Below are 169,652 nucleotides of genomic sequence, written 5' to 3'. Positions count from 1 at the left end.
TCCGACAGAAGGCCGTCCACACCCTCCCGGTCGGTGGTGTGGTCGTCCGCGAACCGACGGTCACCCGTCGCATCCGGCACGTACTTCACACAGACGACGATCCTCAAGCTCATGAGTGGTTCTCCTGTCACGGTCGCACTGGTCGATGGCCTCACGTCATGCCGAGGGTACTGAGTGCCAAGTCCGGCCCGGCCGCGCCCCGCGCGCCGCAAGCGCCACCTGGACCGGCATACCGTGTCGGCGCTCTTCGACTGGTGTCAGAGGCTCCACCGAGAGAATACGGCACTCAGTACCCCTGGTAAAGGAACTCAGTACCCTTCCCGTCTTCTGACCCTCGACACGCCGGTCCTGTCTCCCCGGCAAGCGGACACAAGGTTTCCGCAAGCAGCCGCCAGATCCCGTCATGGAATCCGCCAGGCCGCGCGGGGAGCATCGGCAACGGGGCTCGTCGACGGCCCCGACCGGGATCAAGGAGGGGGATCGGAATGACCTTGGTGCACGGGCAACAGGACACCACGGCGACGAACGGGAGGCACGGCACCACGACCTGGAGCAACAACGGCCCCTGGGCAACGCTGCCGGAGTGCAAGGACGTGCTGGTGGTCGCCCACACGGTGGTCTACGCGAAGAGACTCCACGACATCTACTCGCTGCTCGCCTCGGACCTGAGGGTCCACGTGCAGTTCACGGTGGCGCCGCACATGTTCAACGGGGGCACGGCGGAGCGGATCCGGGCGCTGGGCGGCACCGTACTGCCCTGGGGGCAGGCGGTCCGACGCGAGTTCGACCTCGTGCTGGCCGCCGGCTCACAGGGGTTGGAGCAGCTGCACGGCCCGGTCGTCCGCCTCCCGCACGGCGCGGGCAACATCAAGCTGTCCCGGCGGAGCGGCCCGGATGGGGAACGGACGGCCATCGGGCTCGGCCCCGACTACCTGTACTGGGAGGGCCGGCTCGTCCCTGCCGCATACGCGCTGGCCCACGAGGAGGAACTGGTCGAACTCGGCCGCGGCTGCCCGGAGGCCGTACCGATTGCCGAGGTGATCGGCGACCCGTGCTACGACCGAATCGCCGCCGCGCTGCCCCGCCGCGACTGCTACCGCGCCGCGCTGGGGCTGAGGCCCGACGAGAAGCTCGTCCTGGTCTCCTCCACCTGGGGGGAGGGCTCTCTCTTCACCCGGCTCGACGCCGTCCTGCCCAGATTGACGGCGGAACTTCCCCGACACGGCTACCGGGCCGCTCTGCTCGTGCACCCGAATGTCTCAGCCATGCACAGCCCGTGGCAGGTCCGTTCCTGGGCGACGGCCACTGCCCGCGGGGCCGTCACGGTGATCCCGCCGGAGACGGACTGGCGGCCGCTGCTGATCGCCGCGGACTTCATCATCGGCGACCACGGCTCGGTCACCCTGTACGGTGCGATGACCGGCGCCCCCGTCCTGCTCGCCGAGTACCCGCACCGCCACGTCAACCCACGCTCGCCGGCCGCCCAACTGGCCCGCACGGCTCCCGCGCTCGCCCCCGGACACCCGCTCTCCGACCAACTCGCCTACGCCGCCGAGCAGTACCAGCCGGAGGACTACGCCGCCATCGCCGCCCGGATCAGCTCCGAACCCGGTCACTTCGACCGCAACGCCCGCCGCCTGTTGTACCGCATGCTCGGACTCGGCCAGCCCGCGCACAGTCCGGAACCGACGGTGCTCCCGCTGCCCGATCCCCTGGACCCGGCCCCAGCACCCGGCGTCCGGCGGGCGGGATGACCGCCACTCTGCACACGGTGCGGCTCGTACCGGCCGGCGGTCCGCCGCCGACGGCCGACCGGGCCGTCACCCTGTTCGAGGCCCACGTGAGTTCACCAGCTGGTGTCCGCCACGGGTCGCTGACCACTCGCCCGCCATCCGGGGCCCACCCCGGCCGTCCCTGCCCCGGCTTCGTGGACGAGCACCTCGCACTCGACCTGACCGACCCCGAGGGCTTCCGCTGGCGCCGTCACGCCGATGTGCTCCATGTCGGGCTCCTCCCGGCGTCGGACCTCCTCGCGCGGCTCGTGGGGGTGCTGTCCGCGCACCCCGGCTGTGCGGTGACCACCGCCGAACACCGGGCGGGGACCGTGCTGATCCTCGCTCGGACCGGCACACGGCTCATCGTGCGACCGGCCCGCGGTACCCACCACCCCAGCGCGCCCGCTCTGCCGCTGACCCTCGGTTCTCTGGCGCACGCCTGGCTGGCCGCCGGCCGGGCCCTGACCGACGTCACCGGGATCAACACCGCCAGGTGCCACTCCCCCGAGTCGGCGCAGCCCTGGCTCAGGCTCCCGCGTCGCCGGGTCGGGAGGTGACGGCGGAGTCGGCAACGTACGCGGCGAGGCGGCCGGCCAGTCTGGCCGCCTCGGCCGCGGCACCGGCCTCCTGGTAGCGGGCCAACGACTGCTCGAACCGGGTACGCGCGGTGGCCGGACGGCCGCGCTCCTCCTCGACCTCACCTGCGAACTCCAGCGTCCGGGCCTCCCAGTGCACCGACAGTCGGGCCCGGAAGCCCGTGAGGGCCTCCTCGATGCAGGCCTCGGCCCGGTCGAACGCGCCCAGCCTCCCGTGCGCCAACCCCAGGAAGGCCATCGCCCGGGCCGCCTCGTAGTCGTCCCTGATCGAGGACAGCTCGTGGTACGCCCGCTCGATCGGGCCGACCGCCTCGACCGCCCTGTCCGCGGCCAGCATCACCTCGCCGTACGCCAATCGGGCCAGCGCGGAGCCTCGAAAGTAGTCCTCGGACTCCCGGAGGTGTACCACCTGCCGCAGGCAGCCGGCGGCCTCGTCCAGCCGGCCCGCCACCCGGTGGGTCTGGCTGAGCCCGTACAGTGCGTCGGCCTGCGCCAACGGATGACCCAACTCCCCTGCGAGTTCCAGAGCTTCGGCGAACCAGCGCGCCGCCTCCGACGACTCACCCGCGTTCCGCAGCCCGTTCCCGCCGGAGGTGAGCATGCGCAGCTCGCCGACCTGGTCGCCGTCGGCCCGTGCCGCCCGCAATCCGATCCGATGGGCCTCGACCCACAGTCGCGCCGGACGCAACCGGAGAAACAACGGCCACATGGCGTCAGCCAGTTGCCAGGCGGCGGCATTACGACCGCGCTCCGCCGACCATCGCAGGACGTCCGCGAGACGATCGCGCTCCTCGTCGAGCCAACCCAGTGCCTGCACGTCGTCCTCGAACTCCCTGGCAGGATGGGCCGATCGGCCGAGGTAGTCACGGGCGAGCGTACGGTGGCTCGGGGAGACGATCGCCTCGGCGGCTGTGGCCGAGGCCAGATACCAGTCCACCACCCGATCGGCTGCGGCATGCCCCACCGACGTATCCCGCACCCGCTCGCCGTATGCCCGGGCATGCAGCCGCACCAGGTCGTGGAAGTGGAACCGGCCTGGCCCCACCTCCTCCAGCAGGTGCACATCGATCAACCCGTCCAGCAGGCGATCCGCGCCAACCAGGTCCACGTCCGCCACCACGGCCGCTACCTCCAGGGTGAACTCGGCGAAGGGCAGCAGGCCCAGCAGCCCGTAGAGCCGGGCCGCAGCCGACTCCAGCACCTCGTAGGAGGCGTCCAGCAGGTCCTCCACGGTCTCACCCTCCACGTTCAGTGCCGCGAGCCGGTCCGTGCCGCGCCCGAGCACCTCGGCGGTCGCCGCGAGCGACTGCACCGGACGGGCCGCGATGCGCGCCGCCGCCAGGCAGATCGCGAGCGGCAGCCCGGCGCAGGCGTCCACCACCTCGGCTGCGGCGGCGCTCTCATCGGCCACGCGACGCTCGCCAACCCGCTCGGCGAGGATCTCGGTCGACGCCTCCGGAGCGAGCAGCCCCAGCGGGCGGAACACCGCCCCGTCGATCCCCAGCCCGGTGAGTCGGCGCCGACTGGTCACCACGACCACCGTATGGTCCGAACCGGGCAGGAGCGGCCGGACCTGAGCAGCCGTCGATGCGTTGTCCAGCAGCACCGCGATCCGCCGCTCTGCCACCAGCGAGCGCCAGAGCGCCGCGCCCTCCTCCAGGCTGCTCGGCACCGGCGTGATCCCGAAGGCCCGCAGGAACGCTCCGAGCGCCTCGGCCGGGTCTGCCGGCCCACCCGGCGCGTAGCCGCGGAGGTCCGCGTACAGCTGGCCGTCCGGGAAGCGCCTGGAAAGGCCCCGCAGCCACTGTGCGGCCAGCGCGGTCTTCCCCACCCCGGCCGGCCCGGTCACCACGACGGTGACATCCGTCGCGGCCCCCTTCTCGGCGGCCAGCGATCGGTCCAGCGCCGCAAGGTCACCCTCCCTTCCGATCAACCGCCTCGGAGATCGCGGGAGTTGCCGAGGAGTCGGCAGGCCGGGCCCATGCAGGTGCAGTCCGCCGTGGATCGTTCCGGCCTGCACCACGGAGCCGGCCACGTTCCCGGCGCCGGACAGCGAGTTCCGCACCACACCCTGCGGCAGGTTGAAGTCGTCGCTCACCGGCGACCACCGATCACGGTCGATACTGTCACTGGCTCCCCCTGGCCTCAGACGAAAAATCGGCGCGGTTTTACCATATGACGGACCATCACGGGAAGAATATCCCTGAAGCGCCCATTGCAGTAGACCGCCGTGGTATAGCCCATACCCCGGATGGCATGCCATGCTCACCCGCGACACGGCAAGCTGGTAGCCAACCGGCGGGGGGCGTCGAGATGCAGTTCCATCTCCTGGGTTCAGTTGAACTGTCGGTAAACGGTGAGTCATTGGCGATCCACTCCGACAAGCGCCGACAGCTGCTGGCCATCCTGGCCCTCGACGTCGGAAGACCCCTGTCCCACGCGTCGCTCGTGTACCGCCTGTGGGACGAGGAACCACCTCCGAGCGCGCTGACAATCCTGTACAGCCACGTCTCCCACCTGCGCGCACTCCTGAAACGGGCCGCCCGGACCGCCGAGTCGCACACCATCGGTGACCCACCCGCGATCAGCACCAGATCGCACACGTACACCCTCCGGACCGACCCCCATCTGATTGACTGGCACCAATATCTCGATCTCTCCCAACAGGCCAGACTCCTCGCCGAGAACGGGCAGGACCACCAGGCCAGAACCGTGCTGAGCCGCGCCATGGAGCTCTGGTACGGCGAACCCCTCGCCGGCCTGCCCGGCCACTGGGCCCGGAACACCCGCACTCTCATGACGGACCAGCACCTGACCACCACCTTGCTGCGGATCGAGGTCGATCTCCGTCTCGGCCGCCACCCGGAGCTGGTCCCCGAGCTCACCGCCCTCCACGAGGAACGCCCCACCGACGAGCGTGTCGCCGGCCACCTCATGACCGCGCTCTACGCCATCGGCCGTCAGGCCGATGCCCTGGCCGTCTACCCCGCCGTCGTCCGACGACTCCGAGCCCGGCTAGCCACGGAACCCGGTGAACCGCTCACCCGGCTGCACCACCTCATGCTGCGCGGCGAGCCGCTGCCGGGCCCAGCGGGCCACGCAAAGGTCGCTCCACCGCCCGAACCCGCCGCTCCCGCCCACGCTCCCGGACGCCACCAGCTGATCGGCCGAAGAGACGACCTCCGCCGCGTCCTCCCCGACCCCGCCAACCGGCTTGCCAACGGCGGTGTCGTGAGCGTCTCCGCCGTCCTCGGCATGCCGGGGGTTGGCAAGACCACACTGGCCCTGCACGCCGCCGATCTGATGCGCGAGCACTTTCCCGACGGATACGTCTATCTGAACCTGCGCGCCCATGTCGGCAACCAGCTCTCCCTCTCCCCCGAGGGCGCCGGCACAGTGCTGCTGCGACGCCTCGGTGTACCCGCTACCACCATCCCGCTCGACGCCGACGAGATCTTCACGCTCTGCGCCGAGGCGCTGTCCTCCCGTCGGGCCGTCGTCGTCCTCGACGACGCGTCGAGCGCGGCTCAGGTGCGGCCGTTGCTGCCGCCCGCTCCGTCCGCCCTGATCATCGTCACCAGTCGGCAGCGACTGGCTGACCTCCCGGGCGCCCGGCCGGTGTTCCTCGACGTCCTGCCCGTGGACGACGCCGTGGCCCTGTTCACGAACGTGGTAGGTCCCGAGCGCGCGAACGACCGCGGCAGCATCGTCGAGATCGTGAACCGCTGCGGCCTCCTGCCTCTCGCCATCGAGCTCGCCGCCAGCCGTTTCAAGGCCCGTCCGTCCTGGACCCTCGACCATCTGGCTCGACGCCTCGCGCGCAGGACCGGTCGCCTCGCCGAGATCCGCAACGGAACGGACAGCATCGCGAGAGCCTTCGAGGTCTCCTACCAGTACCTTTCGGCGAGTCAACGATCGGCCTTCCGACTGCTCGGGCTGCACCCGGGGGCGGACTTCGGCCTGCACGCAGCGGCGGCTTTGATCGGGAGAACAGTGGATGAAACGGACCAGGTCCTCGAAACGCTGCTGAATTGTCATCTACTTCAGGAGATAGCCCCGGAACGGTACCAACTGCACGATTTGCTGCGGGAGTTCGCGGTGGCATTGGACACCGAGGAGGAACAGCGGGGATCCGCGATCCGGCGGATGCTCTGCTTCACCCTGCACGCCGCCGACCTGGCGGACCGCCTGCTCTATCCGCGCCGATCAAGGATTCCCCTCCCAGAGGACGACCAACTTGATTACCCAGCCGACGTGTTGGCTGATCTTGAATTGAACTCCCAAGAAGCCGCGAAGACTTGGCTGGAAACCGAACACGCGCACCTGGTCACCATGGTGACGCACGCGCACAACGTCGGACAGTCCGAGATCGGCGCCTGGCTCGCCCACGTCCTCGCGGGCCACCTGGACGCCGAGGCGTACTGGAGCGAGGCCCACGACATGCATCAGGCGGCCGTGACGCACTGGCGGTCGAAGGCGAACGATCGGTACGAGGCTCGGGCGCTGATCGATCTGGGGGCGACACTCGCCAACGCCTCCCGCTACCCGTCCGCCGTCGACGCCCTTCAACGGGGACTGACCGCAGCCCGCTCCGAGGGCGACACGGACGCGACGGCGGACGCCCTCAGCCTCCTCGGGCGGTTGCTGTGGAGCCAGGGCCGACTCCACGAGGCCTTGTCCCTCCAGGAGGAGGTACTGAGAATTCAAGAGGAGAAGGGCGACGAATGGAACGTCGCACGCTGCCTCGCCAACATCGGCATCCTGCACCGCTCCACGGGAAATTCGGACCTGGCACTGGACACCTACAACAGCGCCCTCCCGCTGGCCCGGAAATTCAACGACAGAGTTCTCGAACTGCGCATTCTCAACAATATCGGGGAGCTCCATCTGATCGCCGGGAGAAATTCGGCATCCCGCGCGACATTCGAGCTCGTCCTGGATATCGGGGACGGCTGCATGGCACGGTTCGACCTCGCCGTGGTGGGTGCCAACCTGGCAGCGACACTGACGATCCCCGAAGAGCTCGAATATGCCTTCTCGCTCTACCGGGAGGCTTTGGCGACGTTCCGGGAGGCCGGCAGTGTCCGCCACGAGGCCGACGTTCTCAATGCCCTGGGCGAGACCCTCCTGGCCGCAGGCCGGCACCAGGAGGCGCAGGATCAGCATGCGGTCGCCCGGCAGTTGGCCCGCTCAATCGGTGCCGCCAGGGAGGAAGCGGCCGCCCTGCGCGGGCTGGGCCGCTGCGAGGCAGCCCTCGGAGACATCACGGCCGCCTTCGAATATCTGACCGCGGCGGCCGAACAAGCCGAGCGCGCCGGCATGGCGGATGAGGCCGCACGAGCCCGCTCGGCACTTGCCGTCCTCGAAGACGAGCACCTCTCATAGCCCCCCATTTAGAAATGTCGTTCCACGGGCGAATGCTTGCTTGATCTTCGAGGCCGATACCTGGTTAGCTATCGGCGATCGAGCAGTAAACTCCAGAACGAGAAAGTCACCCGGAACGATGAACATGCTCATGCACATAGCCCAGATCCTCGCGTCCATGCCGATCTGGTGCTAGCCCCGTAGAACGACGGCCGCCTCTCCCGTGTAAACCCGGAAAGTCAGCGACTCCTGGAGGTAGAGCTGCACCGTGGTCACGTCATGGGAGAGGTATCCGATGGCCAGGTCCTGGCCGAGGACGAGTTCGAAGTCCCCGCCCCTGGCGGACAGCAGGAAGGCGCCTTCGATGGCGGGGGCCCAGATGATCTCGCCGTCGAGGAGACGTGCGAGGTGGTTGTGGACGGGGTAACCGTGGTCGCTGGTCTCGTTGACGGCGGTGAAGGCGTCCGCGCCGAGGAGGAGGGAGTAGGGGCCGCCGACGCCGGCCAGGCGGAGGGCGGTGAGGGCGCGGCTGACGGCCTCGGGGTATTCGCGGACGTCCTCGGGGAGTTGGATCGGCGGGTTGGTGGAGCCGGCCCGGATGCCCTCGATGGCGGCGGCGCGGTAGCCCTCGAAGACGGCGCGGTCCTCGGCGAGGGCGATGGTGCGGGCGGCATCCTTCACTGGCTGCCAGTCGGAGTCGCGGGAGCCGCGCTCGACGTCGTCGACGGCGTCGCGGTGGACAGTGAAGGGGACGCGCAACTCGACCACCGGTTGCGCGGCGCGGGCGCGGGCCTGGACGCCGTCGGCGGGTGGTTCGATGCCGGTCAGGTGGCCGGTGCCGACCGCGGCGAGGGGGGTGTCCTCGGGGCCGCGGAAGTCGACCACGCGGCGGCCGGCGATGTGGAGTTTGAAGGTCTGGCGGGCCTCCTCCTCGATCTCCACCCAGGCTGCGGCGGAGACGGGGGCGAGGTCGCGGTGCAGGTTGTCCATAGTGCGGGTCCTTGTCGGGAAGTCCGGTTCAGACGGTGTTGCGCAGGCTGCCGATGCCGAGGGAGCCAGTCGAAGCCGGGGCGCTCGGCGGCGGCGCGGGTGACGCGCTCGGCGACGCGGGCGGAGCGCCCGGCGCGGGCGGCGGGGCGCCGAGGAAGTCGGCGGTCGGGACGAAGAACAGCGACCCGGTGACGGCTGTGGAGAAGTCGAGCAGCCGGTCGGTGGTGCCGGGCGGGCGGCCGACGAACATGTTGCGCAGCATCTCCTCGGTCACCTCCGGGTCGCGTGCGTAGCCGATGAAGTAGGTGCCGTACTCGCCGCCGCGCTCGAAGGAGCCGAACGGCATGTTGAAACGGACGATCTTCCGCTCCTCGCCGTCCGGCCCGGTCAGGGTGTTGAGCGCGACGTGCGAGTCGGCGGGCTTGACGGCGTCGTCGAACTCGATGTCGGTGAGCTTGGTGCGGCCGACCGCCCGTTCCTGGTCCTCGACGCTCAGCGCGTTCCACTTGTCCATCGCGTGCAGGTACTTCTGGACGACGACGTAGCTGCCGCCGGCGAAGGCCGGGTCCTCCTCCCCCACCACGGCGGCGGTCACGGCGGCCCGGCCCTCGGGGTTCTCGGTGCCGTCGACGAAGCCGAGCAGGTCCCGGTCGTCGAAGTACTTGAAGCCCTGGACGGAGTCGACCACGGTGGCCGCCCCGGCGAGCCGGTCGGTGATCCGGGTGGCGAGTTCGAAGCAGAGGTCCATCCGGGCGGCGCGCAGGTGCAGCAGCAGGTCGCCGGGGGTGGCCGGGGCCCGGTGGCGGGCGCCGGCCACCTCCTGGAAGGGGTGCAGGCCGGCCGGCCTGGGGCCGTCGAAGAGGCGGTCCCACACGTCCGAGCCGATGCCGGTGACGCAGGTGAGGCCTCCTTCGGGGGCCCGGAAGCCGACCGCGCGGCGCAGCCCGGCGAGGTCGGGCAGCAGGTCACGGACGGCGTCCTCGCCGCCGGGCTCGACGGTGATGACCAGGAAGACCGCCGCGCTGGTCAGCGGGGAGAGCACGGCTTGCGGTTCGGCCTGCATGGTGAGGATTCCTCCAGGGTGGTTCAGGAGGCCCGGGAGGCTTCCCGCTCGGTGCGGTATTCGGCGAAGACCTGCCTGGGGTGGTGGCCGATCTTCAGGTCGTCGAGGTCGTCGAGGTTGGCGGGCGAGACCCGCACGGACCACTCCGGCCCGTCGAAGCCGCCGCCGTTGAGCAGCACGACGCCGGTCTGCTCGGCGAGCCGGAACAACTACCCCGTCCCGGCCGCTCGCCGCCGACCTGCCGCGCGAGTGACCGTGGTGATCGCCGGGGTGCTGCACTGCCGGCCCGCGATGGCGCCGGCCAGGATCGGCGGCTCGATCCCGGGCAGCTTGCGGCCGACGAACGGCGGGGACACCGCCGGAACGGTGATCATGCGTACGATTACACCGCATACCAGACAATTCGGCACGGGCACCACGCACCCGAACGGCCCCCTCGGGCGGATCACCCGAGGAGGCCGTTGGAGGGAGGCGTTCAGCCCGTTCGGGGGAACGCCGACGCGAGCTCGCCTCCGCGCGGACGGCGTACGACGCGCACGCGGGCGGGGCGGGTGCGCGCCCCCGCACACCCGCCCCGCCCGCCCCTTCCGTCCGCGCGGCTCAGGCCCGCAGGGCCGCCAGCTGCTCGGCGAACGGCACCACCTGCTCGGGCAGCACCGGCGCCGCCGGGCCGCGGCCGGCCAGCAGGGCCGCCAGCTCGCCCGCCGCACGGTCGATCCGGCCCGGGAGGCCGTCGGTGAGCCCGTCCCCCGCCGCGCCCCAGTCGTCGGTGGCCGCGTAGACGGCGGTCGGCACCACCACCGCGCGCAGGTAGCTGAACAGCGGCCGGACGGCATGCTCCAGGGCGAGCGAGTGCCGGGGCGTGCCACCGGTGGCGGCGATCAGCACCGGCTTGCCGGTGAGCGCGTCGTGGTCGACCAGGTCGAAGAAGGACTTGAACAGGCCGCTGTAGGAGGCGGTGAAGATCGGCGTCACCGCGATCACCGCGTCCGCCCCGGTCACCGCCTCGATCGCCGCGCGCAGCGCGGCGCCGGGGAAGCCGGTGACGAAGTTGTTGGCGATCTCCGTTGCCAGGTCGCGCAGTTCGACCACCGTGACGTCGATCTGCCGCCCGCTGTCGGACAGTTGCCGGACGGTCGACTCGGTGAGGCGGTCGGCCAGCAGCCGGGTCGAGGACGGCTTGCTCAGCCCGGCACTCACCACCACCAGTCGGAACACGGTCACTTGGCCACCTCCACGGACTCCTCGGTACGGGCCGCGACCCGCGCGGCGTGCGTCGGCCCGTCCGGCACCCCGGCCGGGCGGTTCTTGGCGAACTCCTCGCGCAGCACCGGCACGACCTGCTCGCCGAGCAGGTCCAGCTGCTCCAGCACGGTCTTCAGCGGCAGGCCGGCGTGGTCCATCAGGAACAGCTGGCGCTGGTAGTCGCCGAAGGACTCGCGGAAGGTCAGCGTCTTCTCGACGACCTCCTGCGGGCTGCCCACGGTCAACGGGGTCTGCTCGGTGAACTCCTCCAGCGAGGGCCCGTGCCCGTACACCGGAGCGTTGTCGAAGTACGGACGGAACTCCCGCACCGCGTCCTGCGAGTTCTTCCGCATGAACACCTGCCCGCCGAGGCCGACGTACGCCTGCTCGGGCGTGCCGTGGCCGTAGTGGGCGTAGCGCTCGCGGTAGAGCTCGACCAGCTTCTGGAAGTGCTCCTTGGGCCAGAAGATGTTGTTCGCGAAGAAGCCGTCCCCGTAGTAGGCGGCCTGCTCGGCGATCTCCGGGCTGCGGATCGAGCCGTGCCAGACGAACGGCGCGACGCCGTCCAGCGGGCGCGGGGTGGAGGTGAAGGACTGCAGCGGGGTGCGGAAGCGACCCTGCCAGTCCACGACCTCCTCGCGCCACAACTGGTGCAGCAGCGCGTAGTTCTCGACCGCGAGCGGGATGCCCTGGCGGATGTCCTTGCCGAACCACGGGTAGACCGGGCCGGTGTTGCCGCGGCCCATCATCAGGTCCACCCGGCCGTCGGCGAGGTGCTGGAGCATCGCGAAGTCCTCGGCGATCTTCACCGGGTCGTTGGTGGTGATCAGCGTGGTGGAGGTGGAGAGGATGATGCGCTCGGTCTGCGCCGCGATGTAGCCGAGCATGGTCGTCGGCGAGGACGGGACGAACGGCGGATTGTGGTGCTCGCCGGTCGCGAAGACGTCGAGGCCGACCTCCTCCGCCTTGCGCGCGATGGCCACCATGGCCTTGATCCGCTCGTGCTCGCTCGGGGTGCGGCCGGTGGTCGGGTCGGGGGTGACGTCGCCGACGGTGAAGATTCCGAACTGCATGCTGCTCACCACACTCCAGGTCGGCCCCGGGTTTCGGGGCTCTCGCGGCCCTCGGGCCAGATCGTCAAACTTTCAACCACCTTAGCACCCGGGTGCGAATCGTTATTCCCGCCGACAATTGAGGGAGGAGCTCCGAAAGGGCGGCGAACCGATGGCGGCGTACATCGCGGTGAGCGCGCTGAGCCACGAGGGCCTGGTGCGGGAGCACAACGAGGACAGCCTCACGGTCGGACCGTGGACGCTCTGCGCCACCGTGACCGGCAACCCGCAGACCCTGCTCTTCCCGCTCGGCCCGCCCTGTGTGGTCGCCGTGGCGGACGGCCTGGGCGGCCACCTCGGCGGAGAGGTCGCCAGCGCCCTGGTGGCCCGCCGGCTGGCCGCCGACGGCGCCGGCCTGGAGGGCGAGGAAGCCGTCCGGGAGGAGCTGCAGGACTGCAACCGGGCGGTGTTCGCGGCCGCGGCCGGCGAGCCCGAGCTGGCCGCGATGGGCACCACGGTGGCCGGCCTGGTGCTGATGCCCGGCCAGGCGGTGGTCTTCAACGTGGGCGACAGCCGGGTCTACCAGGTCGCCCCGGACGAGCTGCGCCGGGTGAGCGTGGACGACAGCCCGCCGCTGCCGCCCGGACGGCACACCACCTCGGTGGTCACCCAGACCCTGGGCGGCTCGCTCGGGCCGACCGTCGTCGAGCCGCACGTGCGCACCGTGCCGCTGGCCGCCGGCGACCGCTACCTGGTGTGCAGCGACGGCCTGACCGACCCGGTGCCGGAGGAGGAGCTGGCCCAGCTGCTCACCGGCCCGCACGACGGCACCGACCGCGCCGACGGGAAGGCCGCGTTCGAGCTGTGGAAGGCGGCGATCGAGGCGGGCGGGCCGGACAACATCACCCTGGCGCTGGTCCGGATCGGCGAGTAGCCGCCCGGCGCGCCCGGGTCCGGCCCTGCCCGGTGGCCGCGGGCACGGCCCCGGATCCACCCCATCGGCCCCGGGCACGGACCCGCCCCATCGGCCCCGGGCACGGACCCGCCCCGGCGGGGCGCCGTAGCGCTCCGCCGGGGCGGTCACCTGTCCGTATTCGGTCGCTCGACGGCGTCCGGTCAGAATTCGCTCGTGACGGTCACCCCGCTGAAGCCCTGCTGGGCGTAGAGGCTGAAGTAGACGTAGCCGGCCGGCGGGTTGGTCACGGTCAGGGTCTCGGAGTTGTCCGGCCCCGCCGAGCGCGTGGTGTAGGCGTTGGTGTACGCCCAGCTGCCCGGGCTGTAGTAGAGGTCGCCGTTGCCGGTGCCGCCGCTGCTGGTGATCTTCACCTGCTTGGTGCCGGCCGGCACCAGGAGGTAGAAGTGCGCGTAGTTGCCGGTGGTCGCCGCGAGGTTGCTGCGGGCGCAGTTGGCGTCCAGCTTGCGGATGTCGGTGCCGGCGCACTCCGGCAGCTGCGGCTGGGTGGGCGTGCCGCCCCCGTCGGCGCAGGCGCCGTTGGCGCACGCGGTCAGCCAGCTGTCGAAGCCGGCGTCGTAGCGGGTGCCGATGGTGGTCTTGAGCAGGGTGCGGGCACCGTTCCAGTCGCCCACGCGGTACTTGGCGAGGACGGCGTCCATGTCGGAGCGGTGCTGCTCCAGCATGTAGCGGACGGCGAGGTAGCCCCAGCGGTAGACCCGGTCCTGGTCACCGTAGGCGGTGTCGAAGAGGTCGCTCAGCTTGTAGGTGTGCCGGGCGGCCGCCGCGATGGCGCCGTCGTTGGTCACCTTGCGGTACGAGTAGGAGACGTACTCGGCGAAGCCCTCGACCCACCAGACGGTCGGGGTGGTCATGCCGGCGTTGAAGTCGCCGTACATGTCGAACCGGCCGTCGAGGTAGTGGGTGTACTCGTGGTTGAGGTTCCAGATCTCGAACGACGGGCGGGCCCACTCGGCCTCGTAGCAGAGGAAGCGCGGCTGGTTGCCGGCCTTGGCCGGGTCGCCCTCCAGGTACATACCGCCGTTGTTGGTGTCGATGCCGTAGATGGCCGCGGCCAGCACCTGGTAGTCCAAGGAGGAGTGGAAGACCACGACCTCGATCGTGGTGTTGCCGTCGTCCTTGACCGGGCCGTTGTCGCGGACCACCGAGTGGAAGTACGCGTCCTGGCCGGTCAGGCTGCTGCAGGCGGTGCCCAGCTGGGTGTTGTCCAGCGCCTGGGCGATCAGCTTGATGCTCGGGCTGCAGGTGTAGTTGACCGTCAGCACGCCCGCCTTGAGCTGGTCGGCGGCGTTGCAGGTGCCGTAGTACGCGCAGTTGGCGGCGTCGTAGTAGCCGACCCCGTCCGCGACCGCGGCCCACTGGTAGACGGTGCGGCCGTTCGGCGCGGACTGCGCAACCAGCGCCTTGGCGAGCGGACGGACCTTGGCCTGGAGCGCCGGGTCCTTCAGAAAGCGGGTCAACTCCTTGGCCGCGTTGTAGACCAGCACGCCGAAGTCGCCGCCGAGCTGGTCGTTGTTGCGGGCCGCGAAGCCGGACAGCGCGTCCAGCACGCTCGGGTCGGCCTCGACGGCCGCGTCGAAGCCGGTCACCTGGTGGCCGCGGAACAGCACCGTGAAGACCGGGTTCACCGCCCAGGCCATGCCGGCCGGGTTCCAGGTGGCGCTGCTGTAGTCGTTCAGCAGCTGCTTGACCACCGAGAGGTAGCGGATGTTCTCCTGCGCGCTGTCGATCAGGGTGACGGCCTCGCCCAGGATGGGTGCGTTGCCCGCGGCGACGTCCCGCACGTGCGCGCTGCCGAAGAAGGCGTCCAGCCCGGAACGGATCGCCGTCTGGAGGGCGGTGCCGTAGGTGCCGACGTCGTCCTTGTGGTACCACTGCGCGAAGTACCCGGCGCGCAGGTAGAGCACCAGCTGGTGGACGGACGTGCTGTCGTCGCCCGGGTAGGCACCCGCCGCGTCGCGCAGCGCGTACGCCACGGTGGTCATCTGCTCCTCACGGAACGCGCCCCTCGCGTCCGCGCCGGTGAGCGGGAAGAGCCCGTTGATGCACTGGATGTCGGCGGCCTTGATGTGCTGGACCAGGTCGCCGCCCGTCCGGCCGGTGAAGTCGCTGACATTGCAGGGCTGCGCGGCCGCCGCGCCGAGGGCGAAGGCCTTGGCGGTCGGCCGGGCCTCGGCCGGCCGGGTGTCGAGCGGGAGCGGGGCGCGCTGGTCGGCAGAGGCGAACTGCCGGTCGGTGTGGCCGCGTTCGGGGGCGCCGACGGCGGGCTGCGGCGCCGGTCCGGCGGGGGTGGTGGGGGCGGACGCGCCGCCGGGGGCGGCGGCGGGGGCGGCCTTGCTCTGCGGGGCGAACAGGCCGATCGTCAGGAACATGGTCAGGGCGAGTATTAACAGCCTTGCCAGCTGCGGGAGTCGCAGCAGACGCGCGGAACTCACGTGGGGGCCTCCGGGCCGTCGTCGGTCGCATTGGGGGTGCGGCCGGTGGGGTGGTGAGGACCGTTGGCGACGGCGCCGCGTGGGGCGGTTCCGTCGTGCACACGGTGGGGAGTGTGACATGTACCATGGCACACATCACATGACGTTGGATAGCCCCGCTCCTGTGAGCGATTCGTGGGGGAACGAAGCAGGGGCCGTGATGGCGAATCGCCACCACGGCCCCTGCGCTTGGGGGTTGACGCCCCGCTCGGCTACTTCCGGAGCAGCAGGATGACGCCGGCCGTCACCAGGCCGACCAGCACTGCCGCCGCGCCGTACGCCAGTCGGTGGGCGCGCAGCACGGGCAGGAAGCGGTCCACGGCGTAGCGGCCCGGGCCCGTCAGGGCGAGCGCGGCGGCGGCCGCCGTGAGCAGCAGCTCGTACTCGCTGCCCTTCGGGGCGAAGAAGCCGCCGCCCCAGGTGACGGCGAGCGCGTTGACCATCGTGCCGACGATCGCGGCGCCCGCCAGCGGGGTCAACAGGCCGACGGCGAGGGCGAGTCCACCGAGCGTCTCGGTGAGGCCGGCGACCACGGCCATGGCGTTGCCCGCCGGATAGCCGCTCATGGTGAAGAACTGACCGGTGCCGTCGATCCCGCCGCCGCCGAACCAGCCGAACAACTTCTGGCTGCCGTGCGCGGCCATGGTCAGGCCGAGGGCCAGGCGCAGGAGCAGGAGTCCGGCGTCGTAGGCGTGCGGGGAGGTCGTCGCGGACTCGGGGGTCGCCCGGCCCGGGAGGACGGTGGTGGTGGGGGCGGTCGTGCTCGGGCTGCTGCTCGGCATGCGCGTCTCCATCGATCGGGGTCGGTCGTAGGGGTGTGGTGGCGCGGCCGGGCGGGGTCGCCCGCAGCTGTTGTTCAAATTTGAACCGGCCGCTCCTCGACCGTACCCCGGAGTTCGAATTTGAACAACTGACGGGCCGTAGGCGACTCGCGGGCCGGGCCCCGCCCGGGGCAGGGTGGAGACATGGCTCAACGCAGGCAACACCAGCGGGCCGCGGAACCCGGCACGCCCTACCTCGAAGCCCTCGCCGCCTTCGGCGAACGCGTCCGGCTGATCGCCGCGGCCCAGTGGGACGCCCCCACGCCGTGCGCCGACTGGTCCGTCCGCGACCTCGTCAACCACCTCACCGCCGAACAACTGTGGATCCCCGAGCTGCTGACGGGCGCCACCATCTCCGAGGTCGGCGGCCGCTTCGACGGCGACGTCCTCGGCGACGACCCGCTCGCCGCCTGGACCGGCGCCGCCGACGCCGCCCGGGAGGCCTTCGCCGTCCCCGGCGCCACCTCGCTCACCGTCCACCTCTCCTTCGGGAACGTCTCCGGCCAGTACTACCTGGACCAGCTCACCACCGACCTCGTCATCCACGCCTGGGACCTGGCCAAGGGCATCGGGCGCCGCACCCGGCTCCCGGCACGGCTCGTCGACTTCGCCCTGGGCGAGTTCGCCGGCTACGGGGACCTCTCCGGCAGCGGCCTGTTCGACCCACCCCTGCCGGTCGCCGACGACGCCGATCCGCAGACCCGCCTGCTCGCCCTCACCGGGCGGCACGACCGGCCCTGACCTGCGGCTTCCCCTCGCGGGCCACCCCGGGCACGGTCGCAGGGCCGCCCCACCGCCGGCCGGGTACGCCGCCCGACGCCGGATACTGGAAGGAGTGGGGGGCCGTATTCCGTGCGAGAGGCGGGCCCGCCATGAACCGCAGGCCGGACATCCTCGGCGAGTTCACCGCCGACCACCGGGCGGTCACCGAGCTGCTCGACCAGGTCGAGCGGGCGCCCGCCGGCGGCGCCGAGCGCGCCGACCTGCTGGCCCGGCTGACCGACCTGCTGTTCACCCACTGCGCGGCCGAAGAGGAGCACCTCTTCCCGCTCGTGCAGCACGACGCGCCGGACGGCGGGGCGCTGGTGTTCGGCAGCATCCACGAGCACCTGGCGATCGGGCAGTACCTCTCCGACCTGCAGGGACTCGACCCGGCCGACCCGGCCTTCGACACCCTGCTGCGCGGCCTCGCCGACACCCTCCGGCGGCACCTCGCCGACGAGGAGAAGCGGCTCTTCCCGGCCGCCCGCAAGGCCGTACCCGCCGCCGCCCGGGCGGCGCTCGGCGACCGGCTGCGGGCCGAACGGGCGGAAACCGCGGATGCCGGGGAAGCCGGGAGGGTCAGGGGAGCCGCGGAAGCCGGGGAGTCCGGGGGAGCCGGGAGGGTCGGGGAAGCAGCGGATGCCGGGGATGCCGGGAGGGTCGGGGAGTCCGGGGAAGCCCCGAAAGCCGCCGAGAGTGCGGAGAGTGCCGAGGCGGGGCCGTGAGCGTCAGTTCTTCGGGCTGATCACCGCGAACCGGCCGCCCTCCCGGTCCCGCAACCGGGCCACCCGCCCGTACGGGGAGTCGAAGGCGGGACCCAGCACCGAACCACCCAGCTCCACGGCCCGGGCGAGCGCCCGGTCGGCGTCCGGGACGGCGAAGGACACCTCCCAGTGCGGCGACAGCCCCGCCGCACCGCCCGCCTGCTCCCGTGCCAGCGCCGCGACACTGTGCCCCTCCGCCCGCAGCACCACGCGGTCGTGCTCCCAGCGCACGTCGAACCGCTCCGGGTCCCGGCCGTCCCAACGGAACACCTGGCCGTAGAACAGCGCCGCCGCGAACGGGTCCGGCGTGCGCAGCTCGATCCACACCGGCGCGCCCGGCAGGTCCAGCCGCCGGGCCCGGCCCAGCGGGCCCTCCCAGATGCCGAACACCGCCCCGGCCGGGTCCGCCGCGAAGGCGACCCGGTCGGCGTCGAAGGTCAGCGGGCCCACCGCCAGGGTCCCGCCGCGCTCGCGCACCGCGTCGGCGGCGGCGTCCGCGCTCTCCGTCCCGAAGTAGCTGGTCCACGCCACCGGCATCGCCCAGTCATCGCCCGCGGTCCCCAGCCCGGCCACCGCCTCCCCGCCGGTCACCGCGTGCACGTACGGACCGAAGCGGTCCGACCCCGGCTCGAACTCCCAACCGAGCAGCGGCCCGTAGAACGCCTTCGCCCCCTCCAGATCCCGGGCCGTCAGGCTCACCCAGCACGGAACGGCCGCCACGCAGCGCACCTTGGCGGTCTCACCGCTGCCCATCGCGGACCTCCTCGCCACCCGGCCGCCGGGCCCCTCCCGACTCCCACGGCCCACCGGCCGCCCGGGACGCCCTCAGCCTAGGCCGACGGGCCCAGCGCCCACCGGGAGGCATGGCCGGGATCAGCGCACCCAGTTCTTCGGCGGCTCGGTGTCCAACGGGATCCCCACCGGCTCGGGCAGGTGGACCGTCGTGCCGAACGGGAGGATCCGGGCGCTCTGGTCGCGCACGCCGTCGGGCTGGAGGGCAGCCTCGACCCGTCCGGCGCCGGCGAAACCGAAACGTGACCCACGTCACGGCGAAAGCCGAAATTTCCGGGGATGGAATCCCCGTTTGCTCTTTCGTAGGCACAAGCGGGGAGAATTTCCCCGGTATCCTGAAGGAGCAGTCGCCGTGACCACCGCCGCCACCGAGCCGGTCCGTCCCGTGGAGACCGTCCGCGCGCCCAAGCTGCGCGCCGACGCGACCCGCAACCGGGAACGGATCGTCCTGGCGGCCCGCGACGCCTTCGTCGAACACGGCCCGGACGTGCCGCTGGACGAGATCGCGAAGCGGGCCGGGGTCGGCAACGCCACGCTGTACCGGAACTTCCCGGACCGCGCGGCGCTGATCCGCGAGGTGGCACTGCTCGTCAAGAACCGCATCCTGGCCCTCGCCGAGACGGCGACGGCGGAGGCGGACACTCCTGACGGCAGCGGTCCGTTCGACGCTCTGCAGCGGTTCGCGCACGCGACCGTCGCGGAGAAGGTCGGCGCGCTCTGCCCGCTGTTCACCAACCACGTCGACCCCTTCGACGCGGACCTGGCCGAAACCCGCGAACGCCTGACGACCGCCGTGAGCGGCCTGATGGAACGCGCCCGGGCGGCGGGTGAGCTACGGTCGGACGTCGACCACGGTGACCTGTTCATCGCGATCAGCCAGCTGACCCGGCCGCTGCCGGGGACCTCCTGCCATCTGCTCGACGACTTCGTCCACCGGCACCTGCAGTTGCTCCTGGACGGCCTGCGCGCGCCGGCCCGTTCGGTCCTGCCCGGCCGGGCCGCGACCTTCGAGGACCTCCGACCCCACCACTGACCGACCAGCGGCACCACCACTGACCGACCCGCCCTCCTGACCGCCCGGAGCACCGACCCCGAGCACCGACTCGGACGCACCGGCCATCACGCCGGACGCAGCGCCGGCCCGCCAGGAGCCGATCCCGCACGCCACGCACCGACCCACGCACCGAGGCCCCGTACGGCGACCAGCCGTCCCCGTACGGCGATTGACCGTTCTCGCACACCACGCACCCCGAAGTGAGCACCTCCATGCCTGAAACCGACGCCCGACCGGCGACACTGCCCGATCCCCGGCGCTGGAAGGCGCTGATATTCATCGGCCTCGCCCAGCTGATGGTCGTCCTGGACGCCACCATCGTGAACATCGCCCTGCCGTCCGCCCAGAAGGACCTGGGCATTTCCGACGGCAACCGCCAGTGGGTGATCACGGCCTACGCGCTGGCATTCGGCGGCCTGCTGCTGTTCGGCGGCCGGATCGCGGACCTCTGGGGCCGCAAGCGGACCTTCGTGGTCGGCCTGACCGGCTTCGCGCTCGCCTCCGCGCTCGGCGGCGCCGCGGCCAACACCGCGATGCTGCTCGGCGCCCGCGCCCTGCAGGGCGTGTTCGGCGCGCTGCTCGCGCCGGCCGCGCTGTCGCTGCTCGCCGTGACCTTCACCGAGGCCAGGGAGCGCGCCAAGGCCTTCGGCATCTACGGCGCGATCGCCGGTGGCGGTGGCGCGATCGGTCTGATCCTCGGCGGCCTGCTGACCGAGTACATGAACTGGCGCTGGACCTTCTTCGTCAACGTTCCGTTCGCCATCGTCGCCGCCGCGGGCGCCGTCCTGGTGATCCGCGAGCCCGCCGCGGGCCGCAACCGCAACCGGCTGGACGTCCCCGGCGTGCTGCTGGTGACCACCGGCCTGGTCTCCCTGGTGTACGGCTTCACCCGCGCCGAGTCCAACGGCTGGACGGCCGGGAGCACGCTGGCACTGTTCGTCGCGGCCGCCGTGCTGCTGACCGCCTTCGTCCTGGTGGAGCTCAGGGTCAAGGCCCCGCTGCTGCCGCTGCGCGTGGTGCTGGACCGCAACCGCGGCGGGGTGTACCTGTCGCTCGGCCTGGCCGTGATCGGCATGTTCGGCCTGTTCCTGTTCCTGACCTACTACCTGCAGATCGTGCGCGGCTACAGCCCGGTGCTGACCGGTGTGGCGTTCCTGCCGATGGTGGCGGGCATGATCACCGGCTCGACCCAGATCGGCGCCCGGCTGATGACCCGCGTCCCGGCGCGCTTCCTGATGGCCCCCGGCTTCCTGGTCGCCTCGATCGGCATGCTGCTGCTGAGCAACATCGGCCTGGACACCTCCTACCCGATGCTGATCCTGCCCGGCCTGGTCCTGATGGGCCTCGGCATGGGCACCGCGTTCATGCCGGCCATGAGCCTGGCCACGCACGGCGTCCAGCCGCGCGACGCGGGGGTGGCCTCCGCGATGGTCAACACCTCGCAGCAGGTCGGCGGCGCCATCGGCACCGCGCTGCTGAACACCATCGCGGCCAGCGCCACCACGAGCTGGCTGACCTCGCACGCGACCGCCGCGGCCGCCGCATCGCCGAAGGCCGCCCAGGCGCTGCAGTTCCAGGGCATGGTGCACGGCTTCACGACCGCGATCTGGGTGTCCTTCGGGATCCTGGTGGCGGCCTCCGCGATCGCCTTCACCCTCATCAACGCCGGTCGCCCCGACGCGACGGCGGGCTCGGGTGCCGGGGCGGCGAAGAGCGACGAGGTGCCGGTGCTGGTGCACTGACGCCTGCGGGTTACTCGGGTGCGTACGCGGCCCGTCCGGTGTCCTGGGACACCGGACGGGCCGTTCGCCGTTCCGGGGCACTCGCCGTTCCGGGCCGGGTCCGGGTCCGGGCACATCACCGTCGGGATCACAGCCACCCCGGGTAGAAGCGGGGATCATTCCCCGATTATGGTGGCCTCAGCGAAAACGGGGAATGATCCCCGCTTCCTTTCGACCGAGGTGCGTGCACATGACCGGGAATCAGAGCCCAGGGCGGGGGCGGCGGGCCGCCGACTGGGCGGACGGCCGACTGGGGATCCACACCCTGGCCAGGGCCAACCTGCGCAAGATCTTCCCGGACCACTGGTCCTTCATGCTGGGCGAGATCTGCCTGTACACCTTCCTGATCATCATCCTGACCGGCGTCTGGCTGACCCTGTTCTTCAAGCCCTCCATGGGCGAGGTGATCTACGACGGCTCGTACGTCCCGCTCAAGGGCGTGCCCATGTCGCAGGCCTACGCCTCGACCGTGGACATCAGCTTCGAGGTCCGCGGCGGTCTGCTGATCCGGCAGATCCACCACTGGGCGGCGCTGGTCTTCGTCGCCGCGATGTTCGTGCACATGATGCGGGTGTTCTTCACCGGCGCGTTCCGCAAGCCGCGCGAGGTCAACTGGGTCTTCGGCTTCCTGCTGCTGTTCCTGGGCCTGCTGGACGGCTTCTTCGGCTACTCGCTCCCGGACGACCTGCTGTCGGGCACCGGCATCCGGTTCGTCGAGGGCGTGGTGCTGGCGCTGCCGCTGGTCGGCACCTACGTCCAGATGTTCCTGTTCGGCGGGGAGTTCCCCGGGCACGACATCATCCCGAGGTTCTTCACCATCCACGTGCTGCTCGTCCCCGGCATCATGCTCGGGCTGCTGGTCGCGCACCTGATCCTGGTCTTCTACCACAAGCACACCCAGTGGGCAGGGCCCGGGAGGACCGAGAAGAACGTCGTCGGCATGCCCCTGATGCCGGTCTACCTGGCCAAGGCCGGCGGGTTCTTCTTCCTGGTCTTCGGTATCGTCGCGCTGATGGCGGCCGTCGCCACCATCAACCCGATCTGGGCGTACGGCCCCTACCGCCCCGACCAGGTCTCCACCGACGCGCAGCCCGACTGGTACATGGGCTTCGCCGAGGGCCTGATCCGGGTGATGCCCGGTTGGGAGGTCGGGCTCTGGGGGCACACCCTCAACCTCGGCGTGCTGATCCCGTTCACGCTGTTCCCGGTGATCCTGGGCGCGATCGCGGTCTACCCGTTCATCGAGGGCTGGGTGACCGACGACCGGCGTGAACACCACCTGCTGGACCGGCCGCGCAACGCGCCCGTCCGCACCGCGCTCGGCGCCGCCTGGATCAGCCTCTACCTGGTGATGCTGGCCGGCGGCGGCAACGACCTCATCGCCACCCACCTGCACCTGTCGCTCAACGCGATCACCTACGCGGTGCGGATCGGCTTCTTCGTCGTCCCGGTGGCCGTCTTCGTCATCACCAAGCGCTGGTGCCTGGGCCTGCAGCGGCGCGACCGTGACAAGGTGCTGCACGGGCGCGAGACCGGCGTCATCAAGCGCCTGCCGCACGGCGAGTTCACCGAGGTACACGCCGGGCTCGCGCCCGCCGAACTGCACCGGCTCACGGCACACGAGCAGCCCCGCCCCCTCGAACTGCGGGCCCCGGTCGACGAGAATGAAGTCGCCCACCCCGCAGGTGTGCTCACCCGCACGCGTGCGAGGCTGTCCCGCGGATTCCACGGCGAGCACGCCCGGATCGCCAAGCCCACCGCCGAGGAGTACCGCGAGATCACCGAGGGCCACGGGCACTGACCTGCGGCCCCCGGTCCCCCACGCCAGAGGGAGGACATCGTGCACGACCGAACCGACCAGCTCGCCGACAGCAGATACCTCCTGCTCACCACCTTCGACGAGGACGGCAGGCGGCAGGACTCGCAGATCTGGGTGGTGCCCGACGGCACCGCGCTCGGCATCTGGACGCCCGCCCACTCCGGCGAGGCCGAACGGATCCGGCGCCGCCCCCGGGTGCTGGTCGGCCCCTGCGACGCCCACGGACGCCCGACCGGGCGCAGCGTGCCGGCCCACGCGCGACTCTGCGACCCGGACGCCACGGCCCGCTACCGCACCTCGCTGATCAACAAGTACGGCCTGACGGCGCTGATCGCGCTGGCCCGCAGCCGGTTCCGGGTCGGGCTGGCCGGGACGGTCGGCATCCGGATCACGCTCAACGAGCTGGAGCAGCGGCTGGTCGGGCCGGAGTGGCGGCTGCCGACGACGTACTGCGTCAACTGAGCCCGATCGGCACATGGCGCCGCGACGCCGCCCACCATGTGCCGGTCGGTCTGAGCCCGTCGAGTGCCGCGAGCCGGATGCGGCCGGCCCCGGCACTCGGCGTTGCAGCGGTTTCGGTCAGAGCCCGTCGTCCGGCTCAGAGCCCGTCGTCCGGTGCCTTCGCCAGGTCGTCGGGTTCGCACGCCTCCCGTCCGGTCGCCAGGTGCACGACCTTGATCGCCCGGTCGGGGCCGCCGGGCACGACCCGCTGCTCGTGCCCGCAGCGCGGGCAGATCAGCGGGATGCGCGGGCGGTACGACTCCCGTCCGGCGGGGCCGTCCGAGTGCGGGGCGGTCACGTCAGTGGGTGGGTCGGGACCGGGCTGACCTCCTGGATCTCGCCGTGGGCCTTGGTGAGCAGTTGCGAAGCCAGGTCGTTGAGCGCCCGGGCCCCCGCGATCTCCTCGCCCACCCGCAGCTGTTCCGGGTCCGACGGGTGGCGGCTGCTGTAGCCGTGGGCCCGGAGTTCGCTGCCGTCCCGGAGCCTGAGCATGGCCGCGGCGGTCGTCCGCGGGCCGTCCTCGCGAAACTCCATCTCGATGTGCCAACCGACCAGCGTCTGCATGGCGGATCACCTCCATCGGTTACTCCTCCAGAGTGCGCCGCACCCACCGTGAACACCAGAGCAGGCGCAGCCGCCCGAGGAGAACGCTCCTGCCCCCCGGCTGCACAGAGTCACCGCGTCCGGCGAAACCGCATGACCGTGCGCCCGCCCGGTCCGGCATGATCCTCCGGTGACGGTGGACACGGCGATACGGCGGATCGCGGACGGCAACGACGTGAAGGGCCTTCGGGACTTCCGGCCGCCGACCGCACGTTGGGCCGGGGAGCAGCGGTAACCGGCTTTCTGACGCACCGGGCGCTCGTGCACGACGGGCGGCTCTCCCCGCAGCGGCGGCTCGACGCCCTACGGACCTGCCTGACCTGCTTCGCGCCCTACGGCTTCCGGGCCACCTGCCACCACCTCACGCTCAGTGCCCGGACGCCCCGGCTGCTGGAGGCGGACCCGGACTCGCCGGTGCGCGCGGTGGCACAGCTTCGAGCCGGCCGTGCGGGTCGGCTGGCGCGGGATCCGGCAGCGGGAGCACCTGACCGGCGAGGGCACACCGAACCCGCGCTGGCCCGGCGTTCGGGGGCCGGCCCGGATCGAGCGACTGGAGGCGTACGAGGTGCACCCGGGCCTCGATCCGGCGGTGTGACACAGGCGTGGCGGCGCGCCGGGACGGCGACCGGATGGCAGGTCAACCGGCCCTGGACGCCCGCGCGTTGAGTGGCGGTCCGGCTGCCCCGGGGTTCGCCGTCCACGCCGATGGCGGGCCGGGCGCCGGCGCCCGGGGCGGTGGCGCCGAACTGCTCGGCGGCGGCCACGACGGAGGGCGTGGCCCCGGTGGTGAGCACCGCGGCCGTGACGGCGGCGCCGGCCCCGCCCGCGTGGCGTCGGAATACCCCGTCGAGGCGCGCGGTTGTCGCGAGCACATGATCTGTGGCGTCGCCTCCGGAAGGGAAGGAATCGCGAGATGAGCAGCACGGTCGAGCTGACCAAGGAGAACTTCGACGACATCGTCCCCGGCCCGGAGGGCAAGGACTTCGTCTTCATCGACTTCTGGGCCGGGTGGTGCGGGCCGTGCCGCCAGTTCGCCCCGGTCTACGAGAAGGCGGCCGAGCGCCACTCGGACCTCGTCTTCGCCAAGGTGGACACCGAGGCGCAGCAGGAGCTCGCCTCCGCGTTCGGGATCCAGTCGATCCCGACGCTGGCGATCATCCGCGAGGGCGTGCTCGTCTTCTCGCAGGCCGGCGCGCTGCCGGAGGCGGTGTTCGAGGACCTGATCGGCCAGGCCAGGGAGCTGGACATGGTCGAGGTGAAGCGCAAGGTGGCGCAGGAGCAGGCGGCCGAGGGCCAGGCCTGAGCCCGCCGGATCCAGGGCCCGGGGAGTGCGACTCCCCTAGGGCGTGTCTGACATTTCGCGGCGCGGCGGGAATTGTCAGACACGCCCTATCTCCTCGCGCGTTCGGCTCCAGGCGGTGAGCCGCGCCGCCGGCGCCCGGACCTGCGCCCTTCTTCCGGGCCCGACCGGCAATCCGGACGGAATCCGTCCTGATTCGATCCTAGAGTCGTCGGCGACGGAGGTCCTGCCCGACGACGAGGAGCGATCCACCATGAGCACGTTCGTACTGGTCCCCGGTTTCTGGCTCGGCGCCTGGGCCTGGGACGAGGTCGCCGCGCCGCTGCGCACCGCCGGGCACACCGTCCATGCGGTGACCCTGCCGGGGGTGGCGGAGCGCGCGGGCGACGCCGAGCCGATCGGGCTGGCGGAACACGTCGCCGCGCTGGCCGACCTGATCGTCCGCGAGGACCTGTGGGAGGTGGTGCTGGTCGCGCACAGCGGCGCCTGCGCCCCGGTGGGCGGCGTCGCGGACCGGATGCCGGAGCGGATCCGCCGGGTGGTCTACCTGGACAGCGGCCCGATGATCGACGGCGGTTCGCTGTACGACATCTGGCGACCCGACTACCGCGCGCTGGCCGACACCTCGGTGGTCGGCGGCCGGCTCCCGATGCCGTCCTGGGCCGACCTCGCCGCCAACGGCGCCGACCAGGAGGGCCTGGACGAGGCCGCGCTGGCCCGGATCCGCGAGCGGGCCACCCCCCACCCGGCCGGGGCGTACCGGGATCGGCTGCGGCTGACCGGCGCCGCGGCCGGGCTCCCCCAGGCGCTGGTGTCCTGCTCGTTCCCGCTCGCCCAGGTGCACGCGATGGTCGCGGCCGGCCACCCGTGGTTCGCCGGGCTCGACGGGCCGAACTGGGAGCTGCGCGAACTGCCCACCGGGCACTGGCCGATGTTCTCCCGCCCGGCCGACACGGCGGCGGTGCTGGCAGAGCTCGCGGCGCTCTGACCCGCCGTCGAAGCCCGGAACGCCGCGACGTGTTCGGCTGCGTGCCCGCCTACGCGTTCGACTGCGGGTTCGTCTGCGTGTTCGTCTGCGCGAACCCGGGCTGACGTCGCAGGATGGGCACGGCGCCGGGCACGCGGCACGGCGCCGGTCCGGCGGGGAGGCCGGATCCGAGCGGAAAGCGAGCCCCCGATGAGCAAGCAACAAACCGGCCGCGCGGCCGAACCGTTCACCGCCGATCCGGAGTTCAAGCGGGTCACCACCGCCGTCGTGACCGGCAGCAGCACCGACGCGCCGTTCCACGTGGACGTCAAAGCCGGCACCCACCCGCTGACCGCCGACGAGCCGGTGCGGCGCGGCGGCTCGGACAGCGGGCCGGAGCCGTTCGCCCTGCTGCTCGCCTCGCTCGGCTCCTGCACCGCGATCACCCTGCGGATGTACGCGGAGCGCAAGAAGTGGCCGCTGGAGTCCGTCCAGGTCAGGCTCGGGTACGAGACGAACGGCCTCCACGGGCGGATCTCCCGGAGGGTCGCCCTCACCGGCGCGCTGGACGACGCCCAGCGCGCCCGGCTGCTCGACACCTGCGAGCGCACGCCCGTCACCCTCGCCCTGCGGGCCGGGGTGGCCATCGACACCACGGAGGACCGGGCATGACCACCACACCCGAGGAGTACGACGTCATCGTCCTGGGGGCCGGCCCGACCGGCGAGAACGTCGCCGACCGGACGGTCGCCGCCGGGCTTCGCACGGTGGTCGTGGAGGCCGAACTGGTCGGCGGCGAGTGCTCGTACTGGGCCTGCATGCCGAGCAAGGCGCTGCTGCGCCCGGTGGCCGCGCTGGCCGACGCCCGCGCCGTGGCCGGCTCCCGGGAGGCGGTCGGCGACAGGACGCTGGACCCGGCCGCGGTGCTGGCCCGGCGGGACTCCTTCACCTCGCACTGGAACGACGACGGCCAGGTGCAGTGGCTGCGGGACACCGGCATCGAGCTGGTGCGCGGCCACGGCCGGCTGGCGGGCGTGCGGACCGTCACCGTGGAGGCCGAGGACGGCACCGAGCGGACGCTCACCGCCCGACACGCCGTCGCCGTGTGCACCGGCAGCCGGCCGGTGCTCCCCACCGGCGTGCCGGGGTTGGCCGAGGCCCACCCGTGGACCAACCGGGAGGCGACCGCCGCCCCGGCCGTGCCCGGCCGCCTGGCGGTGGTCGGCGGCGGCGTGGTCGGGGTGGAGCTCGCGACCGCCTGGCGGGCGCTCGGCTCCGAGGTGGTCCTGCTGGTGCGCGGCGACAAGCTGCTGCCGCGGATGGAACCGTTCGCGGGCGAGCTCGTCGCGGAGGGCCTGCGGGAGGCCGGGGTCGATCTCCGCTTCGGGACCGAGGTCACCGCGCTGGAGCGGGCGGACGGCGCCGGACCGGTCGTCCTGACGCTCGACGGCGGGGAGCGACTGACCGCCGACGAGGTGCTGTACGCGACCGGGCGGGCCCCGCGCACCGCCGACGTCGGGCTGGAGCAGGTCGGGCTGAAGCCGGGCGACTGGATGGACGTGGACGACAGCTGCACCGTGCTCGGCGTCGACGGCGAGTGGCTGTACGCCGCCGGGGACGTCAACCACCGGGCGCTGCTCACCCATCAGGGCAAGTACCAGGCCCGGATCGCCGGCGCCGCGATCGTGGCCCGCGCCCAGGGGCGTGCGCTGGACACCTCCCGCTGGGGCGCGCACGCCGCGTCGGCCGACAGCGCGGGCGCGCCGCAGGTGGTGTTCACGCACCCGGAGGTCGCCGCCGTCGGCCTGACCCTGGCGGCCGCCGCGCGGGCCGGGCTGCGGGTCAAGAACGTCGACCACGACTTCGGTGCCGTCGCCGGGGCCTCGCTGTACGGCGACGGCTACCGCGGCCGGGCCCGGGTGGTCTTCGACCTGGACCGGGAGGTGCTGGTCGGCGCCTGCCTGGTCGGCCCCGGGGTCGCCGAACTGCTGCACTCGGCGACCGTCGCGGTGGTCGGCGAGGTGCCGATCGACCGGCTCTGGCACGCCGTCCCCTCGTACCCGACGATCAGCGAGGTGTGGCTGCGGCTGCTGGAGGGCTGCCGGGGGTGAACCGGGGGTGAGGACACGGCCCCTGGGCGCGGCGAGATGTGACCGCCGGTGGACGGCGGGACACTGGCAGTCGGGGGCCGTCCCGGGGGGCCGTGCTCGTGACCAGGTGGTGTGAGATATGACCGAGGTGCTGTTGGCCGTCGGAACCGAGAAGGGCCTGTTTCTCGGCCGCAGCCGCGACCGGCTGGACTGGGAGTTCAGCGGGCCGCACTTCCGGATGAACGCGATCTACTCCGTCTCCGTCGACCGCCGCGACGGCCGCACCCGGCTGTTGGTCGGCGCCGACAGCAGCCACTGGGGGCCGTCGGTCTGGCGCTCCGACGACCTGGGCACCACCTGGTACGAGCCGCCGCAGCCGGCGATCCGCTTCCCCGAGTCCACCGGCGCCTCGCTCACCCGGGTCTGGCAGCTCCAACCGGCCGGCCCGGAGGCCCCCGGCGTCGTCTACGCCGGCACCGAGCCGGCCGCGCTGTTCCGGTCCGAGGACGGCGGCGAGACCTTCAGCCTGGTCGAGTCGCTCTGGAACCACCCGCAGCGGCCCGAGTGGGGCGCCGGGTACGGCGGCCAGGGCCTGCACACCATCGTCACCGACCCGCGCGACCCGCAGCGGCTGCTGGTCGCCGTCTCCAGCGGCGGCGTCTACCGCAGCAAGGACGGCGGTGACAGCTGGGAGCCCGCCAACACCGGCCTGCGCGCCGAGTTCTTCCCGGAGGGGGGCCAGTACCCCGAGTTCGGCCAGTGCGTGCACAAGATCGCCGCCGATCCGGTCCACCCCGACCGCCTGTACCTGCAGAACCACGGCGGCGTCTACCGCAGCGACGACTGGGGCGCGAACTGGCACTCCATCGTCGACGGGCTGCCCGCCGAGTTCGGCTTCGCCGTCGCCGCCCACCCCCGCCGGGGCGACACGGCCTACCTGTTCCCGCTCGGCGGTTCGGACGACCGCATCCCGCCCGGCCACCGCTGCCGGATCTTCCGCACCACCGACGGCGGCACCAGCTGGCAGCCGCTCGCCGACGGCCTGCCCGGCGAGGACCACTACGGCGTCGTGCTGCGCGACGCGCTGCGCACCGACGACGCCGACCCGGCCGGGATCTACTTCGGCAACCGGACCGGCGACGTCTACGGCAGCCACGACGAGGGCGAGAGCTGGGCGCCGCTGCTCTCCCACCTGCCGGACGTGCTCTGCGTCCGGGCCGCGGTGGTGGGTTGACGATCGGGGGCGGGCTGACGAACGGGGGCGGACCGGCAATTCGGTTGCCCGGGGGCGCGGTCTCGCCGAACATGACGGCGGACGAACGATCGTGCGAACGGAGCTGGGTGTGACCGAGACTGACTGGGTGATCGGACGGAACGGCGAGGGCGCGGCGGTGGTGCGCTACCTCCCGGGCGAGCGGGCGGGTCGGCCCTGGGCCGACCTGCTGGAGGTGGTGGACGGGAGCGGCGGCACCGACCCGGTGGAGTTCGTCCGTACCGAGATGGCCGGGTGGGTGGTGTCCGGCACCGCCGAGCTCGGCCGGGCCCTGCTGGACCACGGCGCGACCGTGCTCCGGCACGCCCACGTCATGCGGCGCGACCTGGTCGTCGACGCCCCTCCCGCCGACTGGGCCGGGGCCCCGCTGCGGGACGGCCTGCGGGCCGTGCCCTGCGACCGCGCGCCCGAGGAGGTTTTCGCGGCCTGGCGGGCCGCGTTCGCCCCCGGGCACCCGGACCACTTCGCGGGCGACGACCGGCAGGCGCTGGCGGAGCGGCTCACCCCGCTGCTCGCCGGGGAGGTCATCGGGCCGGTGCTGCCGTCCAGCCTGCTCGCCGTGGACGCGGACGACCGGGTGGTGGCCGGGCTCATCCTCACCCACCGCGACGGCGTGCCGTGGGTCGGCGACGTCTTCCGCCACCCGGAGCTCGGCTACCGGGGCCTCGGCGCGGACCTGCTGCGCCTGACGGTCGCCGACGCCGCCGAACGCGGGCTCGCCGAGGTCCAGTTGGCCGTCACCGAGGGCAACCCGGCTCGCCGGCTCTACGCATCGCTGGGCTTCGAGCTGCTGACCACCGCGCTGACCGTGATCGTGCCGGAGCAGGAGCAGGCCCCGGCACGATCCAACATCCCCTAAGGCCGGGCCAGTTCCAGGACGGCGATCCCCGCCAGCACGGTGATGCCGGCGGTCAGCCGCAGCCGTCCGAGGCGCTCCCGGAAGACCACGGTGGCGATCAGGGCGGCGATCACGATGCTGGTCTCACGCAGCGCCGCGATCGTCGCCAGGTCTCCCCGGGACTGCGCCCACACCACCAGGCCGTAGGCGGTCAGCGAGAGCACCCCGCCCGCGATCCCCAGCGGCACCACCCGGCCGACCCCGGTCAGCAGCGAACGGCCGCGCCGGGCCCAGACGATGAGCGCCAGTGTCGGCCCCTGCAGCAGGAACAGCCAGGCCACGTAGCCTCCGACCGTCCCGGCGTGCCGAACGCCGCTGCCGTCCAGCACCGTGTACACGGCGATCATCACGCCCGTCCCGGCGGCGGCCCCGAGCGCGGGCAGCTGCGCCCGCCCCGGTATGCCCTTGGCGAAGGCCAGCCCGATCAGGCCGCAGGAGATCACCAGCACGCCCGACAGCTCGCCCACGCCCGGGTGCCGGCCGAGCACGGTGGCCGACAGCAGGGCCACCAGCAGCGGCGCCGAACCCCGCGCGATCGGGTACATCTGCCCGAAGTCGCCCAGTTGGTAGGCCCGCAGCAGCAGGACCGTCGACGTCACCTGGACGGCGACCGAGGCCAGCAGGTACGGCCAGGCCGAGGCCGCCGGCAGCGGGTTGAGCAGCACCCTGCGGGCCGCCCGCGCGGCCCTGGACGGGATCACCGCCACGCTCACCGCCGATGACCTGAGGGCGGCCGCCGAGGTGCTGGACGGCGCCGGCCAGGTGGTGCTGGTCGGCTCCGGACTGTCCGGCGCGGTGGTCCTCGACCTCGCCTACCGGCTGCGCGCGCTCGGCCTGCGCGTCGACGCCCCCGCGGACCCGCTCACCGCCCAGCTCGCCGCCCAGCTCGCCGCCGCCCAACTCCCGCCCGCCGGCGTCTGCTTCGCCGTCAGCCACGGCGGCGCCACCCCGCTGGTGATCGATGCCGCACGCCGGGCCCGCGCGGCCGGGGCGTCCGTGATCGCGCTCACCAGCTACGCCCACTCGCCGCTCACCGAGGCGGCCACCCACACCCTGGTCGCGGGCGGGCAGGACCTGGTCTTCGGCCTGGAGACCACGGCCAGCCGGCTCGCCCACCTGGCCGCCGTCGACGCGCTCGCCCAGACCCTGCTGACGCTGCGCGGTCGGCCCGCCGAGCAGGCCCTCGGCCTCTCGGCGGACGTCACCGCGGACCACACGTCCTGAGCGGGCCGCACGTCCTGAGCGGGATTCACCCGTCCGGGCGCGGCGTGCCGACCAGCGCTACGGTCGGCGGGGACGGCACCGGGCGGCGCCTGACCCGCCCCCTCGGTGCCGGGCCGCGGGCGCCGCACCCGCAGGCGGCCGATCAGGGCCCGGTCGGGGCGGCGGCGGTGGGAACACAGGCCGGTCGGGGGTGCTGTGTAGGCTCGCGGGCATGGTGAGGGTGACACGGGACGATGTGGCGCGGGTGGCGGGGACGTCCACGGCGGTCGTGAGTTATGTGATCAACGACGGGCCGCGGCCGGTGGCGCCGGCGACCCGGGCGCGGGTGCTCGCGGCGGTCGAGGAACTGGGCTACCGCCCCAACCGGGTCGCCCAGGCGATGGCGCGACGGCGGACCGACCTGCTCGGCATGGTCGTACCGGACGCCCGCCAGCCGTTCTTCGCCGGGCTCGCGCACGCGGTCGAGCAGGCCGCCGCCGAGCACGGCCGGCTGCTGCTGATCGGCAACTCCGACTACGTGGACGAGCGCGAGGCGCACTACATCCGCGCGTTCCTCGGCATGCAGGTGGACGGGCTGATCCTGGTCACCCAGGACCCGGCCACGCCCGGACTCACCGGCTTCGACGTGGGCGACGGCACGCCGGTCGTGCTGCTGCACCACCGGGCGGAGAGCGCCGACGGCGTCGCGGTGGTGGCGGACGACGAGGGCGGCGCCCGCGAGGTGGTCCGGCACCTGCTCGGACACGGTCACGCCGAGGTGCACTGCTTCGGCGGCACCCTCGCGCTCAGCCCGCACGACCCGGTCACCGGGCGGACGGCCGGCTGGGCCGCCGCCCTGGCCGAGGCCGGGCTGGCGACCGAGGGCCGGCTCGTCCCGGCGCCGTTCGACCGCGTCCGGGCGCACGCCGAGGCGCTCGCCCTGCTGGCGCGGCCCGACCGGCCGTCCGCCGTGTTCTGCACGACGGACGACCAGGCGATCGGCCTGCTGCGGGCCGCCGACGACCTGGGCATCCGGGTGCCGGAGCAGCTGGCGGTGGCCGGCTTCGACGACATCGCCGAGGCGGTGATCGCCGGCCCGGCGCTGACCACCGTCGCGACCGCGCAGGACGAGATGGCCCGCGCCGCGGTGGACCTGGTGCTCGGCGGGGCCGAGCGGCGCTCCACCGGTGCGCGGACCTTCCCCGCGCGACTGGTGCTGCGACGCTCCTGCGGCTGCCCGGCGCCGGACCGGGCGGCCGCAGTCACGGCCGGAGTCACCGCCACCACCCTGGTCTGACGTTCCGTCAGGTCGAATCGGGTCTCGGTCAGTTCAGCTGGAAGGTGGCCTCGACCGGGTAGTGGTCGCTCGGGGCCAGGGTGTCCTGCCCGCCCGGGGTCCAGCCCGCCTGCGGGTCGAAGTCGACCTTCACGGTGGACATCGCGGCCGGCACCGGGCGGCCCGGGGCGTTGAGGTAGCCGAGGTAGTCGAGGTCGTCCCGGTAGTCCTTGGGGAAGGTCTCGACGCCCGCCATGTACTGGCACCACGCGGAGACCGGGCAGTCCATGGTGGTCCGCGGCTGGCTCGGATCGGTGGCCGGGGTGCCGAGGACGCCGCCCACGGCGGACTGGGCGTTGGCGTAGTCGCCGCGGCTCTGGCCGTGGAAGTACTCGACGTTGAGGTCGCCGCCGATCAGGACCGGTGCGCTGCTGCCGACGATCCCGTCGACCCAGGCGCGGATCTCGGCGAGCTGGCCGAGCCGGGTGGACTGGGTGGTGTCGGTGGAGACGTCCGACTCGTCGGCCTGCAGGTGGGTGCCGACGACCCAGGCGGAGCCGCCGTTCTTGTTCACCCGGACCAGCGCCGCGCCCTTGTTGGCGTGGTAGTCCCAGGTGCCGTAGGTCGAGTTGGCGAAGACGTGCGCGTACTGGGCGGTGATCGGGTACTTGGAGAGGATCATCGTGCCGCCGTTGATGACGAACCACGAGCTGGAGCAGTTGCCGCTGACGCCGGTCCAGCCGCCGCCGGAGCAGGTCTGGCCGACCACCGGGGTGCGGTACGGGTAGAGGTCGGCGAGCTTGCTGTTGATGTCGGCGGTCGAGCTGTTGTTGAACTGCTCGTCCAGGACGACCACATCGGCGTTGTGCTGACGGACGATCTGCTCGATCACCGGGGTGCGGCGGGCGGCCTGCTCGTTCTGGGTGCTGTCGACGACGGCGGTGCCGAGGTCGACGTTGAAGGCGAGGACGGACAGCGTGGTCGCGCCTGCCCGGGTGCCGGCGGAAGCGGTCGGGGCGGTACCGCCGAGCAGCAGTGCGGCGGCGGCGGCCGAGGTGAGGGCGGTGGCCGTACGGCGCGAGAGCATGGGCGTTCTCCTGGGGATTCGTCTACCCTGCGGGCCCGACGGCGCCGGGGGTGGCGGCCGTCGGGGATGGCAGCGGAACGGTAGCTACTGCCCGGTACGTCGGGAAGAACGCCAGGCGATCAGTTGCGATCACATCTGTGGCCATGAGATGTCTGTACAGGTCTGAGCGGGTGAGAGACAAGATGTCTGTACACCCTTGCACCCGTCGTCGAGGGCGCCGACGTGCGCCGTCAGCCCTCGACCAGTTCGTCCGCGAGCAGATCCATCAGCAGGTTGTCGTGCCAGGTGCCGTCCGGGCCGCGCTCGTACTGGCGCATGGTGCCGACCGGGCGGAAGCCGACCTTGCTGTAGCAGCGGATCGCGGCGATGTTGTCCGCGGCCGGGTCGATGATCAGCCGGTGGTAGTGGTGGACGTGCACCAGGTGGCGGGCCAGGGTGCGGACGGCGTCGGTACCCAGGCCCAGGCCGTGCACCTCCGGGTCCAGGTAGAGGTCGATGCCGGCGTGCCGGTACTCGTCGTCGTTGTTGGCGTACCACTGGATGGCGCCGACCACCCGGCCACCCAGCTCGACGGCCAAGGTCTCGGTGTCGGGCTCCTCCAGATCGGTGGCGACCGCGGCGGCCAGGTCGTCGCCGCCCCTCCAGCGGGCGAACACCTCGGGCGTGCCTCGGATGACCACCAGGGCCGGGACGTCGTCGGACGTGGCCGGGCGGAGTGTGACGAGAGCACCGTGCAGAATCGTCCCCATATGGGGCATGTTGGCACGGAAATCACCGCCCGGCGAGCGGCTCTACCGCACCGCCCGCGACCCCGCCACCAGGGGGCCGCGGCCGGCGGGCGGCGGGCGGCTTCCGGGCTCCCGGCCGGGCCGGGGCGGGGCCGGAGCGCTCGGGGCGGGGCCAGGGCCAGGGCCGGGGCCGGGCTCAGGCCGCCGGTTCGCCCAGGGGGCCGAGCCAGACGGCGGTGACCCCGCTGACACAGCGGGCGCCGCAGTGGTCGTCGGGGACGACGAGCTGCGGGCCGGTGGCATCCAGCGGGGCGCCGTCCATGCTGGTGGCCAGCAGGATCCGCTGGCCACCGAAGTCGGGATCGATCTCGGCCCACGACACCACGGCCCGGTGGCCGTCCGCGCCGCTGACCGACAGCAGGAAGCGCAGCCGCTGCTTGCGGCCGGAGAAGTCGATCCGGGGCCGGGCGGCGCGCAGCACGTCCCAGAGCGCGGGCCCCTCGTAGCCGTGCCGCTGCTCGCCCTCGGACAGGCAGTCGAAGCTGACCTCGACGCGGTGCGCGGGGAGGGTGCGCAGCTGCTCGACCGTCAGGTCGCCGGGCCGGTCGAGGTGACCGTGCAGCCGGACGGTGGGCCTCGACGGGGTCATGGTGCTCCCTCCTCCCGGGCCGCGGCGCTGCGGCCCGGGAGAGGGTTACCCGAGGGGAGTCCAGGACATTCGCAACTGCGGCGCTGAAAGGATTATTTCAGCGGCATCTGCGATGGGTGGAAACCGTTTCAGCTGGCATCTGCGGACTCGTAGGGGGCGCGCCGGAGGAGACGGCTCGACGCGCCCCGCACCGATTGAAGCAACCCGGCAATCGGGCGGGCGACTGGTTCCCCACACCACTCCAGAGCCCCCTCGCTGGATGATCCGACAAGAAGAATTGCCGCCGCTCCACCTGCATTTACGATGCCCGTGCGTACCTGAACCTTGCATGTGCGAGACGTGGTCCCGTCCAGCGCACAAGGGCGAGAGCGAGCGAGAGATGAGCGAGAGATGATCGTCGGCGACCTGCTGCACCTCGACGACCTGGACATCCGCCTGGCCTGGGGCACACCGGACCTGCTCGACCGCCCGATCACCGGGGTCAGCTCCACCGACCTCCAGGACCCGGCCCGCTACCTCCAGCCCGGCGAACTCGTCCTCACCCGCCTGGTCTGGTGGCAGCCCGCCGACGCCTCCGGCGCGCTGCGCTTCGCCACCGCCCTGCGCAGCGCGGGCGTGGCGGCGCTGCCGGCGGGCGAGGGCACCCACGGCAGCATCCCGGACAGCCTCGCCGACGCCTGCCGCACCCACGGCATCCCGCTGCTGGCGGTGCCCGCCGGGGTCAGCTTCCGCGCCGTCACCGACCGGGTCTACCTGCGGCTCTGGGGCGACCTGCGGGCCGGCGCCCAGGACACGGCGGCGATCCCGGAGACCGTCCGGCGCGAGCTGCTCGACCTGTTGCGCGCGGACGCCGAGGCCGGTGAGGTGCGGGCCCACGCGGTCGGCGTACCCGGCGAGCGCCCCGGGCGGCGAGGGCGGCGAGGGCGGAGAAAGATATTTCCGGGTCGGTGTCGATCCGGCGCCGGCCCGTTCGACGCAAGGGTGAGAGGCGGGGAGAGGCCCCGCCCGTCCGACCGAGGAGTCACCATGCCGCGCTTCATGACGCTGATCCGTATCGACGAGCAGGCCGCTGCCGGGTTCGAGCCCGACCCGGACTTCGACAAGCGGATGGGGGCCCTGTTCGAGGAGATCACCAAGGCCGGGGTGATGCTGGAGACCTCCGGGCTGACCCCGACCGCCCAGGGCACCCGGGTCACCTGGAGCAACGGGAAGGTCGGCTACACCGACGGGCCGTTCACCGAGACCAAGGAGGTCGTCGGCGGCTACGCCATCCTGCAGTGCAAGGACAAGGCGGAGGCCCTGGAGTGGACCCGCCGCTTCCTGAGCACCCACCCGGCGGGCTGGACGGTCGAGGCGGAGGTCCGGCAGATCGAGGAGATGCCGCAGCCGTAGCCGTGGTGGTGTTTGCCTCCCTCTCCGCCGGCTGCTCTGATGGGTGCCCGTGACGGAGAGGGATGCGGCGGCGGCCGTCGAGACGGTGTTCAGAATCGAGTCCGCACGGATCATCGCCGGGGTCACCCGGATCGTGCGGGACGTGGGCATCGCCGAGGAGTTGGCGCAGGACGCCCTGGTGGCCGCGCTGGAGCAGTGGCCACGGTCGGGCGTCCCGGACAATCCGGGCGCCTGGCTGACGGCCGCCGCCAAGCACCGGGCGATCGACCTGGTCCGCCGCCGGGACGTGTACGCCCGCAAACTCGCCGAGGTGGGGCGGTCGTTGGAGGACGTCCCGCCCCCTGAGCCGGTCGAGCCGGACGACATCGACGACGATCTGCTGCGGCTGATCTTCACCGCCTGCCACCCGGTGCTGTCCGCGGAGGCCCGGATCGCACTCACCCTGCGACTGCTCGGCGGACTGACCACACCGGAGATCGCCCGGGCGTTCCTGGTGCCCGAGCCGACCGTGGCCCAGCGGATCGTCCGGGCCAAGCGGGCGCTGGTCACGGCCCGGGTGCCGTTCGAGGTGCCGTACGGGGAGGACCGCGCGGCGCGGCTCTCCTCGGTGCTGGAGGTCATCTACCTGGTCTTCAACGAGGGCTACTCGGCCACCTCCGGGGACGACCTGCTGCGCCCGCAGCTGTGCGAGGACGCGCTGCGGCTGGCCCGGGTGCTGGCCGGGCTGATGCCCGCCGAACCGGAGGTGCACGGACTGGCCGCGCTGCTGGAGTTCCAGGCCTCGCGGACGGCCGCCCGGACGGGGCCCGACGGACGGCCCGTCCTGCTGGCGGAGCAGAACCGCACCCGCTGGGACGGGCTGCTCATCCGGCGGGGCTTCGACGCGCTGGGGCGGGCCGGCACCGGGCCGTACGCGGTGCAGGCCGCGATCGCCGCCTGCCACGCCAAGGCGGCGCGCTACCAGGACACCGACTGGGCGACGATCGCCGCGCTGTACGGGCGGCTGCTGGTGCTGACGCCGTCCCCCGTGGTGGCGCTGAACCGGGCCGTGGCCGTCTCGATGGCGCAGGGCCCGGCGGCCGCGCTGGAGCTGGTGGACGAGTTGGCGGCGGAGCCGGCACTGCGCGGGTACCACCTGCTGCCGAGCGTGCGGGGCGATCTGCTGGCCCGGCTCGGGCGGGCGGCGGAGGCCCGGACGGAGTTCGAGCGAGCGGCGGAGCTGACCCGCAACGAGCGGGAGCGGGAGCTGCTGCGGGGGCGGGCGGCCGCGCTCGGCGGGGACGCCTAGCCGGGCGCCTGGCCGGGCGCGCGGGTCAGGGCGCGGGGTCAGGGCGTGTCGTCGAGGCGCAGCCGGGCGCTGACCTGGCCGAGGCCCTCGGCGAGCACGGCCAGTTGCTCGCGGGTGAGCACGTCGATCAGCAGCTCGCGGACCAGGGCGACGTGCCCGGGCGCGGCCTGCCGCAGCGTCTCCCGCCCCTGGTCGGTGAGTTCGGCGATGACGCCGCGCACGTCGCTGGGGCAGGAGCGGCGGCCGACCAGGCCCATCCGCTCCAGTTGGGTGACCTGGTAGGTGAGGCCGCTCTTGGAGGTGACCAGCTTGTCGGCGAGTTCGGTCATCCGCAGCGAACCGGCCGGGGCGGCGGACAGGTGCACCAGGATCTCGTACTGCTGGTGCGAGAGGCCGGAGTCGTCCTTGAGCTGGCGCTCCAGCCGGCGGTTGAGCAGGTTGCTCGCGACGACGAAGCCCCGCCAGGCGGCCATCTCGTCCTGGTCCAGCCAGCGGGGTTCGTTCAGTGTGGACATGTGGTGAAGCCTACTCCTGTTGTTCAAATTCGAACCAAGGTGTACGGTCGGCGGAGATAGGTTCAAATTTGAACTACTTCTCTTTCCATCCGACCCGGAGGAGGACGCCATGAGCACCGCGGCCCCCGAGCGTATGCCCGCCCTGTACCTCTCGCACGGCGCGCCGCCGCTCGCCGACGACCCGATCTGGCCCGGTGAACTGGCCGCCTGGTCCGCCGACCTGCCCCGGCCCAAGGCCATCCTGATGGTCTCCGCCCACTGGGAGGAGGCCCCGCTCGCCCTCGGCGCCGTCACCACCGTGCCGCTGGTGTACGACTTCTGGGGCTTCCCCGGGCACTACTACCGGGTCGAGTACGCCGCCCCCGGCGCACCGGAGCTCGCCGACCGCGTCCGCAAGCTGCTGCGCGCGCCCGGCACGCCCGTCCAGGACATCCCCGACCGCGGGCTCGACCACGGCGCGTACGTCCCGCTGGTGGAGATGTTCCCGGAGGCCGACATCCCGGTCCTCCAGATCTCCATGCCCACGCTCGACCCGCAGCGGCTGCTGGAGATCGGCCGCCGGCTCGCCCCGCTGCGCGACGAGGGCGTGCTGATCGTCGGCAGCGGCTTCTTCACCCACAACCTGCGGGCGCTCAGCAGCGACGGCCGGATCAGCTCGGTGATGGCCGAGTTCGACGACTGGGGCCGGCGCGCCCTGGACGCCCGTGACCTGGACGCGCTGCTCGACTTCGAGCACAAGGCCCCCGCCGGACGGCTCGCGCACCCGCGCACCGAACACTTCGCCCCGCTGTTCGTCACCCTCGGTGCCGGCGAGGCCGACCTCGCCAGCCAGCGCAGCGTGATCAACGGGTTCTGGATGGGGCTCGCCAAGCGGTCGATCCAGCTGGGCTGACCGGGGGCTCCGGGCCGGGCTCCGCAGGTCGGGCGCTACAGGGAGCAGCAGGTGTAGCGCTCACCGATGTGCTCGGGCTGGTCGACCTCGTCGATCAGGGCCACCGCGTAGTCCGGCACCGAGATCCGGCTCTGCCCGGCGGCGTCCGTGAGCAACTGCTCCAGGCCCGTCCGGTAGCGGCCGGTCCGCTCCCCCGGGCCGATCTCGGCGGCCGGGCTGAGCACCGTCCAGCGGACGTCGGAGACCGTCCGGTAGTAGTCCAGCGCCGCGCCGTGCGCGTGCATGATCTGCAGCACCGGCTCCGGCAGCCCCGGCGTGTCCCAGACCCGCACGCCCGGCGCGGTCTCCAGGCTGCCCGCGCCGCCGACCGCGACCAGCCGGGGCGCCCGCTCGCCGAGCGAGCGCAGGCCCTCCACCAGCGAGCGGGCGGCCGGCTCGATCAGCGCCAGGTGGCCCGGGCCGTTGCCGCCGCCGACGGCGCTCACCAGGACGTCCTGGCCGGCCGCGACCCGGGCCACCTCCGCCGGGTCCAGGACGTCCGCGCGCTCGACGAAGGCGGCCTCGCCCCGGTAGCGGTCCGGGTCGCGGACCACGGCGGTGACCACGTGCCCGCGTGCCGCCGCCTCCGCGACGATGGCGCTGCCGATGGTGCCGTTGGCGCCGATCACGGCGATTCTGGCCATGGGGTACCTGCCTGTCTCTGTGGGCGTCGTGGTGGGGACGTCGCGGCGGGGGTTCGCCGGGGCGGGGAGCCGCCGTAGCGGGAAGGTCGCCGCGATATGGCGTCAGACAGGGTCGATTATCGGACGGACGCGCTGTGCGGGCTCGGGGCGTCGGCCTATCGTGTGACGATCCACCGAAGGAGTGATCGTGCGCAACGGCGACGCGGTACGCACCGCACTGGAAGCCGTCGCCGAGACCCTCCTGCACACCCACGACATCGCCCGCGGCCTCGGCCTGCCCTGGCAGCCCCCCGTCGGCCTCTGCGTCCTCGTCCTCGACCGCCTCTTCCCGCACGCCCCGGACGAACCCGGCGCCGCGCCGGCGGACGTGCTGCTCTGGTGCACCGGACGCGGGGAACTGAACGGCCGCCCGCGCAAGTCCTCGTGGAACTGGCGGGCGGCCGTGGGTGAGTGGCCGGCCTGATCGGGCCCGATGTGCTCGGGAGTTGCCGGTCGATCAGGTGCTGCCGACGACACGGGTGCTGTCGGGAACTCAGGCGTCGCCGAGGGATCAGGCGTTGCCGGTGGCGATCCGCTCGGCCTGGCTGCGCTCGACGCAGAACTCGTTGCCCTCGGGGTCGGCCATGGTGACCCAGCCCTTGCCGTCCGGGGTCCGGCGGTCCGCGAGCACCGTCGCGCCCAGGGCGACCAGGCGCTCCACCTCCTCGTCCCGGCTGCGGTCCTGCGGCTGGAGGTCGAGGTGGACCCGGTTCTTCACCGACTTGCCGTCGGGCACCCGGATGAACAGCAGCGAGGCCCCGGCGGACTCCACCAGCGCCTCCTCGTCGCCCGGGTTGTCGTCCTCGCCCACGGTGCTGTCCAGCGCCTGCGCCCAGAACCCCGCGAGGCCGAACGGGTCGGCGCAGTCGATCGTCACATGTCGTACCAGAGAAGCCATGCGCATACTCTCACCTGCCCTGTTCGGATCCGTCCAGCCTTTTCCGGGAGTGCCGGTGGCCGTCGAGCGGGAACTCCGGCGGAAGGGCCGTCAGCACCTCCTGGAAGGCGTAGCCACTCTTCTCCGCGACCCGGCAGGAGGCGAGGTTGTCCACCTGGTGCAACAGGTCGATCCGGACCAGGCCGTCGTCGGCGAAGGCCTCGAAGGCCCAGGCGGTCAGCGACTCGACCGCGCGCGGGGCCACCCCCCGGCCGCGGGCGGCGGCCGCCGTCCAGTAGCCCACCTCGGCGGCCTCCCCGCCCGGGGTGCCGCGCTTGAGCGCGACGTTGCCGACCAGTTCGCCCGTGCCGGGCTCCAGGACGGCGAAGCTGTACCGGCGGCCCTCCGCCCGGCCCCGGTACTGCAATGCGAGCCAGTGCGCGGCCTGTTCGGCGTTCCCCACCGGGGTCCGGGTGAAGTGGCGCAGCGTCTCGTCCCGGTACGCCTCGATCAGGGCCGGTGCGTCCGCGTCCTCGAAGGGGCGCAGCAGCAGGCCGTCGGCTATCGGGTTCGCAGTGATGGCGGCAGTCACTGCAGGCCCTCCCGGTCCCAACGCGGGGGTGGGGCCCGGCTCGCCCGGATCGGTGCCGACCGGGGTCGCCGAGAGGCCGCCGACGGCCTCGTGGAGGGTGCCTGGTCGTTCGTCGCTCATGGTGGTTCTCCCCGTGGGTGCGTGACCGTTCGCGGTGATCTTCCTACGCGGGGCATTCTGCCGCTTGACCCTGACGTTGGCGGCAGGGTCGGAGGGTGACGGCATGGACGGCATGAGCAACGAGAGCAACGAGACCCGCGAGAACGACGGGAGCCGCGAAGAGGCAACGCGGCAGCGGGTCGTGGTGGTCACCGGGGCCGGGACGGGGATCGGGCGGGAGACCGCGCGGGCGTTCGCGGCGCAGGGACCGCAGGTGCGGGTGGTGGCGGTCGGGCGGCGGGCCGAACCGCTGGCGGAGACCGCGGCCGGGTACCCGGGGCAGATCGAGCCGCTGGTCGCGGACGTCACCGGGCCGGGCGCACCGGAGGCGATCGTCCGGGAGACGCTGGAGCGGTACGGGCGACTGGACGTGCTGGTCAACAACGCGGGGATCGTGCGCGGCGGCGGGCTCGGCGACTTCACCCGGGACGGCGTCGAGTCCGTGCTGGGCACCAACCTGGTCGCCCCGGTCCTGCTCGGCCAGGCCGCGCTGCCCGCACTCGCCGAGAGCCGGGGCGTGATCGTCAACATCAGCACCGCCATCGGCCAGCGCGGCTGGCCGCGGGACTCGGTGTACGCGGCGAGCAAGGCCGCGTTGGAGACGGTCACCCGCTGCTGGGCGGTGGAGCTGGCGCCGCGCGGCATCCGGGTCGCGGCGGTGGCGCCGGGAGCGATCGAGACGCCCATCGGCGAGCACTCCGGGTACGGCCCCGAACAGATGGCGGCGCTGCGGGAGTGGCAGATCGGACACACCCCGCTGGGCCGGATCGGCCGGGCCGAGGAGGTCGCCTGGGCGGTCGTGCAACTCGCCTCCCCACAGGCCTCCTTCGTCACCGGAGTAGTGTTCTCGGTGGACGGGGGCGCGCTCGTGAAGTGAGGTGCCAGGCAGCGTGGACGGGGGCCGTACGGGTGCGGATCGGGGAGCTGGCGCGGGCGACGGGCGCGACGGTCCGGGCACTGCGGCACTACGAGCAGGCCGGGCTGCTCGCCGCCGAGCGGGCGCCCAACGGGTACCGGGAGTACGGGGAGACGGCGGCCGTCCGGGTGCGCAACATCCGCGCGCTGGTGGCCGCCGGACTCACCCTGGAGGACGTCCGGTCGTTCCTCGGCTGCCTGGACGGCGACGTCCTGACGCAGCCGCCGTCCGGCGAGGCGCTGCGGATCGCCCGGGCGCGGCTGGCCGTGCTGGAGCGCCGGATCGCCGCCCAGGCCGAGACCCGGGACCGGCTGGTCGCGGCGCTGGCCGCGGTGGGTGCGTCCGCGGGTGCGGTGGGTGAGTCCGCGGCTTCGTTGGGTGCGTCCGCGGGTGCGGTGGCCTCCGACGGGTGACACCCCCGATCGGGGGTATGCGGCGGGCGGCCCGGGGAGGACAGTGGGCGCATGCAGATTCCACTCTCCGTGATGGACTTCCTCGACCGGGCCGAGCTGGTCTACGGCGACCGGGTCGGCATCGTCGACGAGCCGGTGCAACCCGCCGAATCCTGGGGCGAACTGAGCTACCGCCGGGTCGCCGAACTGGCCCGGGCGCAGGCGGCCGGGCTGGATCGGCTGGGCGTCGGGCCGGGCGAGCGGGTCGCGGTCGTGTCGCACAACTCGGCCCGCCTGCTGACCTCCCTGTTCGGGGTCAGCGGGTACGGGCGGGTGCTGGTCCCGGTGAACTTCCGGCTGAAGGCCGAGGAGGTGTCGTACATCGTCGAGCAGAGCGGCGCGTCCGTCCTGCTGGTCGACCCCGAACTCGCCGACGCGCTGGACGGGGTGACGGCCACGCACAAGTTCGTGCTCGGCGCGGACAGCGACGCGCTGCTCTACGACGTCGAAACCTCCCCGCGGCGGTACGCCGTCTCCGAGAACGACACCGCCACGATCAACTACACCAGCGGAACCACCGCACGCCCCAAGGGCGTTCAGCTCACCCACCGCAACATCTGGCTGAACGCGGTCCTGATGGGCCTGCACTACGGCGCCGGCGACCGGGACGTCTACCTGCACACCCTGCCGATGTTCCACGCCAACGGCTGGGGCCTGCCGTTCGCGCTCACCGGGCTCGGCGCCCGGCAGATCGTGCTGCGCAAGGTGGACGGCCCCGAGATCCTGCGCCGGGTCGAGCGGCACGGGGTGACCTTCCTGAGCGGCGCGCCCGCCGTGGTCCAGATGGTGCTGGACGCGGCCGCCGAGTGGGACGGCCCGGTGCCGGGCCGGGACCGGGTGCGGATGATCGTGGCCGGCGCGCCTCCGCCGACCTCGGTGGTGCAGCAGGTCGAGTCCGAACTGGGCTGGGAGTTCATGCAGCTCTACGGCCTGACCGAGACCTCCCCGGTCGTCACGGTCAACCGCTCGCGGGCCGAGTGGGACGTCCTGCCCGCCACCGAACGGGCCGAGCGGCTGGTGCAGGCGGGCGCCCCGGCGCTCGGCACCCGGCTGCGGGTCGACGCGTCGGGCGAGGTGCTGGTGCGCTCCAACACCGTGCTGGACGGCTACTGGCAGCAGCCCGAGGCCACCGCCGACGCCCTGCGGGGCGGCTGGTTCCACACCGGCGACGGCGGCACCCTCGCCGACGGCCAACTGACCATCTCCGACCGGAAGAAGGACGTCATCATCAGCGGCGGGGAGAACGTCTCCTCGATCGAGGTGGAGGACTGCCTGTACGACCACCCGGCGGTCGCCGAGGCCGCGGTGATCGGGGTGCCGGATCCGAAGTGGGGCGAGACGGTCAAGGCGCTGGTGGTGCTCCGGGAGGGCCGGGAGGCCGTCACCGAGGCCGAGTTGATCGCGCACTGCAAGCAGCGGCTGGCCGGCTACAAGTCGCCCACCTCGGTGGAGTTCCGGACGGCCCTGCCGCGGACCGCCACCGGGAAGCTGCAGAAGTTCCGGCTGCGCGAGCCGTACTGGACGGGGCGGGAGCGGCAGGTGAACTAGGACTAGGGCGTGGGGCCGGCGGGCTGGTCGGCGTACTGGTCGACCAGGCCGGACTCGCGTGCGGCCAGCGCGAGTTCGGTCCGGTTGCGGACGCCGAGCTTGTGCATCGCGGACTTCAGGTAGCCCGTCACGGTGTTGCAGGTGAGGCCCAGCCGGGCGGCTATCTCCGGGTTGGTCCGGCCGGTCGCCGCCCAGCGCAGCACCTCGTGCTCGCGCGGGGTCAACGGCCGTACGGGGACGACCCGTCGGGGCGGCGCGGCCTGCCAGGCGGCCGCCCCGGAGAGGGCCCGGGTGGCGGTCGCGGCCAGCCTGCCGACGGCGGCGATCCGGACGTCCCCGAACGGGACGACGGCGCGCATCGAGGCGTACACCACCCCGTACACGGTGCCGCCGTGCAGCAGCGGCACGGTGAGCATCGCGTACAGGTCCTCGGCACTGACGGCGGCGTCGTGGTCGTGCGAAATGGTGGTGGCGGCACGGTAGTCGGGCACCCAGCTGGGCGCGCGTACGGCCAGGGCCCGCCCGCCCAGGCCGGTACCGGTCGGGACGGGGCGGTCGTGCAGCAGGTCGGCCCGGGTGCCGGCCCAGTGGCGCAACACCATGGCCACGTCGCGCCCGCGGCGCCCGGCCGGTGGTTCCGGCACTCCGACCAGGCCGACGTCGGCCCCGCACTCGGTCACCACCCGGCGGGCGAGGTCGCCGAGCACCGCGTCCCGGACCAGTTCGGCGGCGCGGGCGGCGAGCCCGGGGTCGTCGGGGTGCGCAGGGGTGAGGCTGTCCGCGGCCCTTGTCATCGCGAGATTGTCACACGCGGCACCACCGCTGGCGAGAGTCCCGACATGCGTGTTCCGCGGAGTGGCGGGCGCGGCGGCCGGGCCGGGCGTAGGGTGCGGCCGTGGATTACCGGCGGGTAGCACGCCGGAACCGGAAGGAGGGGAGCCGATGACGGACCCGAACGCCCCGACGACACCCGCGGCGGACGTCCTGACCGCGCTGCTGGACGACCTGCGGGCCGAGAGCGCGGTGCTGGACGCCCTGGTGGCCGACCTGGCCCCGGCCGACTGGGCCCGCCCGACGCCCGCCGAGGGCTGGACGATCGCGCACCAGATCGCCCACCTGGCCTGGACCGACGACTGGACCGCCCTCGCCGCGCGCGACGCGGACGGCTTCACCGCGGCACTCGGCGAGCGCTTCGGCGCACTGCTGAACGCCGGCACCGACCCGGTGGAGGAGGGCGCGACCGCCGGTGCCGCCGCCGAGCCCGTGGACCTGCTCGCCCGCTGGCGCGCCGGCCGGGAGGAGGTCTCGGCCGCCCTGGCCGCCGCCCCGGCCGACACCCGGCTGCCGTGGTTCGGCCCGCCGATGAAGCCCGCCTCGATGGCGACCGCCCGGCTGATGGAGACCTGGGCACACGGCCAGGACGTCGCCGACGCACTCGGTGCCACCCGCGAGCCCACCGCCCGGCTGCGGCACATCGCCCACCTGGGACTGCGCACCCTCGGCTTCGCCTTCACCCTGCACGGGCTGCCCGCCCCGCAGCACCCCGTCCGACTCGAACTCACCGCGCCCGACGGCACCGTGTGGACCTTCGGCCCCGCCGACGCGGCGGACCGGGTGACCGGCCCGGCGCTGGACTTCTGCCTCCTGGTGACGCAGCGCCGCCACCGCGACGACCTCGCCCTCACCACCACCGGCCCCACCGCGACCGCCTGGCTCCCGATCGCCCAGGTCTTCGCCGGCGCCCCGGGCAAGGGACGAACCCCCACCGAAGCCGACTAGTCGTCATATCGGTGAGGCGCAGGGTGAACCACTCCTCCCGGCGACAGTCCGGGGTCGGCGGCGGGTGGTGGAATTCCCGCAGGATTCGCACGCACACCATGCGCACCGCCCCGCCCGCGGCCGCCGCCTGACCGTGGCCGCGCTCCGACCAGGCCTACCGGGGGCGGGCTCGGCCCAGGCGCTGATGCCGAGCCCGCCGGTGGCGCCGAGGTCGAGGCGGGCGGGGACGGCGAGGCGGGGGCGGCCGGACTGGGGAGCGATGTCGAGGTAGCGGCCGTCGTCCGGAGCGCGGTCGCCCGCGGCCGCGGTGTTGTGCCAGAGCAACTTGAACTCGGCGGCCTCCTGCCGCTGGAGCGTCAGCGGCGCCCCGGGGACGTCGAAGCCCTCGACGGTCGCGATGCCGGCCGAGCCCTGCCGCACGCCGATGTCGAGCACGACCGCGCGCCGGGCCCGGGGCCGCTGCGGATCGGACTCAGAGGCCGATCCGCAGCGGGGTGAGCCGGGTGGCGATCAGGTTGGTGGCGCCGCGGTCGCGCTCGATGGTGCCGTGGACCAGCAGGCCGGCCCGGTCGAGGGCGGTGCGGCGCTGGGACTCCCAGACCGGGCGGTTGCAGATCACGTTGATCAGGCCGGTCTCGTCCTCCAGGCTGAGGAAGAGCACCCCGCCGGCCGTCGGCGGCCGCTGCCGGTGGGTGACCAGGCCGCCGACCACCACCGCCGTTCCCGGTGCCACGTCCGGCAGCTGGACGGCGGACAGGGCGCCGCCGCGCTCCAGGTGGGCGCGCAGGTGCTGGAGCGGGTGGCTGGTGGCGGAGGTCCCGGTGGCCCACAGGTCGGCGATGGTCTCCTCGACCGGACTCATGCCGGGCAGCGGCGGCGCCTCCGTCCCGGGCGTGGTGCCCGGGATCAGCTCGGCCGACACTCCGGCGAACGCCCCCGCCATCCACAGCGCCTGACGTCGCGTCAGTCCGAAGCAGGCGAAAGCGCCCGCCGTCGCAAGCGACTCCAGCGCCGGTGCGGGCAGGCCGGTGCGCCGGGCGAAGTCCTCCAGATCCGCGTACGGTCGGCCGGCCGCGATCGCCGCGGCCTGCGGGGCGCCGATGCCGCGCACCGTCTCCAGGCCGAGCCGGATCGCCGGCTGCGGGCGGCCCGCGGTCAGCGGCGGCTTCGGGGTCGGCCCCCGGTACGGCTCCAGGGTGGGGCGCGGCGCGCTGGCGTTGACGTCCACCCCGCGCACCCGCACACCGTGCCGCCGGGCGTCCGCGACCAGGCTCAGCGGCGAGTAGAAGCCCATCGGCTGGTTGGCCAGCAGCGCGCAGGTGAAGGCCGCCGGGAAGTGGTACTTGAGCCAGGCGCTGGCGTACACCAGGTAGGCGAAGCTGATCGCGTGGCTCTCCGGGAAGCCGTAGTTGGAGAACGCCTCGATCTTGCCGTAGACGTCCTCGGCGACCTCCTCGGGGATGCCGCGCTCGGCCATTCCGGCCAGCAGCCGGTCGCGCAACCGGGCAACCCGCTCGTGCGAGCGCTTGGCCCCCATCGCCTGCCGCAGCCGGTCCGCCTCGGCGGGCGTGAACCCGGCGCAGTCGATGGCGAGTTGCATCATCTGCTCCTGGAACAGCGGCACCCCGAGGGTCTTGCCGAGCGCGTTCTCCATCAGCGGGTGCGGGCAGTCGGCCGGTTCGACCCCCGCCCGGCGGCGCAGGTACGGGTGGACGGATCCGCCCTGGATCGGGCCGGGCCGGATCAGCGCGACCTCGACCACCAGGTCGTAGAAGTGGTCCGGCTTGAGCCGGGGCAGTGTCGCCATCTGCGCCCGCGACTCGACCTGGAACACGCCGACGGTGTCCGCCCGGCGCAGCATCGCGTACACGCCCGCGTCGGCGTCCGGGATGGTGGCCAGGTCGTAGCGCAGGCCGTGGTGCTCGGCGACCAGGTCGCAGGCGTCGTGCAGCGCGGCGAGCATGCCGAGGCCGAGCAGGTCGATCTTCACCAGCCCGGCGCCGGCGGTGGACTCCTTGTCCCACTGGAGGACGGAGCGCCCGGGCATCCGGGCCCACTCGGTCGGGCAGATCTCGCCGATCGGCTCCCTGGTGAGCACCATGCCGCCCGAGTGGATACCCAAGTGGCGAGGCAAGCCGTGGAGTTGGGCGGCGAGCGAGAGCACGTCGGCGGGGATGACGGCGTCCGCGCCGGGCGCGGAGCGGAAGTCGGTCTGCCGGCTGAACGCGTCCACCTGTCCCTGCGGGTAGCCGAGCACCCGGGCCGCGTCGCGGATCGCCAGCCGGGGCCGGTAGGTGATCACGTTGGCGACCTGCGCGGCGTGCTCGCGGCCGTAACGGCGGTAGACGTACTGGATGACCTCCTCGCGGCGGCGGTTCTCGATGTCCAGGTCGATGTCGGGCGGCCCGTCCCGGGCGGTGGAGAGGAAGCGTTCGAAGAGCAGCTTGTAGTGGATCGGGTCGACGGCGGTGATCCCGAGGGCGTAGCAGACCGCCGAGTTGGCGGCCGAGCCGCGGCCCTGGCACCAGATGTCCTGGTTCCGGCAGAAGTCCACGATGTCGTGGACGATCAGGAAGTAGCCGGCCAGGTCGAGGTCCTCGATCACGTCCAGCTCCTTGGCGAGCTGGCGCCGGGCCGCCGCGTTGCCGGAGCCGAAGCGGGCCGGGCCGCCGGCCGCGACCAGGGCGCGCAGATGGCTGGTCTCGCTCTCGCCCTCGGGGACGGGAAAGCCCGGGAGTTCCGGATCCAGCCCGGTGAAGTCGAAGGCGCAGGAACGGCCGAGTTCGGCGGTGGCCTGCCGCACCCCCGGGAAGCGGGCCAGCCGGGCGGCCATCTCCCGGCCCGAGCGCAGGTGCGCGGTGCCGGCGGCCCGCGTCCAGCCGACCGCGTCCTGCAGGGTGCGGCGCTCGTGCAGCGCAGCCAGGCTCTGCGCCAGCCGGCCCTGGGCCGGGCCGGCGTGGTGGGCGTTGGTGGAGGCGACGGCGGTCAGTCCGTGGGCGGCGGCGAGCGCGGCGAGCGCGTCGTTGCGCCGGTCGTCGCCGGGAAGCCACTGGTCGATCAGCTCGACGTGGACGCTGTCGCGGCCGAACGCCTCGACGAGGGTACGGAGCCGGTGCTCGGCGCTGCCGTCCTTCAGGCCTGCGGGGACCCGGCCGAGGTGGCAGCCGGTGAGCACCGCCCAGTGGCCGCCGTGTGCCTCCGCCAGCGCCGCGAGGTCGTACACCGGGCGGCCCTTCGCACCACCGGCCAGCTGGGCGGCGGCTATCGCCGCGGACAGGCGGCGATAGCCGGCCGGGTCGCGGGCCAGGACCAGCAGGTGCTCGACCTCGGCCGCTTCGTGACGGATCGTCAGTTCGGCGCCGAACGCGGTGGCCACGCCCGTCCCCCGGGCCGCCTCGGCCAGCCGGACCGCGCCGTACAGGCCGTCGTGGTCGGTGATCGCCAGCGTCTCCACGCCCAGCCGGGCGGCCTCGGCGACCAGGTCCTCCGGGTCGCTGGCGCCGTCCAGGAAGCTGAAGGCGGAGTGGACGTGCAGCTCGGCCCAGGGCTCGCCGCCGCCGTCCCTGGGGGCGGGGCTCTCCCGGGCGGGGCGGCGCAGGGGGACGACCGTACGGTCCGGCGCGGCGCCGGTCAGGCGGCGGTGCAGCTCGCTCCAGGGGAGGGTGGGGTGGCTGGTGAAGCCCATCGGGGGTGCCTTCGTTCTCGCGCTTCCTGCCCCCCTGCTTCCTGCTCCCCCTTGGTTCCTGCTGCCTCCTGTTTCCTGCTCTCTCCTGGTTCCCGCCGTCTCCTGGTTCCCGCTGCCCCTGGGGTGGTGGCCGGCGGCCGTCAGTCGTAGCCGGCCTCCAGGTACCACGCACCGCCCTCCACGGTGAGGAGCAGCGCCCGGCCACCGCCCACCACGACCTGGAACCGCGCCCGGCGGCGGGCCAGCGACTGGTCCCACCAGTACTCGACCGCCGGCCAGGGCCCGGTCCAGCCGTCCACCCGCTCCCGCCGCCCCTGGAACACCACCAGGGCCGGCCGGGCCGACACCCCCGCCCGGCCGTCCACCGTGACCGGCCGCCCGGCCTCGTCCAGCACCCGCACCGGCGCCGGCTCCCGCAGCACCACCGCCGGCCAGACGTCCGGCAGCCGACCGGGCCAGGGCGCGTCGGCCGGCGCCGCCGCCTCGTACGGCTCGCCCCACGGCACCTTGACCGCCTGCTCGCCCGGGCCGCGCCCGCCGGCCGGCTCGATCCGGCGCAGCCCGGCGTGTCCGAGCACCGCCTGCACTCGGGCCACCGCACGCTCCACCCGGTCGTCCGCCACCGCCTGTCCCCACAGCGCCAGTTGGCGCCCCTGGTCCGGGGAGAGGCCGTCGGGGGCCAGGCGGAGCAGGGTGAAGCCGGCGTCGGGGTCAGCGGGGCCGGCAGGTCGGCGGGGGTCGGCGGGGCGGACCGGGTCGTCAGGGCGGTCCGGGTCGTCAGGGGCGGTGCTTCCGGCGGGCGGGGTGAAGGTGCCCGCGCCCTGCCAGGCCTGGAGCTGCCAGCGGACCCGCTCGGCCAGCGCCGTCGCCGACAGCCGGCCCTCGTGCCGCCACAGCCGCGAGGCCGTCCGCCCGTCCGCGCAGGCCACCTCGACGGCCACCCGGCGGCAGATCAGTCCGGCCCCGGCCAGCCGCTGGTGCAGCCGCTCGGTCAGCGTGCGGGCGACGAACACCAGCGGCTCCGCCAGCCGCTCGGGCGGGTCGAAGCGCTGCTCGACGGCGAGGTCCGGCTCCTGGTCGCGCGGCACCAGCGGGCGCGGCTGCAATCCCCGGGCCAGCCGGTGCGCCACCGTCCCGGCCGGGCCGAAGCGGTCCGCGACCGCCTCGGGCGGCAGTGCGGCGAACGCCCCGACGGTCGGCAGGCCGAGCCGCCCCAGCAGCTCCGCCAGCGCCTCGTCGCCGAGCGCGCTCACCGGGTACGGCGCGAGGAACTCCGCCGTCCGCCCGGCCGGCACCAGCACCCCGGCACGGGCGGCGAGCACGGCGGCGAACAGGCCGTCGGCGACGCCGACCTGGGCGTGCGGGGGGTGTTCCGTCGTGGCGGGGGCGGCGGGCGCAGCGTCCGTGCCGGGGACAGGGGCCGCACCGGGGACGGCGTCCGGCACCGGCTCCCGGGCCAGCGCGTCCGCCACCGCCGTCCGGACCCTGACCGCCAGCGCCTCCTCACCGCCGAAGTAGCGCCCCGGCCCCTTCACCGGAATCGCGCACAGACCCGGGCGGATCACCTCCACCCTCGGTGTGAACTCCTCCACCGCCGCGACCACCGGCTCGAAGCGGCGGGTCTCCGCCTCCGGGTCGCGGTCGCGCAGCTCCAGCGCCGGGCAGAGCCGCTGGGCCAGCTTGAGCCGCTGTCCCTGCCGCACCCCGGCCGCCCGGGCACCCGCCGAGCAGGCGAGGATCCGCCCGCCCTCGGTCACCGCCACCGGGTCGTCGCCGGTGACGGCCGCCACCGGCCAGTCCGGGCACCAGACCACCAGCACCCGCGGCGTTCTGTCGTCCGCCATCACTCACACCACCGCTACCTGTTCGAGCTGCTGCTCGACGGCCCCGGCCCTCTCCAGGGCGGCCCGTTCCAGGACGGGGCGCTCCAGAACGGGCCGCTCCAAGACCGGACCCTCCAGGACCGGACGTACCGCGCCGTGCTCGTCCGGCAGCCAGAGCCGGGCGGTCCGCCCGCGCACCGCCGAGCCGCGTCCCTCGGCCACCACCTCCACCTGCCGCCCGGCGAGCTGGCCGTGGCCGTCCCCCAGCCCGAACCAGCGCCCGGACCGCACCCCCAGCCGCAGGGTCGCACCCGGCCACGACCCGGCCACCAGCAGCACACAGCCGCTGCGCCGCAGCACCGCCGCCAGCCGGGCGGCCAGCTTCGGCGGCACCGGGCCGTCCGGGCGCAGCATGACCAGCTCGACCGCGCCGGCCAGCACCGACACCACCTCGGCCCAGTGCGGCCCCGGGTCGTCCGCGACCAGCAGCCGCCGCAGGTCCAGCCCGTACCCCTCGGCCGCGGCCAGCCCCAGATCCGGCAACCCGACGGCCGCCGCCCAACCCCCCTCGGTCTCCCTCACCCCGGCCGCCAGCGCCAGCAGCAGTCCGGTGTCTCCGCCCGCCACCGACACCGCCGTCCCCCGCCGCAGCCCGCCGTCCGGCAGCACCTCCCGCAACGCCGGCACCACCGGCACCACGCCCCGCCCGGCCGCCTCCGGCCCTTCCCCCTTCTCCGGGGCGTTTTCCGGCACGGCCGTCGACGCCACCGGCCGGAGCGTCGGCCGCTCGGCGATGGATTCGAAAACAGATTCGAAAATGGGCACAGCCCCAGGATCGAACATTCGTTCGCAAAGATTCAAGTCCACCCCCTCCGCCCCACCCGTCACACTCCATGCCGCCTTGCCGCGCCGAAGGCCGGACCGCCCGGAGCGGCTCCACTTGCCACGCACACGAACAGCATCGGAAAGTCGTGGCATGACTACTCCACGGGTCTGTCGCCTTCCGGCGGCCCGCCCCCGTCGTCGCAGGCTTGCCCTGCTCGCGCTCCCGGTCGCCGGCAGCCTGCTCGGCGCCGCGCCCGCCCCGCACTACGCGCTTCCGCCAGCCCGGGCGCGTACGGCAGCCGGCCGCGCCCATAGTCGGCGGCCGACCCGGAGAACAGCGTCTCGTCCCAGGTCCAGTCCTCGGCCATACCGGATTCCGCCCGCCGCGCTCGGCGATTCGCTCAACGGCCCTGATGATGGCACGAATTGAGATGGATTCAGCTCGGCGGCGCCGACGCGGGTCGGCGCTGGCGGGCGGGCCTGAAATCGGTGGACAAGTTCGGCGTGGTCCACAGACTGGTGCCATGACAACGACCGACCCCAAGGCCGACCTCCGGATCTACCTCCAGGACGCCCGCGACGTCCTGATGTGGAAGCTCGACGGCCTGTCCGAGTACGACCTCCGGCGCCCGCTGACCCCGACCGGGACCAACCTGCTGGGGCTGGTCAAGCACGTCACCGGGGCCGAGGCGATGTACTTCGGCGACACCTTCGGGCGGCCGTTCGCGGAGCCGACGCCGCTGTGGTTCACCGGCAGCGTCGAACCGAACGCCGACCTGTGGGCGCGGGCGGACGAGAGCACGGAGGAGATCGTCGGGCGCTACCGCCGGGTCTGGGCGCACGCGGACGCCACCATCGAGGCGCTACCGCTGGACGCGATCGGCCGGGTGCCGTTCGGCAACCGCGCCGAGCAGACCCTGCACCGGGTCCTCGTCCACATGATCGCCGAGACCCACCGCCACGTCGGTCATGCCGACCTCGTCCGTGAACTCGTCGACGGCGGCACCGGCCAGCGCCCCGACGGGGCCAACACCGCACCCGGCGACGCCGCCTGGTGGCAGGCCCACCACGCCCGCGTGGAGCAGGCCGCGCGGGAGGCCGGCGGACTCGCCTGACCCGTCCGGCAGTGCCCGGGACTGCGACCGGGCCGCCGAGGTCGACGGACACCTGGGGGCCGTCGACCTCGGCGGGGTGGGGGTGCTGGTACTCGGGAGCGATCCGGCGCCGACGGCCCACCTGCCGGAGCGCGGGTTGTTCGTCCGGTGGTGCGCCGCCGATTCCGCGGAGGCGCTGCTCGACAGCGTTCCTCGGGCGCTCCGACTCGCCGACTCGCCGACTCGGAGCAGGAGTTGTCCTGGCAGGCGGCAGGCCCGGCGTATCTGTTCGACGCCGCGTGGACGGGCGGGGAGTCGGCGGCCGAGGGGCGGCTGCGCCTCGACCTGCCCGCCGGGCGCCACCGTGTCCGCGCCGCCCGCGTGGGGCCCGACCCGGAGACCTGGCTCGTCCTGGTCCGGCTGGAGCTCCCCGGCGGCGGTAGGCGGTGAGCCGCGCCGTAGCGGCGGACGGCCGGCGTGGGCGGGGAGTTGGCACCGGCGCCGGGGAGGTCGAGGGTGTTCCGCGCTGCGCGCCTGCCCGGGCGCGGGAATTGTCGGCGGCGGTGTCGGGTGGGGCGGCTAGGGTCTGGGGGTCAAGGGTCGGGGCTGTGGAGGGTGGGGCACGTGGGGCACACGGGGTGCGCGCAGGTGGCGGCGGACGGATTGCCGGGCGGCGTGGTGCATGCGGGGAGCCGGGAGTTCCTGATCCGGGAGGGGCTGCCGCCCTCCGGGGCGTTCCTGGACTTCGGGGTGCTCGGCGACGGGGCATTGGCGGCCGCGCCGGGGACGGGACGGTTGTTCGTGCTGGGTGAGACGGAGTACTGCGCGCCGTTCGCCGCGGCCGGTGGCCTGGTCCTGCTGGACGGGGTGACCGGCGAGGTGTTCCTGGGCGAGGTGGCGGGGGCGGCCGACGGGGAGATACGGCGGGACCTGCTGGCCTCCGACCTGCCCGCACTGGCCGGGTTGGTGCGGGAGGTGGAGGCGGTGGCCGAGGCGGCCCTGCGGGCGGACGCGCTGGGCGGGCGGCGCGGGCCGGCGGTGGTCGCCGAGGTGATGGCCGGGGCCGAGCGGCGGATGCGGGAGGTCGACCCGGGCTTGTTCGGCCGGGGCGCGACGCCGCCCCCGCACTGGGACACGGCGCTGCTGGTACGGGCGCTGGGCTGGGGTGCGCTGCCGGGCGGCCCGGACGGGCCCGCGTACGAGGTGGGCGCGGAGCTGGTGGCGGAGCTCGCCTCGCTGACGGGTGAGGGTGCGGGTGAGACCGAGGGTGCGGGCGCAGGCGGGGGCGCGGGGCTGGTGCACCGATACCGGGCCGAGGACCTGCCCGCCGGGCTGGTGCACGAGCCGACCCGGCGCCTGCTGACCGAGGTCGGACTGCCGCTGGGCGGGGCGATGTTCGGGGTCTGTGAGGAGCCGCTGGTCACGATGGCGGAGGCCTACCCGGAGTACTTCGACGGCGAGGAGGAGCGCCCGTACCAGCGGGAGTTCCTGGCGCTCGGGGACTGGCCGACGGATCTGACGATCGCCCTGGACGGCGTCACCGGACGGCTGGAGCTGCCGGACTGGTACGACGACGGCCAGCCGGAGGCCTACCTCAACCGCGACCTGTCCGCCCTGCTGTACGCGCTGTGGACGTACGAGCGACTGCGCGCCGAGTGGGAGCGCTGGGACTACGGGCGGGGCCGGGACACCTGGGCGGTGTTCGACCCGCAGTCGCTGCTGAGCACCGTGGTGGACCGGCTGGTGGAGGCCGTCGACCCGGAGGCGTTCGCCTCGCCAGGGTGCTCGTGGCGGCTGCTCGCCGAGGACGCGCACATGGGCGGCCTGCTCGGGTGATCCTTGCGGCGTCCCGGGCCGCCCGCCGGTACGCTGCCCCGGTGACGAACATCCGTACGGCGGCCGGGCGCAGGCGGACGGTGCTGCTCACCTGCGGCGCCGTCCTGTCCCTCGCGGCGGCGGGTGCGCTGTACGGACTGCTGTACGTGCGGTCGCTGGACTTCGGCGCGCGCTGCGAGCTGGGCCTGGTGCCCGGCGGCGGGCGGCTGGTGGAGACGGGCGCGTCCTGGCTGCCGCCGGACGCGTGGTGCCGGTTCGAGGAGCGGAGCGTGTCCACCACCCCGTTCTGGGCGCTGCTGCTGTTCTACGCCCTGCTGACCCTGGTCGTCTGGTCGGTGAGCACGCTGCTGCGGATCCACCGCCCGCGCCCGCACCTGGGGTTGGACTGGCAACCGGGTCACGGGCCGGGCTGGTAGGCCCTGGACTGGTTCGAGTCCCTGGACGGATTCGGGCCGCTGGAGCGGTCCGGCGCGTAGGGCCCGTTCGGGGCTTGAAACTGCCGCAGCGGCAGCTTCTACCGTCGTGACCAGGGCCGGAGGAACCGGCCCTGGTCCACGCGAACGTGAGCGAGGGAGACGACACATGGCATCGGCCTGGCCCATCGCGGAGGTTGCCCGGATGTCGGGCGTGACCGCCCGAACCTTGCGGCACTACGACGAGATCGGGCTGCTGCCCCCGGCCCGGATCGGCTCCAACGGCCACCGCTACTACGAGGAGCGGCAGTTGCTTCAGCTGCAACAGATCCTCGTGCTGCGGGCGCTCGGAGTCGGGCTGACCGAGATCGCCCGGATCCTGGGCGATCAGGTAGACGAGCTGGAGGCCCTGCGGGACCACCAGCACCGGCTGCTCGCCGAGCGCGACCGGCTGGACAGCCTGGCCGCCACCGTCTCCCGCACGATCGCCGACCTGGAACGCTCCCGAAAGGACGGCACCCCCATGACCAGCATCAACCGCCCGGAGAACCTGTTCGAGGGCATCCAGCCCGCCGACGTCGAGGAGAGCCTGCGCGACTTCCCCGAGCACGCCGAGGCGGCCCGGCGCGCGACCGCCGCGATGAGCCAGGCCGAGATCGAGGCCGGGCAACGCGAACGGACCGCGCGGATGGTCCGCCTGGCGGAGCTGATGGCGGCCGGCCACCCGGCGGACGCCGAGCCCGTGCAGAGCCACATCGACGCCGAGTACCAGGCGCTCACCGCGCTCCGCACGGTCTCGGTCGAGGAGTACCGCGCGATCGCCCGCTCCTGCACGGAGAACCCGCAGTGGAGCGCCGCGTACGAGGCCATCGCCCCGGGCCTGGCCGCGTACCAGCGGGCCGCCATGGAGGCGTACGCGGCGGCGCGGCCGGCCTGAGCCAGGCGGGCCGTCGGCTGAGGCCCGTGAGCGGGACCTGAGCCGGCGGGCCACAGGCGGGGGCCCGCCAGCGGGCGGCCGGGCCGGCGGCGTCCGTTCGGGGGACGGACGCCGTCGGGCCTTGGTCGTCCTCGGACCGGGCCGCTTCCGCGGGGGACGGGCCCCACGGAAGTGGCCCTTCACGCCGGCCGGAACCCTGACCGCCCTACCGAACTTGCCCCGACGTACCGAAACTTGCCCCGCCCTGCTGGACTTGCCCAGGCCTGTTGCACTTGCCCCGGCCTACCGGGGTCGGGCCCGCCCGACTCGCCCGATCCACCCGGCCGCCGCTACTCGGTGCGCAACGCCGTGGCCGTCCGGGTGCGGGCCGCCCAGGTGGCCGGGAGGAGGGCGCCGAGCAGCGCCAGCACCAGGCCGCCGAGTATCAGCGGCCCCACCACCGACGGGTCGAACACGGTGAGGTCCGCCTCGGGCACCCCGACCCCGGCGGCGCGCGCCATCGCCGGCATCACCTGGTGGTGCAGCACGATCCCGATCGGGACCCCGATCAGCCCGGCCACCAGCCCGCTGCCGCAGACCGAGGTGACCACCATGCCGACCGTCTGCCGGGGCGACATCCCCAGCGCCTTGAGCACCCCGAGGTCGTGCACCCGCTCCCGGGTGTCCAGCAGCACCGTGTTGAGCACGCCCAGGCCGGCCACCACGGCCAGCAGCAGGGTGAGCGTCCCGGCCAGGGTGTTCATGGCGAGCATCACGATGTTGATCTGCTGCCCGCCCGTTTCGGCGCTCAGGCCCAGCGGCCGGACCGCGTCGTCGAGCCCGTCCGCGTACGCCTTCGCGTCCGTCCCCGGGGTCAGGTCGATGTGGAAGCCGACCGCATCGGTCTGGACGGCGGTGCCGAGCGGGGCCAGCGTGGCCCGGTCGACGAACACCAGGTCGTTGGTGGTCAGGACCTCGCCGCTGATCCGCACCGGGATGCTGCGCCCGTTGTCGGTGAGGGTGACGGTGTCGCCGACGCGCACCTGGTTGGTCCGCAGGAAGGAGGTCGCGACGACCACCTCGCCGGGGCCCTGGAACCATCGGCCGGAGATCATCTGGTAGCCGCTCCAGGAGGCGTCCCCGGTGAAGGCGATCACCGCCGAACGCCCGGTGTTCCCGGCCACGGCGACCGGTGTCGGCGCGCTGCTGTACCAGGCCCGGGTGCCGGGGCGGGTGGTGATCGCCTTGGCCACCGCGGCCTCGTCCACGTGGTCGACGGCCGTCGTGGAGCTCTCGATCGGGATCTGGACGACGACCTTGCTCGACCGCTCGGCCTGCAGGCCGTCCTGGAAGGCGCCGAGCGAGAGTGTCAGGCCCACGCAGAGGGCGACCCCGGCCGTGCCGAGCACCACTGCGGCGGCCGTGGTCGCCGAACGGGCCGGGCGGGTGAGCGGGGTAGCCAGCCCGAGGCTCAGGGCGCGCGGCACCGGCAGCCGGCCGATCAGGTGCTGGAGCCCGGCGATCGGGCCCGGCGCCCCGGCCCGGACCGGACCGCCGCGGGCGGCCGCTCGCCGGGCGCCCGGTGTCGTCCGGCCGACCGCGAGCGCCTCCACCGTGCGCAGCCGGCCGGCCCGCAGCGCGGGCACCAGCGCGGTGCCCGTCACGGCGGCCAGGGCCACGGCCGAGACGACGACGTCCACCCAGAGCGGGATACCGAGCAGGCCGCCGCGCAGGGCCTTGTGCGCCACCCCGAGGACGGGCACGGAGAGCAGGTTGCCCCCGAGCACGCCGAGCGCCGTGCCGACCCCGGCGGGGATCAGCGCCTGACCGACGTAGGCGCGCGCCACCTGGGCCGGGGTGAAGCCGAGCGATTTGAGGATGCCGATCCGCCGGGTGGCGGCGCTGACGGCGCCGCTGACCACGACGCCGATGATCAGCACCGACATGGCCAGGCCGAGCACCCCGAAGGCCGTCACGAACGGGACGAAGGTCGCGGCCGTCCGGTTGGCCTCCGCCTGGGCCGGCCGGTACGAGGTGGCCTTGGCGAGGGCGCCGCCCGGCACCGCGGCGGCGAGCGCGGCGCGGTCGGCCTCCACCTCGGTGTCGGTGTCGGCGTGGGCGAAGCGGTAGAGGTACTGGGCGGCGGGCTTCGTACCGGGCGCGGTGAGCGCGGCGACCTGCTCGGGGGCGATCCAGCCGTCCGCGCTCCAGGAGACGGAGGCGGCGAGGCCGACGACCTTGAGGGTCGGATGCCCGGGGAGGTCCGGGAACTGCAGGCTGTCGCCGACGGCCAGCGGCGAGTGGCCGTCCAGGAACACCACCTCGCCGGGGCCGGCGACCCAACGGCCCATGGTGATCCGCAGGCCGTCCATCGGGCCGTCCTCAGTCCGGCCGACCAGCGTCATCGGCGGGAGCGGGCTGCCGGGCGGCGGGATCCGGACGTCGGCACCGGCGCGCGGCTGGACGGAGAGCGCCGGGTAGGGGCCGGCCGAGGCCGTCACGCCGGGGGCGTGCGCGGTCGCGGCGAGCTGGGCGGGGCTCGCCTTGGTCGGGTCGTACAGCACGTTGAGGTGCGCGCCGTGCTGGTCGGCGAAGGAACGCTGATAGGGGCCCTGGGAGGCGACCAGCAGGCCCGTCGCGAGGATGCACGCCGTCACGGCCGCCATCGTGGTGAGCACCATGACCAGGGTCTGCACCCGCCTGCGGCCGACCCCCGCCCGGACCACCTTGCCGAGCGCGCTCATGCGCCCACCCCGCTTCGCCCGGCCGGGGCACCCGCCCACGCGCGCCGTCCCGTCGTCCGCCCGGCGTGCCCCGCCCGAGCAGGGCACCCGCCCACGCACACCCTTTGCACGGCTCGCCCGGTCATCGCACACCGCCGGAGGTCGGCACGGCCGCGGTGTCCCGGACCAGCCGGCCGTCGAGCAGCTCGATGGTCCGGTCGGCGCAGGCCTCGGCGAGCGCGGTGTCGTGGGTGACCAGCAGGATCGTCTGGCCCTCCGCGTTGAGCCCCCGCAGCAGGTCGCGGACGTCGGCGGCCGAGGCGGTGTCCAGCGCCCCGGTCGGCTCGTCGGCGAGCAGCAGCGGCGGGCGGTTCATCAACGCCCGGGCCACCGCGACGCGTTGACGCTCGCCACCGGAGAGCCGGCCGGGGAAGGCCTGGGCGTGCCGGGCCACCCCGAGCCGCTCCAGCAGCTCGCCGGCCCGGGCTCGGGCCTGCTCCCGCCGCATCCCGGCGAGCTGGGCCGGGAGCAGCACGTTGTCCTCGACGTTCAGGTCCTCCAACAGGTTGAAGAACTGGAACACCATGCCGATCCGCTTCCGCCGGTACTCGGCCAGGGCTGCCTCGCCGAGCTCGTGGACGGCCACGCCGTCCACCTCGACGGCGCCCTCGCTGGGGCGGTCGAGGCCGGCGATCAGGTTCAGCAGGGTGGACTTGCCACTGCCCGAGCGGCCGAGCACGGCCAGCGCCTCGCCGGCCCGGACCTCCAGGTCGAGCCCGGCCAGCGCGGGGCGGGCGGCGTCGGATCGGTCGTACGTCTTGCTGACGCCGCGGATCCGGATGATCGGCGCGTTCACGGGCCCTCCACGGTTCGAGGTCCGGCACCGGAAACCCGGGCCGGCTGACGGGACATGACGCTACGAATCCGGGGCGGGGTCCGGACAGCCGTCTGAACGGCCTCTCCCAGGTGTATCCAGATACACCTCGGATTGGGGGCGCAGGCCTAGAGCGCTGGACCGGTTCGGCGGGGCAGACTGACCGCCGAATGATCAACCCGGGGCCCGTGTGGCCACCGACCGGAGAGGAGGCGCGCAATGACGACGACCGTGCTGTCCAGGGCAACCGCGCAGGTGGAGGGCGCCCTCACGGCCTGCGTGCGGGCGCTCTACATGGTGACGCTGGCCGTCACGGGGCTGCTGGCGCTGCTGGCCGGGCCGGTCCTGCTGACCGCCGCCCTGCTCGGCCCCGACGACGCCGAGCCGTTCGAACATGGTCTGGGCGGGCCACTGATGCTGCTGGTGCCACTGGCACCGGTCGCCCTCTGGGCGCTCTGCTGGGCCACCGGAGGTGCCGGCCGGGCGGTCGGGGCCGCCCTGTTCGCGCCGGGCGCGCTCGCGCTGATGGCCGCCGACCTCTACGGCGGCGCCCCGCCCGGCGGCCGGTCCGGCTCGCTGTGGTTGGCCCCGACGATGCTGGTGCTCGGCCTGCTCGGGACGCGCTGGATCGCGACGGAGAACCGGCGGGTCGTCGGCCGGTGGAGCGGGCGGCCGATCCCGGTGCCGTACCGCCGTGCCGACACCGGGCCGTGGCGGCGGCTGCGCTCCGGCGGCTGGCTGGGCGACCCGGCGACCTGGCGGGACGTCCTGTGGGTGTTCCTCTCCGGCTGCGCCGTCCTGCTCGCCGCCGCGATCGTCGTGCTGACTCCGATCGCCCTCCAGGTGCTCGGCCGGAACGGCCCCTTCCTCCCGCTGGGCCCCGTCTACGGAATGGGGGTCGTGGTCGCCCCGCTGGCCACCCTGTGGGCCGCACCGCCCGTCCTGCGGATGCACGAACGGGCCGCCCGCGCCCTGCTCGGCCCGTCCCGGCAGACCGAACTCGCCCGCCAGGTGAGCCATCTGGCCCGGACCAGGGCGGACACCATCGACGCCGGGGCGGCCGAGCTGCGCCGGATCGAGCGGGACCTGCACGACGGGGCGCAGGCCCGGCTGGTGGCCCTGGGCATGCTGCTGACCGTCGCCGAGCAGTTGAAGGACGACCCGGAGGCCCTGCAGCCCCTGTTGGCCGAGGCCCGGATGTCCTCGGTGAAGGCCCTGGGCGAGTTGCGCGACCTGGTCCGGGGCATCCACCCGCCGGTGCTCGCCGACCGCGGCCTGGCCGACGCGATCGAGGCGACGGCGCTGGACCTCCCGCTGCCGGTCACCTTCGCCGGTGGGCTGCCCGGGCGGGCGCCCGCCCCGGTGGAGTCCGCCGCCTACTTCGCGGTGAGCGAGCTGCTGGCCAACGTGGTGAAACACGCCGGTGCCTCGCACGTGTGGATCGAGATAGGGCACAGTGACGGGCTGCTGCGCATATCGGTCACCGACGACGGGCGCGGCAACGCCGACCCGTCCCGGGGAACCGGCCTCAGCGGAACCGAACGACGACTGGCCGCCTTCGACGGGGTGCTCGCGATCAGCAGCCCACCCGGTGGCCCGACCATTGTGAACCTGGAGATCCCGTGCGCGTTGTCATCGCCGAAGACCTCTTCCTTCTCCGGGACGGCCTGACCCGGCTGTTGGAGGCCAACGGCATGAGGGTCACCGCGGCGGTCGAGACCGGCGACGGCCTGCTCGCCGCGGTGGCCGCCGACCGGCCGGACATCGCCGTGGTCGACGTCCGGCTGCCGCCCAGCTTCACCGACGAGGGGCTGCGGGCGGCGCTGGCGGCCCGTCAGGCACACCCCGGCCTGCCCGTCCTGGTGCTGTCGCAGTTCGTGGAGCAGCTCTACGCGCGCGAGCTGCTGGCCGGCAGCACCGGCGGGATCGGCTACCTGCTGAAGGACCGGGTGCTGGACGGCGCCCAGTTCATCGACGCGGTGCAACGGGTCGCCCAGGGCGGCACCGCGATGGACCCGGAGGTGATCACCCGCCTGCTCACCCACAACTCCTCGGCCGGCCCGGTGTCGACCCTCTCCCCCCGCGAGCGGCAGGTGCTGGGGCTGATGGCCGAGGGCCGTTCCAACGCGGCGATCGCCCAGCAGCTGGTGATCACCGAGCGGGCCGTCGCCAAGCACACCGCGTCGATCTTCGTCAGGCTCGACCTCCAGCCCTCCGACGACGACAACCGCCGCGTCCTGGCCGTGCTCGCCTACCTCAACAACGGCTGAAAGGAGCCGCACACGAAGGGTTCCCCATCCGAGGGTCCGAGGATTCCCAACCTGAGGATCCACCGACAAGTGAGAGGTATCCCTCCACCGCAGGGGGCTCGCCCGCCACAGAGAAGGTCATCTAGGCTGGTGACGTGCTCATCCTTGTTCGCCGCCGCCACGTGGACCTGCTCCGCGTGACGAGCATGTCCTGTCGACGCTCCAGCTGAATCTCGCGCCCCCTCAACCAGGTCGGCCCCCACCCGGCCGCCTCCACCTCCCGGCTCCCGGAGCACCCGCCGCACCAGGCGATTGCTCCGGCCGCCTCCCCGGTCGATCACCGGGGTCGGCCGGGACGAGACCCAGCGGATGTCACACATGTCGCAGCAGCACACCCCTATACCCGACTCCCTCCCGGTGATCGACCTCTCGCTCGCCGCCGGCGGCCCGGACGACCGCCGCCGACTGCACGAGGAGCTTCGCGCCGCAGCCACCGACGTCGGGTTCTTCCAGCTCGTCGGCCACGGCGTCACGCCGCAGGAGACGGCCGCGCTCACCGACGCGATGCGCGCCTTCTTCGCCCTCCCCGAGGCCGACCGGCTCGCCGTGAGCAACCTCAACTCCCCGCACTACCGCGGCTACACCCGCACCGGCGACGAGCGCACCGGCGGCAGCCAGGACTGGCGCGACCAACTGGACATCGGCGCCGAGCTGCCCCCGCACGTCCCCGGTAGCGACGAGCCCCCGTACTGGTGGCTGGAGGGCCCCAACCAGTGGCCCGCGGCGCTCCCGGAGCTGCGCACCGCCGCGCTCGGCTGGATCGACCACCTCAGCGAGATCGCCCGCCGACTGCTGCACGAGCTCCTCACCGCGATCGGCGCCCGCCCCGACTTCTACGACGAGGCCTTCGCCGGCCACCCCCACCTGCGGCTCAAGCTGGTCCGCTACCCCGGCACCGCCCCGGACGGCGCCGGCCAGGGCGTCGGCGCCCACAAGGACTACGGCTTCATCACGCTGCTGCTCCAGGACACCGTCGGCGGGCTCCAGGTCGAGCGTCCGGACGGCACCTTCCTGGAGGTCCCGCCGATGCCGGGTGCCTTCGTGGTCAACCTCGGCGAACTGTTGGAGGTGGCAACGGACGGCTACCTCAAGGCCACCAACCACCGCGTGGTCAGCCCGGTCGGCGCCCGCGAGCGCTTCTCCGTCCCGTTCTTCTACAACCCCCGCCTCGACGCCCACATCGAGCCGCTGGACTTCCCGCTCGCCCACCACGCCCCCGGCGCCACCGAGGACCCGGCCAATCCGCTGTTCGCCGAGTTCGGCCTCAACGAGTGGAAGGGCTACACCAGGGCCCACCCCGAGGTCACCCGCCGCCACCACGCCGACCTCACCGAGGCCGCCTCCCGCTAGGGCCTGGGGCCGCAGGTCACAAGCACCGCCACCTCAAACACCGCCGCCTCAAACACCGCCGCCCGATTCCGCCCCCGCCGCCACCCGCGCGGCGGGGGCGGACTCGCGTCTGCGGCGGCCCGGCCCGTACGGCAGGCCTGCCCCGTGTGCTCCGACCGGCCGACGGGGCACGGCGCCGCACGCGGTGGACCGGCGGGGCGGGCACTGTCACACTGCTGCTGTCACAGTGGAAGTGTGCCAGCGCGGGAGGCGACGGATGGGGGAGCACGGGGCCGTGGAGGACGGGGGGGTCCGGCTCACGGTGGACGAGTTGGCGGCGCGGGCCGGGGTGACGGTGCGGACGGTGCGGTTCTACGGGACGAAGGGGCTGCTGCCGCCGCCGGAGCTGGGGCCGCGCCGGGTCGGGCGGTACGGGGCGGCGCACCTGGACCGGCTGGAGCTGATCGAGGAGTTGCAGCGCCAGGGCCTGACCTTGGCGGCGATCGAGCGCTATCTGGCCCGGCTGCCGGAGGACAGCACACCGCTGGACCTGGCGATCCACCGGGCGCTGGTGGCGTCCTGGACGCCCGAGGCGGCGGAGGAGCTGGGCCGGGCGCAGTTGGAGCGGCGGGCCGGGCGGGGGCTGTCGGAGGAGCAGGTGGAACGCCTGGTCGCGATGGGGACGTTGGAGCGGACGGCCGATCCGGAGCTGTTCCGGGTGGATCCGGGCCTGCTGCCGCTCGGGGTGCGGATCCTGGACGTGCCGATCCCGTTGGAGACGCTGCTGGCCGCGCGGGCGGTGGTGCTGGAGCACAGCCGGGCGACGGCCCGGGAGTTGCAGCGACTGTTCCGGGAGACGGTGTGGAAGCCGTACCGGGAGAGCGAGCCCGCGCCGGACGAGTTGGCCCGGATGAAGGCCCTGACCGACCACATCCAGCCGATGGTGGCGCAGGCCCTGGTCACGGCGTTCCAGCGCTCCCTGCGGGAGGAGCTGGGTGAGGCCGTAGGGAGCACGGCCTCACCCGCCCAGGACTGACGGTCAGTCGGCGAAGGTGCGCCCCTCCGCCGCGATCCGCTCCAGCAGCGCGGGCGGCGCGAACCGTTCGCCGTAGGCGGCGGCGAGTTCGCGGGCACGGGCCGCGAAGCCGGCCGGGCCGCCCTCGTACCCGTTGATGTACTGGAAGACGCCGCCCGTCCAGGCCGGGAAGCCGATGCCGAGGATGGAGCCCACGTTGGCGTCGGCGACCGAGGTCAGCACGCCCTCCTCCAGGCAGCGCACCGAGTCCAGCGCCTCGCTGAACAGCATCCGCTCCTTGAGATCCGCGAGCGGAATCGCGACGCCCTCGGGACCGGAACCAGGCCCAGAACCCTCGGGCCCAGAGCCCCCACGCCCAGAGCCCTCCCCCCCGAAGTGCTCGCGCAGCCCCGGCCAGAGCCGCCCGCGCCGGCCGTCCTCGCCGTACTCGTAGAAGCCCGCGCCGCCGCTGCGCCCGGGCCGGCCGAACTCGTCGACCATCCGGTCGACCACCGCGTCCGCCGGGTGGGGCGTCCAGGTGCCGCCCGCGGCCTCGACCGCGCGCCGGTACTCGTCGCGGATCTTGCGCGGCAGGGTGAGGGTGAGCTCGTCCATCAGCGACAGCACCTTGGCGGGGTAGCCGGCCTGGGCGGCGGCCTGCTCGATGCTGGCCGGGTGGACGCCCTCGCCGACCATGGCGACGCCCTCGTTGAGGAACTGGCCGATGACCCGCGAGGTGAAGAAGCCGCGCGAGTCGTTGACCACGATCGGGGTCTTGTCGATCTGCCGGACCAGGTCGAAGGCGCGGGCGAGCGCCTCGTCGCCGGTCTGCGGGCCGCGGATGATCTCGACCAGGCGCATCTTGTCGACCGGGGAGAAGAAGTGCAGGCCGATGAAGTCGGCGGTGCGCTCGACGCCTTCGGCGAGCAGCCCGATCGGCAGGGTGGAGGTGTTGGAGCAGAGCAGCGCGTCGGGGGCGAGGACGCCCTCGACCTCCTGGAACACCTTGTGCTTGAGCTCGGTGTTCTCGAAGACGGCCTCGATCACCGCGTCGCAGCCGGCCAGGTCGGCCGGTTCGGCGGTGGGGGTGATCAGGGCGAGCAGCGCGTCCCGCTTGGCCTCGGTGGAGCGGCCGCGGGCGATCGCCTTGTCCAGCAGCCCGGCGGAGTAGGCCTTGCCGCGCTCGGCGGCCTCGACGCTCACGTCCTTGAGCACGACCTCGATGCCGGCCTTGGCGCAGGCGTAGGCGATGCCCGCGCCCATCATCCCGGCACCGAGCACGGCGACCTTGCGGACCGGCCGCTTCTCGATGCCCTTGGGGCGTCCGGCGCCGGAGTTGACCGCCTGCATGTCGAAGAACAGCGACTGGATCATGTTCTTGCTGGTCTGCCCGCAGGCGAGCTCGGTGAAGTAGCGGGCCTCGATCGCCATCGCGGTGTCGACGTCGACCTGGGCGCCCTCCACGGCGGCGGCCAGGATGTTGCGCGGCGCCGGGTAGGGCGCGCCGTTCAGCTGCTTGCGCAGATTGGCCGGGAAGGCGGGCAGGTTGGCGGCGAACGCCGGGGTCGAGGGGGTGCCGCCGGGGATCTTGTAGCCCTTGACGTCCCAGGGCTGGACGGCGGTCGGGTTGGCCTCGATCCAGGCCCGCGCCCGGGCGGTCAGCTCCTCGGGGGCGGTGACGAGTTCGTGCACCAGCCCGTGCTCCAGCGCCTGCGCCGGGCGGTACTGGCGGCCCTGCAGGAGGAACTTCAGCAGGGCGTCGGTGATGCCGAACAGCCGGACCGTACGGACCACTCCGCCGCCGCCCGGCAGCAGGCCGAGGGTGACCTCGGGCAGGCCGATCCGGCTGGCGGGGGTGTCCAGGGCGATCCGGTGGTGGCAGGCGAGGGCGATCTCCAGACCGCCGCCGAGCGCGCTGCCGTTGACCGCGGCGACGACCGGCTTGCCGAGGGTCTCCAGCTTGCGCAGTGCCCGCTTGATCCGCAGGGACTTCTCGAAGACGGCGGCGGCGTCCTCGGGGCGGGCGGCGGAGAGCATCCGGAGGTCTCCCCCGGCGAAGAAGGTCTTCTTCCCGGAGGTGACGATCACGCCGCGCAGCTCGTCGGAGGCGGCGAGGCCGGCCAGCCGGTCGACGACGGCGTCGAAGTCGGCGGTGAAGGCCTCGTTCATGGTGTTGACGGACTGGGTGGGGTCGTCGAGGACGAGGGTGACCACGCCGTCCTGGTCCTGCTGCCAGCGGATGGTGGTGGTGTCGCTCATGAGTTCAGGGTCTCCAGGTCTACCAGGTCTACCAGCGGGTCAGACGCGCTCGACGATGGTGGCGACGCCCATACCGCCGCCCACGCAGAGGGTGATCAGGCCGTAGCGCAGGTCGCGCCGCTCCAACTCGTCGATCACGGTGCCGAGCAGCATCGCGCCGGTGGCGCCGAGCGGGTGGCCGAGGGCGATCGCACCGCCGTTGACGTTCACCTGGTCGTGCCGGAAGCCCAGTTCGCGGATGAAGCGCAGCGCGACCGCCGCGAAGGCCTCGTTGATCTCGACCAGGTCGATGTCGGCGGCGGTGAGCCCGGCCTTGGCGAGCGCCTTGCGGGTGGCCGGGGCGGGGCCGGTGAGCATGATGGTCGGTTCGGAGCCGGAGACCGCGGCGGAGACGATCCGGGCGCGCGGGCGCAGCCCGTACCGCTCGCCGACCTCGCGGCTGCCGATGGCGACGAGCGCGGCGCCGTCGACGATGCCGGAGGAGTTGCCGGCGTGGTGGACGTGGTCGATGGCCTCCACCCAGTGGTACTTCTGCAGGGCGACGGCGTCGAAGCCGCCGGCCTCGCCGATGCCGGCGAAGGAGGGCTTGAGGCCGGCCAGGGTCTCGACGGTGGTGCCGGGGCGGATGAACTCGTCGCGTTCCAGCACGACCAGGCCGTTGCGGTCGCGGACCGGGACCACCGAGCGGTCGAACAGGCCGTCCGCCTGGGCCTTGGCGGCGCGGGCCTGGGACTCGGCGGCGAAGGCGTCCACGTCGGTGCGGGAGAGGCCCTCGATGGTGGCGATCAGGTCGGCGCCGACGCCCTGCGGGACGAAGTCGGTCTCGTACGAGGTCATCGGGTCCATCGCCCAGGCGCCGCCGTCGGAGCCCATCTTGACGCGGGACATCGACTCCACGCCGCCGGCCAGGACGAGGTCCTCCCAGCCCGAACGGACCTTGGCGGCAGCCAGGTTGACGGCCTCCAGGCCGGAGGCGCAGAAGCGGTTCTCCTGGACGCCGGCCACGGTGTCGGGCAGGCCGGCCGCGATGGCCGCGATCCGGGCGATGTCGGAGCCCTGGTCGCCGATCGGGCTGACCACGCCGAGCACGATGTCGTCGATCGCGGCCGGGTCCAGGTCCGGGAACCGGCGGCGCAGTTCGTGGATCAGACCGACGACGAGGTCGATCGGCTTGGTGCCGTGCAAGGAGCCGGTGGCCTTGCCCCGGCCGCGCGGGGTGCGGATCGCGTCGTAGACGTACGCTTCGGTGGTCACGGTGGAAACGCCTTTCGGGGCAGGGGGTTTCACAGGAGGTCTCAGCCGAGGATGGAGCGGCCGACGATCTCCTTCATGATCTCGGTGGTGCCGCCGTAGATGGTCTGGATGCGGCCGTCGGTGAACGCCCGGGCGACCGGGAACTCGCTCATGTACCCGTACCCGCCGTGCAGTTGGAGGCAGCGGTCGGCGGTGCGCTTCTGCAGCTCGGTGGCCCACCACTTGGCCATCGAGGCGTCCGCCGGGGTGAGCGCGTAGCGGTTGTGCTCGGTGATGCAGCGGTCGACGAAGGCCCGGGTGACGGCGCACTCGGTGGCGAGTTCGGCGATCTCGAAGCGCACGTGCTGGAGCTTGGCCAGCGGGCGGCCGAAGGCCTCGCGCTGCTTGACGTAGGCGGTGGTGATCTCGACCAGGTACTCGGCGCCGGCGATCGCCGCGGCCGCGATGGTCAGCCGCTCCTGGGCGAGGTTCTGCATCAGGTGGACGAAGCCGCCGTGGAGCTCGCCGAGCAGGTTCTCCTTCGGCACCCGGACGTCCTCGAAGAACAACTCGGCCGTGTCCTGGGCCTTCTGGCCGATCTTGTCGAGGTTGCGGCCGCGCTCGAAGCCGGGCATGCCGCGCTCGACCACCAGCAGGCTCAGCCCGTGCGCGCCGCCCTCGGGAGTGGTGCGGGCGACCACGATCACCAGGTCGGCGAGGATGCCGTTGGAGATGAAGGTCTTGGCGCCGTTGAGCAGGTAGTGGTCACCCTGGTCGACCGCCTGGGTACGGATGCCCTGCAGGTCGGATCCGGTGCCGGGCTCGGTCATCGCGATCGCGGTGATCAGCTCGCCACTGCAGAAGCCGGGCAGCCAGCGGCGCTTCTGCTCCTCGGTGGCGAGCGCGGTGAGGTAGGGGCCGATGATGTCGTTGTGCAGACCGATCGCCAGGCCGGCGGCCCCGGCCCGGGCGAACTCCTCGGCCAGTACGGCGGCGTAGCGGAAGTCCGGGGCGCCGCCACCGCCGTACTCCTCGGGGACGGCCATCCCGAGCAGGCCCTGGCGTCCGGCCGCCAGCCAGGCGGAGCGGTCGACGATGCCGGCCTTCTCCCAGCGGTCGTAGTGCGGCAGCACCTCCTTGGCGAGGAAGGCCCGCACGGTGGCCCGGAAGTCCTCGTGCTGCTCGGTGAAGATCTCGCGCTGCAACGCTACGCTCCTTGTCCTGCTTCGGATTGTCCCGCTTCGGATCGCCCTGCTTCGGTCCGTCCTGCTTGCGGCAGCCCCGCATCGACGGGCCCCGCTTCGAAGGGCCCCGCATCGGAGCCGAGGGACGGGACGGCCCAGTCGCGGGCCACCTCGGCGGTGTCCGCACCGGGCCGGGCCGGCGGTCGGCGCAGCGTCCCGGGGGTGGCGGAGAAGCGCGGGGCGGGGGCCGGCTGGGTGACGCCGCCCGCCTCGACGTAGGTGCCGCGCGCCGCCAGGTGTACGTCGGCGACAGCCTGACGCATCGTCAACACCGGCTCCACGCAGGCGTCCGAGCCCGCGAAGACGGCCTCCCACTCGGCCCTGGTCCGGGTGGCGAAGCGCCCGGCGATCAGGGACCGCAGTTCGGCCCAGCGGGCCAGATCGTACTGTCCGGGCGCGTCGGGGCCGAGGCCCAGCAGCCGGACGAACTCGGCGTAGAACTGCGGCTCCAGCGCACCGACGGCCAGGTGCCCGCCGTCGGCCGCCCGGTAGATCGCGTAGAACGGCGCGCCGCCGTCCAGCAGGTTGGTACCCCGGCGGTCCTGCCAGTGGCCGGCCGCGAGCAATCCCCACAGCATGCTGGACAGGTGCGCCGCGCCGTCCACGATCGCGGCGTCGACGACCTGGCCGGTGCCGGTGCTCCTGGCGTGGTGCAGCCCGGCGAGCAGGCCGACGACCAGGTAGAGCGAGCCGCCCGCGTAGTCGCCCAGCAGGTTGGCCGGGATGCCGGGCGCCTCCTCGGGCCCGCCGGGGCCGGCGACCATGCCGAGCACCCCCGCCACCGCCGCGTACCCGAGGTCGTGCCCGGCACTGGCGGCGCGCGGCCCCTGCTGACCCCACCCGGTCATCCGCCCGTAGACCAGCGCCGGGTTGCGGGCCAGGCAGTCCTGCGGCCCGACCCCGAGCCGCTCGGCGACACCGGGCCGGTAGCCCTCGATCAGCAGGTCCGCCCGCTCGACCAGGTCCAGCACCCGGGCGGGCCCCTGCGGGGACTTGAGGTCGATCAGCACCGACCGCTTGTTGCGGTTGGTGACGTCGTACGCCGGGTCGACGCCCAGCGGCGACGGATCGGGCCGGTCCACCCGCACCACGTCGGCGCCCAGGTCGGCCAGCACCATCGCCGCGAACGGCCCCGGCCCGATCCCCGCGAGTTCGACCACCCGGACCCCCGCCAGCGGCCCGGAGGCGGCGGCCGGCGAACTGCCTTCGTCACGCACTGGCTGCGGAACCCTTCTGGGTTTGACAGTAAAGCTGTAACACTCGCGATGATAGAGAAGCGACCCGCCGGTAACAAGACCCCCGGACCACACCCGCCGGGCAGCCCCGACAACTCCCGGGCGATTGTCAGAGTAATGGCCTATCGTACTTAGCAGCCATTACGAGAGCACGGGGGAACCACCCATGACCGTCACCGAGCGCACGGCCCGCACGATCGTCGCGACCACCGAGCGGCTGCTGCTCACCCAGCCCCAACAGGGCGACGCCGAGGCCATGTTCGCCGTCCACGGGGATCCGGAGACCAACCGCTACAACCCGAACGGGCCGCACCGGGACCTGACGCAGAGCCAGGAGATGCTGGACGGGTTCGTCGCCGACTGGAAGCGGGACGGCGTCGGGTACTGCACCGTCGCGACCCGGGAGGAACCGGACACGGTCATCGGCTTCGCCGGACTCTACCTCCACACGCTCGACGGCGAGCAGGTGTTCAACCTCTACTACCGCTTCCGCCCGTCGGCCTGGGGCCGGGGCTATGCCGCCGAGGCCGCCCGGGGGGCGATGGCCGAGGCGCTCCCCCGCTTCCCCGGTGTCCCGGTCGTCGCGCTGATCCACGCCGACAACCTGCCCTCCCGCCGGCTCGCCGAGCGCCTCGGGCTGGTGGCCGACCCGGACGGCCGGGTCGACCAGGAGGACCGGCTGATCCACCGAGCCGCCTGAGCCCGGCGGCCGGGGCCTGGGCCGAGGCCGGTCAGAACCAGGGGGCGGCGGCCGCGATCAGGGCCTGGAGGGCCTCGGTCAGGGCTGTGGCGGCTCCCAGAGCACCCGTCAGCGTGAACACGGCGCGCCTGACCCGGCCGCCACCCTGGCCGCCCTGGCCGTCCTGGCCACCTTGGCCACCTTGGCCGTCCTCGCCCGCGTCCGGTCGGCGTTCTTCGGCGGCGGCCTGCGCCACCTCGTCGAGCGCCTGCCCGGCCACCTCCGCGGCGGCGGGCGGCAGTTCACCCGGGGCGAGCACCCGCAACTGCGCGCGCAGCGCGTCCACCGCCGCGAGCAGGGCGCGCAGTTCGGGTGCCTCGCCCGGGGCGGGGGCCTCCTGGTGGTGGGTGTACTCGGCGCGGGCGTGGCTGCCGCTCTGCACGATGCCAGTGACGTTCCCGGTGATGCTGATCCCGTGGCCGCCGTCGTTCGCCATGTCCGTCAACTCCTGTTCCGATCAGTCTTGTCGGGTACTACCGACGCGCGGCGCCGGGGTGGCGAGCGGCCGGTACGACGCGCTGGCCCCGTCTCCGCTCTGCACGACGCCGTGGACGTCTCCCTGCACCTGCACGCCGTGGTTGATCACCACGCTCTGCAGCGTCCTCGCCCCGTCCGTCCGCAGCCCGTGGTCCCGCAGGCAGTCGTGGACGGCGGACCCGATCCGGGCCCGGACGCTCTTCAGGAACCGCTGGACGTCCATCTCCTGGAACAGCTGCTGGTACGCGGGTTCCGCACCCAACTCCCGGACGGACAGCGTGGGCCCGTGCTCGACCAGGCGGTTCTCCCGGCACATCCGGGCGTACCGGAGGGCGTTCCGGCCGACCGCCCGTCGGCTGCGCGCGGCGCGGCGCAGCACGCCGACCGAGCCCGCCACCAGAGCGGGCAGCGACGCCAGCGACGCCAGGCCGAGGCCGAGCCAGTCACCGAGGTCGGCGGGCGGGGCGGCGGTGTCGATCGCGTGGTAGCCGCGGGCGATCGGCGGCAGCACGAAGGCCCTGCTCTCCAGGAAGAGCTGCCCGCCCTGGAGTTGGGCGCGGACGAACACGGTGACGACGATCTCCCCCTGCCAGCCCGCCACCCGCACCGCCAGATAGTGCCGGAGCCGTTCCTCGGCGGCGAGGTCGACGCTGTCCACCCACCAGCGCGCCGGGTCGTGCGCTCCCCCGTTCAGGGCGGCGGCGCAGCGGGCCGCGTACGGGGCGAGGGCGGCGAAGGCGGTGCCCGGGCCGTGGCCGCACCAGTCGGCGGCGGGGCCGAGGCGCTTGCCGCTCTTGAACACCAGGTCGTGCACGGCGATCCCGTGCAGGCGGTCGCCCGGGTAGGCGGGTGCGCCGACCGCGCCGAGGCGGGCCAGCTCGGTGCGCAGCCGGGCGTGCACGACCGGGACGGTCAACGCCTGCTCCTGGGAAGCCGGTCGGGCCGACGGGTCGGGCCGCAGGTCGTCGGCGAAGGACCAGTGGTCGACCTCGATCCCGGCGCCGACGAACGGCGCGTAGTCGCTGTAGACGACGTCGGGGTCGGCCTGCTGCTGTGCGAGCCGCTGGTACAGCTCCTGATGGTGGTGGTCCTCGGGGACGGTCGCGCGGCCGGTGCCGAGGTCGTACAGGGTCTGTTCGAGCCGTCGCCGGTCGGCGAGGGCCACCGCGAACCAGACGGCCACCAGGGCGGCGACCCACTGCCACCCGAGCGCCGGGATCGCGAGCAGGAGGCAGCCGACGGCCAGCCAGTTGCCGATCCGTCGACGCCCGGGCCGGTCGGACCGGATCAGCCGGGCCGCCACGAACACCAGCGGGACGGCCAGTTCCAGCAACCAGAGCCGCACCAGCAGGTCGAACGCCTGCGATCCGTCGACGTTCCCTGCCATCAGCACGGCGAGGATCACGCAGACCGCTAACGCTGCCGCGGCCAGCAGGACCAGCACCGCCCGCCGCACCGCCTGCCGTCGGGCGGCGTAGCACTCCTTGAGCACCGCCACCAGGTCGACCCCGGGGCTCGGCGGCGGTACCCGGTACGGGTGCTCGGCGAGCTCCTCGATCACCGCGTCCCGGAAGGCCGGGTCGAGGTGCGCCCCCGCCCGCAGGTAGGCGGTGGCGTCGCCGCGCGGCGCCCCGCTCTGGGCCTGGATGAGCTGCTGCAGCGGGTCGGACGCCGGCGGGCCGGCCGGCCTCGGGGGCGCGTGCGGCCGCCGGGCCGGCGGTAGCGGTACGGACGGCTCGGTCATGGCGGTGTCCCCTCCCGTCGGGTGCACGCCTCGTGGGGTGTCCGTCCCGTGCGGGGTGCGCCCCGCCAGGACGGTGTCCGGTAAGGACGGTGTCCGGTGCGGCGCGTCTCCCGTGAGGTGTGTGTCCGAATCAACGAGGCTCCCTGCGCCGGGATGAGGGCCGCGGATCGAGATCCCCCCGCAGGGGGAGGGTGACCGTTCACGGGGTTGACGTGCCGACCCCGGACCCGGGGCGACCGTGGAGGGCATGAGGATCAAGGAAAGCGCGGTGCGGGCCACGGCCGCCTGGATCGCCGTGGCGGCGACGGTGCCGTATCTGACGCTCAAGTCACTGTGGTTGACCGGCCACCCGGTGGGGTCCGACGATCCGGGCGCCATGGACGAGCTGTGGCTGGTGAACCTGCTCACCTTCGGGATGGACGCGATCGCCGTGGCCCTCGCGCTGGCCTTCACGCGCCCCTGGGGGCGGCGGGCGCCGGCTGGGCTGGTGGTGTTCCCGATGTGGGTGGCCACCGGGCTGCTCGGGACGATCCTGGTGGCGCTGCCGCTGTACCTGATCAGCGTGCTGCTGTCCGGGCCGGAGCCGCGAAGCGGCGAAGACGGCCCCGGCGGGACCGGTGCCTGGGTCTTCCCCGTGGTGTACGGCGGGTTCGCCGTCCAGGGCGTCGCGCTGATCACCGCCTTCGCGCTGTACGCCCGGCGGCGCTGGCCCGGCCTGCTGCGGGACCGGATCGGCGACCTGCCCGCCTCCCCCACGCTGACCGTGCAGCGCTGCCTCGCCGGTGTCGCCGCCCTGCTCGGACTGGGCGTCGCGGCGGCCCGGGCGTACTGGGCGGCGGGCGGCACCGCCGGACTGCCGCAGGCCCTGGTGGCGGACCACAACCCGGGGGTGGCGGTGCTGGACGGGGTCTCCGCGGTGATGGCGGTGGCCGCGGCGGCGGCGCTGCTGACGCTGGTGTTCCGGATCCGGCCGCGGCGGCGGCTGCGCACTCCGCTGCTGGTGGCCTGGACGGCGGCCGGTTCGCTGTTCGGCTGGGGCTGCTGGCAGCTGGTGGCCCTCGGTGCGACCACGACCACCGTGACGGACCTGCGGAAGGCGGTGCCCGGGCCGATGCCGCTGGTGCAGACCGCCCAGGTGGTCACCGGGCTGCTGGTCCTGGTCGTCGGCTCGGTGGCGCTGACCGAGCGGGCCGCGGCGGGCCAGGGGGGGGCGGAACCCGGCGAGATCCGCCGGACCCGCCCCGGGACCGCTGACGTAGAGTCGCGCTGATGGACACGGGGGCGGGCGGCCGGACACGGCGTGTGGCGGGGGCGCTGCTGGGCCGGCGGGCCCGGCTGCGCTGGGTGCACCTGGTGCTCGGCGGCGCACTGCTGATGCCGTACTGGCTCCTCTCGGTGGTGACGCTCGGGGCACTCAACGCCGACCAGGGGCAGCCGCGCCAACTGCTCCTGCAGTTCGCCGCGCTGTTCACGTCACTGCCGATGGCCGCCGTCACCGCACTGCTGCCGACCGTACGGGCGTTGGAGGGGACGGCGGCGCGGGCGCTCTGCGCGGCGGAGCGGCCCGAGGAACTGGCCGCCGGACCGGCCCGCTCATGGGCGGCGCGCCGGCGCACCGCGCTCTGGTACGTGCTGCACCTCTTCTTCGGCGGCGTGGTGGCCGGGATGACGCTCGGCGGGGTGCCGTTCGCGGCGGTGCTGCTGTTCTCCTTCGGCGCCGCCGACGACCTCACGAAGTACTGGGAGGACCGGTTCCCCGGTTGGATGCTCACCGGCCCCGCCCTGGGCCTCGCCCTCCTGGTGCTGATCGTCGCCACCAGCGCCGGCTTCGGCGCGCTGCTGGCCCGCTGGGCACCGGCCCTGCTCGGCCCGACCCCGGAGGAGCGGCTGGCCGCCGCCGAACGCCGGGCCGCCGTGCTCGCCCAGCGCAACCGGCTGGCCCGCGAACTGCACGACTCGGTCGGGCACGCGCTCAGCGCGGTCGGTATCCAGGCCACGGCGGCCGCCCGGGTGCTGCGTACCGACCCGGACTTCGCCGCCGAGGCGCTGCAGGCGATCGAGGAGACCGCGCGGGCGGCCGTCGCCGAACTGGACGCCGTGCTCGGGCTGTTGCGCGAGGAGGAGGCCCGCGCCACCGGGCCCGCCGGACCCACCCTCGGTGGGCTGGACGACCTGCTGCGCCAACTCGCGCGCACCGGCGTGACGGTGGACGCCGAACTGGCCCCGGGCCTGGCCCGGCTGCCCGCCGAGGTCTCCCGCGAGGCGTACCGGATCGTCCAGGAGGGCCTGACCAACGTACTGCGGCACGCCGGGCCCGCGCCCGCCCGGCTGCGGGTCGCGCTGGCCGGGGGGCGGCTGGAGATCGAACTGACCAACCCGCTGGGCCCCGCCCGACCGAGCCGCCCCGGCGGCGGGCGCGGGCTGCGCGGGATCGGGGAACGCGCGACGGCCCTGCTCGGTGGGAGCACGGCGGGGCCGAGCGAGGACGGAACGACGTGGCGGCTGGCCGTCTGGCTGCCGGCGGGAGGGACACGATGAACGAACACAACGGTGCCGAGCACGACGGCGACCACGACGGCGCCCGCGGCGAGCGCAGGAACGACGAGAGCATCCGCGTGGTGATCGCGGACGACGAGCGGCTGGTCCGGATGGGCCTGCGGGTGGTGATCGACGCCGAGCCCGACCTCACCGTGGTCGGCGAGGCCTCGGACGGCGCCGAGGTCATCCCGCTGGTGCGCCAACTGCGCCCGGACGTGGTGCTGATGGACGTCCGGATGCCCGGCATCGACGGGATCCGGGCCACCGAGCAGCTGGTCGGCGGGATGGCCGAGCCGCCGCGGATCCTGGTGGTCACCACCTTCGAGCACGACGACCACGTGTACGACGCACTGCGCGCGGGCGCGGCCGGGTTCCTGCTGAAGCGGGCGCGGGCGGAGGAGATGGTCCAGGCGGTACGGCTGGTCGCGCGCGGGGACTCGCTGCTCTTCCCGGCGGCCGTCCGCGAACTCGCCCTGCGGCACGGCGCGGGCACCCGCAGGGCCGCCGACCCGGACCGGCGGCCGATCGGGCGGCTGACCGAGCGGGAGGGGCAGGTGCTGCGGCTGATGGCCACCGGGCTCAACAACGGCGAGATCGCCCGGGAGCTGGTGGTCAGCCAGGAGACGGTGAAGACGCACGTCGGCAGCGTGCTCGCCAAGTTGGGCGCCCGCGACCGCACCCAGGCGGTGATCGCGGCCTACGAGTCGGGCTTCGTCCTGCCGGGCTGAGGGCCTGCCGGGGCCCGTGCGTCGGACCGTTCCTTTCGTCCGCCCGCTACCTGCGAGTAGAGTGCGACGTTCCCCCCTCGACCCGTCCGATACCTCCCGTATCGTCTGAACCGAACTGGTGGCCGCATGACCGTCCGGACCCGCCCCGCGCTGTGGTGGCGCATAGGCATCGTGCTCTCGGCGGGCCTCGGCCTGACCCTCGGGACCGCGCCGCTGGTGTACTTCACCGTGCAGAGCAACGTCATCGTGCTCGGCTACTTCGTCGGCGCGGTGTACTGGATGACCAAGCGCGACACCGTGGACGCACCCGCGCCCCGCCTGCGCGGCGCCGCCACCCTGTACATACTGATCACCGGGCTGGTCTCGCACATCCTGCTCCAGCACGGCGCCAACCCGCTGCCCGGTCTGGTCAGCGGGCCGGACAAGCTCGCGCACTGGTCGTCGTTCTTCCTGCACTACGTGACGCCGGTGATGGTGATCGCCGACTGGCTGGTGCTGAAGCCGCGCAACGCGACGGCCTGGAAGGACGTCCCGCTCTGGCTGGCCTTCCCGCTCGGCTACGCGGCGATCGTGCTCGCCCGGAACGCGCTGTTCAGCGACTACCCGATGCCCTACCCGTACTTCTTCTTCGACCCCACCACCAAGGGCTACGGCTACGTCTGGGGCCAGATCGCCCTGTTGACCGTCGAGTTCGTCGTACTCGCCGCCGTCGTGGTCGGGCTGGACCGGCTGGGAACGCTGGCCGCGAACAGGCTGAAGCCCGCCAGGTCCTGAACGCCCGGCCGCTCGAACGCCTCAACGCCTCAACGCCCGACCGGCGGCCGGCCTCAGATCCGCCAGGAGCGGATCCGGTCGGCCGCCGCGAACACGTCCGCCCGGCTCTCGGCGATGTCCCGGGCCAGCTCGACCAACGCCCCGTACGGCGGGTCGACGCCCTCCCCGGCCGCGTGCATGTACGCGGCCGTCGTCATGCAGGCGTACAGGTTGTTGCGCACCGGCAGCGGGCGCAGCAGCACGATCGTGTGCATCAGGGTGGCCGCGCACCAGGCGGCGTCGGCGTCGTGGCCGAGTTGCGCGGTGTTCACCCGGTGCCGGGCGACGGCGGCCTGCAGCGCGGAGTAGTCCCGCACGCTGAGGTCCTCCGGCGAGGCCAGCTCCTGCACGTCGAGCAGCCAGCGCAGGTCGACGTGGAGCAGCATCACCCCCGCACCCCCACCGCGCCGGTCACGCCGCCGGTGCGTCCTCCGGGAACGCGGCGTCGAACTCCGCCCGGTGCGACCTCCAGAACGCCACCGCGTGATCCACGAACACCCGCCGCTGCTGCTCCCGCACGCTCAGGTCGTGGATGTACGCCTTGATGCTCTTCCCGTCCGCGGCCGCGGCCTCGCGGATCGCGGCGAGCTCGTGCTCCGTGTACTCGATGTTGAGCGCAGGCATGGCGCCGATGCTACTGGAGCGCACCGGAGTTGGGACCACCACCGGAGGATTTTCACCCGCCGTCAAAAGGGTTTGCTGTCGATACCCACTCGGAGTGGTTTCGGCGAGGCCGCAGGTAACCCCGAAGTCGGGCGGGGGTTGAGCGCGCGGGATGGCGTCGGGGCGGTGGGGGCGACCGTAGCGTCGGGGCCAGGGCGGCGGAACGGTTCCGCGGGGGAGGCCCGGCGATTCGTCGGAGGCCGGAGATGACGCGCAGGGCGATGGGCAGAGCGGCGGCGGCCACCGCGGTGGCACTGGCGACGGCGGTCGCAGTGGCGGTGCCGGGGGTGGCCGCGACACAGGACGACGCACAGGGCAACACGCAGGACAGGCGGGGCGGATCCCTGCCGGGGGTCTGGCGGATGGACGGCTACGCCACTGGCGGCTTCCAGCAGCAGGCCAAGGAGCTCGACAAGGCGCTGGACGCCCTGCTGGCCGACCCCGACCGGCTCAACGGCCTGGTGATCGACGTCCGGCTGAACGGCGGCGGCTCGGACGCACTCGGGCAGCAGATCGCCGCCCGGCTCACCGACCGCCCGTACGTCGCCTACCGCAAGGTGGCCCGCAACGACCCGGCCGACCCGGCGAAGTTCACCCGGCCGCAGCCGATCGTCGTGCGGCCCGCGAACGCCGAGCGCTTCACCGGCCCCGTCGCCGTGCTCACCTCCTCACTGTCGATCAGCGCGGCCGAGACCTTCACCCAGACCCTGATGGGCCGCTCCCCGCACGTCGTCCGGATCGGCGAGAACACCCAGGGCGTCTTCTCCGACGTGCTGATCAAGACCCTCTCGCCGGACCTCCTGGTGGTGCTGCCGAACGAGAAGTACCTCACCCCCGACGGCAGCACCTTCGACGGCCCCGGCATCCCGCCGGACCTCCGCACGCCGGTGTTCACCGACGAGGAACTGGCCGCGCTCAGGGACTCGGCCCTGAGCGCGGCCCGGCGCGTCCTCACCGAGGACCGGTGACCGATGGCCGGCAACCAGCGGCCGGCGAAGAGTGGCCGGTGACCGAGTGGCCGGTGACCGACGAGCTGCGGTGACGGGGCCCGCTACATCGGATCCACCGCCCGCAGTTCGCCGTCCAGCTCCAGCCACCGGGTGAGGCCCAGGCCGCGCAGGAACGGCAGGTCGTGGCTGGCCACGATCAGCGCGCCCTGGTAGGCGGCGAGCGCCTGGGTGAGCTGGCGGACGCTGGCGAGGTCCAGGTTGTTGGTCGGCTCGTCGAGCAGCAGCAGCTGCGGCGGCGGGTCGGCCAGCAGCAGGGCCGCCAGGGTGGCCCGGAACCGCTCGCCGCCGGAGAGGGTGGCGGAGAGCTGATCGGCTCGGCCGCCGCGGAACAGGAAGCGGGCCAGCCGGGCGCGGATCGCGTTGTCCCCGGCAGCGGGGGCGAACAGCTTGACGTTCTCCACGACGGTCAGCTCGTCGTCCAGCAGGTCGAGCCGCTGCGGCAGGTGACGCAGCGGCACCGGCGTGGTGATCTCGCCCTCCAGCGGCGGGAGTTCGCCCGCGATGGTACGCAGCAGGGTGGTCTTGCCGGAGCCGTTGCGGCCGACCAGGGCGATCCGCTCGGGGCCGCGCAGGTCGAGGTCGGCGGTGGTGCCGTAGGGCAGCCGGACCTTCTGCAGGGTGAGCACGGTGCGCCCGACCGGGACGGCCGTGCGCGGCAGGTCGATCCGGATCTCGGCGTCGTCGCGGACCGCCTCCTCGGCCGCGGTGAGCCGCTGCCTGGCCTCCTCCAGCCGCTCGGTGTGCATGCCCTGGAGCCGCCCGGCCGTCTCCTGGCCCTGGCGTTTGAGCTTGCCCGCGAAGATGTGCGGGTCGTTGCGGGTGACCGAGCGCTTCCTGCCGTAACTCGCGCTGCGCTCCAGCCGGATGCGGGCCTCGGCCAGGTCCCGCTTCTGGCGCTGGACGTCGGCCTCGGCGTTGCGCAGCAGCCGCTCGGCGGTCTCCTGCTGGGCGGCGAGGGTGCGCTCGTACTCGGCGAAGTTGCCGCCGTACCAGGTGACCGCGCCGTCCCTCAGGTCGGCGATCTGGTCGACGTGCTGGAGCAGTTCGCGGTCGTGGCTGACGACCAGCAGGACGCCGTGCCAGCCGGCCACCGTCTCGTAGAGCCGCTCGCGGGCGGCCCGGTCGAGGTTGTTGGTGGGCTCGTCGAGCAGCAGGACGTCGGGGCGGCGCAGCAGCAGGGCGGCGAGGCGCAGCAGCACGGCCTCGCCCCCGGAGAGCTCACCGGTGGTGCGGTCGAGGCCGAGGCGGCGCAGGCCGAGCCGGTCGAGGGTGGCGCGGGCGCGCTCCTCGACGTCCCAGTCGTCGCCGACGGCGTCGAAGTGGCGCTGGTCGGTGTCGCCGGACTCGATGGCGTGCAGGGCCTCGCGGGTGGCCCGGATGCCCAGCGCCTCGTCCACCCGCAGGACGGTGTCCAGTGTCAACCCCTGCGGCAGGTAGCCGAGTTCGCCGTCGATCCGGACGGCGCCGCCGGTGGGTGTCAGCTCGCCGGCGATCAGCCGCAGCAGGGTGGACTTGCCGGCTCCGTTGAGCCCGATCAGGCCGGTGCGGCCGGGGCCGACGGCGAGGTGGAAGCCGTCCAGGACGGGCCTGCCGTCGGGCCACTCGAAGGACAGGTCGGTGCAGAGGACGGCGGTGGTGGTGGGTTGTGCCATGGAGGGCCTCCCGGGTGGTTGCCGAAGGGAAAGAGGAGCAACACGGGGAGACACCGCGGGTGCGGGCCGGCACGGCCGAAGGGGGTGGCGCGGATCCGGGTCAGACGGATCGGACTCGCCAGGGGGCCGTGGCTGAGGTCGCACACTCGCACACCGCGCGGCGGAAGGCCTGCGCGGCGGGGGCGGTGTCCCGGGACCTCAGTAGAGCAACGGCCTTCTCCTTGTCTGGCGGGTGAGGTCGTTCACGCTACGTACGGCGCCCGCCGTCCACAACCGGTTTTCCGAGTGCCGGAGGAGGGCGGGTGCCGATCCGGTGCCGATCCGGTGACGGCCTCGTACCGGTCGGGGGTGTGCGTAAGGACGTCTTTATCTGCATGGCAGACTTCCTCACCGCCATACCTGCGGCTCCGCCGAGCCGTACCCGCGGAACGGGCCGTATGGCGGTTATTCACAGGGGGATTTGAACGCATGTCACCGATATCCCGGCCGAACCGTGCCGTCCTGGGCGCCTCCGTCGCCGCGTTGACCATGCTGGCCGCAACCGCGTGCGGCCCGGACAACAGCGACCCGGCCGTGGCCCAGACCACGGCTCCGACGGTCGCGGCCAGTGCCACCGGCAAGCCGGGTGCGGCGCCGATCAAGCTGCCGACCGTCGAAGAGTTGAAGACCTGGAAGTTCGAGGACTGGGACAAGTGGGCCCAGCAGAACGTCGTCACTCCGGCGGTCAAGGGCTACTGGACCCTCCAGAGGATCCTGAACGCCAAGCCCAAGCCGATGCCGCAGCCGCAGCCCGACCCGACGCAGCCGCCGGCCCAGCCGACCGGCGCGGCCCCGGCGCAGCCGACCTCGAATCCGGCCACCCCGGCCCCGGCGCAGCCCACCACCGCCCAGCCCCCGAGCGGCGGCGGCGACCCGCTGCCCAGCGTCATCGAGGCCAAGCCGACGCAGCACCCGTTCGCGAAGAACCTGCACGTCAACGGCAAGATCTTCTTCAAGGACGGGAACGAGGACTACGTGTGCTCCGGCACCGTCGTCTCCGACCCGGCCAACCCCGGCAAGAGCAACCTGGTGTGGACGGCCAGCCACTGCCTGCACGGCGGGAAGGGCGGCGCCTACTACACCAACATCTCCTTCGCCCCGGCCTACAACAGCAACGGCCTGCTGAGCGGCGGCAAGCAGGCCAACGAGGCCGACGCCGAGCCGTACGGTGAGTGGGGCGCGACCGCGGGCATGGTCTCGCCGCAGTGGTCGGCCGAGGCCGATCCGGAGCACGGCGGCCCGTGGAGCCAGTACGACTTCGGCATCATCAAGGTCGCCAACCCGAGCGGCAACGGCAAGTCGCTGGAGGAGACCGTCGGCGGCTCCGTGCCGATCTGGTTCAACGCCCCGCGTGAGCAGCTCAACGGCGTCAGCGCCTACGGCTACCCGGCTGGCAAGCCGTTCGACGGCGTCGAGCTGGACCACTGCGACAGCGGCAAGCCGGCCAGGAAGGCCGGCGACCCGAGCCGCCCGGCGATGCTGATGATCGGCTGCAACATGACCGGCGGCAGCAGCGGCGGCGGCTGGGTCGCCCCCAAGGACGGCAAGCCGGCCCTGGTCAGCGACACCTCGATCGGCAACGGCGCCAGCACCTGGGAGGCCGGTCCGTACCTGGACGACGTGGCGGCCCGGATGTTCGACTACTTCTCGAAGAAGTCCAAGTGACCCGCTGATCGACCGGCCCAGGGGCCCCGGCCGCTTCGGCCGCGGGCCCCCCGGGCCTTTCGCTTTCCGCCTCCCGGCCCGCTCCTCCTACAATCGGGCTCATCATGAGCGCCACACTCGTAGTCAAGGACCTCGCCGCCGGCCACGGCGAGCGCACCCTCTTCTCCGGCCTGGACCTGGTCGTCGCCCCCGGCGACGTGATCGGCCTGGTCGGCGTGAACGGCGCCGGAAAGTCGACGCTGCTGCGGCTGCTGGCCGGGCTGGACACTCCCGAGGGCGGCTCGCTGCGGCTCAGCCCGGCGTCCGCCAACATCGGCCACCTGCCGCAGGAGCCGGAGCGGCGCGAGGGCGAGTCGGTCCGCGACTTCCTGGCCCGCCGCACGGGCGTGGCCGCCGCGCAGACCGCGCTGGACGAGGCCACCGAGGGCCTGGTCGAGGGCCGCCCGGGCGCCGACGACGCGTACGCGGCGAGCCTGGACCGCTGGCTGGACCTCGGCGGCGCCGACCTGGAGGAGCGCGCCGAGGAGGTCGCCGACTCGCTCGGCCTGAAGGTCTCGCTCGACCTGCCGATGACGGCGCTGTCCGGCGGCCAGGCCGCCCGGGCCGGCCTCGCCTCGCTGCTGCTCTCCCGCTACGACGTCTTCCTGCTCGACGAGCCCACCAACGACCTCGACCTGGACGGCCTGGAGCGGCTGGAGGCCTTCGTCAAGGGCCTGCGCGCGGGCACCGTGCTGATCAGCCACGACCGCGAGTTCCTGGCCCGCACCGTCACCAAGGTGCTGGAGCTGGACCTGCACCAGCAGCAGGTCAACCTGTACGGCGGCGGCTACGAGGCGTACCTGGAGGAGCGCGCGGTGGCCCGTCGGCACGCCCGCGAGGAGTACGAGGAGTACGCCGACACCAAGGCCGGGCTGGAGGCCCGGGCCCGGATGCAGCGCGGCTGGATGGAGCACGGCGTGCGCAACGCCCGCCGCAAGTCCTCCGACAACGACAAGATCGGCCGCGCCATGCGCTCCGAGTCCACCGAGAAGCAGGCCTCCAAGGCCCGGCAGACCCAGCGGATGATCGAGCGGCTGGACGTGGTCGAGGAGCCGCGCAAGGAGTGGGAGCTGCGGATGGAGATCGCCACCGCGCCGCGCTCCGGCTCGGTCGTCGCCACCCTGCGCGGGGCCGTCGCCCGCCGTGGCGACTTCTCCTTCGGCCCGGTGGACCTGCAGATCGACTGGGCGGACCGGATCGCCATCACCGGCACCAACGGCGCGGGCAAGTCCACGCTGCTGGCCGCCCTGCTCGGCCGGCTCGAACTCGACGGCGGCAGCGCCGCGTTGGGCTCCGGCGTGGTGGTCGGCGAGGTGGACCAGGCGCGCGGGCTGTTCCTCGGCGGCGAGCCGCTGTCGGACGCCTTCGCCGCCGCCGTACCGGAGCTCACGCCGGAGGAGGTGCGCACCCTGCTGGCCAAGTTCGGCCTCAAGGCGGTGCACGTGATGCGCCCGGCCGGCACCCTCTCCCCCGGCGAGCGCACCCGGGCCGCGCTGGCGCTGCTGCAGGCGCGCGGGGTCAACCTGCTGGTGCTGGACGAGCCCACCAACCACCTGGACCTGCCCGCGATCGAGCAGCTGGAGTCGGCGCTCGGCTCGTACACCGGCACCCTGCTGCTGGTCACCCACGACCGGCGGATGCTGGACACCGTCGCGGTGAACCGGCGGATCGAGGTCCGGGACGGTCGGGTGCACGAGCGGTAAGTGGTCTTGACCTCTTCCCGGCGCGGGCGTCATGTGCTGTGCTGTCGGCCATGGTTGAGAACCGTACGGTCGACGGTACGGCGGACGGCAGCTCCTACCCGAGCGTCCCGCTCCGCCCGATGACGGTGCCGGCCCACGAGGCCGAGGCCCGCAGCAGGTTCTTTCACGACGTGATGGCGCAGCGCCGGACCGTCCGCGACTACGCGACCCGTCCGATCCCGGACGGGGTGGTCGAGTGGGCGATCCGGACCGCCAACACCGCGCCCAGCGGCGCACACGTCCAGCCCTGGCGCTTCGTGGTGATCACCGACCCGGAGCGCAAGCGGCGGCTGCGCGAGGCCGCCGAGGCCGAGGAGCGCGAGTTCTACGCGCACCGGGCGTCGGAGGAGTGGCTGGCCGCGTTGGCGCCGATCGGCACCGACTGGCGCAAACCGTTCCTGGAGGACGCGCCGGCGGTGATCGTGGTGTTCGAGGTGCACAAGGGGCCCGCTTCGCCGCGCCCGTACTACACCAAGGAGTCGGTGGGGATCGCGGTCGGGCTGCTGCTGGCCTCCCTGCACCAGGCCGGGCTGGCCACGCTGACCCACACGCCGAGCCCGATGAAGTTCCTCAACGAGGTCTGCGAGCGCCCGGTGGAGGAGCGTGCCGCGTACGTCATCCCGGTCGGCTACCCGGCCGAGGGAGCGCGCGTGCCGGATCTGCGGCGCAAGGAGCTCGACGAGGTGCTGATCCGGCTCTGACCCGCCGGGCGCGCGCACCCGGGGGCGCCGGGGCGGGGCAGGATCGTGCACCGAGGGGTGCGCCGGCGGCGGGGAAGTCCGTTGGTGACAGGTTCCGGCCAAGGACATAATCGCGGTCATGAGCCACCCGCGACAACGGTCCTGCGAGTACCCGCCCGCTCCGCGCCACACCCCCGGCTCCGACGAGGTCGCCACCGGGCGGCGCCCCGGTGCTGCGGGCACCGACGAACGGCGTCCCGGCGGGGAGGTCACCACCGGGCGGCCGCCCGAGTCGCTGCGGCTGCCCGGTGGGATCTCGCTGCTGCGCCGCCGCAGCAGCCACGCGGTGGCGCTCAACAAGGCCGTCCGCGCCAACCTGGACCACCTGCGGCCCTGGATGGAGTGGGCGGCCGAAGCCCCCACCCGGGCGCAGACCGCCGAGCTGGCCCGGGCCGGCTCCCTCGCCTGGGAGGCCGGCACCGACTTCATGTACCTGGTCGGCCTGGACAGCGAGCCCGGCGGCGTGGTCGGCGCCTTCGGCCTGCACGGCCGGATCGGCCCCGGCGCGCTGGAGATCGGCTACTGGGTCGCCGCCCGGCACGCCGGCCGCGGCATCGCCACCACCGCGGCCGGGGCACTGACCGAGGCCGCGCTGGCCCTGCCCGGCATCGCGCGGGTGGAGATCCACTGCGACGAGGCGAACGGCGCCAGCGCGGCCATCCCGCGCAAGCTCGGCTACCGGCTCGACCGGGTCGCCGAGGCCGCCGTCCGGGCTCCTGCCGAGACCGGGCGGCAGCTGATCTGGATCAGGGGGTCCGGACGGTGACCCGGGGCGGGGCGCACAAGCCCCGGACCGCCCGCTCCTCCCGCCTCGTACGCTCCGGCCGCTCCGCCCGCTCGGCTCAGTAGCGCTCGCCGGTCGGCGTCGGCAGCGCGTCCAGTTCGGCCAGGTCGGCCGCCGAGAGCACGACCTCGGCCGCGCCCGCGTTGTCCACCAGGTAGCGCGGCGTCTTGGTGCCCGGGATCGGGAAGACGTACCGGCCCTGCGCCAGCACCCAGGCCAGCGCCACCTGGGCGGGCGTCGCGCCGACCCGCTCGGCGACCTCCTTGACCTTCCCCACCAACGCCAGGTTCGCCTTCAGCGCGTCCTGCTGGAAACGCGGCAGCCGGCGGCGGAAGTCGTCCGCGGGCAGCTCCTCGAAGGAGGAGATGCTGCCGGTCAGGAAGCCCCGGCCGAGCGGCGAGAACGGCAGGAAGGCGATGCCCTGCTCCTCGGTGTACGGCAGCACCTCGGCCAGCACGTCCCGGGTCCAGAGCGAGAGTTCGGACTGCACGGACGCCACCGGGTGCACCGACTGGGCCCGCTTGATCTCCTCGACGGTCACCTCGGAGAGCCCGATCCGGCGGGCCTTGCCGGCCGCGACGGTCTCGGCGAGGGCGCCCCAGGTCTCCTCGATCGGGACGGCCGGGTCGACCCGGTGCAGCTGGTAGAGGTCGACGTGGTCGGTGCCGAGGCGGCGCAGGCTCTCGTCGATCGAGCGGCGCACGTGCTCGGGGCTGCCGTCGCGGGCCCCCGACTGGCCGACCTCGCCCGGGACGATGCCGACCTTGGTGGCGAGGAACGCGCGCTCCCGGTACGGGCCGGCCAGGGCGGCGCCGACCACCTCCTCGTTGGTGTACGGGCCGTACATGTCGGCGGTGTCGATCAGGGTGACGCCGAGGTCCAGCGCCTGCCGGATCACCCGGACGGAGTTCTCGTCGTCCCGGCTCTGGACGTCGTAGGCCCAGGTCATCCCCATGCAGCCGAGGCCGATGACGCCGATCTCCGGGCCGTTGGTGCCGAACGTGGCCTTGCGCATGACGGTGCTCCGATCGTGGTGTGCGGGTCTGCGGAGGTGGTGCGGTGGATCAATGCGTCCAGCTTTCACCTTGGAGTGCACTCAAGGTCAAGCCCGTACCGGCCACTGGGTCCAAGCCCGTACCGGCACCGGAGGCCAGGCCCGTACCGGCACCGGAGGTCAGACCCGTCCGGGCTCCGACCGGATCCAGTCGCCGAACCCGCCGCCGAGCACCAGCTCCGCCAGCCGTCCGTACCCGCCCGCACCCGGGTGCGCGCCGTCCGCGGCACCGGCCTCCGCCACCCAGACCGGGTCCTCGGCCAGCGCCCGGGTGACGTCGATGAACGGCACGCCGGCCCCGGCACAGAGCGCGGCCAGCGCGGGGGCGAGCCGCAGCAGCCGTGCCAGGTGCTCCGCTCCCCCGCACACCACCGGCGGCGGGCCGACCACCAGGACACCGATCCCGCGCCCGCGGGCGCCGTCCAGCAGGGCGGCGAGGTTGGCCAGGGTGCGGTCGTGCGCGACGCGCGGCGCGCTGCCCCGGGTCGGCCGGTCGTCCTGCTGGACGGCGCCCTGCGTCGGCGCGGTGCCCGGGGCCGGCTCGGCGGACCAGGTCATCGCGTCGTCCTGCGCCATCGCGTCGTTGGCCCCGACGGAGATCACCAGCCGGTTGTCGGCCCCGGGCCGGGTGCGGGCCTCGACCTCGGCCCAGCAGCGGTTCAGGACGTCCGCCGAGCTGTCGCGCCGGACGCCGAGGTTGAACGCGGTGGCGCCCGGTGCGGCGGCCTGGAGGACGCGGCCGACCCAGCCACGGAACTCCGGGTCGCCGAGGCCCTGGACGAAGGAGTCGCCGATGAAGCAGATCCGCGGGCCGCCAAAGGGGTCGTTGATCATATGAGTCGTCATCGGCTCACCCTAGGGTGGGATGCGCCCGAGGCACCCATGGAGCGCGTACGTCGGTTCTCACCACCGTGCCCGGTGGCCCGACTGTCGGACCTGTGCGTTCCCACCACCGCCCGGCGCCGGGCGGGCACAGGCGACCACCCGTCAAACCGGCGCGCAAGAGCCCGTCGGCGGGCTCTCCGCACCACCGGGCGCCACCTCTCCGGCCTTGGCAGGCTTCACCGCGGCGGCGGACGCTCTGTGCGCAGCCGATCATCGGCTCATCCATTCGGCAGACCAGTTGGGGAGAAACCCATGTCGTTCTCGCGCGCCCGCCTCGCCGCCGTCGCCCTGCTCGTGGCCGGTGCCACCGCGGTGGCCGTCCCGGCGCAGGCCGCCGGCGGCCACCGCGCCCTCAGCCGCTTCGACGACGGAAGCTTCGAGTCGCCCAAGGTCCCGGCGAACAGCTTCACCGAGTTGACCGCCGGTCAGAGCATCGGCCCGTGGAGGGTCACCAGCGGCAGCGTCGACCTGATCGGCGCCGGCTTCTGGCAGGCCGCCGAGGGCGACCAGTCGGTGGACCTCAACGGCTCCAACACCGGCGCCGTCGCCCAGACCTTCACCACCGTCCCGGGCGCCACGTACTCCGTGACGTACGCGCTGGCCGGCAACCCCGCAGCCGCGCCGGCCGTGAAGACCGGCCGGGTGCTCGTCGACGGCCAGGACTTCCAGGACTTCTCCTTCGACATCACCGGCAAGACACCGGCCGCCATGGGTTACGTGGGCCGCCAGTTGAGCTTCGTCGCGCAGGGCGCCTCCACCACGCTGACCTTCGCCAGCACCACCACCGGCGCGGCCGGCCCGGTCGTGGACGACGTCCAGGTCAAGGAGTGCAAGCCGTGTTGCGGGTGATCAGCTGATCCGCTGATCCGGTGAATGCCGGGCCCGGTGGGCCGGCGGCCCAGGCCGCCGGCCCACCGGCGTTCCTCCCGCCGTCCCGCACGGCCGGGATTTCGGCGGAGCTTCGGCCGGGGGTCCGACGGAGCTTCGGCCGGGGGTTGCGAAGGAGCTTCGGCCGGGCGTTCGGCGCGGCGCCTTAAACCGTTCCTAAAACCTTCCCACAGCGGGCTTTCGATGCCCCGGAAGTGCTTGACGTGCACAGCTGGTCTAGTCCAGTTTGATGCTCAGCACCGCGCTCCTCCCCCGCACCGGACCAGCCCCCAAGCTGCCGCCCGCCCCGCGTCTCCCCCCTCGCTGCGCGGGCGGCCCCACGTCCCGAGAGGCACCCCCATGCCCAGCGCGCCCCAGCCCGCCCCCACGCACCGCCGCCCCGCCGGCCGCACCAAGCTGCTGAGCCTCGCCGCCGCCACCGCACTGGCCGCCGGCGGCCTCGCCGCGCTCGCCGGGAACGCCGGCGCCGCCGACGGCAACCTGCTCGCCAACCCCGGCCTGGAAAGCGGCACGCTCAGCCCCTGGAGCTGTTCCGCCGGAACCGGCAGCGTCGTCAACTCCGGCGCGCACAGCGGCAGCTACGCGCTCAAGGGGGCGGTGAGCGCGAGCGACACCGCGCAGTGCGGCCAGACCGTCAGCGTCCAGCCCAACACCACGTACAACCTCAGCGCCTGGGTGCAGGGCCAGTACGTCTACCTCGGCGCCACCGGCAGCGGCGTCACCGACCCGGCCACCTGGACCCCGGGCGGCGCCAACTGGCAACAGCTGTCCACCAGTTTCACCACCGGCCCGGCCACCACCAGCGTCACCGTCTACCTGCACGGCTGGTACGGGCAGGGCGCCTACCTGGCCGACGACATCACGCTCACCGGCCCCGGCGGCGGCCCCAGCACCCCGCCGCCCACCTCGGGCACGCCGACCGGCACGCCCACCGGCGGCCCGACCACCCCGCCGCCGAACGTCGCCGTCCCCGTCGCGCCGTACATCGACATGGGCGCCTGGCCCACCCCGTCCATGCCCGACATGGCCGAGTCCGGCAACCTCAAGGCCTACACCATGGGCTTCGTCACCGGCGTCGGCTGCAAGGCCAGCTGGTTCAACGCCTACGACCCGCGCACCGGCTGGGCCAAGGACCAGATCGACGCGCTGCGCGCGGCCGGCGGCGACGTCAAGCTCTCCTTCGGCGGCGCCAGCGGCACCGAACTCGCCGCCGCCTGTACCACCGTGGACTCGCTGTTCGCCGAGTACGACGCCGTGGTCAACGCCTACAACCTGCGCTACGTCGACTTCGACATCGAGGGCGCGGCCATCGCCGACACCGCCTCCAACGACCGCCGCTCCGCCGCGCTCGCCAAGCTCCAGCAGGCCCACCCCGGCCTCAAGGTGTCGTTCACGCTGCCCGTCCTGCCCGAGGGCCTGACCGCCGACGGCGTCGCCATCGTCAAGTCCGCCCGCGACGCCGGGGTGAACGTCGACCTGGTGAACATCATGGCGATGGACTACTACCGGGCCGGCACCGACTACGGCAACGCCGCCGTGCAGGCCGCCCAGGCCCTGTTCGGCCAGCTCAAGGCGCTCTACCCGGCGAAGACCGACGCCCAGCTGTGGGCCATGGTCGGCGTCACCCCGATGCTCGGCGAGAACGACGACCACCAGATCTACAACCAGGCCGCCGCCCAGCAGCTGGTGACCTTCGCCAAGCAGAACCACCTCGGCCTGCTCGCCTTCTGGGACGCCACCCGCGACGCCAACGCCTGCACCGGCGGTTCGCTCTCCAAGTGCACCAACATCCCGCAGCAGCCGTACGAGTTCGCGAAGATCTTCGCCCAGTACACGGGCTGACCCGCGTCAGCGGTCGGGGTGCCGGCGCGCCGGCGGCCGCCGTTAATTGGCATCTCATCGTCCCGGACCGTCCACTACAGTCCCTCCCACCTGCACGGCACGAGGGGGCGGACATGACCGGCACGACGGTCCGGGACGACGAGAACCAGCGCATCACCATCACGGCGGCCACCGAAGCCGCCGGCGCCGCCGGCCTCAGCGCCGAGGAACTCGCCGCGTTCAACCGCACCCTCGGCCGTCTGCGCGCCCTCCCCGCGCACGACCGCACCCGCCTGCACGCCGAGCGGCAGCTCAGCTCCTTCGTCATGGAGAGCCGCAAGCGCCGCCGCCAGGAAGCCAAGCAGGCCGTCCGGCAAGCCGACGACGAGCTCCTCGCCACCACCGCCACCGGCGCCCGCAACCGCCGCGAGGACACCCCGCTCGCCCCCGCCGGCCGACCCGTCGGCGAGCTGCGGACACCGCGCAAGTGCTACGTCTGCAAGCAGCCCTACCGTCAGGTCGACGGCTTCTACCACATGCTCTGCCCCGGCTGCGCCGCCGACAACACCACCCGCCGCGCCCTCAGCACCGACCTGCGCGGCCGCCGCGCCCTGCTCACCGGCGGGCGGGTGAAGATCGGCTTCCAACTCGCCCTGATGATGCTCCGCGACGGCGCCGACCTCACCGTCACCAGCCGCTTCCCGCACGACACCGTCCGCCGCTTCCGCGCCGCCGCCGGCAGCGCACAGTGGTGGGACCGCCTCACCGTCGTCGGCATCGACCTCCGCGACCCGCGCCAGGTCCTCGGCCTCACCGAGCAGTTGCGTGCCGACGGCCGCCCACTCGACATCCTCGTCAACAACGCGGCCCAGACCCTGCGCCGCCCGCCCGAGTCCTACGCCCTGCTGGCCGCCGGCGAGCGCACCGCCCTGCCCTCCCCCGACCGCCGGGCCGTCACCCACGCCCCCGGCTTCCGCCCTCTGTCCGAGCCTGCCCGGCTTCCGTCCGGCGCCGCGTCCTTGCTCGATCTCCCGGGCCTCCCCGGCCTTTCCGACGTCCCCGGCCTTTCCGACGTCCCGGACGAGGCCGGGCTGCTGCCCGACCCCTCCCCCGCCAACTCCTGGTCCGTCCGCCTCGGCGCCCTGGACCCGGCGGAGGTGCTGGAGACCCAACTCGTCAACGCCCTCGCCCCCACCCTCCTCTGCGACCGCCTCCTCCCCCTGCTCCTCGTCTCCCCCCGCCCCGCGCGCTACATCGTCAACGTGACGGCCGTGGAGGGCCGTTTCGCCGTCCGGAACAAGACCGCGCGCCACCCGCACACCAACATGGCCAAGGCCGCCCTCAACATGCTCACCCGCACCAGCGCCGCCGAACTCGCCCCCCAGGGCGTCCACATGTGCGCCGTCGACACCGGTTGGATCACCGACGAGAACCCGGCCCCCAAGAAGGCCCACCTCGCCGCCCGGGGTTTCCGCACCCCGCTCGACATCGTGGACGGGGCGGCGCGGGTCTACGACCCGATCGTCCGGGGCGAGGCGGGCCACCCGGTGTCGGGGGTGTTCCTCAAGGACTACCGCGAGGCCGAGTGGTGAGCGGGGCGGCCCGGCCGGCTCAGGTGTCGTAGCAGCCGTCCCACGGGGCGTGGAAGCCGAGGCCGTCGGGGTAGAGCTCGGCCCAGACACCGTCCTCGTCCCCCTCGCCTTCGTCCCCGTCGTCCTCCTCGATGACCAGGCCGAACAACGCCCCGTCGACCCGTACGGCGAACGGCGCGATGGCGATGTCCCCGTACGCGCGGCCGGGGAGGGCGTCGAGCCAACCGTCGAGGAGCCGGCGGGCAGCCGCGATGACCACCCTCTCGCCGTCCGCCGTCGTGCCGGTGGACCGGATGCGCGAGTCGAGGTGCCGGCCGGCGTCGTCGAAGCGGTGGAGTATCGCGTACCACCGCTTCTGCGCCGGCCAGTCGGCCTCGTCGAACCCGTCCTCCGGGAAGGCCGCCGCGACGGAGGCGAAGAACTGGCCGCCCTGGCAGCGACCGATGGTGCGGGTGCGGTAGTCGGGCTCGTGTCGGATGGGGATCAGGTCGGGGACGCTCATGGTCGCACCGTACGCGCGAGCTGTGACACCGCGAGCCTGGCGAACGTGCCCGATCCGGGGCCGGATCCGGATCGGGCACGTCAACTCACTTCTTCAACTTCCCCGGCTTCAACGCCCGGTGGGGAGGTTGGCCCCGCCCGTGCAGTCGAACACCACGCCCGTCACGAAGGTGTTGGCGGCGAGCATGTGGATCGCCCGCGCGACGTCCTCGGCCCGGCCGACCCGGCCGACCGGGGTGGTGGCGGCGAGGCCCTCGAACAGCGCCGTCCGCTGCTCCACCGGGACGCGGTCCCACCACGGGGTGTCGATGACGCCGGGCGAGACGGCGTTGATCCGCAGCGGGGCGAGTTCGACGGCCAGCGGCGGGACCATCGCCTCCAGCGCACCGTTGATGGCGGCCAGTCCGGCGGTGCCGGGGATGGCGGCGCGGGCGGAGGCGGCGGTGATCAGCGTGACGGATCCGTCCGACCGCAGGTGCGGCAGGGCCGCCTGCAGGACGCGGACCTGCGGCCAGAACTTGGCGTCGAACCCGGTCGCGAGGTCGGCGAGGTCGAGCTGGGCGAACGGGCCGCTGCCGGCCGCGCCGCTGACGGCGACGACCAGGTGGTCGACGGTGCCGGCCTGAGCGAAGAAGGCGGCGACCGCCTCGGGGTCGGCGGCGTCCAACCGGTAGCCGCTGGTCCTGCCACCGATCCGGGCGACGGCGGCGTCCAGCCGGTCCCGATCGCGGCCGGTGACCACGACCTCGGCGCCGTCCGCGGCAAAGGCGGCGGCCGAGGCCTCGCCGATGCCCGAGCTGCCGCCCATCACGACGACGTGCCGGCCGGTGAAGCGGTTCGACGTAGTACTCATGGTGGCGCGTCCTTCATCTTGTCGAGACCGCTAGTTCCGGTAATGATGGTTATCGAGACTGCTAGTCTTGTCAAGTGGGGACAGCGAAAGCGCAGACGAAGGGAACGCCATGACGGCGAACGACCACCCCCAGGGCTCTCCGGACAGCCCGACCCGCCCGCACACCGGACGCCGCCGCAACGAGGCCGCCCACCAGGCGATCCTCGACGCCGCCCTGCACCTGCTCGCCGAGTCGGACGGCACGCCCGTCACCATCGACGCCATCGCCCGCACCGCCGGCGTCGGCAAGCAGACCGTCTACCGCTGGTGGCCCTCCAAGGGCGCCGTCCTGCTCGACGCCCTCACCGACCGCGCCGACCAGGACGTCCCCGGCCCCGACACCGGCACCCTGCGCACCGACCTCCGCGCTTTCATCAGCACCACCTTCGACAGTGCCCAACGCGGCACCACCGCCCCGGCCCTGCGCACCCTCGTCCGCGAAGCCGCCCGCGACCCCCACCTCGCCGACCTCATGCAGACCTTCACCGCCGCCCGCCGCACCGCCCTGCGCGACCTCCTCACCCGCGGCCGCGATCGCGGCGAACTCGCCGAGGACACCGACCTCGACCTGATCGTGGACCAGATCTACGGCGTCTTCTGGTACCGCTTCCTCCTCGGCCACGCCCCCCTGGACGCCACCGCGGCCGACCGACTCACCGAATCCCTGGTCGCCGGGAACGACTGACGCTGCGGCAGGAGGCCGTCCTCGCCCGCCCGGTCCCGCCGACGAGGACGGTGCCCGTCAGGCTGCCGCCGAACGTGAACGGCACGGGAGCGGGTCGCCGATGACAACCCGGCGAACCCGTGCGGCCGCGGCTCCAGCCACCGTCACCTTCTCTCCGACCGGGCCTGGCGGGAACGTATATCGCGATATAGCGTTAGACCGACCGGCACACGGTGGGTGGATGAAGGAGCGGTGTCCGGGCCGAGTCCGGGCGGCGCCGACGAGGGAGTAGCAGCGGAGCTGCGGCGACCGAGGAGAAGCCGTCCAGGCGACAGCCCGGGCGTCGCGACGCCGCCCACCATGTGCCGGTCCGTCTTAGTTCCCACCCGCGCCGCTGACCCCATCGCGCGAAGACCTTCGTCAAGCTCAGGACGGGAAGTATGTCGCGAGAGCTCTCGCCCGCCGGAAAGCGCACTGGCCGCAGCTCGCAGCCCGAGATGCGGGCCTCTCATGCGGACCGGGATCGGGTGGCCGACCTGCTGTGCGTAGCGGCGGGCGACGGCCGGCTGACCGCGGACGAACTGGACCAACGCCTGGAGGCCGCCCTGTCGGCGCGGACGCTCGGCGAGCTGACCGAACTCACCGCCGACCTGCCGGCCGCGTCGGCCTTGGCCGGTGGGGTTGCGGTGGCGGCCAAGGACGTCCTGCGGATCGACCACAAGTTCAGTGCGGTCGAGCGGGCGGGACGCTGGGTGGTGCCGCGACGGCTGGAGCTCTCCGTGGAGTGGTGCGAGGTGACACTCGATTTCACCCAGGCGGTGATCACACACGACACCCTGCAGATCGACCTGGACATGCGCGGCAAGAACCTGACGCTGATCGTCAAGCCGGGCATCGTGGTCGATCCCGACGCCCTGCATCTGGAGTTCAGCAAGGTCAGGAACCGCCAGGCCCCGAACCCCGGTACGCCGATCGCCCTGCGAGTGGAACTGCTCGGCAAGAAGAGCTTCGGTCGCGTCGTCGTGCGGCAGCCGCGGAGGACGGCCGGCCAGTGGCTGCTGAGGAAGCGCACAGCCCTGCCCGCCGGTGACTGACCTGCCCACCGTCCGACCGCATCCGGCGGGCGAACGGGCGTAGCGGCAGGATTGCCCGATCCAGGCCGTCCGCCGAAAGGAGCCGCGCGAAGGCGGGCGGCGGGCCTCGTCCTTGTCGCGCCGACGCGAAGTACCGCTCGCCCGTCACCGTCACCGTCTCCCGCCCCGGCGCGGAGCCGTCCCGCGCCGGACGTCACCCCAGGGCTTGGCCGGCGTCCTCCCCGCGGCGTCGGACCAGCGGGAGGTAGACCTCGTCGACGATCTCGACGAGGACGTCGTCGGGCGCGCTCGGCACGCCGCGCACCACGAACTCGTTGCGCAGCAGCACCACCGCCACCGTCGCGACCCTCGGGTGGAGCGCCTCGGGGGCGGCCTCCCCCCGGGCGACCGCGCGGCCCAGAACGGTGAGCCAGGGCGCGGCCGCGGCATCGCCGGACTGGTCCTGGAGCTGCGCCAGGAACTCCGTCGCGCCGCCGGCCGCGACCAGGAGCTCACGCAGGATCGCGCCGAGCGGGGAGCTCCAGTGCCGGTTCGCCTGGCGGAGCAACTCCAGGGCGTCGCCGCGCAGTTCGCCGGTGTCGGGGAGCGGGACGGCGGTGGCCAGCTGCTTGTAGCCGGCGATGCCGAGGGCCAGGCGGTTCGGCCAGCGGCGGTAGATCGCGTTCTTGTTGGTGCCGGCGCGGGCGGCGACCTTGTCCATGGTCAGCCCGGCGAATCCGGACTCGGTGAGCTCCGCCACCGCCGCCTGCAGGATCGCCTCCTCCAGTGCCGCCCCGCGTCGCCGTGTCTGCCCGGCCATGGACCCCGTCCCGTCCCGCCCATCGATACCGTCCGTACCCTCCCATCCTTCTTGCCATCCGTGATCCACGGCAACTAGGGTACTTTTCGTACCGTATTTGCCGGCCCCACAGGAAGGCAGGAGACCGTGCGCACCAAAGGCATCAGCTATGACACCGGATTCGTGAGGAACGGGTCGTACTCTCGAACGCGGTTCGACCCGAAGGAGGTCGAACGCGAACTGCGCATCATCCGCGACGACCTGCACTGCAACGCGGTCCGCATCATGGGCGGCGATCCCGACCGGATCGAGCTCGCCGCCGGATACGCCGCCGACCTCGGCCTGGAGGTCTGGTTCTCCCCCTACCCGCTGGAGCTCGCCGCCGAGGAGATGCTGGCGCTGTTCGCCGACTGCGCCGAGCGGGCGGAACGGCTGCGGCGGCGCGGGGCCGAGGTGGTGTTCGTCGCGGGGGCCGAACTCAGCCTGATGAACCCGGGGTTCCTACCCGGCGACAGCACGGAGGAACGCGTCGCCCTGCTCGGCCGGCCCGAGCTCGTGCGCGAACACGTCGGCGCGGTCAGCGGCCGGGTCAACGAGTTCCTCGGCAAGGCCGTGGCAACCGTCCGCGAACACTTCGGCGGGCGCGTCACCTACGCCGCCGTACCGCTGGAGCGCGTCGACTGGGCGCCGTTCGACCTCGTCTCCCTCGACCTCTACCGCTCCGCCGAGATCGCCGACCGCTTCGCCGACGGCGTCCGCGACCTGACCGCGCAGGGAAAGCCGGTCGCCATCACCGAGTTCGGCTCCGCCGGCTACCGCGGCGCGGGCGACCGGGGCGCGCTCGGCCTGGACATCGTCGAGTACGCCCCCGAGGGCCCCGTCCGCCTGAACGGCAGCTACGAGCGCGACGAGGCCGGCCAGGCCGACTACCTGCACGAGCTCCTGGAGGCCTTCGACACCGGCGGCATCGACGCCACCTTCGTCTTCACCTTCGCCCTCTACGACCACGTGCACCGCCCCGACGGCGACCCCCGTGACGACCTCGACCTCGCCAGCTACGGCATCGTCAAGGTCTACGGGGACCGCCGCCCCGGATCGGTCTACCCCGACCTCCCCTGGGACCCCAAGCAGGCCTTCACCACCCTCGCCGACTACCACCACAATCACTGACCCACCCACGCGTCCCGCACCTCGGGCCAAAATATGCAGACCGGTCTACTGATTCTGACGGTTCGTGCCGGCGGCTGCCCCCTCGTGCGCCCGTGCGCAGGAAGTCGGCCCGCCCGACTTCCTGCGCAGGATAGGACGCCGGGCGCCCGGGGTACGCGGACGCGCTGGTCACGGAAGTGCCGGCGTACGCGGGACCGGGTGACGGTGCGGCCCTGGAGATCGGCGCGGGGCCCTCGCACAGGGGGAGCCCTGCGCGAACTGTCCGGACCGGCAAGGATGTCCGGTGCGTAGGATCTTCCATCCGCTGAACCGCCTCACCGGCCGTTCCCCGCCGATCGGAGAAGAACGGACCGACTACTGGCCACCTCACCCGTTCACCCGCCGCCGGACCGGCCGAAAGCCGGTCCGGCGGCGTTCCCCCGAAGCTCGCCCCAGGTGCTGTTCGGGGTTCGGATCTAGGTGAAGAAAAGCGTTCCCGTTCGGCTGGTTTGACCACCTGTTAGCGTGCGCGGATGGAAGATCTGGGAACCGTCGCTTGGCCGCCTGAGCCGATCAGGACCGAGAGGCTCGTGCTCCGTGAGCCCGAGCCCCGGGACCGTGCGGCGTTCGTCGAGCTGCTCGCCTCGCCAGAGGTGCACACCTACCTCGGCGGCCCCCGGCCGCGTGACGAGCTTGAGCGCGAGATGTCCGGGGTGCCCGAGCGTTGGCCCGGGAGCTTCGTCGTTGATCTCGACGGATCGATGATCGGCCAGATCCTGCTCAGGAGAGCAACGGGGCACCGTCGCCCGGCTGCCGCGGGGAAGGTCGATCTCGGCTACCTGTTCCTGCCGCGGGCGTGGGGATTCGGGTATGCCGCCGAGGCGTGTGCGGCGGCACTCGGCTGGTTCGCCGGCGCGCTTCCCGGCGAGCCGGTGGCGCTCGCCACCCAGACCGCCAACGTCGGCTCGATGCGCCTCGCGGCGAAGCTGGGGTTCACCGAGGTGGAGCGGTTCGAGGCCTGGGGCGCCGAGCAGTGGCTCGGCATGTGGTCTCCGGTCACGCCGGCCAGTTGAGTTCGCGACGGAACCACACTCGCCTACACGCGCGAGCGGTCTGCAATCGCGACTTGTCCGCCCGCGCGGCAGGCTGACTACCAAGACCCACGTCGCGGTTGAGCGCCGCTGTCGTCCGCTGTGCTTCATCCTCACTCCCGGACAGGCGGCCGACAGCCCGCGCTTCGTCCCGGTCGTCGAGCTCAGCAAGGTCCGCGGGGCGGCCGGCCGGCTACCGCACCGACGCCCGGGTGGCCCGAGTGGCCCGGGTGGCCCGGGTGGCCCGCTGGGCGAGGACGCGTTCCCGGCGCTCGGCGGTCTGCCGCAGGACGTCCTTGCGGTCCCGGCCGGACAGCCGGTCGATGTACAGCTGGCCGCCCAGGTGGTCGGTCTCGTGCTGGAGGCAGCGGGCGAAGTACCCGGTCCCCTCGATCGTGACGGCGGTGCCGTGCTGGTCGAAGCCGTGCACCACCGTCCGGTCCGGGCGGGCGAGTTCGGTGCTGGCGCCGGGCACGGAGAGGCAGCCCTCGGTGTCCTCGATCAGCCGGCGGCCGGGCTTTCGCGGCTCGACGACCGGGTTGAGCACGTGACCGACGTGCCGGACGCCCCGGTCGTCGCGGCAGTCGTAGACGAAGAGGCTCAGGTCCACGTCCACCTGGTTGGCCGCGAGCCCGCAGCCGTCGGCGACGTACATGGTGGCGGCCATGTCCTCGATGAGGCGGGCCAGTTGCCCGCTGCCGAAGTCCTCCTCGGTCGCCGGGCGGCAGGTGCGGCGGAGGATCTCCTCCCCCACCTCGGTGATCCGCAGGATGGTCGGGCGTTCACGCGGCTCGGACATCGGCGCTCCCTCGTCGACTGGATGACGTTCCGTCATCTCCTTGTCATAGACTTTGCAAAGTAGCAGACTTTGCAAAGTGACCGAAGACCTCACCGAACCCGCCACCGGAGCCCTCCCCCGGCACCCGGTGCGCACCGCCCTCCTCGGCCTCCTCGCCGAGACCGCCGCGCTCACCTCCACCGAGGCCGCCGCCCGGCTCGGCTACAGCTCGGGCCTGTGCTCCTTCCACCTCCGGCAGCTGGCCCGCCACGGCCTGATCGAGGAGGCCCCGGCCACCGACGCCCGCGCCCGCCCCTGGCGGCTGCCGCAGGCGCCGCAGCAGTCGCAGCCGCCCCACCAGGCCACCGGGGAGGACGAGTTCGGCGAACTCGCACGCGGCCTGGAGGACGAGAGCTACCAGCGCTGGCTCGCCCACCGCGACCGGGCCCCGGCGGACTGGCAACAGGACGAGGCGTTCAGCACCGTCCTCTACCTGACGCCCGCCGAACTGGCCGCCGTCGGCGAGGCCGTCCGCCAGGTGCTCGCCCACTACCGCGACCGCGAGACCGACCCGGCCCACCGCCCCATCGACGCGCGCCCGGTCGCCGCCGTGGCCCGCCTCTTCCCGCTCCTCCCGGACGAGCGGTAGCAGGCGGCGCCCCTCGGCCGATGGGAGCCGGCGGGAGTCGACAGGCGCCGGTGGGAGCCGACTCGCACTGCCGGCGAAGGCGGCCAGCACCCCGATCCACCCGGGGGTGGCCCCCGCACCGGGTGCCGGGAATAACCGCTGGCGCCCCGGGCCCTCGACCGGCAGGCTGGCCCGCATGCACGTCACAGGCCCGCTCTGCACCCGCCAGTCCCTCGCCGCCGAGCTGCGCGCCGCCGGGGTCGAGCCCGGCGGCACGCTGCTCGTGCACTCCTCGCTCAGCTCCCTCGGCTGGGTCTCCGGCGGGGCGGTCGCCGTCGTCCAGGCCCTGCTGGACGCCCTCGGGCCGACCGGCACCCTCGCCGTGCCGACGCACACCGGGGACAACTCCGACCCCGCCGAGTGGAGCAACCCTCCGGTGCCGCCCGAGTGGTGGCCCGACATCCGGGCGTCCTGGCCCGGGTTCGACCCCCGGGTGAGCCCCTCGCTCGGGATGGGCGCCGTCCCCGAGACCGCCCGGACCTGGCCCGGCGCCCTGCGCAGCACGCACCCCCAGACGTCCTTCGCCGCGCTCGGCCCGGGCGCCGTCGAGATCACCGACGGGCACGCCCTGGACTGCCGGCTGGGCGAGGCCAGCCCGCTCGCCCGACTGGAGGACCGCGACGCCCACGTCCTGCTGCTGGGCGTCGACTTCGGCTCCTGCACCTGCTTCCACCTGGCCGAGTACCGGGTGCCGGGCCCGAGCGAGGAGTGCGCGTTCGCCGCCGTGACGCCCGAGGGCCGGCAACGGCTCACGGTCGAGGACCGGACCATCGACGCGGGCGACTTCACCGAGCTCGGCGCCGCGTTCGAGGCCGACCGGCCGGAGGCCGTCCGGCACGGCACGGTCGGCGCCGCCGCCACCCGGCTGTTCCGCCTCCGGGACGCCGTCGCGTACGCGCAGTGCTGGCTGCCCGAGCACCGGACCCAAGGGCCGTCCCGTACGTGACGGCGCATGCGCTGCCCGCCTGCCTGACGCCGAGGGTGCCGACGACGGAGGCACTACGCTGGCGGGGTGATCGAGGACGGCGCCACCGACCAGGGCAGCGTGACGACGGTTCGCCGGATCGGTGAGACGATCCGGCGGCCGACGGGCGTGTGGACACCTGCGGTGCACGCGCTGCTGACCCATCTGGAGGCGGTCGGCTTCACCGGAGCTCCGCGCGTACTGGGCATCGATGGTGCCGACGAGGTGCTGTCACTGGTTCACGGCGAACCCGCGTTCGCACCCTGGCCGCAGGCTCTGCGGTCGCCTGCGGGAATCGGCGAGCTCGGACGCTGGCTGCGCGGATACCACGACGCGGTCCGGGACTTCCGGCCACCGGCCGGAGCACGCTGGCAGGGCCAGGAGGAGGAGTGGCGGCCGGGCATGGTGATCCGCCACGGGGACCTCGGACCGTGGAACTCCATCTGGGACGCCGACCGGCTGGCCGGCTTCATCGACTGGGACTTCGCAGCACCCGGCCACGCCCTCGACGACCTGGCCCAACTCGCCTGGTACGCCGTGCCGCTGCGCCCCCTCGACCAGCAGCACAGAGCCTCGGTCACCGGTGCCGACACACTACGGGCGCGGCTCCACCTCCTCTGCGCCGCCTACGGCGCACACCCTGAAGCGGTGCTCGACGCACTGGATGCCCTCCAGTCCCGCGAGGCCACACGCATCGAACGCCTCGGCGGGCAGGGCGACGAGCCGTGGGCGACGTTTCTCGCCCGCGGCGACTCGACCGAGATGTGGGCCGAACAGCACTGGACCCGTTCGGAACGCGCGGCTCTTCTGGGCGTCATGGGCGATTGAGGGCCGCCCCCGAGCCGCTGCCGGTCACGGTGCGACGGGTCCCGACGCCTCCACCCCCGACGCCCCGCTCAAGCTGACTGTCCGTCAACCCCCTTCGCAATTCCCGCACATCATTCCCGGCACGGGCCCGACGGAAAAGGCGTTGAACTCGTGGCACACCTCGCGCTACCGTCGCCGCACTCTGACGAGCACGCTCCCTTGAACGAAGAGCCGCAGAACGGGAGCAGGGCCACGCACGACACGTGAGCCCGCGGAGGGGCGGCGCCCGTATTCGGCCTGCCCTCCGGAGGATGATCCCCCATGCAACCCGTCAAGATCGGCCTCGGCCTCCCCATCCACGACCCCGCCCTGCTGTTCGACTGGGCCCGCCGGGCCGACGCCGGCCCGTTCAGCACGCTCGGCCTGCTGGACCGGCTGGTGTTCGACAACCCCGAGCCCCTGGTGACCCTGGCCGCCCTGGCCGGCGCCACGTCCCGCATCCGTCTGCAGACCGAGGTGCTGATCGCGCCGCACCACGGCACCGCGCTGCTCGCCAAGCAGACCGCCACCCTGGACCGGCTCTCCGGCGGGCGGTTCACGCTCGGCATCGGCGTCGGCGGCCGGGAGGACGACTGCCTGGCCGCCGGCATCGACCCGCGCCGCCGGGGCCGGCGCCTCGACGAGCAGCTGCCGGTGCTGCGCCGCCTGTGGGCCGGCGAGCCGTACGGCGAGGGGGTCGGCCCGATCGGGCCCGCACCGGTGACGCCCGGCGGCCCCGAGGTGCTGTTCGGCGGCTTCGCCCCGGCCGCGCTGGACCGGGTCGGCCGGTTCGGGGACGGCTTCCTCGGCGCGTCGCTGCCGCCGGAGTCGATGGCCGGGCTGTTCCAGGACGTCGAGAAGTCCTGGCAGCGGCACGGCCGCGACGGCAGGCCCCGGCTGGTGGCCCAGGTGAACGCCGCGCTCGGCTCGGAGCAGACGGTCGAGGAGGCCCGGCGCAACATCCACGCGTACTACTCGTTCAGCGACTTCGCCGACCAGACGGCGGACCGCCTGCTCACCACACCGCAGGCGATCCGGGCCGCCGTGGCCGGCTACACGGCCATCGGCGCGGACGAGGTGATGCTGTACTGCTGGTCTCCCGAGGTCGACCAGGTGGACCGCTTCGCCGAGGCGCTGTTCCGGTAACGGGCAGCAGCCCCGCAGCAGGCGGGGACGTCAGTGTGGGATGCCCGCGATCAGGTCCTGCGCGCCCTGCCGCTTGAGCGCCAGGGCCGTGGAGGTGCCGAGGTCCTCGGGGTCGAGGGCGCCGGCCCACTCGTGGGCGTCCAGCACCTGCTTGCCGTCCGGGCTGAAGACCCGGCCGCGCATCGAGAGCCGGCCGTCCGCTTCGGCCTTGGCGTAGCCGGCGATCGGGCTGTTGCAGTGGCCCTGCAGGACGTGCAGGAACATCCGCTCGGCCGCCGCCTCGCGCCAGGTGTCGCGGTGGCCGAGCCCGGCGACGGCGTCGATGGTGACGACGTCGTCCTCGCGGCACTGCAGGACGAGGATGCCGGCCCCGATCGGCGGGCACATCGTCTCGATGTCCAGGATCTCGGTGATCCGCGCCTGCTCGCCGATCCGCTCCAGCCCGGACACGGCGAGCAGCAGCGCGTCGACGTCCCCGGCCGCCAGCTTGGCCAGCCGGCTGTTGGCGTTGCCGCGGATCGGCAGGCACACCAGGTGCGGGTGGGAGGCGGCGAGTTGGGCGATGCGGCGGACGGAGGAGGTGCCGATCCGGGTACCGGGCGGCAGTTCGGCCAGGGTCAGGTCGCCGGGGTGGACGAGGGCGTCGCGGATGTCGTCGCGGCGCAGGTAGGCGGCGAAGACGGTGCCGGCGGGCAGCGGGCGGTCGGCGGGCACGTCCTTGAGGCAGTGCACGGCGACGTCGGCCTCCCCGGCGAGCAGCGCGGCGTCGACCTCCTTGGTGAACGCGCCCTTGCCGCCGAGCCGGGCGAGGTCGCCCGTCCAGCGGTCGCCCGAGGTGGTGACCGGCACCACCTCGGTGCGCAGCCCCGGGTGCAGGGCGGCGAGTTCGGCGCGGACGCGCTCCACCTGGGCGAGCGCCATGGGTGAGGAGCGGGAGACGATGCGGATCAGCTCAGCGGTGGCCATGGCGCGATGATAGGTGCTCGAACACGGGTCCTTGACCCAGCGTCAGCCGACCGGCCGAAGGCCGTTCGGGGCACGGCACCGGGCACGGCACGAGGTACGACACCGGACACACCGGTGCGGCCCGGCGGTGGCACCACCCGGCCGCACCAGCCCGCAGTCGGCTACTCGTTGTGCAGCACCTCGGCGATCGGCAGCCGAGCCGCCGAGCGGGCCGGGACGAGGGCGCCGAGGACGGCGATCGCGACACCCGCCAGCGCGAGGCCGGTCAGCAGCGGGGCGCCCCAGACATCCTTTGTCGCCTCCGGGAAGTGGATGATCCGGACGTTCTCGGCGATCAGCCGGTGCGCCACCATCCCGACCGGGATGCCGATGATCCCGCTGACCACGCCCTGCCAGGCCACCGAGGTGACCGTCATCGCGACGACCTGCCGGGGCGTCATCCCGATCGACTTCAGCATGCCGAGGTCGCGGCGACGCTCGCGGATGGTGAGCAGCAGGGTGTTGAAGACGCCGAGCGCGGCGACCGCCGACAGCAGGACGCTGAAGGTCGTACTGAAGGTCTGGATCGCGACGACGGGCCCGGTCGAACTCGCCGTGACGATCGAGGGCGAGAGGCTCGGGTCGGCGGCCGTGACCGCCTTCTGGTACGCCTCGGCGTCGGCGCCGTCGGCGAGCCGCACGTCGTACTCGACCACGTGCGGGTCGGGGGTGAGCAGGGCCCTGGTGGCGTCGTTGGAGGAGATCGAGTTGGCGTTGCCCTGGATCTCCTCGCCGACGACGGTGACGGTGGTCTGCCGGCCGTCCAGGACCAGGGTGAGCCGGTCACCGAGCTTGACCCCGTGCTGGTCGAGGAAGGCCGGCCCGGCCTCGACCTCGTTCAGCCCGGTCGCCGGGCGGCCCTCGACCACGTCGAGCCGCCGGTGGTCGACCATGGCGTCGCCGCCGTAGAAGTTGGCGAAGACGAGCTGGGGCTGTCCCACGATGCCGATCCGAACCAGTCCGCGGACGGAGACCCGCTCGGCACCGGGGGTGGCGTGCAGCATCGCCTCGGTCTGCTCCGGGGTCAGCCGGGGCTCGATCTTCTTGTCCGCGAAGTGGCTGGTCTGCACATCGATGTGGGTCTTGCCGTCGACTTGGGCCATGGTCTTGGCCAGGGTGCTGCTCAGGCCGGTGGTCACGGTCACGGTGACCACCCCGAGCACGATCGCCGCCATGGTCAGCGCGGTGCGGGCCGGGCGGGCGAAGGGCTGGCCGAGGCCGAGGCTGACGGCGCGCGGCAGCCGGGTGCCGCTCAGCCAGCGCTGGACCTTCAGCCCACGCCCGGCGCGCGGCGCGCTGCCGGCCGAGATGGCCTGGGCGGCGGAGAGCCGGTGGGCGCGCGAGGCGGGGACGAGCGCGGCGAGGGCGACCAGCAGCGGGACGCTGAGCAGGGTGGCGGCGGGCAGCCAGCCGGCCGGCTCGATCACGGCGGCGCCGGTCGAGATCCCGCTGAAGGCGGTCAGGAGGATCGGGTAGGCCGCCGCCCAGCCGGCCGCCGTCCCGAGGACGGTGCCGACGACCGCGGGCACCGAGACCATGGTCAGGTAGACCGTGACCACCTGGCGCGGGGTGAAGCCGATCGACTTCAGCACGCCGATGTGCCGGTAGCCGGAGACCACCGCGCCGCTCACCACGTTGCCGACGATCAGCGCGGCGACGACCAGACCGAGCACGCCGAAGACCGTCATCAGCGGCAGGTAGGCGTCGGCGCCCGCCGAGAAGGCCTGCTTGAGCACCAGGTACGACTGCGCGCTGGCGACGGCGTCCTTGGGCAGGCCCTCGGTGGCGGTGCCGAGCGAGGCGGTGAGCTGCTGCTCGGTGGCCGCGTCGGTGAAGCGGTAGAGCATCTGCCGGGAGGTGGGGTGCAGGGCGGCCGCCTGCGCGGGGGTGACCCAACCGCCGGAGGACTGGCTCATGTCGGTCGCGAAGCCGACGACCGTGAGCTTCAGCCCCGTGCTGGTGATGAGCTGATAGCCGAGGTTCCACGCCCCGGCGCCCCCGCCCGGGTTGTTGATGACCACCTCGCCGGGCGCGGTGGCCCAGCGGCCGGCCAGCAGTCGCACCTGGTCCACCGGACCGCCCTGGTCGACCCGGCCGACCAGGGTCAGCGGTCCGGGCGGGCGGCCGACCCAGTCGGTGGGGATCTCCACCACGGCCTGGTCAAACGGCCCGGCGGCCGCCTCGACGCCCGGCCGGTGGGCGGTGGCGGCCAGTTGCTCCGCCGAGGCCTTGGCCGGGTCGAAGAGGGCGCTGACGTGCGCGCCGTGCTCGGCCTCGAAGGCGGTGTCGAACGGGGCCCGGGCGGCGCTGATCACCGCCAGCGCGAGCAGCACCGTCGCGGTGGAGCAGAAGACGACCAGGCCGATCACGATGGTCTGCACCCGGCGGCGCTTCACGGCCGCCCGGGAGGCCCGCCACACGGCGCCGGTCACGACTGCGCCTCCAGCATCCGCTCGCGCGCCACCCGGCCGTCCGCGACCTCGACCAGCCGGCTGGCGCAGCGGGTGGCCAGGTTGGGGTCGTGGGTGACGATCAGCAGGGTCTGCCCGATCTGGTTGAGGTCGAGCAGCAGGTCCATCACCTGCTCCCCCGAGCGGCTGTCCAGCGCGCCGGTCGGCTCGTCCGCGAGCAGCAGCGCCGGGCGGTTCATCAGGGCCCGGGCCACCGCGACCCGCTGGCGCTCGCCGCCGCTGAGCGCGGCCGGGTAGACGTCCTTGCGGTGCGCGACGCCGAGTTCGTCCAGCAGCTCGAGTGCCCGGCGGCGCGCCTGCTTGGCGGTGGTGCCGGTCAGCTGGGCGGCCAGGGCGACGTTGTCGAGGGCCGGGAGGTCGTCGATCAGGTTGAAGAACTGGAAGATCATGCCGACGTGGCGGCGGCGGAACAGGGCCAGCCCGGTCTCGTTCAGCTGCCCGAGGTCCTGCCCCTGCACCCGGACGGTGCCGGAGGTGGGCCGGTCCAGCCCGGCCACCATGTTCAGCAGGGTGGACTTGCCGCAGCCGGAGGGGCCCATCACGGCGACCGCCTCGCCCGCCCTGATCCGCAGGTCGAGTCCGTCGAGCGCCTTGGCGTCGCCGAACTCCTTGTGCACCCCGGACAGCTCGACGACGACCTGCGCGTCGTCCTGCCGGGTGGTCCCGTCGTGGTCGTTGCTCATGGTGGACGACGGTAGGCGCGGCCGGCCGGGCCGGGCGTCCCACCCCGGGTGTAACCGCAGGTGGCCGTAGTCCCCGGGATGTACCCGGGCGGCACCCCCGGATGATGTGGATCACTCGCCGGCCTGGGAGGCTGTCGGCGTGTGGGGAACGGGGTTGGAGTGGGCCACCGTCGCGGTGGCGGGTACGGCGGGCACGGCGGCCGGCTGGCTGGGCATCGCGCTCGCCCGGGCGCGCAGACAGCACCGGGCGGCCATCGGCGAGCGCGGCTGGCTACTGGAACGGGAGCGGGAGAGCGCCGCCCGTACCGCCGTGGACGCCGAACGGGCGCGCATCGCGGCCGAGTTGCACGACATCGTCAGCCACAACGTGAGCCTGATGGTGGTCCAGGCCGGGGCCGCGCGCGAGGTGCTCGCCACCATGCCCGAGGAGGCGGCGGCGGCGATGAGCGCCGTCGAGGCCGCCGGGCGCGACACGATGACCGAGCTGCGGCACCTGCTCGGGCTGCTCGCCCCCGCCGCGGACGGCCGCGAGGAGCCGGCGGCGGACGACTTCGCGCCGCAGCCCAGCCTGAGCCGGCTCAGCCCGCTGATCGACCGGTTCGCCTTCGCCGGACTGCCGGTGGAGGTGCGGATCTCGGGCGAGCCGAGACCGCTGCCCGGCGGCGTCGACGTGACGGCGTACCGGATCATCCAGGAGGCGCTGACCAACGCGCTCAAGCACGGGGACGGGGTGACGGCCGAGGTGACGGTGCGGTACGCGGACCACTACCTGCGGGTGGAGGTGCTGAACAGCGGGCCGAGCGTGCTGGCCGGCGCCCCGGCCGCGACCGACCGCAAGCCCGACGGCGCCGGGCGCGGGCTGCTCGGCCTGCGCGAGCGGGTCGCCGTGTACGGCGGCGACCTCGACGCCCGGCGCCGCCTCGGCGGCGGCTACCGGGTCCGCGCCCGCATCCCGCTGGACCGGCCGTGACGGAGGAGACCGTGGAAGACCCGACGAGGGAACCCGACGAGCGGCGCCGCCCGAGGGTGGTGATCGCCGACGACCAGGAGCTGGTCCGCACCGGCTTCCGGATGATCCTCACCGCGCGCGGCATCGACGTGGTCGCCGAGGCCGGCGACGGCGCCGAGGCGGTGGCCGCGGCGGTCGCGCACCGGCCCGACGTCGCGCTGCTGGACATCCGGATGCCCGGCATGGACGGCCTGGAGGCCGCCCGCCGGATCCTCGCCCGGGTGCCCGGCTGCCGGGTGATCATGCTGACCACCTTCGACCTCGACCACTACGTCTACGCCGCGCTCGCCGCCGGGGCCAGCGGCTTCCTGCTCAAGGACGTCACCTCCGCCCACCTCGCCGCCGCCGTCCGCCTGGTCGACACCGGGGACGCCCTGCTCGCCCCCTCGATCACCCGGCGCCTGGTCGAGCGCTTCGCCGCCGGCGCACCGCGTCCCGCCCCCGGCGCCGACGGCCCGGCCCTGCACCGCGACCTCGCCCCGCTCACGCCGCGCGAGGCGGAGGTGCTGGCGCTGCTCGGACGCGGGCTGTCCAACGCCGAGTTGGCGGCCGAACTGACCCTCAGCGAGTCGACGGTGAAGACGCACGTCGCCCGGATCTTCGCCAAGCTCGACCTGCGCGACCGGGCGCAGGCGGTCGTCCTCGCGTACGAGACCGGGTTGGTCGCGCCGGGGGGCCGGCAGCCGTAACCCGACCCGACAACCGTTCCCCACCCCCTGGCTCCACTCCCCGACTCAACTTCCTTGTTTCGCACGACAATCATCTATCTAACTCGTTAGAGCTAACTCCCCATCCGATTCACATTTTTGCCAGTCCATGGGGGAACATCTTTAGGTCCGAGCCCGAACGAAAGAAGCCATTCGGGCGGCATTACCAAGACATCTGGATAGGCCCGTGACTTCCTCCGCCCCCGTGTGGGACTGCCCCTTCAACCACACCGACGGCCTGGAGTTCGACCCGCTCCTCAAGCGGCTGCTCACCGAGGCCCCGATCGCCAGGATCCGCCTGCCGCACGGCGAGGGCGAGGCCTGGCTGGCCACCCGCTACGAGGACGTCCGCGTGGTCACCACCGACCGGCGGTTCAGCCGCGCCGCCGGCATCGGGCGCGACCTGCCCCGGATGACGCCCGCCCCGATCGCCCAGGCCGAGGCGATCAACCTGATGGACCCGCCGGCCCACAACCGGCTGCGCCGCCTCGTCGCCCAGGGCTTCACCAACCGCCAGGTCGAGCGGATGCGCCCGACCACCCAGCGGATCGTCGACGGCTACCTCGACGAGATGGCCGAACACGGCTCCCCCGCCGACCTGGTGCACTTCCTCTCCGGCCGGCTCCCGCTCACCACCATCTGCGAGCTGCTGGACATCCCCGAGCAGGACCGCGCCGAACTGCGCGGCCACGCCGTCGCCATGATGGCGATGGGTCCCGGCAGCCGGGCCGGCCAGGAGACCGCCAAGGCCGCGCTGCGCGGCTACTTCACCGAGCTGACCGCCGCCCGCCGCGCGCACCCGGGCGAGGACCTCGTCAGCGCCCTCGCCACCGCCCGCGACGGCGACGAACTGCTGGACGACCAGGAGTTGGCCGTCATGGCGATGGTCCTGCTGGTCACCGGCCACGACACCAGCACCTACCAGCTCAGCAACATCACCTACACCCTGCTCACCCACCCCGAGCAGCTCGCCAAACTCCGTGCCCAGCCCGAACTGCTGCCGCGCGGACTGGAGGAGCTGCTGCGCTTCATCCCGTTCCGCCAGGGTGTCGGCATCGCCCGGGTCGCCACCGAGGACGTCGAGCTGGGCGGCGTGCCGATCCGGGCCGGCGAGGCCGTCCACGTCTCCTACCTCGCCGCCAACCGCGATCCGGCGGTGTACGAGCGCCCCGACGAGCTGGACCTCGACCGCGGCGCCCCCACCCACATGACCTTCGGCCACGGCCAGCACCACTGCCTCGGCGCACACCTGGCCCGGATGGAGCTCCAGGTCGCCATCGGCACCCTGCTGCGGCGCTTCCCCGGCCTGCGGCTGGCCGTCCCGCCGTCCGAACTGGACTGGCACACCGGCTCGATCTGGCGCTACCCGCGCACCCTGCCGCTCGCCTGGTGACCTCCCCCGGCGCCGCCCGCGCGGCGCCCGACCGACGCATCCGTAGACCGCCTGCCCAGGCCGCTCACCGGCCCGCCTGCCCGGGCCACCCAGGGGGGAGACCCGCACCATGGCAACACTCTGCTGCCCTGCCATCGCCGTACCCGAACACGTCATCACCCTCGACCAGACCCTCGACCTGGCCCGCTCCCTGCACGCCGGCCACCCGCAACTCGGCCTCGCCCTACGGCTGATCGAGAACACCGGGGTGCGGACCAGGCACCTGGTCCAGCCGATCGAGCAGACGCTCACCCACCCGGGCTTCACGGTCCGCAACGCGGTCTACGAGCGGGAGGCCAAGCTCCGCGTCCCCGAGGTGGTCGAACGGGCCCTGGGCCACGCCGAGTTGGCCGCCCGGGACATCGACCTGATCATCTACGTGTCCTGCACGGGCTTCATGATGCCGTCGATGACCGCCTGGCTGATCAACGCCCTGGGCTTTCGCTCCGACACCCGCCAGATGCCGATCGCCCAGCTCGGCTGCGCGGCCGGCGGCGCCGCCGTCAACCGCGCGCACGACTTCTGCCGCGCCTACCCGGGCGCCAACGTGCTCATCGTGTCCTGCGAGTTCTGCTCGCTCTGCTACCAGCCGGCCGACCTCGGCATCGGCTCGCTGCTCTCCAACGGCCTGTTCGGGGACGCCGTCGCCGCCGTGGTGGTGCGCGGACACGGCGGCACCGGCGTGCACCTCGAACGCAACGGCTCGCACCTCGTCCCGGACACCGAGAACTGGATCTCCTACGGGGTCAGGGACACCGGCTTCCACTTCCAACTGGACAAACGGGTGCCCGGCACCATGGAGATGCTCGCCCCGGCGCTGCGCGGCCTGGCCGGCGAACACGGCTGGGACGTCTCCGGACTGGGCTTCTACATCGTGCACGCCGGCGGCCCGCGCATCCTCGACGACCTCTGCCACTTCCTCAACCTGGAGCCGGCCACCTTCCGGTACAGCCGTGCCACGCTCGCCGAGCGCGGCAACATCGCCAGCGCCGTCGTCTTCGACGCCCTCGCCCGGTTGTTCGCCGACGGCGGCGTGACCGACGGCACGCCCGGCCTGATCGCCGGTTTCGGACCGGGCATCACCGCCGAGATCGCACTGGGGAGTTGGGTGGGGGCGCCGGTCGAGGCCGCCCGCCGCCGGCCCCGCGCCATCTCCACCTCGGACATCGCCCTCGTCCATCCGACCGTCCCCCGCCGTTTCCCGGCCGGCACTACGATCACCGAATGACCGACACCACACACCGGAGCGACGCCTCCGGCACCGCCGACGGCTCCGACGCCTCTGGCAGAGCCGCCGAACTCGCCGCGCTCTTCCCGGCGTTGCACGCGCCGCAGTACTGGACCTGGGGCAGGTACGACGCGCTGTTCTCGACCGTGCTGCCGCCGGACGAGCTGGTGACCAACATCCACCTGGTGGGCTTCGCGGACGGCCTGGTGGTCCTCTGCCGGGACGACCGGAACCACTGGTTCCTGCCCGGCGGCACCCGGGAGCGGGACGAGAGCATCGCCGCCTGCCTGGCCCGCGAGCTGCGCGAGGAGGCGGGCGCCCGACTGCTCGGCACGCCGGACTGGCTCGGCGCGCACCGCTGCCGCACGGACGACCCGACGCCGTACCGGCCGTGGCAGCCGCACCCGGAGAAGGCCTGGCTGTGGGGCTGGGCGGAGGTCGCGGTGGACTCGACGCCGACCAACCCGGCGGACGGCGAGCAGGTGGTCGAGGTACGGGCGGTGCCGGCGGACGAGGCGCAGCGGCTGCTGCTGGCCGGGCACGACGCCTGGTGGGGCGAGCTGATCGGACTGGCCGTGGAGCTCAGGCGGCGGGCCGGGCAGGGCTGACCTCTCCCCGTCCGAGATATTCCCGCCGGGCCGGAAGACCACTGGAACAGCCGAACAGCAGAGAGCAATGTCCGTTTTGCAGTGATATGACTCGGCCATGGATACCAACATGCTGGCCGTGGACTACCCCATGCTCAACATCTTCTGGACGATGCTGGAGCTGTTCCTCTGGATCCTCTGGTTCTTCCTGCTGTTCAAGATCATCACGGACATCTTCCGCAGCCATGACCTGGGCGGCTGGGGCAAGGCCGGCTGGCTGGTCCTGGTGATCCTGCTCCCGCTGATCGGCGTGCTCGTCTACCTCATCGCCCGCGGCAGGGGGATGAGCGAGCGGGACATCGCGCAGGTCCGGCAGAGCGAGGCCGCGTTCAAGGCCTACGTCCGGGACGCGGCCGCCGACACACCGGAAGGCCGCCCGGGCAGCCACGTCGACGACCTGGCCAGGCTGGCGGACCTCAAGGCCAACGGCTCCATCTCCGAGGAGGAGTACCAGAAGGCCAAGGACAAGCTCCTGGCCTGAACGGCGGAGCGGGCGGGGCCGGTGGCGCACACCGCCCACCGGCCCCGCCGTCCGCGTGCCTCCCCGTGCTCAGCGCCGCCCGGAGCGCCGGTCCCCCGAACCGCCGTCGCCGCCGGTCAGGCCCGCCCGGCGCAGCGCGTCCGCCATGGCGCTGTTCGCCACCGGAGCACCGCCGCCCTGACCGCGCCGGTCCTGCCCGCCCCGGTCCTGGCCACCTCGGTCCTGGCCGCCCCGCCGGTCCTGGCGCGGCGGGCGGGCCTGGCGCTCGCCGCCCCGGCCCCGGTCGCCGCCCCGCTCGGCACCCCGGTCACCCCGGTCACCGCCCCGCTCGCGGCCGACCTCGTCGTCCAGCCGCAGGGTCAGCCCGATCCGCTTGCGCGGCACGTCCACCGAGACGACCCGGACCTTCACGATGTCGCCCGGCTTGACCACCTCACGCGGGTCCTTGACGAAGTTCCGCGACAGCGCCGAGACGTGCACCAGCCCGTCCTGGTGGACGCCCACGTCGACGAAGGCGCCGAACGCGGCGACGTTGGTGACCACGCCCTCCAGCACCATGCCGACCTCCAGGTCGCCGATCTTGTCGACGCCCTCCTTGAAGGTCGCGGTGCGGAACGCCGGACGCGGGTCGCGGCCCGGCTTGTCCAGCTCGCCGAGGATGTCGGTGACGGTCGGGATACCGAAGACGTCGTCCGCGAAGTCGCCCGGGCGCAGGGCGCGCAGCCGTTCGCCGTTGCCGATCAGCTCGCGCAGCTCCCCGCCGGTCGAGGCGAGGATCCGGCGCACCACCGGGTACGCCTCGGGGTGCACGCTGGAGGCGTCCAGCGGGTCGTCGCCGCCGGGGATGCGCAGGAAGCCCGCGCACTGCTCGAAGGCCTTCGGGCCGAGCCGGGCGACGTCCTTGAGCTGCCTGCGGGTGCGGAACGGCCCGTTGGCGTCGCGGTGGGACACGATGTTGTCGGCGAGCGTGCCGGTGATGCCGGAGACCCGGGTGAGCAGCGGCGCCGAGGCGGTGTTGACGTCCACGCCGACGGCGTTGACGCAGTCCTCGACCACCGCGTCCAGCGAGCGGGAGAGCTTCACCTCGCTCAGGTCGTGCTGGTACTGGCCGACCCCGATCGACTTCGGGTCGATCTTGACCAGTTCGGCCAGCGGGTCCTGCAGGCGGCGGGCGATGGAGACCGCGCCGCGGATCGACACGTCCAGCTCCGGCAGCTCCTGCGAGGCGAACGCGGAGGCCGAGTAGACCGAGGCGCCGGCCTCGCTGACCATCGCCTTGGTGAGCTTCAGCTCGGGGTGGCGCTTGAGCAGGTCCTCGGCGAGCTTGTCGGTCTCCCGGGAGGCGGTGCCGTTGCCGATCGCGACCAGGTCGACGTCGTGCTTCCTCGCCAGCGCGGCCAGGGTGGCGAGCGCGGCGTCCCACTTGTTGGCCGGCTGGTGCGGGTAGATCGTGTCGTACGCGACGACCTTGCCGGTGGCGTCCACCACCGCGACCTTCACACCGGTCCGGAAGCCCGGGTCCAGGCCCATGGTGGCGCGGGTGCCCGCCGGGGCGGCCAGCAGCAGGTCGCGCAGGTTGGCGGCGAACACCCGCACCGCCTCGTCCTCGGCCTCGGCCCGCAGCCGGGCCCGCAGGTCGATGCCGAGCCGGACCAGGACCCGGGTGCGCCAGGCCCAACGGACGGTGTCGCCGAGCCACTTGTCGGCCGGGCGGCCGTGGTCGGCGATGCCGAAGCGCGCCGCGATCCGCCGCTCGTAGTCGTTCTCGCCGGGCAGGTCGCCCTCCTCGCCGTCGTAGGGCGAGAGGTCGAGGTCCAGCACCTCCTCCTTCTCGCCGCGCAGCATCGCCAGGATGCGGTGCGAGGGGAGCCGGGTGTACGGCTCGGAGAAGTCGAAGTAGTCGGCGAACTTGGCGCCGTCCTGCTCCTTGCCGTCGCGCACGGTGGCGACCAGACGGCCGCGGGTCCACATCCGCTCGCGCAGCGAGCCGACCAGGTCGGCGTCCTCGCCGAAGCGCTCGACCAGGATCGCCCGGGCGCCCTCCAGGGCGGCGGCCTGGTCCGCGACCGACTCGTTCAGGTACCGGGCGGCGAGCGCGGCCGGGTCCTGGGAGGGGTCGGCGAGCAGGGTGTCGGCGAGCGGCTCCAGGCCGGCCTCGCGGGCGATCTGCGCCTTGGTGCGCCGCTTCGGTTTGAACGGCAGGTAGATGTCCTCCAGCCGGGCCTTGGAGTCGGCGGCCAGCACCTGCGCCCGCAGCGCGTCGTCCAGCTTGCCCTGGGCCGCGATCGACTCCAGGACGGCCGCCCGGCGCTCCTCCAACTCGCGCAGGTAGCGCAGCCGCTCCTCCAGGGCGCGCAGCTGGGCGTCGTCGAGGGAACCGGTGACCTCCTTGCGGTAGCGGGCCACGAAGGGGACGGTCGAGCCGCCGTCGAGCAGATCGACGGCCGCCTTCACCTGCCCCTCGCGGACACCCAGCTCCTCGGCGATCTTGCGCTCGATCGCCTGCTGGGCCTGCCGGGCCACCTGTTCGACTGGCGTGGTCACGAAGCCGGTCACCTTCTCCTTCAGTGCGTTCGCCGTACGCCCTGCATTCTGGCAGGTGCCGGGGACAGCTCCCGGCCGCACCCGGGGCACCCGGGCGTGGCGACCGCGGCCCTAGGGCCTGTCCGGCGGATCTTGTCGGATCAGCCCGCGGCGTTGGGCGCCCGTCTGGGCGTGCGCCCGGATCGTCCTCGTACTGGACGTACTTGGGCGATTCGGGCGTGCGTCCAGTCGGGATGCCCGGCGTCGCGGGCCCGGCAAGATCGGCCGGACAGGCCCTCGGCCCCAACCGAACTCAAGCAGGCCCCCGTTGGGCCTTCCTACGCTGACCCGCATGGACACCTCCCGCCCGCTCGACGCCTCCCCCGCGCTGAACGCCCCCGGCTCACCGGACGTCTCCGCCCGGCTGGACGCACTCGCCGCCGCCAAGTACCTGCTGTTCACCACCCACCGCAGGAACGGCACCCCCGTGCCGACCCCGGTCTGGGTGGCGCGCGACGGCGACGCGCTGGTCTTCACCACCGTCACCCGCACCGGCAAGGTCAAGCGGCTGCGCAACCGCTCCGACGTGCTGGTCGGGCCGAGCGACATCCGCGGCAACCTGCTCGGCGAGCAGGTCCCGGCCACCGCCGCCCTCGACCCCGACCGCGCGCCCGCCTACCGGAAGCTGCTGCGCCGCAAGTACGGGCCGCTGTGCGCGATCGCGCTCACCGCGAACGTGCTGCGCTTCGGCAGGGGCGGGACGATCGGCGTGCGGGTCACCCTGGGCTGATCCCTCCCGGCGGCGCCCAACAGGCGCGCGTCGAGCGCGCGTCGGGATCCGGGCCGCGGAAGGACGGGTTCGGGAAAGCTGCTGAAGGGCGGCGATCCGCGCTGTACGCTGCCGGGCATGTGCGCTGCCACCCGGATGCACCCCGACGAACTGGTCATCGACGCGGCCCTGGTGCGGCGGTTGATCTCCGCCCAGTTCCCGGACTGGGTCGGCCGTCCGGTCACGCCGGTCGCCTCCACCGGGACGGACAACGCGATGTTCCGCCTCGGACCCGACCTCGCCGTCCGCCTCCCCCGGGTGGAATGGGCGGCCGGGGACGTCCGCCGCGAGAAGCAGTGGCTGCCCCGGCTGGCGCCCCGACTTCCGCTGCCGATACCCGCACCGCTCGCGGTCGGCCGGCCCGCCGCCGGCTACCCCTGGGAGTGGTCGGTGCTCCGCTGGTTCGACGGCGTGAACCCGACCGCCGGCGCAGTCGCCGCACCGGGCGCGCTCGCCCGCGACCTGGCCGCCTTCGTCAACGCCCTGCGCGCCGTCAACCCGGCCGGCGGCCCGGCCGCCCACCGCAGCGCCCCGCTCGCCTCCCGCGACGGCTCCACCCGCGCGGCCATCGCCCAACTCGCCGGGGCGATCGACGCCGAGGCCGCGACCGCCCTGTGGGACAAGGCGCTGCGCCTGCCCGAGTACGCCGGCGCGCCCACCTGGATGCACGGCGACCTCACCCCCGGCAACCTCCTGCTCGACCGGGCCGGACGGCTCGGCGCCGTCATCGACTTCGGCCTCATGGGCGTCGGCGACCCCACCGCCGACCTGATCGTCGCCTGGAACCTGCTGCCCGCCGCCGCCCGTCCCGCCTTCCGCGCCGCACTCGGCGCGGACGACGCCATGTGGGGCCGCGGCCGCGCCTGGGCGTTCTCCATCGCGCTGGTGACGATCCCCTACTACCGCCACACCAACCCGGGCCTCACCGCGAACGCTCGCCACGTCGTCCGCGAGGTGCTCGCCGACCGCAGCGTCTGACCGGCCGGTACCCGGGCTCCGGTGCTCCGAGCCGCGCCGTCGGCGGCCATTGCTATGGTTCTCCCCGCCACTACGGGTAGGGGGACGGGAATTGGCACACAGAAGCAATGTGATCGACGTCAGGGTCAGCCGACGGGTGCTGTGGGTGGGCGGCGACGCGTATCCCCTCCACAACATCGCCCGGGCACGGCAGTTCAAGCTGCTGCCGCCCAAGCGCTCGCGGGTGATCATCAGGTTCGTCCGGCAGGTGATCGGCCTGCTGGTGGCCGCCGCCGTGCTCGGTGCGCTGCTCGGGAACGGCGCGAGTCAGACCACCACCAAGAACGTGCTCGGTCTGGTGGTGCTCGCGCTGCTCCTGGCCTTCGGCTACCGGCTGGTCAAGCAGCTGCGGATGCGGACGGTGTACCAGCTGATCATCGAGACCTCCAGCTCCTCGAACACGGCGGTGGTCAGCTACGACGCCCAGCAGGTCGGCAACCTGATCCAGCTGATCATGGAGGCGATCGACAACCCGCAGGCCGAGTTCGCGATCCAGGTGGAGAACGTCCACATCGGCGACCAGATCAACCAGTACGGCGACCACAACACCGGAAAGAGGGCGAGCGTGTGAGCGGCGGTATCCACTTCGGGGACTCGGTCACCCAGCACGGGGACCACAACATCGGCATCATCAAGCACCAGGGCCCGGCCGACCCCCAGGCCGCGATGCGCGAACTCGTCGCCGCCGTACGCCAGTTGCGCGACCAGGTGCCGGCCGAGGACCGTGCGGTACTGGACGAGTCGCTGGAGGCCATCAGCGACGGGCACACCACCCCGCCCTCGACCCTGCGGCGCGCCCTGCGCAACATCTCCGGTGTCGCCGCCCTGGCCGCCGCCGGCGCCCCGGTGGTGGAGTCGATCCGCCGCATCCTGGACTCGCTGAGTTCGTGAGCCGAGCGGTGGGGCCGGGGGTCGGGGCAGGGGCAGGGTGCTGAAGTAATACCGGGTCAGGAACCTGCCCCGGGCAAGGCCGCTGTTAGCCTGACCCCATGAGCGGACTGCGGGAACGGAAGAAGGAGCGGACGCGGCGGGCGATCTCCGAGGCCGCCATCACGCTCTTCCTGGAACACGGCTTCGACAGGGTCTCGGTGGCGGACGTCGCGGCCGCCGCCGAGGTGTCGAAGCCGACCCTGTTCAGCTACTTCCCCACCAAGGAGGACCTGGTCGTCCACCGGTTCGCCGACCACCAGGAGCAGGCCGCCGACGTCGTCCGCGGCCGGGCGGTCGGCGAACCGGTGCTCGCCGCGCTGCACCGGGACTTCCTCGACGGGCTCGCCCGGCGCGACCCCATCACCGGGCTCAACGACCATCCGGAGGTCCTGGCCTTCGGCGCCCTGATCCACGCGACCCCCAGCCTGACCGCCCGGGGCGCCGAATACCTCGCCCGGGCCGAGGAGTCCCTCGCCCGGGCGCTGCGCGAGGCCCCCGACCTGGCCCCGCCCCGACACCTCACCGCCCCCCTGCTCGCCGCCCAGGTCACCGCCACCCAACGCGTCCTCGCCGAGCACAACTGGCACCGGATCCGGGACGACGGCCGGACCGCCGACGAACTCCACACCGAGGCCGTCAGCAACGCCGACCGCGCCTTCCGCCTCCTCGGCGCCGGATACGGCGGCACCGGGCACGAAGGCGCCGCTGGCTAGAGTGCAGCGCATGACAACGCGTCACCTCACGTTCGAACGGCTGCACAACTTCCGCGACCTGGGCGGCTATCCCGCCGCCGACGGCAGGTCCGTCCGCTGGGGCCTGCTCTACCGCTCCGACTCGCTCGGCAAGATCACCTCGCCCGCCGGCCTCGACCGGCTCCAGGCCCTCGGCGTCCGCACCGTGATCGACCTCCGTTACCCCTGGGAGATCGCCGCCAAGGGCCGGGTACCCGACTTCGACGGGCTGGCCTACCACAACCTCTCGATCGAGCACCGCCCGTACGACCAGGCCGAGATCGACCCGGACGTCGACCCCTGGCGCTACCTCGCCGACCGCTTCGCCGAGGTCGCCGAGGACGGGGTGAAGGAGATCCGCGAGGCCCTGGACGTGATCACCGCCGCCGAGGAGCCGCTGGCCTTCCACTGCGCGTCCGGCAAGGACCGCACCGGGCTCGTCGCCGCCCTCGTCCTCACCCTGCTCGGTGTCCACGAGGACGACATCGCCGCCGACTTCGCCCTCACCGAACTGGCCACCCCGCACTTCATCGCCGAGTGGCACGCCGCCCACCCCGGTCGCACCCTCCGCTGGCCCGGCTACGGACGCGCCCCGGAGACGGTCATCCGCCTCGCCCTCGCCGACCTCGCCACCCGCTACGGCTCGGTCGAGGGCTACGTCACCGGCACCCTCGGCGTCGACCGCGACCAGCTGGCCGCCCTCCGGGCCCGGCTGCTCACCGCCTGACCCCGCGCCGCGCCGGAAGTCGGCCGGGCCGACTTCCGGCGCGGGCCGGCGTCGAGGGTTTGAGGACAGGCTCTGGGGCGTGTCTGACAATTCCCGCCGGGCGTGCGACGCGCATTGTCAGACACGCCCTAGCCGGCGGCGGGGAGGCGTGCCGTGTCGGCGCCGAAGGGGAGGAAGACGGTGCGGGTCGCGAGGAGCCAGCTGCCGTCGACCGCGCGGAAGGTGTCCTCGTAGTGGCCGACGTTGGCCGGGAGGCGGGGCTCGATCATCCCGCCGGCGTACCCGTCGACCCGGTACGTGGTCAGGTAGGAGACCGCGCGGGCCGTCGTCGCGGACTCCACCGTGACCAGGATGTTCGTCATCAGGCGACGGGAGAGCCGGTCCGCCGGCCGGGACGCGAAGTACGCCCGCAGGGCCTCCCGGCCCTCGACCCGGCGGTCGCCGTGCGGCCAGGACCAGACGCCGTCGGGCGTGAACAGCTCGGCCACCGAACCCGGCTCCCCGAGGTCGAGGCGGTGGATGAAGTCCACGACGATCCGCTCGCAGGCGCGTTCGGCGAGCATCCGGTCGATCGGGCTGAGGGTCTCGTCGTCCATGCCCCTTTGTACCAACCGCGCCGCACTGCCGGGCAAGCCCTTTTCCAGGGCGCGTCAGGCCCGTGCTAGCGCCGCCGGCCCTTGCCGCCGGGGCGCGGCTTGCCGGCCGCGTGCGGCTTGCGAGGGGCGCGGGCGCCGGTGGGGGCGGCCGTCGGGGCGGGGGCCGTGGCGGGCCAGTGGGTGGGGCGGGCGAGGGTGGCGGGCAGGCGGGTGGTGGCGTCGCCGCGGGCGGCGTTCAGCTGGGCCTGGGTGAGGAAGAGGGCCTCGGTGAGGTCGGCGCCGGCGAGGTTGGCATCGCGCAGGTCGGCGCCGACGAGGTCGGCGAGGCGCAGGTCGGCGCCGGTCAGGTCCGCGGCGACGAGGAGGGCGCCGCGCAGGTTGGCCCCGCGCAGGTCGGCGCCGCGCAGGCGGGCCCCGAAGAGGTCGGCGCCGCGGTGTTCGCGGCGGCGGGGAACGGCGGCGCGGACGAGTTCGCTGGCGCGCAGCAGCAGGTCGCTGACGCGCTGCCGGTGAGCGGGGACGTCGACGGCGAGGATCTCCTCGGGGGTACCGCCGGCGAGCCGGTCGGTCTGCTCCAGGGCCTGCCGCAGTTCGGCGTGGACCGGGCGGGCGGGGGCGTAGCCGAGCGCCTCGGTGAGGTACCAGAGCAGTTCGTGGAGCTGCCGCACCACCGGGAAGACGTCGTGCATGGGCTTGGCGTCGGCCGGTTCCTCGCGCCAGCTGCGGCCGCCGTAGGTGATCTGGGAGACGCGCTGCCCGGCGCCGAAGCAGTCGTAGACGGTGCAGCCCGGGAAGCCCTGGTCGCGGAGCCGTTCGTGGATGCCGCAGGTGAAGTCGGTCTGCAGGTTGCGGCACGGGCTGCCGGCGGCCTTGCCGACGGCGAAGTCGGCGCCGGCGGCGAACGGCAGGGCGACGCAGCAGAGGCCGAAGCAGCTGCCGCAGTCGGAGCGCAGTGCGGTCGGCTGAGCCGCCGTGGGGTGCTGCGGCGACTCGGTCTCGCTCACGTCGTGTGGTCCTTCCACCATCGGGGCACCGTCCGGTCCGGCGCGTCGAACCCGCCAAGCCTACTGTGCCGGGCCGGTGCGTCCCGCCTTTCCGCTGGCCGCCTCCGGCCCGCCACCGGTAAGGTGCCAATCAGCATTGGACCTATTACACACGGGGGCTGGAGTGCAGGACCCGAGCATCAACGAGCTCGTCCGGATGTGGATCGCCGGCTGGACCGTCTCGCGCGGCGCGGCCGAGCCGGTGGACGAGCCCTGGGGCTGGACGATCGACGTCGGCGCGGTCGGCCACGTCGCCCGGCACGTCCTGCCCGAAGCGACCGAGGCGGACGTCCGCAAGATCGCCGAGACCACCACCGCGCCGGGCACCTGGCTGAAGCTGTTCACCGAGGACGCCGTCGCCCGGTCCTGGCTGGGCCCGCAGTGGCGACTGGACCTCCCGGGGTACCTGATGAGCGCCTCGCTGGCCGCCGAGCGGCCCGAGACGCCGGCCGGCTACACCGTGACCACCTGGAGCCGGGGCGGGGTCGTCCGGACGCTGGTCCGCACCGACGCCGGGCACCTGGCCGCACGGGGCCAGGCGGGCCTGGCCGGCACCGTGGCCGTCCCGGACCAGATCCTGACCGCGCCCGAGCACCAGCGCCGGGGCCTGGGCTCCCTGGTGATGCGGACGCTGCAGCACGCCGCACGGGAGGCGGGCGCCGACACCGGCGTGCTGGTCGCCACCCCGGACGGCCAGGCGCTCTACACCTCGCTCGGCTGGGCCACCCGTTCCCCGATGGCGAGCCTGGCCTTCGAGCCGACGGCGGACCACCCCGAGACGGACCACCCCGAGACGGAGCACCCGAAGACGGACCGCCCGGAGAGCGACCGCCCGGAGGCGGATCAGCGGTAGGGCAGCAGCTCGGCCCGCTTCGGCGGCCGGCCGTCACCGGAGGAGCGCCCGGTGAGCCGGCGGCCGATCCACGGGCCGAGGTGGCCACCCAGCCAGCGGGCGTCGGCGCGCAGCCGTTCGGCCCGGCCGCGCGGGGCGGCGGGCGGCAGCGGGGCGCGCCAGTCGAAGGCGGCGGGGCGGCCGAGCGCCTCCAGCACCCCTTCGGCGACCCGGCGGTGGCCCTCGGGCGACAGGTGCAGGCGGTCCTCGGCCCAGAGCCGGCGGTCGTCGAAGCAGGGGGCGGAGAACAGGTCGACGACGGCGACGCCCTCGTCCTGGCCGAGCTCGTGCACGAAGGCCTTCATCCGCAGGATGGCCGGCAGCAGCCGGGAGCTGCCCGCCATCCGCCGGGTGGGGTCGGTGCTGGTGAACAGCACGACGGTGGCGCCGGTGGCGCGCAGCCCGCCGGCGCAGCGGCCGAGCAGCCGCTCGACCCGGGCGATGTCGCAGCCGGGGCGCAGCACGTCGTTGAGGCCGCCGGCGAGGGTGACGAGGTCGGCGCCCATCGCGGTGGCGGCGGCGAGCTGCTCGTCGTGGATCTGGCCGATGAGCTTGCCGCGGACGGCGAGGTTGGCGTAGCGGAACCCGGGAGCCTCCCCGCCGTGGACCTGACCCCGGACCTCCTCGGCGAGCACGTCGGCGACCCGGTCCGCCCAGCCGCGGTAGTGGCCGTCGGGCAGCCGGTCGTCGCCCATGCCCTCGGTGAAGGAGTCCCCGACGGCGACGTAACTGCGGTAGGTGGTGGGCACGGGCGGTCTCCGCTCTCCTCCGATTGCTCCGTGGCCCGACGATGGTACGCGCGGCCGGTGCGGGTGCCGTCCGGGGCCCCGGCGCTCACCCCGCGACGGCCGCCTCGTCGTCCGTCTTCCGGGGGGTGAACCAGTGCTCGCGGACGGCGTCGGTGGGCCGTTGTTCGCCGAGGGCGGGCAGGCCCCACTCCCCCAGCGCCTCGATCACCGGGCGCAGTTCGCGGCCGCGCTCGGTGAGCTCGTAGACCGTGGCGTTGGCGGGCCGTTCGAGCCGGCGGCGCAGGGCCAGGCCGTCGCCCTCCAACTGCTTGAGCCGGGCGGCGAGGATGTCGGTGGAGACGCCGGGCAGGTCGGCGTGCAGGTCGGTGTAGCGGCGCGGGCCGCCGAGGAGTTCACGGACGATCAGGAGGCTCCAGCGCTCCCCCACCGCGTCCAGGGCGCGGGCGACGGCGCAGTACTGGTCGTAGCTTCGGCGTGACATGTGGATCAGCATAGCCAAAAGGTTGGACTTTCCAAGTGTCAACTTGGTAGAACAAAGCAACAGCAATGATGCGGGTGGTGACGGTCCGGAGGCCGCAGATGGAGTTTCGACAGTCCAGCAAGCTGAATGACGTGTGCTACGAGATCCGCGGCCCGGTGGTCGACCAGGCCAACGCGCTGGAGGAGGCCGGGCACAGCGTGCTGCGGCTCAACACCGGCAACCCGGCCCCGTTCGGCTTCGAGGCGCCGGAGGAGATCATCCAGGACATCATCCGCAACCTGCCCAAGGCACACGGCTACAGCGACTCGCGCGGCATCCTGCCGGCCCGCCGCGCGGTGGTGCAGTACTACCAGCAGCGCGGCGTGAACGGGGTCGGCGTCAACGACGTCTACCTCGGCAACGGCGTCTCCGAGCTGATCCAGATGGCCGTCACCGCGCTCGTCGACGACGGCGACGAGGTGCTCGTCCCGATGCCGGACTACCCGTTGTGGACGGCCGTGGTCCGGCTGGCCGGCGGCAAGGCCGTGCACTACCTGTGCGACGAGCAGGCGGAGTGGTACCCGGACCTCGACGACATCGCCGCCAAGATCACCGCCCGCACCAAGGCCATCGTCGTCATCAACCCCAACAACCCCACCGGCGCGGTCTACCCCAGGGAACTGCTGGAGGGCATCCTCGACCTCGCCCGCCGCCACCACCTGATGGTCCTGGCCGACGAGATCTACGACAAGATCCTCTACGACGACACCGAGCACCACTGCCTCGCCGCCCTCGCCGACGACGTCCTCACCCTCACCTTCAACGGCCTGTCCAAGGCCTACCGGGTGGCCGGCTTCCGCAGCGGCTGGCTGGTCGTCTCCGGGCCCAAGCAGCACGCCACCGACTACCTGGAGGGCCTGACCATGCTCTCCGGCATGCGCCTGTGCCCCAACGTGCCCGCCCAGTTCGCCGTCCAGGCCGCGCTCGGCGGCCACCAGTCCATCAACGACCTGGTGCTGCCCGGCGGCCGGCTCACCGAGCAGCGGGACGTCGCCTTCAAGGCCCTCAACGAGATCCCCGGCGTCAGCTGCGTGAAGCCCAAGGGCGCCCTGTACGCCTTCGCCAGGCTCGACCCGGCGGTCCACCGGATCGTCGACGACGAGCAGTTCGTCCTGGACCTGCTGCTCCGCGAGAAGATCCACGTCGTCCAGGGCACCGGCTTCAACTGGCCCCGCCCGGACCACTTCCGCTTCGTCACCCTCCCCCGCGCCGACGACCTGGAGACGGCCATCAACCGCATCGGCCGCTTCCTGGCCACCTACCGCCAGAGCTAGCCTGACCTCGGCAGCACCTAGGCTGACCGGTCATGACCGTCCTGCGTTCCGTCGCCCTGTTCGCGCTCGCCGCCCTCGCCGAGATCGGCGGCTGCTGGCTGATCTGGCAGAGCGTGCGCGAGCAGCGGCCGTGGTGGCTGGCCGGGGTGGGGGTGGTGGTGCTCGGCGGGTACGGCTTCGTCGCGGCACTGCAGCCGGACAGCCACTTCGGCCGGGTGCTGGCCGCGTACGGCGGCGTGTTCGTGGCCGGGTCGCTGCTGTGGGGCGTGGTCGTGGACGGCTTCCGGCCGACCCGGTACGACGTGGTGGGCGCGCTGATCTGCCTGGCCGGGGTCGCGGTGATCATGTACGGACCCCGGCGCTGAGCGGCGGACCGCTCAACGCCGGGGCCTCGTAGGCCGGTTCAGGCGCCACCGGGACCGGTGCGGGGACTACCAGCCCCAGCCACCGCCCTGGCCGTCGTCGTCGTGGTCGGAGTCCCAACCCTCGCCGACCTTGCGCAGGATGGTGTAGTTGTCGATCTGCGTGCCGTCCTCGGCCAGCGCGGTGACCTTCATGGACGACTTCTGGCCCAGGTGGGCCGGGGTGACGTCGACCTTGATGAAGGAGTAGCCGGTGTAGCGCACCCGCGACCACTGGATGGTCTCGGGGACCTTCACCCTGCCCTTGCCCCAGTAGTAGGTGTTCACCTCGTCCTGGTGGTTCTCGTGCCCCTCGTAGGTGTCCGGCACGTCGAACTTGTACAGGCTGCGGCCGGCCGCGCCCGCGGTCACGTAGACCACGCCGTCCTTCGCCGGCTCGATGGTGGCGCCGCTCGGCACCTGCTTCGAGACCTTGTTGCCGAGGATCGCGTCGGTGCGCTCGTAGATGTGGTTGTGGCCGTTGATGACCAGGTCGACCCGGAACTTCTCGAACAGCGGCACCCAGGCCTCGCGGACACCGCCCTCGGAGGCGTGCGCGACGGTGGTGGAGAAGGCGCAGTGGTGGAAGAAGACCACGACGAAGTCGATGGTCTCGTCGTTGCGCAGGTCCTTGAGGGTGCGCTCCAGCCACTTGGTCTGCTTGTTCGCCGAGAGGCCCAGGTTGGCCGGGATCTCGTAGGAGACGTCGTTGGCGTCGAGGGAGATGACGCCGACGTTCTTGTAGCGGAAGGTGTAGACGCCGGGGACCTTGCGCGGGTCCGGGCCGTTGTCCGGGAGGAAGAAGCGGGTGTTCTCGCCGCCGTACCCGTTGGGCGAGTACCAGGCCTCGATGTCGTGGTTGCCGTAGGCGACCATCCACGGCACGGTGGCCGCGACCGTCTCGGTCTGGACCAGGAAGTCGTCCCAGGTCCGGGCGTTGTACACGGACTTGTCCGGGTCCGTGCCGGAGCCGGCCGGGTCGGCGTAGCAGATGTCGCCCGCGTGCAGGTGGAAGGACGGGTTCTGGGCCAGGATGACGTGGTCGTTGCCGGCCGCGTGCGAGCTGACGCCCTGGTCGCCGAAGGCGGTGAAGGTGAACGGCTCGTAGACCTTGCCCCAGCGGTGGTCGCGGGAGGGCGCGGTGCGGAAGGTGTGCAGGGTGGAGATCTGCTGCTGCGAGGCCGGGTCGAAGCCCTCGTGGCCGACACCGTAGTAGTACGTGGTGTCGGGGTGCAGGTCCTCCAGCGCCACGTGCAGGTAGTACTGGTCCACCGGCTGGCTGTTCGGGGTCAGCGCCGGGGTGTGCAGGGCGCGGACCTCGGCCTGGACCTTGTGGCTCAGCTCCCACGGGGTCTTGCCGAAGCGCAGGAACGGCTTCTTGACCGGGGCCGGGACCTGCCAGGAGACACGGAACTGGGTGTCCGGCTCGGGGCCGAACTGGAGGTGGCGCCCGATCGGCGCGACCATCGAACCGTCGACGCCGGCCGTCGTGGCACCGGTCAGCAGCTGCGGGCTCGCCGGCGCGGCGAAGGCCGTTCCACCACCCAGCGCGCCGCCGACGGCGACGGCGCCCACGGTCACCGCGCCGGCGCGCAGCATCCGGCGGCGGGAGAAGCGGGCCCGCAGGTACTCGTGCTGCTCGGCCATGCTCATGCGGTCGGCGAGCTTGGCCGGCACGCCCATGTGAGGGATATCCATGCGCGGGACTCTTCCAGTGGCGCGTTGACCGCACACGGACGCGCGGTGAACGGGCCGCAGCGTGCCGTTCACTCGAACACCAATGTTCGACCATGATCAGGTAAAGGAGGTGCTCGCGCCGGACCGACCCCGGATCATGGCCCCGGCCCGACGGGCGATCTGAACCCCCGTCGACTCCGGGGCGCCAGGGCACTCAGCCGGACGGCTCGTCCCAGGTGGTGGCGGCCCGGTTGCCGGTGCCGTCGCAGGTGCGACAGATCTCGTCCCGGTAGGCGTGCTTGGCGCCGGTCGCGTCCACCCGGTAGCGGACGTACACCCCGGTGCCGTCGCAGAGGAAGCAGTTGCCGCCCCCGCCGCCCACCTCGGTGGTGCCGGTGCCCTGGCAGGTCCGGCAGCTGAGACCGGCGGTCCGGCCGGTGCCCGCGCAGATACGGCAGACCGTCGTCATCGTCGTCCTCCCTGGGCGGAACCGCTGGCAGCCATCGGTCATGGTAGTGGGGTCGCCGCGGGCGGCGTCCACCGGATCTCCATCGGCCGCCGGTCCGACCAACCCGCTTGCGCGGAAGCGGCGATGAGGACGGATCAGCTCCGCCCGCGCGGCCGCTCCGCCGGCGGGCCTGCGCTCCGGCGGGCCCGCTACTCGACGGACCCGCTACTCCGACAGGCCCTCGCGGACCCGGCGGGACACCGAGATCAGCTGGAGGTCGAGCAGACCGGGCGGGTCGGCGAGACCGGGACCGCCCGCGTGCACCCAGGCGGCTATCTCGTCGATCATGTCGTCCGCCAGCACGAAGCCCAGCCACACCGGACGGCCGCCCGCCGCCCGGCCCTCCCCGGACGGGCCGACCACCACCACGTTGGACTGGGTGCACACGTCCAGGCACTTGACCGCACGGACCCGGCCCGCCGTACCGACCGCCGCCCGCAGCCGCTCGTACTGCCCCGCGTGGTCCACCCCCGGGTGCTTCGCCTCGGTGCCGCAACAGCAGCCGCGGCAGACGGTGACGGTCACCGGGGAGGCGGCGGCCTGCTTGCGGTCCCGGTCTCGGCGGCTCATCGGCTCTGGTACTCCCCCTGGTCACGGACGCTGGCTGCACGCGCAGCCTACCCGCCGGCCCACGGCCCCCCGCAGGGTGCCGGGGGCGAACACCGGTCCGTAGGATGCCCTCATGGGACACGCGACCACCGAGAAAGCCGTACCGCGGATGCGCCTGGACGCCTCCAACGCGGCCAAGGTCGCGACCACCCTCCAGGCCCTGGCCACCCCCTCCCGGCTGCTGATCCTGGCCGCACTGCGCGAGGGCCCGCGCGCCGCCACCGAACTCGCCGACGCCGTGGGCATGGAGCAGTCCGCCTGCTCCCACCAGCTGCGACTGCTGCGCAACCTCGGCCTGGTCGTCGGCGAACGCCGCGGCCGCTCGGTGGTCTACTCCCTGCACGACGACCACGTGGCCGCCCTCCTCGACCAGGCCGTGTACCACGTCGAACACCTGCGCCTGGGCCTCACCGACGAGCAGTGACCGGCGCCCCCTCGGGGCTTGTCCCACCATTCCCGCCGCGCGCGAACGGTGAGACAGGCGCTACGTCACCGCCTGCGCGGCCGCGCGGCCCGCCGTGCGGCCGGAGAAGAGGCAGCCGCCGAGGAAGGTGCCCTCCAGGGAGCGGTAGCCGTGGACGCCTCCGCCACCGAAACCGGCCGCCTCGCCGGCGGCGTAGACGCCCGGGAGCGGCTCGCCGTCGGGGCGCAGGACGCGGGAGGAGAGGTCGGTCTCCAGACCGCCGAGGGACTTGCGGGTGAGGATGTTGAGCCGGACGGCGATCAGCGGGGCGGCGGCCGGATCGAGGATGCGGTGCGGCGGGGCCACCCGGATCAGCTTGTCGCCGAGGTAGCGGCGGGCGCCGTGGATGGCGGTGACCTGGAGGTCCTTGGAGAACGGGTTGGTCAGCTGCCGGTCGCGGTCCTCGACGGCGCGGCGCAGCCCGTCGGGGTCGATCAGCGCCTCGCGGGTCTTGGCGTTCATGCCGCGGGCGAGGTCGGCGAGGGTGCTCGCGACGACGAAGTCGGGCCCGTGCCGCAGGTGGCCCCGGACCGGACCGGGGGCGCCGGGCAGCGCGCGGCCGAGGACACCGCGGACGGACTTGCCGGTCAGGTCGGGGTTCTGCTCGGAGCCGGAGAGGGTGAACTCCTTCTCGATGATGCGCTGGTTGAGCACGAACCAGGTGTGCTCGTACCCGGTGGACATGATGTGGTCGAGCGTGCCGAGGGTGTCGAAGCCGGGGAACAGCGGGACGGGCAGGCGGTTGCCGCGCGCGTCCAGCCAGAGCGAGGACGGGCCGGGCAGGATGCGGATGCCGTGCCGGGCCCAGATCGGGTCCCAGTTCTCGATGCCCTCGGTGTAGTGCCACATCCGGTCGCCGTTGACCAGGCTGGCGCCGGCGTCGCCGGCTATGCCGAGCATCAGCCCGTCGACGTGCGCGGGCACGCCGGAGAGCAGCTTGGCGGGCGGGGTGCCGAGCCGGGCGGGCCAGGCCTTGCGGACCAGGTCGTGGTTGCCGCCGATGCCGCCGGAGGTCACGATCACGGCCTGGGCGCGCAGTTCGAACCGTCCGGCGGTCTCGCGTGAGCTGGCCTCGCCGCGGGCCGCCGGGCTGGGCACCAGGACCTCGCCGGTGACGGTGTCGGTGACGCCCGCGGTGGCGCCCAGGCCGGTGACCCGGTGGCGGAAGCGCAGGTCGACCAACCCGCGGGCGGCGGCGGCCCGGACCCGGCGGACGAAGGGCTCCAGCAGTCCCGGCCCGGTGCCCCAGGTGATGTGGAAGCGGGGCACCGAGTTGCCGGGGCCGTCGGCGAGCAGGCCGCCGCGCTCGGCCCAGCCGACGACGGGGAAGAACCGCACGCCCATGCCGTACAGCCAGGAGCGCTTCTCACCGGCCGCGAAGTCGACGTAGGCCTCGGCCCAGCGGCGCGGCCAGGCGTCCTCGGGCCGGTCGAAGCCGGCCGTGCCGAGCCAGTCCTGCCAGGCGAGGGCGTGCGAGTCGCGGATCCGCATCCGGCGCTGCTCGGGCGAGTCGACGAGGAAGAGGCCGCCGAAGGACCAGTGCGCCTGGCCGCCGAGCGAGGCCGCGGGTTCCTGGTCGAGCAGGATCACCTTCCGTCCGGCGTCGGCGAGTTCGGCGGTGGCGGCGAGTCCGGCGAGTCCTGCTCCGATGACGATGACGTCGGCGTCCAGGGCCATGCGCAGTCCTCCGTCGCGGCGGGCGGGACGACGCGCGGGGGTGGGCGCCGTCGCTGTGCGCCCGATACTGCGGCCTGCGGTGACGTCCGGTCAACCAGCGGGTAACAACCGACCGCGGCAATTCCGCTCCATGCCGTTTCGGAAATGCCGTCGACGCACGGTGGAGCGAAATGCGAAATACCACCTGGCGGAATTTCGGAAATTTCCGCGCTCGGCATGGACGTCCACGAAACCTGGCAGTAACTTACCTGCGAGTAGCCGCGGCCGGCACGACCCCCACCCGTCGTTTCTCTCCCCCAGGAGGAATCGTGCTCCGCCCTGCCCGGAAACCCCGGCGCGTGCGCAACACCACCGCGCTCACCGCCGTCGCGCTCGGCGCCGCCCTCGCGCTCACCTCCACCAGCGCCCAGGCCGCCGTCCCGGCGCCGCGACACCTCGTGGCGCTCGGCGACTCCTACGCCGCCGGCGCGGGCGTGCCCGGCCAGTCGGCCGGCCTCTGCCTGCGCTCCGACCGCAACTACGGCCACCTGGTCGCCGCCGCCCTCAAGGCCGGCGCGTACACCGACGTCACCTGCGCCGCCGCCAAGGTCAAGGCCATGACGCAGCCGCAGTACGACGCCTTCATCAAGGTCAACGACCCGCAGCTGGACGCCGTGACCCCCGACACCGACCTGGTCACCCTCGGGATCGGCGGCAACGACCTCGCGGCCAGTGACCTCGGCCTCGGCGAGCTCGTCGCCACCTGCATCGCCGGCGCGGTCGTCAACCCGCTCGGGACGCCCTGCAAGGACGTCTACCACCACGGCTACTGGGACTGGAACAGCTGGTCCTGGCAGTACGGCAACGACGACCTGGCGGAGCGGATCACCACCACCATCGCGCCGCAGATCGCCGACACGCTGCGGCGCATCCACGCCAAGGCGCCGCAGGCCCGGGTGCTGCTGGTCGGCTACCCGTCCGTGCTGCCCGCCGACGGCGCGAAGTGTGTCCTGCGCCAGCCGGTGACGCCGGGCGACGTGGAGTACATGCACGGTGTGCTGGACAAGCTGAACGCCGCGCTCAAGGCCACCGCGGCGGCGGGCGGCGCGACGTACGTCGACACCGCGACGCCCACCGTCGGGCACGACGTGTGCTCGGACGACCGCTGGATCGAGGGCGCGCTGCCCGGCTCGCCCGCCGTGCCGTTCCACCCGAACGCGACCGGCGAGCAGGTGATGGCGGACGCGGTGCTCGCCGCCCTGCGGTAGGCGCCGGCTCCGCACCCGCGTCGACGTCGGGCCCCGCCCGAAAGCCCCGAGGGGGCGGCGACCAGACCCCGGTCGCCGCCCCCTCGGTTCCGCCCTCGCGGTTCCGCCCTCGCGGTTTCGCCCGCAGTGGCGTCAGTCGGACTTGGCGGACGCGGCGGCGGACGCGGCGGCCAGGCCGGCCGACCACTTCTCCTCGACCCTGCCGAACTTCCAGTAGGCGATCGCCGCCACCCAGGTCAGCACGAACAGGCCGACGATCGCATAGCCGACGAAGTTGAGGTCCAGCCCGCCGACCCAGGCGATCGGGCCGCTGGTGATGTCCAGCTTCTCGCCGAGCAGGCCGATCAGCTCGATCAGGCCGATCACCAGCGCGACCAGCACCGACAGGCCGGTGACGGTCAGGTTGTAGTAGATCTTGCGGACCGGCTTGGAGAAGGCCCACTCGTAGGCGAAGTTCATGAACGAGCCGTCGATGGTGTCCAGCAGGCTCATCCCGGCCGCGAACAGGATCGGCAGTGTGAGCAGCGCGTACCAGGGCAGCGAGAACGCCGCCGCGCCGCCGGCCAGCACCAGCAGGGACACCTCGGTGGCGGTGTCGAAGCCGAGGCCGAACAGCAGGCCCACCGGGTACATGTGCCAGGGCTTGGTGACGGTCCTGGTCACCCGGCCGAGGATGCGGTTCATCAGCCCGCGCCGCTCCAACTGGCGCTCCAGCTCGGCCTCGTCGTACTCGCCCACGCGCATCCGGCGGAACACCTTGAGGATGCCGTTGAAGGCGCCCAGGTTGATCAGGCCGAGGAGCAGCAGGAACGTCCCGGAGACGGCGGTGCCGATCAGGCCGGTGGCCTGGTGCAGGGTCGAGTCGTCGGACTCCACCTGCCCGGCCAGCGAGCGGATGCCGAAGGCGAGCAGCGCGCAGAGGCCGAAGACGATCGAGGAGTGCCCGAGCGAGAACCAGAAGCCGACCGACAGCGGCCGCTTGCCCTGACCCATCAGCTTGCGGGTGGTGTTGTCGATCGCGGCGATGTGGTCCGCGTCGAAGGCGTGCCGCATCCCGAGGGTGTAGGCGGTCAGGCCCATGCCCGCGCCGAACACCTGGCCGCCGACCGTGTAGTGCTCGGGCGCGACCAGCGCGAGCAGGGTGAACCAGCCGACCACGTGCAGCGCGAGGATGAAGCCGCCCATCCCGGCCAGGCGCATCCACTCCTCCCGGGTGAGCCGGTCACGCCATCTGACGGGCGAGGCACCTGCGGCGGGGCTGGACATCCTGTGGTCCTTTCGGGTGGTCCGGGCGAAGCTGGGCCATCTTTCCCCCCTCGGGGAAGTAGTTGCAAGTCATGTGCAAATGCCGGACGGCGGCGAACGGAGGCGGGCGGGCGCAGGAGGGGGCGCGTGACGGCGGCCGCGCTCCTCCCGGCGGGGGGTTTCACCGCCTCCTCCGGCAGGGGTTTCACCGCGCCCCGGCGAGGGCTTCACCACCCGCCCCCGTTCGTCATGGACCGTACAAATCCTGGTAACCCCGGAAGCCTTCCGGTCGCCGCTCTACGCGCGGATACTCCCGTTCTACGCGCGAAAACTCGGGCGCCGAAAGCCTCAACCCCCCACGGAGGAACGGCACATGACGATCAGTATCCGAACCGTCGCCGCACTCGCCGGCACCGCCCTGCTCACGGCCGGCCTCACCGCCGCCGCCCCCACCGCCACCGCCCGGCCCGCGGCGACCAAGGCCGCCACCGCCGGGCACCGCGTGCTGTTCGACAACAGCAAGGCCGAGACCGCCGGCAACGCCGACTGGATCATCAGCACCAGCCAGCCCGACCCGCTCGCCCAGAACCCCAACCCCACCACCGAGAAGAGCTGGACCGGCGCGCTGTCCGCCTGGGGCGTCGCCCTCCAGAAGACCGGCCAGTACAGCCTCAAGACCCTCCCGGCCGGCTCCACCATCAGCTACGGCACCGGCGCCGCCCTCGACCTCGCCAACTTCGACACCTTCGTCCTGCCCGAGCCCAACATCCGGCTCAGCGCGGGCGAGAAGACCGCGATCATGAAGTTCGTCCAGAACGGGGGCGGGCTCTTCCTGGTCTCCGACCACACCAACAGCGACCGCAACAACGACGGCTGGGACTCCCCCGCGATCATCAACGACCTGATGACCTCCAACGGGGTCGACACCAAGGACCCCTTCGGCTTCTCCGTCGACCTGCTCAACATCACCACCGACAACCCGCGCGCCGTCAACGCCCCCGCCGACCCCGTCCTGCACGGCACGTTCGGCACCGTCACCGGCTCCATCCTGCGCAACGGCACCACCTTCACCCTCAAGCCCGCCGACAACCCCACCGTCAAGGGCCTCGTCTACCGCACCGGCTACAGCGGCAGCACCGGCGCGTTCTTCGCCACCAGCACCTACGGCAGCGGCCGGGTCGCCATCTGGGGCGACAGCTCCGCCATCGACGACGGCACCGGCGAGGCCGGGAAGAAGGTCTACAACGGCTGGGACGACCCCGCCGGCACCAACGCCGCCCTCGCCCTCAACGCCACCGCCTGGCTCTCCAAGGCGTAGCCACCGCGCGCGCCCCCCGCCGGGAACGCACGCCCCTCACCGGGAGTGCACGCCCTTCGTCAGGAAATCAGGCGGTTCCTCCCCTAGGGTCGAGATGTCGACGCCCGCGGCGCGCTTCCCGTACGCGCCGCGGGCCCGCCGGCGCTCACCGGCCCGGGATCCGATGGGAGCGGCCATGCCGTCCTACCCCTTCCACACCACCCGCGAGGACGTCCGCATCCCGCTGCCCGACGGCACGCGGTTGGCCGCCCGGCTGTGGCGCCCGGTCGACGACGAACCCGTCCCCGCCGTCCTGGAGTACTCCTCCGGCCGGTTCACCGACCGGACCGCCGCCGAGGACGCCCGCCGCCATCCCTGGTACGCCGGCCACGGCTACGCCGCCGTCCGGGTGGACACCCGCGGCCACGGCAATTCCGACGGCCTGCCCGGCGAACCCGGCGGCGACCAGGAACTCGCCGACGGCGTCGCCGTCCTCGACTGGCTCGCCGACCGCCCCTGGAGCAGCGGCCGGGTCGGCCTGCTCGGCGTCGGCGCCGCCGGCACCACCGCCCTGCTGCTCGCGGCCCGCGCCCCCGACACCGTCGGCGCCGTGGTCACCGCCTGCCCCGAAGGCGGCCACCGCCTCGGCGGCGCCCTCCTCGCCGCCGGCCTGCACACCCGGCTCACCGCGCTGATCGCCGACGCCGCGCTGCCGCCCGACCCCCGACACGTCGGCGACGCCTGGCGGGCCGGCTGGCTGGCCCGCCTGAAGTCCCTGGACCCGCCCGTCGACGCCTGGCTCAGCGCCGACGAGGCCACCGTCCCCGTACCCGCCCCCACCTTCGCCGTCGCCGGCTGGGGCGACCCGTCCTGCTCCTTCGTGCTGCGCCTGCTCGCCAGCTCCCCCACCGCCCGCGCCCTGCTCGGCCCCTGGCCGCACGGCCTGCCCGAGGACACCCTCCCCGAGACCCTGCGCTGGTGGGACCACTGGCTGCGCGACATCGACACCGGCGCCCTCGCCGAACCCGCCCTGCGCAGCTGGATCAGCACCCGCTGGACCGGCGAGGAGGCCTGGCCCTCCCCCGGCGTCCGGGAGATCCACTACGGCCTCGACGGCCCGCTGCGCACCGCCGGCACGGCCTCCGACGACCGCTACGTCCTCGTCCGCTCCCCGCAGCACACCGGCCTCAACGCCGGTGCGTACGTCCCGCTCGGCCGCCCCGCCGACCAGCCGCCCGACCAGCGGGAGGAGGACGGGCGCTCGGTCTGCTTCGACTCCCACCCGCTGCCCGAGCCGGTCGAACTGCTCGGCATCCCGACCGTGCGGCTGCGACTGCGCGACGACGGCCGGCCCGCCCAGATCACCGCCCGGCTCTGCGCCGTCGGCCCGGACGGCACCTCCGCGCTGCTCACCCGGGGCGTCCTGGTCGCCACCGGCCCCGACGCGGTCGTCGAGCTCGCCGCCTGCGCCGCCACCGTCCCGGCCGGACACCGGCTGCGGCTCGCCCTCTCCTCCGTCTACTGGCCGTGGGTGTGGCCCGCCCCGGGCGCCGCCGGCTACGCCCTCGACCCGTCCCGCTCCGCCCTCGGCCTGCCCGCCCGCCACCTCGCGGCCGGCGCCGGCGCGGCCCCCGTCGCCTTCGCGGCCCCGGCCCTGCCCGAGCCGCTCGACATCCACCTCACCGACCCGCTCACCGCCCGGCCCGAACACGTCACCGTCCACGACATCGGCCGCCACGAATGGCGCACCGAACTCTCCCCCGCCACCGACGGCACCCGCACCCACCCCGACGGCCTGGTCCGCGACGAGCACACCGTCACCGCCTACCGCGTCCTCACCGACGCCCCGCTCAGCGCCCAGGCCCGCACCGACCACACCGTCCGCCTCGAACGCCCCGACGCCGGCTGGGACGTCACCGTCCAGACCCGAACCCAACTCCGCTGCGAGGCCGGACACTTCCTCAGCCTCGTGCAACTGCGCGCGCTGGAGGCCGGCTCGGTGGTGTTCGCCAGGGAGTGGCGGCACCGCGTCCCGCGCGACGGCTGAGATCGCCTAAAAGTGTTCCTTATACCTTTGATTTCCTTTCTTCCATTGCTTTATAAATAGCGCCATGAAGACCCTCGGCCTGATCGGCGGCATGAGCTGGGAATCCACCGCCGAGTACTACCGCCTCCTCAACGAGCTCACCCGCGACCGCCTCGGCGGCCTGCACTCCGCCCCACTCGTGCTGTACTCGGTCGACTTCGCCGCCGTCGAACAGCTCCAGTCCGAGGGCCGCTGGACCGAGGCCGGCGAGCTCCTGGCCGACGCGGCACGGTCGCTGGAGGCGGCGGGCGCCGAACTGCTGCTGATCTGCACCAACACCATGCACAAGGTCGCCGACCAGGTCGCGGCAGCGGTCTCCACCCCCCTGCTGCACCTCGCCGACGCCACCGCACGCGCCGTCCGGGCGGCCGGGCTGCGCCGGGTCGGGCTGCTCGGCACGGCCTTCACCATGGAACAGGACTTCTACCGGGCCCGCCTGGCCGCCCACGACCTCGACGTCCTCGTCCCGGGCCCCGACGGCCGCGCCCTGGTGCACCGGGTGATCTACCAGGAGCTGTGCCTCGGGGTCGTCCGCGAGGAATCCCGGGCGGCCTACCGCCGGGTGATCGACGACCTGGTCACGGCGGGCGCGGAGGGGATCATCCTCGGCTGCACCGAGATCGAACTGCTCGTCCGCCCCGAGGACAGCCCCGTCCCCGTCTTCCCCACCACCCGGCTGCACGCCGAGGCCGCGATCGACGCCGCCCTGTCCGCGTAGCGCGCCAGGGCCGGACCGAGCCGTCCGACGCCGGGTCAGCCTGCCGGGGTGGCGGAACCGGGGCCCGCCCGGCCGGTCCTGCCGGGCCCACGCCGCCGCGGGTTCCCCGATGGGGGCGGTCGTCCACGGGAGCCCGGCCGGGTGCAGTACCGGTGTCGGTGGCCGCCGCTACGGTCGTCCCCATGAAACCGGAATTCGCCAACCAGCACGAGCCGTTGCCCGGACGGGTCGGCCACGTCGCGGCCATCGAGTCGCTCACGCTCGACGGTCGCCGCTACTTCTTCGGCTTCGACCACCGCAGCGATCTGGTCGTCTCACCCCTCGTCGACGACCCGGACGCGATGGCCGCCTTCGCCGCCGAGCACCTGCGCCAGAGCGACGGCCCGCACGATCCGGCCTACTGGGCGGCCCTGGTCGCCGAGGCGGTCGACGGCTCCGCGCTGGTCGACCGCGACTCCGAGCGGGAGTTCACCACCGAGGGCCTGCGCACCGAGCTGCCGGACCCGGACAGCCACCTGCTCTACCTCCTCGACGCGGTCACCGACCTCGACGAGGACACCGGCCTGCCGGCCGACCTCCAACAGGCCTGCGAGCGCCTGGGTTTCGCCGGGCCCGACGATGACGACTTCGCGGACAGCGTCGACGACTGCCTGGAGGCCGTCCTGGCCGAGGGGCCGCTCGGCCGCCCCGACGAGTGGACGGTCGTCCGCGGCTACCTCGGCTCCGCCATCGGCGCCCTGCCCGGGAACTGGGGCCTGCTGTTCGGCCCCCTCGCGGAGGGCCTCGCCCGGAGCCGCTGAGCACCGGGCGGGCCGAGGCGACGTTCGCGGTACTCCCCCGGGGTGATCGCGTCCATCACCCCGCCTCCGGCACCTCCACGATCAGCAACGTGCCCCGGCTGCCCGCCCGTACGGCATGCCGCACGCCTGCCGGGATCCGGCAGAGTTGACCCGGGCGGACGGTCAACTCCTGCCCGTCCAGGAGAAGTTCGAGGAGGCCTTCGACCACGAACAGCGCCTCCGCCGTCCCGTGCGCCTCCGGCTCCAGCGCCCGCCCGTCCATCCGCAGCACCTTCACCGCCGCCGTCCCGACCCGCCCCACCACCAGGGAACGCCAGGCGTCGGGCAGTTCGGCGGCCGTCTCGTACACGTCGACCAGGCTCATGGCATGCCTCCCGGCGGCCCGCCCGGCCCGGGTGGGCAGGCGTCCGCGCATCGCGATCAGTGGACGGCCCGGACGCTACCCGAGCCGGACCGCCCGCTGGTCGACCGTTCGGTAAAACCTGCCGGGACCGGGACCGGGACCGGGGCGGGCACCGACGGCGGGCCGACGCTCAGCCCTCCGCCAGCACTTCCCCGATCACGTGCCGGGCGATGCCCGCCATGACCGGGTTGGTCTCCCGGTAGTAGTCCAGCTCCCGCAGCGCGACCGACAGCGCCCAGCCCCGCCCGCGCGCCCAGGCCGCGTCGTCGGCGCCCACCGCCGCCCGGAAGGCGCCCCGGGCCGACGCCGGCAGCACGTACCAGGCCGGGATCAGGTCCACGGCCGGATCGCCCAGGCCCACGCAGCCGAAGTCGATGACGGCGCTCAGCCGCCCGCCCTCGGACACCAGCAGGTTGCCCGGCTGGAGGTCCGAGTGGATCCAGACCGCCGGGCCGCAGTGCCCGGGGGCCCGCAGGGCGGCGCCCCAGGCGGCCGTCACCGCCTCGGTGTCGACGACTCCGCGCAGCCCCGCGATCGCGGCCCTGGTCGCGCCGTCCCGCTCCCCCAGCGGCTCGCTGCGGAAGGAGGCGGGACCGCCCGCCGGGTCCACCCGCCGCAGGGCTCGTACGAATGCGGCCAAGTCGCCTGCCAGGAGACCGGGTTCGGCGATCCGGCCGACCACCGGGTTCGCGCCCTCCAGCCAGCCGAGGACGGACCACGGCCACGGGTAGCCGCCGACCGGCCCTCCCACGCCCAGCGGCACCGGAACGGCGACGGGCAGCGCCGGGGCCAGGTGCGGCAGCCAGGCGTGCTCCTTGGCGATGTCGTCCGCCACCCCCGCGATGCGGGGAAGGCGCACCACCAGGTCCCCGCCCAGGCGGTACATCGCGTTGCTGGTGCCGGCCGAGTCGACCGACTCCACCGGGAGGCCGGCCCATTGCGGGAACTGCCCGGCGATCAGCCGCCGCACCAGCGCGTCGTCGATGTCCAGCTCGTCGGCGTGCATCCTGCCCGCTGCCATGCCCTGCCCACCCTCTCGTGTACCGGCTCGGGTGTCGGCCGGTCAGGCCGGGAACGCCACGAACCGCGCCGCGCCCGGCGGCACCCGACCCTGCCAGCGCGGCGACGGCCCCGCAACCGAAAAACGGTCGGTCTTACTCCCGGACGGCGAGGTCCTGGCTGCCCACCATCTTCAGCAGCCGCAGCGCCTCGTGCGAGGGCGTGCCGGGCGCCGCGGTGTAGAAGATGATCCACTGGTCGCTGTGCGGGTCGTGCAGCGCCTCGCAGTCGAGGTCGAGCGGGCCCACCACGGGGTGGCGGATGCGCTTGTGGGTCGAGCGGCGGACCTCGACGTCCTGCCGCGCCCACAGTTCCCGGAACTCGGCGCTCACGGCGGACAGCCGGTCGACCAGGCCCCGCACCCCGCTGTCGGCGGGGTAGCGGGCCGCCGCGACCCGCAGGTCGGCGACGGCCCGGAGGGCGATCTGCTCGACGTCGGCGGGGTGGTACCGGGCACGGGCCCCGGGGTCGGTGAAGAACTGCCGGATCGTGTTGCGTTCGCCGGGCGGCAGCGTCGAGAAGTCCCCGAGCAACGCGGCCGCCATGGCGTTCCAGGCGAGCACGTCGCGGGCGGCGCTGCAGACCATCGCCGGCGTGTCGCCGAGCCGGTCGAGCAGGTGCAGGACGCCCGGACGCACGTCGCGGGCGAGGCCGGGCGGCGGGCCGGGCGGCTCGCCGACGAGGTGGTGCAGGTGGGCGCGCTCGGCGTCGGACAGCCGCAGTGCCCGGCTGATCGCCCCGATCATCTGGCGGGACGGCCTCGGCCCCCGGCCCCGTTCGAGGCGGATGTAGTACTCCACGGACATGCCGGCGAGTTGGGCGACCTCCTGGCGGCGCAGGCCCGGGGTGCGGCGCCGCCCGCCGGTCGGCAGGCCGACGTCGGCCGGCTGGATCCGCGCGCGCCAGCGCCTCAGGAAGGCGGCCAGCTCCGCCCGGTCGACATGTTCCACGCCCCCACACCGACACCGCGACGATCGCCGCCGCGGCGGAGCTGATCGACGCCGAGTACGGCCGGCTGGACACCCTGATCAACAACGCGGGCGTCACCCGGGACCAGAGGCGCACGCCGGACCGACTGCCGGTCGAGGCAATGCGCGAGACGTACGAGACCAACGTGTTCGGCGTCGTCGCCGTCACCAACGCCATGCTCCCGCTGCTGCGCAGGTCGCCCGCGGGCTACGTCGGCAACGTCTCCAGCGGCCTGGCCAGCTTCTCCTTCCTCGCCGATCCGGACTCCCCGCTGTGGAAGCACGCGGCCCTGCTCGCCTACAACTCCTCGAAGGCCGCGCTCAACGCCGTCACCCTCGGCTACGCCCGCGTCCTGCGCGACACCGGCATCAGGGTCAACGCGCTGGAGCCGGGCTACTGCGCGACCGACCTGAACGACCACGCCGGCCACCTCAGCGCCGAGCAGGGCGGACGCAACATCGCCGGGCAGGTCACCGCGTCACAGGACGGTCCGACGGGCTCCTTCTTCAACCCGGGCGGCGGCACCTACCCCTGGTAGACCGCGCCGAGGGGCCGGGCGGCCGGCACAGGTCGTCACGGACCCGTCACCAGCTCGATCGGCCTGGTCGCCCCCACCGCACGGGAGACCGCCGTCGGGCGCGGCAAGGGCCCGGCAGCCACCGCTGCCGGGCCCTCAGGTCGTGCCGTCGACCGGTGTCAGCTGGTCTGGACGGAGGTGTCGTCGATCACGAAGCTCGTCTGCAGCGAGGAGTCCTCGGTGCCGGTGAACTTCACGGTGACGCTCTGGCCCGCGTAGGACGAGAGGTCGAAGGTGCGCTGCTGGTAGCCGGCCGCGGCGTCCACGTTGGAGTAGGTCTTCAGCGTGGTGCCGTTCACCGACACGGCCAGCTTGTCGTAGGCGGTGGTGCCGCTCTCGGCGGTGTCGACGTGCAGCCAGAAGCTCAGCGTCGCCTTGCAGCCGGCCGGGATGGTCACCGTCTGCGAGAGCGAGTCGGTGTGCGAGGAGCCGTAGCCGTCCAGCCAGGCCTTCCACGAACCGCCGTGGGCCGCCTGCGAGGAGCTGTTGTCCACCACGCCGGAGCTGGTCGTCCACGGCGCCGCCGTGCCGGTCTCGAAGCCCGCGTTGCCCAGCAGCTGGGTCGGCGTGCAGGAACCGCCACCGCCGGCCACGGTCCAGGTGAAGCTCGCGGTACCGGACTTGCCGGCCGAGTCCTTCACCGTGACGGTCACCGGGTAGCTGCCCGCGGTGGTGGCGGTGCCGGTGATCGCGCCGGTGGAGGCGTTGATGACCAGGCCGGTGGGCAGGCCGGTGGCCGCGTAGGACAGCGGCGCGGTGCCGCCGGAGGCGTTGATCTGCAGGTTCACGGCGCCACCGACCGCGGTGGACTGGTCACCGGGGCTGCTCACGGAGACGGCACCGCTGCCGGCCGGCTTGGTGAGCAGGCAGCCGGCCACGTTGAGGTCGATGACCCGGCCGTTGCCGAGGCAGGTGGTGAACCAGTAGGTCTCCTCACCGTAGCTCTGGCCCTTGGTGGCCGTGGTGGTGCCGTCGGCGGCGACCTCGCACGGGTTGTCGAGGGTGCACATCTCACCGTTGTCGTTACCGGTGTTGTTGATGCCGATGATCCGCCCGCTGGCGGAGTCGATGATCGGCGAGCCGGAGGTGCCGTGCGTGGTGTTGCAGCCGGAGCTGTAGCGCAGCGAGTCGTGCCAGGTCCACTGGTCCTCGCGCAGGGTGGGCACGAACCCGTTGACGGAGCAGTTCCACACCTGCTTCCAGTACGAGGAGGGTATGTACATCGCGGCGCCGTCGGCCGGGTGGGCGTCGTTGACCGTCAGCGCGGTGGCGCCGTACTTGGAGGTGATCGAGCCGTAGGTGTCGGTGAGTTGGTAGAGCGCGACGTCGGTGCCGGTCATCGTCGCGTAGAGCACCTTGTCGGCCTGGACGGTGCCGAGGCTGTTGCCGGCGCCGTCGAGCAGGGTGCCGCTGCGGCTCGCGCTGACGTTCTGGATGACCTGGCCGGCCGAGGGCATGGTCGGCAGGCAGTGGCCGTTGGTGAGCATCAGGGCCCGGTCGCCGGCCACCGAGGTGGGGTAACGCACCAGCGAGGCCGAGCAGTTGCTCAGGGCGATGGTGGACGTCAGGTCGCTGGCCTGGACGGCGTGTGCGGGAGCGGCGGCGAGGGTCAGCCCGCCCGCGACGACGGCACCGACGCCGGCCATCGCGGCAAGTCTCTTGAACATGGCTCTCCTTGTGGGGGATCGCGGGGTGTACGACTGGTCGCCGAGGCCCGCGCCGCACGAAAGTGCCATGGTCACTTCAAGCGGTCAACCGTATTGGCCGAACTCGCCACCGGCAATCGGCCGTTGTGCCCCGGGACGGCAACCATCCGCCCCGGTATGCCCGTTAAGGGCGGGCCCGGTGGCACCCCGGGGCGCCGACCGTGCCCGCCGCGGCGGAGACAAGCCCTACGGCTGCGGGAAGGAGTTCGCGTCCACGTCGTCGGTCTTGGCGTTGCCGCCGACCGTCGGCTGGAGGGTGATCGACCAGGACGTCGCGGTACGGCCGGTCTCGAACGCCAGCGTGTCCTGGAACTTGGTGAACCGGCAGCTCTGCGTGAACGCCTTCGCGTCCGAGTCCCAGTCCACCCCGCCGGCGAAGTACACCTCGTACGTGCCGTCCTCGACGCCCTCGATGCTGGCCTTCTGCCCCTTGGCCACGTACACCGAGTGCACCGACTTGCCGTTCAGCGCGAGCGAGACGACCGCGTCCCCCTTGCCGCCGTTGTCGACCTTGAACACGCCCTCGCCGCGCAGCCGCCCCTCACGGACCAGGGTGCCGTTGTCCAGCGCGCGGGACTGCTGCTTCGGGGTCTGCGGGACGGCGAAGGTCGTCGGGTAGCCGGCCGCCGCCATCTTGGCGAGGGCCGCCGACACCGCGGCCAGGCTCGCGGAGGCACCGAACTCCGCCTGCGCGGAGCCCACCGCGCAGACGCCCTTGCTCTTGATGTCGCTGCGGACCTTCGCCGCGTCGGTGGCGAGCGAGGTGAGCGCCGTCACCAGCTCGGCCCGCACCGTCGTGACCGCGGCCGGCTCGTCCGCCAGGCCCAGTCCCCGGCCGGCCGTCCGCGCGCTGGTGGCGATGCCGCCGAGCACGCCGTCGAGGTCGCTCAGGGTCTTGGCCCCGGCCACCTGGCCGAGCGCGGCGTTGACCGGGTCGATGTTCTGGCCGAGCACCGGGCCGTACGGCGGCGCGGTCGGTGTGGGCGTGGGCGTCGGCGTGGGAGTCGGCGCCGGCACGGGCAGGGCACCGCCCGCACCGGTGGACCGCCCGCCCGCGGCGCCTCCGCCGCCGCTGGAGCAGGCCGCGAGCAGCAGCGCGATACCGACGGCCAGACCGGCCCTGGTGATGGATTTCATGAACCCCGCCCCGGTGACGTCCCGCACACACAGCGTGCACGTGCACGCCGCCATGGTGCCGAGCCCGTGCAACCGGGTCAACCGGATTCACACGGCCCCGCAGGAGGAGGTACCGGGGGGTGCAGGGGGCGCCCGGGGGCGCCGAGGGAGGTCAACTACGATCGGGGCGTGCTCAGTCTCACCGGACTCCCCCTCCAGATCGTCACCTCGGCCGTCGCGATCCTCGTCTTCGCCGCCACCATGTGGCTCTGGCCGCGCTTCGGCGGGAAGGGCTGGAAGTCCTGGGCGGGCCGGATCGGCGCCTTCCTCGCCACCCAGGTCGCCGTGCTGGTCGCGATGGGCCTGATCGCGAACGGCTACTTCGGCTTCTACAGCTCCTGGAGCGACCTGCTCGGCACCAACGGCAAGCTCGGCACGGTCGTCGACCACACGCCCAACGCCGCCCTGTCCATCACCGGTGAGCAGAGCTTCTACTCGGCGCAGGGGTCGGACCGCGAGCGCTCGGGGCTGATCCAGAAGGTCGCCGTCAAAGGAGCCGCCACCGGCCTGAACGGCGAGGCCTACGTCTACCTGCCGCCGCAGTACTTCCAGCCGGCCTACGCCAAGCAGCAGTTCCCGATGGCCCTGGTGCTCACCGGCTACCCGGGCACCCCGGAGAAGCTGATCTCGCTGATGCAGTACCCGGCGTCCGCCCTCACCGCGATCGAGCAGAAGAAGCTCCCGCCGACCATCCTGGTGATGACGCGTCCCACGCTCGTCGGCAACCGGGACACCGAGTGCGTCGACGTCCCGAACGGCCCCCAGGCGGAGACCTACTTCACCAGCGACCTGCCCAAGGCCCTGGCCACCGCCTACCGGATCGGCTCCGCCCCGTCCAACCGCGCGGTGATCGGCAACTCCACGGGCGGCTACTGCGCGCTCAAGTTCGCGCTGCGCAAGCCCGACTCCTACCCCGCGGCGGCCGCCCTCTCCGGCTACTACAACGCGGCCCACGACGAGACCACCGGCGACCTGTTCGGCGGCGACGACCGGCTGAAGCAGGAGAACGACCTGCTGTGGCGGCTGAAGAACCAGCCCGCCGCCCCCGTCTCCCTGCTGCTCACCACCAGCTCCGACGAGGACAACTACGGCGAGACCCAGGCCATGGTCAAGGCCTTCAAGGCCCCCACCAAGCTGTCCACCATCACCCTGGACACCGGCGGCCACAACTTCCACACCTGGACCCGGGAGATCCCCCCGGCCATGGAGTGGCTGGGCAAGCACCTCACCATGCCGCCATCCGCCTGAACCTCGGATCACACCCGCCTCACAGCCGCGTCTCACACTCCTCTCAGCCACGCCACGCACGGTATGGCGCATGACCACGACCAGCTACTCCCCTCCGGCCGGCGAACCGTGGCCGGAGGCCGCGAACTTCCCGCCGCCGGAGGTGCCGCAGCCGGACCCGGCCCGGCCGGCCCCGGCGCCGCTCTTCCCCGAGCAGCCCCTGCCGCCCGTCGGCCCCAAGGGCCCCGCCTCCTGGTCCGGCCGGCTGCGCACCCTCCCCGCCCGCGCCTGGCGCGGGCGCGCGGACGACCCGCGCTGGGTGCGCCCGGCCCTGCTGGCACTGCTGGGCGCGACCGTCGTCCTCTACCTGTGGGGCCTGAGCGCCTCCGGCTGGGCCAACGCCTTCTACTCGGCCGCCGTCCAGGCCGGCAGCCAGAGCTGGAAGGCCTTCTTCTTCGGCTCCTCCGACGCCGGGAACTTCATCACCGTCGACAAGCCCCCGATGTCGCTGTGGCCGATGGCCCTCTCGGTGCGGATCTTCGGCCTCTCCTCCTGGTCCCTGCTCGCCCCGCAGGCGCTGATGGGCGCCGCCACCGTCGGCGTCGTGTACGCGACGGTGCGCCGCCGCTTCTCCCCGCTCGGCGGCCTGCTGGCCGGGGCCGTGCTGGCGCTCACCCCGGTCGCGGCGCTGATGTTCCGCTTCAACAACCCGGACGCGCTGCTGGCGCTGCTGCTCACCCTGGCCGCGTACGGGCTGGTGCGGGCCATCGAGGCGGCGGGCACCCGCTGGCTGGTGTTCACCGGGGTGATGTTCGGACTGGCCTTCCTCACCAAGACCCTGCAGGCCTTCCTCGTGCTGCCGGCCTTCGCGCTGGTCTACCTGGTCGTCGCGCCCACCGGCCTGTGGCGGCGGGCGCGGCAGCTGCTGGTCGCGGGCGCGGCCATGGTGCTCGCCGGCGGCTGGTGGGTGGCCGTGGTCCAACTGCTGCCGGCCTCGGCCCGCCCGTACGTCGGCGGCTCGCAGGACAACAGCTTCCTCTCCCTCACCTTCGGCTACAACGGCCTCGGCCGGATCAACGGCGACGAGACCGGCAGCGTCGGCGGCGGCGGGCGGCTCCCGGCCGGGCTCGACCTGCCGGGCGGGGCGATGCGCGGCGGCCGCGGCTGGGGTCAGACCGGCCTCACCCGGCTGTTCGGCGGCGACATCGGCGGGCAGATCGCCTGGCTGCTGCCGGCCGCGCTGATCCTGCTGGTCGCCGCCCTCTGGGCGACCCGCCGCCACGCCCGTGCCGACACCGCCCGCGCGGCGTTCCTGGTCTGGGGCGGCGCGCTGCTCTCCACCGCGCTGGTGTTCAGCTTCATGTCCGGGATCTTCCACCAGTACTACACGGTGGCGCTCGCCCCGGCCGTCGCGGCGCTGGTCGGCATGGGCGTGGACGGGCTGTGGCGGGCCCGGCACCGGCTGCCGTGGGCGCTGGTGCTGGCCGGGACCCTCGCGGTGACGGCGGTCTGGGCGTACGTCCTGCTCGGGCGCAGCGCTCAGTTCGTGCCCTGGCTGCGCTGGGTGGTGCTGGTCGGCGGGCTGGCGGCGGCGGCCGCGCTGGTCGCCGGACAGCTCGTCGGGAAGGCCTCCGGACGGGTGGGCGCGCGGATCGCCTCCGTGGCGGGCCTGGTGGGCCTGGCGGCGGCGCTCGGCGGGCCGGCGGCGTACGCGGTGGACACCGTCAACACGGCGCACAGCGGCTCCATCGTGACGGCCGGGCCGGCCGTACGGGGCTCCTTCGGCCCGGGCGGCGGCGGCCGGCCCGGCGGGAAGGGCTTCGCGGGCGGCGGCCGGATGTTCCAGCCCGGCGGCGGGCAGAACGGCGGCGCTCCGGGGGTCCCCGGCGGGGGCAACGGCGGCGGCGCCGGCGGCTTCGACGGCGGTGGCAACGGCGGCTGGCAGGGCTTCAACGGCGGCGGCACCGGCGGGTTCGGCGGCGGCGGGTTCGGCGGCGGCGGCAAGGGCGGGTTCAACGGCGGCACCGGCCACCGCGACCGCGGCACCGGTACCAACCCCGGCAGCGGAACCCCCGGCACCGGCGAGGACCCCGGCGGCATGGGCGGCCTGCTCGGCGGCACCAAGGTGAGCGAGGAGGCCTCCGCCCTGCTCAAGGAGAACGCCGACCAGTACACCTGGGCGGCCGCCACCAACGGCTCGCAGAACGCCGCCAGCTACCAACTCGCCACCGGAAAGCCGGTGATGGCCCTCGGCGGCTTCAACGGTACGGACCCCTCGCTCAGCCTGGCCGGCTTCCAGAAGTACGTCCAGGAGGGCAAGGTGCACTGGTTCATCGCCGGCGGCTCCCACCGCGGCTTCGGCGGAGCCGAGAGCGGACGGGGCGACACCGGGGCGCAGGAGTCCGAGAGCGCCCAGATCGAGAGCTGGGTGACGAGCCACTTCACCGCGAAGACGGTCGGCTCCACCACCTTCTACGACCTGACGGCCCCGCTCTCCTGACCGTCCTCCAGGGGGCGCACCGCAGCCTGCGGTGCGCCCCCTTCGTGTTTCCCCCACCCCCTGACGGTCGCCCCCGGCCGCCGCGCCCCGTCAGTCCGACGGGCAGTGTGTCCCGGCCGCGGGCAGCGTGCCGTCCACCAGGAAGGCGGCCACCGCCTCCCGCACGCAGTCGCTCTTGTCGTACCCGGTGTGCCCGTCGCCGTCCCGGGTGAGCAGCACCCCGTGGGCGAAGCCGGAGGCCATCCGCTGCGCCCACACGTACGGCGTGACCGGGTCGCCGGTGGAGCCGATCACCAGGATCGGCGCGCTGCCCTCCGCCCGGATCCGGGACGGGCGTTCGGCGGTGCGGAACGGCCAGGGACGGCAGTCCGGGGCGAGCAGCGCCGCCCGGACGTCGTGCCGGCTCATCAGCGGGGCGCGGGCGGCGAGTTCGGCACGGGCGGTGCGCAGGTCCTCGTCGGTGGGGGCCATCAGGGCGTCCGCACAGGTGATGGCGGCGAAGGCGTCCGCCGTGGTGGCGTAACGGCCGTCCTCGTCGCGGCCGTTGGCCCGGTCGGCGAGCGCGAGCAGTTCGGCGCCGTCGCCGCGGGTGATCGCCGGGTCGAGGGCCCGGCGCAGCCGCTCCCAGGAGCGCCGGCCGTCGTAGAGGACGTCGAGGGTGGCGTTCCAGGCCAGGGTGGCGGTGAGGCGGCGGCCGTCGCCGGTGCTCAGCGGGTGCTCGCGCAGGCCGTCCAGGAAGCCGGCGAGCCGCTGCGGGGCGGTGGCGCGGTCCCGGCCGAGCGGGCAGCCGTCGAGGCCCGCGCAGTCGGCGGCGAAGTCCCGCAGGGCGGTCTCGGCGGCGGCGGCCGCCTCGCCGTTCAGCCGGACCGGGTCGAGGCTGCGCTCGACGGCGCCGTCCAGGACGAGGCGGCCGGTCCACTCGGGGAACTGCTCGGCGTAGAGGGCGCCGAGGTACGTGCCGTAGGAGCTGCCGAGGAAGTCGAGCCGCCGCTCGCCCAGGGCCCCGCGCAGCACGTCCAGGTCGCGGGCGGTGTCACGGGTGCCGAGGTGGGGCAGCAGCGTGGCCTGCCGGGCCCCGCAGGCGTCGGCGAGGACCCGGCCGCGGTCGTAGCCGGGGTCGTCGGTGCTGTTCCACTCGTCCCGGGTGCGGTCGTCGAGGCAGTGCACGGGGGTGGTGCGCCCGGCGCCGCGCGGGTCGAAGCCGACCAGGTCGAAGTGGTCCGACACGGTGCCGCGAAACGACTCCCAGTCCCAGAACACCTTGTCCACCCCGGAGTTGCCCGGCCCCCCGGGGTTGAGCACCAGCGTGCCGAGCCGCCGGTCGGCCTTGCTGGTGCGGGCCCGGGCGACGGCGATCTCGATCTTCTCGCCACCCGGGTCGGCGTAGTCCAGCGGGACCTTGAGCCCGGCGCACCGCAGCTCCGGCTCGCCGGGTTCGGCCTCCGGCCGGTCCGGGCACGGCTTCCAGTCCAGCGGCTGCAGGTACAGCGCCGCGAGCGCGGGAGGGGCCGTCCGGGGCACCAGGTCCCGGGGCTGCCGGGCGGACGCGCCGGCGGCCGGTCCGCGGCCCGGTGCCGGCGGCGCGGTGCAGCCCGCCGTCGGCACGAGCAGGGCGGCGAGCAGGGCGGGCAGCAGACGCCTGGGGATCTTCGGGATCACCGCCCACCAATATCACCTGCCGCCCGCCCCGGTCGCATCCGCACCCTCACCCGCACCGGCGGCCGCTCCCGCTGGAACGATTCGTCAGCCTCCGCACTGCTGGAGCATGGCCTGCTTGTCGGCGGTGGTGACGGGGAGCTGGTACGTGAGCGAGACCTGGGCGAAGCGGACGGCGTAGGAGCAGCGGACGGCCGTGTTGGCGGGGAGCCAGGAGGCCGGGCCGGAGTCGCCCTTGGAGGCGTTCTGGGAGCCGTCGGCGGGGATCAGGTTGAGCGGGTCGTTGGCGATCTGGACCCGCTTGGCCTTGTCCCACTTGGCGGCGCCCATCTGCCAGTCGTAGGAGAGCGGCATCACGTGGTCGATCTGGATCTTCGTGGCCTGCTGCTTGGTCCACTGCACGTTCTGGCCGGTGTACGGGTCGTGGATGGTCATCGCGGTGACGACGCAGTTCGAGCCGTCCTTGCGCTCGACGGCGGTGCCGTCGCGGGCGAGCAGGTCGTTGCGGGTGTCGCAGTTGTTGTGGCCGAGCGGGACGCCCTCGACGTTGTCCGTCCAGGCGGGGCCGAACTCGTTGCGGTCGTAGCCGTCCTTGGGGCCGGCGGCGGCGGTGGCGACCTTGGCGATGACGTCCCGGCCGGCCTTCTGCTCCTCGGGTGTGGTCAGCGGGGCCAGGCCGGGCTTGGTGCCGTCCGGGTTCTGCAGCGGGCTGGCGCCCAGGCCCCCGGCGGGGGCGGCGGAGTCGCCGGCCTGGTGGTCGCGGCCGCCGAGCAACCACCCGGCCAGTGCGAGGGCGCATATCAGGAACACGGTGGCGGCGGACAGGGCGGTGCGGCGGGCGGGCACGGAGAACTCCCGGGTGCTGGGGTGGGTTGACGGCGAACCAGCAGATCAGCCACCCCAAGAGCAGGTCAAGACGGCGCCACGCGAACCCCGTCGACCATGTCGAAGCTCACACCGCGCGCACACCGCGCGCACGCCGCCCGGCTCAGCCGCCGATGGCCGACATCGGGCGGTCGGGCCGGACGAAGTCGGCGGAGTTGACGGCGTGTCCGGGCCCCTTGCCGGTGATGGAGGCGCGCCACGCGGCCTCGATCCGGTCCTCGTCCGAGCCGCCGCGCAACAGGGCGCGCAGGTCGGACTCCCCGGTGGCGAACAGGCAGTTGCGCAGCTGGCCGTCGGCGGTCAGGCGGACCCGGTCGCAGCCTCCGCAGAACGGCCGGGTGACGGAGGCGATCACCCCGATCACGGCGTCCGTGCCCGCGACCCGCCACTCCTGCGCCGGGGCGTTGCCGCGGCGCCCGACCGGGACGAGCTCGAAGCGGGCGCCGAGCGCGGCCAGGATCTCGTCCGCGCTGACCATCGTCGAGCGGTCCCAGGCGCCCTGCGCGTCCAACGGCATCGACTCGATGAACCGCATCGCATACCCGTGCTCGACCGCGAACTCGGCCAGCGGCACGATCTCGTCGTCGTTGACCCCGCGCACCGGCACCGCGTTCACCTTCACCGGTGCCAGCCCCGCCGCCCGGGCCGCGGCCAACCCCGCGAACACGTCCCCGATCCGGTCCCGCCGCGTGATCTCCGCGTACCGCTCGGGGCGCAGCGTGTCCAGGCTGACGTTCACCCGGTGCAGCCCCGCCTCGCGCAGCGCCACCGCCGTACGGGCCAGCCCGATCCCGTTGGTGGTCAGCGACACCTCCGGCCCCAGCGCCGCGATCCGCCCCACCAGCTCCGGCAGGCCCCGCCGCAGCAACGGCTCCCCACCGGTCAACCGCACCGAGGCGATCCCCAACCGCCCCACCGCGATCCGCACCAACCGCACCACCTCGTCGTCGCTCAGCACCTCCGCCTTCGGCAGCCAGTCCAGCCCCTCGGCCGGCATGCAGTACGTGCAGCGCAGATTGCAGCGATCGGTCAACGAGACCCGCAGATCGGTGTGGACCCGACCGAAGCGGTCCACCAGCGGGCGCGGTGCGGTGTTCATCGACCCAGTACAGGGGCTGGCGGGCCGCACGGCCAGCGGCCGAACCGCCGGGGACCGGCCGCGACCTGCGGGTTCTCCTTGTGGATTCGTACAACTGTAGGTTGATACGGCTGCGCGCCGGCGGGCCCGGGCGGGCAAGCTTGGCCCATGCAGAACACCGAAGCTCACCCCGGCCCCGTCGCCGCGCTGGTGCTCGCCGCCGGGGGCGGGCGGCGCCTCGGCGGGCGTCCCAAGGCGCTCATCCGGTACGCGGGCCGACCGCTGGTCGAACACGCGGTGGCGGTGGTCCGGGCGGGCGGCTGCGCCGAGGTGACGGTGGTGCTCGGCGCGGACGGCGAGCGGGTCCGCTCGACGGCGCACCTGCCGGGCTGCCGGCTGGTGGCCAACCCGGACTGGGCGGGCGGCATGGGCTCCTCGCTGCGCGCCGGGCTGGCGGCCCTGCCGGAGGGGGTGTCGGCGGCCCTGGTGATGCTGGTGGACACCCCGGGCGTCACGGCGGCCGCGGTGTCCCGGCTGCTGGCCGCGCACCGGGCGGGCGCGGAGCTGGCCGCGGCGGCCTACGACGGGCGGCGCGGGCACCCGGTGCTGATCGGCGCCCGGTACTTCGCGGAGGCGGCGGCGGGCGCGTCCGGAGACGCGGGCGCCCGCGCCCTGCTGGCCTCGCACGCGGACCGGATCACGCTCGTCGAGTGCGCCGACGTCGCCGTCCCGGACGACCTGGACACCCCCGCCGACCTGGCCCGCTGGTCCGCCGGCTGACCGCCCCGGCCGGGCCGGGTGCCCGAAGCACCCGCAGCGGGCACCGACCGGGCGCACACCCCTGATCCATCCCTGAGGATTGCCCCATTCCGCGCCAAGCGCCCACCGTTTCGGGGAGCATGGAAACCGTCCCACCACCCGACTCGAACGGACGGAGCCCGCGATGGCCGGACTGCCCGACGACTTCACCGGACACGACCCCGCGCGGCCAGGGCCCGGGGCGGGCGGTGGCGCCCGGGCGATCCGCTGCCCCGCCTGCCGCCGCGAGCACCTCTACGAACCACCGTCGCTGCCCTGTCCGTGCGGCGCCTCGCTGAAGGTGCCGCTGCTGCGCGGCGGGGTGCCGGTGCAGGTGCGGTTCCGGTCCTGGGAGGACTCCTGGCTGAGCATGCGCTGCCCCCATTGCGGCCGCTCCGACCAGTGGCCGCAGCCCGAGTTCACCTGCAACTGCGGCGCCACCGTCCGGCTGCCGGTGGACCGCACGACCCGGCTCGGCACCGGTACGGCCGGCCCGCTCGCCACCCCCGGCCCGCAGGCCTCCCGCCCGTACCCGGCCCACCCGATGGGCGCGCCGGTGCCCGCCCCGCCCGGCGGCCCCGGCGGGCAGGCCAAGCCGTTCCGCCACCGCACGCCGTTCCGCCCGCACCCGGTGCGCACCTCGCAGGACGCGGTGTTCACCGCCGCCCGCTACCTGGAGTGGCTCGGCTTCGACGACCTGGAACTGACCGAGGCCCAGGAACGCGACGGGGTCACCCTGCTGGGCAGCCGGATGGTCGCCCAGGTGGACACCTGGACCGAGCCGGCCGACGTGAAGTCGGTGGAGTGCCTGTGGCTGCAGACCCTGCACGCCGAGGAGATGGCCGCCGCGATGTTCACCCTGGCTGGCTACTCGCACCAGGCCACCGTACGCGGCGAGCAGTTGCTGGTCGCCCTGTTCAGCCTGGATCTGGCGGGGGTGCCGCAGCCCGCCAACGGCGCCGCCGAGGCCCTGATGGAGACCGGCTGGACGTCCTGACCGACGGACGTCCTCTAGATCAAGTCCGCCGCGAACGCAAGAACCTCCGCTCGTGATCTGGTGCACAAGCTCACCCCCGTGTTGAATTGCCGCCACAGCGCGGGCCTTTGCGCTGCCGTCACCGTCGCCATGCCGACGGGAGCCGACGGCGACGCGGGTGGGGCGGGCCCGTGCCCTGCTGGATGGCGCACACAAGGAGGTGGCGTTGTCAGAGCACGGATGGGGCCCGAACGGCCCGAACGGGCGGGGGCGGGCGGAAGCGGAGGAACCGGGCGACACCGTGTGGCGACTGAGGTCCCGGGGGTGCTGGCAGGAAGCGGCCGAACTGTTGCGCCCGGCCGCCGAACAGGACCCGACGACGGCGCTGGCACGGGCCGAACTCCTCATCGAGCAATGCCTGTTCACCGCCGCGCAGTGGACCCAGGCGGAACAGGCGCTCCGCCTCGCGGAGGCCGTCGCGACCAGCACCGAGCAGCGCGCGGGCGCAGCCTGCGCCCGCGGCTTCCTGGCGTACGTGGCCAGCGTGCTCGGTCCACGGGACCGGCTGGACGAGGCGCAGGCGGCGCTCGGGCGCACCTCGGCCCTGCTGCCGCCGGACGCGCCGGGCCGCCCGCTGCTGGACTTCCGGCGCGGGCTGGTCGCCGAGAACCTGCTGCGCGACCGCAGTGCCGCCTGGATCGCCTACCGCCGGGCGCACGACGGCGCGGGCGAGCGCGGGGACGAACTGCTGCGCTCGTACACCTGGCGCCACCTGGCGGCGCTGGCGCTCGCCCGGGGGGACCGCGGCAACGCCCGCGAGGGCTTCGACGCCTCGCTGCGGCTGCGCGAGCAACTCGGCTTCACGGTGGGGGTGGCGCCGGCCCTCGCGGCGCTCGCCGAGGTGTCCGAGCCGGCCGAGGCGGCCCGGTTGCGGGCCGAGGCGGCGCGACTGGTGCACGCGCTGGGCGGGGTGCCGGTCTGGCTCGCGCGCCAGTTGGGCACCGCCCGCGCGCCGGGGCCTCCCCCGGACGGGCGCATCACCCGCGAGACCCGGGGAAGGATCAGCTAAGGTGAGCCTAACCTGGCTGGGGCGAGCAGTGCCCCGGCCAGGTCGCCTTGCCGTTCCCCGGGCACCGCCATGCCCCGGTCCGGCCGGGCCCGGCGGCCACCACCACCCCGCCCGGGCACCGCCGGGCGGTCCATGAGCGGCCCCGGTCGACCCGATGGGGCCCGCCCATGACCGCGAGCAGCACCCGGCCCGGCCCCACGCCGCGCGCCCCCCGCACCACCGAGGCGCACGCCCTCGCCCCCGCGCCGGCCGGCACCGCCCCCGGCGCGACCTCGTACCACCGGCTGACCGTGCTCGCCCCCGTCGTACGGGTGCGCTGCGCCCCGCCCCGCCGCGGCGACGGCTGGATCCCCGCCGCCGACCTGGCCGCCCGGCCCGAGGCGCTCCGCGAGCTGATCGCCCACGACGCCCGGCAGGGCCTCGACCGCTACGGGCGGCCGCTGCGCCCGGACGTGGCGGCCGGCTTCGGCCTGCACCGCATGGTCTGGCCGGTCTCGCTGCTGTTCACGGCGCCGTGGTTCCTGGAGCGGCGCGTCCCACTGCTCGCCCCGGCGGACGTCTCGGTGCGCCGCGGCACCGGCACGGTGGAGCTGACGGTCCGCCCGGACGCCTTCGCCTGCCTGCCGGACGACCCGGCGGCCGGGGCGCCGCAGGCCCGTACGGTGCCGGACGAGAACGCGCTGGCCGCCGAACTGCGCGGCGCGCTGGGCGGGTTCCTGGAGCCGCTGCTGGCCGCCTTCCGCCCCGAGGTGCGGCGCGGGCCGCGGGTACTGTGGGCGATGGCCACGGACGCCGCGGTGGAGGGGCTCTGGCACGTCGGCGGGCTGCTCGGCGAGGAGGAGCGGGCGCGCGCCGAGCTGTCCGCGCTGCTGGAGCCCCCGCCGGCGGGCGACCGGGCGACGGCTCCGGAGCGCACGCCCGGCGCGCCCGGCGCCCCCGCTCCGGTCCCGGCCCCCTTCACCCCGGGTGCCGGTTTCGCCGCGGCGGCCGCCGGGTGCGGCGATGCCTCGGGCACCGACCGGGCCCGGGCCAGTTGCTGCCTCGTCTACACCGCGCAACCGGAGGACATGTGCGGCGGCTGCCCCCGCGTCATGCGAGGTTGACGAATATCCGTGCGATATCAGATCCGGAAAGCCCGGAATTCCGGGAACAACCCGCTTCGCATTCATACGACAATGCGATTGCCGTGGGGTCAGAAATCCCTCTACTCAGCGCATTGACTGCGAATCAGCCATTCCCCCGCCGAGCATCCGCCATGATGGTCCCCGCCATCACGACGCAGGAACGCGACGCAGGAAAGCGAGGCTGGTTCCGGCGATGAAATTGTCCGACGTACCGCCCGGCTGGGCCGTCACCGGAGGTGCGGGGCTGCTGGTCAGCGCGCTCCTGGTGGCCCTGGTCCGGAGCCGGGGATCCGCGCCCGCCAACGGGCCGGATTCCTGGGAGCGTTCCGAGGAACGGCGACGTCGCAAGGAATCCCTGTACGGCGGCGCCTCCTACACGCTGCTGTTCTGCTGCGCCGGCGTCGCGGCCGCGCTCTCGTTCCACGGGCTGGTCGGCTTCGGGGTGCAGAACCTGGGGCTGTCCGGCGGCTGGGAGTACCTCGTCCCGTTCGGTCTGGACGGCGCCGCGATGTTCTGCTCGGTGCTCGCCGTCCGCGAGGCCAGCCACGGCGACGCCGCACTCGGCTCCCGGCTGCTGGTCTGGCTGTTCGCCGGCGCCTCCGCCTGGTTCAACTGGGTGCACGCCCCGCGCGGCTTCGGCCACGCCGGCGCGCCGCAGTTCTTCTCCGGCATGTCCCTCTCGGCGGCCATCCTGTTCGACCGGGCGCTCAAGCAGACCCGCCGGGCCGCCCTGCGCGAGCAGGGGCTCGTCCCCCGCCCGCTGCCGCAGATCCGCATCGTCCGCTGGCTGCGCGCCCCGCGCGAGACCTACGCGGCCTGGTCGCTGATGCTGCTGGAAGGCGTCCGCAGCCTCGACGAGGCGGTCGACGAGGTCCGCGAGGACAAGCGGGAGAAGGCCGCGGAGCGGGAGCGCCGCAGGCTCGCCGGCCGCCGCGAGCGGGCGGAGATCCGGGCGATCAGCCGCAGCACCGGCACCTGGCGCCAACGCGGCAACGGTGCACGGCAGTTGGAGTCCGGATCGGAGCCCGCCATAGCCGGCGGGCCCGGGGCGGAGCAGCCCGCCGGCCCGCGTGAGGTCGAGGCCGCCGAGGGCGCGGTGGTGCAGCCGGGCCTGCCCGCCCGTCCGGAGCGCCGCACCATCGACCTGACGCTCGACGAGGACACCGTGACGCTGCCGCGGCTGGACTCGCTGGAGCGCAAACTGAAGGACCTGGAGCAGCAGTTCGGGTGACCGGCGGCGGGGCATCGGCGGACCCCGCCGCACGCCCGCACCGCGGCGCGCGGGCCACGGCTGAGAGCGAGGTGCGGGCCGCGGCTGCGAACGCAGCTCGGAGCGCGGCCGCGAACGCGGCGCGGGCCACCGCGCGGGCCACGGCCCGGAGCGCGGCTCAGGCCGCGGGGGTGACGCTGAGCTCGAACCACATCCGCTTGCCGGACCCGCGCGGTTCCACCCCCCACGCGTCCGCCAGCGCCTCGACCAGCATCAGCCCGCGCCCGGACGAGGCCTGCTCCCCCGGCGTCCGGCGGGTCGGCCACAGGTCCGACTCGTCCTCCACCTCGACCCGCAGCCGGGCCCGGCCACCGTCCGAGGCCGGCTCCCGGTAGAGCCGGGCGGTGAACATGGCGTCCCGGTCGGTGTGCCGGATGGCGTTGGTGACCAGCTCGGAGGAGAGCAGCTCGGCGGTGTCGATGAACTCCGCGACGCCCCAGCGCCGCAGCGCGTCCCGCAGCTCCGCCCGGACCTCGGAGATCCGCGCCAGGTCGGCCTGGCCGATCCGGCGGCGCAGCTGCTGGGCGGCCAGACCGCCGGCCGGGCCGTCCCAGCGCAGGAGCAGCAGCGCTATGTCGTCCTCGCGGTCGCTGGAGTCGGCGGCCTGGGAGGCGATCCGGTCGGCCAGGTCCTCCAGCGGGTCGCGGGCCGCCTCCGCGGCGGGCGGCAACGGGCGGCCGAGCGCCCGGGTGAGCCGGGCGATGCCCTCGTCCAGGTCCATGCCGCGTGCCTCGACCAGGCCGTCGGTACAGAGCAGCACGGTCTCACCCGGGTCCAGGCTGAACCGGGTGACCCGGTACTCCTGGTCCGGGTCGATGCCCAGCGGCAGCCCGCCGGCCACCGGCACCACGGCGGCGGTGCCGTCCGCGCGGCGCACCACCGGGTCGAGGTGGCCGGCCCGGACCGCGTAGACCACGCCGTAGTCCACGTTGACCTCGGCGTAGGTGCAGGTCGCGAAGTGGTCGGTGTCCAGGTCGGCGAGGAAGCGGGAGGCGCGGGCCATCACCGCGGCCGGCGGGTGCCCCTCGGCCGCGTAGGCGCGCAGCGCGATCCGCAGCTGACCCATGATCCCGGCGGCGTGCACGTCGTGCCCCTGGACGTCCCCGATCACCAGGCCGACGTGCCCGCCCGGCAGCGGCACCACGTCGTACCAGTCGCCGCCGATCTGCAGGCCGGAACCGGCCGCCAGGTAGCGCACGGCGGTCGTCACGCCCGGGATGGACGGCACGGTGCGCGGCAGCATCACCCGCTGCAGACCGGCCGCCAACTCGTGCTCTGCGTCGTGCAGTCGGGCCCGGGCCAGGGACTGCGCGACCAAGCCGCCCAGGGTGGACAGCAGGGTGCGCTCGTCCGCGTCCAGCTCGCGCTCGTCGTCGAAGCTGACCACGCACACGCCGATCGCCCGGCCGCTGGCCACCAGCGGCAGGAACGCCCAGGAGCCGCGGCCGGTGCGGCTGGTCGGCTCCCACACCGCGGGGTAGCCCTCGCGGAACTCCTCGCGGGTCGGGATGAACACCGGCGCCCGGTGGCGCAGTGCCTCGGCCGCCGGGTGCCCGGCCGGCAGCACCGTGCGGTCCCAGAACGCCAGCGCCTCGGTCCGGTAGCCGGAGGCGCCGAGGATCTGGGCCCGGCCGGCCTCGAAGGAGGCCAGCACCAGGCCGTCCGGCGGCAGGCCGGGCAGCGGCAGCTCGGTGAACACCCGGGCCACGTCACGGACGGTGACCGCCTCGGAGAGGGCGCGCGCCGCCTCCTTGATGAACCGGGAGCGATCCTCGCGCAGCAGGGCCATCCGGTCGGCGCGGTCGCGCTTGTGCAGTTCGACGGTGGCGTCCCAGACGAAGCCCACCATCCGGGAGGCCCGACCGAAGGCGTCCGCGAGCACCCGGCCACGGAAGCGCACCGCGCGCATGGTGCCGTTCGGCCCGACGGTGCGGTAGTAGGCGCCGCACTGGCCCAGCTCGGCCACCGCGCGCTCGACCCGGCGGCGCACCACCGGCGCGTCCTCGGGGTGCAGCAGGGCCAGGAAGGAGCCGGCGGTGCGGTCGAAGCGGCCCTGGTCCATGGTGTCCAGGCCGATGATCGCGCAGGCGCGCTGGTCGCCCTCCAGGACGTCGCGGCGGATGTCCCAGTCGAAGGAGCCGATGCCGTTGGCGGCCATCGCGGGCTCCAGCCAGTCCGGCATGGTGTCCGCGGAGGCGGGCGGCAGCCCGCCGGGGAGCACCGGCGCCAGCCGTCCGGCGACCCCGGGCGCCGTGCGCAGCGAGTGCCGGCGCACCGCCTGCGCGGGCGGCTTCGCCCGGGCTGCGCCGGTGGCGGTGGGGCGACCGGCCGTGGTGGGGCCTGCCGTGACGGGACCGGGTGTGGTGGGACCGGCGGGGCTGGGCTCGGCCGTACTGGGCTCGGCGTGGGTGGCGGCTGCCTGCTGCGGTTCGACGGTGGACGCACCGGGAGGGAGCGCCGGCCCCGGCGACTCGGGCTCAGTGGGCATGCTGCTCCTGCCGCTGCCGTGGCGGACCGCGCCGACCGTCCGGACGGGCCGCGTGGCGGTGTGGTGGGTGGTGCTGGATGGGACGGTGTCGACGAGCGGTGGTCGGTCGAGGTTCGGTCTCCCCGCTGCTTCCCGCACGTGGACACACATTCCCACCATCCTGTCCAATGTTCGGCCGGGCGGCAATGGTAACGGACCGGAAATCTTCCGCTCCGCCTTCTGTTCCGGGCATCCTTCGACGGCGAATGAATCGGCGCCGAACAATGCGGTGGACGGGTTCGGGTGGACCGGCTCAGGTGGACGGGCTCAGGGCAGGGCGAGTTCGAACCAGGTGACCTTGCCGTCACCTCTCAACTGCACGCCCCACGCGTCCGCGAGCGCCTCCACCAACAGCAGGCCGCGCCCCGAGGTCGCGTACTCGGCGTCCGGATCGCGGCGCCGACCCGGCAGCCGGGTCGTGCCGTCCTGCACCTCGATCCGCAGCCGGTGGTCCGACCCCAGCACCGCGTCGAACACCGCGCCCTTGCCGGTGTGCAGCAGTGCGTTGGTCACCAGCTCGGAGGAGAGCAGCTCGGCGGTGTCCGACAGCTCCGGCACCCCCCAGTGACTGAGCGCCGTCCGCAGCCGCCGCCGGACCGAGCCGACCGCGACCAGGTCGGCCGGGTCGAGCGTCAGGTGCAACCGTCGGTGCAGGGCGCAGCCGGGGGCCGAAGTCCCCGGCAAGGTCGTCCCGGTGCCGCCGACCGGACCCTGGGCGGGCCCGGACCGGTAGGCGTCGCCCGAACCCGTCCGCTGCCGCGGGAATCGCGACTGACCGTCCATCAACACATGCCCCCGCCCTCAAATCCAGGCCCCCGCCTCCGGATCCCCCGCCGGCCGGGTGGCCCCCTCGTTCTGACCACTCATCCTCATGCCCAGTTGACGGCGTTTGCAACAGTGTGCGTCCGATCACGTGGGGTGAAAGGGGCACGGGGAGGTTCACGTGATCCAACTGCCCGCGCCGGACAGGTTTGCGAAGCGCAGAGCCTGTTTTCGATCCCACCCCCGCCCGATCCCGCGCACACCCGGAGCCCGGGCGCCGGTACCCGCCGTCCTCCCGCTCCCCGCCGCGCCCCGCCGCGCGCCGGGCCCCAGCCGGGTCGCGGCGCCCGCCCCCGCCCCTCCGTGCGAGTGCCCCTCCGCGCGGGTGCCTCCCCCGCCGCGCGGCCGGTCTCGCCCCCGCCACGTAGCCAGCCCCAACCCGGCACACGGCCGGTCTCACCCCGGCGCCCGCCCGGCGAGCCGAACCCCACCGGACGGGCAACGCTGGACACGGCGGCCCGGTCCGGGTTCAATGGCCCGAGATGTTTGAATGACGTTCTAACATCGTTCCGAAGCCGACCCCCCTCCCCCCGGCGACCGCGAGCGAGGAACCGTGCGACTGACCCCCACCGAGCGGGACCGACTGCTGATCTTCACAGCAGCCGAGCTGGCCCGCGCCCGCCGCGCCCGGGGCGTACGCCTCAACATCCCCGAGGCGACCGCCCTGATCGCGGACACCGTCTGCGAGGCCGCCCGCGACGGCAGGCGACTGGCCGAGGCCATCGAGGCCGGCCGCAGCGTGCTGACCGCCGACGACGTACTGCCCGGCGTACCGGACGTCGTCACCGTCGTCCAGGTCGAGGCCGTCTTCGACGACGGCACCCGCCTGGCCGTCGTCAACGACCCCTTCAAGGGCGCCGGCTCGCTCGGCGACGAAGCCCCCGGCGGCGCGCTGATCGGCGACGGCGCCGGCTACGACCCGGTCGAGGAGACGGTGCTGCTCCCCGTCCACAACACCTCCGAGGTGCCGATCTCGGTCACCTCGCACTTCCACTTCTTCGAGGCCAACCCGCGCCTCGCCTTCGACCGCGCCGCCGCCTACGGCACCCACCTGGCCGTCCCGGCCGGTTCCTCGGTGCGCTTCGACCCGGGCGCCACCGTCCAGGTCGGCCTGGTGCCGATCGGCGGCGAGCGCGTCGCGATCGGCTTCGCCGGCCTCGTCGACGGCCCGCTGGACGCGCCCGGCGCGAAGCAGGCCGCCCTGGCCAAGGCCCGCGCGACCGGCTACCTGACCAGCTTCGACGACGCGGAGGTGCCGTCGTGACGTCCATCTCCCCCCACGACTACATCTCGGTGCACGGCCCCCGTGCCGGTGACCGGATCCGGCTCGGCGACAGCGGACTGATCGTCCGGGTCGAGTCCGACTCCCAGGAGCCCGGCGAGGAGTTCCTGGCCGGCTTCGGCAAGACCGCCCGTGACGGCCTGCACCTCAAGGCCGCCGCCGTCCGCGACACCTGCGACGTCGTCATCAGCAACGTGCTGGTCATCGACGCCGTCCAGGGCATCCGCAAGACCTCGATCGGCCTGATCGACGGCCGCATCGCCGCCATCGGACGCGCCGGCAACCCCGACACCCTGGCGGGTGTGGACGTCGTGGTCGGCACCGGCACCACCATCGTCTCCGGCGAGGGTCTGATCGCCACCGCAGGCGCCATCGACACCCACGTCCACCTGCTGTCGCCGCGGATCATGGAGGCCTCGCTGGCCTCCGGCGTCACCACCATCATCGGCCAGGAGTTCGGCCCCGTCTGGGGCGTCGGCGTCAACTCCCCCTGGGCACTTCGGCACGCCTTCAATGCCTTCGACGCCTGGCCCGTCAACATCGGCTTCCTGGGCCGCGGTTCCTCCTCCGACGAGGCACCGCTCGTCGAGGCCCTGGTCGAGGGCGGCGCCTCCGGGTTCAAGGTCCACGAGGACATGGGCGCCCACACCCGCGCCCTGGACACCGCGCTGCGTGTCGCCGAGGAGTACGACGTCCAGGTCGCCCTGCACACCGACGGCCTGAACGAGTGCCTCTCCGTCGAGGACACGCTGAAGGTGCTGGAGGGCCGTACGATCCACGCCTTCCACATCGAGGGCTGCGGCGGCGGACACGTCCCCAACGTCCTCAAGATGGCCGGCGTGCCGAACGTCATCGGCTCCTCCACCAACCCCACCCTGCCCTTCGGCCGGGACGCCCTGGGCGAGCACTTCGGCATGATCGTCTCCGCCCACGACCTCAAGACCGACCTGCCCGGCGACGCCGCCATGGCCCGCGACCGCATCCGCGCCGGCACCATGGGCGCCGAGGACGTCCTGCACGACCTCGGCGTCATCGGCATCACCTCCTCCGACGCCCAGGGCATGGGCCGCGCCGGCGAGACCGTACGCCGCACCTTCGCCATGGCCGGCAAGATGAAGGCCGAACTCGGCCCCCTGGACGGTGGATACGGCACCACCGAGAGCGGCGACGACAACGAGCGCGTCCTGCGCTACATCGCCAAACTCACCATCAACCCCGCCATCGCCCACGGCCTCGCCCACGAGGTCGGCTCGATCGAGACCGGCAAACTCGCCGACATCGTCCTGTGGCGCCCCGACCACTTCGGCGCCAAACCCCAGCTCGTCCTCAAGGCCGGCTTCCCCGCCTACGGCGTGGTCGGCGACCCCAACGCCTCCACCGACCGCTGCGAACCCCTCGTCCTCGGCCCCCAGTTCGGCGCCCACGGCGCCACCGCCGCCGACATCTCCGTCGCCTTCGTCGCCCAGGCGGCCGCCGACGGCGCCTACCTCGACCGCCCCGCCGACGGCCTGCCCACCCGCCGCCGCCGCGTCGGCGTCCGGGGCACCCGCGGCATCGGCCCGCGCGACATGGTCCGCAACGCCCGGGTCGGCCAGGTCGACGTCACCGAGACCGGGCTGGTCTCGCTGGACGGCGCGCCGCTGCGCTCCGAACCCGCGGACAGCGTCTCGCTCAGCCGCCTCTACTTCCTCTGACCCTCCCCCCACCTTCCCCCCAAGGACCTCCAGATGACCACGCCCACGCCTGCCTCCCTCGGCTACCGGATGCCCGCCGAGTGGCACCCGCACGACCGCACCTGGATGGCCTTCCCGACCACCAACCCCACCTTCGACAGCCCCGAGAACCTGCACGCGGGCCGCGAGGCCTGGGCTGCCGTCGCCAACACCATCGTCCGGTACGAGCCGGTCACGCTGATCGTCAACACCGGCGAGACGGCGGAGGCCCGCACGTACGTCTCCGAGCAGGTCGAGATCGTCGAGCGCCCGCTCGACGACGCCTGGATGCGCGACATCGGCCCGTCCTTCCTGATCGACGGCAAGGGCTCGCTGGCCGCCGCCGACTGGATCTTCAACGGCTGGGGCGCCCAGTCCTGGGCCCGCTGGGACAAGGACCAGTACATCGCCGAGCACATCAGCGAACTGACGAAGGTTCAACGCTTCGCCTCCCGGCTGATCAACGAGGGCGGCGGCATCCACGTCGACGGCGAGGGCACGGTGCTGGTCACCGAGACCGTCCAGCTCGGCGAGGGCCGCAACGCCGACTGGACCAAGGAGGAGGTCGAGGCCGAGCTGCACGCCTTCCTCGGCACCACCAAGGCGATCTGGCTGCCGCGCGGGCTCACCCGCGACTACGACGAGTTCGGCACCCGCGGGCACATCGACATCGTCGCCTCCTTCGTGCGCCCCGGTGTCGTCGTCGCCCACGTCCAGCCGGACCCCTCCCACCCGGACCACGCGGTCTGTCAGGAGCTCGTCGCCATCCTGCGTGCCGCCACCGACGCCCAGGGTCGGCCGCTGGAGGTCATCGAACTGCCCGCCCCCACCGTCCTGCTGGACGAGGACGGCGAACCGGTCGACTACTCCTACATCAACCACTACGTGGCCAACGGCGCGGTGGTCCTGTGTGCCTTCGACGACCCGCGCGACCAGGAGGCCGCCGCCATCCTCGGCCGGGCCTACCCGGGGCGCACCGTCGAACTCGTCGACGCCCGCGAGATCTTCGCCAACGGCGGCGGAATCCACTGCATCACCCAGCAGCAGCCGAAGGCCGTCTGATCCCCGACCACCGGAGCGGGGACGCCTCCCCGATCCGGTGGCGTACGGACCCGTTCCACCGAGGGAGAGCGACACACATGGCGGACGCCCGCCCGCGCCGACCGGCGCGCCCCCGCGAGGAGGTCTTCGCCACCGCCCGGGCCGCGATCGCCGAACACGGGCTCGCCAAACTCACCATGGCCGGGCTCGGCAAGCAGCTCCAGATGAGCGCCGGACACCTGCTCTACTACTTCGGCAGCAAGGACCAGCTGCTGCTGGAGACCCTCCGCTGGAGCGAGGACCAGCTCGGCGCCCGCCGCCGCGACGCCCTCGCCGACCGCTCCCGCGACCCCTGGCAGCGGCTCGACGCCTACCTGCGCCTCTACCTGCCCGAGGGGGCGGGCGATCCGCGCTGGATCCTCTGGGTCGAGGTGTGGGGGCGCTCGCCCACCAGCGCCGAGATCCGCCGGGGACAGCAGGAGATCGAGGCGCCCTGGCAGGCCGACCTGGTCACCCTCATCGAGGAGGGCACCGCCACCCGCCACTTCACCCCCGGGCCCGCCGCCGACCGCGCCGCCCAGATCCGCGCCCTCCTCGACGGCCTGGCCGTCCCCATCGCCATCGGCCTCCCGGAGTCCCACCGCCCCGCCGCCCTCACCCAGGCCACCGCCGTCACCACCATCCTCCTCCGCGCCTGACCCCGACCCGCCGAGGCCGCCGGCGGCTGCCGGCGGCATCCGGTTCCGTGGGCGCGGACAAAAAATGTACCGACCGGTCTACATATTTGGACGCGCGGCCGGCCGCACAGGAAGTCGACCCGGCCGACTTCCCGCGCGCGGGCTCGGCCGCCCCGCCGCCGAACTGCCACCGCTGCTGCCACTGCAGGTGCGAGTAGTCGAGGTACAGAAATTGCCGCCGAGAGATGCGGCTGCACAGGGCGCCCGGGGAGACGCCGAGCAGTTCGGTGGCCCGACCGCCGAGCAAGACCGTCGACATCCGTTCCGAACCAGCCCGCGAAGGCCACTCCAAGGAGTTCAACGGCACCGGGCAACGTGTGAGAGTTGACTCTCACACATTATGAGAGAACACTCTCGCAACATGGAGCATGGGAATCGCCTGGGCGATATCGAGATCACTGACCCGAAGACCATGCGAGCGTTGGCGCATCCGGTACGGCTCGCGATCCTCGAACGTCTGCAACGGCACGGGCCGGCGACGGCGACGCAGTTGTCACCGGATGTCGGAGCCACCCCGTCCGTGACCAGCTGGCATCTGCGCCACCTGGCGGGCTTCGGGCTGGTCCGCGACGCCGAGGCCGGACCGGATCGCCGGGAGCGGCGATGGGAGGCCGCGGCACGGGGTTTCCGATTCGAGACGCCGGAGGACGAAGAGGGCCAGTCCGCCGCACGAGTGCTGTCCCGGGAGATGTTCGCCCGTTCCGCCGGCCTGCCGCATCGGTGGGTGACCGAGACCGAACCCGGACTCGATCAGGTGTGGCGCCAGCCCGCGGGGCTGGCAAACACCCGCGTAGTGGTGTCCCCCGAGGAACTCGCGGCCATCGAGGACGCGATCGAAAGCGTCCTCGCGCCCTATGTGACGCGCGACCCGGCGCAGCGGCCGAGCGGCAGCCGTGGCGTCCGGCTGCTGCGCTACGTCCTGCCGGAGGCCGCCGAGGAGCGGACGGGCGACACGGCATGAACTCCCCACTGGACACGGCCCCCTCGATATCACTGTGGCGGGATCGGCGCTTCGTTCGCTTCTGGGCCGGGCAATCGGTTTCGCAGTTCGGCGACCGGATCTCCGAACTGGCGTTACCCCTGATCGCCGTGGCGGCGCTGCACGCCTCGGCCGGCCAGGTCGCGTGGCTGACCGCGCTTGCCTGGGCCCCGAATCTTCTCGCCATCGTGCTGGGGGCCTGGGTCGACCACCGCGTCCACAAGCGCCGCTTGATGATCCTCGCCGATCTGATACGCGCGTGCGTGCTGCTCACCCTGCCCGCCGCATACCTGTTGGGCACCGTGACGCTTCTCCAGTTGTATGCCGTGGCGTTGCTGACCGGCGCCGCGGCGGTGCTGTTCAACACCGCCTATCCGCCCTTCTTCGCCCACCTCGTGCCACGCTCGTCCTACGTCGACGCGAACAGCAAGCTCAGCGCCAGCCGGTCCGCTTCCTTCGTCCTCGGCCCCGCGGTGGGCGGCGCCCTCGTCCAGGCCCTGACCGCGCCCGTCGCCGTGATCGCCGATGCCCTGTCCTTCCTGGCCTCGGCAGCCCTGCTCGGGCCGATCCGGGTCGACGAGCCGGCCATCGCTGCCAGCGAGACGGCAGGACCGTCGCTGCTGCGGCGGGCCGGAGAGGGGCTGGTCTTCGTCTTCCGTCACCCGGTACTGAGGGCGAGCCTCGGCTGCGCGACGACCGTCAACTTCTTCACTTTCGTGTCAAGCACCGGCTTGACCGTCCTGTTCGCCGACCGGGTACTCGGCCTTTCCGCAGGAACCATCGGGCTGGCATTCGGAATCGGATCGACCGGAGCTCTCGCGGGCGCGGTGATAGCCCCGAGGATCTCGCGACGGATCGGCGTGGGACGCAGCATCGCGGCAGGCGCCGTACTCTTCCCGGCCCCCATCGCCATCGCCGCCACCGCGAGCGGTCCCACGTGGGCCCGCGCAGGGGCCCTGGGCATCGCAGAGTTCCTCGCCGGAATCGGCGTGATGCTGTTCGACGTCAACCTCAACTCCCTGCAGGCCGCGGTCATACCGGACGGCATGCGCAGTCGCGTGGCCGGCGCCTACAGCACGGTGAACTACGGCATACGCCCCATCGGTGCCATCGCCGGAGGCATGCTCGCCACCCTCGTCGGACTCAGGACCACCCTGATCGCGGCCGCCGTCGGAGGAACACTGTCGCTGCTCTGGCTGCTCCCCTCACCGATACCGCGCATCCGCTCCCTGGCTCCGGACGAGCCACTCGCCGACGGCGGCCCCGGGGCGGGCGGTCGACCGGTACCTCGATGACACAGGGTGAAGCTCCCGGCCGCGGAGCATCATTCGGTCCAGATGGCGGCGGCCGTGCGGTCGTCGGCGTAGCCCTTGGCGCGGACCTGGACCTGGCGGAGGAAGTCGACGGTGCCGGGTGGGTGCGGGTGGGCCCAGTGGGTGGAGAGGAAGTGGGCGACGGCCGGCTCGTCGGCGATCGGGCGGGCCAGGCCGGGGGTGCAGAGCAGCAGGACGTCGCCGGGGGTGGCGGGGACGAGCCGGAAGCGGAACGGCCGCGGTTCCTCCGACGGCTGCTGCGGGCCGTCCGGGTGGTGCAGCAGGCGAGCCGCGTACGCGTCGATCCAGTGGCCGGAGCGCAGCAGGTAGAGCCCGCCCGGGCCGACGCCGAAGGCCGCCCGGTGGCCGGCCGCCGGGTCGAGTGACAGCAACAGGCAGTGCAGCGAGGCCGGGGACGGCGCGCCGTCTCCCTCCCCCTTGGGCGCCAGCGCGCGCAGCGGCGCGACGGCACCGGTGGCGAGCCGCTGGAGGCCGTAGCGGAGCCGGTCCCGGGCGCCGTCGCGCAGGTCGGCGGCCAGGCCCTCCCGGCTGCGGCCGATCGCGGCGGCCAGTTGGCGGCAGGCCTCCCCGGTGCTGGTGGCGACGGCCTCCGGGGCGACCGCCTCGTCCGCGGCGGTGCCGGTCCGGTCGATGCCGGCGAGCACGGCGAGCAGCAGCCCGTCCGGACCGTCCCCGAACCTGGTGATCAGCAGTGTGTCCCGGCGCGACTCGCCCCGGTAGCGGGCAGAGTCGCCACGGACGGAGACCGCGCGCAGAACGGACGGCCCGTACTGCGCGCCCTCCAGGACGGTGTCCGGTACGAGCGCCCCGAGCGCGCCCGGGTCCGATTCCGGTACGGCGGTCGGCTCCGGCCCGTAGGTCGGCGGCCGTTCGCCGATGTGCGGCACGGCGGGCCCGCTGTCGGCGAGCGGCGAGCGGACGGCCGGGCGCGGGTCGGGGACGGTGGCGGTGACAGGGGTGTCCGGTTCGGGTGCGGGGGCCGGGGCGGGTTCCGGTTCGGCCTGGGCCTCGGCCTCGGGTGCCGGTGCCGCTTCGGGCTCCTCGGCGGCGGCCGGCGCTAAGGGGGCTGGTTCCGGCTCGGGCTCAGGGGCCGGTTCAGGAGCCGGTTCGGGGGCGGGCTTGTCCAGGGAGACCGGGGCCGGGGCGAGTTCGGGCTTCGGGGCATCGGGGGCGAAGGACGGGGCGGGGAACGTGTGGGTCTCCGTGGTGTCCGTCCACTGGTCGCCGATGACGCCGATCGCGGTGTCGAACCAGTCGTCGATGCTGTCCCGTTCGAGCACCTCGTCCGCCACAGGTTCCGGTTCCGGTTCCGGCTCGGGCTCGGGCTCGGGCTCCGGGACCGGGACCGGCTCCAGTACCGGCTCGGCCGTACGCTGCCGCCCGATGAGGCCGACCGCCGTGTCGAACCAGTCGTCCACGCTGCCGTCGCCGGGGTCGGCGTGCGGAGTGTCGGGGAGGGTGCCCGCCGGGCCGTCGTAGACCGTGTCCCACCAGCCGTCGTCCGACCGGTGCGGCTGTGCGGGTGCACCCTGCGTGCTCATCTGGCGGCTCCTGGTCGGTCCGTGGTCGCGCCGCCCCCGGCGGGGCCGGACTCGACGTCATTGTCTCCAAGTGCAACGACGCTGTCCGGGTTTCGGCGACAACCGGTCAGCCGCGGGATGTTCCCGGCCACCGCATCCGCCGCCACCCCCACCGCGCGCCCAAGACACGTTCACCGCCGGGTTCACCGCCGCTTTCGGCACCACGTTGACCGCCGCGTTCGGTCCCGTTCCGTCCATGCTTGCCGGATGTGCCCGGAGCAGGGCGTTTCCTGGGCGTTCGGTCCCGGGAGCGGCCGAAAATGGGGGTGGAGGAGGGGCATCGCTTCACTCGTTCGGCTGATTAAATGTGCGCATGACCGCGTCGGCCCCCAGCTCACCCCGACCGGGGAGGGCCGCACCGGCGGGCCGCCCGGCGGCTGCGCTGTGGGTCCTGCTGCTGGTCGCGCTGCTCACGGCGCTGCCGTGCGCGGGCCAGGCGAAGGCGGTCGGCGCGCACGCCCGACCGGCACCGACCACCGTCACCGCCACGGCGGCCTCCGGCCACGCCCCGCACACCGGCCCCGTCACCAAGGCGTCCGACCGGCGCCAGCGTGCCGAGGAGCAGCGGCACTGGACGTGGTGCACGGCCGACGGCGAGCCGCCGCGCCGTGACAACGGCTGTTCCAGCCACCCGTACTGCCCCCAGGACGCCCAGCTGCCGAACCCGCCGCCGCATCCGCAGCCGGCCGCTTCACCACTCACGCCGGCGGCCGAGGCACTGCCCAGGGTGGTGCCCGCCGGGCTGCTCGACGGTCCGCATCCGGCGCCCGATCTGCACGAGCTGCAAGTACACCGGTCCTGAGCGGAACCCACCGCCCGGCATCCGCCGGCGGATCCGCCCCTCCCCCTCTTCAGCTGACCGCCGCGCCACCAGCAGTGCGCGGCGGGGACAAG

Annotated in this window: 154 protein-coding genes and 8 pseudogenes; 94 read left to right on the top strand and 68 right to left on the bottom strand. The window is 73.4% G+C overall.

Annotation, left to right across the window (positions count from 1 at the left end):
* Positions 1–113 (bottom strand): annotated as a pseudogene (locus tag ACIO5E_RS03920) (electron transfer flavoprotein subunit beta); the annotation flags it as partial.
* A 372-nt stretch (positions 114–485) separates the two neighbouring features.
* On the opposite strand from ACIO5E_RS03920, the gene ACIO5E_RS03915 reads away from it, so the two are divergent.
* Together ACIO5E_RS03915 and ACIO5E_RS03910 are read left to right on the top strand one after the other, a co-directional pair.
* The gene (locus tag ACIO5E_RS03915; protein ID WP_400663351.1) at positions 486–1,754 is read left to right on the top strand and encodes a hypothetical protein; all 1,269 of its coding nucleotides are present in this window, start codon (positions 486–488) and stop codon (positions 1,752–1,754) included.
* On the top strand, positions 1,751–2,332 hold the full coding sequence (locus ACIO5E_RS03910) for a hypothetical protein (RefSeq protein WP_400663348.1): 582 nt from the start codon (positions 1,751–1,753) through the stop codon (positions 2,330–2,332). Before ACIO5E_RS03915 ends, ACIO5E_RS03910 begins: the two co-directional genes overlap by 4 nt.
* Here the strand turns inward: ACIO5E_RS03910 and ACIO5E_RS03905 are convergent.
* On the bottom strand, positions 2,301–4,469 hold the full coding sequence (locus ACIO5E_RS03905; RefSeq protein WP_400663346.1) for an ATP-binding protein: 2,169 nt from the start codon (positions 4,467–4,469) through the stop codon (positions 2,301–2,303). The two genes, ACIO5E_RS03910 and ACIO5E_RS03905, sit on opposite strands and share 32 nt — an antisense overlap.
* Positions 4,470–4,684: 215 nt before the next feature.
* On the opposite strand from ACIO5E_RS03905, the gene ACIO5E_RS03900 reads away from it, so the two are divergent.
* Positions 4,685–7,756, top strand: coding sequence for an AfsR/SARP family transcriptional regulator (locus tag ACIO5E_RS03900; RefSeq protein WP_400663343.1), 3,072 nt, complete (start codon positions 4,685–4,687; stop codon positions 7,754–7,756).
* Positions 7,757–7,927: 171 nt separating this feature from the next.
* On the opposite strand, the gene ACIO5E_RS03895 is transcribed toward ACIO5E_RS03900, so the two are convergent.
* The 6 genes and pseudogenes from ACIO5E_RS03895 to ACIO5E_RS03870 all read right to left on the bottom strand — a co-directional run bounded on the left by ACIO5E_RS03895 (position 7,928) and on the right by ACIO5E_RS03870 (position 12,106).
* On the bottom strand, positions 7,928–8,725 hold the full coding sequence (locus ACIO5E_RS03895) for a family 1 encapsulin nanocompartment shell protein (protein ID WP_400663340.1): 798 nt from the start codon (positions 8,723–8,725) through the stop codon (positions 7,928–7,930).
* 28 nt (positions 8,726–8,753) lie between these two features.
* A complete protein-coding gene (locus ACIO5E_RS03890; protein WP_400663337.1) occupies positions 8,754–9,788 on the bottom strand; it encodes a Dyp-type peroxidase in 1,035 nt (344 codons plus the stop codon).
* A 23-nt stretch (positions 9,789–9,811) separates the two neighbouring features.
* Positions 9,812–9,997, bottom strand: a pseudogene (locus ACIO5E_RS03885) (aspartate 4-decarboxylase); the annotation flags it as partial.
* Complete coding sequence (locus tag ACIO5E_RS03880) at positions 9,998–10,162, bottom strand: hypothetical protein (protein ID WP_400663335.1); 165 nt, start codon at positions 10,160–10,162, stop codon at positions 9,998–10,000.
* Between the two features lie 226 nt (positions 10,163–10,388).
* On the bottom strand, positions 10,389–11,012 hold the full coding sequence (locus tag ACIO5E_RS03875) for an FMN reductase (RefSeq protein ID WP_400663332.1): 624 nt from the start codon (positions 11,010–11,012) through the stop codon (positions 10,389–10,391).
* Positions 11,009–12,106, bottom strand: a complete 1,098-nt coding sequence (locus tag ACIO5E_RS03870) for an LLM class flavin-dependent oxidoreductase (protein WP_400663329.1) — start codon at positions 12,104–12,106, stop codon at positions 11,009–11,011. Before ACIO5E_RS03870 ends, ACIO5E_RS03875 begins: the two co-directional genes overlap by 4 nt.
* A 151-nt stretch (positions 12,107–12,257) precedes the next feature.
* On the opposite strand from ACIO5E_RS03870, the gene ACIO5E_RS03865 reads away from it, so the two are divergent.
* Positions 12,258–13,019 (top strand): PP2C family protein-serine/threonine phosphatase, encoded by a 762-nt coding sequence (locus ACIO5E_RS03865; protein WP_400663326.1) that lies wholly within the window; start codon positions 12,258–12,260, stop codon positions 13,017–13,019.
* A 182-nt stretch (positions 13,020–13,201) separates the two neighbouring features.
* Here the strand turns inward: ACIO5E_RS03865 and ACIO5E_RS03860 are convergent, their stop codons facing one another.
* The gene (locus ACIO5E_RS03860; protein WP_400663324.1) at positions 13,202–15,430 is read right to left on the bottom strand and encodes a M9 family metallopeptidase; all 2,229 of its coding nucleotides are present in this window, start codon (positions 15,428–15,430) and stop codon (positions 13,202–13,204) included.
* A 314-nt stretch (positions 15,431–15,744) separates the two neighbouring features.
* Complete coding sequence (locus ACIO5E_RS03855; protein WP_400663321.1) at positions 15,745–16,314, bottom strand: DoxX family protein; 570 nt, start codon at positions 16,312–16,314, stop codon at positions 15,745–15,747.
* A gap of 183 nt (positions 16,315–16,497) precedes the next feature.
* Here ACIO5E_RS03855 and ACIO5E_RS03850 point away from each other — a divergent pair, with 183 nt between their 5' ends.
* Both ACIO5E_RS03850 and ACIO5E_RS03845 read left to right on the top strand, forming a co-directional pair.
* The gene (locus tag ACIO5E_RS03850) at positions 16,498–17,094 is read left to right on the top strand and encodes a TIGR03086 family metal-binding protein (protein ID WP_400663318.1); all 597 of its coding nucleotides are present in this window, start codon (positions 16,498–16,500) and stop codon (positions 17,092–17,094) included.
* Positions 17,095–17,225: 131 nt separating this feature from the next.
* Positions 17,226–17,840, top strand: coding sequence for a hemerythrin domain-containing protein (locus ACIO5E_RS03845; protein ID WP_400663317.1), 615 nt, complete (start codon positions 17,226–17,228; stop codon positions 17,838–17,840).
* A gap of 3 nt (positions 17,841–17,843) precedes the next feature.
* On the opposite strand, the gene ACIO5E_RS03840 is transcribed toward ACIO5E_RS03845, so the two are convergent.
* On the bottom strand, positions 17,844–18,632 hold the full coding sequence (locus ACIO5E_RS03840; RefSeq protein WP_400663314.1) for a VOC family protein: 789 nt from the start codon (positions 18,630–18,632) through the stop codon (positions 17,844–17,846).
* Positions 18,633–19,023: 391 nt separating this feature from the next.
* Here ACIO5E_RS03840 and ACIO5E_RS03835 point away from each other — a divergent pair, with 391 nt between their 5' ends.
* From ACIO5E_RS03835 to ACIO5E_RS03820, 4 genes are all read left to right on the top strand, one after another.
* A complete protein-coding gene (locus ACIO5E_RS03835; protein ID WP_400663311.1) occupies positions 19,024–19,704 on the top strand; it encodes a TetR/AcrR family transcriptional regulator in 681 nt (226 codons plus the stop codon).
* A 233-nt stretch (positions 19,705–19,937) separates the two neighbouring features.
* Entirely contained in the window at positions 19,938–21,467 is a 1,530-nt protein-coding gene (locus tag ACIO5E_RS03830; RefSeq protein ID WP_400663308.1) for an MFS transporter, read from the top strand.
* Positions 21,468–21,696: 229 nt separating this feature from the next.
* Complete coding sequence (locus ACIO5E_RS03825; protein ID WP_400663305.1) at positions 21,697–23,307, top strand: cytochrome bc complex cytochrome b subunit; 1,611 nt, start codon at positions 21,697–21,699, stop codon at positions 23,305–23,307.
* A 39-nt stretch (positions 23,308–23,346) separates the two neighbouring features.
* Positions 23,347–23,787, top strand: a complete 441-nt coding sequence (locus ACIO5E_RS03820; protein ID WP_348534049.1) for a PPOX class F420-dependent oxidoreductase — start codon at positions 23,347–23,349, stop codon at positions 23,785–23,787.
* A 136-nt stretch (positions 23,788–23,923) separates the two neighbouring features.
* On the opposite strand, the gene ACIO5E_RS03815 is transcribed toward ACIO5E_RS03820, so the two are convergent.
* Both ACIO5E_RS03815 and ACIO5E_RS03810 read right to left on the bottom strand, forming a co-directional pair.
* A complete protein-coding gene (locus ACIO5E_RS03815) occupies positions 23,924–24,124 on the bottom strand; it encodes a hypothetical protein (RefSeq protein WP_400663301.1) in 201 nt (66 codons plus the stop codon).
* A complete protein-coding gene (locus ACIO5E_RS03810; RefSeq protein ID WP_280674142.1) occupies positions 24,121–24,390 on the bottom strand; it encodes a DUF1876 domain-containing protein in 270 nt (89 codons plus the stop codon). Before ACIO5E_RS03810 ends, ACIO5E_RS03815 begins: the two co-directional genes overlap by 4 nt.
* Positions 24,391–25,306: 916 nt before the next feature.
* On the opposite strand from ACIO5E_RS03810, the gene ACIO5E_RS03805 reads away from it, so the two are divergent.
* The 6 genes from ACIO5E_RS03805 to ACIO5E_RS03780 all read left to right on the top strand — a co-directional run bounded on the left by ACIO5E_RS03805 (position 25,307) and on the right by ACIO5E_RS03780 (position 30,918).
* Positions 25,307–25,732 carry a thioredoxin family protein gene (locus ACIO5E_RS03805; protein WP_400663453.1) on the top strand — a complete coding sequence of 142 codons (426 nt, stop codon included), beginning with the start codon at positions 25,307–25,309 and terminating at the stop codon, positions 25,730–25,732.
* A gap of 250 nt (positions 25,733–25,982) precedes the next feature.
* Positions 25,983–26,717: an alpha/beta fold hydrolase gene (locus tag ACIO5E_RS03800; protein ID WP_400663298.1), complete on the top strand. Its 735-nt coding sequence runs from the start codon at positions 25,983–25,985 to the stop codon at positions 26,715–26,717.
* A gap of 189 nt (positions 26,718–26,906) precedes the next feature.
* On the top strand, positions 26,907–27,368 hold the full coding sequence (locus ACIO5E_RS03795; RefSeq protein WP_400663295.1) for an OsmC family protein: 462 nt from the start codon (positions 26,907–26,909) through the stop codon (positions 27,366–27,368).
* Positions 27,365–28,807 carry a dihydrolipoyl dehydrogenase family protein gene (locus tag ACIO5E_RS03790; protein ID WP_400663292.1) on the top strand — a complete coding sequence of 481 codons (1,443 nt, stop codon included), beginning with the start codon at positions 27,365–27,367 and terminating at the stop codon, positions 28,805–28,807. The genes ACIO5E_RS03795 and ACIO5E_RS03790 overlap by 4 nt, the downstream gene beginning before the upstream one ends.
* A gap of 118 nt (positions 28,808–28,925) precedes the next feature.
* Positions 28,926–30,020 (top strand): WD40/YVTN/BNR-like repeat-containing protein, encoded by a 1,095-nt coding sequence (locus ACIO5E_RS03785; protein WP_400663289.1) that lies wholly within the window; start codon positions 28,926–28,928, stop codon positions 30,018–30,020.
* A gap of 109 nt (positions 30,021–30,129) precedes the next feature.
* Complete coding sequence (locus tag ACIO5E_RS03780; protein WP_400663286.1) at positions 30,130–30,918, top strand: GNAT family N-acetyltransferase; 789 nt, start codon at positions 30,130–30,132, stop codon at positions 30,916–30,918.
* Here ACIO5E_RS03780 and ACIO5E_RS03775 read toward each other — a convergent pair.
* A complete protein-coding gene (locus tag ACIO5E_RS03775; protein WP_400663284.1) occupies positions 30,915–31,622 on the bottom strand; it encodes an EamA family transporter in 708 nt (235 codons plus the stop codon). The genes ACIO5E_RS03780 and ACIO5E_RS03775 overlap by 4 nt on opposite strands.
* Between ACIO5E_RS03775 and ACIO5E_RS03770 the strand changes: the two genes are divergently transcribed.
* On the top strand, positions 31,612–32,181 hold the full coding sequence (locus ACIO5E_RS03770; protein WP_400663281.1) for an SIS domain-containing protein: 570 nt from the start codon (positions 31,612–31,614) through the stop codon (positions 32,179–32,181). The two genes, ACIO5E_RS03775 and ACIO5E_RS03770, sit on opposite strands and share 11 nt — an antisense overlap.
* Positions 32,182–32,392: 211 nt before the next feature.
* Entirely contained in the window at positions 32,393–33,457 is a 1,065-nt protein-coding gene (locus tag ACIO5E_RS03765; protein ID WP_400663278.1) for a LacI family DNA-binding transcriptional regulator, read from the top strand.
* 28 nt (positions 33,458–33,485) lie between these two features.
* On the opposite strand, the gene ACIO5E_RS03760 is transcribed toward ACIO5E_RS03765, so the two are convergent.
* From ACIO5E_RS03760 to ACIO5E_RS03750, 3 genes are all read right to left on the bottom strand, one after another.
* Positions 33,486–34,523 (bottom strand): sphingomyelin phosphodiesterase, encoded by a 1,038-nt coding sequence (locus ACIO5E_RS03760; RefSeq protein WP_400663275.1) that lies wholly within the window; start codon positions 34,521–34,523, stop codon positions 33,486–33,488.
* Positions 34,524–34,753: 230 nt separating this feature from the next.
* The gene (locus ACIO5E_RS03755) at positions 34,754–35,272 is read right to left on the bottom strand and encodes a GNAT family protein (RefSeq protein WP_280674153.1); all 519 of its coding nucleotides are present in this window, start codon (positions 35,270–35,272) and stop codon (positions 34,754–34,756) included.
* Positions 35,273–35,447: 175 nt separating this feature from the next.
* Positions 35,448–35,900 carry a molybdopterin-dependent oxidoreductase gene (locus tag ACIO5E_RS03750; protein WP_400663272.1) on the bottom strand — a complete coding sequence of 151 codons (453 nt, stop codon included), beginning with the start codon at positions 35,898–35,900 and terminating at the stop codon, positions 35,448–35,450.
* 390 nt (positions 35,901–36,290) lie between these two features.
* Here ACIO5E_RS03750 and ACIO5E_RS03745 point away from each other — a divergent pair.
* The 3 genes and pseudogenes from ACIO5E_RS03745 to ACIO5E_RS03735 all read left to right on the top strand — a co-directional run.
* A pseudogene (locus ACIO5E_RS03745) lies at positions 36,291–36,641 on the top strand (PucR family transcriptional regulator ligand-binding domain-containing protein); the annotation flags it as partial.
* Between the two features lie 285 nt (positions 36,642–36,926).
* The gene (locus ACIO5E_RS03740) at positions 36,927–37,292 is read left to right on the top strand and encodes a YciI family protein (protein WP_400663451.1); all 366 of its coding nucleotides are present in this window, start codon (positions 36,927–36,929) and stop codon (positions 37,290–37,292) included.
* 49 nt (positions 37,293–37,341) lie between these two features.
* On the top strand, positions 37,342–38,580 hold the full coding sequence (locus ACIO5E_RS03735; protein ID WP_400663269.1) for an RNA polymerase sigma factor: 1,239 nt from the start codon (positions 37,342–37,344) through the stop codon (positions 38,578–38,580).
* A 38-nt stretch (positions 38,581–38,618) separates the two neighbouring features.
* Here the strand turns inward: ACIO5E_RS03735 and ACIO5E_RS03730 are convergent, their stop codons facing one another.
* The gene (locus tag ACIO5E_RS03730) at positions 38,619–39,086 is read right to left on the bottom strand and encodes a MarR family winged helix-turn-helix transcriptional regulator (RefSeq protein WP_400663448.1); all 468 of its coding nucleotides are present in this window, start codon (positions 39,084–39,086) and stop codon (positions 38,619–38,621) included.
* A 118-nt stretch (positions 39,087–39,204) separates the two neighbouring features.
* Here ACIO5E_RS03730 and ACIO5E_RS03725 point away from each other — a divergent pair, with 118 nt between their 5' ends.
* Entirely contained in the window at positions 39,205–39,987 is a 783-nt protein-coding gene (locus ACIO5E_RS03725) for a dioxygenase (RefSeq protein ID WP_400663267.1), read from the top strand.
* Between the two features lie 35 nt (positions 39,988–40,022).
* On the opposite strand, the gene ACIO5E_RS03720 is transcribed toward ACIO5E_RS03725, so the two are convergent.
* Entirely contained in the window at positions 40,023–40,670 is a 648-nt protein-coding gene (locus ACIO5E_RS03720) for an NAD(P)-dependent oxidoreductase (protein WP_400663264.1), read from the bottom strand.
* Positions 40,671–40,857: 187 nt separating this feature from the next.
* On the opposite strand from ACIO5E_RS03720, the gene ACIO5E_RS03715 reads away from it, so the two are divergent.
* Positions 40,858–41,133, top strand: a complete 276-nt coding sequence (locus ACIO5E_RS03715) for a hypothetical protein (RefSeq protein ID WP_400663261.1) — start codon at positions 40,858–40,860, stop codon at positions 41,131–41,133.
* 87 nt (positions 41,134–41,220) lie between these two features.
* Here ACIO5E_RS03715 and ACIO5E_RS03710 read toward each other — a convergent pair whose 3' ends face one another.
* Both ACIO5E_RS03710 and ACIO5E_RS03705 read right to left on the bottom strand, forming a co-directional pair.
* A complete protein-coding gene (locus ACIO5E_RS03710) occupies positions 41,221–41,607 on the bottom strand; it encodes a VOC family protein (RefSeq protein WP_400663258.1) in 387 nt (128 codons plus the stop codon).
* 10 nt (positions 41,608–41,617) lie between these two features.
* Positions 41,618–42,298, bottom strand: coding sequence for a GNAT family N-acetyltransferase (locus ACIO5E_RS03705; RefSeq protein ID WP_400663256.1), 681 nt, complete (start codon positions 42,296–42,298; stop codon positions 41,618–41,620).
* Positions 42,299–42,410: 112 nt separating this feature from the next.
* On the opposite strand from ACIO5E_RS03705, the gene ACIO5E_RS03700 reads away from it, so the two are divergent.
* From ACIO5E_RS03700 to ACIO5E_RS03690, 3 genes are read left to right on the top strand one after another with little or no spacing between them, the layout of a single operon-like run.
* Entirely contained in the window at positions 42,411–43,214 is an 804-nt protein-coding gene (locus tag ACIO5E_RS03700) for an SDR family NAD(P)-dependent oxidoreductase (protein ID WP_400663253.1), read from the top strand.
* 32 nt (positions 43,215–43,246) lie between these two features.
* Positions 43,247–43,666 (top strand): MerR family transcriptional regulator, encoded by a 420-nt coding sequence (locus ACIO5E_RS03695; RefSeq protein WP_400663445.1) that lies wholly within the window; start codon positions 43,247–43,249, stop codon positions 43,664–43,666.
* Between the two features lie 51 nt (positions 43,667–43,717).
* Positions 43,718–45,253 (top strand): AMP-binding protein, encoded by a 1,536-nt coding sequence (locus tag ACIO5E_RS03690; protein WP_400663250.1) that lies wholly within the window; start codon positions 43,718–43,720, stop codon positions 45,251–45,253.
* 2 nt (positions 45,254–45,255) lie between these two features.
* On the opposite strand, the gene ACIO5E_RS03685 is transcribed toward ACIO5E_RS03690, so the two are convergent.
* A complete protein-coding gene (locus ACIO5E_RS03685) occupies positions 45,256–46,047 on the bottom strand; it encodes a LuxR C-terminal-related transcriptional regulator (RefSeq protein WP_400663247.1) in 792 nt (263 codons plus the stop codon).
* A gap of 148 nt (positions 46,048–46,195) precedes the next feature.
* Here ACIO5E_RS03685 and ACIO5E_RS03680 point away from each other — a divergent pair, with 148 nt between their 5' ends.
* On the top strand, positions 46,196–47,032 hold the full coding sequence (locus tag ACIO5E_RS03680; RefSeq protein WP_400663244.1) for a TIGR03084 family metal-binding protein: 837 nt from the start codon (positions 46,196–46,198) through the stop codon (positions 47,030–47,032).
* A 3-nt stretch (positions 47,033–47,035) separates the two neighbouring features.
* Here ACIO5E_RS03680 and ACIO5E_RS03675 read toward each other — a convergent pair whose 3' ends face one another.
* The 4 genes from ACIO5E_RS03675 to ACIO5E_RS03660 form a co-directional block, all read right to left on the bottom strand.
* Positions 47,036–47,467: a hypothetical protein gene (locus ACIO5E_RS03675; protein ID WP_400663241.1), complete on the bottom strand. Its 432-nt coding sequence runs from the start codon at positions 47,465–47,467 to the stop codon at positions 47,036–47,038.
* Between the two features lie 37 nt (positions 47,468–47,504).
* Complete coding sequence (locus ACIO5E_RS03670) at positions 47,505–50,717, bottom strand: error-prone DNA polymerase (RefSeq protein ID WP_400663238.1); 3,213 nt, start codon at positions 50,715–50,717, stop codon at positions 47,505–47,507.
* A 140-nt stretch (positions 50,718–50,857) separates the two neighbouring features.
* On the bottom strand, positions 50,858–52,561 hold the full coding sequence (locus ACIO5E_RS03665; protein WP_400663236.1) for a DNA polymerase Y family protein: 1,704 nt from the start codon (positions 52,559–52,561) through the stop codon (positions 50,858–50,860).
* A 3-nt stretch (positions 52,562–52,564) separates the two neighbouring features.
* Entirely contained in the window at positions 52,565–53,308 is a 744-nt protein-coding gene (locus tag ACIO5E_RS03660) for a hypothetical protein (RefSeq protein ID WP_400663232.1), read from the bottom strand.
* A gap of 581 nt (positions 53,309–53,889) precedes the next feature.
* Here ACIO5E_RS03660 and ACIO5E_RS03655 point away from each other — a divergent pair.
* The 6 genes and pseudogenes from ACIO5E_RS03655 to ACIO5E_RS03630 all read left to right on the top strand — a co-directional run bounded on the left by ACIO5E_RS03655 (position 53,890) and on the right by ACIO5E_RS03630 (position 57,645).
* Positions 53,890–54,480, top strand: coding sequence for a DinB family protein (locus ACIO5E_RS03655; protein WP_400663229.1), 591 nt, complete (start codon positions 53,890–53,892; stop codon positions 54,478–54,480).
* Between the two features lie 52 nt (positions 54,481–54,532).
* Positions 54,533–54,631 (top strand): annotated as a pseudogene (locus ACIO5E_RS03650) (hypothetical protein); the annotation flags it as partial.
* 83 nt (positions 54,632–54,714) lie between these two features.
* Positions 54,715–54,909 (top strand): Imm21 family immunity protein, encoded by a 195-nt coding sequence (locus tag ACIO5E_RS03645; RefSeq protein ID WP_400663227.1) that lies wholly within the window; start codon positions 54,715–54,717, stop codon positions 54,907–54,909.
* Positions 54,910–55,083: 174 nt separating this feature from the next.
* Positions 55,084–56,295 carry an SUKH-4 family immunity protein gene (locus ACIO5E_RS03640; RefSeq protein WP_400663224.1) on the top strand — a complete coding sequence of 404 codons (1,212 nt, stop codon included), beginning with the start codon at positions 55,084–55,086 and terminating at the stop codon, positions 56,293–56,295.
* A 41-nt stretch (positions 56,296–56,336) separates the two neighbouring features.
* Positions 56,337–56,711, top strand: coding sequence for a hypothetical protein (locus ACIO5E_RS03635; protein ID WP_400663222.1), 375 nt, complete (start codon positions 56,337–56,339; stop codon positions 56,709–56,711).
* A 166-nt stretch (positions 56,712–56,877) separates the two neighbouring features.
* Entirely contained in the window at positions 56,878–57,645 is a 768-nt protein-coding gene (locus ACIO5E_RS03630; protein ID WP_400663219.1) for a MerR family transcriptional regulator, read from the top strand.
* Between the two features lie 329 nt (positions 57,646–57,974).
* Here ACIO5E_RS03630 and ACIO5E_RS03625 read toward each other — a convergent pair whose 3' ends face one another.
* Both ACIO5E_RS03625 and ACIO5E_RS03620 read right to left on the bottom strand, forming a co-directional pair.
* The gene (locus tag ACIO5E_RS03625) at positions 57,975–60,368 is read right to left on the bottom strand and encodes an FtsX-like permease family protein (protein ID WP_400663216.1); all 2,394 of its coding nucleotides are present in this window, start codon (positions 60,366–60,368) and stop codon (positions 57,975–57,977) included.
* A 121-nt stretch (positions 60,369–60,489) separates the two neighbouring features.
* Complete coding sequence (locus ACIO5E_RS03620; RefSeq protein ID WP_280674180.1) at positions 60,490–61,203, bottom strand: ABC transporter ATP-binding protein; 714 nt, start codon at positions 61,201–61,203, stop codon at positions 60,490–60,492.
* A gap of 237 nt (positions 61,204–61,440) precedes the next feature.
* On the opposite strand from ACIO5E_RS03620, the gene ACIO5E_RS03615 reads away from it, so the two are divergent.
* The 4 genes from ACIO5E_RS03615 (at position 61,441) to ACIO5E_RS03600 (ending at position 65,895) form a co-directional block, all read left to right on the top strand.
* The gene (locus ACIO5E_RS03615) at positions 61,441–62,892 is read left to right on the top strand and encodes a histidine kinase (protein ID WP_400663213.1); all 1,452 of its coding nucleotides are present in this window, start codon (positions 61,441–61,443) and stop codon (positions 62,890–62,892) included.
* The gene (locus tag ACIO5E_RS03610; RefSeq protein ID WP_400663210.1) at positions 62,844–63,491 is read left to right on the top strand and encodes a LuxR C-terminal-related transcriptional regulator; all 648 of its coding nucleotides are present in this window, start codon (positions 62,844–62,846) and stop codon (positions 63,489–63,491) included. Before ACIO5E_RS03615 ends, ACIO5E_RS03610 begins: the two co-directional genes overlap by 49 nt.
* Positions 63,492–63,848: 357 nt before the next feature.
* On the top strand, positions 63,849–64,880 hold the full coding sequence (locus ACIO5E_RS03605) for an isopenicillin N synthase family dioxygenase (RefSeq protein ID WP_400663207.1): 1,032 nt from the start codon (positions 63,849–63,851) through the stop codon (positions 64,878–64,880).
* Between the two features lie 256 nt (positions 64,881–65,136).
* Positions 65,137–65,895, top strand: a complete 759-nt coding sequence (locus ACIO5E_RS03600) for a MerR family transcriptional regulator (protein WP_400663204.1) — start codon at positions 65,137–65,139, stop codon at positions 65,893–65,895.
* A gap of 3 nt (positions 65,896–65,898) precedes the next feature.
* Here ACIO5E_RS03600 and ACIO5E_RS03595 read toward each other — a convergent pair whose 3' ends face one another.
* Genes ACIO5E_RS03595 through ACIO5E_RS03580 form a run of 4 tightly spaced genes read right to left on the bottom strand, consistent with a single transcriptional unit; the run spans position 65,899 to position 71,827 of the window.
* Positions 65,899–68,133, bottom strand: coding sequence for a 3-hydroxyacyl-CoA dehydrogenase NAD-binding domain-containing protein (locus ACIO5E_RS03595; RefSeq protein WP_400663201.1), 2,235 nt, complete (start codon positions 68,131–68,133; stop codon positions 65,899–65,901).
* A 39-nt stretch (positions 68,134–68,172) separates the two neighbouring features.
* Positions 68,173–69,387 carry an acetyl-CoA C-acetyltransferase gene (locus ACIO5E_RS03590; protein WP_400663199.1) on the bottom strand — a complete coding sequence of 405 codons (1,215 nt, stop codon included), beginning with the start codon at positions 69,385–69,387 and terminating at the stop codon, positions 68,173–68,175.
* A gap of 41 nt (positions 69,388–69,428) precedes the next feature.
* A complete protein-coding gene (locus ACIO5E_RS03585) occupies positions 69,429–70,571 on the bottom strand; it encodes an acyl-CoA dehydrogenase family protein (RefSeq protein ID WP_400663196.1) in 1,143 nt (380 codons plus the stop codon).
* A 2-nt stretch (positions 70,572–70,573) separates the two neighbouring features.
* Positions 70,574–71,827, bottom strand: a complete 1,254-nt coding sequence (locus tag ACIO5E_RS03580) for a CaiB/BaiF CoA transferase family protein (protein ID WP_400663193.1) — start codon at positions 71,825–71,827, stop codon at positions 70,574–70,576.
* A 184-nt stretch (positions 71,828–72,011) separates the two neighbouring features.
* Between ACIO5E_RS03580 and ACIO5E_RS03575 the strand changes: the two genes are divergently transcribed.
* A complete protein-coding gene (locus ACIO5E_RS03575) occupies positions 72,012–72,545 on the top strand; it encodes a GNAT family N-acetyltransferase (protein ID WP_400663191.1) in 534 nt (177 codons plus the stop codon).
* A gap of 31 nt (positions 72,546–72,576) precedes the next feature.
* Here ACIO5E_RS03575 and ACIO5E_RS03570 read toward each other — a convergent pair whose 3' ends face one another.
* Together ACIO5E_RS03570 and ACIO5E_RS03565 are read right to left on the bottom strand one after the other, a co-directional pair.
* Positions 72,577–73,020 carry a hypothetical protein gene (locus ACIO5E_RS03570; protein WP_400663188.1) on the bottom strand — a complete coding sequence of 148 codons (444 nt, stop codon included), beginning with the start codon at positions 73,018–73,020 and terminating at the stop codon, positions 72,577–72,579.
* A gap of 21 nt (positions 73,021–73,041) precedes the next feature.
* Positions 73,042–74,805 (bottom strand): hypothetical protein, encoded by a 1,764-nt coding sequence (locus tag ACIO5E_RS03565; RefSeq protein ID WP_400663185.1) that lies wholly within the window; start codon positions 74,803–74,805, stop codon positions 73,042–73,044.
* 247 nt (positions 74,806–75,052) lie between these two features.
* On the opposite strand from ACIO5E_RS03565, the gene ACIO5E_RS03560 reads away from it, so the two are divergent.
* The 4 genes from ACIO5E_RS03560 (at position 75,053) to ACIO5E_RS03545 (ending at position 78,845) form a co-directional block, all read left to right on the top strand.
* Entirely contained in the window at positions 75,053–76,075 is a 1,023-nt protein-coding gene (locus ACIO5E_RS03560; RefSeq protein WP_400663182.1) for a hypothetical protein, read from the top strand.
* Positions 76,075–77,343, top strand: a complete 1,269-nt coding sequence (locus tag ACIO5E_RS03555) for a histidine kinase (protein WP_400663180.1) — start codon at positions 76,075–76,077, stop codon at positions 77,341–77,343. Before ACIO5E_RS03560 ends, ACIO5E_RS03555 begins: the two co-directional genes overlap by 1 nt.
* Entirely contained in the window at positions 77,340–78,071 is a 732-nt protein-coding gene (locus tag ACIO5E_RS03550) for a response regulator (protein WP_400663178.1), read from the top strand. The genes ACIO5E_RS03555 and ACIO5E_RS03550 overlap by 4 nt, the downstream gene beginning before the upstream one ends.
* 126 nt (positions 78,072–78,197) lie before the next feature.
* Positions 78,198–78,845 carry a Pr6Pr family membrane protein gene (locus tag ACIO5E_RS03545; protein ID WP_400663175.1) on the top strand — a complete coding sequence of 216 codons (648 nt, stop codon included), beginning with the start codon at positions 78,198–78,200 and terminating at the stop codon, positions 78,843–78,845.
* Between the two features lie 53 nt (positions 78,846–78,898).
* Here the strand turns inward: ACIO5E_RS03545 and ACIO5E_RS03540 are convergent, their stop codons facing one another.
* Positions 78,899–79,270 carry a toxin Doc gene (locus ACIO5E_RS03540; RefSeq protein ID WP_400663172.1) on the bottom strand — a complete coding sequence of 124 codons (372 nt, stop codon included), beginning with the start codon at positions 79,268–79,270 and terminating at the stop codon, positions 78,899–78,901.
* Between the two features lie 25 nt (positions 79,271–79,295).
* On the bottom strand, positions 79,296–79,508 hold the full coding sequence (locus ACIO5E_RS03535; RefSeq protein ID WP_280674197.1) for a hypothetical protein: 213 nt from the start codon (positions 79,506–79,508) through the stop codon (positions 79,296–79,298).
* A gap of 245 nt (positions 79,509–79,753) precedes the next feature.
* On the opposite strand from ACIO5E_RS03535, the gene ACIO5E_RS03530 reads away from it, so the two are divergent.
* Positions 79,754–80,515 (top strand): S41 family peptidase, encoded by a 762-nt coding sequence (locus ACIO5E_RS03530; RefSeq protein ID WP_400663169.1) that lies wholly within the window; start codon positions 79,754–79,756, stop codon positions 80,513–80,515.
* A gap of 83 nt (positions 80,516–80,598) precedes the next feature.
* Here ACIO5E_RS03530 and ACIO5E_RS03525 read toward each other — a convergent pair whose 3' ends face one another.
* On the bottom strand, positions 80,599–82,209 hold the full coding sequence (locus ACIO5E_RS03525; protein ID WP_400663167.1) for an ABC-F family ATP-binding cassette domain-containing protein: 1,611 nt from the start codon (positions 82,207–82,209) through the stop codon (positions 80,599–80,601).
* Positions 82,210–82,677: 468 nt separating this feature from the next.
* Between ACIO5E_RS03525 and ACIO5E_RS03520 the strand changes: the two genes are divergently transcribed.
* The 4 genes from ACIO5E_RS03520 (at position 82,678) to ACIO5E_RS03505 (ending at position 87,200) form a co-directional block, all read left to right on the top strand.
* Positions 82,678–83,913 carry a trypsin-like serine peptidase gene (locus tag ACIO5E_RS03520; protein ID WP_400663164.1) on the top strand — a complete coding sequence of 412 codons (1,236 nt, stop codon included), beginning with the start codon at positions 82,678–82,680 and terminating at the stop codon, positions 83,911–83,913.
* Between the two features lie 104 nt (positions 83,914–84,017).
* On the top strand, positions 84,018–85,655 hold the full coding sequence (locus ACIO5E_RS03515; protein WP_400663162.1) for an ABC-F family ATP-binding cassette domain-containing protein: 1,638 nt from the start codon (positions 84,018–84,020) through the stop codon (positions 85,653–85,655).
* A gap of 50 nt (positions 85,656–85,705) precedes the next feature.
* Positions 85,706–86,395, top strand: a complete 690-nt coding sequence (locus tag ACIO5E_RS03510; RefSeq protein ID WP_400663160.1) for a nitroreductase family protein — start codon at positions 85,706–85,708, stop codon at positions 86,393–86,395.
* A 118-nt stretch (positions 86,396–86,513) separates the two neighbouring features.
* Complete coding sequence (locus tag ACIO5E_RS03505; RefSeq protein WP_400663158.1) at positions 86,514–87,200, top strand: GNAT family N-acetyltransferase; 687 nt, start codon at positions 86,514–86,516, stop codon at positions 87,198–87,200.
* Between the two features lie 76 nt (positions 87,201–87,276).
* Here the strand turns inward: ACIO5E_RS03505 and ACIO5E_RS03500 are convergent, their stop codons facing one another.
* A complete protein-coding gene (locus ACIO5E_RS03500; RefSeq protein ID WP_400663156.1) occupies positions 87,277–88,233 on the bottom strand; it encodes an aldo/keto reductase in 957 nt (318 codons plus the stop codon).
* 159 nt (positions 88,234–88,392) lie between these two features.
* Positions 88,393–89,118, bottom strand: coding sequence for a GDSL-type esterase/lipase family protein (locus ACIO5E_RS03495; protein WP_400663154.1), 726 nt, complete (start codon positions 89,116–89,118; stop codon positions 88,393–88,395).
* 291 nt (positions 89,119–89,409) lie between these two features.
* On the opposite strand from ACIO5E_RS03495, the gene ACIO5E_RS03490 reads away from it, so the two are divergent.
* The 3 genes from ACIO5E_RS03490 (at position 89,410) to ACIO5E_RS03480 (ending at position 93,458) form a co-directional block, all read left to right on the top strand.
* On the top strand, positions 89,410–90,006 hold the full coding sequence (locus tag ACIO5E_RS03490) for a choice-of-anchor C family protein (protein ID WP_400663152.1): 597 nt from the start codon (positions 89,410–89,412) through the stop codon (positions 90,004–90,006).
* 378 nt (positions 90,007–90,384) lie between these two features.
* Positions 90,385–91,887 (top strand): carbohydrate binding domain-containing protein, encoded by a 1,503-nt coding sequence (locus tag ACIO5E_RS03485; RefSeq protein WP_400663150.1) that lies wholly within the window; start codon positions 90,385–90,387, stop codon positions 91,885–91,887.
* A gap of 113 nt (positions 91,888–92,000) precedes the next feature.
* The gene (locus ACIO5E_RS03480; protein ID WP_400663147.1) at positions 92,001–93,458 is read left to right on the top strand and encodes an SDR family oxidoreductase; all 1,458 of its coding nucleotides are present in this window, start codon (positions 92,001–92,003) and stop codon (positions 93,456–93,458) included.
* Positions 93,459–93,477: 19 nt separating this feature from the next.
* Here ACIO5E_RS03480 and ACIO5E_RS03475 read toward each other — a convergent pair whose 3' ends face one another.
* Entirely contained in the window at positions 93,478–93,960 is a 483-nt protein-coding gene (locus ACIO5E_RS03475) for a hypothetical protein (RefSeq protein WP_400663144.1), read from the bottom strand.
* Positions 93,961–94,068: 108 nt separating this feature from the next.
* Positions 94,069–94,812 carry an SDR family oxidoreductase gene (locus tag ACIO5E_RS03470; RefSeq protein ID WP_400663141.1) on the bottom strand — a complete coding sequence of 248 codons (744 nt, stop codon included), beginning with the start codon at positions 94,810–94,812 and terminating at the stop codon, positions 94,069–94,071.
* A gap of 109 nt (positions 94,813–94,921) precedes the next feature.
* Between ACIO5E_RS03470 and ACIO5E_RS03465 the strand changes: the two genes are divergently transcribed.
* Both ACIO5E_RS03465 and ACIO5E_RS03460 read left to right on the top strand, forming a co-directional pair.
* Positions 94,922–95,536, top strand: coding sequence for a TetR/AcrR family transcriptional regulator (locus ACIO5E_RS03465; RefSeq protein WP_400663138.1), 615 nt, complete (start codon positions 94,922–94,924; stop codon positions 95,534–95,536).
* A gap of 419 nt (positions 95,537–95,955) precedes the next feature.
* A complete protein-coding gene (locus ACIO5E_RS03460; RefSeq protein ID WP_400663136.1) occupies positions 95,956–96,609 on the top strand; it encodes a DUF1707 domain-containing protein in 654 nt (217 codons plus the stop codon).
* Positions 96,610–96,802: 193 nt separating this feature from the next.
* Here ACIO5E_RS03460 and ACIO5E_RS03455 read toward each other — a convergent pair whose 3' ends face one another.
* On the bottom strand, positions 96,803–97,408 hold the full coding sequence (locus ACIO5E_RS03455) for a TetR/AcrR family transcriptional regulator (RefSeq protein WP_400663133.1): 606 nt from the start codon (positions 97,406–97,408) through the stop codon (positions 96,803–96,805).
* A 126-nt stretch (positions 97,409–97,534) separates the two neighbouring features.
* Between ACIO5E_RS03455 and ACIO5E_RS03450 the strand changes: the two genes are divergently transcribed.
* Both ACIO5E_RS03450 and ACIO5E_RS03445 read left to right on the top strand, forming a co-directional pair.
* On the top strand, positions 97,535–98,557 hold the full coding sequence (locus tag ACIO5E_RS03450; protein WP_400663130.1) for a hypothetical protein: 1,023 nt from the start codon (positions 97,535–97,537) through the stop codon (positions 98,555–98,557).
* Positions 98,558–99,069: 512 nt separating this feature from the next.
* On the top strand, positions 99,070–99,609 hold the full coding sequence (locus ACIO5E_RS03445) for a GNAT family N-acetyltransferase (protein WP_400663127.1): 540 nt from the start codon (positions 99,070–99,072) through the stop codon (positions 99,607–99,609).
* A gap of 211 nt (positions 99,610–99,820) precedes the next feature.
* Here the strand turns inward: ACIO5E_RS03445 and def are convergent, their stop codons facing one another.
* Positions 99,821–100,426: a peptide deformylase gene (gene def, locus ACIO5E_RS03440; protein WP_400663124.1), complete on the bottom strand. Its 606-nt coding sequence runs from the start codon at positions 100,424–100,426 to the stop codon at positions 99,821–99,823.
* Positions 100,427–100,502: 76 nt separating this feature from the next.
* Here def and ACIO5E_RS03435 point away from each other — a divergent pair, with 76 nt between their 5' ends.
* From ACIO5E_RS03435 to ACIO5E_RS03420, 4 genes are all read left to right on the top strand, one after another.
* On the top strand, positions 100,503–101,054 hold the full coding sequence (locus ACIO5E_RS03435; RefSeq protein WP_400663122.1) for a helix-turn-helix domain-containing protein: 552 nt from the start codon (positions 100,503–100,505) through the stop codon (positions 101,052–101,054).
* 175 nt (positions 101,055–101,229) lie between these two features.
* The gene (locus ACIO5E_RS03430) at positions 101,230–102,039 is read left to right on the top strand and encodes an aminoglycoside N(3)-acetyltransferase (protein ID WP_400663119.1); all 810 of its coding nucleotides are present in this window, start codon (positions 101,230–101,232) and stop codon (positions 102,037–102,039) included.
* A gap of 66 nt (positions 102,040–102,105) precedes the next feature.
* Positions 102,106–102,885: a phosphotransferase gene (locus ACIO5E_RS03425; RefSeq protein WP_400663117.1), complete on the top strand. Its 780-nt coding sequence runs from the start codon at positions 102,106–102,108 to the stop codon at positions 102,883–102,885.
* 300 nt (positions 102,886–103,185) lie between these two features.
* The gene (locus ACIO5E_RS03420; RefSeq protein WP_400663114.1) at positions 103,186–104,049 is read left to right on the top strand and encodes an LLM class flavin-dependent oxidoreductase; all 864 of its coding nucleotides are present in this window, start codon (positions 103,186–103,188) and stop codon (positions 104,047–104,049) included.
* A 30-nt stretch (positions 104,050–104,079) separates the two neighbouring features.
* Here ACIO5E_RS03420 and hemC read toward each other — a convergent pair whose 3' ends face one another.
* The 3 genes from hemC to ACIO5E_RS03405 form a co-directional block, all read right to left on the bottom strand.
* Complete coding sequence (gene hemC, locus ACIO5E_RS03415) at positions 104,080–105,015, bottom strand: hydroxymethylbilane synthase (RefSeq protein WP_400663112.1); 936 nt, start codon at positions 105,013–105,015, stop codon at positions 104,080–104,082.
* 161 nt (positions 105,016–105,176) lie between these two features.
* Positions 105,177–107,486: an ABC transporter permease gene (locus tag ACIO5E_RS03410; RefSeq protein WP_400663110.1), complete on the bottom strand. Its 2,310-nt coding sequence runs from the start codon at positions 107,484–107,486 to the stop codon at positions 105,177–105,179.
* The gene (locus ACIO5E_RS03405) at positions 107,483–108,208 is read right to left on the bottom strand and encodes an ABC transporter ATP-binding protein (protein WP_400663107.1); all 726 of its coding nucleotides are present in this window, start codon (positions 108,206–108,208) and stop codon (positions 107,483–107,485) included. The genes ACIO5E_RS03410 and ACIO5E_RS03405 overlap by 4 nt, the downstream gene beginning before the upstream one ends.
* A gap of 154 nt (positions 108,209–108,362) precedes the next feature.
* Here ACIO5E_RS03405 and ACIO5E_RS03400 point away from each other — a divergent pair, with 154 nt between their 5' ends.
* The 6 genes from ACIO5E_RS03400 to ACIO5E_RS03375 all read left to right on the top strand — a co-directional run bounded on the left by ACIO5E_RS03400 (position 108,363) and on the right by ACIO5E_RS03375 (position 113,712).
* Positions 108,363–109,178, top strand: coding sequence for a sensor histidine kinase (locus ACIO5E_RS03400; protein WP_400663104.1), 816 nt, complete (start codon positions 108,363–108,365; stop codon positions 109,176–109,178).
* Between the two features lie 11 nt (positions 109,179–109,189).
* Positions 109,190–109,906 (top strand): response regulator, encoded by a 717-nt coding sequence (locus tag ACIO5E_RS03395; RefSeq protein WP_400663101.1) that lies wholly within the window; start codon positions 109,190–109,192, stop codon positions 109,904–109,906.
* 205 nt (positions 109,907–110,111) lie between these two features.
* Entirely contained in the window at positions 110,112–111,317 is a 1,206-nt protein-coding gene (locus ACIO5E_RS03390) for a cytochrome P450 (RefSeq protein WP_400663098.1), read from the top strand.
* 109 nt (positions 111,318–111,426) lie between these two features.
* On the top strand, positions 111,427–112,584 hold the full coding sequence (locus tag ACIO5E_RS03385) for a type III polyketide synthase (RefSeq protein WP_400663094.1): 1,158 nt from the start codon (positions 111,427–111,429) through the stop codon (positions 112,582–112,584).
* The gene (locus ACIO5E_RS03380) at positions 112,581–113,192 is read left to right on the top strand and encodes an NUDIX hydrolase (protein ID WP_400663091.1); all 612 of its coding nucleotides are present in this window, start codon (positions 112,581–112,583) and stop codon (positions 113,190–113,192) included. The genes ACIO5E_RS03385 and ACIO5E_RS03380 overlap by 4 nt, the downstream gene beginning before the upstream one ends.
* A gap of 97 nt (positions 113,193–113,289) precedes the next feature.
* Positions 113,290–113,712 (top strand): SHOCT domain-containing protein, encoded by a 423-nt coding sequence (locus tag ACIO5E_RS03375; protein WP_400663088.1) that lies wholly within the window; start codon positions 113,290–113,292, stop codon positions 113,710–113,712.
* Positions 113,713–113,781: 69 nt separating this feature from the next.
* On the opposite strand, the gene ACIO5E_RS03370 is transcribed toward ACIO5E_RS03375, so the two are convergent.
* Positions 113,782–116,256, bottom strand: a complete 2,475-nt coding sequence (locus ACIO5E_RS03370) for a Tex family protein (protein WP_400663085.1) — start codon at positions 116,254–116,256, stop codon at positions 113,782–113,784.
* A 331-nt stretch (positions 116,257–116,587) separates the two neighbouring features.
* On the opposite strand from ACIO5E_RS03370, the gene ACIO5E_RS03365 reads away from it, so the two are divergent.
* From ACIO5E_RS03365 to ACIO5E_RS03340, 6 genes are all read left to right on the top strand, one after another.
* Positions 116,588–117,025 (top strand): PPOX class F420-dependent oxidoreductase, encoded by a 438-nt coding sequence (locus ACIO5E_RS03365; protein ID WP_400663081.1) that lies wholly within the window; start codon positions 116,588–116,590, stop codon positions 117,023–117,025.
* Positions 117,026–117,142: 117 nt separating this feature from the next.
* Complete coding sequence (locus tag ACIO5E_RS03360) at positions 117,143–118,042, top strand: aminoglycoside phosphotransferase family protein (RefSeq protein ID WP_400663078.1); 900 nt, start codon at positions 117,143–117,145, stop codon at positions 118,040–118,042.
* A gap of 109 nt (positions 118,043–118,151) precedes the next feature.
* Positions 118,152–118,652, top strand: a complete 501-nt coding sequence (locus ACIO5E_RS03355; RefSeq protein ID WP_400663075.1) for a DUF6232 family protein — start codon at positions 118,152–118,154, stop codon at positions 118,650–118,652.
* A complete protein-coding gene (locus ACIO5E_RS03350; RefSeq protein WP_400663072.1) occupies positions 118,649–118,972 on the top strand; it encodes a hypothetical protein in 324 nt (107 codons plus the stop codon). The genes ACIO5E_RS03355 and ACIO5E_RS03350 overlap by 4 nt, the downstream gene beginning before the upstream one ends.
* 98 nt (positions 118,973–119,070) lie before the next feature.
* Positions 119,071–119,724 (top strand): TetR family transcriptional regulator, encoded by a 654-nt coding sequence (locus ACIO5E_RS03345; RefSeq protein ID WP_400663069.1) that lies wholly within the window; start codon positions 119,071–119,073, stop codon positions 119,722–119,724.
* A 10-nt stretch (positions 119,725–119,734) separates the two neighbouring features.
* Entirely contained in the window at positions 119,735–120,469 is a 735-nt protein-coding gene (locus tag ACIO5E_RS03340; protein ID WP_400663066.1) for a tyrosine-protein phosphatase, read from the top strand.
* A 128-nt stretch (positions 120,470–120,597) separates the two neighbouring features.
* On the opposite strand, the gene ACIO5E_RS03335 is transcribed toward ACIO5E_RS03340, so the two are convergent.
* Both ACIO5E_RS03335 and ACIO5E_RS03330 read right to left on the bottom strand, forming a co-directional pair.
* Positions 120,598–121,065 (bottom strand): nuclear transport factor 2 family protein, encoded by a 468-nt coding sequence (locus tag ACIO5E_RS03335; RefSeq protein WP_400663063.1) that lies wholly within the window; start codon positions 121,063–121,065, stop codon positions 120,598–120,600.
* A 65-nt stretch (positions 121,066–121,130) separates the two neighbouring features.
* A complete protein-coding gene (locus ACIO5E_RS03330) occupies positions 121,131–122,069 on the bottom strand; it encodes a pentapeptide repeat-containing protein (RefSeq protein ID WP_400663060.1) in 939 nt (312 codons plus the stop codon).
* Positions 122,070–122,232: 163 nt separating this feature from the next.
* Between ACIO5E_RS03330 and ACIO5E_RS03325 the strand changes: the two genes are divergently transcribed.
* Complete coding sequence (locus ACIO5E_RS03325; RefSeq protein ID WP_400663058.1) at positions 122,233–122,961, top strand: GNAT family N-acetyltransferase; 729 nt, start codon at positions 122,233–122,235, stop codon at positions 122,959–122,961.
* Here the strand turns inward: ACIO5E_RS03325 and ACIO5E_RS03320 are convergent.
* Both ACIO5E_RS03320 and ACIO5E_RS03315 read right to left on the bottom strand, forming a co-directional pair.
* Positions 122,952–123,695: an SGNH/GDSL hydrolase family protein gene (locus ACIO5E_RS03320; RefSeq protein ID WP_400663442.1), complete on the bottom strand. Its 744-nt coding sequence runs from the start codon at positions 123,693–123,695 to the stop codon at positions 122,952–122,954. The genes ACIO5E_RS03325 and ACIO5E_RS03320 overlap by 10 nt on opposite strands.
* Positions 123,696–123,876: 181 nt before the next feature.
* Positions 123,877–124,230 (bottom strand): annotated as a pseudogene (locus ACIO5E_RS03315) (winged helix-turn-helix transcriptional regulator); the annotation flags it as partial.
* A 98-nt stretch (positions 124,231–124,328) separates the two neighbouring features.
* Here ACIO5E_RS03315 and ACIO5E_RS03310 point away from each other — a divergent pair.
* The gene (locus ACIO5E_RS03310; RefSeq protein WP_400663055.1) at positions 124,329–125,543 is read left to right on the top strand and encodes a pyridoxal phosphate-dependent aminotransferase; all 1,215 of its coding nucleotides are present in this window, start codon (positions 124,329–124,331) and stop codon (positions 125,541–125,543) included.
* Positions 125,544–125,575: 32 nt separating this feature from the next.
* Complete coding sequence (locus ACIO5E_RS03305) at positions 125,576–125,908, top strand: YnfA family protein (RefSeq protein ID WP_400663052.1); 333 nt, start codon at positions 125,576–125,578, stop codon at positions 125,906–125,908.
* Between the two features lie 66 nt (positions 125,909–125,974).
* Here the strand turns inward: ACIO5E_RS03305 and ACIO5E_RS03300 are convergent, their stop codons facing one another.
* The 3 genes from ACIO5E_RS03300 to ACIO5E_RS03290 form a co-directional block, all read right to left on the bottom strand.
* Positions 125,975–127,642 carry a purple acid phosphatase family protein gene (locus ACIO5E_RS03300; RefSeq protein WP_400663050.1) on the bottom strand — a complete coding sequence of 556 codons (1,668 nt, stop codon included), beginning with the start codon at positions 127,640–127,642 and terminating at the stop codon, positions 125,975–125,977.
* Positions 127,643–127,835: 193 nt separating this feature from the next.
* The gene (locus ACIO5E_RS03295) at positions 127,836–128,090 is read right to left on the bottom strand and encodes a hypothetical protein (protein ID WP_400663047.1); all 255 of its coding nucleotides are present in this window, start codon (positions 128,088–128,090) and stop codon (positions 127,836–127,838) included.
* 204 nt (positions 128,091–128,294) lie between these two features.
* Positions 128,295–128,699, bottom strand: coding sequence for a (2Fe-2S) ferredoxin domain-containing protein (locus ACIO5E_RS03290; RefSeq protein WP_280674244.1), 405 nt, complete (start codon positions 128,697–128,699; stop codon positions 128,295–128,297).
* A gap of 112 nt (positions 128,700–128,811) precedes the next feature.
* On the opposite strand from ACIO5E_RS03290, the gene ACIO5E_RS03285 reads away from it, so the two are divergent.
* On the top strand, positions 128,812–129,162 hold the full coding sequence (locus ACIO5E_RS03285) for a metalloregulator ArsR/SmtB family transcription factor (RefSeq protein ID WP_280674245.1): 351 nt from the start codon (positions 128,812–128,814) through the stop codon (positions 129,160–129,162).
* A 60-nt stretch (positions 129,163–129,222) separates the two neighbouring features.
* Here ACIO5E_RS03285 and ACIO5E_RS03280 read toward each other — a convergent pair whose 3' ends face one another.
* On the bottom strand, positions 129,223–130,878 hold the full coding sequence (locus tag ACIO5E_RS03280) for an FAD-binding dehydrogenase (RefSeq protein WP_400663043.1): 1,656 nt from the start codon (positions 130,876–130,878) through the stop codon (positions 129,223–129,225).
* 338 nt (positions 130,879–131,216) lie between these two features.
* Between ACIO5E_RS03280 and ACIO5E_RS03275 the strand changes: the two genes are divergently transcribed.
* Complete coding sequence (locus tag ACIO5E_RS03275) at positions 131,217–132,125, top strand: SGNH/GDSL hydrolase family protein (RefSeq protein WP_400663040.1); 909 nt, start codon at positions 131,217–131,219, stop codon at positions 132,123–132,125.
* A 132-nt stretch (positions 132,126–132,257) separates the two neighbouring features.
* On the opposite strand, the gene ACIO5E_RS03270 is transcribed toward ACIO5E_RS03275, so the two are convergent.
* A complete protein-coding gene (locus ACIO5E_RS03270) occupies positions 132,258–133,391 on the bottom strand; it encodes a HoxN/HupN/NixA family nickel/cobalt transporter (protein WP_400663037.1) in 1,134 nt (377 codons plus the stop codon).
* 352 nt (positions 133,392–133,743) lie between these two features.
* Here ACIO5E_RS03270 and ACIO5E_RS03265 point away from each other — a divergent pair, with 352 nt between their 5' ends.
* The 4 genes from ACIO5E_RS03265 (at position 133,744) to ACIO5E_RS03250 (ending at position 138,271) form a co-directional block, all read left to right on the top strand.
* Positions 133,744–134,688: a hydrolase gene (locus ACIO5E_RS03265; RefSeq protein ID WP_400334445.1), complete on the top strand. Its 945-nt coding sequence runs from the start codon at positions 133,744–133,746 to the stop codon at positions 134,686–134,688.
* A gap of 175 nt (positions 134,689–134,863) precedes the next feature.
* Positions 134,864–136,714, top strand: coding sequence for a CocE/NonD family hydrolase (locus ACIO5E_RS03260; protein ID WP_400663034.1), 1,851 nt, complete (start codon positions 134,864–134,866; stop codon positions 136,712–136,714).
* A 64-nt stretch (positions 136,715–136,778) separates the two neighbouring features.
* Complete coding sequence (locus tag ACIO5E_RS03255; RefSeq protein WP_400663031.1) at positions 136,779–137,471, top strand: aspartate/glutamate racemase family protein; 693 nt, start codon at positions 136,779–136,781, stop codon at positions 137,469–137,471.
* 182 nt (positions 137,472–137,653) lie between these two features.
* A complete protein-coding gene (locus tag ACIO5E_RS03250; RefSeq protein ID WP_400663028.1) occupies positions 137,654–138,271 on the top strand; it encodes a hypothetical protein in 618 nt (205 codons plus the stop codon).
* 55 nt (positions 138,272–138,326) lie between these two features.
* Here the strand turns inward: ACIO5E_RS03250 and ACIO5E_RS03245 are convergent, their stop codons facing one another.
* The 3 genes from ACIO5E_RS03245 to ACIO5E_RS03235 all read right to left on the bottom strand — a co-directional run bounded on the left by ACIO5E_RS03245 (position 138,327) and on the right by ACIO5E_RS03235 (position 140,683).
* Positions 138,327–138,686, bottom strand: coding sequence for a cupin domain-containing protein (locus ACIO5E_RS03245; RefSeq protein ID WP_400663025.1), 360 nt, complete (start codon positions 138,684–138,686; stop codon positions 138,327–138,329).
* A gap of 118 nt (positions 138,687–138,804) precedes the next feature.
* Positions 138,805–139,695, bottom strand: a complete 891-nt coding sequence (locus ACIO5E_RS03240) for an aminoglycoside phosphotransferase family protein (RefSeq protein ID WP_400663023.1) — start codon at positions 139,693–139,695, stop codon at positions 138,805–138,807.
* A 133-nt stretch (positions 139,696–139,828) separates the two neighbouring features.
* Entirely contained in the window at positions 139,829–140,683 is an 855-nt protein-coding gene (locus tag ACIO5E_RS03235) for a helix-turn-helix transcriptional regulator (protein ID WP_400663020.1), read from the bottom strand.
* A 20-nt stretch (positions 140,684–140,703) separates the two neighbouring features.
* Between ACIO5E_RS03235 and ACIO5E_RS03230 the strand changes: the two are divergent.
* A pseudogene (locus ACIO5E_RS03230) lies at positions 140,704–141,240 on the top strand (SDR family NAD(P)-dependent oxidoreductase); the annotation flags it as partial.
* A gap of 158 nt (positions 141,241–141,398) precedes the next feature.
* Here the strand turns inward: ACIO5E_RS03230 and ACIO5E_RS03225 are convergent.
* From ACIO5E_RS03225 to ACIO5E_RS03215, 3 genes and pseudogenes are all read right to left on the bottom strand, one after another.
* A pseudogene (locus ACIO5E_RS03225) lies at positions 141,399–142,115 on the bottom strand (putative Ig domain-containing protein); the annotation flags it as partial.
* A 213-nt stretch (positions 142,116–142,328) separates the two neighbouring features.
* Positions 142,329–142,925, bottom strand: a pseudogene (locus ACIO5E_RS03220) (trypsin-like peptidase domain-containing protein); the annotation flags it as partial.
* 246 nt (positions 142,926–143,171) lie between these two features.
* Positions 143,172–144,122, bottom strand: coding sequence for a hypothetical protein (locus ACIO5E_RS03215; RefSeq protein WP_400663017.1), 951 nt, complete (start codon positions 144,120–144,122; stop codon positions 143,172–143,174).
* Between the two features lie 168 nt (positions 144,123–144,290).
* Here ACIO5E_RS03215 and ACIO5E_RS03210 point away from each other — a divergent pair, with 168 nt between their 5' ends.
* Positions 144,291–145,409 carry an alpha/beta hydrolase gene (locus tag ACIO5E_RS03210; protein ID WP_400663015.1) on the top strand — a complete coding sequence of 373 codons (1,119 nt, stop codon included), beginning with the start codon at positions 144,291–144,293 and terminating at the stop codon, positions 145,407–145,409.
* 70 nt (positions 145,410–145,479) lie between these two features.
* Positions 145,480–147,888, top strand: coding sequence for an ArnT family glycosyltransferase (locus ACIO5E_RS03205; RefSeq protein WP_400663012.1), 2,409 nt, complete (start codon positions 145,480–145,482; stop codon positions 147,886–147,888).
* A 90-nt stretch (positions 147,889–147,978) separates the two neighbouring features.
* On the opposite strand, the gene ACIO5E_RS03200 is transcribed toward ACIO5E_RS03205, so the two are convergent.
* The 3 genes from ACIO5E_RS03200 to moaA all read right to left on the bottom strand — a co-directional run bounded on the left by ACIO5E_RS03200 (position 147,979) and on the right by moaA (position 151,528).
* Positions 147,979–149,547 carry an alpha/beta hydrolase gene (locus ACIO5E_RS03200; protein ID WP_400663009.1) on the bottom strand — a complete coding sequence of 523 codons (1,569 nt, stop codon included), beginning with the start codon at positions 149,545–149,547 and terminating at the stop codon, positions 147,979–147,981.
* Between the two features lie 84 nt (positions 149,548–149,631).
* Entirely contained in the window at positions 149,632–150,390 is a 759-nt protein-coding gene (locus ACIO5E_RS03195) for an HNH endonuclease family protein (RefSeq protein WP_400663006.1), read from the bottom strand.
* Positions 150,391–150,532: 142 nt separating this feature from the next.
* Positions 150,533–151,528 carry a GTP 3',8-cyclase MoaA gene (gene moaA, locus ACIO5E_RS03190; RefSeq protein WP_400663004.1) on the bottom strand — a complete coding sequence of 332 codons (996 nt, stop codon included), beginning with the start codon at positions 151,526–151,528 and terminating at the stop codon, positions 150,533–150,535.
* 147 nt (positions 151,529–151,675) lie between these two features.
* On the opposite strand from moaA, the gene ACIO5E_RS03185 reads away from it, so the two are divergent.
* The 5 genes from ACIO5E_RS03185 (at position 151,676) to ACIO5E_RS03165 (ending at position 156,705) form a co-directional block, all read left to right on the top strand.
* Positions 151,676–152,287, top strand: coding sequence for an NTP transferase domain-containing protein (locus ACIO5E_RS03185; protein WP_400663002.1), 612 nt, complete (start codon positions 151,676–151,678; stop codon positions 152,285–152,287).
* Positions 152,288–152,450: 163 nt separating this feature from the next.
* Positions 152,451–153,302, top strand: a complete 852-nt coding sequence (locus tag ACIO5E_RS03180; RefSeq protein ID WP_400663000.1) for a hypothetical protein — start codon at positions 152,451–152,453, stop codon at positions 153,300–153,302.
* 205 nt (positions 153,303–153,507) lie between these two features.
* Positions 153,508–154,350 (top strand): hypothetical protein, encoded by an 843-nt coding sequence (locus ACIO5E_RS03175; protein ID WP_400662998.1) that lies wholly within the window; start codon positions 153,508–153,510, stop codon positions 154,348–154,350.
* Between the two features lie 167 nt (positions 154,351–154,517).
* On the top strand, positions 154,518–155,453 hold the full coding sequence (locus ACIO5E_RS03170; RefSeq protein WP_400662995.1) for a (2Fe-2S)-binding protein: 936 nt from the start codon (positions 154,518–154,520) through the stop codon (positions 155,451–155,453).
* A gap of 214 nt (positions 155,454–155,667) precedes the next feature.
* On the top strand, positions 155,668–156,705 hold the full coding sequence (locus ACIO5E_RS03165; RefSeq protein WP_400662993.1) for a DUF2637 domain-containing protein: 1,038 nt from the start codon (positions 155,668–155,670) through the stop codon (positions 156,703–156,705).
* Between the two features lie 157 nt (positions 156,706–156,862).
* Here the strand turns inward: ACIO5E_RS03165 and ACIO5E_RS03160 are convergent, their stop codons facing one another.
* Positions 156,863–159,232: a SpoIIE family protein phosphatase gene (locus ACIO5E_RS03160; RefSeq protein ID WP_400662991.1), complete on the bottom strand. Its 2,370-nt coding sequence runs from the start codon at positions 159,230–159,232 to the stop codon at positions 156,863–156,865.
* 306 nt (positions 159,233–159,538) lie between these two features.
* Positions 159,539–159,955, bottom strand: a complete 417-nt coding sequence (locus ACIO5E_RS03155) for an ATP-binding protein (RefSeq protein WP_400662988.1) — start codon at positions 159,953–159,955, stop codon at positions 159,539–159,541.
* A gap of 691 nt (positions 159,956–160,646) precedes the next feature.
* Between ACIO5E_RS03155 and ACIO5E_RS03150 the strand changes: the two genes are divergently transcribed.
* The 6 genes from ACIO5E_RS03150 (at position 160,647) to ACIO5E_RS03125 (ending at position 167,139) form a co-directional block, all read left to right on the top strand.
* Positions 160,647–161,357, top strand: coding sequence for an urease subunit gamma (locus tag ACIO5E_RS03150; RefSeq protein ID WP_400662985.1), 711 nt, complete (start codon positions 160,647–160,649; stop codon positions 161,355–161,357).
* Complete coding sequence (locus ACIO5E_RS03145) at positions 161,354–163,069, top strand: urease subunit alpha (RefSeq protein ID WP_400662982.1); 1,716 nt, start codon at positions 161,354–161,356, stop codon at positions 163,067–163,069. The genes ACIO5E_RS03150 and ACIO5E_RS03145 overlap by 4 nt, the downstream gene beginning before the upstream one ends.
* 33 nt (positions 163,070–163,102) lie before the next feature.
* A complete protein-coding gene (locus ACIO5E_RS03140; RefSeq protein ID WP_400662979.1) occupies positions 163,103–164,149 on the top strand; it encodes an agmatine/peptidylarginine deiminase in 1,047 nt (348 codons plus the stop codon).
* 77 nt (positions 164,150–164,226) lie between these two features.
* Complete coding sequence (locus tag ACIO5E_RS03135) at positions 164,227–164,826, top strand: TetR/AcrR family transcriptional regulator (protein ID WP_400662976.1); 600 nt, start codon at positions 164,227–164,229, stop codon at positions 164,824–164,826.
* A gap of 400 nt (positions 164,827–165,226) precedes the next feature.
* Positions 165,227–165,826, top strand: a complete 600-nt coding sequence (locus ACIO5E_RS03130) for an ArsR/SmtB family transcription factor (RefSeq protein ID WP_400662973.1) — start codon at positions 165,227–165,229, stop codon at positions 165,824–165,826.
* The gene (locus tag ACIO5E_RS03125; protein ID WP_400662970.1) at positions 165,823–167,139 is read left to right on the top strand and encodes an MFS transporter; all 1,317 of its coding nucleotides are present in this window, start codon (positions 165,823–165,825) and stop codon (positions 167,137–167,139) included. Before ACIO5E_RS03130 ends, ACIO5E_RS03125 begins: the two co-directional genes overlap by 4 nt.
* Positions 167,140–167,168: 29 nt before the next feature.
* On the opposite strand, the gene ACIO5E_RS03120 is transcribed toward ACIO5E_RS03125, so the two are convergent.
* Positions 167,169–168,719, bottom strand: coding sequence for a hypothetical protein (locus ACIO5E_RS03120; protein WP_400662967.1), 1,551 nt, complete (start codon positions 168,717–168,719; stop codon positions 167,169–167,171).
* Between the two features lie 352 nt (positions 168,720–169,071).
* Here ACIO5E_RS03120 and ACIO5E_RS03115 point away from each other — a divergent pair, with 352 nt between their 5' ends.
* Positions 169,072–169,560, top strand: a complete 489-nt coding sequence (locus ACIO5E_RS03115; protein WP_400662965.1) for a hypothetical protein — start codon at positions 169,072–169,074, stop codon at positions 169,558–169,560.
* The last annotated feature ends 92 nt before the right edge of the window (positions 169,561–169,652 follow it).

It is taken from the genome of Kitasatospora sp. NPDC087314 (assembly GCF_044744365.1).
Lineage (GTDB): Bacteria > Actinomycetota > Actinomycetes > Streptomycetales > Streptomycetaceae > Kitasatospora.
Note: the sequence above shows the minus strand (reverse complement) of the source record. Positions and strands in the feature narration are given on the sequence as shown.

Bases quoted from the DNA above. Each gene is read 5' to 3' on its own strand.
- ACIO5E_RS03915 (WP_400663351.1), top strand. From the start codon at position 486: ATGACCTTGGTGCACGGGCAACAGGACACCACGGCGACGAACGGGAGG.
- ACIO5E_RS03910 (WP_400663348.1), top strand. From the start codon at position 1,751: ATGACCGCCACTCTGCACACGGTGCGGCTCGTACCGGCCGGCGGTCCG.
- ACIO5E_RS03900 (WP_400663343.1), top strand. From the start codon at position 4,685: ATGCAGTTCCATCTCCTGGGTTCAGTTGAACTGTCGGTAAACGGTGAG.
- ACIO5E_RS03895 (WP_400663340.1), bottom strand. From the start codon at position 8,725: ATGGACAACCTGCACCGCGACCTCGCCCCCGTCTCCGCCGCAGCCTGG.
- ACIO5E_RS03890 (WP_400663337.1), bottom strand. From the start codon at position 9,788: ATGCAGGCCGAACCGCAAGCCGTGCTCTCCCCGCTGACCAGCGCGGCG.
- ACIO5E_RS03880 (WP_400663335.1), bottom strand. From the start codon at position 10,162: ATGATCACCGTTCCGGCGGTGTCCCCGCCGTTCGTCGGCCGCAAGCTG.
- ACIO5E_RS03870 (WP_400663329.1), bottom strand. From the start codon at position 12,106: ATGCAGTTCGGAATCTTCACCGTCGGCGACGTCACCCCCGACCCGACC.
- ACIO5E_RS03865 (WP_400663326.1), top strand. From the start codon at position 12,258: ATGGCGGCGTACATCGCGGTGAGCGCGCTGAGCCACGAGGGCCTGGTG.
- ACIO5E_RS03860 (WP_400663324.1), bottom strand. From the start codon at position 15,430: ATGTTCCTGACGATCGGCCTGTTCGCCCCGCAGAGCAAGGCCGCCCCC.
- ACIO5E_RS03855 (WP_400663321.1), bottom strand. From the start codon at position 16,314: ATGCCGAGCAGCAGCCCGAGCACGACCGCCCCCACCACCACCGTCCTC.
- ACIO5E_RS03850 (WP_400663318.1), top strand. From the start codon at position 16,498: ATGGCTCAACGCAGGCAACACCAGCGGGCCGCGGAACCCGGCACGCCC.
- ACIO5E_RS03845 (WP_400663317.1), top strand. From the start codon at position 17,226: ATGAACCGCAGGCCGGACATCCTCGGCGAGTTCACCGCCGACCACCGG.
- ACIO5E_RS03840 (WP_400663314.1), bottom strand. From the start codon at position 18,632: ATGGGCAGCGGTGAGACCGCCAAGGTGCGCTGCGTGGCGGCCGTTCCG.
- ACIO5E_RS03830 (WP_400663308.1), top strand. From the start codon at position 19,938: ATGCCTGAAACCGACGCCCGACCGGCGACACTGCCCGATCCCCGGCGC.
- ACIO5E_RS03825 (WP_400663305.1), top strand. From the start codon at position 21,697: ATGACCGGGAATCAGAGCCCAGGGCGGGGGCGGCGGGCCGCCGACTGG.
- ACIO5E_RS03810 (WP_280674142.1), bottom strand. From the start codon at position 24,390: ATGCAGACGCTGGTCGGTTGGCACATCGAGATGGAGTTTCGCGAGGAC.
- ACIO5E_RS03800 (WP_400663298.1), top strand. From the start codon at position 25,983: ATGAGCACGTTCGTACTGGTCCCCGGTTTCTGGCTCGGCGCCTGGGCC.
- ACIO5E_RS03795 (WP_400663295.1), top strand. From the start codon at position 26,907: ATGAGCAAGCAACAAACCGGCCGCGCGGCCGAACCGTTCACCGCCGAT.
- ACIO5E_RS03790 (WP_400663292.1), top strand. From the start codon at position 27,365: ATGACCACCACACCCGAGGAGTACGACGTCATCGTCCTGGGGGCCGGC.
- ACIO5E_RS03785 (WP_400663289.1), top strand. From the start codon at position 28,926: ATGACCGAGGTGCTGTTGGCCGTCGGAACCGAGAAGGGCCTGTTTCTC.
- ACIO5E_RS03765 (WP_400663278.1), top strand. From the start codon at position 32,393: ATGGTGAGGGTGACACGGGACGATGTGGCGCGGGTGGCGGGGACGTCC.
- ACIO5E_RS03760 (WP_400663275.1), bottom strand. From the start codon at position 34,523: ATGCTCTCGCGCCGTACGGCCACCGCCCTCACCTCGGCCGCCGCCGCC.
- ACIO5E_RS03755 (WP_280674153.1), bottom strand. From the start codon at position 35,272: ATGGGGACGATTCTGCACGGTGCTCTCGTCACACTCCGCCCGGCCACG.
- ACIO5E_RS03750 (WP_400663272.1), bottom strand. From the start codon at position 35,900: ATGACCCCGTCGAGGCCCACCGTCCGGCTGCACGGTCACCTCGACCGG.
- ACIO5E_RS03740 (WP_400663451.1), top strand. From the start codon at position 36,927: ATGCCGCGCTTCATGACGCTGATCCGTATCGACGAGCAGGCCGCTGCC.
- ACIO5E_RS03725 (WP_400663267.1), top strand. From the start codon at position 39,205: ATGAGCACCGCGGCCCCCGAGCGTATGCCCGCCCTGTACCTCTCGCAC.
- ACIO5E_RS03720 (WP_400663264.1), bottom strand. From the start codon at position 40,670: ATGGCCAGAATCGCCGTGATCGGCGCCAACGGCACCATCGGCAGCGCC.
- ACIO5E_RS03710 (WP_400663258.1), bottom strand. From the start codon at position 41,607: ATGGCTTCTCTGGTACGACATGTGACGATCGACTGCGCCGACCCGTTC.
- ACIO5E_RS03705 (WP_400663256.1), bottom strand. From the start codon at position 42,298: ATGAGCGACGAACGACCAGGCACCCTCCACGAGGCCGTCGGCGGCCTC.
- ACIO5E_RS03700 (WP_400663253.1), top strand. From the start codon at position 42,411: ATGAGCAACGAGAGCAACGAGACCCGCGAGAACGACGGGAGCCGCGAA.
- ACIO5E_RS03690 (WP_400663250.1), top strand. From the start codon at position 43,718: ATGCAGATTCCACTCTCCGTGATGGACTTCCTCGACCGGGCCGAGCTG.
- ACIO5E_RS03685 (WP_400663247.1), bottom strand. From the start codon at position 46,047: ATGACAAGGGCCGCGGACAGCCTCACCCCTGCGCACCCCGACGACCCC.
- ACIO5E_RS03680 (WP_400663244.1), top strand. From the start codon at position 46,196: ATGACGGACCCGAACGCCCCGACGACACCCGCGGCGGACGTCCTGACC.
- ACIO5E_RS03670 (WP_400663238.1), bottom strand. From the start codon at position 50,717: ATGGGCTTCACCAGCCACCCCACCCTCCCCTGGAGCGAGCTGCACCGC.
- ACIO5E_RS03665 (WP_400663236.1), bottom strand. From the start codon at position 52,561: ATGGCGGACGACAGAACGCCGCGGGTGCTGGTGGTCTGGTGCCCGGAC.
- ACIO5E_RS03655 (WP_400663229.1), top strand. From the start codon at position 53,890: ATGACAACGACCGACCCCAAGGCCGACCTCCGGATCTACCTCCAGGAC.
- ACIO5E_RS03630 (WP_400663219.1), top strand. From the start codon at position 56,878: ATGGCATCGGCCTGGCCCATCGCGGAGGTTGCCCGGATGTCGGGCGTG.
- ACIO5E_RS03625 (WP_400663216.1), bottom strand. From the start codon at position 60,368: ATGAGCGCGCTCGGCAAGGTGGTCCGGGCGGGGGTCGGCCGCAGGCGG.
- ACIO5E_RS03615 (WP_400663213.1), top strand. From the start codon at position 61,441: ATGACGACGACCGTGCTGTCCAGGGCAACCGCGCAGGTGGAGGGCGCC.
- ACIO5E_RS03605 (WP_400663207.1), top strand. From the start codon at position 63,849: ATGTCGCAGCAGCACACCCCTATACCCGACTCCCTCCCGGTGATCGAC.
- ACIO5E_RS03600 (WP_400663204.1), top strand. From the start codon at position 65,137: ATGGGGGAGCACGGGGCCGTGGAGGACGGGGGGGTCCGGCTCACGGTG.
- ACIO5E_RS03595 (WP_400663201.1), bottom strand. From the start codon at position 68,133: ATGAGCGACACCACCACCATCCGCTGGCAGCAGGACCAGGACGGCGTG.
- ACIO5E_RS03575 (WP_400663191.1), top strand. From the start codon at position 72,012: ATGACCGTCACCGAGCGCACGGCCCGCACGATCGTCGCGACCACCGAG.
- ACIO5E_RS03570 (WP_400663188.1), bottom strand. From the start codon at position 73,020: ATGGCGAACGACGGCGGCCACGGGATCAGCATCACCGGGAACGTCACT.
- ACIO5E_RS03565 (WP_400663185.1), bottom strand. From the start codon at position 74,805: ATGACCGAGCCGTCCGTACCGCTACCGCCGGCCCGGCGGCCGCACGCG.
- ACIO5E_RS03560 (WP_400663182.1), top strand. From the start codon at position 75,053: ATGAGGATCAAGGAAAGCGCGGTGCGGGCCACGGCCGCCTGGATCGCC.
- ACIO5E_RS03555 (WP_400663180.1), top strand. From the start codon at position 76,075: ATGGACACGGGGGCGGGCGGCCGGACACGGCGTGTGGCGGGGGCGCTG.
- ACIO5E_RS03550 (WP_400663178.1), top strand. From the start codon at position 77,340: ATGAACGAACACAACGGTGCCGAGCACGACGGCGACCACGACGGCGCC.
- ACIO5E_RS03545 (WP_400663175.1), top strand. From the start codon at position 78,198: ATGACCGTCCGGACCCGCCCCGCGCTGTGGTGGCGCATAGGCATCGTG.
- ACIO5E_RS03540 (WP_400663172.1), bottom strand. From the start codon at position 79,270: ATGCTGCTCCACGTCGACCTGCGCTGGCTGCTCGACGTGCAGGAGCTG.
- ACIO5E_RS03535 (WP_280674197.1), bottom strand. From the start codon at position 79,508: ATGCCTGCGCTCAACATCGAGTACACGGAGCACGAGCTCGCCGCGATC.
- ACIO5E_RS03530 (WP_400663169.1), top strand. From the start codon at position 79,754: ATGACGCGCAGGGCGATGGGCAGAGCGGCGGCGGCCACCGCGGTGGCA.
- ACIO5E_RS03525 (WP_400663167.1), bottom strand. From the start codon at position 82,209: ATGGCACAACCCACCACCACCGCCGTCCTCTGCACCGACCTGTCCTTC.
- ACIO5E_RS03520 (WP_400663164.1), top strand. From the start codon at position 82,678: ATGTCACCGATATCCCGGCCGAACCGTGCCGTCCTGGGCGCCTCCGTC.
- ACIO5E_RS03515 (WP_400663162.1), top strand. From the start codon at position 84,018: ATGAGCGCCACACTCGTAGTCAAGGACCTCGCCGCCGGCCACGGCGAG.
- ACIO5E_RS03510 (WP_400663160.1), top strand. From the start codon at position 85,706: ATGGTTGAGAACCGTACGGTCGACGGTACGGCGGACGGCAGCTCCTAC.
- ACIO5E_RS03505 (WP_400663158.1), top strand. From the start codon at position 86,514: ATGAGCCACCCGCGACAACGGTCCTGCGAGTACCCGCCCGCTCCGCGC.
- ACIO5E_RS03500 (WP_400663156.1), bottom strand. From the start codon at position 88,233: ATGCGCAAGGCCACGTTCGGCACCAACGGCCCGGAGATCGGCGTCATC.
- ACIO5E_RS03495 (WP_400663154.1), bottom strand. From the start codon at position 89,118: ATGACGACTCATATGATCAACGACCCCTTTGGCGGCCCGCGGATCTGC.
- ACIO5E_RS03490 (WP_400663152.1), top strand. From the start codon at position 89,410: ATGTCGTTCTCGCGCGCCCGCCTCGCCGCCGTCGCCCTGCTCGTGGCC.
- ACIO5E_RS03485 (WP_400663150.1), top strand. From the start codon at position 90,385: ATGCCCAGCGCGCCCCAGCCCGCCCCCACGCACCGCCGCCCCGCCGGC.
- ACIO5E_RS03480 (WP_400663147.1), top strand. From the start codon at position 92,001: ATGACCGGCACGACGGTCCGGGACGACGAGAACCAGCGCATCACCATC.
- ACIO5E_RS03475 (WP_400663144.1), bottom strand. From the start codon at position 93,960: ATGAGCGTCCCCGACCTGATCCCCATCCGACACGAGCCCGACTACCGC.
- ACIO5E_RS03470 (WP_400663141.1), bottom strand. From the start codon at position 94,812: ATGAGTACTACGTCGAACCGCTTCACCGGCCGGCACGTCGTCGTGATG.
- ACIO5E_RS03465 (WP_400663138.1), top strand. From the start codon at position 94,922: ATGACGGCGAACGACCACCCCCAGGGCTCTCCGGACAGCCCGACCCGC.
- ACIO5E_RS03460 (WP_400663136.1), top strand. From the start codon at position 95,956: ATGTCGCGAGAGCTCTCGCCCGCCGGAAAGCGCACTGGCCGCAGCTCG.
- ACIO5E_RS03455 (WP_400663133.1), bottom strand. From the start codon at position 97,408: ATGGCCGGGCAGACACGGCGACGCGGGGCGGCACTGGAGGAGGCGATC.
- ACIO5E_RS03445 (WP_400663127.1), top strand. From the start codon at position 99,070: ATGGAAGATCTGGGAACCGTCGCTTGGCCGCCTGAGCCGATCAGGACC.
- def (WP_400663124.1), bottom strand. From the start codon at position 100,426: ATGTCCGAGCCGCGTGAACGCCCGACCATCCTGCGGATCACCGAGGTG.
- ACIO5E_RS03430 (WP_400663119.1), top strand. From the start codon at position 101,230: ATGCACGTCACAGGCCCGCTCTGCACCCGCCAGTCCCTCGCCGCCGAG.
- ACIO5E_RS03420 (WP_400663114.1), top strand. From the start codon at position 103,186: ATGCAACCCGTCAAGATCGGCCTCGGCCTCCCCATCCACGACCCCGCC.
- hemC (WP_400663112.1), bottom strand. From the start codon at position 105,015: ATGGCCACCGCTGAGCTGATCCGCATCGTCTCCCGCTCCTCACCCATG.
- ACIO5E_RS03405 (WP_400663107.1), bottom strand. From the start codon at position 108,208: ATGAGCAACGACCACGACGGGACCACCCGGCAGGACGACGCGCAGGTC.
- ACIO5E_RS03385 (WP_400663094.1), top strand. From the start codon at position 111,427: ATGGCAACACTCTGCTGCCCTGCCATCGCCGTACCCGAACACGTCATC.
- ACIO5E_RS03380 (WP_400663091.1), top strand. From the start codon at position 112,581: ATGACCGACACCACACACCGGAGCGACGCCTCCGGCACCGCCGACGGC.
- ACIO5E_RS03375 (WP_400663088.1), top strand. From the start codon at position 113,290: ATGGATACCAACATGCTGGCCGTGGACTACCCCATGCTCAACATCTTC.
- ACIO5E_RS03365 (WP_400663081.1), top strand. From the start codon at position 116,588: ATGGACACCTCCCGCCCGCTCGACGCCTCCCCCGCGCTGAACGCCCCC.
- ACIO5E_RS03360 (WP_400663078.1), top strand. From the start codon at position 117,143: ATGTGCGCTGCCACCCGGATGCACCCCGACGAACTGGTCATCGACGCG.
- ACIO5E_RS03345 (WP_400663069.1), top strand. From the start codon at position 119,071: ATGAGCGGACTGCGGGAACGGAAGAAGGAGCGGACGCGGCGGGCGATC.
- ACIO5E_RS03340 (WP_400663066.1), top strand. From the start codon at position 119,735: ATGACAACGCGTCACCTCACGTTCGAACGGCTGCACAACTTCCGCGAC.
- ACIO5E_RS03335 (WP_400663063.1), bottom strand. From the start codon at position 121,065: ATGGACGACGAGACCCTCAGCCCGATCGACCGGATGCTCGCCGAACGC.
- ACIO5E_RS03320 (WP_400663442.1), bottom strand. From the start codon at position 123,695: ATGGGCGACGACCGGCTGCCCGACGGCCACTACCGCGGCTGGGCGGAC.
- ACIO5E_RS03310 (WP_400663055.1), top strand. From the start codon at position 124,329: ATGGAGTTTCGACAGTCCAGCAAGCTGAATGACGTGTGCTACGAGATC.
- ACIO5E_RS03305 (WP_400663052.1), top strand. From the start codon at position 125,576: ATGACCGTCCTGCGTTCCGTCGCCCTGTTCGCGCTCGCCGCCCTCGCC.
- ACIO5E_RS03300 (WP_400663050.1), bottom strand. From the start codon at position 127,642: ATGGATATCCCTCACATGGGCGTGCCGGCCAAGCTCGCCGACCGCATG.
- ACIO5E_RS03295 (WP_400663047.1), bottom strand. From the start codon at position 128,090: ATGACGACGGTCTGCCGTATCTGCGCGGGCACCGGCCGGACCGCCGGT.
- ACIO5E_RS03290 (WP_280674244.1), bottom strand. From the start codon at position 128,699: ATGAGCCGCCGAGACCGGGACCGCAAGCAGGCCGCCGCCTCCCCGGTG.
- ACIO5E_RS03285 (WP_280674245.1), top strand. From the start codon at position 128,812: ATGGGACACGCGACCACCGAGAAAGCCGTACCGCGGATGCGCCTGGAC.
- ACIO5E_RS03280 (WP_400663043.1), bottom strand. From the start codon at position 130,878: ATGGCCCTGGACGCCGACGTCATCGTCATCGGAGCAGGACTCGCCGGA.
- ACIO5E_RS03270 (WP_400663037.1), bottom strand. From the start codon at position 133,391: ATGTCCAGCCCCGCCGCAGGTGCCTCGCCCGTCAGATGGCGTGACCGG.
- ACIO5E_RS03265 (WP_400334445.1), top strand. From the start codon at position 133,744: ATGACGATCAGTATCCGAACCGTCGCCGCACTCGCCGGCACCGCCCTG.
- ACIO5E_RS03260 (WP_400663034.1), top strand. From the start codon at position 134,864: ATGCCGTCCTACCCCTTCCACACCACCCGCGAGGACGTCCGCATCCCG.
- ACIO5E_RS03255 (WP_400663031.1), top strand. From the start codon at position 136,779: ATGAAGACCCTCGGCCTGATCGGCGGCATGAGCTGGGAATCCACCGCC.
- ACIO5E_RS03250 (WP_400663028.1), top strand. From the start codon at position 137,654: ATGAAACCGGAATTCGCCAACCAGCACGAGCCGTTGCCCGGACGGGTC.
- ACIO5E_RS03245 (WP_400663025.1), bottom strand. From the start codon at position 138,686: ATGCGCGGACGCCTGCCCACCCGGGCCGGGCGGGCCGCCGGGAGGCAT.
- ACIO5E_RS03240 (WP_400663023.1), bottom strand. From the start codon at position 139,695: ATGGCAGCGGGCAGGATGCACGCCGACGAGCTGGACATCGACGACGCG.
- ACIO5E_RS03215 (WP_400663017.1), bottom strand. From the start codon at position 144,122: ATGAAATCCATCACCAGGGCCGGTCTGGCCGTCGGTATCGCGCTGCTG.
- ACIO5E_RS03205 (WP_400663012.1), top strand. From the start codon at position 145,480: ATGACCACGACCAGCTACTCCCCTCCGGCCGGCGAACCGTGGCCGGAG.
- moaA (WP_400663004.1), bottom strand. From the start codon at position 151,528: ATGAACACCGCACCGCGCCCGCTGGTGGACCGCTTCGGTCGGGTCCAC.
- ACIO5E_RS03185 (WP_400663002.1), top strand. From the start codon at position 151,676: ATGCAGAACACCGAAGCTCACCCCGGCCCCGTCGCCGCGCTGGTGCTC.
- ACIO5E_RS03180 (WP_400663000.1), top strand. From the start codon at position 152,451: ATGGCCGGACTGCCCGACGACTTCACCGGACACGACCCCGCGCGGCCA.
- ACIO5E_RS03170 (WP_400662995.1), top strand. From the start codon at position 154,518: ATGACCGCGAGCAGCACCCGGCCCGGCCCCACGCCGCGCGCCCCCCGC.
- ACIO5E_RS03165 (WP_400662993.1), top strand. From the start codon at position 155,668: ATGAAATTGTCCGACGTACCGCCCGGCTGGGCCGTCACCGGAGGTGCG.
- ACIO5E_RS03160 (WP_400662991.1), bottom strand. From the start codon at position 159,232: ATGCCCACTGAGCCCGAGTCGCCGGGGCCGGCGCTCCCTCCCGGTGCG.
- ACIO5E_RS03140 (WP_400662979.1), top strand. From the start codon at position 163,103: ATGACCACGCCCACGCCTGCCTCCCTCGGCTACCGGATGCCCGCCGAG.
- ACIO5E_RS03135 (WP_400662976.1), top strand. From the start codon at position 164,227: ATGGCGGACGCCCGCCCGCGCCGACCGGCGCGCCCCCGCGAGGAGGTC.
- ACIO5E_RS03130 (WP_400662973.1), top strand. From the start codon at position 165,227: ATGGAGCATGGGAATCGCCTGGGCGATATCGAGATCACTGACCCGAAG.
- ACIO5E_RS03125 (WP_400662970.1), top strand. From the start codon at position 165,823: ATGAACTCCCCACTGGACACGGCCCCCTCGATATCACTGTGGCGGGAT.
- ACIO5E_RS03120 (WP_400662967.1), bottom strand. From the start codon at position 168,719: ATGAGCACGCAGGGTGCACCCGCACAGCCGCACCGGTCGGACGACGGC.
- ACIO5E_RS03115 (WP_400662965.1), top strand. From the start codon at position 169,072: ATGACCGCGTCGGCCCCCAGCTCACCCCGACCGGGGAGGGCCGCACCG.